Source organism: Dyella sp. LX-66 (assembly GCF_018599165.1).
GTDB classification, from domain to species: domain Bacteria; phylum Pseudomonadota; class Gammaproteobacteria; order Xanthomonadales; family Rhodanobacteraceae; genus Dyella_D; species Dyella_D marensis.
In genome coordinates this window covers 1-185,051 of the sequence record NZ_JAHFVJ010000008.1, presented here as the reverse complement: position 1 = coordinate 185,051, position 185,051 = coordinate 1, and the positions used below count along the sequence as shown (strand labels likewise).

Annotated in this window: 151 protein-coding genes, 4 tRNA genes and 1 pseudogene; 98 read left to right on the top strand and 58 right to left on the bottom strand. The window is 66.8% G+C overall.

Annotation, left to right across the window (positions count from 1 at the left end; genetic code table 11):
- Window positions 1-522 precede the first annotated feature (522 nt).
- Entirely contained in the window at window positions 523-3,384 is a 2,862-nt protein-coding gene (locus tag KK141_RS16660) for a TonB-dependent receptor (RefSeq protein WP_214572254.1), read from the bottom strand.
- A gap of 297 nt (window positions 3,385-3,681) precedes the next feature.
- Window positions 3,682-5,652 carry a prolyl oligopeptidase family serine peptidase gene (locus KK141_RS16655; RefSeq protein WP_214572253.1) on the bottom strand — a complete coding sequence of 657 codons (1,971 nt, stop codon included), beginning with the start codon at window positions 5,650-5,652 and terminating at the stop codon, window positions 3,682-3,684.
- Window positions 5,653-5,890: 238 nt separating this feature from the next.
- Between KK141_RS16655 and lgt the strand changes: the two genes are divergently transcribed.
- From lgt to KK141_RS16635, 4 genes are all read left to right on the top strand, one after another.
- Window positions 5,891-6,721, top strand: coding sequence for a prolipoprotein diacylglyceryl transferase (lgt, locus tag KK141_RS16650; RefSeq protein WP_214572252.1), 831 nt, complete (start codon window positions 5,891-5,893; stop codon window positions 6,719-6,721).
- 2 nt (window positions 6,722-6,723) lie between these two features.
- Window positions 6,724-7,518 (top strand): thymidylate synthase, encoded by a 795-nt coding sequence (locus KK141_RS16645; protein ID WP_214572251.1) that lies wholly within the window; start codon window positions 6,724-6,726, stop codon window positions 7,516-7,518.
- Window positions 7,519-7,640: 122 nt separating this feature from the next.
- On the top strand, window positions 7,641-8,132 hold the full coding sequence (locus tag KK141_RS16640; protein WP_167252254.1) for a dihydrofolate reductase: 492 nt from the start codon (window positions 7,641-7,643) through the stop codon (window positions 8,130-8,132).
- Complete coding sequence (locus tag KK141_RS16635) at window positions 8,129-9,100, top strand: Nudix family hydrolase (protein ID WP_250901816.1); 972 nt, start codon at window positions 8,129-8,131, stop codon at window positions 9,098-9,100. The genes KK141_RS16640 and KK141_RS16635 overlap by 4 nt, the downstream gene beginning before the upstream one ends.
- Window positions 9,101-9,107: 7 nt before the next feature.
- Here KK141_RS16635 and coaE read toward each other — a convergent pair whose 3' ends face one another.
- From coaE to pilB, 4 genes are all read right to left on the bottom strand, one after another.
- Complete coding sequence (coaE, locus tag KK141_RS16630; protein ID WP_214572250.1) at window positions 9,108-9,728, bottom strand: dephospho-CoA kinase; 621 nt, start codon at window positions 9,726-9,728, stop codon at window positions 9,108-9,110.
- On the bottom strand, window positions 9,725-10,585 hold the full coding sequence (locus KK141_RS16625; RefSeq protein WP_214572249.1) for an A24 family peptidase: 861 nt from the start codon (window positions 10,583-10,585) through the stop codon (window positions 9,725-9,727). The genes coaE and KK141_RS16625 overlap by 4 nt, the downstream gene beginning before the upstream one ends.
- Window positions 10,586-10,650: 65 nt before the next feature.
- Window positions 10,651-11,919 carry a type II secretion system F family protein gene (locus KK141_RS16620; RefSeq protein WP_214572248.1) on the bottom strand — a complete coding sequence of 423 codons (1,269 nt, stop codon included), beginning with the start codon at window positions 11,917-11,919 and terminating at the stop codon, window positions 10,651-10,653.
- Window positions 11,920-12,058: 139 nt separating this feature from the next.
- Window positions 12,059-13,780, bottom strand: coding sequence for a type IV-A pilus assembly ATPase PilB (pilB, locus tag KK141_RS16615; RefSeq protein WP_214572247.1), 1,722 nt, complete (start codon window positions 13,778-13,780; stop codon window positions 12,059-12,061).
- 236 nt (window positions 13,781-14,016) lie between these two features.
- Here pilB and KK141_RS16610 point away from each other — a divergent pair, with 236 nt between their 5' ends.
- From KK141_RS16610 to KK141_RS16575, 8 genes are read left to right on the top strand one after another with little or no spacing between them, the layout of a single operon-like run.
- Entirely contained in the window at window positions 14,017-14,871 is an 855-nt protein-coding gene (locus KK141_RS16610; RefSeq protein ID WP_214572246.1) for a glycosyltransferase family 2 protein, read from the top strand.
- Window positions 14,864-16,045, top strand: a complete 1,182-nt coding sequence (locus KK141_RS16605) for a glycosyltransferase family 4 protein (RefSeq protein WP_214572245.1) — start codon at window positions 14,864-14,866, stop codon at window positions 16,043-16,045. Before KK141_RS16610 ends, KK141_RS16605 begins: the two co-directional genes overlap by 8 nt.
- Window positions 16,046-16,051: 6 nt before the next feature.
- A complete protein-coding gene (locus KK141_RS16600; RefSeq protein ID WP_214572244.1) occupies window positions 16,052-17,335 on the top strand; it encodes an oligosaccharide flippase family protein in 1,284 nt (427 codons plus the stop codon).
- A complete protein-coding gene (locus tag KK141_RS16595) occupies window positions 17,332-18,099 on the top strand; it encodes a class I SAM-dependent methyltransferase (protein ID WP_214572243.1) in 768 nt (255 codons plus the stop codon). The genes KK141_RS16600 and KK141_RS16595 overlap by 4 nt, the downstream gene beginning before the upstream one ends.
- 28 nt (window positions 18,100-18,127) lie before the next feature.
- Window positions 18,128-19,108: a class I SAM-dependent methyltransferase gene (locus KK141_RS16590; RefSeq protein ID WP_214572242.1), complete on the top strand. Its 981-nt coding sequence runs from the start codon at window positions 18,128-18,130 to the stop codon at window positions 19,106-19,108.
- A gap of 60 nt (window positions 19,109-19,168) precedes the next feature.
- Complete coding sequence (gene asnB, locus KK141_RS16585) at window positions 19,169-21,088, top strand: asparagine synthase (glutamine-hydrolyzing) (RefSeq protein ID WP_284733893.1); 1,920 nt, start codon at window positions 19,169-19,171, stop codon at window positions 21,086-21,088.
- Window positions 21,081-22,253 carry a glycosyltransferase family 4 protein gene (locus KK141_RS16580; RefSeq protein WP_214572240.1) on the top strand — a complete coding sequence of 391 codons (1,173 nt, stop codon included), beginning with the start codon at window positions 21,081-21,083 and terminating at the stop codon, window positions 22,251-22,253. The genes asnB and KK141_RS16580 overlap by 8 nt, the downstream gene beginning before the upstream one ends.
- On the top strand, window positions 22,231-23,343 hold the full coding sequence (locus KK141_RS16575) for a glycosyltransferase family 4 protein (RefSeq protein WP_214572239.1): 1,113 nt from the start codon (window positions 22,231-22,233) through the stop codon (window positions 23,341-23,343). Before KK141_RS16580 ends, KK141_RS16575 begins: the two co-directional genes overlap by 23 nt.
- Before the next feature lie 25 nt (window positions 23,344-23,368).
- Here the strand turns inward: KK141_RS16575 and KK141_RS16570 are convergent, their stop codons facing one another.
- From KK141_RS16570 to KK141_RS16550, 5 genes are all read right to left on the bottom strand, one after another.
- On the bottom strand, window positions 23,369-25,303 hold the full coding sequence (locus KK141_RS16570) for a hypothetical protein (protein ID WP_214572238.1): 1,935 nt from the start codon (window positions 25,301-25,303) through the stop codon (window positions 23,369-23,371).
- Entirely contained in the window at window positions 25,300-27,351 is a 2,052-nt protein-coding gene (locus KK141_RS16565; protein ID WP_214572237.1) for a tetratricopeptide repeat protein, read from the bottom strand. The genes KK141_RS16570 and KK141_RS16565 overlap by 4 nt, the downstream gene beginning before the upstream one ends.
- A gap of 81 nt (window positions 27,352-27,432) precedes the next feature.
- Window positions 27,433-27,873, bottom strand: coding sequence for a pilin (locus KK141_RS16560; RefSeq protein WP_214572236.1), 441 nt, complete (start codon window positions 27,871-27,873; stop codon window positions 27,433-27,435).
- Window positions 27,874-28,193: 320 nt separating this feature from the next.
- Entirely contained in the window at window positions 28,194-28,637 is a 444-nt protein-coding gene (locus KK141_RS16555) for a pilin (RefSeq protein ID WP_214572235.1), read from the bottom strand.
- Window positions 28,638-28,792: 155 nt separating this feature from the next.
- Window positions 28,793-30,523 carry a peptide MFS transporter gene (locus KK141_RS16550; RefSeq protein ID WP_214572234.1) on the bottom strand — a complete coding sequence of 577 codons (1,731 nt, stop codon included), beginning with the start codon at window positions 30,521-30,523 and terminating at the stop codon, window positions 28,793-28,795.
- Between the two features lie 149 nt (window positions 30,524-30,672).
- Between KK141_RS16550 and KK141_RS16545 the strand changes: the two genes are divergently transcribed.
- On the top strand, window positions 30,673-32,757 hold the full coding sequence (locus tag KK141_RS16545) for a S9 family peptidase (protein WP_214572233.1): 2,085 nt from the start codon (window positions 30,673-30,675) through the stop codon (window positions 32,755-32,757).
- A 111-nt stretch (window positions 32,758-32,868) separates the two neighbouring features.
- Here KK141_RS16545 and corA read toward each other — a convergent pair whose 3' ends face one another.
- The 5 genes from corA to KK141_RS16520 form a co-directional block, all read right to left on the bottom strand.
- Entirely contained in the window at window positions 32,869-33,891 is a 1,023-nt protein-coding gene (gene corA, locus KK141_RS16540) for a magnesium/cobalt transporter CorA (protein WP_250901825.1), read from the bottom strand.
- 54 nt (window positions 33,892-33,945) lie between these two features.
- Complete coding sequence (locus KK141_RS16535) at window positions 33,946-35,163, bottom strand: DUF4105 domain-containing protein (RefSeq protein ID WP_214572232.1); 1,218 nt, start codon at window positions 35,161-35,163, stop codon at window positions 33,946-33,948.
- A gap of 32 nt (window positions 35,164-35,195) precedes the next feature.
- A complete protein-coding gene (locus KK141_RS16530; protein WP_214572231.1) occupies window positions 35,196-36,044 on the bottom strand; it encodes a transporter associated domain-containing protein in 849 nt (282 codons plus the stop codon).
- A 93-nt stretch (window positions 36,045-36,137) separates the two neighbouring features.
- Window positions 36,138-36,611, bottom strand: a complete 474-nt coding sequence (gene ybeY, locus KK141_RS16525; protein ID WP_345777608.1) for an rRNA maturation RNase YbeY — start codon at window positions 36,609-36,611, stop codon at window positions 36,138-36,140.
- Window positions 36,608-37,588 (bottom strand): PhoH family protein, encoded by a 981-nt coding sequence (locus tag KK141_RS16520; RefSeq protein ID WP_214572230.1) that lies wholly within the window; start codon window positions 37,586-37,588, stop codon window positions 36,608-36,610. The genes ybeY and KK141_RS16520 overlap by 4 nt, the downstream gene beginning before the upstream one ends.
- Window positions 37,589-37,692: 104 nt before the next feature.
- On the opposite strand from KK141_RS16520, the gene KK141_RS16515 reads away from it, so the two are divergent.
- From KK141_RS16515 to KK141_RS16500, 4 genes are read left to right on the top strand one after another with little or no spacing between them, the layout of a single operon-like run.
- Window positions 37,693-38,367, top strand: a complete 675-nt coding sequence (locus KK141_RS16515; RefSeq protein WP_214572229.1) for a TetR/AcrR family transcriptional regulator — start codon at window positions 37,693-37,695, stop codon at window positions 38,365-38,367.
- Complete coding sequence (locus KK141_RS16510; protein ID WP_214572228.1) at window positions 38,364-39,317, top strand: HlyD family efflux transporter periplasmic adaptor subunit; 954 nt, start codon at window positions 38,364-38,366, stop codon at window positions 39,315-39,317. Before KK141_RS16515 ends, KK141_RS16510 begins: the two co-directional genes overlap by 4 nt.
- 29 nt (window positions 39,318-39,346) lie before the next feature.
- Window positions 39,347-40,288 carry an ABC transporter ATP-binding protein gene (locus tag KK141_RS16505; RefSeq protein ID WP_214572262.1) on the top strand — a complete coding sequence of 314 codons (942 nt, stop codon included), beginning with the start codon at window positions 39,347-39,349 and terminating at the stop codon, window positions 40,286-40,288.
- The gene (locus KK141_RS16500; RefSeq protein WP_214587350.1) at window positions 40,285-41,394 is read left to right on the top strand and encodes an ABC transporter permease; all 1,110 of its coding nucleotides are present in this window, start codon (window positions 40,285-40,287) and stop codon (window positions 41,392-41,394) included. The genes KK141_RS16505 and KK141_RS16500 overlap by 4 nt, the downstream gene beginning before the upstream one ends.
- A 96-nt stretch (window positions 41,395-41,490) precedes the next feature.
- Here the strand turns inward: KK141_RS16500 and miaB are convergent, their stop codons facing one another.
- Window positions 41,491-42,819 (bottom strand): tRNA (N6-isopentenyl adenosine(37)-C2)-methylthiotransferase MiaB, encoded by a 1,329-nt coding sequence (gene miaB / locus KK141_RS16495; RefSeq protein ID WP_214572226.1) that lies wholly within the window; start codon window positions 42,817-42,819, stop codon window positions 41,491-41,493.
- 272 nt (window positions 42,820-43,091) lie between these two features.
- On the opposite strand from miaB, the gene KK141_RS16490 reads away from it, so the two are divergent.
- Entirely contained in the window at window positions 43,092-44,156 is a 1,065-nt protein-coding gene (locus tag KK141_RS16490; RefSeq protein WP_250901815.1) for a lytic transglycosylase domain-containing protein, read from the top strand.
- Window positions 44,157-44,160: 4 nt separating this feature from the next.
- Here KK141_RS16490 and KK141_RS16485 read toward each other — a convergent pair whose 3' ends face one another.
- A complete protein-coding gene (locus tag KK141_RS16485; RefSeq protein ID WP_214572224.1) occupies window positions 44,161-45,348 on the bottom strand; it encodes a trypsin-like peptidase domain-containing protein in 1,188 nt (395 codons plus the stop codon).
- A 181-nt stretch (window positions 45,349-45,529) separates the two neighbouring features.
- Here KK141_RS16485 and petA point away from each other — a divergent pair, with 181 nt between their 5' ends.
- From petA to KK141_RS16460, 5 genes are all read left to right on the top strand, one after another.
- Entirely contained in the window at window positions 45,530-46,135 is a 606-nt protein-coding gene (petA, locus tag KK141_RS16480) for a ubiquinol-cytochrome c reductase iron-sulfur subunit (RefSeq protein WP_167252221.1), read from the top strand.
- Entirely contained in the window at window positions 46,135-47,439 is a 1,305-nt protein-coding gene (locus tag KK141_RS16475) for a cytochrome bc complex cytochrome b subunit (protein WP_214572223.1), read from the top strand. The genes petA and KK141_RS16475 overlap by 1 nt, the downstream gene beginning before the upstream one ends.
- Window positions 47,440-47,452: 13 nt before the next feature.
- The gene (locus KK141_RS16470) at window positions 47,453-48,190 is read left to right on the top strand and encodes a cytochrome c1 (protein ID WP_214572261.1); all 738 of its coding nucleotides are present in this window, start codon (window positions 47,453-47,455) and stop codon (window positions 48,188-48,190) included.
- Window positions 48,191-48,261: 71 nt separating this feature from the next.
- On the top strand, window positions 48,262-48,885 hold the full coding sequence (locus KK141_RS16465; RefSeq protein WP_214572222.1) for a glutathione S-transferase N-terminal domain-containing protein: 624 nt from the start codon (window positions 48,262-48,264) through the stop codon (window positions 48,883-48,885).
- Window positions 48,886-48,938: 53 nt separating this feature from the next.
- Window positions 48,939-49,361, top strand: coding sequence for a ClpXP protease specificity-enhancing factor (locus tag KK141_RS16460; protein ID WP_214572221.1), 423 nt, complete (start codon window positions 48,939-48,941; stop codon window positions 49,359-49,361).
- A gap of 45 nt (window positions 49,362-49,406) precedes the next feature.
- Here KK141_RS16460 and KK141_RS16455 read toward each other — a convergent pair whose 3' ends face one another.
- From KK141_RS16455 to KK141_RS16440, 4 genes are all read right to left on the bottom strand, one after another.
- Entirely contained in the window at window positions 49,407-49,817 is a 411-nt protein-coding gene (locus KK141_RS16455; protein ID WP_214572220.1) for a DUF3301 domain-containing protein, read from the bottom strand.
- 86 nt (window positions 49,818-49,903) lie between these two features.
- Window positions 49,904-50,761 (bottom strand): carboxylating nicotinate-nucleotide diphosphorylase, encoded by an 858-nt coding sequence (nadC, locus tag KK141_RS16450; RefSeq protein WP_214572219.1) that lies wholly within the window; start codon window positions 50,759-50,761, stop codon window positions 49,904-49,906.
- A 38-nt stretch (window positions 50,762-50,799) separates the two neighbouring features.
- Window positions 50,800-53,073, bottom strand: a complete 2,274-nt coding sequence (locus KK141_RS16445) for a DUF1631 domain-containing protein (RefSeq protein ID WP_214572218.1) — start codon at window positions 53,071-53,073, stop codon at window positions 50,800-50,802.
- Between the two features lie 153 nt (window positions 53,074-53,226).
- A complete protein-coding gene (locus KK141_RS16440; protein ID WP_214572217.1) occupies window positions 53,227-53,499 on the bottom strand; it encodes a Trm112 family protein in 273 nt (90 codons plus the stop codon).
- Window positions 53,500-53,560: 61 nt separating this feature from the next.
- Here KK141_RS16440 and purE point away from each other — a divergent pair, with 61 nt between their 5' ends.
- Entirely contained in the window at window positions 53,561-54,064 is a 504-nt protein-coding gene (purE, locus tag KK141_RS16435) for a 5-(carboxyamino)imidazole ribonucleotide mutase (RefSeq protein ID WP_214572216.1), read from the top strand.
- Window positions 54,061-55,215, top strand: coding sequence for a 5-(carboxyamino)imidazole ribonucleotide synthase (locus KK141_RS16430; protein ID WP_214572215.1), 1,155 nt, complete (start codon window positions 54,061-54,063; stop codon window positions 55,213-55,215). Before purE ends, KK141_RS16430 begins: the two co-directional genes overlap by 4 nt.
- 73 nt (window positions 55,216-55,288) lie before the next feature.
- Here the strand turns inward: KK141_RS16430 and sodB are convergent, their stop codons facing one another.
- Window positions 55,289-55,867, bottom strand: coding sequence for a superoxide dismutase [Fe] (gene sodB, locus KK141_RS16425; protein WP_214572214.1), 579 nt, complete (start codon window positions 55,865-55,867; stop codon window positions 55,289-55,291).
- 117 nt (window positions 55,868-55,984) lie between these two features.
- Between sodB and grxD the strand changes: the two genes are divergently transcribed.
- The 8 genes from grxD to KK141_RS16385 all read left to right on the top strand — a co-directional run bounded on the left by grxD (window position 55,985) and on the right by KK141_RS16385 (window position 66,334).
- Window positions 55,985-56,311 carry a Grx4 family monothiol glutaredoxin gene (gene grxD / locus KK141_RS16420; RefSeq protein WP_026633449.1) on the top strand — a complete coding sequence of 109 codons (327 nt, stop codon included), beginning with the start codon at window positions 55,985-55,987 and terminating at the stop codon, window positions 56,309-56,311.
- A complete protein-coding gene (locus KK141_RS16415; RefSeq protein WP_214572213.1) occupies window positions 56,308-57,075 on the top strand; it encodes an SDR family NAD(P)-dependent oxidoreductase in 768 nt (255 codons plus the stop codon). Before grxD ends, KK141_RS16415 begins: the two co-directional genes overlap by 4 nt.
- Before the next feature lie 41 nt (window positions 57,076-57,116).
- On the top strand, window positions 57,117-57,716 hold the full coding sequence (locus KK141_RS16410; protein WP_214572260.1) for a YhgN family NAAT transporter: 600 nt from the start codon (window positions 57,117-57,119) through the stop codon (window positions 57,714-57,716).
- A 131-nt stretch (window positions 57,717-57,847) separates the two neighbouring features.
- Complete coding sequence (locus tag KK141_RS16405) at window positions 57,848-59,560, top strand: lysophospholipid acyltransferase family protein (protein ID WP_214572212.1); 1,713 nt, start codon at window positions 57,848-57,850, stop codon at window positions 59,558-59,560.
- A 436-nt stretch (window positions 59,561-59,996) separates the two neighbouring features.
- Entirely contained in the window at window positions 59,997-63,347 is a 3,351-nt protein-coding gene (locus KK141_RS16400) for a carboxypeptidase regulatory-like domain-containing protein (RefSeq protein ID WP_214572211.1), read from the top strand.
- A 171-nt stretch (window positions 63,348-63,518) separates the two neighbouring features.
- Window positions 63,519-64,919 carry a nucleotide 5'-monophosphate nucleosidase PpnN gene (ppnN, locus tag KK141_RS16395; protein WP_214572210.1) on the top strand — a complete coding sequence of 467 codons (1,401 nt, stop codon included), beginning with the start codon at window positions 63,519-63,521 and terminating at the stop codon, window positions 64,917-64,919.
- Between the two features lie 76 nt (window positions 64,920-64,995).
- A tRNA-Asn gene (locus KK141_RS16390) sits at window positions 64,996-65,072 on the top strand.
- Between the two features lie 173 nt (window positions 65,073-65,245).
- The gene (locus KK141_RS16385) at window positions 65,246-66,334 is read left to right on the top strand and encodes an alpha/beta hydrolase (RefSeq protein WP_214572209.1); all 1,089 of its coding nucleotides are present in this window, start codon (window positions 65,246-65,248) and stop codon (window positions 66,332-66,334) included.
- 11 nt (window positions 66,335-66,345) lie between these two features.
- Here KK141_RS16385 and KK141_RS16380 read toward each other — a convergent pair whose 3' ends face one another.
- Window positions 66,346-66,858 (bottom strand): GspH/FimT family pseudopilin, encoded by a 513-nt coding sequence (locus KK141_RS16380; protein ID WP_214572208.1) that lies wholly within the window; start codon window positions 66,856-66,858, stop codon window positions 66,346-66,348.
- A gap of 189 nt (window positions 66,859-67,047) precedes the next feature.
- On the opposite strand from KK141_RS16380, the gene uvrB reads away from it, so the two are divergent.
- From uvrB to KK141_RS16360, 4 genes are all read left to right on the top strand, one after another.
- On the top strand, window positions 67,048-69,072 hold the full coding sequence (uvrB, locus tag KK141_RS16375) for an excinuclease ABC subunit UvrB (RefSeq protein ID WP_214572207.1): 2,025 nt from the start codon (window positions 67,048-67,050) through the stop codon (window positions 69,070-69,072).
- 84 nt (window positions 69,073-69,156) lie between these two features.
- Window positions 69,157-69,231: transfer RNA gene (locus tag KK141_RS16370), tRNA-Val, on the top strand.
- 185 nt (window positions 69,232-69,416) lie between these two features.
- Window positions 69,417-70,196 carry a hypothetical protein gene (locus tag KK141_RS16365; protein ID WP_214572206.1) on the top strand — a complete coding sequence of 260 codons (780 nt, stop codon included), beginning with the start codon at window positions 69,417-69,419 and terminating at the stop codon, window positions 70,194-70,196.
- 55 nt (window positions 70,197-70,251) lie between these two features.
- Window positions 70,252-70,698 carry a CopD family protein gene (locus KK141_RS16360; protein ID WP_214572205.1) on the top strand — a complete coding sequence of 149 codons (447 nt, stop codon included), beginning with the start codon at window positions 70,252-70,254 and terminating at the stop codon, window positions 70,696-70,698.
- A 21-nt stretch (window positions 70,699-70,719) separates the two neighbouring features.
- Here KK141_RS16360 and KK141_RS16355 read toward each other — a convergent pair whose 3' ends face one another.
- A complete protein-coding gene (locus KK141_RS16355; RefSeq protein ID WP_214572204.1) occupies window positions 70,720-71,730 on the bottom strand; it encodes an NAD-dependent epimerase in 1,011 nt (336 codons plus the stop codon).
- A 318-nt stretch (window positions 71,731-72,048) separates the two neighbouring features.
- On the opposite strand from KK141_RS16355, the gene thrS reads away from it, so the two are divergent.
- From thrS to KK141_RS16310, 9 genes are all read left to right on the top strand, one after another.
- Window positions 72,049-73,950, top strand: a complete 1,902-nt coding sequence (gene thrS / locus KK141_RS16350; RefSeq protein WP_214572203.1) for a threonine--tRNA ligase — start codon at window positions 72,049-72,051, stop codon at window positions 73,948-73,950.
- A gap of 42 nt (window positions 73,951-73,992) precedes the next feature.
- Window positions 73,993-74,517 (top strand): translation initiation factor IF-3, encoded by a 525-nt coding sequence (gene infC / locus KK141_RS16345; RefSeq protein ID WP_343203554.1) that lies wholly within the window; start codon window positions 73,993-73,995, stop codon window positions 74,515-74,517.
- A 230-nt stretch (window positions 74,518-74,747) separates the two neighbouring features.
- Complete coding sequence (gene rpmI, locus KK141_RS16340) at window positions 74,748-74,945, top strand: 50S ribosomal protein L35 (protein ID WP_167252195.1); 198 nt, start codon at window positions 74,748-74,750, stop codon at window positions 74,943-74,945.
- 16 nt (window positions 74,946-74,961) lie between these two features.
- On the top strand, window positions 74,962-75,321 hold the full coding sequence (gene rplT / locus KK141_RS16335; RefSeq protein WP_026635108.1) for a 50S ribosomal protein L20: 360 nt from the start codon (window positions 74,962-74,964) through the stop codon (window positions 75,319-75,321).
- 118 nt (window positions 75,322-75,439) lie between these two features.
- Complete coding sequence (gene pheS / locus KK141_RS16330; protein ID WP_214572202.1) at window positions 75,440-76,435, top strand: phenylalanine--tRNA ligase subunit alpha; 996 nt, start codon at window positions 75,440-75,442, stop codon at window positions 76,433-76,435.
- A gap of 21 nt (window positions 76,436-76,456) precedes the next feature.
- On the top strand, window positions 76,457-78,847 hold the full coding sequence (pheT, locus tag KK141_RS16325) for a phenylalanine--tRNA ligase subunit beta (protein WP_214572201.1): 2,391 nt from the start codon (window positions 76,457-76,459) through the stop codon (window positions 78,845-78,847).
- Window position 78,848: 1 nt separating this feature from the next.
- The gene (ihfA, locus tag KK141_RS16320; RefSeq protein WP_026635111.1) at window positions 78,849-79,148 is read left to right on the top strand and encodes an integration host factor subunit alpha; all 300 of its coding nucleotides are present in this window, start codon (window positions 78,849-78,851) and stop codon (window positions 79,146-79,148) included.
- Window positions 79,129-79,485 carry a MerR family transcriptional regulator gene (locus KK141_RS16315; RefSeq protein WP_026635112.1) on the top strand — a complete coding sequence of 119 codons (357 nt, stop codon included), beginning with the start codon at window positions 79,129-79,131 and terminating at the stop codon, window positions 79,483-79,485. The genes ihfA and KK141_RS16315 overlap by 20 nt, the downstream gene beginning before the upstream one ends.
- Window positions 79,486-79,552: 67 nt before the next feature.
- Window positions 79,553-79,629, top strand: a tRNA-Pro gene (locus KK141_RS16310).
- Between the two features lie 79 nt (window positions 79,630-79,708).
- Here the strand turns inward: KK141_RS16310 and KK141_RS16305 are convergent.
- Window positions 79,709-80,023: a UBP-type zinc finger domain-containing protein gene (locus KK141_RS16305; protein ID WP_214572200.1), complete on the bottom strand. Its 315-nt coding sequence runs from the start codon at window positions 80,021-80,023 to the stop codon at window positions 79,709-79,711.
- A 145-nt stretch (window positions 80,024-80,168) separates the two neighbouring features.
- Between KK141_RS16305 and KK141_RS16300 the strand changes: the two genes are divergently transcribed.
- Entirely contained in the window at window positions 80,169-80,924 is a 756-nt protein-coding gene (locus KK141_RS16300) for a hypothetical protein (RefSeq protein ID WP_214572199.1), read from the top strand.
- Here the strand turns inward: KK141_RS16300 and KK141_RS16295 are convergent.
- Window positions 80,921-81,928 (bottom strand): NAD(P)H-quinone oxidoreductase, encoded by a 1,008-nt coding sequence (locus KK141_RS16295; protein WP_250901814.1) that lies wholly within the window; start codon window positions 81,926-81,928, stop codon window positions 80,921-80,923. The genes KK141_RS16300 and KK141_RS16295 overlap by 4 nt on opposite strands.
- Window positions 81,929-82,028: 100 nt before the next feature.
- A complete protein-coding gene (gene serA, locus KK141_RS16290) occupies window positions 82,029-83,261 on the bottom strand; it encodes a phosphoglycerate dehydrogenase (protein ID WP_214572198.1) in 1,233 nt (410 codons plus the stop codon).
- A gap of 113 nt (window positions 83,262-83,374) precedes the next feature.
- On the opposite strand from serA, the gene KK141_RS16285 reads away from it, so the two are divergent.
- Complete coding sequence (locus KK141_RS16285; RefSeq protein WP_214572197.1) at window positions 83,375-84,763, top strand: FAD-binding oxidoreductase; 1,389 nt, start codon at window positions 83,375-83,377, stop codon at window positions 84,761-84,763.
- 45 nt (window positions 84,764-84,808) lie between these two features.
- On the top strand, window positions 84,809-85,762 hold the full coding sequence (gene pip / locus KK141_RS16280) for a prolyl aminopeptidase (protein WP_214572196.1): 954 nt from the start codon (window positions 84,809-84,811) through the stop codon (window positions 85,760-85,762).
- Window positions 85,763-85,927: 165 nt separating this feature from the next.
- Here pip and KK141_RS16275 read toward each other — a convergent pair whose 3' ends face one another.
- The 4 genes from KK141_RS16275 to KK141_RS16260 all read right to left on the bottom strand — a co-directional run bounded on the left by KK141_RS16275 (window position 85,928) and on the right by KK141_RS16260 (window position 92,007).
- Window positions 85,928-88,735, bottom strand: a complete 2,808-nt coding sequence (locus KK141_RS16275; RefSeq protein ID WP_214572195.1) for a lamin tail domain-containing protein — start codon at window positions 88,733-88,735, stop codon at window positions 85,928-85,930.
- A 549-nt stretch (window positions 88,736-89,284) separates the two neighbouring features.
- Window positions 89,285-89,926, bottom strand: coding sequence for a uracil phosphoribosyltransferase (gene upp, locus KK141_RS16270; protein ID WP_214572194.1), 642 nt, complete (start codon window positions 89,924-89,926; stop codon window positions 89,285-89,287).
- 132 nt (window positions 89,927-90,058) lie between these two features.
- A complete protein-coding gene (locus KK141_RS16265) occupies window positions 90,059-90,394 on the bottom strand; it encodes a PsiF family protein (RefSeq protein WP_214572193.1) in 336 nt (111 codons plus the stop codon).
- A gap of 116 nt (window positions 90,395-90,510) precedes the next feature.
- Window positions 90,511-92,007 (bottom strand): aminotransferase class III-fold pyridoxal phosphate-dependent enzyme, encoded by a 1,497-nt coding sequence (locus tag KK141_RS16260; protein WP_214572192.1) that lies wholly within the window; start codon window positions 92,005-92,007, stop codon window positions 90,511-90,513.
- Between the two features lie 297 nt (window positions 92,008-92,304).
- On the opposite strand from KK141_RS16260, the gene KK141_RS16255 reads away from it, so the two are divergent.
- From KK141_RS16255 to KK141_RS16220, 8 genes are all read left to right on the top strand, one after another.
- Window positions 92,305-93,231 carry an ABC transporter ATP-binding protein gene (locus tag KK141_RS16255; protein WP_214572191.1) on the top strand — a complete coding sequence of 309 codons (927 nt, stop codon included), beginning with the start codon at window positions 92,305-92,307 and terminating at the stop codon, window positions 93,229-93,231.
- On the top strand, window positions 93,231-94,025 hold the full coding sequence (locus tag KK141_RS16250) for an ABC transporter permease (protein ID WP_214572190.1): 795 nt from the start codon (window positions 93,231-93,233) through the stop codon (window positions 94,023-94,025). Before KK141_RS16255 ends, KK141_RS16250 begins: the two co-directional genes overlap by 1 nt.
- Window positions 94,026-94,118: 93 nt before the next feature.
- Entirely contained in the window at window positions 94,119-95,306 is a 1,188-nt protein-coding gene (locus KK141_RS16245; RefSeq protein WP_214572189.1) for a sensor histidine kinase, read from the top strand.
- Window positions 95,306-96,466, top strand: a complete 1,161-nt coding sequence (locus tag KK141_RS16240) for a sensor histidine kinase (protein ID WP_214572188.1) — start codon at window positions 95,306-95,308, stop codon at window positions 96,464-96,466. Before KK141_RS16245 ends, KK141_RS16240 begins: the two co-directional genes overlap by 1 nt.
- Window positions 96,463-97,065, top strand: a complete 603-nt coding sequence (locus KK141_RS16235; protein ID WP_026635125.1) for a response regulator transcription factor — start codon at window positions 96,463-96,465, stop codon at window positions 97,063-97,065. Before KK141_RS16240 ends, KK141_RS16235 begins: the two co-directional genes overlap by 4 nt.
- A 647-nt stretch (window positions 97,066-97,712) precedes the next feature.
- A tRNA-Pro gene (locus tag KK141_RS16230) sits at window positions 97,713-97,783 on the top strand.
- Window positions 97,784-98,254: 471 nt separating this feature from the next.
- Window positions 98,255-99,379: a slipin family protein gene (locus KK141_RS16225; RefSeq protein ID WP_214572187.1), complete on the top strand. Its 1,125-nt coding sequence runs from the start codon at window positions 98,255-98,257 to the stop codon at window positions 99,377-99,379.
- A 54-nt stretch (window positions 99,380-99,433) separates the two neighbouring features.
- Window positions 99,434-100,645, top strand: a complete 1,212-nt coding sequence (locus tag KK141_RS16220) for an RtcB family protein (RefSeq protein WP_214572186.1) — start codon at window positions 99,434-99,436, stop codon at window positions 100,643-100,645.
- A gap of 233 nt (window positions 100,646-100,878) precedes the next feature.
- Here the strand turns inward: KK141_RS16220 and KK141_RS16215 are convergent, their stop codons facing one another.
- Window positions 100,879-101,181, bottom strand: coding sequence for a hypothetical protein (locus KK141_RS16215; RefSeq protein WP_214572185.1), 303 nt, complete (start codon window positions 101,179-101,181; stop codon window positions 100,879-100,881).
- A gap of 595 nt (window positions 101,182-101,776) precedes the next feature.
- On the opposite strand from KK141_RS16215, the gene KK141_RS16210 reads away from it, so the two are divergent.
- From KK141_RS16210 to KK141_RS16170, 9 genes are all read left to right on the top strand, one after another.
- Entirely contained in the window at window positions 101,777-102,976 is a 1,200-nt protein-coding gene (locus KK141_RS16210; protein WP_214572184.1) for a DUF3142 domain-containing protein, read from the top strand.
- A gap of 67 nt (window positions 102,977-103,043) precedes the next feature.
- Entirely contained in the window at window positions 103,044-105,497 is a 2,454-nt protein-coding gene (locus KK141_RS16205) for a hypothetical protein (RefSeq protein WP_214572183.1), read from the top strand.
- A gap of 73 nt (window positions 105,498-105,570) precedes the next feature.
- Window positions 105,571-106,599 carry a tRNA preQ1(34) S-adenosylmethionine ribosyltransferase-isomerase QueA gene (gene queA / locus KK141_RS16200; RefSeq protein ID WP_214572182.1) on the top strand — a complete coding sequence of 343 codons (1,029 nt, stop codon included), beginning with the start codon at window positions 105,571-105,573 and terminating at the stop codon, window positions 106,597-106,599.
- Window positions 106,600-106,761: 162 nt separating this feature from the next.
- Window positions 106,762-107,892: a tRNA guanosine(34) transglycosylase Tgt gene (gene tgt, locus KK141_RS16195; protein WP_214572181.1), complete on the top strand. Its 1,131-nt coding sequence runs from the start codon at window positions 106,762-106,764 to the stop codon at window positions 107,890-107,892.
- Between the two features lie 380 nt (window positions 107,893-108,272).
- Window positions 108,273-108,611 (top strand): preprotein translocase subunit YajC, encoded by a 339-nt coding sequence (gene yajC / locus KK141_RS16190; RefSeq protein ID WP_214572180.1) that lies wholly within the window; start codon window positions 108,273-108,275, stop codon window positions 108,609-108,611.
- A 124-nt stretch (window positions 108,612-108,735) separates the two neighbouring features.
- On the top strand, window positions 108,736-110,607 hold the full coding sequence (gene secD / locus KK141_RS16185) for a protein translocase subunit SecD (protein WP_214572179.1): 1,872 nt from the start codon (window positions 108,736-108,738) through the stop codon (window positions 110,605-110,607).
- 16 nt (window positions 110,608-110,623) lie between these two features.
- Window positions 110,624-111,577, top strand: coding sequence for a protein translocase subunit SecF (gene secF, locus KK141_RS16180; RefSeq protein WP_214572178.1), 954 nt, complete (start codon window positions 110,624-110,626; stop codon window positions 111,575-111,577).
- A 533-nt stretch (window positions 111,578-112,110) separates the two neighbouring features.
- Window positions 112,111-115,203: a TonB-dependent receptor gene (locus KK141_RS16175; protein WP_214572177.1), complete on the top strand. Its 3,093-nt coding sequence runs from the start codon at window positions 112,111-112,113 to the stop codon at window positions 115,201-115,203.
- 235 nt (window positions 115,204-115,438) lie between these two features.
- A complete protein-coding gene (locus KK141_RS16170; protein WP_214572176.1) occupies window positions 115,439-115,954 on the top strand; it encodes a hypothetical protein in 516 nt (171 codons plus the stop codon).
- 53 nt (window positions 115,955-116,007) lie between these two features.
- Here KK141_RS16170 and KK141_RS16165 read toward each other — a convergent pair whose 3' ends face one another.
- From KK141_RS16165 to KK141_RS16145, 5 genes are all read right to left on the bottom strand, one after another.
- A complete protein-coding gene (locus tag KK141_RS16165; RefSeq protein WP_214572175.1) occupies window positions 116,008-117,111 on the bottom strand; it encodes a sterol desaturase family protein in 1,104 nt (367 codons plus the stop codon).
- A gap of 133 nt (window positions 117,112-117,244) precedes the next feature.
- Complete coding sequence (murU, locus tag KK141_RS16160; RefSeq protein ID WP_214572174.1) at window positions 117,245-117,913, bottom strand: N-acetylmuramate alpha-1-phosphate uridylyltransferase MurU; 669 nt, start codon at window positions 117,911-117,913, stop codon at window positions 117,245-117,247.
- Window positions 117,910-118,920, bottom strand: coding sequence for a phosphotransferase (locus tag KK141_RS16155; protein ID WP_214572258.1), 1,011 nt, complete (start codon window positions 118,918-118,920; stop codon window positions 117,910-117,912). Before KK141_RS16155 ends, murU begins: the two co-directional genes overlap by 4 nt.
- A 129-nt stretch (window positions 118,921-119,049) precedes the next feature.
- Entirely contained in the window at window positions 119,050-120,378 is a 1,329-nt protein-coding gene (locus tag KK141_RS16150; protein ID WP_214572173.1) for an ammonium transporter, read from the bottom strand.
- Window positions 120,368-120,706: a P-II family nitrogen regulator gene (locus KK141_RS16145; protein ID WP_214572172.1), complete on the bottom strand. Its 339-nt coding sequence runs from the start codon at window positions 120,704-120,706 to the stop codon at window positions 120,368-120,370. Before KK141_RS16145 ends, KK141_RS16150 begins: the two co-directional genes overlap by 11 nt.
- Window positions 120,707-120,951: 245 nt before the next feature.
- Between KK141_RS16145 and KK141_RS16140 the strand changes: the two genes are divergently transcribed.
- The 6 genes from KK141_RS16140 to KK141_RS16115 are packed head-to-tail and all read left to right on the top strand — an operon-like array spanning window position 120,952 to window position 126,690.
- Window positions 120,952-121,413 carry an SUF system Fe-S cluster assembly regulator gene (locus KK141_RS16140; RefSeq protein ID WP_167252163.1) on the top strand — a complete coding sequence of 154 codons (462 nt, stop codon included), beginning with the start codon at window positions 120,952-120,954 and terminating at the stop codon, window positions 121,411-121,413.
- Entirely contained in the window at window positions 121,410-122,897 is a 1,488-nt protein-coding gene (sufB, locus tag KK141_RS16135) for a Fe-S cluster assembly protein SufB (RefSeq protein ID WP_214572171.1), read from the top strand. The genes KK141_RS16140 and sufB overlap by 4 nt, the downstream gene beginning before the upstream one ends.
- Window positions 122,894-123,337, top strand: coding sequence for a lysozyme inhibitor LprI family protein (locus KK141_RS16130; protein WP_214572170.1), 444 nt, complete (start codon window positions 122,894-122,896; stop codon window positions 123,335-123,337). Before sufB ends, KK141_RS16130 begins: the two co-directional genes overlap by 4 nt.
- Before the next feature lies 1 nt (window position 123,338).
- Window positions 123,339-124,103, top strand: coding sequence for a Fe-S cluster assembly ATPase SufC (gene sufC / locus KK141_RS16125; RefSeq protein WP_214572169.1), 765 nt, complete (start codon window positions 123,339-123,341; stop codon window positions 124,101-124,103).
- Entirely contained in the window at window positions 124,100-125,419 is a 1,320-nt protein-coding gene (sufD, locus tag KK141_RS16120) for a Fe-S cluster assembly protein SufD (protein ID WP_214572168.1), read from the top strand. The genes sufC and sufD overlap by 4 nt, the downstream gene beginning before the upstream one ends.
- Before the next feature lie 26 nt (window positions 125,420-125,445).
- A complete protein-coding gene (locus tag KK141_RS16115) occupies window positions 125,446-126,690 on the top strand; it encodes a cysteine desulfurase (protein ID WP_214572167.1) in 1,245 nt (414 codons plus the stop codon).
- A gap of 77 nt (window positions 126,691-126,767) precedes the next feature.
- Here the strand turns inward: KK141_RS16115 and KK141_RS16110 are convergent, their stop codons facing one another.
- Both KK141_RS16110 and KK141_RS16105 read right to left on the bottom strand, forming a co-directional pair.
- Window positions 126,768-128,801: a M13-type metalloendopeptidase gene (locus tag KK141_RS16110; RefSeq protein ID WP_214572166.1), complete on the bottom strand. Its 2,034-nt coding sequence runs from the start codon at window positions 128,799-128,801 to the stop codon at window positions 126,768-126,770.
- A 542-nt stretch (window positions 128,802-129,343) separates the two neighbouring features.
- The gene (locus KK141_RS16105; RefSeq protein WP_214572165.1) at window positions 129,344-130,009 is read right to left on the bottom strand and encodes a hypothetical protein; all 666 of its coding nucleotides are present in this window, start codon (window positions 130,007-130,009) and stop codon (window positions 129,344-129,346) included.
- Window positions 130,010-130,094: 85 nt separating this feature from the next.
- Here KK141_RS16105 and KK141_RS16100 point away from each other — a divergent pair, with 85 nt between their 5' ends.
- The 5 genes and pseudogenes from KK141_RS16100 to KK141_RS16080 all read left to right on the top strand — a co-directional run.
- Window positions 130,095-131,501 carry an MFS transporter gene (locus tag KK141_RS16100; protein ID WP_214572164.1) on the top strand — a complete coding sequence of 469 codons (1,407 nt, stop codon included), beginning with the start codon at window positions 130,095-130,097 and terminating at the stop codon, window positions 131,499-131,501.
- Between the two features lie 38 nt (window positions 131,502-131,539).
- Window positions 131,540-132,118 (top strand): Fe-Mn family superoxide dismutase, encoded by a 579-nt coding sequence (locus KK141_RS16095; protein ID WP_214572163.1) that lies wholly within the window; start codon window positions 131,540-131,542, stop codon window positions 132,116-132,118.
- A gap of 103 nt (window positions 132,119-132,221) precedes the next feature.
- Window positions 132,222-133,226: a YncE family protein gene (locus KK141_RS16090; protein WP_214572162.1), complete on the top strand. Its 1,005-nt coding sequence runs from the start codon at window positions 132,222-132,224 to the stop codon at window positions 133,224-133,226.
- Window positions 133,227-133,274: 48 nt separating this feature from the next.
- The gene (locus tag KK141_RS16085) at window positions 133,275-133,823 is read left to right on the top strand and encodes a GNAT family N-acetyltransferase (protein ID WP_214572161.1); all 549 of its coding nucleotides are present in this window, start codon (window positions 133,275-133,277) and stop codon (window positions 133,821-133,823) included.
- Window positions 133,787-134,149 (top strand): annotated as a pseudogene (locus KK141_RS16080) (non-heme iron oxygenase ferredoxin subunit); the annotation flags it as partial. The gene KK141_RS16085 and the pseudogene KK141_RS16080, both read left to right, overlap by 37 nt.
- A gap of 110 nt (window positions 134,150-134,259) precedes the next feature.
- On the opposite strand, the gene KK141_RS16075 reads toward KK141_RS16080, so the two are convergent.
- The 5 genes from KK141_RS16075 to KK141_RS16055 are packed head-to-tail and all read right to left on the bottom strand — an operon-like array spanning window position 134,260 to window position 139,316.
- Window positions 134,260-135,054, bottom strand: coding sequence for a MipA/OmpV family protein (locus KK141_RS16075; RefSeq protein WP_214572159.1), 795 nt, complete (start codon window positions 135,052-135,054; stop codon window positions 134,260-134,262).
- Window positions 135,051-136,007, bottom strand: coding sequence for an HlyD family efflux transporter periplasmic adaptor subunit (locus tag KK141_RS16070; RefSeq protein ID WP_214572158.1), 957 nt, complete (start codon window positions 136,005-136,007; stop codon window positions 135,051-135,053). Before KK141_RS16070 ends, KK141_RS16075 begins: the two co-directional genes overlap by 4 nt.
- A complete protein-coding gene (locus KK141_RS16065; protein ID WP_250901812.1) occupies window positions 136,004-136,744 on the bottom strand; it encodes an ABC transporter ATP-binding protein in 741 nt (246 codons plus the stop codon). Before KK141_RS16065 ends, KK141_RS16070 begins: the two co-directional genes overlap by 4 nt.
- Before the next feature lie 8 nt (window positions 136,745-136,752).
- Complete coding sequence (locus KK141_RS16060) at window positions 136,753-137,886, bottom strand: FtsX-like permease family protein (RefSeq protein ID WP_214572156.1); 1,134 nt, start codon at window positions 137,884-137,886, stop codon at window positions 136,753-136,755.
- The gene (locus tag KK141_RS16055) at window positions 137,886-139,316 is read right to left on the bottom strand and encodes a TolC family protein (RefSeq protein WP_345777606.1); all 1,431 of its coding nucleotides are present in this window, start codon (window positions 139,314-139,316) and stop codon (window positions 137,886-137,888) included. Before KK141_RS16055 ends, KK141_RS16060 begins: the two co-directional genes overlap by 1 nt.
- Window positions 139,317-139,585: 269 nt before the next feature.
- Here KK141_RS16055 and KK141_RS16050 point away from each other — a divergent pair, with 269 nt between their 5' ends.
- From KK141_RS16050 to KK141_RS16040, 3 genes are all read left to right on the top strand, one after another.
- The gene (locus KK141_RS16050) at window positions 139,586-140,284 is read left to right on the top strand and encodes an MtnX-like HAD-IB family phosphatase (protein ID WP_214572154.1); all 699 of its coding nucleotides are present in this window, start codon (window positions 139,586-139,588) and stop codon (window positions 140,282-140,284) included.
- A 64-nt stretch (window positions 140,285-140,348) separates the two neighbouring features.
- Entirely contained in the window at window positions 140,349-141,758 is a 1,410-nt protein-coding gene (locus KK141_RS16045) for an aminotransferase class III-fold pyridoxal phosphate-dependent enzyme (RefSeq protein WP_214572153.1), read from the top strand.
- Window positions 141,759-142,343: 585 nt separating this feature from the next.
- Complete coding sequence (locus KK141_RS16040) at window positions 142,344-144,080, top strand: YadA-like family protein (protein ID WP_214572152.1); 1,737 nt, start codon at window positions 142,344-142,346, stop codon at window positions 144,078-144,080.
- A gap of 33 nt (window positions 144,081-144,113) precedes the next feature.
- Here KK141_RS16040 and KK141_RS16035 read toward each other — a convergent pair whose 3' ends face one another.
- Both KK141_RS16035 and KK141_RS16030 read right to left on the bottom strand, forming a co-directional pair.
- Window positions 144,114-145,568: an ATP-binding protein gene (locus KK141_RS16035; protein WP_345777605.1), complete on the bottom strand. Its 1,455-nt coding sequence runs from the start codon at window positions 145,566-145,568 to the stop codon at window positions 144,114-144,116.
- Window positions 145,565-146,245: a response regulator transcription factor gene (locus KK141_RS16030; RefSeq protein ID WP_214572151.1), complete on the bottom strand. Its 681-nt coding sequence runs from the start codon at window positions 146,243-146,245 to the stop codon at window positions 145,565-145,567. Before KK141_RS16030 ends, KK141_RS16035 begins: the two co-directional genes overlap by 4 nt.
- 207 nt (window positions 146,246-146,452) lie before the next feature.
- Here KK141_RS16030 and KK141_RS16025 point away from each other — a divergent pair, with 207 nt between their 5' ends.
- The 7 genes from KK141_RS16025 to KK141_RS22975 all read left to right on the top strand — a co-directional run bounded on the left by KK141_RS16025 (window position 146,453) and on the right by KK141_RS22975 (window position 154,280).
- Window positions 146,453-147,103, top strand: coding sequence for a PepSY-associated TM helix domain-containing protein (locus KK141_RS16025; RefSeq protein ID WP_214572150.1), 651 nt, complete (start codon window positions 146,453-146,455; stop codon window positions 147,101-147,103).
- A 17-nt stretch (window positions 147,104-147,120) separates the two neighbouring features.
- The gene (locus KK141_RS16020) at window positions 147,121-147,636 is read left to right on the top strand and encodes a DUF2271 domain-containing protein (protein ID WP_214572149.1); all 516 of its coding nucleotides are present in this window, start codon (window positions 147,121-147,123) and stop codon (window positions 147,634-147,636) included.
- Between the two features lie 37 nt (window positions 147,637-147,673).
- Window positions 147,674-148,486 (top strand): DUF4198 domain-containing protein, encoded by an 813-nt coding sequence (locus KK141_RS16015; RefSeq protein ID WP_214572148.1) that lies wholly within the window; start codon window positions 147,674-147,676, stop codon window positions 148,484-148,486.
- Between the two features lie 8 nt (window positions 148,487-148,494).
- Window positions 148,495-149,451 (top strand): FAD:protein FMN transferase, encoded by a 957-nt coding sequence (locus KK141_RS16010; protein ID WP_250901811.1) that lies wholly within the window; start codon window positions 148,495-148,497, stop codon window positions 149,449-149,451.
- Entirely contained in the window at window positions 149,448-151,055 is a 1,608-nt protein-coding gene (locus KK141_RS16005) for a sulfite reductase flavoprotein subunit alpha (protein WP_214572147.1), read from the top strand. The genes KK141_RS16010 and KK141_RS16005 overlap by 4 nt, the downstream gene beginning before the upstream one ends.
- A gap of 91 nt (window positions 151,056-151,146) precedes the next feature.
- On the top strand, window positions 151,147-153,378 hold the full coding sequence (locus KK141_RS16000; RefSeq protein ID WP_214572146.1) for a M1 family metallopeptidase: 2,232 nt from the start codon (window positions 151,147-151,149) through the stop codon (window positions 153,376-153,378).
- The gene (locus KK141_RS22975; protein WP_250901810.1) at window positions 153,378-154,280 is read left to right on the top strand and encodes a hypothetical protein; all 903 of its coding nucleotides are present in this window, start codon (window positions 153,378-153,380) and stop codon (window positions 154,278-154,280) included. The genes KK141_RS16000 and KK141_RS22975 overlap by 1 nt, the downstream gene beginning before the upstream one ends.
- Window positions 154,281-154,690: 410 nt before the next feature.
- Here KK141_RS22975 and KK141_RS15990 read toward each other — a convergent pair whose 3' ends face one another.
- From KK141_RS15990 to KK141_RS15970, 5 genes are all read right to left on the bottom strand, one after another.
- Window positions 154,691-155,236 carry a hypothetical protein gene (locus KK141_RS15990; protein ID WP_214572145.1) on the bottom strand — a complete coding sequence of 182 codons (546 nt, stop codon included), beginning with the start codon at window positions 155,234-155,236 and terminating at the stop codon, window positions 154,691-154,693.
- A 252-nt stretch (window positions 155,237-155,488) separates the two neighbouring features.
- The gene (locus tag KK141_RS15985) at window positions 155,489-156,046 is read right to left on the bottom strand and encodes a HutD family protein (RefSeq protein WP_214572144.1); all 558 of its coding nucleotides are present in this window, start codon (window positions 156,044-156,046) and stop codon (window positions 155,489-155,491) included.
- 4 nt (window positions 156,047-156,050) lie between these two features.
- Entirely contained in the window at window positions 156,051-156,593 is a 543-nt protein-coding gene (locus KK141_RS15980; protein ID WP_214572143.1) for a GNAT family N-acetyltransferase, read from the bottom strand.
- 7 nt (window positions 156,594-156,600) lie between these two features.
- Window positions 156,601-157,074 (bottom strand): SET domain-containing protein, encoded by a 474-nt coding sequence (locus KK141_RS15975; RefSeq protein ID WP_214572142.1) that lies wholly within the window; start codon window positions 157,072-157,074, stop codon window positions 156,601-156,603.
- A gap of 168 nt (window positions 157,075-157,242) precedes the next feature.
- Window positions 157,243-157,569 carry a helix-hairpin-helix domain-containing protein gene (locus KK141_RS15970; RefSeq protein ID WP_214572141.1) on the bottom strand — a complete coding sequence of 109 codons (327 nt, stop codon included), beginning with the start codon at window positions 157,567-157,569 and terminating at the stop codon, window positions 157,243-157,245.
- A gap of 222 nt (window positions 157,570-157,791) precedes the next feature.
- Between KK141_RS15970 and KK141_RS15965 the strand changes: the two genes are divergently transcribed.
- The 3 genes from KK141_RS15965 (at window position 157,792) to KK141_RS15955 (ending at window position 160,826) form a co-directional block, all read left to right on the top strand.
- Complete coding sequence (locus tag KK141_RS15965) at window positions 157,792-159,216, top strand: M20 family metallopeptidase (RefSeq protein ID WP_214572140.1); 1,425 nt, start codon at window positions 157,792-157,794, stop codon at window positions 159,214-159,216.
- Window positions 159,213-159,908: a YggS family pyridoxal phosphate-dependent enzyme gene (locus KK141_RS15960; RefSeq protein ID WP_214572139.1), complete on the top strand. Its 696-nt coding sequence runs from the start codon at window positions 159,213-159,215 to the stop codon at window positions 159,906-159,908. The genes KK141_RS15965 and KK141_RS15960 overlap by 4 nt, the downstream gene beginning before the upstream one ends.
- A 285-nt stretch (window positions 159,909-160,193) precedes the next feature.
- Window positions 160,194-160,826, top strand: a complete 633-nt coding sequence (locus tag KK141_RS15955) for a C40 family peptidase (RefSeq protein WP_167252093.1) — start codon at window positions 160,194-160,196, stop codon at window positions 160,824-160,826.
- Window positions 160,827-161,349: 523 nt separating this feature from the next.
- On the opposite strand, the gene KK141_RS15950 is transcribed toward KK141_RS15955, so the two are convergent.
- The 4 genes from KK141_RS15950 to KK141_RS15935 all read right to left on the bottom strand — a co-directional run bounded on the left by KK141_RS15950 (window position 161,350) and on the right by KK141_RS15935 (window position 166,781).
- A complete protein-coding gene (locus KK141_RS15950) occupies window positions 161,350-161,997 on the bottom strand; it encodes an oxidoreductase (protein WP_214572138.1) in 648 nt (215 codons plus the stop codon).
- A gap of 78 nt (window positions 161,998-162,075) precedes the next feature.
- Window positions 162,076-163,725: a M28 family peptidase gene (locus KK141_RS15945; RefSeq protein ID WP_214572137.1), complete on the bottom strand. Its 1,650-nt coding sequence runs from the start codon at window positions 163,723-163,725 to the stop codon at window positions 162,076-162,078.
- Window positions 163,726-163,835: 110 nt separating this feature from the next.
- Window positions 163,836-166,424 carry a TonB-dependent receptor gene (locus tag KK141_RS15940; protein ID WP_214572136.1) on the bottom strand — a complete coding sequence of 863 codons (2,589 nt, stop codon included), beginning with the start codon at window positions 166,422-166,424 and terminating at the stop codon, window positions 163,836-163,838.
- Window positions 166,425-166,535: 111 nt separating this feature from the next.
- Window positions 166,536-166,781 (bottom strand): hypothetical protein, encoded by a 246-nt coding sequence (locus KK141_RS15935; protein WP_214572135.1) that lies wholly within the window; start codon window positions 166,779-166,781, stop codon window positions 166,536-166,538.
- Window positions 166,782-167,114: 333 nt separating this feature from the next.
- Between KK141_RS15935 and KK141_RS15930 the strand changes: the two genes are divergently transcribed.
- Genes KK141_RS15930 through KK141_RS15920 form a run of 3 tightly spaced genes read left to right on the top strand, consistent with a single transcriptional unit; the run spans window position 167,115 to window position 169,848 of the window.
- Window positions 167,115-167,729, top strand: a complete 615-nt coding sequence (locus tag KK141_RS15930) for a rhomboid family intramembrane serine protease (RefSeq protein ID WP_214572134.1) — start codon at window positions 167,115-167,117, stop codon at window positions 167,727-167,729.
- A 50-nt stretch (window positions 167,730-167,779) separates the two neighbouring features.
- Window positions 167,780-169,141, top strand: a complete 1,362-nt coding sequence (locus KK141_RS15925; RefSeq protein ID WP_214572133.1) for an amino acid permease — start codon at window positions 167,780-167,782, stop codon at window positions 169,139-169,141.
- A gap of 14 nt (window positions 169,142-169,155) precedes the next feature.
- The gene (locus tag KK141_RS15920) at window positions 169,156-169,848 is read left to right on the top strand and encodes an aspartate/glutamate racemase family protein (protein WP_214572255.1); all 693 of its coding nucleotides are present in this window, start codon (window positions 169,156-169,158) and stop codon (window positions 169,846-169,848) included.
- A 433-nt stretch (window positions 169,849-170,281) separates the two neighbouring features.
- Here KK141_RS15920 and KK141_RS15915 read toward each other — a convergent pair whose 3' ends face one another.
- The gene (locus KK141_RS15915; RefSeq protein ID WP_214572132.1) at window positions 170,282-170,707 is read right to left on the bottom strand and encodes a GFA family protein; all 426 of its coding nucleotides are present in this window, start codon (window positions 170,705-170,707) and stop codon (window positions 170,282-170,284) included.
- A gap of 22 nt (window positions 170,708-170,729) precedes the next feature.
- Window positions 170,730-173,570, bottom strand: coding sequence for an RNA polymerase-associated protein RapA (gene rapA / locus KK141_RS15910; RefSeq protein WP_214572131.1), 2,841 nt, complete (start codon window positions 173,568-173,570; stop codon window positions 170,730-170,732).
- Between the two features lie 485 nt (window positions 173,571-174,055).
- Between rapA and KK141_RS15905 the strand changes: the two genes are divergently transcribed.
- From KK141_RS15905 to KK141_RS15885, 5 genes are all read left to right on the top strand, one after another.
- Window positions 174,056-178,072 (top strand): PilC/PilY family type IV pilus protein, encoded by a 4,017-nt coding sequence (locus KK141_RS15905; protein WP_214587348.1) that lies wholly within the window; start codon window positions 174,056-174,058, stop codon window positions 178,070-178,072.
- A 202-nt stretch (window positions 178,073-178,274) separates the two neighbouring features.
- On the top strand, window positions 178,275-178,868 hold the full coding sequence (gene pilV, locus KK141_RS15900) for a type IV pilus modification protein PilV (protein WP_214572518.1): 594 nt from the start codon (window positions 178,275-178,277) through the stop codon (window positions 178,866-178,868).
- A complete protein-coding gene (locus KK141_RS23120; protein ID WP_214572517.1) occupies window positions 178,865-180,250 on the top strand; it encodes a PilW family protein in 1,386 nt (461 codons plus the stop codon). Before pilV ends, KK141_RS23120 begins: the two co-directional genes overlap by 4 nt.
- Before the next feature lie 37 nt (window positions 180,251-180,287).
- Window positions 180,288-180,953 carry a PilX N-terminal domain-containing pilus assembly protein gene (locus KK141_RS15890; RefSeq protein ID WP_214572516.1) on the top strand — a complete coding sequence of 222 codons (666 nt, stop codon included), beginning with the start codon at window positions 180,288-180,290 and terminating at the stop codon, window positions 180,951-180,953.
- 47 nt (window positions 180,954-181,000) lie between these two features.
- Window positions 181,001-185,051 (top strand): PilC/PilY family type IV pilus protein (locus KK141_RS15885; RefSeq protein ID WP_214587347.1); only part of this gene is annotated, 4,051 nt, incomplete at its 3' end.

Sequence of the window (185,051 nt, the reverse complement as noted above, 5' to 3'; positions counted from 1 at the left end):
GTGAGCCGCAGGCGAACCCCAACGTGGCGAGGCGCGTGAAGGTGCGAGTGTTGGGGTTCGCCTGCGGCTCACCCCAACCTACGTCGATACGGCGGACTGGGGCGGCGTCGCATATAGGAGCGAAGAGCCAAAGCTGGCCTCGCTCCTTGAACATCCTCTTCGCCACGGCACGTTGAAGCACCCGCTACGTAAACGCACAGTCGTTTCGTGTCGACCCAGGTTAATCAAGTTACCGCAGCCGCCCACCGCTCCTTCTAGTCGCGTCGCGAGCAGTTGCTCTGAGGCTATTTCTCTTTGGTTACTTTCTCTTTGAGCCAGCAAAGAGAAAGTGACCCGGGCGCCGGCAGGCGTCCGGAATGCCCGCTGCATAAGCGGCCAAGTCGCGGCCACGCGAAAATCGAACGATACCGTTACCGGATCCCGGCCTACGCCGGGATGACGAGCGCCCCGCGCGCCAAAACAAAAAAGGGGTGGACCCGAAGGCCCACCCCCCACAAAACAAAATTCCCGTCGCCTAAGCGATCAGAACTTCTGGTTATACGACACGTAGAAATAACGATCGATATCGAACGCCGGATTGTACGGCGGGCTGCCGCTGCCGAAATTCGTCACGTTGTAGTAGTAGGGGCTCTTCTTGTTGAAGATGTTGTTCACGCCAACCGTGAACACACCCTTCCACGGCGCCGTATAACGCACCTGCGCATCGTTGAATGCCAGCGAACCCTTGCGGCTCACGCCCACGCCCACCAGGCCCGGGGCCACGTAGGTCGGCATGTTGCACTCCACCGTCGAGGTGTAGCAGCTGTCCTTCAGGCCGGAGAAGTAACGCACCGTCCAGCTCGCGCCGAACTGCTTGTAGTCCCAGTCCAGCTGCAGGTTCGAGCGCAGGCGGTACAGGCCGGTGATGCCGCCGTTGAGGTTGCCGGCGCCGTCGGTCATGAAGCCGACCGCATTCACCGCCGGCGCGCCGGGGCCGCTGACCGTCTCGTACTTGGTCAGGTAGGTGTTGTCCGAGGCGATGCGGAAGGTGCCGAAGCTGGTCTGCGGCAGGCGGTAGTGGATACCGACGTCGTAGCCCTCGGTCTTCAGCGTGCCCAGGTTGGACAGGCTCTCGTTGAGGTTGGTGATCACGCCGCTGGCGCCGCGGTTGAAGCGGTCGCAGAAGGACGAATCGTTCTGCACGTAGCAGTAGTTCAGGATGCTCGACGCGGTGACCGAGGTAATGATGTTCTTCACGTAGATGTTGTAGTAATCCACGGTGAAGTCCAGGCCGGACACGTAGTGCGGGCTGTACACGAAGCCGATCGTGCGGGTGATCGACTGCTCCGGCTTCAGGTTCGGATTGGAGCCCGAGATGAAGGGCGTCGGCGTCTGGCCACCGGTGTTGCTGGTGATCGGCTGGCCGGTGCCGTTGTCGATCTGGCGATAGTTCGCCGGCACGCCGGCGGCGGCGCAGCGCGAAGCCACGGTGGCGCTGCTGGCAGCGGCGCCGAACACGGTGTCGCACGGATCGACGAACTTCTCGAAGCTCTGGCCGCTACCGGCATAGAGGTTGTCGATGGTCGGCGCACGGAAGCCTTCGGCGTAGGTGCCGCGGACCAGCAGGTCCTCGAACGGGCGCCAGCGGAAGCTGTACTTGTTGTTGGTGGTGCTGCCGAAGTTGCTGTAGTGCGAGTAGCGGCTGGCCACGTTCACGCCCAGCTCCTGCGCACCCGGCAGGTCGCGCAGCAGCGGCACGTCGAGTTCGAGGTAGGCCTCGTTGACGATGTAGGCGCCGTTGGTCGGGTTGCTGGCCAGGTTGGTGGTCAGGCCGGCCGAGTCGCCCGCGTCGGGACGGAAGCTGCCCTTCTCGCCGCGGTGCTCGATGCCGCCGGCGATGCTGACCGTGCCGGCCGGCAGGTCGAACAGGCCGCCGGTGAGGTTGGCGCTGAAGTCGTCGGTCTTGCTGGTCTGGCGCGCGGTGCCGATGTAGTTGATGTAGTTCCACACCGAGGCGGGCGTGCCGCCCGGACCGGCCAGCACATTCCACGGCACGCAGCCGGCGGCGCGGTCGGCGGCGCTGGCGCAGGCGACCTGGCCGTCGACGATCGTGGTCGGGCCCAGCGCCTTCTGCGCGTTCGGCAGGTAGAAGTTGCCGGACGAGGTCTGGCGCAGCTTGGTCTGCGAGTAGGTGTAGGTGGCGTCCCAGTTCCACTCGTGGCCGAGGAAGTTGAAGAAGCCTTCGGCGCCGATGTCGATGTGCGCGAGCTTGGACTTGCTCCAGGTGTCGCGCGGCTGCTCGACGGTGCGGCGGTAGAAGCTGGTCTTCTCGCCCGGGAACGGGTTGTAGGCGTTGTTCGGGTCGATATACAGGCCGGTGTTGCCGGTCTGCAGCGGGTAGCCGGACAGCTGGCTCTCGGTGTCGCGCACGCTGTAGCTGGCCGAACCGCGCAGGGTCACGTTATCGGTGAGCTTGTAGCGGTCCTGCAGGAACAGGTTCTTCAGCTTGGTGCCGGCGCGGAAGGTCATGTCGGCCTGCGTGTTGTACAGGTCGGCCGGGGCACCGGTGAAGGGGTGGTAGTCGGCGAAGTTCGCCGGATTGCCGCCGCGGTTGAGGATGTAGTCCTGGCCGTCGGCCGGGTTGGTCACGCGGCCCCACGGACCGCCGCCCAGGCTGTCGTCGATATGGCGCGGGCTGTTGGAGTAGCGCGTTTCGGCGCGGTCGCGGTTCCACATCGGCTTGCTGTCCTGGTAGGCAGCGCCGAGGATCAGCGAGTTGTTCTCGGTGTTGTGGCCCCAGGTGAAGTCGACGTTCTTCTGCTGGCCGTCGCCCTTCTCGTTCTGGCCATAGTAGGCGTTGACTTCGGCGCCTTCGAAGCGGTCGCGGGTGATGATGTTCACCACGCCGCCGATGGCGTCCGAACCGTAGACCGAGGACGCGCCGTCCTTCAGCACTTCGATGCGCTCGATCATCGAGACCGGGATGGTCGACAGGTCGGTCAGGCCACCCAGGCTGGTGCTCCAGCGGCGGCCGTTGACCAGCACCAGGGTGCGGGTCGAACCCAGGTTGCGGATGTTCACGTAGCGGCCGCCGACGTCGGCGCCCGACGACAGCGTGTCCTGCGGGGTGATGTCCGGCGTGCCGGCGGACGGCATGCGGGCCAGGATGTCGTTGACGTTGGTCAGGCCGGTCGACTGGATCGCCTGGCGGTCCATGGTGAAGATCGGCTGCGAGGTCTCGACGTCCACGCTGCGGATGCGCGAGCCAGTGACCGTGATGGTGTCCAGGCTCTTGGCCTTGGACTGGTCGGCGGCGGGAGCGGGGGCGTCCTGGGCGGCGATGGACCAGGTCTGCAGCAGGAGCGCTGCGGCGATGGCGGTAGCCAGCAGGGTCTTTTGTTTCATTGTTATAGGAACTCCGAACAAAAAATAGCCAGCCGCCAGCTACTTAGCACTGGTCGCCTGGATATCTGGAATGGCGCGTCCCACGGGGGGAGTGGACGTGCCGTGGCATCGCCGAAGCCGGGGAGCAGGCGATGTAAGCCCGAAGTTAAAACAAGGTGACGGCTTCCTGCAACCTTACTGTCGCGTCAGCTTTGTCTTCGTAAGTAATTGCAGATGCTCGGTTTGGACCGGGCCAAAACGAGGAAAGGGCGCCGTGGCGCCCTTTCCAGGGTCTTGCGTTCGTCAGTTCCGCGACAGCTATTTGCTGGCCACATCGGCCTTCGGACCGATGTACTTGTCCAGGAAGGACTGCAGCGTGTTGTAGAACTCGATGTTGTTCTTCTCGGTGTAGAAGCCGTGGCCCTCGCCGGGCTTGGACAGCCACTGGTACGGCTTGTGCGCGGCTTCGAGCGCGGCGCGCATGGCCTTGGCCTGGGCGAACGGGGCGCGCTGGTCGTCCTCGCCGTGCACCAGCAGCACCGGCACGTCGATCTTGTCGGCCAGCTTGTCGGGGGAGTTGGCGGCCAGGTCGGCGTCGTTCTTGCCGATCACCGTGCGCAGATAGTTGCGGCCGCGCTTGTTGGAGCCGATATCGCCCTTGTTGTACATCATGTCCAGGTCGTAGATGCCGGCGTAGCCGACCGCGCACTTGAACAGGCCCGGCGCGCGGATGGTGGCCATCATGGCCGAGTAGCCGCCGAAGCTGCCGCCGTAGACGCAGATGCGCGAGGGGTCGGCATAGCGCTCTTCGATCGCCCACTTCACGCCGTCGATCAGGTCCTGCTGGATGCGCGTGCCCCACTTGAGGTAACCGGCCTCCTTGAAGTTCGCGCCGCGCCCGCCGGAGCCGCGGTAGTTCACCTGCAGCACCAGGTAGCCGCGGCTGGCCAGGAACTGCGCGTCGTCGTCGTAGAACCAGGTGTCCTGCACGTCGTGCGGGCCGCCGTGCGGCACCAGCACCATCGGCAGGTTGGCTTCCTTGGAGTCCTTGGGGAAGGTCAGGATCGCTTCCAGTTCCAGGCCGTCGCTGGCCTTGAAGCGCACCGGGCGGCGCTCGGCCATCTTGCTCGGGTCGATCCACGGCGCGGCGGCGAACAGCTTGCGCACTTTGAAGGTCTGCGTGTCGATCAGCATGTACGAGCCCGGGTCGCGGTCGCTGCTGACCGAGAACAGCAGCTGGCTGCCGTCTTCGCTGTAGTTGATGAAGTCCACCACCTGGCCGGGGAATTTCTGGCTCAGCGCCATGTGCAGCTTGGCCGCCGGCAGGTTCGGGTCGATGTAGATCGGCTTGGGCAGGCCGGTCATCGGGGTGGCCGCGAACGGCTGGTTGGGCAGGGCGGTCCACTGCAGGGTGCCGATGCTGCCGAAGTCGTCCTTGGCCAGGTCGTGGCGGCCGCCGCCGTTCTCGTCCTGCTCGACCAGCTTGCCGGGGCCGCCGTCGGCGCTGAAGCTGGCGTAGATGCGCTGGCGGTCCGGCGCGAAGCTGATCGGCGCGAAGCTGGCGCCGGTGGCCTGGCTGCCAAGCTTGGCCCAGGCATTGTTCTCGCGGTGGAACACGACGAAGTTGTAGTTCTCGTCGCGGCCGTAGGCGAAGTGGGCCAGGCCGTCGGCGCCGGTCATGAAGGTCATGTCGCCCACGCCGATGTCGCCGATCAGCTGGCGCGTGTTCTTCTGCGCGTTGACGTCGTAGAGCGAGCTCTGGTTCTGCACGTCCCAGTCCTGCGCGCCCATGTAGAAATGGCCGTTGGCGCGCTCGGGCAGGCCGTCGATGGAACCCCAGCCGCGGTCGGTGCCGCGCGTGGCGGAGCGGCTGCCGGCCTTGCTGTCGTAGCCGTAGAGGTAGTCCTGGTTCTTGCCGTTGAAGTCGGTGGCGATGATCTCGCCGGTGGACAGGGGCTTGTCGATCGAGCCGAACTGCTTGCCCTTCTCGATCACCAGGCGGGTGGGGCTGACCCAGACGATGCTGGTCGGCAGCTCGTACTTGGGCATGCGCAGCATGCTCACGGGGTTACTCATGTCGCTGACCTGGTAGACCATCAGCGCGTGGTTGTCGCCGTCGTCGGTATCCACGCGCACGGCCACGTACTTGCCGTCGGGCGACAGGCGCGGCATGGAGATCTGCGGATGGCGGGCGAAGTCCTCGACCGGGATCAGGTCGGCAGCCAAGGCGGCCGCGGGCGCGAGCAGGCAAAGCACGGACAGCGCAGTCCGCGCGAAATGAAGCGACATGTATTTTCCCCTGTTTGGTGGCTCCCTTGCCGGGCCGGTGGCTGGGAGCAACACCCCCACCGTGCCGAACGCTGCGACGCATGCCGCTTTCCGGCGGCGCGGCGTGCGGGCGCCTCCCCGGGCCCGCATCGCGTTCGCGGCCGAGTATAGCCAAGCGGGCACGGCCGTCGACCCTGCCTGTCGGCAGCGGTGCCGGTGTCGCTACACTTGGACTTTGCCGGCTTCCCCGATCGGACTCATGTCGCTGCCCTATACCGTCGCCATCGACCCCGTGGCCTTCCGCCTCGGTTCCTTCCCGATCCACTGGTATGGCCTGATGTACCTGGGCGGCTTCTTCGGCGCCTGGCTGCTGGCCGAATACCGCCGCCGCCATGGCCGTCTGCCGGTGACGCGCGACGCGCTGGGCGACCTGCTGTTCTACGCGATGATGGGCGTGATCGCGGGTGGCCGCATCGGCTACATGCTGTTCTATACCAACATCCATTGGATTTGGACCGACCCGGTGGCGCTGTTCCGCGTATGGGACGGCGGCATGAGCTTCCACGGCGGCCTGCTCGGCGTGCTCGCCGCGGGGCTGTGGTGGTCGCGCCGGCACCAGGTCGCGTTCTTCGACACGGTGGATTTCGTGGCGCCGATCGTGCCGATCGGGCTGGGCCTGGGCCGCCTCGGTAACTTCATCAACGGCGAGCTGTGGGGCAAGCCCGGCGACGTGCCGTGGGCGATGATCTTCCCCAACGCGCCGGACCGCCTGCCGCGCCACCCCTCGCAGCTGTACGAGATGCTGCTGGAAGGCGTGGTGCTGTTCACAGTGCTGTGGCTGGTGTCGCTCAAGCCGCGGCCACGCTATCTGATCTCGGGCCTGTTCGCGCTGCTGTACGGCTGCTTCCGCTTCGCGGTGGAATTCGTGCGCCTGCCGGATCCGCAGCTCGGCTATCTCGCTTTCGGCTGGCTCACCATGGGGCAGGTGCTGTCGCTGCCGCTCATCCTGGTGGGCCTGGTGCTGATCTTCATGTCCCGCAAGGCGCCGACGCTGCGTCCGTATACCGTGGCGATGCCGGCGAAGGAGTAACCATGCGCGCTTATCTCGACCTGCTGCGCCACGTGCTGGAGCACGGCACGATCAAGGCTGACCGCACCGGCACCGGCACGCGCAGCGTGTTCGGCTGGCAGATGCGCTTCGATCTGCGCGAAGGTTTTCCGCTGGTCACCACCAAGAAGCTGCACCTGAAGTCGATCATCCACGAGCTGATCTGGTTCCTGCGCGGCGATACCAACATCGCCTACCTGAAGGAACATGGCGTCAGCATCTGGGACGAATGGGCCGACCCGAACGGCGAGCTCGGCCCGGTCTACGGCGAGCAGTGGCGCGCCTGGCGCACGGCCGACGGCGGCACGGTGGATCAGATCCGCTGGGTGGTGGAGGAGATCCGCCGCAATCCGGATTCGCGCCGGCTGATCGTCAACGCCTGGAACGTGGGCGAGCTGCCGCGCATGGCGCTGATGCCGTGCCACACCATGTTCCAGTTCTACGTGGCCGACGGGCGGCTGAGCTGCCAGCTGTACCAGCGCTCGGGCGATATCTTCCTGGGCGTGCCGTTCAATATCGCCAGCTATGCGCTGCTCACCCACATGGTGGCGCAGGTCTGCGGCCTGGGCGTGGGCGACTTCGTGCACGTGCTGGGCGACGCCCACCTGTACAGCAACCACGTCGAGCAGGCCCGCCTGCAGCTGACCCGCGAGCCGCGCCCGCTGCCCACGCTGCGGCTGAACCCGGACGTGCGCACGCTGGAAGACTTCCGCTTCGAGGACGTGGCCATCGAGGGCTACACCCCGCACCCGGCCATCAAGGCGCCGGTCGCGGTCTGAATTACGCCGGGGCGGCAGCCACCGCCCCGGCGGTGTTCGTGAGTACAATGCGCGGCTAGCGCGCGCCGACCCCCATATGGCCGCCCGTGCGTCCCCATACGGTTCGCTCATCTGGAGTCTTCATGGCCATTTCGCTCATCGCCGCGCTCGACGAGAACTCTGCCATCGGCCGCAAGGGCCAGCTGCCCTGGCACCTGCCGGACGACCTGCGCTGGTTCAAGGAGCTCACGCTCGGCAAGTTCGTGCTGATGGGTTACAACACGGCGGTGTCGGTCGGCCGCGCCCTGCCGGGCCGGACCAACCTGGTGCTGACGCGCAAGCACGAAGCGCCGTTCCCGGGCCAGGTCACCGTGCGTTCGCTGGAAGAGGGCCTGGCCCGCGCCGGCGGCACCGGGTTGATGGTGATCGGCGGTGGCGAGGTCTATAAGGCCGCGCTGCCCAAGGCGCAGCGGCTGTTCCTGACCTGGGTGAACGCGGCGGTGGACGGCGCGGATACCTTCTTCCCCGGCGTGCATTTCAGCGACTGGACCGAACTCAGCCGCACCCACCACAAGAAAGACGCCGACCACGCCTACGACTTCGACATGGTCGAGTACGTCCGCAGCAGCATTTGAGCCCCATTCCCCCCGATAGCAGCGCCAGCGGCGCCATCCACGTCATGGCCGGCGTCCTGGTCGACCCGGCGGGACGTGTGCTGCTGGCGCAGCGGCCGCCGGGCAAGCACCTGGCCGGCGCGTGGGAGTTTCCCGGCGGCAAGCTGGAGCCGGGCGAAGCGGCCGGCGACGGGCTGGCGCGCGAGCTGGCCGAAGAGCTGGGCATCGCGATCAGCCCGGGCGAGCCGCTGACGCGGGTGCCCTGGGCCTATGGCGCCAAGCGCCTGCTGCTGGATGCCTGGGTGGTGCGGCGCTGGGACAGCGAGCCGCGGCCGCTGGAGCACACCGCGCTGCAGTGGGCCGATCCCGATGCGGTCGACCTGGCGCTGCTGGCGCCGGCCGATCGCGCCATCCTGCAGGCCTTGCGCCTGCCGCATCGTTATCCGATCACGCCGGCGGATCTGCCGCCCGCAGCGCATGACGCCTGCGCCGCCATGCTGCGCGACGCCCTGGCCCGCGGCGAGCGGCTGCTGCAACTGCGCCTGCCGCTGTGGCCGATCGAGCAGGTGAGGGCGCTGGCCGGGCAGTTGCTGCCGGAAGCGCGCAGCCGCGGTGCGCGGCTGCTGCTCAACGGCGATATAGAAGGCGCACTGGCCCTGGGGGTCGGCGTGCAATTGAAGGCCGCGCAGCTGAGTGGCAGCGAACGGCCCTTGTCCTGGAACCAGCCCGTCGGCGCGAGCTGCCACGATGCCGCCGAACTGGCGCGCGCGCTGGCGCTGGGTGCAGATTTCGCGACGGTGTCGCCGGTGGCCGTCACCGCGACCCATCCGGAATTGCCTGCGCTTGGCTGGGCCGCTTTCGCGGCACTGGCCGAGACGGCGGCACTGCCGGTCTACGCGCTTGGCGGCATGAATCAGGCGGACGTGCAGCAGGCGCGCACGTCGGGCGGGCAGGGCATCGCGGGCATCCGCGGCTTCTGGGGCGGCTGAAGCGCGCTCAGGTCCTGGCCTTGGCCAGCGCCAGATAGTGCTGGTGCAGGGCGGCCACTTCGGCATCCAGCGCGGCTTCTTCGCCGGTATTGGCGATCACGTCGTCGGCGATGGCGAGGCGTTCCTCGCGGCGCGCCTGGCGTTCGATCATGCGGCGGGCCAGCGCCTCGTCGATGCCATCGCGGCGCATCAGCCGTTCCAGCTGCGCGGCTTCGGTGCTGTCCACCGCCAGCACGCGGTCGACCCAGCGGTAATGCGCGATGTTTTCCGCCAGCAGCGGAATCGCCAGCAGGCAGTACGGGCCGTGATCGGCGCCGGCGCGTTCGCGCAGCCAGCTGCGCACGCGCGGGTGGGTGATGGCTTCGAGCTGGCGGCGGGCCATGTCGTCGGCGAATACGCGGCGGCGCATGGCGGCGCGGTCCAGCTGCCCTTCGCTGTCGAGTACGCCGGCGCCGAAGGTCTGCACGATGGCTGCCAGGCCTTCGCTGCCGGGCTTGACCACTTCCCGCGCGGCCACGTCGGCGTCGTAGACCATGATGCCCAGCGCCTCGAAGCGCCGCGCCACCGCGCTCTTGCCGGAGGCGATGCCGCCGGTGAGGGCGACGACGTAAGGGCGCGGCGCGTTCACCGCAGTCCGGTGACCTGCATATAGGTGTGCAGCATCCAGTCGCCGGCCACGAACCACAGCCAGCCGGCCATGGCGATGAACGGGCCGAACGGGATCGGCACCTCGGCCTTGTGCCGGCGCAGCAGGATCAGCGAGCCGCCGATCACCGTGCCCACCAGCGAGGACAGCAGCACGATCGGCAGCAGCGCGCCGGCGCCCATCCAGGCGCCCATGGCGGCCAGCATCTTGAAGTCGCCGTAGCCCATGCCTTCCTTGCCGGTGGCGAGCTTGAACAGCCAGTACACGCTCCACAGGCTGAGGTAGCCGATCGCCGCGCCGATGATCGCGGCGGTGGGCGTGACGAACATCGGCAGCAGGCTGAGCAGCAGGCCGATCCACAGCAGCGGGTAGTTGAGTTCGTCTGGCAGGTACTGGGTGCGGAAGTCGATGCCGGCCAGCGCGATCAGCAGCCAGGTGAAGGCCAGGCCGGCCAGCGCCGGCAGGGTGGGGCCGAACTTCCACACCACGATGGCGCAGAGCACGCCGCTCAGCAGTTCCACCAGCGGGTATTGGATCGAGATCGGCTCCTTGCAGTAGCGGCAGCGCCCGCGCAGCAGCAGCCAGCCGAACAGCGGGACGTTGTCGAACACCGACAGGCGGTGCTTGCACTTGGGGCAGTGCGAGGGTTCGCGCACGATGCCGGGCGGCGGGGGCGTTGCTTCATCGGGGGGGGGCTTGAGCGTGTCCAGCGCCTGTTCGCGCCACGCCGCTTCCATGCGCTCGGGCAGGCGCAGGATCACCACGTTGAGAAAGCTGCCCACCAGCAGGCCGAGCACGCCTGCCACGGTGATCCAGGCCCACAGGGGAAGCTCAGGCATGCGTGGTCTCGATAGCTATAAAAAAAGCCCCCCTCCCAGTGGGAGAGGGGCTCGGATACGGAAGCTTACACGGTGCCCGCGAGCTTGAAGATCGGCAGGTACAGCGACACCACCATGCCGCCCACCAGCACGCCGAGGATCACCATGATCAGCGGCTCGAGCAGGGTGGACAGGGTGTCGACCGCGTTGTTGACCTCTTCCTCGTAGAACTCGGCCACCTTGAACAGCATGTTGTCCAGGGCGCCGGATTCCTCGCCGATGGCGGTCATCTGCACCACCATGTTCGGGAACAGGCCGGTCTGGCGCATGGCCAGCTGCAGCTGGTGGCCGACCGCGACGTCGTCGCGCATCTGCCGGACCGCGTCGCCGTAGACGATGCTGCCGGTGGCGCCGGCCACGGCGTCCATCGCCTCGACCAGGGGCACGCCGGCGCGGAAGGTGACGCCGAGGGTGCGGGCGAAGCGGGCGATGGCGGACTGGCGGAGGATGTTGCCGATGACCGGTAGCCGCAGCATCAGGCGATCGAGGAAGTGTGCCACGGCCGTCGAACGGTTCTTGGCCATCACCAGAGCAACGATACTGCCGACCATGACGCCGATCACCACATACCAGTAGCTCTGCATGAACTGCGAAGCGGAGATCACGATCTGGGTCGGAGCAGGCAGTTCCGCGCCTGCGTCCTTGAAGGTCTGCTGGAACACCGGCACCACGAACAACAGGAGGATCATGCTGACCAGCAGCGCGACCGCCAGAACCATCACGGGGTAGAACAAGGCCTTCTTGATCTTGCTCTTGATGCCTTCCATCCGCTCCTTGTAGGTCGCCACGGTGTCCAGCACCGTGTCGAGCACACCGGCGGATTCACCGGCATGCACCAGGTTGCGGTAGAGCTCGTCGAATTCGACGGGGTATTTGGCCAGCGCCTCGTGCAGTGCCGAGCCGCCCTCAATGCCCTGCTTTACATCGACAAGCATGTTCTTGAAGCGGATGTTCTTCTGACCATCGGCGATGATCTCGAAGGACTGCACCATCGGGACGCCGGAGGCCATCATGGTGGCGATCTGCCGGCTGAAGATGGCCACATCGCGCGGCTTGACCTTGCTGCCGGCGGCGCCAAACATCGGCTTGGACTTCTCGCGTACTGTCTGCGGATTCATGCCCTGGCGGCGCAGCTCGGCCTTCACCAGCGACGCGTTCTTCGCCGGCATTTCGCCCTTCATGCGCTTGCCGCGTTTGTCCAGCGCCATCCAGTCGTACATGGTCAACTGGCTGACGGCGGCGCGTTGGGCGCCGCGGGCGCGAGCGTCTTTGGCTGCCGTGATTGCTGTGGCCATGCGGAAACTCCCCCTTCGAGCTTGCCGGCCAGGGGCCGGCGGCAAATTTGTTGCAGCTTATGGCAAATCTCTCAGGCAATCCGTGCCTTGGCACGCAACTCCAATGCGGGCGGCGTCTCAGGCCGTCGCAGGAGCCGCGTCAGTCCTTGGTGACGCGGTCGATCTCGGCCAGGCTGGTCACGCCCTGCTTGGCTTTCAGCAGGGCCGACGCGCGCAGATCGTTGATGCCGGCGCCGCGCGCCACCTCGGCGATCTGCATGGCGTTGCCGCCCTGCAGCACGATCTTCTGGATCTCCTCGAGCATGGGCATCACCTGATAGATGCCCACGCGGCCCTTGTAGCCTTCGTTGCAGTTGTCGCAGCCGACCGCTTCGTACAGGGTCAGGCCGGCGTCGATCTCTTCCTGGGTGAAGCCGGCGGCGAGCAGGGTGGCCGCCGGCAGGTCCAGCGGCTTCTTGCAGTCGTGCAGGCGGCGGGCCAGGCGCTGGGCGATCACCAGGGTGACCGACGAGGTGATGTTGTAGGGCGCGATGCCCATGTTCATCAGGCGCGAGATGGTCTGCGGCGCGTCGTTGGTATGCAGGGTGGACAGCACCATGTGGCCGGTCTGCGCGGCCTTGATGGCGATCTCGGCGGTTTCCAGGTCGCGGATTTCGCCGACCATGATCACGTCCGGATCCTGGCGCAGGAAGGAGCGCAGGGCCGCGGCGAAGGTCATGCCGCGCTTGGTGTTCTGCTGGACCTGGTTGATGCCCTCGACGCGGATTTCGACCGGGTCTTCCACCGTGGAGATATTGCGCTCGTTGGTGTTGAGGATATTCAGCGCCGTATACAGCGACACCGTTTTACCGGAGCCGGTGGGGCCGGTGACCAGCACCATGCCGTAGGGCTTGTGGATGGCCTCGACGTAGAGCTGCTTCTGGATTTCCTCGTAGCCGAGCTTGTCGATGCCCAGTTTGGCGGTGGAGGCGTCCAGGATACGCAGCACGATCTTCTCGCCGAACAGCGTGGGCAGCGTGCTCACGCGGAAGTCGACCGAGCGGCTCTTGGAAAGATTGAGCTTGATGCGTCCGTCCTGCGGCACGCGGCGCTCGGCGATGTCCAGGCCGGCCATCACCTTCAGGCGCGAGGAGATGCGCGTGGACAGCTTCATCGGCGGGCTGGCCACCGCGCGCAGCATGCCGTCCATGCGCAGGCGCACGCGGTAGTTAGTTTCGAACGGTTCGAAGTGGATGTCCGAGGCGCCGCGCTTGATCGCGTCGACCAGGATCTTGTTGACGAACTTCACCACCGGGGCGTCGTCGTTCGCGTTGGCGTCGATGCCGGTGGTGTCGCCGTCGTCGTCGCCGGCTTCCAGCGCCAGCTCGTCGAGATCGTCGCCGCCGAGGTCCGGCACGCTGGCGCTCATCGCGCTGAGCGCGGTCTCGATCACCCGGTGCAGCTGGGCCCGCTCGACCAGGATCGGTTCCACCATGCAGTTGGAGTGGAACTTGATCTCGTCCAGCGCATGCGACTGCATCGGGTCGGCGATGCCGACGAACAGGCGCTTGCCGCGGCGGAACAGGGGCAGGGCGTGGTGCTTGTTGATCAGCGCTTCGCTGATGAGATTCAGCGGCATGCTGGAGGTCTGCAGCGAGGAGACGTCCATCGCCGGCATGCCGAACTCGGCCGAGGCGAGCTGGGTGAGCCGGCTGCTGTCGATCAGGCCGTGGTCGAGCAGCCAGGCGGTGAGCGTGGTCTTGGCCTGGGCGGAGTCGAGTACCGCCTTGCGCACGTCCGGCTCGGGGAGCACCCCTTCGGACACCAGGCGCCGGGCCATGCCGGACAGCCCTGCCAGTGACGGTTGCATTTGCGTCGCCATAACCTGAATGTCGTCCAGCCCCCTGATTGACGGGGAATTTACCGCAGAAGCGGTGACCGGTCATCCATGGATTCGTGCGGATGACGGTAAGGTGACTCTAAGCACAGTTTCTTGCTCCCTATAGACCCCCAGGCGTACGGAGCATGTCTGTGTAAGGTGGCCGTTTCGTCAAATCCGCCACAGCCGACCTCGCCGTAGGCAGGCTATTATTAGCGTTTACGCTCGGGGGAGTCATTTTGGACCGTATCAGTATCGTTTTGCCGGCCAAGAACGAGGCCGCGGCCCTGAAGACCCTGCTGCCGCGCCTGCGGGCTGCACAGCCGGACGCCGAGATTATCGTGGTGGACGACGGTTCCACTGACGATACCCCCGCGATCTGCGCCTCCGCAGATGTCCAGTGCCTGTCCTCGCCCTATTCGATGGGCAACGGCGCAGCGATCAAGCGCGGCGCTCGTGCGGCCAGCGGGGACGTCCTGGTCTTCATGGACGGCGATGGCCAGCACGACCCGGCCGACATCGCCAGGCTGCTGGAGCGGCTGGCGCAGGGCTACGACATGGTGGTCGGCGCCCGTGACTGGGGTAGCCAGGCGGGGGTCGGCCGCGGCGTGGCCAATACGATCTACAACTGGCTGGCGACGCGGATGACGGGGCATGAGGTGGCGGATCTGACGTCGGGGTTCCGCGCGGTGCGTGCCGAGCGTTTCCGCGAATTCCTGCACCTGTTGCCGAACGGATTTTCCTATCCGACGACCAGCACGATGGCGTTCTTCCGCAGTGCTTATCCGGTGTCGTACCTGCCGATCAAGGCGGCGCAGCGAGTGGGCAAGAGTCATATCAAGCCGCTGAAGGACGGAGTGCGGTTTCTGCTCATCATCTTCAAGATTGCCACGCTGTATTCGCCGCTGAAGCTGTTCGCGCCGACGGCGGTGGTGTTTTTCCTGCTCGGTTGCGCCAATTACGCGTGGACCTTCTCGCACGAAGGCCGCCTGACCAATATGAGCACGCTGATGTGGAGCGCAGCGGTCATCATCTTCCTGATCGGCTTGGTCTCGGAGCAGATCACGGCGCTGATGTACCGGCGCGATGGCTGAGCGCCCCCGCTTTTTGCTGGTGACGCGCAACCTGCCGCCCCTGGTGGGCGGCATGGAGCGGCTGAACTGGCATATGGCCGAGGAGCTCGCCCGCTATGGTGAGGTTCGGGTGATCGGCCCGGCAGGTTCCGCAGCCCAGGCCCCTGCAGGCGTGGAAATCGTGGAAGTCCCGCTCCGGCCGCTATGGAAATTCCTGGCGAGCGCCTGCTTCGCGGCATGTCGGCTCGCGCGTCGCTGGCGACCTGACGTGGTGATCGCCGGCAGTGGCCTGACCGCCTTGCCCGTCTGGCTTGCCGCAAGAAGCGCCGGTGCGCGTGCGGCAACCTACGTGCATGGACTTGATATGGCAGTTTCGCACCCGGTCTATCGTGGGCTCTGGTTCCCGGCGCTTCGGCGCATGGAGCGCATCATCGCCAACAGTGAGGCGACACGTGCGCTGGCCATTTCGGCTGGCGTGGCCGCCTCGAGGATTCGTATCGTCCATCCCGGCGTACAAATGCCTGCGCTTCCTGATACGGATGCAACGAAGCGTTTCCGCGCAGAGCACGATCTGGGCGATCGGCCGCTGCTCCTCTCAGTCGGACGCTTAAGCACTCGCAAGGGCATGCGCGAATTCGTGCAGCATGCTTTGCCGCGCATCGTGCAGTCCGTTCCCGAGGCGACGCTGCTGGTGATTGGCGACGCGCCGAATGATGCGCTGCATGCGAGGGCACAGACGATCGATTCGATCAAGGCCGAGGCAGCTCGGGCTGGTGTCGCCGAGCGTCTGCGTTTTCTAGGTCAGATCACCGATTACCGCCAGCTGGGCGTGATCTATGGTGCTGCCGATGTCCATGTCTTTCCGGTGCGCGAACTGCCCGGCGACCCTGAGGGATTCGGCATGGTGGCGGTGGAGGCGGCCGCACATGGCTTACCGACGGTGGCTTTCGCCACCGGTGGTGTGATCGATGCGGTGGCCGAAGGCCGGTCGGGGCACCTGGTCGAGGCGGGCGACTACGGCGCGTTGGCAGATGCGGTGGTGGCTGCGTTGAAGTCCCATGCCGAGTTCGCGCAGCCGTGCCGGGATTTTGCCCAGGGATTTGCCTGGGATGCGTTTGGCGATGGCGTTGCGCAGGCTTTGTCCATCGACATCGTCGACCCGCATCGTGCATCGGCTTCCAGTTCGAGAGGCTGAAGGCACGTGGCCTCCATTCCACTTGGCAAGCTGGCTGCGCTGATTTCGTTCCGCGGTGGTTCGCTTGCGCGCAGTTCGCTGACCGTCATGGCTTGGAGTGCCGGGCGCCTTGGGGCGCAGTTGGCATGGGTGCTGTTGCTCGCGCGGGCGCTAGGGGCATCGAGTTACGGCTTGTTTTCCGGCCTGGCTGCGCTCGCGTTGGCGATGAGTGGCTTTGTCGGCTTGGGGCTTGGGTTGCGAATGTATCAGGATGCCGCGCGCGACCCGCAAATGCTGAACGAGCGCTGGCGGCAGGCTTCCCTGTTTACGGCGATCACTGGAGTGGCGCTGGCTGCGCTATACCTGCTTGTCGCCCGCGAAATCTACGCGACGGCTGGCGGATCGCTGTTGCTGGCCATCGCGATATCCGAGCTGGTATGGGCACCCTGGGTCACCCAGGTCGCTTACGCATATGCGGCCCGCGGGTGGATGGGGTACGCCTCGGCAGCCCCGGTGGTTCTCTCGATGGCCCGTGTCACGGCCGTGCTCCTGCTGTATCTGCTCCCCAGTGGAGTGAGCATCGACACCTACGCCTGGTTGCATGGCTTGCTTACTGCCGCTGCATCGCTGTTGCTGATTCTGGACAGCCGGCGTCGCCTATCCATCGAATCGGCGGGAAGCGGAGTTCGCTGGAGCGACATTCGTTCGGGCCTGGGGTTCTCCGCTATGCAGGCGAGCACGCTTGCGCTCAGTACGCTGGACAAATCCTTTGCGCTCCTGTGGGGCGGGGAGGCATTGGCTGGTCGCTATGTCGCAGCCAACCGATTCGTGAGCGTAGCGGCTCTTCCGGTCGATGCCATGGTGACAGCAGCTTTGCCCAGGCTATTTCGAGCGGTGGACAAGCCTGCTACTGCGGTGCGGGCGCTGTCCCTGCTTGCCTTGGGCGCCGGAGGGTATGGTGCTGTGATGGGGGGCGTGGTTTGGCTTGGCAGCGGCTTGGTGCCGTGGCTTCTTGGCCCGAGCTTCGCGGAATCGGCTGTCGCCGTGCGTTTGCTGGCGCTGTACGTGCCTCTGTATTGCCTGCGTATCCTGGGAACCAATGCCCTGTTGGGCCTGGGGTGGAAAAATTGGCGCTTCTTTAGCGAGCTGCTGGCTGTCGGCGCCATGGGGGCTGGCATTGCGTGGCGCGCGCCAGTCGCAGGGCTCGAGGGCGTGGTGGAAGTAGTGCTTGGTGCCGAGGCCCTGCTTGGGGCGCTCGTATGGGGCCGTGTGGTCTACGGCATGACGCGGCGGATAAAAAGAAGCGCATGAGTAACGATTATCTGCATTCCGTTCGCGAGCATGAGCTTGGCCTGGTGATCGCCGAGCTTCCTGGTGCAGCTTCGGCTCAGCCTGGCGTGCGGGTGCTGGACATCGGTGCCGGCACGGGACATCAGTCGGCGCTTCTGCAGGCGCACGGTTATCGGGTGACGGCCGTCGATCTTCCAGCAAGCAGCTATGCTGCGGAGCGGGTTTTTCCCGTGATCGACTACGACGGAACTCGATTGCCTTTGCCCGACTCGTCGGTGGATGTGGTGTTCAGCTCTAATGTGCTGGAACACGTCTCCTCCATCGGTCCCCTGCTGGCTGAATGCCGACGCGTCATGGCCGACGATGCGCTGGCCGTGCATGTGCTGCCGACGCCGAGCTGGCGTTGGTGGACTAGCTTGACGCACTACCCCTGGCTAGTGACCAGGGTCTGGCGCCGGCTCGCCGGGCCGGCGCCCAAAGGCCAGGGGGCGGGTGGCAGGCCGTCACGGCCCTGGTGGACCATGTTGTGGCCGGAACGTCATGGCGAGCGAGGCACGACGCTTACCGAACCTCATTATTTTTCGGAGCGGTGGTGGCAAGCGGTGTTTGCCGGGGCGGGCTTCCAAGTCGAGAAAAGTTATCCGACCAGGCTCTTCTATACCGGGAACATGCTGTTCGCCGAACGCTTGCCGATATCTGCACGACGCCGGCTGTCCAGATGGTTAGGGTCATCGTGCCGCGTCTACGTGATGCGCGTGGCCCGTTCCGCCGGCGATGGCTCTTAAGATTCCATAGAGTGTTGCGAAGATCCGAATGAATACATCGACAACTCCATGCCCCCGTTTGGTCGACCCTCGATCCGGCTCGCCGCTTGAACGGAGCGAGGCTGCGTACATCGCGCCCGACGGCACCAGCTACCCCATCGTGGACGGTGTGCCGCGCTTTGTTGCTGGCGAGAACTATGCACGTGCCTTCGGCGAGCAGTGGGTACGGTTTCCGCAGACCCAGCTGGATTCCGCGACGGGCATTCCCTTGTCTGCGACGCGCCTGGAGCGTTGCCTGCGGCAAAGCCTGAAGTCGCTGGATGGGCAGCTGGTCCTGGAGGCCGGCTCGGGCGCCGGGCGATTTACTGAGATCCTGCTGAAGCATGGAGCGGTGCTCGACTCGTTCGATTTCTCCGGCGCGGTGGCCGCCAACAGGGCCAACAACGGGGCGAGCGATCGGCTGTGCCTGGTTCAGGCGGACATACGCCAGATGCCTTTCCCCCGGGAAGCCTATGACCTCGTGCTTTGCCTGGGCGTGGTGCAACATACGCCGGATTCGGAGGAGAGTATCCGTGCCCTGTGGTCGCGGGTGCGACCCGGTGGACGACTGGTATTCGATCATTACCGGTGGAAGCTAAGGAACTTCATGCCGCCGCCGCTCGGTGTCGCGGGTCTGTTCTATCGCTGGTATTTCCTGCGTGTCCCGAAGGAGCGTCAATTCGCGGCCGTCAAGCGAGTGTTCGATTTCTGGTTCCCGTTGGTATGGCGCTTTCGGGAGTCGAAGGCCATCCAGTTCGTGCTGAGCAGAATGAACCCGATCGTCAACTATTACCCGCATTTCGGCTTGCGTGATCGGGAGATGTACTACGACTGGATGCTGCTCGACACCAACGATGCCATGACCGACGTCTACAAGCATCGGCGGACCGCCAAGCAGATCCGGCGTTTTCTGGAGCAGCTGGGAGCGACCGACATCCAGGTGACTCATGGTGGCAACGGCGTGGAAGCCTCATGCAGAAAGCCGCTATGAAGGCCGGTAGCTACCTATGTTCTTGCATGAAGAGTCCTCCAGCCGGTTGAGCCACCCACCATGTGCGGAATAGCAGGGTTTCTGGGAGACGCCGCCATGGAGATGGAGCCGTTGCTCTTGTCCATGGGTTCATCGCTGCGCCATCGCGGCCCGGATGATGGTGGCCTATGGTTCGACCAGTGCATCGGCGTGGGACTGGCTCACCGCAGGCTCGCAGTGGTGGATCTTTCGCCTGCCGGCGCACAGCCGATGGAGTCCCATGACGGAAGATATGTGCTTTCGTTCAATGGCGAGATTTACAACCATCACGAGCTTCGTCAGAGCTTGGTAGAGGCTGGGGTAGAGGGGTGGCATGGCCATTCCGATACGGAGGTGCTGCTCGCGGCCATGGTCCGGTGGGGTGTGGATGAAGCGCTGCGCCGCTGCAATGGCATGTTCGCCATTGCACTGTGGGATCGTTTGAACGAGCAGCTTTTGCTCGCGCGAGACCGTACGGGCGAAAAGCCGTTGTATGTAGGCTGGGTCTCCGGTGCTCTCGTATTCGGCTCCGAATTGCGGGCTTTGCGCTGCCATCCGCGGTGGAAGCAGGAGGTCGAGCCATCCGCTCTCGCGCTCATGCTTCGGCTCGGGTATGTGCCCGCGCCGTGGAGTATCCATAAAGGCGTGTTCAAGCTGCCGGCGGCGAGCCTGCTGCGGTTGCGCGTCGCCGATGCCGCCACACCGCTGTCGATCGAGGCGTTTACGGCAAGACTGGAGACTTACTGGAGCCTGGACGAAACCGTTGGACAGGCTCTGGCGCAGCCATGGGGCGGAACGGAAGACGGCGCGATGGACGCCGTGCAGGCGCTTCTCGACGATGCCGTGCGTATACGCATGATGGCTGATGTTTCCGTCGGGGCCTTGCTGTCGGGTGGCGTCGATTCGAGCTTGGTCGTGGCCAGCATGCAGCGCCAGTCGCGTTCGCCCGTTCGAACCTTCACGGTAGGCTTCGACGAGGTCGCCTTGGATGAATCCGGCCCCGCACGCGACATTGCCCGGCTTCTGGGGACCGAACACGAAGAGATCAGGGTATCCGCATCGCATGCGCTGGACATGGTGACTCGCTTGCCCGATGTCTACGACGAGCCCTTTGCCGACGCCGCGCAGATCCCCGCCCTGCTGGTTTGCGAAGCTGCCCGGAAGCGCGTGACGGTAGCCCTGACGGGAGACGGTGGCGATGAACTGTTCCATGGCTATCAGCGCTACCTCAATGCCGAGAGTTCATGGGGGATGCTTCATGGGCTGGGCGAGGGCGGCAGACGGGCGACCGCGAATTTTCTGGAGAAGGTCGGGCGTCTGGTTCCCCGTGGGAAGCAGTCGGCATCCTTGCTCAGGCAGGCCGCGCGTATTCCGGCTATCGATGGAGATGACTATTACGCAAGGTTGCTCGCCTTCACGGGCGGCGGGGGCGGGGTAGCAAGCGACGTGCTCTCGCGCGGCATGCGCTGGGCTTGGCCAAGTACTCCATCCAGCGTGAACGGCCTTGCGCGGCGAATGCGCTATGTGGATCAACGGCTGAGCCTTCCGGAAGGCATTCACAGCAAGCTTGACCGGGCCAGCATGGCGGTGGCGCTGGAGCTGCGCGTGCCGCTCCTGGATCCCCGTCTTCTCGCCTTGTCCTGGCGCATGCCGCAGTCATGGTTGGCGCGGGGTGGGATGGGCAAACTGTTGCTGAGAAAAATGCTCGGGCGGCAACTTCCTTCCTCGCTGGTGTCGCGCCCGAAGCATGGCTTCGATGTGCCGATCAGCGCTTGGCTACGCGGCCCCTTGCGCGAATGGGCAGCCGATCTGTTGGGCGGAGAAGTGTTGAGGCATGATCCATGGGTGGATGCAGGGTTGATCCGCTCATTGTTTGACGACCATTTGTCCGGGCGCGCGGACTATGGGTATGCCCTTTGGGCGCAGCTCATGTACTTGAGCTGGAGTGCTCGGCATGGCTGAAGATGCTTTGCGAATACTGGTGATCGGCAACCTGCCGCCGCATGTGCTTGGCGGAGCCGAGAATCAGGTGGCGCGCCTTGCGGCTGAATGGGCGAAGGCGGGTGCATCGGTGGAAGTGGCGGGGCATCGCATTCCGGATGGCGTGCAGGACCTGTCCGGGCAAGCCATTCGCACTCACCGGATACATACCTGGGCCTTCGGCGGCCGGCTTGGGCGGGCCATCGGCTATGTCGTGTCAATGGCGGGGCTGGTCATGCGCAACCGGCAGGCTTACGACGTGGTGTATTGCCGTGGGATAAGCGACGGACTGCTGTGCCTGGTGATGTTGAAGAGCATCAGGCTATGCAGGTGGCCCATCGTGGCGTGTCCGATTAACGCGCGTGGTGCCGGCGATGCGGCTTTTGTCCGCTCCATTCCTGGTTGGCGATGGCTGGTCAGACTGATCGATCGCCATGTTCAGGTGATCAATCTCATCAACACGGCCATTGCCGACGACTTGGCTGCGATCGGTATTGAACGGCCGGCATTGAGCCGGGTGCCCAATGGAATTGCGGTATCGGATCTGGCTCCGCGCTTGTCCGTAGCGAAAGTACGGCGTTTGGTCTGGACCGGGCGCTATAGCGAGCAGAAGGGGTTGGACCTGCTGTTCCCCGCGCTCGCGACGTGCCGGAAACAAGGCATCCAATTCCGTCTGGACTTGTTCGGCGATGGAGCGCGACGAGAAGCCCTGATCCGCCAAGTAGCGCAATTGGGCTTGGCCGATTGTGTTTTTTTCCGGGACCCTGTCGAGGTGGATGCGGTCCGCTCCGTCTTGATGCAGGCCGACATCTTCGTGCTGCCATCCCGCTATGAAGGCATGTCCAACTCCGCCCTGGAAGCGATGGAGGCCGGGCTTCCCGTGCTTTGCACTCGCTGTGGCGGCATCGATGTCTATGTGGATGGCGAAGCGGGATGGGTCTGCAATCCCGACTCAGTTGACCAGTTGACGGAGGCCTTGCTGCAGATGTTCGGTGCCTCCGATGGCGAGGTGCTTCGGGCGGGCCGCTGTGCACGCGAGCTGGTGGAACTTCGGTTTGCCATTGAGGCGGTCGCGGCAGCCAATCTTTCGTTGTTATCGCAGGCTGCGGGTAGGGGCGAGGCGTATGCGCCTGCTTGTTCTCAGTAAGCGGCAATACACTGGCAAGGATCTGCTGGATGACCGCTATGGCCGCCTCTATGAGTTGCCGGTGGAGCTTGCTGCACGGGGGCACGAAGTGGCGGTTCTCGCCGCCTCGTATCGCCCGCGCGATGAGTTTCGCGGTATGGAAGCGGGTGTCAGCTGGCAGTCGGTAAATGCGTGGCGGTCGCCGTTGGCCTACTGGCGCAGGCTCCAGGAGCTTGTGCGTGATTTTCGCCCGGAGGCGATCTGGGCCAGTTCGGACGCTTTTCATGTGATCGGTGTCGCGGAAGTCGGTCGCCGCTGGTGCATACCGACGGTGGCCGATTTCTACGATGACTACGAGGCATTCGGCCTGGCGTCCTTGCCAGGAGTGCACCGGGCGTTGCGCCGCGCAGCGGTGCGCGTAAATGCGATAAGCGCGGTGAGTCATTCACTGGCAGCCACTCTTCATTCCCGTGCGTCGATTGCCGCGCCTGTGCAGGTGGTGGAGAACGGGGTCCCTGAGATATTCACGAGAGCGATTGACCGTGACGAAGCTCGGCAACGACTGGGCTTGCCGCAGGAAATTCCGTTAATCGGCACTGCAGGCGCCCTAAGTGCCTCCCGTGGTATCGGCGACCTGCTCCAGGCTTATCGGATATTGCGCGAACAGGTGCCGGCCGCAAGGCTGGTGGTGGCGGGACCGCGTGATCGAGCGCTATGGAAGGACCTGGCCGAGAACGCGTTGGATCTGGGGGAGCTTGCGCACGTGCAGGTGCCCCTTTTGTATGCGGCGCTGGATGTCGGAGTCGTATGCAATAAAGACAGCGCTTTTGGGCGTGCCTGCTATCCACAGAAGCTTGCTGAGATGGTGGCGGGTGAGCTCCCGGTAGTCGTGTCTGCCGTAGGCGACGCTGCCTTGCTGCTGCAAGGCTATCCGACCTGCCTTTATGCTCCGGGAGATGCGGAAGGGCTCGCCCGGCGATTGGAGCAGCAGCTTCGGTCTCCCCTGGTGGTTCCGTCGTCACTCGCGCTGAGCTGGAAGACGTTGGCCATCAAGCTGGAGAATGTGTTGCTGAAGGCAATTCAGTCAGCGGGGGACGTATCGCCTAGTTGATGAGTTCGTGTTTCGACCATCGGGCTTACGGCGAGGGCATGCGGGCGCGAAGCTCGGCAATGCTGCTGTCCAGCCGGCCGCCATAGTTGAGCGCCTCAAGGTTCTTGATGGCCAGCCGTGCTTCGTCGAGCTTGCCTTGCGCGATCAGCATGCGAATGACGGTGATGTGATAAGCAGGCTCGTTGGGGCTTGCCCGTAGTGCCTCGGTCGCCATGCGCAGGCCCAGGTTCTTGTCGTCCAGGACGTTCCATGCGTAGTCGCCATATGTGGCGAGAGTACGGGATCCGGTGCGCGTGTGAGAAAGCGCGGCCAGGAAGGCGCCGACCATGCGTTGCCTGGGAAGATCGCATTGACCGGAACGCGCGCATTGAACCAGAGCGCCCAATGAGCTCTCGTCCTGGACGGTGGGCGTCCGCGCCTTGAGTTTGCTCGTCATGGTTTCCCACCATGAATCCTTGAGCGGCAGGCGCATGCGGGAGTTCATGAAAATCAGCGCCTGCTCGGGAAGGATCGATGATTCGGGCAGGGCGGCGGCACGCTCCAGCGGCGCATAAGCCATTTGCGTAAAGGGTGATGCGGGGTCGTAATTGGAATAGATGATGTAGGTGCGACCGAGTTCGTACTGAGCGCGCGGAGAGTCTGGCGCGCGTGCGGCCAGCTCCTCGGCGAGTTGCAGCGGGCTGCTCCAGGCCAGGGACGTCATCGCCGTGAGGCTCGCCCACAGCAGGAGCAGAACACCGAACAGGGTGCGGCGAATCCACAGCATCCGTTCGGGGGCGCCCTGGGTCCTGTCGATCAGTGCCGGGACGATAGCGAGCATCAGGCCAAAACTGGCGAAGTAGTTGCGATGCTCGTAAATCAGCTCGAGCGGCAGAATGGTGCCTGTCAGCAGGTGGCAGCCGATGAAGAACTGCAACCCAAGCGCGATGAGCGGCCGGCTTGTCCGCAAGCGCAGCGCAAGGAAGATCAGCACGGCCAGCGAGGCGATTCCCGCGGTCGTGGTCCATGGCGACAGCAGGTCGGTCGAGATGCGGAAGTTGTCGTGATAGAAGCTCAGCGCATTGGGCGTGGGCAGCACGGTCCAGACGACATATGAGGGGACAATGCGTGCCTCACTGAACAAGCGCGTTGCCAGCGTGAAGTCGCGAGTGGCCCAGCTTGACGGTTTCAGCAGGCCGGGCAGCAACCAGGCGAGGCCTGCGACTAGAGGCAACGCCAGGAACAGCAGGAAGCCGCCGGCTATCCAGGCATCGCGTCGTCCATCCGAGCGCTGAAAACGAAAAACCACCCATTCCACGCAGGCCGCATACAACGGCAGCATGACGGCTGTTTCCTTGGCGAGAAGGCCGATCGCGGCAGGGACGGCGATGCTTGCCGCGCTGAGGATCAGCCCTCGTCCATAGCTTCCGGCGAGCATATGGCGTCTGCCGGCGATATAGCCGATCAGGCCGACAAGCACGAACAGGTTTGCCATGCTCTCCATGCGCTGTACTACGTACAGCACGGATGTCAGATTAATGGGCAGCAGGAGCCAGCCGCCAGCGATCCATGCGGCAGCGACGCCCGCACGGCGATGTGAGTCGAGATCGCTATCCGCGCGCGAGGTGGCGATAATCAATTGTCGTGCGAGCACGAAGACCAGCAAGCCGTTCAAGAGATGAATGGCCAGATTGGCAAGCTTCATCCAATAGGGGTTCAGGCCGGTCGCCAGGTAATTTGCGGCAAAGCTCAGCGACGCGAGCGGGCGCTTGAAGTCGCTGGCTGGCGAAGAGAGCGCGGCTTGCACCAGCGAGGCGAGGCTGGCATTCGAGGGCTGCACGCCGTGGTTGTCGACGATGTTGGGGTAGTCGTCGAACAGCCATCCTCCTCGCAGTCCCGGCCAGTAGATCGCCAGGGTGGCGGCAAGCAGGATGATCAGTGTGATGCCGCCTGAGCGGAAAGGGCGAACGATTGCGGTCATGCGGATTCAGTGGAAGAGGAGCGGCTTTGCGCATCATCGCGCAGGGTCTGGCGTAACCGTACCAGTTCTTTGTCCCAGTAGCGCTCGTGGCGCAGTATCCAGGCATGGACGCGCGCCATGCCGAAGGCGGGGACGAATTCTCGCGAGCGCTTGCTCTCGTAGTCATCCAGATGCTGCAGCCCCTGGGCTGGATATCCCGAGGAACCGAGCAATGCCGCCTGCTGGAAAGCGATGGATGGGGTCACTTGCTGATCGAGTGCGAGCTTGAAGGAGTCCAGGGCCGCAGATGGTTCATGCCGCTCCAGTGCGATGCGGCCGCGCAAGTGATAGAGATCCTGTCGCCGCCCTGGCGTTTCCATCAGGCGTGGGTTGGACATGGCCGCTTCGAGCAGGGCCTCGATCCCATCCAGATTCATCTGTGGGCAAGCAGGGTCACGGCTTTGGTCAAGGCTGCGCCCGAACCAGCTTGCCAGAAGGTTGCCGGTGTCACGAGTGGTGCGCAGCGCGACGATGGATGCCTGCATGCTTGCCGCATCGATCGAACCCTGTTGGCACCGTGCCGCGAGCAGGTTCAAGGCGAGCTGCACTTCATCCGGGGCGCGCTCGAGGGCTGGTGCCAGACGTGTGATGGCTTGGTCGGGATGGCCGCCGGCCATTTCCTCCTGGGCCGCATAGGCCTGAGCTCGCGGCGACTGCGGATTGAGTGCGGCCCAAAGCAGGGCCTGGTCGCGTGTATTGCCCCACAGATCTGCCCGCGCATAAGTCATCCAGGCGAATCCTGCGAGTATCACCAGGGCAATGGCGGTCTTGATCCTTTGATTGAACAGGATGGTGCGCGCGCCATCGATCCGCATGCGCGATGCGGTGACAACAGGGACGCCGCAAAGCCATAGCGCCAAGGGCCAGAACATAAGCAAGGCCGGCAGATAGTTGCGGTGTTCGAAGTAGAGCTCGAGGGCGATCGTGCTCGATTCCATCGACTGTCCGATGAAATAGAAAGCGATCGCCAGCGCTATCACTGGTGCCTTGCGGCGCATCAGGCAGGAGGCAGCCAGCAGCCCCAGCAGACCGAGCAGGGTGGGCAGCGTGCTGCGTGGCGACCAAAGCGATGTAGAGGCCACGAACTGATCGTTGAATACGCCGGCTGTGTAGGGATGCGGCAGCCAGAGCAGGCGGAGATACTCGAAAAGTACCCGTGGTTCGGTGATGAGTCGTTGTCCAAGAGTCCATGACCGCACGCTGGATATGCCAAGCGTGAGTCCTTGCCAGCCGGCGTACAACAGATAGGCGCCGACGACGGTGCTGGGTAGCGCCATAAGGCAAAGCACAGCCATTCGGTATTGGCGGCGGCCTTGCACCGACCAGTCGCTATCCGGTGGCGCGACTGGCTTGAGAAAGAACCATTCAATCGCTAGCGCCAGCGCGGGAAGAAGCGCGCCATTGGCCTTGCTCAAGGTTGCGAGCAGGGTGCAGAGGCCAAGACCGAGCAAGGCGTTCAACCATCCGGTGCGAGCACGGCCTTGGCGAAATGCTTGGCGTGCCTGTAGCCAGAGCAGCAGGCCGGCCAGCGTGAAGGTGGCGGGCAGCATGGCCTCGCGCTGCACGATATAGAGCGTGGTCGAGACGAACAGCGGGTGCAGCAGCCAGAAGGCTGCGCCGAGAAGTGAGGCCAGCTCGTAGCGATGCTGTTGCCTGGTGTCGCCCTTGCGCATCGCCGATCCCAGGCGTCGCAGCAGCAGTGCAAGCAGAAGGCCGTTGAATACGTGCACCAGCAAATTGGTGCGTTTGAAGGGCAGTGGCGAGGCTGGCCAGTCCCGCGCATCGAGCAGGAAGCTCGCGAGCGCTACGGGCCGTCCCAGGGGGTCGGCGGAGCCTGAGGTCACGAAACGCAGGAAACTATCCGCATCGTGGATAGGGCCAGAGGCTCCCAGAGCGGGGAGATTAGCGAAGTCGTCAAACAGAAAGCCGCCACGCAGACCATTTGCATAGGCCAGAAAGGTCAATGCGATGAGCAGGATATAGAGAGCGGGATATAGGAATCTGCGCATCGATGGCTGCCGCCGGTCATGAAACTAAAAAGGGGCCGCAATGATGCGGCCCCTTCGTTCTGCAAGCTATCCGCTGAGTGCTTACTTGCGGCAAGCGGTCGGCAGGTACTTCGGATCCACCGTCGTGGCGGCGTTGGTGCAGGACCAGGAGATGCTGCCGGCGTTGGTGATGGCGGAGAAGGCCAGGATCTTGCCGGCGATCTTGCTGTTAGCGCTGTTGCTGAACTTGGCCTGGATCTGACCAACGGTCGTGCTCACGTCGACGCCCGAGACGTACTTGCCGAGGATGCTGGTGGACTTCGCCAGGCCGGCCGAGGCATTGACGGTCGGGAAGTGACCGGTGTTGCTGTAGAACTCACCCATCGCGGTCTTGGCACCGTCCGACAGCACCGCACCTTCCGACACCTGCGAGCGGATCAGGTAATCCTGATAGGCCGGGATGGCGATGGCGGCGAGGATGGCGATGATCGCAACGACGATCATCAGTTCGATCAGTGTGAAGCCCTTCTGCACGTTCTTCATGATGGTTCCTCTGTTTTGGTTAGCTAACCGTTTTGATGCCCCCTGAGCCCCAGTCCCGAACCCCCTAGGCGGGATCGGACTCCATACGTACGGTCAGGAACGACCAGGAAGCTCGCGGCAAATTAAGCAGCATGTATGCCATTTTTGCCGCAGACATATTCCCGCATAGTGGTGGGGCTAGGAATTGTGCCTAGCTTCACGAAAGCTCACAGCAGACTGGGTGGCTGCAGCTTAATCCAGTGAACTGTGATCGATCCTGCATAAGCTTTTGATGTCGCTATTGGGCAGTAGGTGACATATTGCGTCACTCGCGTGCGCGTTTACTGCCTGCAGGACGTCGGCAGGTATTTCGGATCAACCGTGCTCTTGACGCAGGTCCAGCTGATGCTTCCGCTGTGGCTTACCGGCGAAAGCGCCAGATAGATACTTGCAGCGTTGATGTGCGAATTGGCTTTGGCGGTCTGGAATTTTACTTTGACCAGCCCACCGGTGACGTCGACGCTTGAAACATAACTACCGACGATCGACGTATTCGGCGCCAGTCCTGCGGACTCGTTATTCGGCGGGAACCTGCCGGTATTGGAGACGAAATCCCAGACCGCAGTCTTGGCCCCGGTAGCCAAGCTCATCCCTTCGGTGACTTGCGCACGAATGGCATAGTCCTGATAGGCCGGTATCGCAATCGCCGCAAGAATGGCGATGATCGCTACCACGATCATCAGCTCGATCAAGGTAAAGCCCTTAGCAAGACGTTGGCGCAACATAAAAGCATCCCCCTGGGTGTCGACGCCCCAGGCGAGGCATGTTTTGTACCAATCTTGATACGGTTACCGGGGTACCCTCCAGCAGGGATGAGTGGACGTCGGTTCCGTGACCGCCAGCACGATCCTGGTCATCTTGGGCCAAGCCAGGGCGGGGCTTACCTCACCCCCTGCATCCACCGTTTGACCAACGGCGTCACAAGCAGCGCAACCACGGCAGCTCCCAGCCCCAGCCATACCATCTGCTGGAACAGCGTCCCATACTTCGCCGCCGCCACCGCCATGTCGATCTGCCCGTCCGCCGGCACGTCCAGCGCGGCGAGCTTGCCCAGGATCGAGGCCAGCTGTTCGGAGAACGAGGTGCCCAGCCACCACGCGCCCATCATCAAGCCGGCCACCTGCGGCACGGACAGCTGCGTCACGGCGGACAGGCCGATCGGGGACAACGCCACCTCGCCCATCTCGATCAGCAGGTAAGCCAGCGCAATCCACCACACGCTGCCCAGCGCGCCGCTGGCCGGATCCGGATTGCCCATCAGCAGCGGAATGAAAGCTATGCCCGCAAACGCGAGACCGATCGCACTCTTCGCCGGCTTGGACGGATTGAGTCCATGGCGTTCCAGGAATGGCCACAGCCATGCGGCGAGCGGCGCCAGCAGCACGATAAAGAGCGGGCCGAGGTAGGTGAGCGAGCTGGCCGTCTGCGGCAGCACAATGCAGTCGCGCACGATAAAGACCACGCCCATCAGGGTGAGGCCGCCGAGCAGCAGGCCGGGCAGGCGGCCGCCGCGCAGGCGCAGCGCGAGCGCCACCAGGAAGGGGCTGAGCACCAAGGGCAGGGTGGACCACGGCACCGGATGGCCTTCGCGGATCACCAGGGCGGGGAACAGGTCCTTGGTCAGCATGCGGTCGTTGAACAGCACCCAGGAGCCGTAGGTCTGCTCGTACAGGGTGAAGAACAGCAGGCATACCGCCACGAAGAACACGCAGGCCAGCATGTGCTGGCGCTGCACCTTGGTGCAGCGCGCGGTGACGTACCAGGCCAGCCAGCCCAGCCACGCCACCATCGTCGCCACCTGCAGCCACAGCACGGCGTTGCCCAATTGCATCAGCGCCCACAGCGCCGGCAAGGCGAGTGCCGCGCACAGGTAGATCGCCCATTCCACCGTCAGCGGGCCGAACAGCCGGCGCCGCAGTGCTGCCGGATCCGGCGGCTCGGCATGGCCCTGCAGGTATTTCTGGCCGGTGAGGAACACCGCCAGGCCCGCCAGCATGCCGATGCCCGCCGCGCCGAAGCCATAGCTCCAGCCATAGCGCTCGCCGAGATAGCCGCAGATCAGCGCCGAGAACAGCGCGCCCACATTGATACCGGCATAGAACAGCGTGAAACCCGAATCCAGCCGCGGATCGCCGTCCGCATACAGCTTGCCCACCACGGTGGAAATGTTCGGCTTGAGAAAACCCACGCCGCTGATGATCAGCGCGAGCGACAGATAGAACACGCTCAGCGCGAACAGGTCGCGATGCACCACACCATCCGGCCCCACCGTAGCCGCATGTCCTTCCACCGCCATGCCCAGATGGCCCAGGCACAGCAGCACGCCGCCGAGCAGCACCGCCTTGCGCATGCCGAGGTAGCGCAAGGCCAGGATGCCGCCCAGCACCGGCGTGGCGTAGACCAGGCCGCCGTAGGCGCCGAGCACCGACAGGCTTTCCGCGTCGGTGAAGCCGTGGTGCTTGATCAGGTACAGCGCCAGCAGCGCCTTCATTCCGTAGAACGAAAAGCGCTCCCACATCTCGGTGAAGAAGCAGACGTACAGGCCCTTGGGATGGCCGAACAGCTCGTCGTGATCGAGCGTGGCCCCAAGGGCGGGATGGGTGGATGCCATGGGCGTGCCGGACTGCAAAAACGCCGAGTATAGCGAGCGCGGGCCGCCCGGCGCCCGCTGCAAGTGCCCGTCTTGCTGCGTTATTCCTTGCGTCGCGTGGCGGGGCCTCTGTACCGTCTGCGCTTTGTTCCGCCGAGGGAATCCTGCCCATGAAGCCCCTGTTTGCCGCGCTGGCCTTGTCGCTGGCGGCGTCTTCCGCCGTGGCGGCCGAAGTCGAGAACCACTCGCCGCATCCGTTCAATATCCGCGACCTGGTGATGATGGACCGCGTCGGCGATCCGCAGTTGTCGCCGGACGGCCGCTACGCGCTGTACACCGTGCGCAGCACCGACTACGCGGCGAACAAGGGCGTCACCGCCATCTATCTGCTGGACCTGCAGCAGGGCGGCAAGCCGCGCAAGCTGGTGGACAAGGGTTCCTCGCCGCGCTGGGCGCCGGATGGCGCGTCGTTCTATTACCTGGCGGCGAAAGACGGCGTGTCGCAGCTGTGGCGCTGGGGTTCGAACGAGCCGAAGGCGGGGCTGCTCGGCAAGACCGCAGCGGCGCCCGCGCAGGTGACGCATACGCCGATCGACGTCAATGCCTTCGTGCTGTCGCCCGACGGCAAGCAGGCGCTGATGAGCTTCGACGTTTTCACCGACTGCAACGACCTGGCCTGCACCAAGGAGCGGCTGGACGGCCGCGAAGCCGACAAGTCCACCGGCACCGTGTACGACAAGCTGTTCGTGCGCCACTGGGATACCTGGGCCGACGGCCGCCGCGCGCAGCTGTACATCGCGGACCTGGGCAGCGACGAGGCGCCGCGCCTGCTCAGCCGCGGCATCGACGGCGACGTGCCGAGCAAGCCGTTCGGCGGCGACGACGAATTCAGCTTCTCGCCCGACGGGCGCACCGTGTATTTCGATGCGCGCATCGCCGGCAAGACCGAGCCGTGGTCGACCAACTTCGACGTCTACAGCGTGCCGGCCGACGGCTCCGCCGCGCCGAAGAACCTCACCGCCGCGAACCTCGCCTGGGACGCCTTCCCGGTCGCTTCGCCCGACGGCAAGACGCTGTACTACCTGGCCATGAAAGAACCCGGCTTCGAAGCGGACCGCTTCGCCATCACCGCGTTGGACCTGGACAGCGGCCAGAAGCGCGAAGTCGCGCCCGACTGGGACCGCTCCGCCGGCGCGCTGAAGATTTCCGCCGACGGCAAGACGCTGTACGCCGGCGCCGACGACCACGGCCAGCACCCGCTGTTCGCCATCGACGCGGCTACCGGCAAGGTGCGCACCCTGGTCACCGACGGCGCCGTCGGCGGCTATTCGCTGGGCAAGTCGAAGCTGCTGCTGCAGCGCGACGACTTGAAGCATCCGGCCGACCTGTACACCGCCGACCTGCAGGGCAAGGGCCTGAAGCAGGTGACCCGCTACAACGAGCAGCGCCTGAAGAATGCACAGATGGGCGACGCCGAGTTCTTCACCTTCAAGGGTTGGAACAACGAGTCGGTGCAGGGCTATGTGGTGAAGCCGGCCAATTACAGATCCGGCCGCAAGTATCCGGTGGCCTTCATCATCCATGGCGGCCCGCAGGGCGCGATGGAAAATGCGTGGAGCTATCGCTGGAATCCGCAGACCTATGCGGGCCAGGGCTTCGCCGTGGTCACCATCAACTTCCACGGTTCCACCGGCTACGGCCAGGCGTTTACCGATTCCATCTCGGGCGACTGGGGCGGCAAGCCGCTGGACGATCTGAAGGCGGGCTGGAAGAGCGCGCTGTCGAAGTACAGCTTCCTCGACGGCGACCGCGCCTGCGCGCTGGGCGCCAGCTACGGCGGCTTTATGGTGTATTGGATCGCCGGCGTGTGGAACGAGCCGTGGAAGTGCCTGGTCGACCACGACGGCGTGTTCGATGCGCGCTCGATGTACTACTCCACCGAAGAACTCTGGTTCGAGGAGAAGGAAAACGGCGGCACGGCCTACGACCATCCGGAGAACTACGAGAAGTTCAATCCGCTCAACCACGTGAAGGATTGGCGCGTGCCGATGCTGGTGGTGCACGGCGGCAAGGACTTCCGCATTCCGGACACGCAGGGCCTGGGCGCATTCACCGCGATGCAGCGCCGCGGCATTCCCAGCCAGTTCCTGCACTTCCCCGACGAGAACCACTGGGTGCTGAAGCCGCAGAACAGCGTGCAGTGGCACGAGACGGTCAATGCCTGGCTGAAGCAGTGGACGGCGCCATCTAAATAATGCGGCGTAGGTTGGGGTGAGCCGCAGGCGAACCCCAACGTGCGCTTCGTCGATACCTGCGTTGGGGTTCGCCTCTGGCTCACCCCAACCTACGCCGGTCGTGATCGGCAATTACAGCCAGCGCGACCGCTTCAGCCACACATAGATGCCGGCCACCACGCCGATCACCAGGCAGATCATCGCCGGATACGCCCAGGTCTGCTCCAGCTCCGGCATATGGTGGAAGTTCATGCCGTACCAGCTGGTGATCAGAGTGGGCGCGGCCAGCATCGCGGCCCAGCCGGCCAGTTTCTTCATCACTTCGTTCTGGTTGAAGGTGACCAGCGAGAGGTTGATGTTGATCGCCGCGGCGAGCATTTCGCGCATGGCGCTGATCGACTCGTTGACGCGGAACACGTGGTCGTACACGTCGCGGAAATACGCGCGCAGCTCGTCCTGGATCAGATGCGGATGCATGCGCACCAGCTGGCTGATGATGTCCTGCAGCGGGGCCACCGCCAGGCGCAGGGTCATCAGGTCGCGCTGCATGTCGTACAGGCGGCGCACGGTGCGGCGCTTGAAGGTGTCGCCGAAGATGTCTTTTTCCAGCTCCTGCAGTTCTTCCTTGAACTCGCGCACGATCGGCAGCAGGTTGTCGACGATGAAGTCGAGCACGCCGTACAGGCCATAGCTGGGGCCGAGCGCCAGCAGGTCCGGCGTGTGCTCGCAGGCGCGCCGCGCCGGTGCGTAGGAGAGCGAGGCGCCGTGGCGCACCGTCACCAGATAGCGCGCGCCGAGGAAGATATGCGTTTCGCCGAAGGCGATATGCCCGTTCACCAGCTGCGCGGTCTGCACCACGATGAACAGCGACTCGCCGTAGGCCTCGATCTTGGTGCGCTGGTGCGCGGCCTGGGCGTCTTCGATCGCAAGATCGTGCAGGTCGAATTCTTCCTGCAGCTTCAGCAGCAGCGACTCGTCGGGCTCGTGCAGGCCGACCCAGACGAAGGTGTCCGGCTGCTTCAGCACGTCGCTGATCGCGTCCAGGGTAACGTCACCGATGCGCTTGCCGTCGCGGGTGTTGTAGGCGACGCAGTTCACCACCATGGCGGGTTTGGCGTCGTCGGGCGTGGGGGCGGGGCGGGGGCTCAGGACCATGGCGCGCATGATGCCCAGGGCCTCACGCGCGGTTCAATAGCAAGTTCCTGCGATTCAGCGCAGGCGGCGCAGCCCGCGCCGCAGGCTCCACGACAGCGCCAGCCAGCACGGGATCGCGAACAGCAGCCACGGCTGGTTCTGCTGCACGGTGCCGGGCCATACATGCAGACCGAGGGCGACGGCGAGCGCGATCAATTGCAGCAGGATGACGCGGTCCGCCAGCCGCGAAGCGGCCAGCCCGCGGCGTGCGCGCCACAGCGAAGGCAGCAGCACGAAGGCCAGCGGATTGAACAGCAGCAGGTTGGCGTTGGCCCAGGCGGAGTGATGCGTGGTGAGCGTCCACAGCACCAGCAGCAACAGGCCGACGATGCCGGCCGCGACGAGATAAAGCGTGCCGAGCAGCGCGAGACCGGTCGGCCAGCGGCGCGCGGCGAGGATCAGCAGCACGGCGAAAGCGAGGCCGGCGATGGCAAGCGGCATGCGCAGGTCGGGTGCGTGTTCCGGCGGCACGTCGAGCCGGTTCGCCGACACCAGCGTGCTGTCGCCCGCGAGCTTGCGCGTGCCGCCGGCGCCGTCGTCCACCGTCACCGCGGCCAGTTCGCGCTCCAGCACCATCGGCAGAAAGCTTTCCTGCCATGCGCTCAGCGGTTGATCGGCGTAGGGGCCAAGACCCAGATCGAGGATCAGCATCAGCCACGGCTGCGCGCTCATCAGGCGCGCGGTCTGCTGGCGGTAGGTCATCAGGCCGGCGCGCGACTGCAGCTGCTTGCGGAGCACGCCGCCCAGCGCGCGGTCCAGCGCGTCGCGCACGCGGGTAGTGCAGTTGTCGGCGTAGTAGTCGTAGTCGTAGCGCGCGTTTTCGGGGCGCAGGTTCCACAGCAGGAAGTCGCGCAAGGCGGCGGCCTGGTCCGGCGTCAGCGCCAGCGGCTGGCGCGTCACCGAGCGGCCGGATTCGATGTAGTAGCGCTGGTCCTGCGCGGTGTACGCGGCATCCATCAGGTAATGCATGCGGCCGCGCGCGAAGTTGAGCAGGAAGCCGCTTTCGTCGAAATCGAACACGCCGTAGTTGAAGTCGACCGACTCGCCGCTGACGGTGTCGCGCAGCTGGATGGCGTCGTGGCCGAAGCGCTCCCAATAGGTTTCGCCGGGGCCGTAGGTGATCAGCGAGACTTCGAGGTTCGCGCCCGGCGCATTGGCCACGCTCGCCTGAGCCTGGGCGAACGCAGCCCCCAGCAGTGCAAACAACAGGAGGGTGCGAGCGATCAGGCTCATCGGCGGGCGTTTCCTAAAGGGTGAAGAACGGCTCAGCCTTCGGCGAGGCGGTTGACGCGGAACTGCTGCACGCGGCGGTCGTCCGCCTCGGTGACGAGGAACTGATAGCCGCCGATGGCGACTTCCTCGCCCACTTCCGGCAGGTGGCCGAACTCGGAGGTAGCCATGCCGCCGACCGTGTCGAACTCCTCGTCGGAGAACGCGGCGCCGGCCTGCTCGTTGAAGTCGGCGATCGGCGTCAGCGCACTGACCAGCCAGCCGCCGCCGGCCTGCTCGTGCATCAGCTGGGGTTCTTCCTCGTCGTCGTGCTCGTCGTCGATCTCGCCGACGATCTGCTCCAGCACGTCCTCGATGGTGATCAGGCCGGCGACGCCGCCGTACTCGTCCACCACCAGGGCCATGTGGTTGCGCGTGTGGCGGAACTCCGCCAGCAGCACGTTCAGGCGCATTGCCTCGGGGATCAGCACCGCCGGGCGCAGCACCGTGGCCAGGCTGAAATCGCGGCCGTCGCCGACGAACTTCAGCAGATCTTTGGCCAGCAGGATGCCGAGGATCTCGTCCTTGTCTTCGCCATGCACCGGGAAGCGGGAGTGGCCGGATTCGACCACGATGGCGAAGATCTCGCTCAGCGGGGCTTCGGCGGAGACCATCACGATCTGCGCGCGCGGCACCATCACGTCGTCGACGCTCAGTTCGGTGACCTTGATCGCGCCCTCGACCATGGTGAGGGTGTCGTTGGACATCAGGCCGTTGGCCTGGGCCGAGCGCAGCTCTTCAATCAGCTCTTCGCGATTGCGCGGCTCGCCGGAAAACAGATGGCCCAGTCGATCCCACCATTTGCGGTGGGCCGGGCCGCTGGTACTGCCAGGGTCCTCGTTCATTACGCTTGCGGGTGTGCCCATCGCTAGGGCGGAATGGCGAGTCTAGCCTAAAACTTGTGACGATTCAGGGCGCAAGCCACGCCCGCCCAGGCTTCAGGCGTACGGGTCGGCGATGCCCAGGCCGGCCAGGATGCGGGTTTCCAGCGCTTCCATGGCCTCGGCCTCGGCATCTTCGAGGTGGTCGTAGCCGAGCAGGTGCAGCACCCCGTGCACGGTCATGTGGGCCCAGTGGTCGCGCGGCGCCTTGCCCTGTTCGGCGGCCTCGCGGGCCACCACGGGGGCGCAGATGGCGAGGTCGCCGATCAGCGGCAGGGCCACGCCGGGCGGCAGTTCGGCGGGGAAGGACAGCACGTTGGTGGCGTAGTCCTTGCCGCGGTAGTCGCGGTTGAGGGCGCGGCCTTCCTTCGCGTCCACGATGCGGATGGACAGCTCGGTCGCCTTGCGCCGCTTCGCCCCGCGCAGCGCCGCTTCCACCCAGCGGCGGAAGCTGGCGGAGGAGGGCACGCCGGCGCGCGGCGCGGCGTAGCCCACCGACAGCGCCAGGTTCGACGCAGCGGCAGCGCTCACCGGGTTTCCTCGGACTGCTGCTCGAAGGCCTCGTAGGCACGCACGATCTTCGCCACCAGCGGGTGGCGCACCACGTCACGCGAGGTGAAGAAGGTGAAGCTGATGCCGTCCACGCCGCGCAGCACCTCGACCGCATGGCGCAGGCCCGAACGCACGTTGCGCGGCAGGTCGACCTGGCTGACGTCGCCGGTGATCACCGCGACCGAGCCGAAGCCGATACGGGTGAGGAACATCTTCATCTGCTCGACCGTGGTGTTCTGCGCTTCGTCGAGGATCACGTACGAATCGTTGAGCGTGCGGCCGCGCATATAGGCCAGCGGCGCGATCTCGATCACGTTGCGTTCGATCAGCTTGGCCACTTTCTCGAAGCCGAGCATTTCGTACAGCGCGTCGTACAGCGGGCGCAGATACGGGTCCACTTTCTGCGACAGATCGCCCGGCAGGAAGCCCAGCTTCTCGCCGGCTTCGACCGCGGGGCGCACCAGCAGCAGGCGCTGCACGCGGTTCGCTTCCAGCGCTTCCACCGCGCTGGCCACGGCCAGGTAGGTCTTGCCGGTGCCGGCCGGGCCGACGCCGAAGCTGATGTCGTGGGTGGTGATGGCGTGCAGGTAACGCGCCTGGTTCGGGCCGCGGCCCTTGATCACGCCGCGCTTGACCTTGATCACCACATCCTGCGCGCCTTCGGTCGCTTCGGCGGTGAGCGCGTCGATGCCGGATTCGGCCAGGTGCAGGTTGATGCGCGCGCCGGTCAGGGCTTCGTGCTCGGTGGCGGCGTACAGCGCGCGCAGCACTTTTTCCGCCGCGCGCGCGGCGGCGTCCTCGCCGATCACCTGGAACAGCGTGCCGCGGTGGTCGATTTCCACGCCCAGGCGCAGCTCGATCTGGCGCAGGTGTTCGTCGAAGGGGCCGCAGAGGTTGGCGAGGCGGGCGTTGTCTTCGGGGTCTAGCGCGAAGTCGCGCTGATTGAGCTCTGTCATAGGCGCGCGAGATTAGCGCGGGGGGCGGGATCAGGGCTACCCGGACGTAGGGGCCGGCACGACCGCGCTTGCCAATAATTAATTGTTTAATTAATTTACGCGGCATGGCCCGAACCAAGTCCCCCGCCAAGCCCCGCCGCGCCGCCGGCCGTCCCGCCAGGGAAGACCGCGACCTGCGCGCGCACCTGCTCGATGTCGCCCTCGCGCGCTTCGCCCGCGACGGCATCGGCGCCACGCCGCTGCGCGCGATCGCCACCGAGGCCGGCGTGACGCCGGCCATGCTGCATTACTACTTCGGCGACAAGGAGCAGCTGAAGCAGGCGGTGATCGACGAACGCCTGCTGCCCGCGCTGGCGCCGATGCGCGATCGCCTGGCGCAGGCGGGCAGCGAGCCGATGGCGCTGGCCGGCATGTTCGTGCGCGGCATTGGCGAGGTGGTGGCGAGCCATCCCTGGCTCCCGCCGCTGTGGGTGCGCGAGGTGCTGTGCGAAGGCGGCGAGCTGCGCGAGGTGCTGTTCCATCACCTGCTGCCGAACCTGCCGCAGTTGCTGGCGCAGCGCTTCGCCGCGGCGAAGCAGGCCGGCACGCTCAATCCCGCGCTGGATCCGCGCCTGCTGGTGGTGTCGCTGGTGGGGCTCACCTTGTTTCCCGCCGCCGGCGCGCCGATCTGGCGGCGCGTTTTCGAGGCCGACGATCTCGACCAGCAGACCCTGATCAACCACACCCTGGCCCTGCTGGAAGGCGGCCTGGGCGCATCGCCGTCCGGAGCTTCACGATGAGCCGATACCTGTTCGCCCTCATGCTGGCCTGCACGCTCGCCGCCTGCGGCAAGGCCCCGCCGCAAGCCCTGGGCACGCTGGAATACGACCGCATCGGCATGCCCGCGCCGGCGGCGGAACGCGTGGTGGCGCTCAAGGTGCGCGAAGGCGAGCAGGTGGCGGCGGGACAGCCGCTGCTCGAACTCGACCCCACCCACACCCAGGCCGACCTCGCCGCCGCCGAAGCGCAGGCGCAACAGCAGCAGGCCAACCTGCTGGAACTGCGCGTAGGCCCGCGCCAGGAAGACATCGCCAAGGCGCGCGCCGACCTGGCCGCCGCCGAAGCACAGGCTCGCGATGCGCGCGCCTACTACCAGCGCCTGCTGCCGCTGCAGAAGGACAATTACGCGGCCGCCGCCGATATCGATCACGCGCGCGCCGCCGCGGGCAATGCCGACGGCCAGGTTGCTGCCGCAAAGGCATCGCTCGACACGCTGCTGCATGGCACGCGTCCCGAGCAGGTCGCGCAGGGTGAAGCCGCGCTTGCCGCCGCGCAGGCGCAGGCCGCGGCGCAGAAGGTGCTGCTGGGCAAGCTGGCGCTGGTGGCGCCGCGTGCGGGGCGCATCGACAGCCTGCCGTACAAGCTCGGCGACCAGGCGCCGGTGGGTTCGCCGCTGGTGGTGCTGCTCGCCGGCGATGCGCCGTATGCGCGCATCTATCTGCAGGAACCGCAGCGTGCGCGCATGCGCGTCGGCGACACGGTGCGCGTGCACGTCGACGGCCGCGACAAGGTCTATCAGGGCAAGGTCCGCCTGATCCGCAGCGAGCCGGAGTTCACGCCGTACTACGCGCTGATCGGCGAAGACGCGGCGCGCCTGAGCTACCTGGCCGAAGTGACGCTGGGGCCGGATGCGGCGGACCTGCCGGTCGGCATGCCGGTGCGCGTGGATTATCCCGAGGCGAAGCCGTGAGCACGCAGAACGGCAACGGCGAAGTTGCCATCCGTGCGCGCGGCCTCACCAAGCGCTTCGGCGATTTCACTGCGGTCGATCATGTCGATCTCGAAGTGCCCGCGCGCCACGTCTACGGCTTCCTCGGCCCGAACGGTTCCGGCAAGTCCACCACCATCCGCATGCTGTGCGGCCTGCTTACGCCCAGCGACGGCGAGATCGACGTGCTCGGCTTGAGCGTGCCGCGCGAAGCGGAAGCGCTGCGCAAGCGCATCGGCTACATGACGCAGAAGTTCTCGCTGTTCGACGACCTGGGCGTGCGCGAGAACCTGGAATTCATGGCGGCGGTGCAGGGCGTGCCGAAGGCGCGCACGGCCAGGCGCATCGACGAGCTGATCGAGCAGTACCACTTCGGCGACCGCCAGAAGCAGCTGGCCGGCACCATGAGCGGCGGCCAGAAACAGCGCCTGGCGCTGGCCTGCGCGGTGATCCACGACCCGGAGCTGCTGTTTCTCGACGAACCGACCAGCGCGGTGGATCCGGAATCGCGCCGCGATTTCTGGGAAAAACTATTCGAGCTCACCGACGCCGGCACCACCATGCTGGTCTCCACCCACCTGATGGACGAAGCCGAGCGCTGTCATCGCCTGGCCGTGCTCGACCGCGGCGTGCTGGTGGCCGACGGCACGCCGGCCGAGCTGACGGACCGGCTGGAAGGCCGCACCTTCGTCGTCGCCAGCGCGCAGCCGCGGCGTGCGCAGCAGCCGCTGGCGGAAGCGAAGGACGTGCTCGGCGTGGCCCAGGTGGGCAACGAGCTGCGCGTGATCGTGCGCGAAGGCCTGGCCGATGGCGACGAAGCGCTGGCGCGCCTGAAGCAGGTGCTGGCCGAACGCGATCCGCAGGCGCGCATCGAAGCGGTCAAGCCCAATCTCGAAGACGTGTTCGTCGCAGTGACGCGCCAGCAGCACCCGCGCCAGGAGCGCGCCGCATGAGCTGGCGGCGGCTATGGGCGATCGTGCTGAAAGAGCTGCGGCAGATGAGCCGCGACCGCATCACGCTGGCCATGATCGTCGGCATTCCGGTGATCCAGCTGGTGCTGTTCGGCTATGCGATCAATACCAATCTGCGCGGCCTCGATGCCGGCATCGTCGACCAGGCGAACAGCGCCGGTTCGCGCGCGCTGGTGATGGACATGCTGGCCACCGGCGTGATCTCGCCGGTGGCGCATGCCGATACGCCCGAAGAACTGGTGGCGATGCTGCGCCGTGGCGAGATCGGCATCGGCCTGGTGCTGCCGCCGGATTTCGAACGGCGCCGCTACGACGGCCGGCAGGTGGCGCAGATCATGGTCGACGGCAGCGACAACGTGGTGCAGAGCGCCGCGGCGCAGCTGGCCCAGGTGCCGGTGGACAGCGCCGCGCCCGATACGCGCGCGCCGCTGGTCAGCACGCCGGCGGCGGGGCCGATCAGCATCGTCAGTTTCTATAATCCGCAGCGGCGCTCGGCGGTGAACATCGTGCCGGGGCTGATCGGGGTGATCCTGACCATGACCATGGTGCTGTTCACCGGCATCGCGATCGTGCGCGAACGCGAGCGCGGCAATATGGAATTGCTGATCGCCACGCCGCTGACCAGCGCCGAGCTGATGGTGGGCAAGGTGCTGCCGTATATCGGCATCGGCCTGCTGCAGGTCACGGTGATCCTGGCCTTGGGGCGCTGGCTGTTCACCGTGCCGATCCACGGCAGCCTGCTGGACGTCTATCTCGCCGCGGGCCTGCTGATCCTGGCTAACCTCACCATGGGCCTGCTGATCTCCACCCGTGCGCAATCGCAGTTCCAGGCGATGCAGATGACCTTCTTCGTGTTCCTGCCGTCGATCCTGCTGTCGGGCTTCATGTTCCCGTTCGCCGGCATGCCGCAGGTGGCGCAGTGGCTGGCGGAGATCCTGCCGCTGACGCATTTCCTGCGGCTGATCCGCGGCATCATGCTGCGCGGCGCGGGGCTGTGGGAGCTGTGGCGCGAGGTGGCGGCGCTGGTGGCGTTCACCGCCGTGATGATGGCGGCGGCGATTCTGCGGTTCCGCAAGCGGCTGGATTGAAGGGTAGGTTGGGGTGAGCCGCAGGCGAACCCCAACGGTGCGATGCGTGCGAATGTCGCGATGTTGGGGTTCGCCTGCGGCTCACCCCAACCTACGTCATGCGGTGTGGACGCGGCCGCGCAGCGAATTGGCCATCGCCTCGGTGATCACCACATCGATGAACTGGCCGATCATGCGCGCGTGGCCCGGGAAGTTCACGAAGCGCATGTTCTCGGTGCGGCCGGTGAATTCGTTCGGGTCCTTCTTGCTGGGCTTTTCCACCAGCACGCGCTGCACGCTGCCGACCATGGCCTGGTTGATCTGCCGCGCATTGGCGTTGATCGCCGCCTGCAGGCGCTCCAGGCGCTGGTGCTTGACCGCCATCGGCGTGTCGTCGGCCAGGTTGGCGGCCGGCGTGCCGGGGCGCGAGGAGAAGATGAAGGAGAAGCTCTGGTCGAAGCCAATGTCTTCGATCAGCTTCATGGTCTTGTCGAAATCCTCGTCGGTCTCGCCGGGGAAGCCGACGATGAAGTCCGAGGAGATGCAGATATCCGGGCGCACCGCGCGCAGCTTGCGGATCTTCTGCTTGAACTCCAGCGCGGTGTAGCCGCGCTTCATCGCGGCCAGGATGCGGTCGGAGCCGGCTTGCACCGGCAAGTGCAGGTAGTTGGCCAGCTGCGGCACGTTGGCGTAGGCCTCGACCAGCGAGTCGGAGAACTCCAGCGGATGCGAGGTGGTGAAGCGGATGCGGCCGATGCCTTCGATCTGCGCGATGGCGTGGATCAGCACGGCGAGATCCGCGCTGCCGCCGTCGTGGGTGGCACCGCGGTAGGCATTGACGTTCTGGCCCAGCAGGTTCACTTCGCGCACGCCCTGCGCGGCGAGCTGAGCCACTTCGACCACCACGTCGTCGAACGGGCGGCTGATCTCCTCGCCGCGGGTGTAGGGCACCACGCAGTAGGAGCAGTACTTGGAGCAGCCTTCCATGATCGAGACGAAGGCGGTGGGGCCCTCGGCGCGCGGTTCCGGCAGGCGGTCGAACTTCTCGATCTCGGGGAAGCTGATGTCCACCTGCGGCTTGCCGGTGGCGCGCTTGGCCTCGATCAGCTCGGGCAGGCGGTGCAGGGTCTGCGGGCCGAACACCAGGTCCACGAACGGTGCGCGCTTGATGATGGCCTCGCCTTCCTGCGAGGCGACGCAGCCGCCCACGCCGATCAGCACGGGCTTGCCGCCCTGCTTGTGCGCCTTCCAGCGGCCCAGCTGGCTGAAGACCTTTTCCTGAGCCTTCTCGCGGATCGAGCAGGTGTTGACCAGGATGACGTCGGCTTCGGACTCGTCCTGGGTCAGCTCCAGGCCATGCGATGCCTTGAGCACGTCGGCCATCTTGGCCGAGTCGTACTCGTTCATCTGGCAGCCGTGGGTCTTGATGAAAAGCTTGCCGCTCATGGCGCTGGTACCGGTGTAAGGAGGGGCGCTGGGCGCCGAACCGTGCAGTTTACGCGCCCGCCTCCGGGCATGCCAGCGAAGGGCCAGTGCGATCAGGGACTTGCGTGAATCCCTCGGGCCGCCAGCGCGGGGAGTTTGGCGCGGCGCACGAAACGGCGAGCCGGCGCTTGGCTTGGGTTCTGCCCGGGGGCACACTGCGCGCCATGTCTGACGCCGAGCGACAAGGGGAAAGCTTCGGCTCGTCTTCGCGGGCTTTCCGTATGGCCCCGGCCTTGAGCCGGGCCGCGGCCGCGTGCGCGCTGCTGGGCGGGCTGCTGTGGCTGGGGCCGGTGCAGGCGAGTTCGCTGTACCGGTGCACCGGTTCGTCGGGCGAGACCGTCTACAGCAACAGCGTCCAGGGCTACCAGGGCTGCCAGAAGATCGCCACCGTGGCCGACGTCGCGCCGCGCGCGGCCAGGCCGAAGGCCGCCGCGCCCAAGCCGGTGACGCCCGCCCCTCCGGTGAGTTCGCTGGCCTGGGTGCAGGGCGCGGTGCAGACCTCGGCGAAGGTCGTGCCCGATCCCTCCCTGGTCGGCGTGCATGGCGACGTGGCCACCTCGGGCCATGCGCTGCCGCCGCCGTCCGCGGCGGCCACGGGCAAGCCGGGGCAGTGGACGTACAGCGAATCGAAGACTTCCGGCGACACGGTGGCCGCGGCCGCGCCGGCGGCTCCCGAAGGCGACCGCGTGCTGCGCGGCGCGGTGTACCGCGTGACGCGCCCGGATGGCACCGTCGAATACACCAATATGAAGCCGGCCGGTCCTGGCACGCATGCCGTCACCATGCTGTTCACCTATATCTCCACCTGCGTGGCCTGCAACCTGCACTCGCCGATCCGCTGGAACAGCGTGGAGCTCAACCTCACCGCCTATGCGGACACCATCCGCCTGGCCAGCAGCGAGTTCGGTCTGGACGAGGCCTTCCTGCGCGCGATCATCCACGCCGAAAGCGCCTACAACCCGCGCGCGCTGTCGCTCAAGGGTGCACAGGGCCTGATGCAGCTGATGCCGGCCACGGCCAGCGACATGGGCGTGCGCGATGCCTTCGATGCGGACCAGAACATCCGCGGCGGCGCGCGCTATCTCTCTCTGCTGCTGAAGAACTTCAATGGCGACGAACGCCTCGCCGCCGCCGCGTACAACGCCGGACCCGGCGCGGTGCAGCGCTACAGCGGCGTGCCGCCGTACTCGGAAACGCAGGTCTACGTGGAACGCGTGGGCACCTTGCGCAAGCGCTACGGCGCGGTGGTGCGTCCGCCGGTGGCCTCGGCGCAGGCCACGGGGCCGGGACGCGGCTGAGCGCTCAGCTGTCGAGTGAGGCGGTGGCCGTCAGCGGCGGCCGCTGCGCCGGCGTCACTTCGGTATGGAACGGCGTGCCGTTGCGCAATCCGGAAACCTCCACCTTGCTGCCCGGCGGCAGCGCGGCTTCGCGCCGGCGCAGGTCGGCCGGGTCGACGATGTCGTCCTTGCCGATGCGCAGCAGGATGTCGTGCGGCTGGATGCCGGCCTGCGCGGCGGGGCCGCCGGGATAGACGTCGCTGACCTGCGCGCCGCGCGCCGCCGCGGGCAGGCCGCTGTCGGCGGCCACCGGCACGAAGCTGTAGTCGGCGCCGAGCCAGCCGCGCACCACGTGGCCGGTGTCGATGATCTGCTCCAGCACCTTGCGCGCGCTGCTGGCGGGGATGGCGAAGCTGATGCCTTCGGCATTGGCGGCCTTGCCGATCAGCAGCGTATTGATGCCGACCAGCTCGCCGTCGGTATTGACCAGCGCGCCGCCGGAGTTGCCGAGGTTGATCGCCGCGTCGGTCTGGATGAAGTCTTCCGGACTGGAGCTGCTCAGCTGGCGGCCGATCGCGCTGATGATGCCCATGGTCACGGTCTGGTTGAGGCCGAGCGGATTGCCGATGGCCAGCACCACGTCGCCGGTGCGCGCGGGGTGCTCGTCGGCGAAGGGGATCACCGGCGGGTTCGATACGTCGATCTTCAGCACGGCAAGGTCGGTCTCCGTGTCCGCGCCGACCAGCTGGGCCTTGGCCACGCGGCCGTCGTAGAGCAGCACCTGGATGTCGTCGGCCTTGGCGATCACATGGTTGTTGGTGAGCACGTAGCCCTGGCCGCTGACGATCACGCCCGAGCCCAGGCTCTGCTCGCGCCGCTTGTAGATGGCGGGGCGGCCGCCGAACAGGCGCTGCAGCACCGGGTCGGAGTACATCTGCACGCCCTGCTCGGTGACCATCTTGTTTGCGTAGATATTGACCACCGAGGGCGCGGCCCTGGCCACGGCGTCGGCATAGGAGACCGGTCCGCGCGAACGCCCGCGAATGGTCGGGGCTGACGCGCCGGAACTCGGCGCCTGCGCGCTGTGCAGGCCCACGCCGGCGCGCAGCCGGTCGCCCACGCCGGGCCACACCAGGCCGATGACGAAGGCGACCGCCAGCCCCAGGACGACGAATCGGGCGATGAAGGCTAGCGTGCCGACGGCTTGTTTCATGCGGGAGGAGGGCCTTGGCGAAACGCTGGACGGTGGACGGGAGGAGGGGACGGAAAGCGCGCCCGGATCGACGCCGACGCCAGTCCGGTTTTATTGTACGTGGCAGGGGCTGACGCTACACTAACGCGATTTTTGCGACCCCCAAAGTCGCACCTCAATGGCATAAGTACCGGAGAGCCTGATGGCGAACGAAGTCGTCGATCATGGCCGCCGACGGTTCCTCACTGCGACCACGGCTGTGGTTGGTGGTGTAGGAGTCATCGCGGCAGCCGTGCCCTTCATCAAGTCGTGGGAACCGAGCGCTCGCGCCAAATCAGCCGGTGCCCCGGTCACGGTCGACATCAGCAAGATCGAGGCGGGCCAGAAGGTCACTTATCCGTGGCGCGGCCTTCCGGTCTTCGTGGTCAATCGCACCAAGGAGCAGCTGGACGCCCTGCCCAAGCAGGACGGCCGCCTGGTGGACGCCAAGTCCGACGGCAGCTCGGCCGAGCAGCAGCCCAAGTACGCGCAGAACGGCACCCGCTCGATCAAGCCCGAGTGGCTGGTGATGGTGGCGCTGTGCACCCACCTCGGCTGCGTGCCCGACTTCGTCCCTGTGATGAAGCCCGAGCCGTTCGATCCGGAGTGGAAGGGCGGCTTCTACTGCCCCTGCCACAAGTCGCGCTACGACCTGGCCGGCCGCGTCTACGCGGGCGTGCCGGCGCCGAAGAACATGCTGATTCCCCCGTACCACTTCGTGGATGACACGCACATCCAGATCGGCGTGGACCCGAAGGAGGCCGGCTGATGGCTACTGTGTTCTCGCGCATCGGCGATTGGGTCAATGAGCGCGCGCCGAATCTGGCGCCGACCTATCGCAAGCACATGACCGAGTACTACGCGCCGAAGAATTTCAATCTTTGGTACTACTTCGGTTCGCTCGCCCTGCTGGTGCTGGTCAACCAGATCGTCACCGGCATCTTCCTCACCATGAACTACAAGACCAGCGCGGCGGAAGCCTTCGCCTCGGTCGAGTACATCATGCGCGACGTGGAATGGGGCTGGCTGATCCGCTACATGCACTCCACCGGCGCCTCGCTGTTCTTCGTGGTGGTGTTCCTGCACATGTTCCGCGGCCTGATGTACGGCTCGTACCAGAAGCCGCGCGAGCTGGTGTGGCTGCTGGGCATGCTGATCTTCCTGGTGCTGATGGCCGAGGCCTTCATGGGCTACGTGCTGCCGTGGGGCAACATGTCGTTCTGGGGCGCCAAGGTGATCATCTCGCTGTTCGGCACCATCCCCGTGGTCGGCAACTCCCTGGTGGAGTGGATCATGGGCGACTACCTGCCGGCCGACGCCACGCTCAACCGCTTCTTCGCGCTGCACGTGATCGCGCTGCCGCTGGTGCTGCTGCTTTTGGTGGTGCTGCACCTGGCCGCGCTGCACGAGGTGGGCTCGAACAACCCGGACGGCGTCGACGTCAAGCACGGCCCGAAGGGCAATCGCTGGGACGCCAACAAGCCGGCCGACGCCATTCCCTTCCATCCGTACTACACGGTGAAGGACCTGGTCGGCGTGGGCTTCTTCCTGATCATCGCGGCCTTCATCATCTTCTTCGCGCCGACCTTCGGCGGCTGGTTCCTCGAGCACGACAACTTCGTGCCGGCGAACAACCTGGTGACGCCGACCCACATCAAGCCGGTGTGGTACTTCACGCCCTTCTACGCGATCCTGCGCATGATCCCGTCGCTGTTCAGCACCGCCATCTGGGGTGTGCTGGGCATGTTCGGCGCGATCGTGCTGCTGTTCCTGCTGCCGTGGATCGATGCCGGCAAGGTGCGCTCGATCCGCTACCGCGGCACCGGCTTCAAGGTGGCGCTGGGCCTGTTCGTGCTGTCCTTCATCGCGCTGGGCGCGGTGGGCGCGGGCGTGGTGGCCGAGCTGATCCCGGCCTGGTTCGGCAATGTCGACGTGACGTTCTGGGAGAACTCGTTCGGCCGCCTGTGGACCATCGTCTACTTCGGCTTCTTCGTGTTCATGTGGGTCTATACACGCGGCGGCCGCGAGAAGACCAAGCCGGTCCCGGAGCGGGTGGTGTATGACCATGACTAAGCGGCAATCCCTGATGATGCGCACACTCTCGTCGATCGCCCTTGCCGCCGGCCTCCTGCTGGGCAGCACCACCTCGGCCATGGCGTCGGAAGAGGGCGGCCTGCCCTCGGCCGGCACCAATGTGCACGACCAGGCGGCGCTGCAGCGCGGCGCCAAGCTGTTCTTCAACTACTGCGTCGGCTGCCACTCGCTGAAGTTCGTGCGCTACTCGCGCATCGCCCAGGACCTGGGCCTGAGCGAGCAGGACGTGATGGGCAACCTCAACATGACCGGCGCGAAGTTCGGCGATCCGGTGATCTCGCACATGCCCGAGGATTCCGCCGCCACCTTCTTCGGCAAGGCGCCGCCGGATCTCTCGCTGGAAGTGCGCGCCAAGGGCGCCGACTGGGTGTACGGCTACCTCAACTCCTTCTACCTGGACCCGAGCCGTCCGGTGGGCTGGAACAACACGGTGTTCCCGAACGCCTCCATGCCCAATCCGCTGTGGGAACTGCAGGGCCTGCAGACCGCGGTGATGCACAAGGTCGACGGCGAGGACGCGGTCGAGAAGCTGGAGCTCTCGCGCCCGGGCAAGCTGAGCCCGGCCGAGTACCAGCAGGCCACGCGCGACCTCACCACCTTCCTGGAATACGCCGCGGAGCCGGCGGCCCTGCAGCGCCAGCACTACGGCATCTGGGTGCTGCTGTTCCTGGCCGGGTTCACCCTGCTGGCGTATGCGCTGAAGAAGGAATATTGGAAGGACGTCCACTGAGACGTCGCTCCTTGGCCCAGCATGCGGCGGCCTAGGCCGCCGCATGCGCTTAGTCGATGGGGAGACCGCGCATGGTTCAAAGCGCACGTTCGCGATCCGTACTGGCCTTGTACTCGACCGCGGATGACATCCAGTGCCACCGCACCCGCCTGGTGCTCGCGGCCAAGGGCGTCAGCTACGAAAGAGTGATCGTCGATCCCAGCAAGCCGCCGGAGGATCTGCTCGACCTCAACCCCTACGCTTCCACGCCCACCCTGGTCGATCGCGACCTCACGCTCTACGGCACCTCGGTCATCTGCGAGTACCTGGACGAGCGCTATCCCCATCCGCCCTTGATGCCGATCGATCCGCTGTCGCGTGCGCGCCTGCGCCTGGCTTCGCTGCGCATCGAGCTGGACTGGCTGCCCGAAGTGGACACCATCCGCGCCGGCGGCCGTCCCGCCGACGCCGCGCGCAAGCGGTTGCGCGAACACCTGCTGGCTTCGCTGCCGCTGTTCAAGGCATCCAAGTTTTTCCTCAACCCGGAAATGAGCCTGGCCGACTGCCTGGTGGCGCCGGTGGTGTGGCGCTTGCCCTGGCTGGGCGTGGACCTGGGACGCGAAGGCAAGCCGATCCTGGACTACGGCGAACGCCTATTCCATAGCCAGGGCTTTGCGCGCAGTATGACCACCGACGAAAAGGCCATGCGGCCTTGAAGATCAAAGAAGAGCAGTAAAGATCGATGAGCAGTAACGATCCACATGTACCGATGAGTTCCAATCGCCCGTACCTGTTGCGGGCGATCTACGATTGGATCACCGACAACAACCTCACCCCGTACATCCTCGTCGACGCCGCGCGCGAAGGCGTGCGCGTGCCGCCGCAGGTGGTCAAGAACGGGCAGGTGGTGCTGAACCTGGCGATGCGCGCCGTCGCCAACCTGGACCTCGGCAACGAGTGGATCAGTTTTCAGGCGCGCTTCTCCGGCGTGAGCCATTCCATCCTGATCCCCGTGCACGCCGTGCTGGCGCTGTACGCGCAGGAGAACGGGCAGGGCATGATGTTTCCCGCCGACGAAGGCGGCGACCAGCCGCCGCCGGAACCGCCGTCGGACGACACGCCGCCGCCGGATACGCCGGAGACCGGCGACAAGCCCCGCAAGGGCGCGCCGTTCCTGCGCGTGGTGAAATGAACCGCTGAAGTGAGCCGCGGCGGCGACGACCGCCGCCATGCTCGATCAATGCAGCCGGGTATCCCCTGACTTCCTGCCGTCCAGGCGCGGACGCAGGGGCACGACGTTGTTCGTTTCCGGCGCGTCGCCGTCATGCTCGGGAATGCGCGTTTCGATGGTCGGCAGGCTCAGGCCGGTCAGCCGGCCCAGCGCCATCCACAGGCGGCCGGGTTCGCGGTCGTCGCCGTCGATGCTCACTTCGAACGCATAGCAGCGTTCGAACACGCGCATGCCATTGAGCTTGCGCAGGCGGACGTTGCGCAGCCCCACCGTTTCGTCCAGCAGCTGCAACCCGTGGCGCTCGCACTGGCGGCGCGCTTCGGCCGTGGCGATCTCGCGCAGGCGGCTGAGTTTCAGCCACGCCACGATGATGCTCGCCAGGAGCAGCAGCAGGAACATGTCGTCGAATCGGCCCATGCACGGCAGTGTGTGGTCGGCCGGGGCCGCCTGCAAGGTCCACTTGGGCAGGAAAGCGTGGCGCCTGGCGCGCCACGCTTGGGGACTCAGTCGAGCTGCAGGCGCAGCGACAGGTCGACGGCGCGCACGTGCTTGGTCAGCGCGCCCACCGAAATGAAATCCACGCCGGTTTCCGCGTAGGTGCGGATGGTGGCGAGGTCCACGTTGCCGGAGATCTCCAGCGGCACGCGGCCGGCGGCAATGGCCACGGCTTCGCGCATCAGCGGCGGGGTGAAGTTGTCGATCATGATGCGGTCGACGCCGGCGTCGATCGCCTGCTGCAGCTCGTCCAGGTTTTCCACTTCCACTTCGAGCAGCAGCTTCGGGTGCAGCCGCCGCGCCGCTTCGACCGCCTGGGCGATGCCGCCCGCGGCGATGATGTGGTTTTCCTTGACCAGGATCGCGTCGTACAGGCCCACGCGATGGTTATGGCCGCCGCCGCAGCGCACCGCATATTTTTGCGCGATGCGCAGGCCGGGCACGGTCTTGCGCGTATCCAGCACGCGCACCTGGGTGCCGGCGACTGCTTGCACATAGGTGGCTGTGGCGGTGGCCGTGCCGGAAAGCAGTTGCAGGAAGTTGAGCGCCGAACGCTCCGCGCTCACCAGCGCGCGCGCCTTGCCTTCGAGCCGGCAGATCACCGAACCCGGCGCCACGCGCGTGCCGTCGCTGGCTTGCCAGTCGATGCGGACGGAAGGGTCGAGGTGCCGGAAGCAGGCGTCGAACCATGCGGTGCCGGCGATGACCGCGTCTTCGCGGCAGGTCAGCGTGGCCTTCGCGTTCGCGTCGGCGGGCAGCAGTTGCGCGGTGGCGTCGCCGCTGCCGATGTCTTCGGCAAAGGCGCGTTCGATATCGGCCAGCACGAGCTCGGCCGGCGGCGGGACTAGCGAAGGGGATGAGGGCATGCCGATATCATCAGGCTGATGTGATCAGCCCGATGTTATCAGGGCGCCGCGGTGGCCGGTTGGCTCAGGCGGCCCACGATGGCGTCGAGCGCGCGATCGAACAGCGCGGTGGATTCGAGCACGCGCGCGCGGCCGGCGATGATTTCGCGGGCCAGTTCGTACGGCGCGTAGTCGGCCACTTTCAGGCCGCGCCGGTTGACGAACAGATAGCGGCCGCTCATCGGGCTGACCCAGGACAGCTTGGCGCGCTCGATGGTGTCGCCTTCGGTGGCGAACTCCAGCCAGATGCCCGGCTTCAGCTCGTGCACCATGCGCAGTTCCGGCGTGTCTTCTTCCGCCTCGGGCACGCTTTCCTCGACCTGCAGCGCGGCTTCGGTCTCGGTGATCGGCTGGATGTTGTCCGGGATCGGCAGCGCCGCGGATTCCTCCACCGCCTGCACCTCGGCCGCCGGGATCGACTCGCCGAGCTGGTGGCGGTAGTAGGTGTGCAGCTGGGCCAGCAGGCGCTCGATGTCGCTTTCCTGGAAGGCCACGTTGGCCAGGCCGCGGCGCAGCGAGCGCTCGATGCCGGGCAGCATCTGGCGCAGGATGCGGCGGTCATCCAGCGAACGCGCCGGGCGCGTGCTGGCGATGAAATCGTTGACGAAGCGCAGCGAGTCGCGGAACTCCGAGGATTCCTCGCCCTGGCGCAGGATCGTCAGCACCATGTAGTTGGCCCAGGCGCGCGACAGGATGCCGTGGATCAGCGGCGGCAGCGAATGGTCGCCGATGCGCGTGAGGATTTCCTTGGCGGCGCGGCGGCGCGCCTGCTCCAGTTTCTCGCGGCCGCGGGTGGACTCGGCCACGCGCTGCTCGGCCAGTTCGGAGCGGCGGCGGCTCTGGTCCTGGAAATCCTGCAGGTCGAGGTTGAGCCGGTCGAAGATGGTCAGGTCGTCGTCGAATTCCTGCAGCAGGGCGTCGACGATCGTCTTGACCTTGTCGTGCAGGCGGTGGTCGCGGTCGGACTCGGGCGACCAGCCCTTGGCGACGTCGGCCAGGCTGTCCAGCAGGCGGCGGGCCGGATGCTGGCGATGGGCGAACAGGCGGCGGTCGAGGATCGCGGCCTTCAGATACGGAATCTGCAGGCGCGCCAGCAGCACCTGCATCTCGGCGGGCAGGTTGCGGTCTTCGAGGATGAACTCGAACAACATGCCGACGAGGTCGATGGTGTCCTCGTCCATGGTGGCGACCTGGCCGGGACGCTCGCCGCGCAAGGAGCCGATCTGGGTGAGCAGCTGTTCCTTGAGGTGGGCGACTTCCTGCATCACCGCTGCGGTGGAGGTGCCGCCGCGCAGCGGCAGCGGGCTGCCGACGGTGGCGGCCTGGCTCTGCAGCACGCTGAGCGCGCCGATCAGTTCGTTGACCGTGGGCACCTGCAGCGGGCCGCCGACCGGGAGGTTCTCCGGCATGCCGCCGCGGCGGGCGCTGAACAGCGTGCGCAGGGTCTGCAGCAATTCGGTGGAGGTGGCGTCGTCGGCCAGCGGCACGTCGCCGATCTGAGCGGCGCCCTGGGCGGCTGCGGCCGCGGCGACGCCCGAAGGGGCCGCGGCACCGCCGCTGCGCTGCACTTCGTGGCGCAGCTGCGGCAGCACGCCGGCGCGCACCAGCTCGGTGTTGATTTCCTGGTAAAGCTCGTCGAGCGCGGCCAGCACGTAGCGGTCGAACAGCTTGAAGATGATCAGCTTGACGCGCATCTCCGCCGACAGCTCGCGCATCGCCTGGCGGAAGGCCTGGGTGAGCGAGGCCGGGGCGACCGGGTTGTTCGCGTCCTCGACGCGGATGCCGCCGTAGATGACCGACAGGCGCTGGTTCACCGCGTACAGGTCGCGGGTCAGGCGCGTCTCGTTCTTGCCGATCATGCTGGTGATGGCGAGCGATTCTTCCAGCTCGTTGTCGGCGACCAGGGTCAGTTCCACGCTGCCGATCGGCAGCGGCACGCCGGCGGCGGGGTTGGCGTTGGCGCGCTGCTGGGTGGCGAAATCGGCAATGCCGCGGGTGACCGCGGCCAGGAAGGCGCGCTCCACCGCGGGACGGCGCTTGCGCACTTCGCGCATGCCGTCGAAGTAGTGCATCTGGGCGGCGTTGTTCTCGGCTTTCTCGGCCAGGTCGAACAGGGCGTCGTCGACGTGCTCGAACATGCCGTTGACCAGCAGCTGCAGCCGGCGCGAGGCGATGTCGCGGACCGTATTCAACAGGGCACCGCCGCGCTCGCTGGAAGGATCCAGGCGCTGACTGAGACTGACGATGTTCGATGGCTCACTGGCGTTGTTCATCGCCACACCCCTGTGTGATGTGCTGCCGTCGTTCCGAGGCGGCTACGCCGACCGCATGACCGGAAACGATACGCGAAAGATCACTGTCATGTCATGCTCAGGTTCGCATCTGGGGACATTGCCGCCGTCCCGCAACCCACCATCCGGCCTAGCTCAGGCCGCCGCCGGGAAATCCCGCAGCTGGGTGGTGCCGATGCCCTCTTCGGGCAGCATCACGGGGATGCCTTCGTCGATGCGGTAGATGACCTTGCGGTCGACCGTGATCAGGCCTTCCTGCACGGAGGCCTCCACCCGGGCGCCGGCCACGTTGTCGACCTGGCCCTGGGCGATGGCGGCGTTGAGGGCGTCCAGCTCGCTTTTGCCGAGTGGCCGCACCGGGGTCTTGCTGACCGGACAGCAGAGGATGTCGAGCAGGCGCTTGTCCATGAAGGAGTCGTGTGGTGACGCGGAAAGGTCCGTACAATAGCCCCTTTTGGATGGCCGGACCATGACTTCGACAGGCAAGGCGCCGCTGGTGGGCGTAGTGATGGGCTCCCGTTCCGACTGGGAAACCATGGAGCATGCGGCCAGCGTGCTGACCGAGCTGGGCGTGCCGCACGAGGTGCGCGTGGTCTCCGCGCACCGCACGCCGGACCTGCTGTTCCAGTACGCCGAAGAGGCGCCCGGCCGCGGCATCCAGGTGATCATCGCCGGCGCCGGCGGCGCCGCCCACCTGCCGGGCATGCTGGCCGCCAAGACGCGGCTGCCGGTGCTCGGCGTGCCGGTGCAGTCCAAGGCCTTGAACGGCATGGATTCCCTGCTTTCCATCGCGCAGATGCCGGCCGGCATTCCGGTCGGCACCCTGGCCATCGGCCGCGCCGGCGCGACCAATGCCGGCCTGCTCGCGGCGTCCGTGCTGGCGCTGCACGACGCGGAACTGGCGGCGGCGCTGGACGCCTTCCGCACCCGCCAGACGCAGACCGTGCTGGACAACCCGGACCCTCGTCAGTGAGCGCGCGCCGCCAACCCGTGCTGGGCATCCTCGGCGGCGGCCAGCTGGCGCGCATGCTGGCCCTGGCGGCGGCGCCGCTGGGAGTGAAGACCCTGGTGGTGGACAGTGCGCCCGACGCCTGCGCCGCCCAGGTCGCGCCACTGCTGGCGGCGGACTGGACCGACTACGCCGCGCTGGAGGCATTCGCCCGCCAGGTCGACGTGGTCACCTTCGATTTCGAGAACGTGCCGGCCGAAACCGCGCACTGGCTGGCCGAGCGCGTGGCGGTGTTTCCCGCCCCGCGCGCGCTGGCAGTGGCGCAGGACCGGCTGGCCGAGAAGACCCTGTTCCGCGAGTGCGGCCTGGACACGCCCGCCTTCATGGCGGTCGACACCCGCGCCGACCTCGATCGCGCCCTGGCCACGGTCGGCGCGCCGGCCATCCTCAAGACGCGCCGCCTGGGCTACGACGGCAAGGGCCAGTTCCGCCTGCGCAGCACAGCCGACGCCGATGCCGCCTGGGCCGCGCTGGGCGCGCAGGCCGCCGCGCACGGCTTGATCCTGGAAGCCTTCGTGCCGTTCGAGCGCGAGCTTTCGGTGGTGGCGGTGCGTGGCCGCGACGGCGATTTCCGCACCTGGCCGCTGACGCAGAACTGGCACACCGACGGCGTGCTGTCGCTGAGCCTGGCCCCGGCGCCTGCCGTCGACGGCCTGCAGCAGCGCGCCACCGCGCTGGCACGTACGCTGGCCGAGCGGCTGGAATACGTGGGCGTGTTCGCGCTGGAACTGTTCGTCAAGGACGGCCAGCTGCTCGGCAACGAGATGGCGCCGCGCGTGCACAACTCCGGCCACTGGACCATCGAAGGCGCACTCACCAGCCAGTTCGAGAACCACGTGCGCGCCGTGCTCGGCCTGCCGCTGGGCGATACCTCGGCGCGCGGACTGTCGGCGATGTTCAACTGGATCGGCGAGCTGCCCGACGCCGCGCCGGTGCTGCGCGCGGTCGACGGCCACTGGCACGACTACGGCAAGCAGCCGCGCCCGGGCCGCAAGGTGGGGCATGCGACGGTATGCGCGACGGATGCGCAGTCGATGGCGCAGCGGCTGGCCGACCTGGCCGGTGCGCTGGAGCGCGACGCGCAGGCGGAACCTGCGGTGCGCGTGCTGGGCTGACCGGCCGCGCGGCCGGCACCATAAAAAACGGAGCCGTCGCCGGCTCCGTTTTTTTATGCAGGCCCTGGAGGGATCAGGCCAGGTTCTTGGCCGCGAACTCCCAGTTCACCAGGTTCCAGAACGCTTCCACGTACTTCGGGCGGGCGTTGCGGTAGTCCACGTAGTAGGCGTGTTCCCACACGTCGCAGGTCAGCAGCGGCTTGTCGCTGCCGGTGATCGGCGTGGCGGCGTTGGAGGTGTTGACGATGCCGAGCGAGCCATCCGGACGCTGCACCAGCCAGGTCCAGCCGGAACCGAAGTTGCCGACGGCCGACTTGGAGAACTCCTCCTTGAACTTCTCGAACGAACCGAAGGCCTTGTTGATGGCGTCGGCCAGCTTGCCGCTGGGCTCGTTGCCGCCCTTGGGGCTGAGGCTGTTCCAGTAGAAGGTGTGGTTCCACACCTGGGCGGCATTGTTGAACACGCCGCCGGACGACTTCTTGATGATGTCTTCCAGCGAGGCGTTCTCGAACTCCGTGCCCTTGATCAGGTTGTTGAGGTTGGTCACATAGGCCTGGTGGTGCTTGCCGTAGTGGTACTCCAGCGTCTCGGCGGAGATGTGCGGCTCGAGCGCGTTCTTTTCGTAGGGCAGGGCGGGGAGTTCGAACGCCATGGGAGGCTCCTGGGCGGTTGGCTGAGGAAAGTCGGGGCGGGCGCCGCGGGACGGCGGGCCGGTGCGCGACTGATACACTACCGGTCTCGCTGCATTGTAGTGATGAATCCCCGAGCTATGGACGTTAACGAGCGAATCAAGGCTGTGCTCGCCGAGCACCCCATCGTGCTTTTCATGAAGGGCACGCCGCAGTTCCCGATGTGCGGCTTCTCCAGCCGCGCCGCGCAGGCGCTGAAAGAGGCGGGCGCCGAGGTGCACGCCGTCAACGTGCTGGCCGATCCGGAAGTGCGCGCCGCGCTGCCGCACTACGCCAACTGGCCGACCTTCCCGCAGCTGTTCATCCAGGGCGAGCTGATCGGCGGCTGCGACATCGTCGAAGACCTCAAGGCCTCCGGCGAACTGGCGCGCATGGTGCTCGACGTCAGCGGGGCGTCGCAGGCATGACGCTGGCCAGTGTTCGTCTTCCCGCCGACTGGTCGGTGCAGCCGGGTTCGCTGGCGCACTACGTGATCCTGGTCACCGGCGCCTACGGCGGCCTGGGCAGCGCGGTGGCGCATGCCGCGGCGCGCGCGGGCGCCACCGTGCTGCTCACCGGCCGGCGCAAGCGCCAGCTCGAACAGCTCTACGACGCGATGGTGGCCGCGCAGCTGCCCGAGCCGGTGATCCATCCGCTCGATCTCGAAGCCGCCACGCCGAACGATTACCAGGCCGTCGCCGACGGCCTCGAACGCGACTTCGGCCGCCTCGACGGCATCGTCCATGCTGCCGCCAGTTTCGACGGCCTCACGCCCATCGGCATGCATAAGCCGGACGAATGGTTGCGCGCGCTGCACGTGAATGTGTCCGCGCCGTTCGCGCTGACCCAGGCCTGCATGCCGCTGCTCACCGCCGCGCCGGACAGCGCCGTGGTGTTCCTGCTCGACAACCCCGAACTGGTGCGCAAGGCGCACTGGGGCGCGTACGGCGTGTCGAAGGCCGCGACCGAGCGCTTCGTCGAGATCCTGCACCAGGAAACCGAGCACACCTCGCTGCGCGCGCATGCGCTGCTGCCGGCGCCGATGCGCACCGCGCTGCGCCGCCAGGCGTATTTCGGCGAAGACACCAGCCAGCTGCCGCTGCCGGATGCCACCGCGGAAGCGGCGGTCTATTTGCTCAGCCCGCAGGGCGCGGCGGCGCGCGGCGGCATGCTCGACCTGCGCCATGATTGAACGCATGCGCGCGGTACAGGGGAGCTGAGATGGAAACGCAGATGACCACGCTGTCGGCGGCGATCCTGCTGTTCCTGATCATGGATCCGCTGGGCAATATTCCGATCTTCCTCAGCCTGCTCAAGGATGTGGCGCCCAAGCGCCGGCGCCGCGTGATGGTGCGCGAGTTGCTGATCGCGCTGGGCGTGCTGCTGGGTTTCCTGGTCGGCGGCCAGCACCTGCTCAAGCTGCTGCAGCTGCGGCAGGAGTCGATCAGCATCGCCGGCGGCATCGTGCTGTTCCTGATCGGCATCCGCATGGTGTTCCCGCCGGCGGACGGCGGCGGCATCTTCGGCAAGTCCGGCGAAGGCGAGCCCTTCATCGTGCCGATGGCGATCCCCGGCGTGGCCGGCCCGTCGGCGATGGCGGCGCTGCTGCTGCTCACCAATACGCAGCCCGGCCGCACCGCCGACTGGGCGATCGCGCTGCTTGGCGCCTGGCTGGCGACCGCGGTGATCCTGCTGTGCTCCACGTATCTGTTCCGCTGGCTCGGCGAGAGCGTGCTCACCGCGCTGGAGCGGGTGATGGGCATGCTGCTGATCGCGCTGTCGGTGCAGATGTTCCTGGGCGGGCTGGCCGCGTATTTGCATCTTGCCGTTTGAAACGATCCGGGCAGATTTGCTCGGTACGATTTCCTCGATACAAACACCCGTGCCGAACGGCTTGCCCTTCCGGGATCACCTTGCTGTCATAATCCGCGGCGAGCATGGGCGAAGTCGTTAAGGAGACGATCATGCTAAGCGTCGAACAGACCCTCACTGAACGTCTGCCATGGCTGGCTCAGCATCCTGGTCTGCTGCGTTCGGCGGCGGGGCTGCTGGGCCGCCTCGCCGATGAAGGCGGTTTCAATCGTGTCCTCACGGCCATCGGCGAAGCCGAGGGTTTCGACTTCGTGGAGAAGTCGCTGGAAGTGCTGGGCGCGAACTACTACGTCAATCCGCGCGAGCGCGAGAACATCCCGGTCGAGGGTGGCGTGCTGGTGGTGGCCAACCATCCGCTGGGCATGGTCGATGCGATCACCCTGCTGCACCTGGTCGGTTCGGTGCGCCGTGACGTCAAGATCCTGGGCAACGACTGGCTGGCTTCGATTCCGCAGCTCAATCGCCTGATGCTGCACGTGGACGTGTTCGGCAAGGGCGCGGCTTCGCGCATGCGCGAAATTTTCCGCGCGATGGACCGCGGCGAAGCGCTGATCGTGTTCCCGGCCGGCGAAGTGTCGCGGATGCGCCCGGACGGCGTGCGCGACGGGCGCTGGTCCGACGGCTTCGCGCGCCTGGCCTTCCGCAGCAAGACGCCGGTGCTGCCGATCCACGTGGCCGCGCGCAATTCCACCATGTTCTACGGCCTGTCCATGCTGGCCAAGCCGCTGAGCACCGCGATGCTGCCGCGCGAAGCGGTGGCGCCGATCAAGCGCCGCATCGGCTTCAGCGTCGGCGCCCTGGTGGGCGCGGACGAGCTCGAACAGCGCAGCGAAGGCTCGACCCAGCGCGCCGCCAAGCTGATGCGCCGCCACGTGTACCGCGTGGGCCGCCATCGCGGACTGATCTTCGGCGGGCAGGCGCCGATCGCGCATCCGGAACCCACCGAGCGCGTGGTGGCGGATCTCGCCGCGCGCGCCGAAAAACTCGCCGACCTCAACGACGGCAAGCAGGTGCTGCTGCTGCAGGGCGCCACCGACAGCGCGGCGCTGCGCGAGATCGGCCGCCTGCGCGAGCTCACTTTCCGCCGGGTCGGCGAGGGCACCGGCGCGCGGCGCGACCTGGACGTCTACGACCCGCATTACGAGCACCTCGTGCTGTGGGATCCGAAGGCGCTGCGCATCGTCGGCTCGTACCGCTTCGGCCACGGCGGCAAGATCATTGCCGAGCGCGGCATGAAGGGCCTCTACACCTCCAGCCTGTTCAATTATTCGCCGGCGCTGGAATCGCGCCTGTCGCAGGGCCTGGAGCTGGGCCGCAGCTTTATCGCGCCGGCCTACTGGCGTTCGCGCGCGCTGGACCAGCTGTGGCAGGGCATCGGCCTCTACCTGCAGCGCCACGCGGACCTGCGCTATCTGTTCGGCCCGGTCAGCATGTCGGTGAGCCTGCCGCGCGAGGCGCGCGAGTGGATCGCCGCGGCGCACCAGCATTATTTCGGCGTGACCGGCCTGGCCGCCGCGCGCCAACCGTTCGTGATTTCGCCGGCGGTGATCGACCTGGTGCGCGCCGCGCTGGAAGGCCTGGATCCGGCCGCTGGCCTGGGCAAGCTCAAGCACCATCTGGATGCGCTGGGCGTCAGCTTGCCGGTGCTGTACCGCCAGTACGTGGACCTGGTGGAGCCGGAAGGTGTGCAGTTCCTCGATTTCGGCGAAGACCCGAGCTTCTCGGGCTGCGTCGACGGCCTGGTCATGCTCGACCTGGCCACTTTGAAGCCCGCCAAGCGGGCGCGTTACCTGGGTAAATCCTAGGGAAAGTTCTTATGCCGTAGCCCTAGTCAGGCTGCTAGCCTGACTTAAGCTTTCGTTGGTCCGTCATGTGCCGTGGCCCGGCCGGACCCCAGGGGACGAAAGCCGGTGGTCGCTGTACCTCTGCTGTCAAGTACCTGTTTTCACGTCACTTGTGTCGCGCTCCACTACAGTGGTATGGGGTGGTGCAGAGATAAAAAGGACGTGAAACCGTTACATAAGTGTCATAGAATGCCGTTAAAGTCCGTTTAACACTTTGTTGGCAGGCGGGGCGGTCTCGCCACAAGAAAGCAGCACCAAGCAAAGCTTCGGACAGCTACAAAACATTCCGGGGAAACCAATCTGCGTGGAACAACTGCCTGGCTGGAGCCGGGCATCGGCATTTTTGGTTTCCGCTCGTCAGATTTTTTTAAGTTGCGCGCCCAAGGGGTCAATCACAGTGAATAGCCGAATTCGTGCCAAGGTCCTGCCGTTTGCGATCGCGTCGATGCTCGCCATGTCGGTGCCGGCGATCGCCCAGGACACGTCCTCCTCCATCAGCGGCCGCGTGCTCGATGGCAATGGCCAGCCGGTTGCCGGCGCCACCGTGCAGATCGTGCACGAGCCGTCGGGCACCACCAAGACCGTCACCACCGACGCCAATGGCCGCTACGCCTCCTCGGGCCTGCGCGTGGGCGGTCCGTTCGACGTCAAGGTGACCAAGGACGGCCAGACCACCGAGCAGGACAACGTCTTCCTGCAGCTGTCGCAGGACACCGCGGTGAACCTGACCGTCGGCGCCGCCATCGCCGCCAAGAACCTGGAGGGCGTGACCGTTTCCGCCACGGCCGGTTCGCAGCTCTTCACTTCCGAGAACAAGGGCCTGTCGACCAACGTGTCGCAGCGCCAGCTCAAGATGACCCCGGCGCCGAGCGGCAACATCGCCGACATCGCCCGCCTCGATCCGCGCGTGAACGTGGACCACGTCACCGGCGCGATCTCGGCCAACGGCCAGAACGCCCGCCTCAACAGCATCAAGGTCGACGGCCTCGGCGTGGGCGACCCCTTCGGCCTGAACGGCAGCGGCCTGCCGACCGTCGGTTCGCCGATCGCGATGGACACCATCGAGGAATACTCGATCTCCACCGCCAACTATGACGTGACCTCCGACTCCGTCGGCGCCGAAATCAATGCCGTCACCAAGAGCGGCACCAACGATTTCCACGGCTCGGTGTACTACACCTACAAGAACACCGACGACATGGTCGGCAAGGCCGGCTGGCTGAAGACCAACCGCGACTACACCGAGTTCGACACCAACTGGAAGGCGGGTGTCACCTTCGGCGGTCCGATCATCAAGGACAAGCTGTTCTTCTTCGCCAGCTACGAAAAGGAAAAGGTCACCGGCCTGAGCTCGGGCGCCGCCAACGGCCTCGACAGCACGCTGACCGGCGGCTCCACCGCCAACAAGATCTCGCCCAGCGACCTGGCGCGCATCACCAATGCCGCGACCCGTCTCGGCCTGGTGCCGGGCAGCCTCGGCGCCGACGCCGGCACCCTGGACGACAAGCGCTACCTGGCCAAGCTGGACTGGAACATCACGGACCACCACCGTGCCAGCTTCGCTTACCAGCGCACCAAGGAATTCAAGCCGAATCCGCAGGGCAACGCCACCAACTCGATCGGCCTGAGCAGCTACTGGTACAACGTCGCCACCGACAACAAGAACTACACGCTGCAGTTCTTCGATGACTGGAGCGACATCTTCTCGTCGGAGACCAAGCTCTCCTACAGCGACTTCTACCTGCACCGCACGGTGTCCACGCAGCAGCCGATGATCACGGTGCGCGCGAGCAACACTACCAGCACGTCCGCGCCGACGGTGAACCTGGGCGAAGACCAGTTCAGCCACTACAACTCGGCCAAGGTGAAGGACCTGAGCGCGTTCTGGGCCGGCACGCTGTACCTGGGCGACCACACCGTGAAGGGCGGCCTCGACTACAGCCGCAACCGCATCTACAACCTGTTCGGCCGTACCGAGTTCGGCGCGTACACCTTCAACAGCATCCCGGCGATCGAGCAGGGCCTGTACTCCAGCTACAGCCTGTACCAGCCGGCGCCGGGCTACGACATCAACGGCATCGCGGCGAAGTGGGAACTGCGCGAGCGCGACGTGTTCCTGCAGGACACCTGGCAGGTCAACAACAACCTGTCCGTGCAGTACGGCTTCCGCGTCAATCACTACATGACCGACGACAAGCCGCTGTACAACGCCACGTTCCAGCAGCGCTTCGGTTTCAGCAACGCCGGCACCATCAATGGCAGCACCCTGGTGCAGCCGCGCTTCTCGTTCAACTACACCTTCGACACCGAGCTGAAGACCCAGCTGCGTGGCGGCGTGGGCCTGTTCCAGTCCAGCCCGCCGACCGTGTGGATGACGAACCCGTACCAGAACAACGGTATCAACATCGTCACCTACCAGTACGACCGCCAGACCTCGGGCCTGTGCCGCTTCGGCAACAACAACAACGTGCCGTGCCCGCCGTTCAGCTCCAACCCGCTGCAGCAGAACACCTCGGGTGCCGGCGTCACCCCGCAGATGGCGGTGGACTCGATCGATCCGAACTTCCAGCTGCCGAGCGTGTGGAAGGCTTCGCTGGCGATCGACCGCGAGCTGCCGTGGTGGGGCGTGATCGCCACCGCGGAATACCAGCGCCTGGAAACGCGTAACGGCATCCTGTACCAGAACCTCAACATCGGCGCCCCGTCGGGCATGCTGCCGGACGGCCGCTTCACGTACTACGGCTGCATCGGCGGCGCGCAGTCGGTCGGCGGCGGTACCGGCGCAGCTTGCGGCACCAACCCGAACGGCACCGTGACCGGCGGCGCGATCGTCAACAACTCGCGCATCCGTTCCGACGCCCGCTTCGCCCAGGGCGTGACCTACCTGACCAACACCAGCAAGGGCAAGGCCGAGTCGCTGACCCTGTCGCTGAGCAAGCCGTTCTCCGACAGCTGGGCCGCCAGCCTGAGCGTCACCGGCTCGCACGCCACCGAAGTGAACCCGGGCACCTCCAGCCAGGCCACCTCGAACTTCAGCAACAGCGCCTGGACCAACCCGAACGAAGACGTCGCCTCGACCTCGAACACCAACGTGCCGCTGCGCGTGAATGCTTCGGTGGCCTGGTCGCACAACTTCTTCGGCAACTACGCCACCACCGTCAGCCTGTTCTACGACGGCCACAAGGGCGTGCCGTACAGCTGGGTGTTCGGCAACGACGCCAATGGCGACTCCTACTCGCGTAGCGACCTGGTCTTCATCCCGAACCCGGGCCAGGTGATCATCTCGGCGCCGACCCCGGCCCAGGCCGCGAAGCTGGAGCAGCAGTTCTACGCGTTCATCAAGAGCGACGACTACCTGCGCGACCACCAGGGCAAGATCGCCGGCCGCAACGCCGCCAAGTCGGCCTGGGTCAACCAGCTCGACCTGAGCTTCAGCCAGGAAGTACCGGGCATCTTCAAGGGCAACAAGGGCGAGATCCGCCTGGACATCTACAACGTCCTGAACCTGATGAACGACAAGTGGGGCCAGCAGAACTACGTCGGCTTCCCCTACACCCGCACGCTGGCGAACTTCGCGGGCGTCGACAAGGCCACCGGCAAGTACATCTACACCCTGCCGACCGACGTGAACGGCAACTACCAGCCGGGCCAGAAGACGATCTACGACAGCTCCACCGACAACAGCGCGACCAAGGTCAACCCGGCCTCGCGTTGGTCCGCCATGCTCAGCCTGCGCTACACGTTCTAAGCCGGACGTTCCAAGGCAAGGCTGCTCATTGCAGACAGAAAACCGGCGTCCCTCGGGGCGCCGGTTTTTTTATGGGGGGAGGTTGACCGGCCCGGTTCGCCGGAGCCAAGCTAGCCGGCCGCCCCAGCTTGGGCGGTGTGTAGCCGCGGTTCCGCGGCCGAAGGAGATTCGATGAACGACGTTCAGGCCGGCAAGTCCGGCAAGCAGGCCACCGTCAGCGCGCGCATTTCGCCCGCCGGCGGCCTGGACATCCTGTCCCGCAACGAGGTGGCGCGCCTGCGCGACGCCAGCGGTTCGGGCATGCACGCACTGCTGCGCCGCTGCGCGCTGGCGGTGCTGACCTCGGGCAACATCAGCGACGACCCGCGCTCGATGTTCGAGCAGTTCCCCGATTTCGACATCCAGGTGCTGCAGCAGGACCGCGGCATCAAGATCGAGCTGCAGCACGCTCCGGCCCAGGCCTTCGTGGACGGGCAGATCATCCGCGGCATCAACGAGCTGCTGGTGGCGGTGGTGCGCGACATCGTCTACGTGTCCACCCAGCTGGAGCAGGGCGGCTTCGACCTGGACGACACCGTGGGCATCACCCACGCGGTGTTCGAGATCCTGCGCAACGCGCGCATCCTCAAGCCGCAGATCGACCCGAACCTGGTGGTGTGCTGGGGCGGCCATTCGATCTCGCGCGACGAGTACGAATACACCAAGCAGGTGGGCTACCAGCTCGGCCTGCGCGGCCTGGACATCTGCACCGGCTGCGGCCCGGGCGCCATGAAGGGCCCGATGAAGGGCGCCACCATCGCGCACGCCAAGCAGCGCCGCCGCGGCAACCGCTATATCGGCGTGACCGAGCCGGGCATCATCGCGGCCGAATCGCCGAACCCGATCGTCAACAACCTGGTGATCATGCCGGACATCGAGAAGCGCCTGGAGGCCTTCGTCCGCATCGGCCACGGCATCATCGTGTTCCCGGGCGGCGTGGGCACGGCGGAGGAAATCCTCTACCTGCTGGGCATCCTGCTGCATCCGGACAACGCCGGCATTCCGTTCCCGCTGGTGTTCACCGGCCCGCGCCAGTCGGCTGCGTATTTCGAGCAGATCGACAAGTTCCTCCGCCTCACGCTGGGCGACAGCGTGGCGCAGCACTACCAGATCATCGTCGACAACCCGGCCGCCGTGGCGCACGCCATGGTGCGCGGCATCGACAAAGTGCGTAACCACCGCCTGGACAACAAGGACGCGTTCTTCTTCAACTGGGCGCTGAGCATCCCGTACTCGTTCCAGATCCCGTTCCGCCCCACCCACGAGGCGATGCGCGGCCTGGCCATCCACCGCGACCGCCCGCGCCACGAACTGGCCGCCGACCTGCGCCGCGCCTTCTCGGGCATCGTCGCCGGCAACGTGAAGGAGGAGGGCGTGCGCGCGATCGAACAGCATGGCCCCTTCGACATCGACGGCGAAGCCGACATCATGCGCGCGCTGGACGAACTGCTGCAGGCCTTCGTCGTACAGCACCGCATGAAGCTGCCCGGCGGCGCGGCCTACGTGCCGTGCTATCGCGTGCTCACCAAGTAAGAACAGGAAGTTTCCGGCGCCGGGCTGTCAGGCTTGACAGCCCGGACAGCTGACTTCAAACTACGCGACTCACCCCGCCCGATTAGCTCAGCCGGTTAGAGCACTTGACTGTTAATCAGGGGGTCGTTGGTTCGAGTCCAACATCGGGCGCCATATACCGCAAAGGGCCGCGAGCAATCGCGGCCCTTTGTTTTTGTCTGCGATCGACAGGTCCAAACAAGCTCTGGCTTGGCTCGCGCTGATGCCCCGGTGCGCCGCGCGTGCCTTGCCCCGCACGGTATATTCCCGCTGAGCTGGCACATCAGCCATTACAGGGGAAGTAGACGATGACGAAGTGGAGTGCGCTGGCCCTGGGGCTGGCGGTGTTGGCGTGGGTGCCGCAGGCGGGTTGTGCCGAGGTGGCGGGCGAGGGCTTGCAGCAGAAGGTGAGCGTTTCGCCTTCGTGCAAGGGCAAGCCAGGCAAGGTCGACGACGAAGGCTTCGTCGTCATCGGCGGCATCGAGCAGTGGGTGACGGCGAAGGGAGATAGCTGCGCCAGTCCGGTGCTGCTCTTCATCAGTGGCGGTCCGGGCAATCCGCTCAGCGGTATTTCCGATAGCGTCTACGGTGCCGGGCAGCGCGACTTCATCGTCGTGCAGTGGGATCAGCGTGGTTCCGGCATGACGTATGGGCGCAGTCCTCCGGCGCCGGACGAGAAGCTCAGCATCGAGCGCATGGCCCAGGACGGCAACGAGCTGGCCGCGTACCTCGCCAAGCGCTACGGCAAGCGGAAGGTCATTCTGTGGGGCAGTTCGTGGGGTTCGATCCTCGCCGTGCATATGGCCAAGGCGCATCCGGAATTGTTCTACGCCTATGTGGGCACGTCCCAGGTCGTCAATTCCGTGGAAACCCAGGACGAGAGCTACAAGAAGCTGCTCGCACTGGCGACGAGCGCGAACGACAAGGAATCACTGGCCGTACTCGAACAAGTCGGAACGCCTCCATGGAGCGATCCGCGCAGCTTCGGAAAAGTGCGCCGGGTCATTCGCAAGTACGAAGCGAAGGTCACGCTGCCGCCACCGGACAGCTGGCATCGCGCGCCGGCCTACACCACGCCCAAGGCGGAAGCGGATTACGAAGCCGGCGAGGACTACTCCTTCCTCAACTTCGTCGGCATGCACGGCGACGGCATGCTGTCGCAGGTCGACCTGCCCAAGCTGGGCACGGACTTCGCCATCCCGGTGTACTTCATCGAAGGCGCGCACGATCTGCTGGCGCCACCGGAAATGGCGCGCCGCTATTACGAGTCGATCAGCGCGCCGGACAAGGGCTGGGTGCTGCTGGAGCACTCCGGGCATGATCCGAACCAGGAAGTGGTGGACGCCGAGTACAAGCTGCTGCGTGAGAACGTGCTGCCGCTGACCCGCGGCAAGTAGCGCGGGCGGCTTCAGGTACCGACGCACTGGCGTAACTCGGACGGCGTGGCTTTGTCGCCACGCACGCGCCCGGCATTCGACACCTTCACGCTCAACGCCCGGCTGTCGATACCACGGTGGCAGATCAGTAAGGTGATATTGCTGCCGCCCGCCGAGCCATCGGCCTGGAACTGCACGCTGCGGCGGCCTTGCGGGCTGCGGATGCTCAGCTGGCTCGAAGGGCTGGCACGCCGGATTCTCGGCGGCCCTTCGAGCTGCCCAGGCCGGTCTCCACGCAATCCGACCAGCCAGCCTCCATCCCAGCCGGCTTCGTCGCTGCACCGGTCGCCATCGCGGGTGGGGCAGGCGAGCGCGACCCGGCCGGTCTGCACGGCCAGCGCCCTGGCATGGTTGAGCAGGGCGATCAGCTCGGTCTGCGCGCTGCGCAATTCGGTGCTGGCCCGCAGGCGCCGCAGCGAGGGCAGGCCGATGCAGGCCAGGATGGCGGCGACCGCGAGCACGAACAGCTGCTCGATCAGCGTCACGCCACGCGGCGGCAGATGGCTTGGGGACGGGGCTGGCACGCGCGCAACTCCATGGAAACCACATCCATGCTAGGCCGCCGGCCGGGCCCTGCCTGCCGGCCCTTCACGCCACACCCCGTCAGAGCCTGCTGACAAACCCTGTCAGCAGAAGCAATTTAAAATGTCCGGAAACGACCGCATGTGACTGCCATGACCGACCGTTTCGAACTCGTCTCCCCCTACCAGCCCGCCGGCGACCAGCCCCAGGCCATCCAGCGCCTGGTGGAAGGCTTCGACGCGGGTCTCGCCTCGCAGACCCTGCTGGGCGTGACCGGCTCCGGCAAGACCTTCACCATCGCCAACGTGATCCAGCAGGTGCAGCGCCCGACCATCGTCATGGCGCACAACAAGACGCTGGCCGCGCAGCTCTACGGCGAATTCAAGGAGTTCTTCCCGCACAACGCGGTGGAGTACTTCGTCAGCTACTACGACTACTACCAGCCGGAAGCCTACGTGGTCGCGTCCGACACCTTCATCGAGAAGGACGCCTCGATCAACGACCATATCGAGCAGATGCGCCTGGCCGCGACCAAGGCGCTGCTGTCGCGCAAGGACTCGCTGATCGTGGCCACCGTGTCGGCGATCTACGGCCTGGGCGATCCGGAGGATTACCTGTCGCTGCGGCTGATCCTGGCGCGCGGCGAGCGCATCGATCAGCGCGCGCTGATCCGCCAGCTCACCGAGCTGCAGTACACCCGCAACGAGCTGGAACTGCGTCGCGGCACCTACCGCGTGCGCGGCGAGATCATCGACGTGTTTCCGGCCGAATCGGAAACCGAAGCACTGCGCATCGAGCTGTTCGACGGCGAGGTGGAAAACCTTGCGCTGTTCGACCCGCTCACCGGCGAGACCATCCGCAAGGTGCCGCGCTACACGGTCTACCCGCGTACGCATTACGCCAGCACGCGCGAGAGCGTGTTGAATGCGATCGAGACCGTCAAGGTCGAGCTGAAGGACCGCCTGGAATACCTGTACAAGGAAAACAAGCTGGTCGAGGCGCAGCGCCTGGATCAGCGCACGCGTTTCGACCTGGAGATGATGGCCGAGGTCGGCTACTGCCAGGGCATCGAGAACTACTCGCGCCATCTCACCCGCCGCGGCCCCGGCGAGCCGCCGCCGACGCTGTTCGATTACCTGCCGGCGGATGCGCTGCTGGTGGTCGACGAATCGCACGTGACCATCCCGCAGCTCGGCGCCATGTACAAAGGCGACCGCTCGCGTAAGGAAACCCTGGTGGAATTCGGTTTCCGCCTGCCCTCGGCGATGGACAACCGTCCGCTGCGTTTCGAGGAATGGGAGCGCCGCGCGCCGCGCACCATCTATGTGTCGGCCACGCCCGGCAAGTACGAGCTGGGCAAGTCCGACGACTCCTCGCTGGTGGAACTGGTGGTGCGCCCGACCGGCCTGATCGACCCGGAAGTGGAAGTGCGCCCGGTGCGCACCCAGGTGGACGACCTGCTGGGCCAGATCCACGAACGCGTGGCGATGGGCGACCGCGTGCTGGTCACCACGCTGACCAAGCGCATGGCCGAGAACCTCACCGAGTACCTGAGCGAGCACAAGATCAAGGTGCGCTACCTGCACTCGGACATCGAAACGGTGGAGCGCGTGGAAATCATCCGCGACCTGCGCCTGGGCGAATTCGACGTGCTGGTCGGCATCAACCTGCTGCGCGAAGGCCTGGACATGCCCGAGGTTTCGCTGGTGGCGATCCTGGATGCCGACAAGGAAGGCTTCCTGCGTTCCAGCGGCTCGCTGATCCAGACCATCGGCCGCGCCGCGCGCAACGTGCGCGGCAAGGCCATCCTCTATGCCGATAACATCACCCGCTCCATGCAGGTGGCGATGGACGAGACGGCGCGCCGCCGCGAGAAGCAGGTGGCCTACAACGAGGAGCACGGCATCGTGCCGCAGTCGGTGGTGCGCCGCATCGCCGACATCATGGAAGGCGCGCGCAGCGCGGTGCCCACCCGCGGCCGCGGCGCCAAGGGCGCGAAGGCCGCCGCGGTGGCGGAGCAGGGCGCGGACTACAAGGCGCTCAGCGCCGACCAGGCCAGCGCCATGATCAAGAAGCTGGAGGCGCAGATGTACAAGCACGCCGAGAACCTGGAGTTCGAGGACGCCGCCCGCCTGCGCGACCAGATCCACCAACTGCGCGAGAAGGCCCTGCGCTGAATTCCGGGGAAAGACGGCGGCAGTTGTGGCTGCCCGGGGGCTCGTGTATGCTACGCGGCTCGCGCCGTCCTGCGGCGCGACTGTGGGCGGTTAGCTCAGCGGTAGAGCACTTCCTTGACATGGAAGGGGTCACAAGTTCGATCCTTGTACCGCCCACCATCTTCAAAAGCCGGAATTCTCAAGAGCTTGGCTCTCCTGGGGTTCCGGCTTTTTCTTTGCCCGTCCGCCGGCGGGGCAGGCCGGGCCTGCCGCTCGTCCATCCGGGACGCTCGACTCGATGGCGCGCATGGGTGCGTCGATTGCGCCGGTGCCGCCGACTGGTGCCGCACCTCACGGAAGGCATCGTGCCCGCTTCATGGATGATCGGCGTGGAGATGCTGTTCTACGTGATCTTCCCGCTCAGCCTGCTGGCGTGCAGCAATCTCTACCGGACGCTGTTCGTGCTGGCCGTGTCGATCCTGCTTTCGACGTTAGTGACCATCGACCTGAAGTCGATGGAAAGCGTGTATCCCAGCTTCGTCTACCACAATGCGGTGTCGCAGCTGCCCTATTTCATCTGGGGCATGGCGTTCTTCAATGTCCAGCGCGTGATCGTGCGGCACGTGGATGCCAGGCACGCCAGGATGATCTGCTGGGCGCTGTGTGCATTCGGGCTGGCGGCCATCTATACCCTGTATGCCAGCAGCACCATCTACATGTTCTTCTGGGTGCGCGGGCTGCGCCCCGCCTGGGACCATGCTGTGGGGTATTCCCTTCGGCGTGCTGTGCCTGGCGATGGCGCTGCATCCTTCGCGCCTGCTGTCGAACCCGCTCACGCGCTATCTCAGCAAGATCAGTTTCAGCATCTACCTCGTGCATCCCACCGTGCTCTTCAAGTTCGGCAGGGTGGGGCTGTACAACTGAGTCTATGCGAGGTTGCCGGGGCACGAGGCGGCCGCTTGCTTCGTCTGCCTGCTGATTTCGCTGGCCGTCATCGTGGCGATCGCGAGCGTGACTTACCGCGTGATCGAACAGCCCGGCATGAACTGGGGGAGGCGTATTTCCTCGCGCAAGGAAGTCGTGCTCACGCCTGCCTGACGGACGTCTCGCCACTTTCACTTGTACCGTTCCGCATTTACCGCTAAAAAACGGCGCGATCAAAAGCTCGCGCCTTTTCTGTTTTAGAACCGGGAGTCCGTCATGGCCTATCTGTGGATCAAGAGCCTGCACCTGCTGTTCGTGATGGCCTGGGTGGCCTCGATCTTCTATCTGCCGCGGATCCTGGTGAACATCGCCGAGGCCGGCAACGAATCCGCGGTGAAGGCGCGGCTGGAACTGATGGGCCTGCGGCTGTACCGCTTCGGCCACAACATGTTCGGCATGGCGCTGCTGTTCGGCGCCACGCTGTGGCAGGGCTGGCGGCTGTTTCCCGGCACGCTGCCGAATTTCGGCCATGCCGAATGGCTGTACGCCAAGCTGACCCTGGTGGCGCTGCTGCTGGCCTATTACGTGTGGAACGGCCGGCTGGTGAAGCGCAGCGCCAAGGGCGGCGCGCTGCCCAGCGCGAAAACGCTGCGCATCATGAACGAGCTGCCGGTGCTGGTGCTGCTGCTGATCATCTTCCTGGTGATCGCCAAGCCGTTCTGATGCCGCGCCGATACCGTGGGCTCAGGCGAGCCCGTGGTATTGGCGGTACCACGCGACGAAGCGGCGCACGCCTTCTTCGATCGACGTGTTCGGCGCATAGCCCACGTCGCGGCGCAGCGCGGAGACATCCGCCCAGGTGTCCGGCACGTCGCCGGGCTGCATCGGCAGCAGGCGTTTTTCCACGCTGCGGCCGAGGTTCTGTTCCATCAGCTCGATAAAGCGCAGCAGCTGCACGGGCTGGTCGTTGCCGATGTTGTAGACGCGATAGGGCGCCGACGAGCTGCCGGGATTCGGTTGCTCCGCGTCGTAGGCCGGGTCGGGCTGGGCGACGTGGTCCAGCGTGCGGATCACGCCTTCGACGATGTCGTCGATATAGGTGAAGTCGCGGCTGTGGTTGCCGAAGTTGAACACGTCGATCGGCTCGCCGCGGCTGATGCGGTCGGCGAACAGCATCGGCGACATGTCCGGCCGGCCCCAGGGGCCGTAGACGGTGAAGAAGCGCAGGCCGGTGGTGGGCAGGCCGAACAGGTGGCTGTAGGTGTGCGCCATCAGCTCGTTGGCTTTCTTGCTGGCGGCATACAGGCTGACCGGATGGTCGACCGGGTCTTCCACCGAGAACGGCAGCTTGCGGTTGGCGCCGTAGACCGAGCTGGACGAGGCGTAGACCAGATGCTCCACGCCGTGATGCCGGCAGGCCTCGAGGATGTGGGTGAAGCCGACCAGGTTGCTGCGCACGTACGACTGCGGGTTCTTCAGCGAATAGCGCACGCCGGCCTGGGCGGCCAGGTTCACCACGCGCTGCGGCTGGAAGGTGGCGAAGGCCTGCTCGATGGCTTCGCCGTCCGCGAGGTCGGCGCGCAGGTGCGTGTAGGCCGGATGCGCGGCGAAGCGGGCCAGGCGGGCTTCTTTCAGAGCCGGGTCGTAGTAGTCGTTGTGGTTGTCGATGCCGTACACCTCGTCGCCGCGGGCGAGCAGGCGCTCGGCGAGGGCGGAGCCGACGAAGCCGGCGGTGCCGGTGACCAGGATGCGCATGGGCTTTACTCTGAAAAAGATGCCCACAAATTCTATCGGCGCTGAATTGACACAGGAACGGCGCTAAACTAGCGTTTCGTCCTTCCTATCGAACGGAAACCAAGGTGGCCCGCGCCAAAAGTGCCGGCCGAGTGTGCGACATGGCAACTACCCAGCGCCAACTCTGAATCCCGCCACGCCTTGTGAATCCACAAAGGGCGCCGTGGCGCTCTTTATTTTTGCCCGCCGTCCGGGCGGGCAAAGGCAAAACCGGCCATCCATGGCCGGACTCTTCAAATAAAGCACGCCCGTTGATCGGGCACTGCACAGGTGTTTCCCATGATCGAAATCACGCTACCCGACGGCAGCAAGCGCCCCTTCGACCACCCCGTCACGGTGCAGGACGTGGCTGCCTCCATCGGCGCCGGCCTGGCCAAGGCCACCCTGGCCGGCAAGGTGGACGGCAAGCTGGTCGACGCCGGCTTCCCCATCGAGCATGACGCCCGCCTCGAGATCGTCACCGAGAAAAGCCCCGAGGCGCTGGACATCCTGCGCCATTCCACCGCCCACCTGCTGGCCCAGGCCGTGCAGCGCCTGTATCCCGGCGCGCAGGTCACCATCGGCCCGGTGATCGACAACGGCTTCTATTACGACTTCGCCTACGAGCGTCCCTTCACGCCGGACGACCTGGCCAAGATCGAAGAAGAGATGCACAAGATCGTGCAGGAAGCGCTGCCGGTGACGCGCAGCGTGAAGTCGCGCGACGACGCGGTGTCGTTCTTCCGCGGCATCGGCGAGGAATACAAGGCCGAGATCATCGAGAGCATTCCCGCCAACGAGGAACTCTCGCTGTACACGCAGGGCGAATTCACCGACCTGTGCCGCGGCCCGCACGTGCCCAACACCGGCAAGCTGCGCGCGTTCAAGCTGATGAAGGTGGCCGGCGCCTATTGGCGCGGCGATTCCAACAACGCGATGCTGACGCGCGTGTACGGCACGTCCTGGCTCAACGACAAGGACCTGAAGGCCTACCTGCACCAGCTGGAAGAAGCCGAGAAGCGCGACCACCGCAAGATCGGCAAGGCGCTGGACCTGTTCCACCAGCAGGAAGAAGCGCCCGGCATGGTGTTCTGGCATCCCAACGGCTGGGCCATCTGGCAGGCGGTGGAGCAGTACGTGCGCGGCGTGTACCGCTCCAGCGGCTACCAGGAAGTGCGCGGCCCGCAGATCATGGACGTGAGCCTGTGGAAGAAGTCCGGCCACTGGGACAACTACCAGGAAAACATGTTCTTCACCGAGTCGGAGAAGCGCACCTACGCGCTCAAGCCGATGAACTGCCCGGGCCACGTGCAGATCTTCAACACCAGCCTGCACAGCTACCGCGACCTGCCGGTGCGCTACGGCGAATTCGGCGGCTGCCACCGTAACGAGCCCTCCGGCGCGCTGCACGGGATCATGCGCGTGCGCGCCTTCACGCAGGACGACGGCCATATCTTCTGCACGGAAGATCAGATCGAATCCGAGGTCACGGCCTTCCACCAGCAGGCCATGAAGGTGTACGGGGACTTCGGCTTCGAGGACATCGCGCTCAAGATCGCCCTGCGCCCGGACAAGCGCATCGGCACCGACGCCGTGTGGGACCGTGCCGAGGACGCCCTGCGCGCGGCCCTGCGCTCGGCCGGCGTGGAATGGCAGGAGCTGCCGGGCGAGGGCGCCTTCTACGGCCCCAAGATCGAGTACCACATGAAGGACTCGATCGGCCGCGGCTGGCAGGTCGGCACCATGCAGGTCGATTTCATGATGCCCGAGCGCCTGGGCGCCGAGTACGTGGACGAGCACAGCCAGCGCCGCCACCCGGTGATGCTGCACCGGGCCATCGTGGGCTCGATGGAGCGCTTCATCGGCATCCTGATCGAGCACCACGCCGGCCACCTGCCGCCCTGGCTGGCCCCGGTCCAGGCCCAGGTGTTCAGCATTACCGACGCCCAGGCCGGCTACGTGCGCGAAATCACGCAAGCCCTTGTCGAGAAAGGTTTCAGAGTCAAGGCGGATTTGCGCAACGAAAAGGTCGGTTATAAAATCCGCGAACATACGTTGCAAAAGGTCCCGTACCTGCTCGTGGTCGGTGACCGTGAGAAGGAATCGGGGGCTGTTTCCGTGCGTACCCGTGCCGGTGAAGACCTGGGCAGCATGCCGCTGGCCGCCTTCATCGAGCGCCTGGAGGCCGAGACGCGGCGCTGACCGCCGCCCGGCCAATCGACAATTCTTCTGGAGGATAGTGGTATCGCTACCACCGACAATAAGGGCAATCGCCGCAACCATGAGATCCGCGTCCCGCGCGTACGCGTGATCGGTGCGGATTCGGAGCAGCTGGGCATCCTCACGCGTGACGAGGCCTTGCGCTTGGCTGAAGAGGCCGGGATGGACCTGGTCGAGATCCAGCCCAACGGCGACCCGCCGGTCTGCCGCATCATGGATTACGGCAAGTTCAAGTTCGAAGCCCAGAAGAAGGCCCAGGCGGCCAAGAAGAAGCAGAAGCAGGTCGAGATCAAGGAAGTGAAGTTCCGTCCGGTCACGGACGTGGGCGACTACCAGATCAAGCTGCGCAACATGCTTCGCTTCCTGGAGGAGGGCGACAAGGTCAAGGTCACCATCCGCTTCCGCGGCCGCGAAATGTCGCACCAGGACCTGGGCCAGAACCTGGCCAAGAAGATCCAGGAAGACGTCGGCGAGAACGGCGTGGTGGAGTCCTTCCCCCGCCTGGAAGGCCGCCAGATGGTCATGATGATCGGCCCGAAGAAGAAGTAAGCCCGGGTCCGATCTCCCGCAGCGGCGGCCCTGGGCCGCCGTTTGCGTTTCCTGGCCCGGTCGGGGCCGGAAGCCCGCTGCGCCGCACCACTGGCAAACCGCCCCCGATCCCCGTACAATCGCCGGTTCGACCCACCAGGACGGGTCGTGAACCGATCGTGGCAGGACGGAAAGCGCAGCCCCCCGGGTTGCCGCCAGATCAGTCAGAAACCGAGATACGGAGCATTTCCATGCCCAAGATCAAGACCAACCGGGCGGCGGCGAAGCGTTTTCGCAAGACCGCTTCCGGCAAGTTCAAGGCCGGTCACGCCTTCAAGTCGCACATCCTGACCAAGAAGTCGACCAAGCGTAAGCGCAACCTGCGCGCCACCAATCACGTCAAAGCTTGCGACACGAAGGCCGTCGCTCGCATGTTGCCGTACGTCTAAGGCGGAGGACTGAACCATGGCTCGTGTAAAGCGTGGCGTTACCGCCCGTCGTCGTCACAAGAAGATCATCGGCCGCGCGAAGGGCTACTACAACGCCCGTCGCAAGGTCTTCCGCGTAGCTAACCAGGCCGTCATCAAGGCCGGTCAGTACGCCTATATCGGCCGCAAGCAGAAGAAGCGCCAGTTCCGCGCCCTGTGGATCGTGCGTATCAACGCTGCCGCCCGTCAGTTCGGCCTGTCCTACAGCCGCCTGATCAATGGCCTGAGCAAGGCCGGCATCACCGTCGACCGCAAGGTCCTGGCGGACATCGCCGTGCACGACATCAAGGCTTTTGGGGCCATCGCGGAAAAGGCGAAGGCCAGTCTGGCCGCTTGATCGTCCGGCGCTAGCGCGCACTGACGATATGATGTGAATCAAGCGGGGAGGAGGCCTAAACGCCTCCTCCCCGTTTTGTTTTGGGCCAGCCCCAGCCGCAAACACAGGAACCGCACCGATGGACGACCTGGACACCCGGGCCGCGCAAGCCCAGGCCGAGATCGCAGCCGCCGACACGCTCGATGCGCTCGAAGCGCTGCGCGTGGGCCTGCTGGGCAAGAGCGGCATCGTCACCGCCGCGCTGAAGACCCTGGGCGCGCTGCCGCCGGAAGAAAAGAAGGCGCGCGGCGCCGAGGTCAACCGCATCAAGGAGCGCCTCGCCGACGCCCTCGGCGCGCGCAAGCAGCTGCTGGAGCAGGCCGAGCTCGACCGCCGCCTGGCCTCCGAGAAGCTCGACATCACCCTGCCGGGCCGCGACGGCGAGCACGGCGGCATCCACCCGATCACCCGTGCGCTGGAGCGCATTTCGGCGATTTTCGGCCGGCTGGGCTACCAGCGCGCCGACGGTCCGGAGATCGAGGACGACTGGCACAACTTCGAGGCGCTGAACTTCCCGCCGCACCATCCGGCGCGCGCCATGCACGACACCTTCTATTTCGGCGACGGGCGCCTGCTGCGCACGCATACCTCGCCGGTGCAGATCCGTTCGATGCAGGGGCGCCAGCCGCCGATCCGCGTGATCGCGCCGGGCAAGGTCTATCGCAGCGATTCGGACCAGACCCATTCGCCGATGTTCCACCAGATCGAAGGCCTGCTGGTCGACGAGACCTCCAGCTTCGCCGACCTCAAAGGCACCCTGGCCGAATTCATCCGCGCCTTCTTCGAGCGCGATTTCGAGATGCGCTTCCGCCCCAGCTACTTCCCCTTCACCGAGCCCTCGGCCGAAGTGGACATCCGCTGGGACGCCGAGGACGGCTCCACCCGCTGGCTGGAAGTGCTGGGCTGCGGCATGGTGCATCCGAACGTGCTGAAGAACTGCGGCATCGACCCGGAGCGCTACACCGGTTTCGCCTTCGGCCTGGGCGTGGAGCGCTTCGCCATGCTGCGCTACGGCGTGTCCGACCTGCGCGCGTTCTTCGAGAACGATCTGCGCTTCCTCAAGCAATTCGCCTAATCGCCGCGGGAACCGATACGCATGAAATTTTCGGAAAACTGGTTGCGTCACCATGTGCCGACGAACGCATCGCGCGACGAGCTCGCGGCGACGCTGACGGCGATCGGCCTGGAAGTCGAGGACGTCGCCGCGCTGGGTGAATCGCTGGATGGCGTGATCGTCGCGCGCATCGTCAGCGCGCAGAAACATCCCGAGGCCGACCGCCTGCAGGTGTGCGAGGTCGACACCGGCAACGGCATCGTCCAGATCGTCTGTGGCGCGCCGAATGCGCGCGCCGGTCTGGTCGCCCCGCTGGCGATGGTCGGCGCGCAGCTGCCCGGCGGCATCGCGATCAAGGCAGCGAAGCTGCGTGGGGTGGAGTCGTTCGGCATGTTGTGCTCGGCCAAGGAGCTGGACATCGATCCAGACGCGTCGGGCTTGCTCGAACTTCCCGCCGATGCGCCGGTGGGTACGCCGCTGGCCACCTATCTGGGTCTGCCGGACGCCACCATCGAGATCAAGCTCACGCCCAACCGCGCCGACTGCTTCAGCGTGCGCGGCATTGCCTTCGATGTGGCGGCCGCGCTGAACGGAGGGGTGATCGAACTCGATGCCAGGCCCGTGCCGGCCCAGAGCGATGCCGCGATGAAGGTCGTGCTCGAAGCGGGTGAGCGCGTTCCGCGTTTCGCGGGGCGCGTCATCGATAACGTCGACGCGTCGGTCCCGACCCCGGTATGGATGGCCGAGCGGCTGCGCCGCAGCGGCCTGCGTCCGATCAGCTTCCTGGTGGATGTCACGCAGTACGTCATGCTGGAACTCGGCCAGCCGATGCATGCGTTCGACAAGGCCAAGCTGGAGGGCGAGATCGTGGTGCGCCCGGCGCGCGCGGGCGAGCCGCTGGCCCTGCTGGATGGCCGCACGGTCGAGCTGGACGACGATTTCCTGGTGGTATCCGACAGCCGCGGCGGCAGGGCCGCGCGGGCGGTGGCGCTCGGCGGCATCATGGGCGGCCAGGACACGCGCGTCACGGAGGCGACCCGCAGCGTGTTCCTCGAGGCGGCGCACTGGATTCCCTCGGCGATCATCGGCCGCAGCCGCAAGCTGGGCATGCATACGGATGCCGGGCATCGTTTCGAGCGCGGCGTCGATCCGCAGTTGCCGGGCGTCGCGGTCGAGTACGCGACCCGGTTGATTCTCGACATCGCCGGCGGCGTGGCCGGGCCACTGATCGACGTCACCTTGCCGGAACATCTGCGCGCGCCGCAGCCGATTCTGCTGCGCCGTGCCCGGCTGGGGCGGGTGCTCGGGCTGACCGTGGCCGACGACGAAGTCGCCCGCATCTTCACCGCGCTCGGCATGCAGGTGGAGCCGCAGGCCGACGGCTGGCGCGTCACCGCGCCCAGCCGCCGTTTCGACATCGAGCGCGAAGAGGACCTGATCGAAGAGGTCGCGCGCATCCACGGCTACGAAAACATCCCGACCCACACGCCCGCCGGCGCGCTGACCCTGGCGGTCGAGCCGGAAGCGCGCCTGGGCGAGCTGGCCCTGCGCGAGCAGCTGGCGGCGCGCGGCTACTACGAGGCGGTCAGCCTGGCCTTTATCGGCAGCGACGTGCTGCAGCGCTGGGGCATGACGGAGCGGCTGGTGCCACTGGCCAATCCGCTTTCGGCCGACCTGGCGGTGATGCGTCCCTCGCTGCTGCCGGGCCTGATCGAAGCGCTGCGCCACAACCGCGCGCGCCAGCAGGAGCGGGTGCGCCTGTTCGAAGTGGCGCGCGTGTTCGCCGCCGGCGACCCGCCGGTGGAGACGCCCAGCCTGGCCATCGCCGCCTGCGGCTCCGCCCGCGCGGAACAGTGGGGCGAGGCGAGCCGGCCGCTGGATTTCCACGATCTCAAGGGCGAACTCGACGCCATCGTCGCCTGGGGCGGCGAGCCGCAGCGCTGGTCGGTGCATGCCGACGGCCTGCCGGGCTGGCTGCATCCGGGGCGCGGCGCCCGCGTCGCGCGCGACGGCCAGACCGTCGGCTACCTCGGCGCGCTGCATCCGCAGCTGGCCAAGGCGCTGGACCTGGGGCCGGACGTGCACGTGCTGGAACTGGCCCTGGAACCGCTGCTCGCCCGCCGCCTGCCCAAGGCCGCGTCGGTACCGCGCTTCCCTTCGGTGCGTCGCGATATCGCCGTGGACCTGCCCGAGGAAGTGAGCTGGGCGCAGGTCGAGCAGAGCGTCCGCGCGGCCGTCGGCGGGGCGCTCGCAGAGCTGCGCCTGTTCGACCGCTACGCCGGCAAAGGCGTCGAGACTGGCCGAAAGAGTCTCGCTATGGGCTTGATTTTGCAGGACGCTTCACGCACGCTTACTGACGACGACGCAGACCGCTTCGTGCGCGAGGCGTTCGCTGCGTTGGAGACTTCATGCAAGGCAAGATGGCGAGGATGACATGGCGCTGACCAAGGCGGAGATGGCCGAGCGCCTCTTTCTCGAGGTGGGCCTCAACAAGCGTGAGGCGAAAGAATTCGTGGACGCCTATTTCGAGGTGGTCCGCGAAGCGCTGGAAAAGGGCGAGCAGGTGAAGCTGTCGGGGTTCGGCAATTTCGACCTGCGGCAGAAGAACCAGCGCCCGGGACGCAACCCCAAGACCGGCGAGGAGATCCCGATCTCCGCCCGCCGCGTGGTGACGTTCCGGCCGGGGCAGAAACTCAAGGTGAGAGTGGAGAGCTATGCTGGACCAAGGGAATAACACCGAGCTCCCGGCCATCCCGGCCAAGCGCTACTTCACCATCGGTGAGGTCAGCGAGCTGTGTGGCGTGAAGCCGCACGTGCTGCGGTACTGGGAACAGGAATTCCCCGCGCTCAACCCGGTCAAGCGCCGCGGCAACCGCCGCTACTACCAGCGCCACGACGTGCTGATGATCCGGCAGATCCGTGCCCTGCTGTACGACGAAGGCTTCACCATCACCGGCGCCCGCGCCCGGCTGGAAGGCCCGCAGGCGCGCATGGAGTCGAGCATTTCGCACCAGATCGTGCGCCAGGTGCGCATGGAGCTGGAAGAAGTGCTGAGCCTGCTGCGCCGCTGAGTGCGCAGGCTGCCAAGCTTTCGCAAGTCCTGCCCTAGCTGCTAGACTTGCCCACTTGCCGTAGCGTCGGGGCGTAGCGCAGCCTGGTAGCGCATTTGCCTGGGGGGCAAAGGGTCGTCGGTTCGAATCCGGCCGCCCCGACCAATTACGGTGATGGATTCGAAAGGCGCCCTTGGGCGCCTTTCTTTTTAGGTGTGTCGGCGCCCACTGGGCGCCTTTTCTTTTACTCGTCGACGTAACGCGGTATCGGCCCCGGATGCGCCGTCTTCCGGTCCGAGAGATCGAACATCACGTCATCCACATAGCACCAGCCCCAGCCCTCCGGCGGATCGTAGCCCTCGATGATGGGATGCCTCGTCGCGCGGTAATGCTTGGTCGCGTGCCGGTTCGGTGAGTCGTCGCAGCAGCCCACGTGGCCGCAGCTGCGGCAGATGCGCAGGTGGACCCACGGGCTGCCGGTCTTCAGGCATTCCTCGCATCCGGCGGCGCTGGGCGTGACGTCGCGGATGCCGTCGAGATGGCTGCAGCTGGCTTTCATCGCGGTCTCCTTGGGGTGGCATGCCGCTCGCGATCGGCCGCGCCATGCGCTTTCAGAGTTCTTCAAGGCTTTTTCAGGCGCGTTTCAGGACTCGAACGCGCCGCCTGGCGAGGGTGCGGGGAATCCCCGCCAATCGAGAGGCTACATGAAGACACTCGCTCCCATCCCCGCGCATGTGCCGGCCGGTTTCGGCGACGGCCAGCTCGACCGGCTGCGCCGCGCGCTGGACCGCTGGTTCTACTTCGGCATAGCCTGGCTGGTGCTGCTGGTGGTGGGCTACGGCTTTGGCCGCGGCTTGGGTGAGCGGCTGCTGCATCGGGCGGAGCCGCTGCCGTGGATCCTGCACGTCCACGTGCTGGTGTTCGCGGGCTGGGTGCTGCTGTTCCTCATCCAGACCGGGTTGGTGAGTCGGCACGCGGTACGCCTGCACCGGCGGCTGGGTCTGTTCGGCGCGGGCCTGGGCACGGTGCTGCCGGTGCTGGGCGTGGCCACTGCGCTGGTGATGCGCCAGTGGCACGCGCGCCAGGGACCGGTGCACGACGCCTTCCTGGCCATCTCCTTCAACGACATGCTGACCTTCGCGCTGGCCTTCGGCCTGGCGGTGCGCTGGAGGCGTCAGCCGGACTTCCACCGCCGGCTGATGCTGATCGCCACCTGCGCACTGACCGTGGCCGCGTTCGCGCGTTTCCCGCGCGCCCTGGTGCCGGCCAATACCTGGTACGCCTACGTGGACGTGCTGATCGGGCTGGGCCTGCTGAGGGATCTCATCGTCGAAGGCCGCATCCACCGTGCCTATGCGATCGGCCTGCCGTGCGTGATGGCGGGGCAGGGGCTGGCGCTGTACCTGGCGTTCGCGGCCCCCGCGGGCTGGCTGGCGCTGCTGCACGCCATGCTGGACTAAGCCACCTTCAACACGATCTTGCCGACGTGCTCGCCGCTCTCCATCAGCCGGTGCGCATCCGCCGCGCGCGCCAGCGGAAACACCTCGTGCACCATCGGCAGGCAGCGGCCGGCGGCCAGCACCGGCCACACATGCGCGCGCAGGTCGTTGGCGATCTCGGCTTTCTCCGCGCCGCTGCGCGCACGCATGGTGGAGCCGGTGACGGTGGCGCGCTTGAGCACCAGCGCCTGCAGGTCGATCTGTTCCGCGTGGATGCCGCCCAGGAAGCCGATCACCACCAGCCGCCCGTCGCGCGCCAGGGCGGCCAGGTTCCGCTCGAAATACGAGCCGCCCATGATGTCCAGGATCACATCGGCACCATGCCCGTCGGTCTTGCTCAGCACCGCCAGCGCGAAGTTCTCTTCGTGATAGTTGATCGCCTCGGCGCCCAGATGCCGCACCACCGCGCACTTGTGCTCGCTGCCGGCGGTGGCGAAGGCGGCGATGCCGAACTCGCGGCACAGCATCAGCGCGGTGGTGCCGATGCCGCTGGTGCCGCCATGGATCAGCACCCGCTCGCCCGGCACCGCGCGGCCGATGCGGAACAGGTTGGCCCACACGGTGAAGAAGGTTTCCGGAATGGCCGCGGCGTGGATCGAATCGATGCCGTCGGGAATCGGCAGGGCCTGCCCCGCGGGCAGCACGCAGTATTCGGCGTAGCCGCCGCCGTTGGTCAGCCCGCACACGCGGTCGCCGAGGGCGAAGCCCTGCACGTCGGCTCCCAGCGCCACGATCTCGCCGGCAATCTCCAGCCCCGGCGTGGGATGCGCGCCCGGCGGCATCGGATAGCGGCCCTGGCGCTGGATCACGTCGGGACGGTTCACGCCCGCCGCCTGCACCCGCACCAGCACTTCGTCGCGCGTCGGTTCGGGCAGGGGCACGGTGCGCGGTTGCAGTACGTCCGGCGGACCGGGCGTGTCGATGCCGATCTCGATCATCCGGTCCGGCAGGAAGACCTTGCTCATGGCGCGCGCATCCTTCCACGGGGTCCTTTTCGTTTACCCGGCGGGCGGTGAAAGACGCGTATGGCGGAGCGTCTTCCGTTCAGCGGGATACGCCCGCGCGTCAGTACAGCACGCGGCTGCGCAAGGTGCCCGGAATCTCCGCCAGCCGGTCCTTCAGCGCGCCGGCCTGCGCTTCGTCGGCCGACACGTCGATCACCACATAGCCCACCTGTGGATCGGTCTGCAGGAACTGCGCGTCGATATTGATGTTGCCGGCGGAAAACAGTTCGTTGATGCGCGACAGCACGCCCGGCACGTTGCGGTGGATATGCAGCAGGCGGCGGCTGTTCGGATGCTCCGGCAAGGTCACTTCGGGGAAGTTCACCGCCGACAGAGTGGACCCGTTGTCGCTGTAGCGCACCAGCTTGCTCGCCACCTCGATGCCGATATTGTCCTGCGCTTCGAGCGTGCTGCCGCCGATATGCGGGGTGAGGATCACGTTGTCCATGCCCACCAGCGGCGACACGAACGGATCGTCGTTGCCCTTGGGTTCCAGCGGGAACACGTCCACCGCGGCGCCGGCGATATGGCCGCTGCGCAGCGCGGCGGCGAGCGCGTCGATGTCCACCACGGTGCCGCGCGAGGCATTGATCAGCACCGAGCCCTTGCGCATCTTGGCAAGCTCCGTGGCGCCGATCATCAGTTTGGTCGCCGGCGTTTCCGGCACGTGCAGGGTCACCACGTCGGCGCGTTCCAGCAGGTCGTCCAGGCTGCCGGCGGCGCGCGCGTTGCCCAGCGACAGCTTGGTCTCGATGTCGTGGAAGATCACGCGCATGCCCAGCGACTCGGCCAGCACGCCGATCTGGGTGCCGATATGGCCGTAGCCGACGATGCCCAGCACCTTGTCGCGCGCTTCGAAGCTGCCCGCCGCGGACTTGGTCCAGCCGCCGCGATGGCACAGCGCATTCTTCTGCGGGATGCCGCGCAACAGCATGATCGCCTCGGCGATCACCAGCTCGGCCACGCTGCGCGTATTGGAGTAGGGCGCGTTGAACACCGGCACGCCCTGCACGCGCGCGGCTTCCAGGTCCACCTGGTTGGTGCCGATGCAGAAGCAGCCCACCGCGATCAGCCGGCGCGCGTGTTCCAGCACGTCGGCGGTCAGATGGCTGCGCGAACGGATGCCGACGATATGCGCCTCGGCGATGCGCGCTTTCAGTTCCGCTTCCGGCAGCGACTTCTCGTGGAATTCGATCTGGCTGTAGCCGGCGCGGCGGAACACATCTACAGCGCTCTGGCTGACGCCTTCGAGCAGGAGGACCTTGATGTCTGCTTTCGGATACGAGGTTTTCATGGGCCGCCGGGCGTGTCTGGATGAAGGTGGGCAAAGCGGCACTATGCGGCAGCGCAGCACTGGACCGCAACGGCTGCGGCTGGCAGGCTGGGCGACTCGCTTACGGAGTCGCCATGACCGCACCCGCTCCCGCCCTGGCCCAACTGGCCGCCCGCCTGCCCGAACTGCGCCTGCTCACGGAGCCGGCCGACCTGGAGCACTACGGCCGCGACTGGACCCGCCGCTGGACGCCGGCCCCGCTGGCCATCGCCCTGCCGGCCACGGTGGAGGAGGCCCAGGCCGTGGTGCGCTGGGCCAACGAGCATGGCGTGGCCCTGGTGCCCTCGGGCGGGCGCACTGGCCTTTCCGGCGGGGCGGTGGCAGCCAACGGCGAGCTGGTGCTGAGCCTGGAGCGCATGAACCGCGTGCTCGGCTTCGAGCCGATCGACCGCACCCTCACCGTGCAGGCCGGCATCGCGCTGCAGGCCGTGCACGACGCCGCGCGCACGCATGGGCTGATCTATCCGGTCGACTTCGCCGCGCGCGGCTCCTGCTCCATCGGCGGCAACATCGCCACCAATGCCGGCGGCATCCGGGTGATCCGCTACGGCAATACGCGCGAATGGATCGCGGGCCTCAAGGTGATCGCCGGCAACGGCGAACTGCTCGAACTCAATCGCGGCCTGATCAAGAACTCCAGCGGCTACGACCTGCGCCATCTCACCATCGGCTCCGAGGGCACGCTGGGCATCGTGGTGGAAGCCACCCTGCGCCTGGCCGAGCCGCCGCCGCCTTCGCAGGTGATGCTGCTGGCGCTGCCGGACATGGCCGCGCTGATGCAGGTGTTCGCGCTGTTCCGCGCGCGCCTGAAGCTGCAGGCTTTCGAATTCTTCACCGACGTCGCCCTGCGCCACGTGCTGGCGCACGGCGCGCAGCGCGCGCTCGACGGCGAGCATCCGTTCTACGTGGTCACCGAATTCGACGCCGCCGACGAAGCCGCGCAGGACGCCGCCCTGGCCGCGTTCGAGCACGGCGTCAACGAGGGCTGGATCGCCGACGGCGCGATCGCGCAAAGCGAAGCCCAGGCCGCCGCGCTGTGGCGCCTGCGCGAAGGCATCACCGAAAGCCTGGCGCCGCACAAGCCGTACAAGAACGACATCTCCCTGCGCATCGGCGCGCTGCCGGCCTTCCTGGACGAGATCCAGGCCCTGCTGGGGCAGGCCTATCCGCACTTCGAGGTGGTGTGGTTCGGCCATATCGGCGACGGCAACCTGCATATCAACGTGCTCAAGCCCGAAGGCCTGGCCGATGCCGAATTCATCGCCCAGTGCGAGCAGGTGACCAAGCTGCTGGCCGAAGCGCTCAAGCGGCATGGCGGCAGCATCTCGGCCGAACACGGCATCGGCCTGGTGAAGAAGCCGTATCTGGAGAGCACGCGCAGCGCGGCGGAAATCGCGCTGATGCGGGGCGTGAAGCAGGTGTTCGATCCGAACGGCATCCTCAACCCCGGCAAGCTGTTTTAGGGGCTTGCGGTATCCTCGGCGCTTTGAATCGCCGGAGATGCCCGCATGACCCAGCAACGCCGCAAGCTGTATCCCGAGATCGAGCCGTTCGACAGCGGCATGCTCAAGGTGTCGGACCTGCACACCCTGCACTACGAGCAGTGCGGCAATCCGAACGGCAAGCCGGTGGTGTTCCTGCATGGCGGCCCCGGCGGCGGCATCAATCCGAACTACCGCCGTTTCTTCGATCCGAAGGCCTACCGCATCGTGCTGTTCGACCAGCGCGGCTGCGGCAAGTCCACGCCGCATGCTGAGCTGACCGACAACACCACCTGGCATCTGGTGGCCGATATCGAGCGCATCCGCGAGCATCTGGGCATCGATCGCTGGCAGGTGTTCGGCGGCTCCTGGGGTTCGACGCTGGCGCTGGCCTATGCGCAGACGCATCCGGACAAGGTCACCGAGCTGGTGCTGCGCGGCATCTTCATGCTGCGGCGCTGGGAGCTGGAGTGGTTCTACCAGAAGGGCTGCGACGCGCTGTTCCCGGATGCATGGGAAAGCTATCTGGAAGCGATTCCCGAAGCCGAGCGCGGCGACCTGATGAGCGCGTATCACCGCCGCCTGACCAGCACCGATCCGAAGGTGCGCGTGGAAGCGGCGCGCGCCTGGTCGGTGTGGGAAGCGGCCACCAGCCATCTGTACCAGGACCCGGCGCATATCGAATCCAGCGGCGAGGACGAATTCGCGCTGGCCTTCGCGCGCATCGAATGCCATTACTTCGTGCACGGCGGTTTCTTCGAGCACGACGACCAGCTGCTGCGCAACGTCGAGCGCATCCGCAAGATTCCCGCGGTGATCGTGCAGGGCCGCTACGACGTGGTGTGCCCGATGCGCAGCGCGTGGGACCTGCATCGTGCGTGGCCGGAGGCGGACTTGCGCGTGGTGGCGGACGCGGGGCATTCGGCGCTGGAGCCGGGGATCGCGCATGAGTTGCTGGAGGCGACCGACCGCTTCCGCTGAGCTTTCCGCCGCGGCAAAGAAAAAGGCCACGCCCGTCGCCGGGCGTGGCCTTTTCGTTATTGCCGGCAGCGTAGGTTGGGGTGAGCGCAGCGAACCCCAACGTTGACCACCGTCACGCGTATCGCATCGTTGGGGTTCGCCTGTGGCTCACCCCAACCTACATCTTCAGTGCTGTTTGCCGTGGCCGTCATGGCCATGGTCGTCGTCATGCCCATGATCGTGATCGCCGTGCGGATCGAACATCGCCGGCGCGAACAGGTCGAGCACGAAGCCGTCGTGGTCCGAGGCGCCGATCGCCTTGGTCCAGTCCGGGGCGTTCGCGGCGTCGGCTTCGGTCTGCGCGGGCGCGTCGAGGTCGGCGCGGCCGTACTGCATGTGCAGGAAGCGGAACTGCGCGGCGCGGTTCAGCAGGGCATGGTCGAGCACCTGCACGGTCGGCACTTCGCGGCCGGAGTTGCCGCTGCCGGCCTGCGTATAGCCCTGGATCTCGCCGAAGTTCTCGGTGAACAGGAACGAGTAGCGATCGTTCTCCGGCACCGACTCCACCGCGTTCCACAGCGCCGGGCGCACGATGTTCTGGCCCAGCTTCAGCTGGTTCTCGCTGTCCTTGTACTTGCCCGAGATCAGGCCGACCACGTCCACCCAGCCATCGCTGAACTGGTAGGCGTTGAAGTCGCCCACCACCAGCAGCGGCTGCGAGGGATAGCGGGTCTGCAGCTCCTGTACCTGCTTGGCCAGCGACACCGACTGGGTGTAGCGCTTCTGGCGGTCGCGCACGGCGGTGGCGTTGTCCTTGTCCACATTGGTGCGGGCCTTCGGATGCACCGAGATCACGTGGAAGCGCATGCCGCGCACTTCGGCCGTCAGCAGCAGCGGCGGATGGTCGTGGACGAACGCGGTGCTGCCGTTGTCGTTCCAGGTTTCGTCCGCGCCGAGCTGGCGCACCGACTGCACGCGAATGCCGCGGTCGGCGCGCACCAGGAAGCCGACGTTGATGCCGCTGGGGTCATGGCCCGGCAGCAGGTAGGCGTCGTACTTCACCGGATAGTCGTCGCCCAGCTGCTTGGCCAGACCCTGCAGCACGGCCAGGCTCTTCACCTCTTCGGTGGACAGCACGTCCGGCAGCTTCAGCACGCTGCCGACATAGGCCGACAGGCGGCGGGTCTTCAGCGCCACCTCATCCGGCGTCGGCTCCTTGCTGTCGCCGCTGCAGGTGAAGGTGGTGTTGAACTCGCTGTCGCAGAAACGCTCCATGTTGAACGCGCCGATGCGCAGCGCGAACGGCGGCTTCGGCAGCACGGGGCGCGGCATCGGCGCGGCGCGCTTCACTTCGATCTTGGTCGGGATGAAGGTATAGGCGCCGAAGTCGTACGAGATGATGCCCTCGGCACGGAAGGTGGTGCCGGCGACGAACGGGGTGTTGATCGGCACGGCGCCGAAGTCGTCGGTGTTCATTTTGAACACTTCCGGATTGCCGCTCCAGTTAGGCAGATCCACGCCCGCCGGCACCGGCACGCTGAAGCGCACCCCCGGCTGGCGCAGCGAGCGCTTGCCGTTGGCGGTGATGCTCACCTCGGCGAACGGCTCGGTGCTGAAGCGCTTGTTGCCCGTGTTGATCATGCCGTCCTCGATCACCACGCGCATGCCGACGAAGCACTGGAAGTTGGTGGCGCCGCAGGACAGCCGGTTCGGATCGGTCGACGGCGTGCGCGCACCGAAGATCACCGCCTTCGGCAGCCGCGCGCCATGCGCGGTGACCGTGACCGTGGCGTTCTTCAGTTCCGTCAGGTGGTAGTAGTTGTCGACCTTCGCATCGACGTTCACCACGTCGCCGATGGCGACCGTCGGCTTGGACGAGGTGAACACGTACACGCCGTTGGAGGTCAGCGGATCGGCATCCACGCGGTTGTCCGGCGTCTGCATGGTGAAGCCGGCCGGGCCCACCGCGGTGACGATGTTGCCGGTGGTGATCACCGACTTGCCTAGCAGCGGCGAGCTCTGTTCGCGGCCCTGGATCTGCCAGATTTCCGCGGCGACCGGGATGTCGTACAGGATCGCGCCGATCGCGCTGTCGCGCGCCAGCGTGGCGCCGCCGGTGACCTGGTCGAGCTTGACCAGGAAGGCCTTGTCCGGCGAGCCGGTGGTGCGGCCGTGCACGACCACGTTGAAGCTGGCCTGGGTCTGGCCTTCGGCCACGCTCAGCGTGGTGTCGACGGCTTCGTAATCGCCCGCGGCGACGGTGGCGCTGTCGTCCTGGGTCGCCGCATGCACGCTCACGCCGCCGGCCGGGGCCGGCTGGTTGAGCGTGACGGTGAACGGCATGGTGACGTTGGCGGCACCGTGCACGGTGGCGCTGGAGTCGGCGATCGACAGCGACAGGTTCATCACCGCGCAGGCGCTGGCGGCGTTGTGCGGCGCGGTGGGCGTGACCACCGCGAAGTCGGACTGGTTGTCGCCGGTGTTCTGCGGCAGGCCGGCGCCATTGGTCTTGCGGCCGTAGCCCTTGTCGGCATTGGTGCTGCCCAGCGAGGTCAGCGGCGTGCCGGCCTTGTAGGCGGAGCCGGCGGAGAGGCCGACCTGGTCGACCAGCTGGCCGCTGGCGTCGAGCAGGGCCAGGCCGCCGTCGTCGGTGACGCCGGTGCTGTATTTCAGGTCGCCCGCGACGCTGCCGGAGTAGCCGCCGCTGGCGCTGTTGGTCAGCAGCAGGTGGCAGCCCGGCGCGATCGACGTGCCGCTGGGGAGGGTCAGGCGCGTGCCGGTGGTGCCGCTCGCGTTCGACGCATTGAATTTGTAGCCGGAGACGTCCAGCGCGGTGGCGCCGGCGTTGAACAGTTCGACGAATTCGTCATTGCCGCCAGCGGGGCCGCGGACGCGGAACTGGCTGATGCTGAGGTCGGCCGCCTGGGCGGTGGCGATCGACGCGATTGCTAGCAACGCGGCCCATAGGGCGCGCCGGGCGTGCTTTGCTTCCATTGACCCACTCCCTTGTTGAAGGATCCGGATGGATCCTTCCGGGGAAAATAGCAATTTATTGCGACAGAATTGCTAATGGGGGTCTCAGTAGGGAGGGGTGGGGCTGGCGCCCTTCTTGCTCGTCATCCCGGCGTAGGCCGGGATCCAGTGGCGACCACGCCTGGTTTTTGCGGTGACGCGGACTGGCCGCTTATGCAGCGGGCATTTCGGACGCCTGCCGGCGCCCGAGTCACTTTTTCTTTGCTGGCCCAAAGAAAAAGTAACCCAAAAGAAATGGCCTGAGAGCCAAGGCTCGCGACGCGACTAGAAGGAGCGGTGGACGGCCGCGGTAACTTGATTAACCAGAGTCGACACGGGCCAGGGAGCGTTTACGTGACGCGCTCTTCAACGTGCCGTTGCGAAGAGGACATTCAAGAACCGACGCCAGCTTTGGCTCTTCGTTCCTGCCTACCTCACGACATCACCCCTCTCCCCGCCGGGGAGAGGGCAGGGTGAGGGGTCGGGGCTCGCCCGGACTTTTATCGGGCAAAAGCGTTTGCGCTTTTCCGATCAACCCGCTGGCAGCTGCTTGGTGCCGAAAATTTTGTCGCCCGCATCGCCGAGGCCCGGGAGGATGTAGCCGTGTTCGTTGAGGTGGTCGTCGATAGCGGCGGTGTAAATCTCGATGTCGGGGTGCGCGGCCTCGATGCGCTTCAGGCCTTCCGGTGCGGCCACCAGGAACAGGCCCTTGATGCGTTTGCAGCCGGCGGCTTTGAGCATGTCGACTGTGGCGATCAGGGTGCCGGCGGTGGCGAGCATGGGGTCGACGATCAGGGCGATGCGTTCGTCCATGCGGCCGGTCAGTTTCTCGTAGTAGGCGATGGGCTTGAGGGTTTCCTCGTCGCGCTGCAGGCCTACCACGCTGACCTTCGCTGCGGGGATCAGGTCCAGTACGCCGGGGAGCATGCCCAGGCCTGCGCGCAGGATCGGCACGATGGTGATCTTCTTGCCCTTGATCTGGTGCACGGTCAGCGGACCCGCCCAGCCGTCGATGTGCTTGTCTACCGTCTCCAGGTCCTTGGTCGCCTCGTAGGTGAGCAGGGCGGCGACTTCGGAGGCGAGTTCGCGGAACTCCTTGGTGCTGATGCCGGCGCGGCGCATCAGGCCGAGCTTGTGCTGGATGAGCGGGTGGCGGACTTCGACGAGCTTCATGGGGCGTCCTGCTTGGCGGAATGCGGGGATTATGGCGCAGGGGAATGCCGGCCCCTATCAAAGCAAAGGCGCCGCTCCAGCGAAGCGGCGCCTTGCGGCGACAGGCCCTGCGGGAGCGGCCTATAAAGAGTCTTAGGGGCTCGTCGCGGCGCTGCCGCTGAGACACGAGCTCATGAACTTTTTGCGGTCGTCGCCCTTCAGGGTCTTGGCTTTCGTATCCGCATTGCAGGCCTTCATCTTTTCCTGCTGGGTCATCTTCGCCGGTGCGGCGGCTTCGCCCTTCAGGCAGCTGCTCATGAAGGCCTTGCGCTCGTCGCCCTTCTTGCCGGTCGCCTGCTTGTTGCAGTCGGCCATGCGCTGCTGCTGCGGGGTCAGTTCCTTCTTGGCCTGCGGGGCGGCGAAAGCGGTGGCGGAAACGGCGAGGGCCAGGGCGAGGCTGGCGGCGGTCAGGCTGAAACGCAAGAACATGCGGGTACCCTCCTGGAATGAACCGGCGAGCGCCGGTGGGCGCAAGTCTATGCCGCTTGCCGCGCTTGGCTAGAGGGGGGAACGCCGGGCGCGCGGCCCGGCGTTCATCCGGCAGCTCAGGCCGCTTCGGCCTTCAGCTTGCGCGGGCCCTGCTGCAGCGCCTGGCGCACGTGGGCGACCACCAGGTCCACCTCGGCGCTGGTCACCTTGAAGTGCGGGGTGAAGCGCAGCGAGTTGACGCCGCCGTGGATCACGCCGACGCCGCGCTCGCGCATGTATTCCTCGATCGAGCCCGCGCCGTAGCACTTGAACTCCGCCGACAGCTCGCAGGAGAACAGCAGGCCGGTGCCCTGCACCTTGGTGATCAGGCCGCCGAGCTCGCCCTTCAGCGCGTTGAGCTTGTCGACGAATTCCTTGCCGCGCTCGCGGATGTTGGCGCGCACCTCGTCGTTGAGCTCGTGCAGCGTGGCCAGCGCAACGTCCAGCGCGCGCGGGTTGGCGGTCATGGTGTTGCCGTAGATGCCCTTGCGGTACAGGCCGGCGGCGCGCTCGTTCACCGCCAGCACCGACAGCGGATACTGGCCGGCGTTGAGCGCCTTGGAGAAGGTTTCCATGTCCGGCGCCGGCAGCTTCTCGAAGCCGGGATAGTCGGTGAGCGACAGCACGCCATGCGCGCGCAGGCCGGCCTGGATCGAGTCGATCAGCAGCATGGAGCCATGCGCTTCGGTGAGTTCGCGCGCGGCCTTGTAGAACTCCGGCGTCACGGCGCGGCCGGGATCGCCTTCGCCCATCACCGGTTCCAGGAACATCGCCTCGATAAACCAGCCGTGGCGGTCGGCATCGGCGAACGCGGCTTCCAGCTGCGCCACGTCGTACGGCGCCACCGTGATCAGGGTGTCCTCGTGGCGATAGCTGGCCAGGTGCTGCTGGTAGGTCTTGCGCGTGGAATCCGAATACAGCGCGGGTTTTTCGGTGCGGCCGTGGAAGGCGCCCTTCACCGCGAGGCGCTTGATGGTGCGCCCGGCATAGCGCGCGCCCGGCTCGGTCATCGCCTTGGCGTTGACGTCGGCGATGCGGCAGGCCAGCGAAACCGATTCGGAACCGGAGTTCAGGCACAGATAGCGCGCGTACGGATTGCCGCCGCGATTGCGGCCGAGCTCGCGGTCCAGCGCCTTGGCAAAGCGCATCTGCGAGACGTTCGGCGTCATCACGTTGGCCATCACCTGCGGACGGCTCATCGCCGTGCGGATCGCCTCGTTGTTGTGGCCGAAACCGAGCATGCCGTAGCCGCCGTTGTCGTGGATCACCGCGCCCTTCAGCGTGACCACCCACGGGCCGCGCGCGGCGGCGGGCAGATAACGGTTGATGCCGTCGTCGGGATAGAAATTGACGAAGCCCGCCTGCGCCACGTGCAGCTGCTCGGCTTCATCGAGCTTGAGGAAGTCGCTCAGGTCCGCGCGCAGCGCGCGATGCTGTTCGAGCGCTTCGCCGATGGCCTGCGCCAGTTCGGGGTGGCTGGCGGCGAAGCGTTCGACGGTGGCGTCGTCCAGGCCAGTGGTCTGCGGCGCGCCGCCGAAATCGCGCAATTCGCGCAGCTGATCGATCACACCCATGATGGTTCCTCCTCAAGGTACGCAGGCGCCGTGGGGATGGCGCCTCCTGCCAACATCGCGATGAATGCTTTGGCGGGAGCCGATGACGATCATCGTGTGACGATCGGAAGCTCCCGCTCAGTCGTGCGCGCCGCGCATGTTTCTGCGTCGGCGATTCACCGAGGATAACCCGCCTTCGTCAGCGCCGTAACCCCGGGGGGAGGGGCCGGATGACGGCTGTCACGTGCACGGGCTGACGTTGGCGAATGCCCGCGAGCCCTTGCGATGCCTAGCATTCTGGGCAAAGGAGGGAGACCCATGAACACGAATGCTTCACCCATCGCACGTCTGTCGTCCGTGGTGAAACGCTACGGCAATCACACCGCCGTCGACGGCCTGGATCTGATGCTGCATCGCGGCGAAATTTTCGCGCTGCTCGGCCCCAACGGCGCCGGCAAAAGCACCACCATTTCGATGCTGCTCGGCCTGGTGCGGCCCGATGCGGGCCGCGTCGAACTGTTCGGCGAAGATCCGCAGCAGCTCGTGGCGCGCCGCCGCATCGGCGTGATGCTGCAGAGCGCGGCGCTGCCGCCCACCTTGCGCGTCGGCGAACTGCTGCGGCTGACCGGCAGCTACTACCCGGCACCGCGCGACCTGCGCGAAACGGCGGAACTGGCCGGCGTCAGCGACCTGCTGAAGCGTCCTTACGCCGCGCTTTCGGGCGGACAGCAGCGGCGCGTGCAGTTCGCCCTCGCACTGTGCGGACGCCCGGAGCTGCTGTTCCTGGACGAACCCACCGTCGGCATGGACCTGGAAGCGCGCCAGAAGCTGTGGACCGCGGTGCGCCACCTGGTCGCCGAAGGCGCCGGCGTGGTGCTCACCACGCATTACCTGGAAGAAGCCGAAGCGCTGGCCAGCCGCGTCTGCGTGATGGCGCGCGGACGCGTGCTGAGCGAAGGCAGCGTGGACGACCTGCGCGCACGCGTGGCGCTCAAGCGCATCCGCTGCATCACCCGCCTGCGCGCCGCCGACGTCGCCGCCTGGCCGGAAGTGGCCGAAGCGCGCGACGAGGGCGAGCGCCTGTGGCTGTCCACCGACAGCGCGGAGCTCGTGGTGCGCCGCCTGCTCGATGCCGACGCGCAGCTGGGCGAACTGGAAGTCCAGCGCGCCGGCCTGGCCGAAGCCTTTACCGAACTGACTCGCGCCGCCGAGGCGCCCACCGAAGACACCCGCGAGGCCGCCTGATGAACGCCGTCTCTTCCGCCATGCCTGCCGCATCCGCTACGCGCGAGATGGGCTTCAGCCGAGTACTCGGCGCCTACCTGCAGGAAGCGCGCGCCGAATGCCTGCGCTATCTGCGCAACCCGGGCTTCATGATCCCGACCCTGATCCTGCCCACCGCGTTCTACCTGATGTTCGGCATTCTGATCGGCCGCGCCAACGGTCCCGATGCGCCGCGCTACCTGCTCGCCGCGTATGGCACCTTCGGCGTGATGTCGCCGGGCCTGTTCGGTTTCGGCGTGGCCTTGTCGATGGAGCGCGACAACGGGCTGCTGACCTTGAAGCGCGCCTTGCCGATGCCGCCGGGCGCGTATCTGCTGGGCAAGGTGGTGATGTCGATCTTCGCGGCGGCGGTGGTGTCCTGCATCCTGGTGCTGCTGGCCACGCTGGTTGCCCACGTGCAGCTGTCGGCGACGCAGATGGCCGGGCTGTTCGCCACCAACCTGTTCGGCGCGCTGCCGTTCTGCGCGATGGGCCTGATGCTGGGCATGTTCATCAAGGGCACCGGCGGGCCTGGCATCGTCAACCTGATTTACCTGCCGATGGCTTTCATGTCGGGCCTGTGGTTCCCGCTGTCGCTGATGCCCAAGGCGGTGCAGCAGATCGCGCTGGTGCTGCCGCCGTATCACCTCAACCAGATCGCGCTGAACGTGGTGGGGCTGGGGCAGGAGCCGGCGTGGCCGCACGTGGCGGCGCTGGCGGCCTTCTCGGCGGTGTTCCTGGCCATCGCCGTGCGCCGCCTGCGGCGCCACGGTTGAAGTAGCATGCAAAGGGCTGCGCAACCGCCGGTTGCGCAGCCGCACGCCATGAAGACGTTCGTTGTCACGCGACCTGTGGGGAGGGTCACCGCCATGCTCCAACTGCTCCGCTCCTGGCTGACGCCGGCGCCGGATTCGCGTGTCGCCTCGATCCAGCGCCAGGGCAAGTCGGTGTGGGCCGAGGGCGTCCACCTGCTGTGGTCGGTGTGGGTGTTCATCACGCCGGCCATGGGCAGCCACTACGACCTGCAGTGGGTGCTGCTGACCGTGTTGTCGTATCCGCTGTTCCTGCTGATGTTCGCCAAGTCGATGCTCGCCTCGCGCCGGGTCGCCCCGCGCTACGCGCTCGGGCTGGTGGCGATGAGCATCGCGCTGGCGCCGTGGTACCCCAGCGGCATGGCGTATTTCATCTACGGCTGCGTGTCGTACAGCATGGCCAGCGCCAAGCGGGTGGGGCCGCTGCTGCTGCGCCTGATGCTGGTGAACGTGGTCTATGTCGCCGTGGCGGGCAAGGTGGGTTATCCGTGGCAGGCGCTGGTGTCGGTGCCGTGCATGACCATCATCATCGCCGTCATCACCCACGTCGAACGCATCGCGCACGAGAAGGACGCGGCGCTGAAGCTGTCGCAGGAAGAAGTGCGCCGCCTGGCCGCCACCGCCGAGCGCGAGCGCATCGGCCGCGACCTGCACGACCTGCTCGGGCATACGCTTTCGCTGATCACGCTGAAGCTGGAGCTGTCGCGCAAGCTGTTCGACCGCGATGCGGAGGCGGCCAAGCGCGAAGTGGCCGAAGCCGAGCGCGTCGCGCGCCATGCCCTGGCCGAAGTGCGTTCGGCGGTGACCGGCATCCGCGCCACCGACCTGGCCGCGGAACTGGCCTCGGCGCGCCTGCTGCTGGAATCCTCCCGCGTGCACCTGGACTACGTGGCGCCGCCGGCCGACCTGCCGACGGAGATCGAGCGCGGCCTGTCGCTGATCCTGCGCGAGGCCGCCACCAACATCGCCCGCCATGCGCATGCGAGCAAGGCGCGGATCGAGTTCGAGCGCGATGCCTACACCTTGCGCCTGCGCGTGAGCGACGACGGCCGCGGCGGCGTGGGCGAAGACGGCAACGGCCTGTGCGGCATGCGCGAGCGCGTGCGCGCGCTGGCCGGACACCTGACCATCGAATCGCCGCGCGGGCGCGGCACCGTGCTGCTGGTCACCGTGCCCTTGCCGCAGCCGAAGCTGCTGCCGACCGCCGCGCCCGAATCGGCGCCGCGCCAACCGACGCGCGTGTGATGCGCCTGCCGTTCAAGCCCGCGCCGGATTCGCTGTACGTGCAGCTGCGCTCGCCGGTGTTCGTGGCGCGCTCGGCGCTGGGCCAGGCGGCGTGGATCGTGCTGCTGCCGCTGATCCCGCTGGGTCTCCAGGGCTTCGCCTGGTCGTGGTTCGCGCCGACGCTGCTGAGCGTGCTGGTCTTTGTTTATCTGCACCTGCACGTGTATTTCGGGCCGCCGCAGCGCCTGCGCTGGTACGTGGCCGGCATGGCGACCATGGGGCTGGGCCTTTGGATGATCAATCCGATGGGCTTCGGCTACGTGATCACCGCCTGCACGGCCTTGTCGGCCACGCCGAACTTCCGCCAGTGGCTGCGCGGCGTCGTGCTGCTGACCCTGGCGTCCATGGCGATGGCGTGGCTGTGGGTGGATGCGCCGCTGTGGATCATGCTGGTGGTGGTGGTGGCCGGCGTGCTCGGCGGCCTCAGCAACTTTCACTACATCAACAATCTGCGCAAGGACGGCGACCTGCGCCTGTCGCAGATCGAAGTACGCCGCCTGGCCACCCTGGCCGAGCGCGAACGCATCGGCCGCGACCTGCACGACCTGCTCGGCCATACCTTGTCGCTGGTGGCGATCAAGTCCGAGCTGGCGCGGCGCCTGGCGCTGGAAGATCCGCCGCGCGCGCAGCAGGAAATGAGCGAGGTGGAGCGGGTCGCGCGCCACGCGCTGGCCGAAGTGCGCGCCGCCGTCACCGGCATGCGCCGCAGCGACCTGGCCTCGGAAATCATTTCCGCGCGGCTGATGCTGGAAGCCTCCGGCGTCAGCTTCGAAGGCGAGTGGCCGGAAGGCATCGCGCTGCCTCCGGCCATCGAAGCGCCGCTGTCCCTGGTGCTGCGCGAAGCGGTCACCAATATCCATCGGCACGCCCGCGCCACCGCGGCGAGCGTGCGTTTCGTCCACGACAAGGCAAGGTTCCAGATGCACATCAGCGACAACGGTTGCGGCGGACTCGCCGCGCACGGCAACGGCGTCAGCGGCATGCGCGAGCGCGTGCGGGCCCTGGGCGGCAGCCTGGAGATCGACTCGCCCAAGCGTCACGGCACCACGCTGCGCATCGGCGTGCCGCTCGCCAAAGTCGCCGCTACCGCACCGCAGAGCCTGCCGGAGGGCGCCGCATGATCCGCGTGCTGCTGGCCGAGGACCAGGCGATGGTGCGCGGCGCGCTGACGGCGCTGCTGAATCTGGAATCGGATATCGAGGTGCTCGGTTCCGCCGCGGACGGCGAGGCCGCGTGGCGCGAAGTGCAGCGGCTGAAGCCCGACGTGCTGGTCACCGATATCGAAATGCCCGGCATCACCGGGCTGGAACTGGCGCAGCGCATCCAGCGCCACGAGCTGCCGATGAAGGTGATCATCGTGACCACCTTCGCGCGCCCAGGTTTTTTGCGCCGCGCCCTGGATGCGGGCGTGTCGGGTTATCTGCTGAAGGATGCGCCGGCGGAGAATCTCGCCGAGGCGCTGCGCATGGTTCACCGCGGCGGCCGCGCGATCGATCCGCAGCTCGCGCTGGAGGCATGGTCCGAAGCCGATCCCTTGAACGACCGCGAGCGGCAGGTGCTGCGCCTGGCAGGCGAGGGGCAGTCGGCGAGCGAGATCGCCGCGCAGTTGAATCTCTCGCACGGCACGGTGCGCAATTATCTTTCCGAAGCGATCGGCAAATTAGGCGTGGCCAATCGCATCGAGGCGTATCGCCTCGCGCGCCAGAAAGGCTGGCTGTAAGAATTATTCGTACGCGTTAAAAAAATGCTTGCGCGAATAATCGTGCTCGCGTAATGTTCGCGCCTCGCCAATACCGGCGATAAGCATTAACTGAAAAGGCCAGGATCAAACCATGTCGTTCCACGTCACCCACCACCCGCTGCCCTCGCGCGATAGCCGCGACGCGCTGCCGTGCGTGCGGGCGAAGGAAGACCGTTTCATCCACACCGACTGATCTCACGCTTGCGCGGAGATCGGTCACCCCGATCTCCCGAGGCAAGGCGAACGCCCTCGGGTCCACACCCGGGGGCGTTTTGTTTTGGGCGTTCGCAAGGAAGCGTTCATGCACCGAAAGGTGATGACGGCACTGATCATCGGAAGACCACTTCCGCCCTGAAGCATCCGGCCGCGCCCCGGCCGAGGCAGGGGCGACCGCGAGCGGCGCTTAGGATGCGCTGTGCCTTGATGCTTCGGCACGGGCGGACGGGTGATCGGCAAGGTCTCAACAGCATTCGGGTGCATGGCACCCACACGCATGACCGGTTGGCGACAGCCGGCCATACGAAGCATCGCCACGACAGGCTCCAGCGGTACGGGTTCCAAGCCCCGTCCGGTGCGCGCGGCTATGCCGGCAGCGTATGCCGGGCCTGCACGTTCGGTGTTTCGCAAAGACGTTAGCTCAGTCGGGTAGAGCAGTGGCTTCGGTTGCCATGTGACACCGGTTCGAATCCGGTACGTCGCTGATTTGGATAGCTCAGTCGGGATAGAGCACTGACATCAGATGTCGGTAGTCGCGGGTTCGAATCCCGCTCCAAAACCACGGGAGCGCAAGCTCCCTCACCAGGAAGCGCCCCGCGCGGCGCGGATGGTTTCATCAAGGACGATGAGCCATCGACGCCGCAGCGCCAGCCACGCCGGACCGTCGTCCCGATCACAGGCCGACGTCCGCCGGCAAGCGGCCGGTTCGCCGTGCCGCGGACGGTGTCCGTCGCCCCGAGGGAGGCGCGACGGTCCCGCGTCGCCAGCGCCAGGGGTGCTTCCACCCTATGAATGAAATCGGCCATGAAAGGGTTTGTGGCCGATTATCCCGCGAGGGAGGGGTTTCTACGCCCCGCGGATTATCAAACAGGATTTTCGCGCGCCCCGGTCCGTCCGTGCGAAAGGCATTAATTAAAGGCGGCCCGCATTAAGGGATAAAGGAGTCATTCCCATGTTCTGGATCAAGCAAATCGTGGTCGGCGACGGCGAGCGCTGTTTGCTGTACCGCAACCGTCGACTGCAGCGCGTGCTCGCCCCGGGCCTGTACCGCTGTTTCGATCCACTCAACCGTGTAGCGGTGGTGCTGCACAACGTCGCGCGGGCCGACTACGCCGGCAGCGATGCCGAGGTGCTGATGGCGGGGATGGATACGCGGCTGGCGCCGCGCTTCCTGATCGCCGACGTCGGCGTGGACCAGGTCGGTCTGGTGCTGAAGAACGGCAAGCTGGAAGACGTGCTCGCGCCGGGTACCCGCAAGCTGTACTGGAAAGAGCTGGTGCCGGTCGAACTGCGCCTGCTGCCGCTGGCCGGCACGCTGGAGGTTCCGGCCGACGTGGCCAACCGCCTGCGCCAGCTCGGCGTGCTGTCGAAAATCGCCCTGGTGGTGGAGGTGCCGGCGGAATCGGCGGGCCTGTTGTTCCTGGACGGCAAGCTGGTGCGCACGCTGGCGCCGGGCAGCTACGCGTTCTGGCAGTTCAGGAAGAACGTGGCCGCCGAGGTGATCGAACTGCGCGTGCAGTCGCTGGAAGTGTCGGGCCAGGAACTGCTGACCCGCGACAAGGTGAGCCTGCGCGTGAACCTGGCCGCCAGCCTGCGCGTGACCGACCCGGTCGCCGCGCGTACCAAGGTGGCCAAGTACAGCGACTACATCTACCGCGAGCTGCAGTACGGGCTGCGCAAGGCGGTGTCGTCCAAGACGCTGGACGAGCTGCTCGGCGACAAGGCCTCGCTCGACGCCGACATCTTCGCCTATGTGTACAGCCGCGTGGCCGAGCTGGGCGTGGAAGTGCTGGGCGTCGGCATCAAGGACGTGATCCTGCCGGGCGAGATGAAGGACATCCTCAACAGCGTGGTGCAGGCGGAGAAGGCGGCCCAGGCCAACGTGATCCGCCGCCGCGAGGAGGCGAACGCCACGCGTTCCCTGCTCAACACCGCCAGGCTGATCGAGGAAAGCCCGGTGTTGATGCGCCTGAAAGAACTGGAGGCGCTGGAGAAGGTCACCGAGAAGATCGACAAGCTGACCGTGTTCGGCGGCCTGGATGGTGTGCTGAAACAGCTGGTGACCCTCAAGGAGTAAAACAGCCGGTGCGGCGGAAGGAATCGCCGCAGCGGCCCTTTAGGAGCGACAAGCATGAGTACCGGAACTTCATATCAATTACTGCACGCCGAAGGCGCCAAGCCGATCAAGGGCTGGGTCGACGGCGTGCCGCTGGAAGCGCAGGCGCAGGCGCAGCTGCGCAATATCGCGGCCCTGCCGTTCGTCGGCCCGTGGGTGGCGGTAATGCCCGACGTGCATCTGGGCAAGGGCGCCACGGTGGGTTCGGTGGTGCCGACGCGCGGCGCCATCATCCCGGCCGCGGTCGGCGTGGACATCGGCTGCGGCATGGCCGCGGTGCGCACCACGCTGCGCGCGGCGGATCTGCCGGACAGCCTGGCCCAGTTGCGTTCGAGCATCGAGCGCGGCGTGCCGGTAGGCAATGGCGAGCACCGCAGGATCCCGGACGGCATCGGCACGCGGCTGGTGCAGTCGGGGCTGGCGCAGCGGCTGGAGCTGATCAAGGCCAAGCACCGCAAGATCCGCACCGACAAGATCGAGCGGCAGATGGGCACGCTGGGCGGCGGCAATCACTTCATCGAGCTGTGCCTGGACGAAGAGGAGCGCGTGTGGGTGATGCTGCACTCCGGTTCGCGCGGCACCGGCAACCTGATCGGCACCTACTTTATCGAGCGGGCGCGCGAACAGCTGGCGCATCGCGTGCTGGGCTTCCACCTGCCGGACCGCGACCTGGCCTTCTTCATGGAAGGCGAGCCGCTGTTCGACGACTACGTGGAAGCGGTGTCCTGGGCGCAGGACTACGCCCGCCACAACCGCGAAGCGATGATGGCGCGGGTGCTGAACGAACTGCGCCACCGCTTGCCGAAGTTCCAGCTCGACAAGCAGGCGGTGAACTGCCACCACAACTATGTGCAGCGCGAGACGCACTTCGGCGAATCGCTGCTGGTCACCCGCAAGGGCGCGGTCAGCGCACGCGCGGGCGAGCTGGGCATCATCCCCGGCAGCATGGGCACCAAGAGCTACATCGTGCGCGGCAAGGGCAACGCGGATAGCTTCCACAGCTGCAGCCACGGCGCCGGCCGCGTGATGAGCCGCGGCATGGCCAAGCAGAGCATCACGCTGGCCCAGCACCGCGAGGCCACCGCGCACGTGGAATGCCGCAAGGACTCCGGCGTGCTCGACGAATCGCCGGCGGCGTACAAGTCGATCGACGCGGTGATGGCCGCGCAGATCGACCTGGTGGAGGTGGTGCATACGTTGCGGCAGGTGTTGTGTGTGAAGGGGTAAGAGCCGATCGCCAGATCGGCGTAGGTTGGGGTGAGCCATCGGCGAACCCCAACACTGCGTGGCGCGTCGATGTGCCGGTGTTGGGGTTCGCCTCCGGCTCACCCCAACCTACGTTTGGTTTTCGTCCTGCTTGGTAACGTGTGGTGTAGGTTGGGGTGAGCCATCGGCGAACCCCAACATGGCGTGGCGTATCGGCGTGCCGGTGTTGGGGTTCGCCTCCGGCTCACCCCAACCTACGCCTGCGCTGGGGGTTGCGTCGTTTCGTGCTTTACCTGCAACCACTGCATCCGCAAATGCGCCTGCGTCGCGCAGCGCGTCCCCATTTCGATAAACGCCGCGATGCTTTCCAGCATCACCGGCAAGCGCTGCGCATTGACACTGCCGCGCTCGTCAACAAATTCCGCCAACAACCGAATCGCGTTATGCGCGTAATGCAGCCACTCGGTCGCATCGTTCAACAACGCATCCGGCCCCGCCTCCGGATCCGAAAAATATTCCACGTGGCGTGTGAGCCACGCTTCGCCAAAGATATCCATAAGCAACTCCTTGCCATGCGCCGCCCTCGTCCCGAGAACGGCACGCCGCCGGACAGCACGGCGTGCCGCGACCATACGGACTCGAGGCTTACCGACCACCTGGAACACAGGCGCCGGGCGGCTTGATTGATGAAGTGGATGACGGCCTCAGTCGCTTTCGCCGTTGCAAGAGGCAACGCGCCGGGTTTCACGGCTAGGATTCATTACCTACGAAAACTCTTAGGCCGCGGTTCTTCAACCGTGCCCGCGAAGAGTGCGGACAGCCCGATTAGCCGGCGGAGGTGTCGCCCGGGGGATCGGCGAGCGTGCAAGTAGCGTATGATCTGGCTTAGCCATGATCGACTCCCTAGACAGTTGGTGATGGTTAGCGGGTCAGGGGTGTTCCAGCACCCTTGGCCCGCGCTTCTCACAGCATTGTTGCCATGGCTGCCCGCGGAGCGCATCGAAACACCGCGCGGGCAGCATCGATCAAGCTAGCAGAGCAACTTTGTGTTGTCTGTAGGGCAAATCCGATCTGATAGTTCGTCATTCTTGCGTCGGCAGCTTCGCGCATGCTTGTCGCGTTGGAGGCTGGTTCGATGGTGAGGAACGTTCGATGTTTTTGAGTTGGACAACTGCAGCGCGCTGGCTGATCGCCGCCTTGCTCGCCGGCATGCTTGGCGCCTGCCGGCAAGCCGCGCCGCTGCAGCACGACGCCTACGTCTGGCAACGCCAATGGAACCCTGCCGTTACTTCCGCATTGGCGCAATCGGCCGACGCGATTCGCGAATGGCGCGTGCTTGCGGCGCAGACCGATGCGCGCGGCGAGCTGCAGCCGGTGACGATCGATCGCGCCGCGCTCGCGGCAACGCAGCGGCCGGTGGTGCTGGTGGTGCGTATCGATGGGCAGTTGCCGCAGTGGGATGCCGACAAGCTGCTGGCGCAGACGCTGGCGCTGCGCGCTGCGTGGAGCGGCGTGCCGCTCGTCGGCATCGAGATCGACCACGACTGCGGCACGGCGCGCCTTCCTGCATACGCGGAATTTCTCGCGCGGCTGAAACACGCACTCGGCACGACTCCGCTGTCGATCACCGCCTTGCCTGCGTGGCTCGCCTCCGATCAGCTGGAACACGTCACGGCACAGGTCGACGAAGTGGTGCTGCAAGTCCACGCCGTGCAATCGCCGCGCGCCGGCCTGTTCGATCCGGCGCTCGCCCGCGCCTGGATCGACCGCTACGCCGCGCGCGCCGGCAAGCCGTTCCGCGTCGCGCTGCCTACCTACGGCTCGCGCGTGGCCTGGGACGAGAACGGCCGCGTCGTGGCCATCGAAAGCGAAACGCCGCTGCTCGCCGGTGGCATGGAAGCGAGCGAGCTGGTCGCCGCGCCGGCGGATGTGGCGAAGCTGCTGGCGGGGCTGCGCAGCGACCCACCCAAGGGCATGGCCGGCATCGTCTGGTTCCGCCTGCCCACCGTGCAGGATGCGCGCGCCTGGAGCCTGCCGACCTGGCGCGCGGTGATGGCTGGCGCGCCGCTGAAGGAAATGCTGGCGGTGTTCTTCCAGCCGGGTGCCGCGCCGGGCGCGGCGGATGTCGTGCTGCGCAACGACGGCGAAGTGGACGCGCGCCTGCCGGCGCGCATCGAGCTGCCGGCGGCCTGCAGCATCGCCGACGGCGTCAACGGCTACGTGCTGGATCGCCGCGATGGCCGCCCGTTCTTGCGACGCGGACGCGACGGCTGGCTGCGCGCGCATTACCAGCGCGCGATCGGCTGGGCGCGCTGCGGCGGCGTTTCGGAACAACCCGCGCTGGCGCCCTGATCCGGCTATTCCGCTGCGGCGTCTTTCCCCGCATCATTCACCGTCTACTTGAGGGGACGGAGTTCCGATGTACAAGCGCCAATGGATTGCCGCCGGCCTGCTCGCCGGCATCGCCGCCGCCACGGTATGGGCCTGCGGCCCGGATTTCCCCAGCCAGCTGCTGGATCATCGCGAGCTCACCCTGAAGGCCACGCCGCAGAACAGCTTCGCCTTCGAGGCGGCCAGTCTGTTGCCGGCCACCGACAAGCTGCCGGACGACGACTCGGGCGAGGCGCCCAAGGCCGACGACGCGGCGGCCATGGCCAAGTGGCTGGGCCTGGCGCCGGCGCAGTGGCAGCAGCTGGCTGAGCTGCGCCAGTTGCAGAGCGGCGCCGAGGTTTACGAGAAGGGCAAGGGGCTGCCCGAGGATCTGCGTCTGTACGCAGCGGGTGCCGCGGATTTCGAGATCGCGCAGGGCGCCTGCGAAGGCCACGGCGCAGCCAGCGAGGACGCGTCCGCGGCCGGCGAAGACGCAGCACCGGCCCCCGCGCACTGCATGGTTTCCAGCGGCCCGGGAATGGATCAGGCCGTCGCCAGTTTCGAGAAAGTGCTGGCCCTGCCGCCGGAGCAGGCGAAGCTGCGCTCGGTGTGGGCGGCTTACATGCTTGGCCGCATCCATGCCGAGCGCGCGCTCGACCAGGCCGGCGATGCCGCCGCGTTCAAGCGCGAGCGCGAGGCCGCGGCCAAGGCTTTCCAGCAGGCGCGCGCGCGTGCGCTCGACGGCGGCAGCGACACGCAGGGGCTGGCGCTGTCCAGCTTCGGCGAAGAGGCGCGCCTGCATCTGTTCGTCGACGGCAAGCGCTGCGGCTGGAACGAGATCGCGGGGCCGGACAACGACTGCGGCGTGCGTCTTGCGCCGGACGATATGAAGCACGCCATCACGCTGTATGCCGCGCAGGCCGGGCATGGTTCGGGCAGCGCGGTGCAGTCGCTGTCGATCCTGGCCAACACGGCGCTGCGCGACGACACGCTCGCCGCCGCCTTGATCGACCATCCGCTCTCGCAGCGCCTGCTGGTGATCTATGCGTTGGCGCGCGTCGACGACGTGGTCAGCGAAGCGGCCGACGGCAAGAGCATGACCACCAAGCCCAACCCGAACCTGGTGGCACTGGTGGCGGCGATCGAGCAGCGCGGGCTGGAGCATGTGGAAGGCGCCGACCGCCTCGCCGCATTGGCTTATCGCGCCGGCCGCTACGACCTCGCCGCCAAGCTGGTCGACAAGGCGCCCGGCCCGCTGTCGAGCTGGGTGCGCGCCAAGCTGGCGCTGCAGAAGGGCGATCTGGCGGCGGCCACCGCGGCCTATGCCGAAGCGGTGAAGGCTTTCCCGAAAGCGAACGATCCGAAGGCCAGCATTGACCCAGACAACTCGCATCTGCTGGTCGGCGAGCAGGGCGTGCTGGCGCTGGCGCGTGGCGAATACGTCGAGGCGATGGGCCGGCTCTACGACGCCGCGATCGCGGTGGGCGGCAGCGGCAACGTGTTCTATCCCGACGACGAAACCAGCGGCATCGGTTTCGGCAACGACGTGACTTACCTGGCCGAGCGCGTGCTCACCATCGACGAGCTGAAGAGCTTCGTCGATGCGCGCGTGCCGGCTTCGGCGCCGCCGGCCCCGGCCAAGGCAGGCTCCGCCGTGCCGAGCTACTACCCCGGCTCGGCGCCGTTCGGCGACAACCTGCGCTGGACGCTGGCCCGCCGCCTGATGCGCGCCGGCCGCTACGACGAAGCGCAGAACTACCTCCCGGCCAGCGGCGACGAGCGCTTCGGCAAGGACGACCTGCGCGCCAAGGCGCGCGAGTTCGCCCGGGACCTGCACGACGCCGAACATGCCTGGACCGATATCGGCAAAGCCGAGGCCCGCTACCGCGCGGCGGCGATCCAGCGCGAGCTGGGCATGGAACTGTTCGGCTACGAGCAGGGGCCGGACTACAACGACATGGGCGGCGGCTTCCAGGGCGGCAGCGGGCATGGCGCGGACGATCTGAAGCAGTCCTTCGTCACCGACGGCGAGCGCCAGCGCTACGCCGACACCGTGCCCAAGCCGGACCGCCGCTTCCATTACCGCTATCTGGCCGCCGACCGCGCCGCCGCCGCGGCCGACCTGCTGCCGCCGCGCTCGCAGGCCTTCGCCGCGGTGCTGTGCAAGGCCAGCGGCTGGATGCTGGATGGCCCGCCGGACTACGGCGACAACGGCGACGGCACGCCGCCGGTGGTGCCGGAACGGTTGCTCAAGGCCAAGGCGCTATACGACCGCTATGTGAAGCAGGGGCCGTACGTGCCGTGGGCCGAAAACTTCGGCGAAAGCTGCCCGGAGCCGGATTTCGCCAGCGCGCGGGTGATGCAGCGGCATCTTTATGTGGTGAAGGCCAAACGTGCGCTGCGGCATAACGTGCCCTTGCTTGCCGGCGGCCTGGTGCTGGTGATCGGCATCGTCAGTTTTGCCGTCGTGCGCCGACGTAAAAAGGCGGCCCGAACCGCGTGAAGCGTGCCGGCGCGGCCGGGCTGCGGGATAATGCGGCGTTTCCCGCCGCCCGCGGCCCCTGCCGAGCCCACCGTTGAAGAAGTCAGATTTCGATTTCGAGCTGCCGCCCGAACTGATCGCCCAGGCCCCGCTGCCGGAGCGCACGGCCAGCCGTCTGCTGCTGCTGGACACCCAGGCGCAGTCGTTGCAGGACGGCATGTTCCGCGACCTGCCCGGGCTGCTGCGCGCGGGCGACCTGCTGATTCTCAACGACACCCGCGTGCTGCCGGCGCGGCTGTACGGGCGCAAGGAAAGTGGCGGCGCGGTGGAGATCCTGCTCGAGCGCGTCACCGGCGCGCACGAGGCGATTGCCCAGCTGGGCGTGAGCAAGAAGCCGAAAGAGGGCGGCCGCATCGAGCTGGCCGACGGCAGCCACGCGGTGGTGCTGGGCCGCGACGGCCAGTTCTTCCGCCTGCGCTTCGAATCGCCCGAGCCGCTGGAACGCCTGCTGCGCCGCCTGGGCGAGATGCCGCTGCCGCCGTATATCGAGCGCCATGCCGACGCCAGCGACCTGGAGCGCTACCAGACGGTGTTCGCGCGCGAACCCGGCGCGGTGGCCGCGCCCACCGCCGGCCTGCATTTCGACGAGGCCATGCTGGCGCAGCTGCGCGAACTGGGCGTGGAATTCGGCTATGTGACCCTGCATGTCGGCGCCGGCACCTTCCAGCCGGTGCGCGCGGACGACATCAAGGACCACCAGATGCACCGCGAATGGCTCAACGTCGGCGCCGGCCTGGTGGAGCAGGTGCGCCGCACGCGGGCGCGCGGCGGGCGGGTGATCGCGGTGGGCACCACCGTGGTGCGCGCGCTGGAGAGCGCCTGCCGCGAAGGCGAGCTGCGCCCGTTCGCGGGCGAGACGCAGATCTTCATCTTCCCCGGCTACAAGTTCAGCAGCATCGACGGCCTGATCACCAACTTCCACCTGCCGCAGTCGACCCTGCTGATGCTGGTGTCCGCGCTGGCGGGGCGGGAGTTCGTGCTGCAGGCGTACCGGCATGCGGTGGCGCAGCGGTACCGGTTCTTCTCGTATGGGGACGCGATGATGATCCTGCCCCCGCACTGAAGCTTGAGCCCCTCTCCCTCTGGGAGAGGGGTTGGGGTGAGGGTACGGGCGGAGCGAGGCGCACCGCTCCGCCCGTACCCTCATCCGGCTGCCGCCACCTTCTCCCGGAGGGAGAAGGGCTCCTGATTGGGAGCTTGAGGCCAAACCAGCGATAATCCCCCGATGACTTCCCTCCGTTTCGACATCTCCGCCACCGACGGCGCGGCGCGGCGTGGCCGGCTTACTTTCGACCGCGGCACCGTGGAAACCCCGGCTTTCATGCCGGTGGGCACCTATGGCTCGGTCAAGGCGATGACGCCGCGCGACATCGTGGAGATCGGCGCCGAGATCATCCTGGGCAACACCTTCCATCTGTATCTGCGGCCGGGGCTGGAGATCGTGGAGCAGTTCGGCGGGCTGCACCGCTTTATCGGCTGGGACAAGCCCATCCTCACCGACTCCGGCGGCTTCCAGGTGTTCTCGCTGGCGCACAAGCGCAAGATCACCGAAGAGGGCGTGACCTTCGCCTCGCCGGTGGATGGTTCGAAGGTGTTCCTCTCGCCCGAGGAATCCATGCGTATTCAGAAGACGCTGGATTCGGACGTGGTGATGATCTTCGACGAGTGCACGCCGTATCCGGCCACCGAGAAGGTGGCATCGACTTCGATGGAGCTGAGCCTGCGCTGGGCCGAGCGCTCGCGCCGCGCCTTCGACGATCTGCACAACCCCAATTCGCTGTTCGGCATCGTGCAGGGCAGCGTGTACGAGAACCTGCGCCGCCGCTCCGCCGAGGGCCTGGTCGGCATCGGCTTCGACGGCTATGCCGTGGGCGGCCTGGCGGTGGGCGAGCCGGAGGCCGAGCGCAACCACACGCTGGACTTCACCGTGCCGCTGCTGCCGCAGGACAAGCCGCGCTATCTGATGGGCGTGGGCCGGCCGGAGGACATCGTCGAGGCGGTGCGCCGCGGCATCGACATGTTCGACTGCGTGATGCCCACCCGCAACGCGCGCAACGGCTTCTTGTTCACCGACGAAGGCACCTTGCGCATCCGCAATGCCAAGTACGCGATGGACACGCGGGTGATCGAGGAAGGCTGCGACTGCTACGCCTGCGCCGGCGGCTTCAGCCGCGCCTACCTGCGCCACCTGGACCGCTGCAACGAGATCCTGGCCAGCCAGCTCGCCACCATGCACAACCTGCGGCACTACCAGCGGCTGATGGCGGGGCTGCGCGAGGCGATCGCCGCCGGGAAGCTGGAGGAGTTCGTGGCGGAGTTCTATGCCAAGCGGGCGCGGCCGAACGGCAGCACCTGATGGCGGCGTAGGTTGGGGTGAGCCGCAGGCGAACCCCAACGTGGCGGCGGTGTTGGGGTTACGGGCTGCATCAGCAGCCCGCCCTTCGGGCCATCCGCTACGCGGATGTTCGCTACGGCATCCTGCCTTCGCAGTCGCCTGCGGCTCACCCCAACCTACACGGCACCGTGGCGCGAATCTCATTTGGAACAAGAGGGCGGGGTAAAACGCGCCGGCCCGCTTGCAAGCGGCCCCTGGGGAACCCCATAAACCCTGCTCCTGTCCGAGCCAGGGCCATCCGGCCCGTGTGCGTGAGCACCGGGGGGCATGGCATAATCCACGATCTTTTTCAGGCCTCCGGCAGAAATTTCAGCCGGGACCGCTACTTACGAGACAAGAAGATGAACTTTCCCAGCACTTTCGTGATCGCCCAGGCCGCACCGGCCGCCGGTGCCCAGGCGCCGAACCCGCTGATGACCTTCGGCCCGCTGATCCTGCTGTTCGTGGTGTTCTACTTCCTGATGATCCGCCCGCAGATGAAGCGGCAGAAGGAGCACCGCGCCATGGTCACGGCCCTGGCCAAGGGCGACGAAGTGGTGACCAACGGCGGTCTGGCCGGCCGCGTGGACGAGGTGGGCGAGTCCTTCATCACCCTCGAGATCGCGCCGAACGTGAAGATCAAGGTGCAGAAGGGCGCCGTGTCCCAGGTGCTGCCGAAGGGCTCGCTGAAGTCGTCCTGAGGGATCGGGCCATCGGGCGGCGACATCCGCCTAAGGCCGTCCCGCGGGGGCGGACGGCCTCGCCGCAACGCGAACGATGCTACCGCCGCGGCCCCCGTGCCGCGGCTTTTGACGGATGCAAGGCATGAGTGATTTTCCTCGCTGGAAATTTTTCCTGGTCGCCATCGTTTTGGTGCTGGGCATCGTCTACGCGTTGCCTAACGCGTTCCTGCCGCAGCCGGCGGTGCAGGTCACGGCCAACCGCAACGGCGTGGTCAACCAGGCGCTGCAGGAAAAGGCGCTGTACGCGCTCAAGCAGCAGAACCTGGCCTACCAGAGCGTGGAGCTGCAGAACGACCACCTGCTGGTGAGCTTCGGCAACGCCGACGTGCAGAAGAGCGCCGGCGACGCCATCAAGGCCGCGCTGGGCGACGACTACACCGTGGCCTTCAACCTCAAGTCCACCGTGCCGCGCTGGCTGTCCATGATCCATGCGAACTCCATGCCGCTGGGCCTGGACCTGCAGGGCGGCGTGCACTTCCTGATGGAAGTGGACCAGAACGACGTGGTCGACAAGCAGGAAACGCGCTACGCCGACGACATCCGCAGCATGCTGCGCGAGAAGAACGTCCGCTACGACTCGGTCAGCCGCAATGCCGTGCGCGGCCAGGGCGTGGCCGTGGTGCTGCGCTCCGCCGCCGACCGCACCGCGGCGGCCAATGCGATCGCCGCCGAATACCCGGACCTCAGCACCCAGGACGGCCAGGTCACCGGCGACCGCTTCGTGCTCAATGCCGTGCTGCGCCCGGACAAGCTGCGCGAGCTTTCGCTCAACGCCGTGCGCCAGAACCTGGGCACCCTGCGCAACCGTATCAATGCGCTGGGCGTGTCCGAGCCGATCATCCAGCAGCAGGGCGACAGCCGCATCATCGTCGAGCTGGCCGGCGTGCAGGACACCGCCGAGGCCAAGAAGCTGATCGGCGCCACCGCCACCCTGGAATACCGCGCCGGCTACGGCACCCCGCAGCAGGCGGTGGATGCCAAGAACACCGGCAACGTGCCGCCGGACGCGCGCCTGTACAAGGACACCCGCGGCAACCCGGTGCTGCTGAGCAAGAAGATCATCGTCACCGGCGACCAGCTGGTCGACGCCTCCTCGGGCACCGAGCAGCAGAGCGGCTCGCCGATGGTGTCGGTCACGCTCAATGCCGCCGGCGCCAAGAAGATGCTCGATTTCACCACCAGCAACGTCGGCAAGCCGATGGGCGTGGTCTATGTCGAGCGCGTGGTCGAAACCAAGCTGGTCGACGGCAAGGAAGTGCGCACGCCGAAGATCACCGAGGAAGTGATCAACTACGCCACCGTCAACGGCGTGTTCGGCAAGAACTTCCAGACCACCGGCCTGCGCAGCGCCAAGGAAGCTTCCGAGCTGGCCCTGCTGCTGAAGGGCGGTTCGCTGGCCGCGCCGATCGACATCGTCGAGGAGCGCGTGATCGGCCCGAGCCTGGGCCAGGACAACATCGCCAAGGGCATGAAGGCCGTGCTGATCGGCCTGGGCCTGGTGCTGCTGGCCGCGGCCATCTACTACAAGCTGTTCGGCCTGGTGGCCGACATCGCGCTGTTCTTCAACCTGGTGATCCTGGTGGCGGTGATGTCGCTGGTCGGGGTGACCCTGACCATGCCGGGCATCGCCGGTATCGTGCTGACGCTGGGCATGGCGATCGACGCCAACGTGCTGATCTGCGAACGCGTACGCGAAGAGTTGCGTAACGGTTCCTCGCCGCACGCCGCGATCCGCGCCGGCTACGAGAAGGCCTGGGCGACCATCCTGGACGCCAACGTCACCCACCTGATCGCCGCGCTGGCGCTGACCACGATGGGCTCCGGCCCGATCCGCGGCTTCGGCGTGACGCTGCTGATCGGCATCCTGACCTCGATGTTCACCTCGGTGACCCTGACCCATGCGATCACCTTGCTGATCCACGGCCACCGCAAACTCAAGACGCTGTCGGTCTGAAGAGGAACTGGCAATCATGGAAATCTTCAACCACAACGCGAACGTCAACTTCCTGGGCATGCGCAAGGTCAGCATCGGCATCGCCGTGCTGCTGATGCTCGTGTCGATCGCCCTGCTGGTCTCCCGCGGCCTCAACTACGGCCTGGACTTCACCGGCGGCATCTCCGCCGAGATCAGCTACCAGCAGCCGGTGGCCGTGGCCGACGTGCGCGAGGCGCTGGCCAAGGCGGGCATGGAGCACGCCGTGGTGCAGAGCCTGGGCGGCACCAAGGAAGTCTCGATCCGCATGCAGCCCACCGCGGCCATGCTGGACCAGGGCAAGGTGAACCTGGACAAGGTCTCGGCCGTCGTCAGCGGGGCGCTGAAGGCCGTGCGTCCCGATGCCCAGCTCAAGAGCCGCTCCTCGGTCAGCTCGCAGGTCGGCGACGAACTGCGCAGCGACGGCACCATGGCCGCGGGCCTGGTCATCCTGGGCATCGGCCTGTACCTGTGGGTGCGCTTCGAGCGGCGCTTCGCCATCGCCGCGCTGGCCACCGAGGTGCACGACGTGCTGGTGACCCTGGGCGTGCTGGTGATCACCGGCCGCGAGTTCGACCTGACCGTGCTGGCCTCGGTGCTGGCGGTGATCGGCTACTCCATCAACGACAAGGTGGTGGTGTTCGACCGTATCCGCGAACTGTTCCGCCTGGCGCGCAAGGCCGAGCCGGTGGAAGTGCTGAACCGCTCGATCAACAGCACGCTGTCGCGAACCATCATCACCTCGCTGTTCACCGCCATCACCATGGCCGCGCTGTACTTCATCGGCGGCGCGGTGGTGCAGGGCTTCGCCATCACCATGCTGATCGGCATCCTGGTCGGCACGCTCTCGTCCATCTTCGTGGCCAGCCCGATCCTGTTGTGGCTGGGCGTGTCCAAGCAGGACCTGATGCCGCAGACCAAGGAGAACCCGGAGCTGGCGCGGCGCCCGTAAGGCATTGCGATAGCACCCTGAAAAGCCCGGCCTTGCGCCGGGCTTTTTTTATGCGCGGCACTGGCGCCGGGTACGGCAATTCGATTAGCGACTTAATCCCCGATTGCCCATTTCAATTGGGATTAATCGCATGGCCGCGATTACTTGCCGCATTGCCACGCAAGATATTGCGAAACGGCTCAGCGTATTGCAGTGCGGTATTTCCGGCGTTCGCAGGTTCGGGCGCAAAAGGGGGGAATGGCGATGGCTTGAAAACCGCAGCGCTGTGCGATTCATTAAGTAAATGTTGACTTGATGTAACGGTCGACGTTATTTTCGGGATGTTCCTGATGCGACAGTCAGACGACAGCTTGCTTACAGCCACGGGAGGCCCGCAAGAAATCGTCGCCGCAGAGGGGAACGCAGAGGGGCAGTCTGCAGGGGGAGTTACCTACAGACGCAGTCTTTGCAAACTTTTGGCCTATCGCCCGCATTGCGGGCGGTTTTGCTCAATTTTGCCCACACCCCACGTGGGCGTTTTCGGGGAGATCCAAATGAGTTTTCGTTCCTTGAATCGCGGCTATCTGCGTCACACGGCGCTTGCCGCTGCGCTGATCATGGCCGGCGTGTCCGGCGTTGCGTTCGGCCAGGCCACCACCGGCAACATCACCGGTCAGGCTGAAGCCGGCGACACCGTGACGATCACCAGCGCCACCGGCCTGAACCGCCAGGTGACGGTCGACGCCAGCGGTCGCTACAGCGCCACCAACCTGCCGGTCGGTTCCTACACCGTCACCCTGCAGAAGGGCGGCTCCACGGTCGACACCCGCAAGGACGTCACCCTGACCGTCGGTTCGACCACGGAAGTCTCGTTCGCCTCGGCCAACAACGCCTCGTCGCTGTCCGCCGTGACGGTGACGGCCAACGCGCTGCCGGCCATCGACGTCTCCGGCGTCGACTCGCGCACGGTGATCACCTCCCAGCAGCTGGCTCGCCTGCCGCTCGCGCGCAGCGCCGAAGCGATCGCGCTGCTGGCCCCGGGCGTGGTCCAGGGCAGCAGCTACTTCTCCGGCAACATGGGCGGCCCGCTGGTTTCGTTCGGCGGTTCGTCGGTGACGGAGAACGCGTACTACATCAACGGCTTCAACACCACCGACCCGCTGAGCGGCCTGGGCGGCCTGAGCCTGCCCTACGGCGCGATCGACCAGCAGGAAATCCTCACCGGCGGCTACGGCGCGGCTTACGGCCGTTCGGACGGCGGCGTGATCAGCCAGGTCGGCAAGCGCGGCACCAACGAGTGGCACTTCGGCGGTCAGATCCTGTGGACCCCGACCTCGCTCGAGAGCGACCCGAAGAACTACTACTACGTCAACAAGGACGGTTCGAACGGCAAGCTCCGCCAGTACCGCAACGACAACAAGTCCTGGACCACCACGTACTCCGCCTATGTCGGCGGTCCGCTGGTCAAGGACAAGCTGTTCTTCTTCCTGGCCGCCGAATACGAGCGTGAGCAGGGCAAGAACACCAGCCTGAGCTCGGCTGCCGGCGTCGGCCCGAACACCGCTCCGTTCGTCGACCACGGCAAGATCAACAGCCCGAAGTGGTACGGCAAGCTGGACTGGAACATCACCGACAGCAACATCCTCGAAGTGACCGGCGTCTCCAACAAGTCGTCGTACAACGGCACGCTGAACAACTTCGACTACGGCACGCTGAAGGAAGGCTCCTTCAACAGCTACGACACGGCGGTCAAGAACTCGTTCAATCTGTACACGACGAAGTTCACCAGCTACATCACCGATGACCTGACCCTGTCGGTGCAGTACGGCAAGATGAAGGGCAAGTACTACACCGACACGCCCGGCTACGATCCGACCAACCCGTACCTGTTCACCACCGAGAACCAGAATCCGGATCTCAACGGCGGCAACCCGATCACGAACAACCAGACGGTTTCGACGATCAACCTGCCGGGTCACAAGACCACCAACACCAACCTGCGCGTCGACCTGACCTACAAGCTCGGTGACCACACCATCACCGGCGGTATCGACAACCAGGACGTGCGCAACACCGACGCCGGTACCCAGTTCCCGACCAGTGGCCTCGGCTACGCCTGGGAATACAACACCATGGACGGCGATCCGGACACCTACATCATCGGTGGCCCGGGTACCGCACAGGCCGGTGCCGACTGGCGCAACTCGCCGTGGGTGGCCAACACCGGCTCGCAGGCAGGTGGTGAGACCGGCTACTACGTGGCCCGCTACCGCTACCACGACAACGCCTCGGTCCGCGTGCAGCAGCGCGCCCAGTACCTGCAGGACGACTGGCAGATCAACGACCGCTGGCTGGTCAAGATCGGCCTGCGCAACGACCAGTTCACCAACTTCGGTGCTTCCGGTGCGCCGTACCTGCGCCTGACCAAGCCGCAGTGGGCTCCGCGCGTGGGCTTCAGCTGGGACGTCTACGGCGACTCCAGCTTCAAGGTCTACGGCAACGCCGGCCGCTACTACCTGGCGATGCCGACCAGCGTGGCCCTGCGTTCGGCGGGTTCCTCGCTGTACACCCGCGAGTACTTCACCTACACGGGTATCGACGCCAACGGCGTGCCGACCGGTCTGACCCCGATCGACACCAGCCGCGGCGCGGGCGCTCCGTTCTCCGCCAACGGCGAGTACGGCCAGCCGCGCGATCCGAACGTCGCTTCCGAGCGTAACCTGAAGTCCGAGTACCAGGACGAGTTCATCCTCGGCTTCGACAAGAAGCTGGGCGACTCGTGGGTCTACGGCGCCAAGGCCACGTACCGCAAGCTGCGCAACGCGATCGACGACATCGGCGACAACGTCTCGATCCTGCGCAAGATGAACGAGATGGGCATCGACCCGGCCACGTACGACGCGACCCAGGTTCCGGGCAGCATCCTGATCAACCCGGGCAAGACCGCGGACTTCCTGGTGCCGAAGCTCGGCGGTGGCTACTACACCGTGCCGATGGACTGGAAGAAGGACTTCGGCTTCAACACCACGATGAAGCGCAAGTACTACGGCCTGAACCTGTTCCTGGAGCATCCGTTCGACGGCAAGTGGTACGGCCGCGTGGACTACGTGTGGTCGCATAGCTTCGGCAACTCGGAAGGCCAGGTGCGTTCGGATATCGGCCAGACCGACGTCTCGGCGACGGTGGACTGGGATTACGCCCAGGTCATGGACTACGCCAACGGCTCGCTCTCGAACGACCGTCGTCACCAGATCAAGGCCTACGGCTCGTACCAGATCGCTCCGGAGTGGATGGTTTCCGGTAACGTCGCGATCCTGTCCGGCACGCCGCGCACCTGCCTCGGCCTGTACGGCGAGGACGCGACCAACCCGGGTCTCGGCTACGGTCCGTACTACCACTTCTGCGACGGCAAGCCGTGGTCGCCGGGCACCACCCGCAACCCGTGGACCTACCTGCTGAGCGTCAGCGCCGAGTACCGTCCGGAATGGGCGGACAAGAAGCTGGGCTTCAACGTGATGGTCTACAACGTGCTGAACAAGCAGACCACCACGCAGGTCTACGCGATCTCGACCAGCTCGAGCTACCTGCGTCCGATCAGCTCGCAGACCCCGCGCTATGTCCGCTTCGGTGTGACGTACGACTTCTGATCGAGCGATCAGTGCAGCAACACAGAGCCGCCGGGGAAATCCCGGCGGCTTTTTTTTGTGCAGTCGATTCGTTCGGCGTTTTATTGCCCGGGCTATGGATGGCGGTGCAGTAAATGTCGCGGCTTGCTGTTGCCCATCGGCGGGACTAGAGTCGAACGGCTCGAATAGACGGCTATACGGCTCACCGGTCTATCGGGCGTTCCCCATCACAGAAACATCAGCAGAGGGATAAGCGATGAAGCTTCGTGTGATAAGCATTTTGTGCGGACTGGTCTTGACCTTCTTCACCGGCAGCGCTTTCGCCGCGTGGGCGTACGCTGAGAACTTCACGTATTTCGATGCCTCCGGAAACGTCATCGGACAATCGCTGCTCGGTTGCAGCACGGCGACGCCACGAAAGGCGGCAGGCGTCACCAGCATCTATTGGCGCGAAGACGTGACCTTGTGCAATACCAGCGTCATGATCGTCGGAGACCTGTGCTATGGAGCCACCGACGGTCCGGGCTGGGTCTGCGTGCCCAGGCAGGTGGCGTCGCAGCCGGCCGGCGTGCGCAATACCCGTACCGATCATCTCCCTCCGGGCATGACGGATGCCGCTTCCTGCTCTCTGGCTTCATGCGGTATTCCCACGCCGGCGTTTCTTCCGTCCTTGCAGCCCAGCGTGCATATCGCCGGCAGCGAGAGTTATCCGCCGAACGAACATGATTGCCAGGCGGAAGGCGGCGATTGCCTGTCCTGGTTGATCCAGTAGCACAACGCATAAAAAAGCCCGCTTCGGCGGGCTTTCTTTCTTGGGCAGCGATGTCAGCTGGTGCTTGGAACCGGCCGTGTTTCATCCGGCAGCGGATCGGCAAGCGGTTCCGGCGGCGGTGAGTGATTCCGTATGTGTCCATCCCATTGCTCCACCGGGATAGGTTCATACCCCGGCCCGAACGCCACCTCGCCCAGCTTCCATCCCGCCGGCCGCCGCACCGCACCCCAGAACCGCTTGAACGCGGCCCAGTGCAAGCCGATCAGGCCATGCTCGTTATCCGCATCCACCGTAGGATCGCCCACACCGGTCGGCCGCGGCGCCATGCCGTAGAGCGAGGTGCCGAACAGCACGTCCCACACCGACAGCACCTGGCCGAAGTTGCAGTTGTGCAGGCCCGGTCGTTCCGGATCCACCAGCATGTGGTGCAGCCGGTGGAATTTCGGATCGACGAAGACGCGCCCGAACACCGGCCCGAAGCCGATGCGCACATTCGCGTGCGAGAAGTTCTGTACCAGTTCGCCCAGCAGCACCAGCCACGCGAACTGGTCCGGCTCCACTCCCATCACGATGCCGACCGTGGCCAGCACCATCGACTGCAGGAAGCCGTCGACCAGGCTGCCGCGGTCGTTGGTCCAGCAGCTCATCTGGCGCTGGCTGTGATGCATGCTGTGCAGCGCCCACCACCAGGGCAGGGCGTGCTGCAGGCGGTGCATCCAGTAATAGACCAGGTCGTAGACGACGTAATAGCAGGCGAACAGCAGCCACGGGTGCTGCTTCAGCCACGGCACCCAGTGCGTGATGGCGAGCGGCGAGACGCTGGCGTCGGAGGGGCCGGTATCCGGGCCGCCGAAGTAATTGGCGATCGGCGTCAGCACCAGGAAGCTGAAGACCGGAAAGATGCCGACCAGCATCATCAGCGTGTACTGGAAATCCACGCGGGTGAGCTTGCGGTCGGCCCAGCGCTCGGCGGGCAGCAGGGTTTCCAGCGGGCGGAAGATCAAGCCGATGATGCCCAGCTGCAAGCTGGCGATCAGCAGCGATTCGGCGATGTCCTTGGGGTCGCCCGCCAGCCCCTGCAGATGCAGCAGCTGCAGCACGGGAAGCACGCCATGCCCGGCGAACCAATCGACGAGACGGGACCAGAGTTCGGCCATCGGCGAAACCTTGCAAGAAGAGACGGACGATCCTGCAGGTGAAGTGCGAGCTTGCTACAGAACCGGTCAGTACAGAATACCGCCCGGCGGCGGCGCCATCCAAGGCCGGCAGGATTTTGCGGGCGCGCCCGGTTCAGCCGCGCAGGTGCGCGTCCAGCTCCGCCAGCTGGGCCGGGGTGCCGAGGTTGCGCCAGAAACCGTCGTAGCGTTCGCCGCTGAGCTGGTGATCGCGCATCGCCTGCTGGTACAGCGGCAGCAGCTTGAAGCGCCCGGGCGCATGGCCGTGCACGAACTGCGGCCGGTACACGCCGATATTGCCGAAGGTGAGCCGCTCGCCCGCGCCTTGTTCCTGCAGCTGGCCATCGTGCAGCACGAAGTCGCCCGCGGCGTGCCAATCCGGATTCGGCACCATCACCAGGTGGGCGAGCCCGGCAGGTTCCAATGGCAACTTCGCGTAGTCGTAATCGCAGTAGATATCGGCGCTGACCGCGATGAATGGTTCCGGCCCCAGCAGCGGCAGCGCATTGAGCATGCCGCCGCCGGTTTCCAGCGGCGTGGGCCCTTCGTAGGCGTAGCGGATGCGCAGGCCCCAGCGCGAACCATCGCCCAGCGCCTCCGGGAACTGGTCCGCCAGATGCGAGGTGTTGATCACCACGTAGTGCACGCCCACCGCCGCGAGCTTTTCCAGATGCCACGCGATCAGCGGCTTGCCGCCTGCCATGAGCAGCGGCTTGGGGGTTCGGTCGGTGAGCGGGCGCATGCGCTCGCCCAGGCCGGCGGCAAAGATCAGTGCGTGCCTCATGCGGCCACCTGGGTAAGGTCGCGGCCGGCCGCGTGGCGTTCCAGCAGCGCGGCGAAGTCCGCCAGTTCCGGATAGCTGCCCGCCACCGTGCTGACGTAGCGATAGACCGTCGGCACGTCGGCGAGATACCCCGGCTTGCCGTCGCGATACCACAGCCGATAGAACTGGCCGAGCACGCGCACGTGGCGGTGCAGGCCGGTGAGGTCGAACCAGCGCAGGAAGCGTGCGGCATCCACCTTCGCGTCGATCGTGCCGGCGCCGAGCAGGCGCTGGCGGTACAACTCCACCCAGGCTTCGATGCGTTCGCGCGGCCACACGATGTAGGCGTCGCGCAGCAGCGAGGCGAGGTCGTAGGTGATGGGGCCGGCGAGCGCGCCCTGGAAATCGATCACGCCGGGATTGTTGCGTTCGACGACCAGCAGGTTGCGGCTGTGATAGTCGCGATGCACGAAGCAGCGCGGCTGTTCCAGCGCATTCCCGACGATCAGCTCGAACGCTGCTTCCAGCACCTTCCGCTCTTCGCCACTGGGCGTATGGCCCAGGTGGCGGGTGAGAAACCATTCCGGCATCACTTCGAGGCCGCGCACCAGCACCTCGCGGTCGAACGGCGGCAGATCGCGGTAGTCCATGCGCGTCTGCATCCGCAGCAGCGCATCCATCGCATCGCCGTACAGCGCGTCGGCGTTGCGCTCGTTCAACGCCGACAGATACAGCTGGTGGCCGAGGTCTTCGATCAGCAGGAAACCCTGCTGCAGGTCCTTCGCGCGCACCGCCGGCACATGCAGGCCCGCGGCGGCGAGGCGTTCGCCGATGGCCAGCCACGGACGCGGGTCTTCGCGGTCCGGCGGCGAGTCCATCACGATCCAGCTGCTGCCTTGATGGTGCGTGCGCCAGTAGCTGCGGAAGCTGGCGTCGGAGGAAGCCGATTCCAGCGTGAGCGTGGCATCGTCGAGAACGGAGCGGGCCCAGGCGAGGCGGGCGGCGGAGCGGTCGGTCATGGCGGGCAGCTTAGCGGCCGCCGCCAGACCTGGCCAATCCACAAGCTGGCGTAGGTTGGGGTGAGCGCAGCGAACCCCAACCGCAGCGCATCGTTGGGGTTCGCGGCGCTCACCCCAACCTACGCCGCGTGTGTTGTCTCAGGAGAGGTTGTAAGCCTTCTCTTCGTGCAGCGCGATATCCAGCCCCATCATTTCCTGCTCGTCGTCCACGCGCAGGCCCAGCGTCTTGTCGATCAGCTTCAGCAGCACGAAGCTCAACACGGCGCTCCACGCGATGGTGAAGCCCACGCCCTTGGCCTGGATCCACAGCTGGCCCCACAGCGAGGTCACCGTGCCGAAGCCGCCCAGCGCCGGCGAAGCCAGCGGGCCGGTCAGCAGGCCGCCGAGGATGCCCGCCACCGCGTGCACGCCGAACACGTCGAGCGAGTCGTCGTAGCCGAACTTGTGCTTAAGCCGCGTGGCGCTGAAGAAGCACACCACACCGGCGACAAAGCCCAGCACCAGCGATCCGCCCGGCCCCGCGGTGCCGGCCGCCGGCGTCACCGCCACCAGTCCCGCCACCGCGCCCGACACGATGCCCAGCACGCTGGGCCTTCCGTGCACCACCCACTCGGCCACCAGCCAGCCCAGCGCGGCGGCGGCGGTGGCGATCTGCGTCACCAGCATGGCCATGCCGGCGCTGCCGTTGGCGGCCACCGCGGAGCCTGCATTGAAACCGAACCAGCCCAGCCACAGCAGGCTGGCGCCGATCACCGTGTAGCCGAGGTTGTGCGGCGGCATCGGCACCTGCGGAAAACCGCGGCGCTTGCCGATCACCAGGCAGGCGATCAGGCCGGCGATACCGGCATTGATATGCACCACCGTGCCGCCGGCGAAATCCAGCACGCCCAGGTCGCCCAGCAGCGAACCCGGGCCGCTCCACACCATGTGCGCCACCGGCAGATAGACGAAGGTCAGCCACAAGCCGCTGAACCACAGCATGGCGCTGAACTTCATGCGCTCCGCATAGGCGCCGACGATCAGCGCGGGCGTGATGATGGCGAAGGTCATCTGGAACATCACGAATACCGCCTCGGGTACCGTCTGGTAGCGCGAGTCGGGCTTGAGGCCGGCCAGCATCGCGCGATCGAGTCCGCCGATGATGGAATGCCAACCGGTGCTGCCGGCCTGCATGCCCACCGTGCTGAAGGCCAGCGAATAGCCGTAGACGATCCACAGCACCGTCACCATCGCGGTGATGGCGAAGCACTGCATCAGCACCGACAGCAGGTTCTTCGCGCGCACCATGCCGCCGTAGAACAGCGCCAGGCCCGGGATGGTCATCAGCAGCACGAGCGCCGTGGCGGTGAGCATCCAGGCGGTGTCGCCGCTGTCGATATGCGCCGGTGCCGCGGCCTGGCTCCAGGCGGGCAGGGCGAGCAGGCTGCCGGCCAGGGCGGCGGCGATCTGGCGTGGCTTACAGCGCATCGTTGTCCACCTCCATGGTGCGGATGCGGATCGCCTGTTCCAGCTCGCTGACGAAGATCTTGCCGTCGCCGATCTTGCCGGTGCGCGCCGCGCCGCTGATCGCCTCGATCGCCTGCTCCAGCTGCTCGTCGGCCACCGCCACCTCGATCTTCAGCTTGGGCAGGAAATCCACCACGTACTCGGCGCCGCGGTACAGCTCGGTATGGCCGTGCTGGCGGCCGAAGCCCTTGACCTCGGTGACCGTCATGCCGGCGATGCCGGTCTCGGACAGGGCTTGCCGGACGTCGTCCAGCGTGAAGGGTTTGATGATCGCGGTAAGCCACTTCATCCGGCGCTTTCCCCATGGCGGATTGATATGTGGCGGCGCAGCACGTTGCGTGCCAGTCGGCGAGGCTGTCCCGGTGTTCAAAGATTCAATGACTTAGCGCAGCGATTTGTCCGATCAAGCGCTGCTTTGGCGCGTCCGCGACGCCGGCTGCCCGTGTTTGGTGCAACGCCGCGCGATTGACCCGAACCCGCTTAATCCGTACCATTTTGGTCCCGATTCCCCGATCTCCGCCGCCTTCCGTCCCCATGCTCCGCGTCAGCCGCCTTACCGATTACGCCACGGTGGTGATGACCTGCATCGCCGTGCATCCGCACGACGTGCTCAGCACCGCGCAGATCGCCGACGAGGCGCGGCTGGAGCTGCCCACCGTGAGCAAGCTGCTGAAGTCGCTGAGCCACGCGGGGCTGGTCGAATCGTTCCGCGGCGTCAACGGCGGCTACCGGCTGGCGCGTCCGGCCGAGGCGATCTCGCTGGCGCAGATTGTGGAAGCGATGGAAGGACCGATCGGCATGACCGAATGCGGCGTCGCCACGGGGCAGTGCGAGCGCGAATCGCAATGCAACGTGCGCGGCAGCTGGCGGCTGGTGAGCCACGTGGTCGACAACGCCCTGCGCGCCGTCAGCCTCGCCGACATGCTCAAGCCGCAACCCGCGCCGCCGGTGGCGACCGTCGCACTCAGCACCCTGAAAAGCAGGACCACCGCATGACTCACGAACCCAGCAACACGGCCGTCGAAGCCAGCGCCGCCACGCTGCTGCGCGACAACGCCGAAGTAGCGGAAGCGCTAGGCCGCCGCTACGAGGCCGGCTTCGTCACCGACATCGAAACCACCAGCCTGCCGCCCGGCCTCAACGAGGACATCATCCGCCAGCTCTCTGCGATCAAGCAGGAGCCCGAATGGATGACCGAGTGGCGACTGAAGGCCTATCGCCACTGGCTGACCATGCCGTCGCCGGACTGGGCCAAGCTGAACCTCTCGCCGATCGACTACCAGTCGATCAGCTACTACGCCGCGCCCAAGGCCGGCCCCAAGTCGCTGGACGAAGTCGATCCGAAGCTGCTGGAAACCTACGACAAGCTCGGCGTGCCGCTGCACGAGCGCGCCAAGCTGGCCGGCGTGGCGGTGGACGCGGTGTTCGACTCGGTCTCCGTCGGCACCACCTTCCGCAAGGAGCTGGCCGCGGCCGGCGTGATCTTCTGCTCGATGAGCGAGGCGATCCGCGAGCACGGCGACCTGGTGCAGCAATACCTGGGCAGCGTGGTGCCCACCGGCGACAACTACTTCGCCGCGCTGAATTCCGCCGTGTTCTCCGACGGCTCCTTCGTATTCGTGCCCAAGGGCGTGCGCTGCCCGATGGAGCTGTCCACCTACTTCCGCATCAACGCGATGAACACCGGACAGTTCGAGCGCACCCTGATCGTGTGCGAGGACGACGCCTACGTGTCCTACCTGGAAGGCTGCACCGCGCCGATGCGCGACGAGAACCAGCTGCACGCCGCGGTGGTGGAACTGGTTGCGCTGGAACGCGCGCAGATCAAATACTCCACGGTGCAGAACTGGTATCCGGGCGACGAGAACGGCGTCGGCGGCATCTACAACTTCGTGACCAAGCGCGGCGACTGCCGCGGCGCGGATTCGAAAATTTCCTGGACCCAGGTGGAAACCGGTTCGGCCGTCACCTGGAAATACCCCAGCTGCGTGCTGCGCGGCGACCGCTCGGTGGGCGAGTTCTATTCGGTGGCGCTCACCCACCATCGCCAGCAGGCCGACACCGGCACCAAGATGATCCACATCGGCAAGCACACCAAGTCGAAGATCGTCTCCAAGGGCATCAGCGCCGGCCGCAGCTCGAATGCCTACCGCGGCCTGGTGAAAGTGGAGAAGGGCGCCGAGGGCGCGCGCAACTACACGCAGTGCGATTCGCTGCTGATCGGCAAGCGCTGCGGCGCGCACACTTTCCCGTACATGGAAGTGAAGAACCCCAGCGCCATCGTCGAGCACGAGGCCACCACCTCGAAGATCTCCGACGACCAGCTGTTCTATTGCCGCAGCCGCGGCATCAGCGAGGAAGACGCCGTGTCGATGATCGTCGACGGTTTCTGCAAGCAGGTGTTCCGCGAGCTGCCGATGGAATTCGCGGTGGAAGCGAAGAAGCTGCTCGAGGTGTCGCTGGAAGGAGCCGTCGGATGAAGCGCGCGCTCGTTTTCCTTGTTTGCGCCGCGCTGCCGCTGGCGGCCGTGGCGCAGCAGCCCGACTGCAAGGCGCCGGGTACGCAGCTGGAGATCGACGCCTGCGCCGGCGCCGATTTCAGCAAGGCCGACGCCGAACTCAACAGCGTGTGGAAAAGCATCCTGGCCAAGTACAAGGACCAGCCGCAGTTCCTGGACAAGCTCAAGGCCTCGCAGCGCCTGTGGCTGCAGTTCCGCGACGCCGAGCTGGAAGCGCTCTATCCGGTGGCCAAGGGCCAGGACGCCCGCGTCCAGTACGGCAGCATGTACCCCACCTGCTACACCGGCGCCAAGGCGAAGCTCACCCGCCAGCGCACCGAACAACTCAAGGTCTGGCTGGACGGCGCCCAGGAAGGCGACACCTGCTCCGGCTCCATCAAGAACTCCGCGGATTTGAAGTGACATGCTGAAGATCGAGAACCTGCACGCCCGCGTCGAGGGCAAGTCCATCCTCAAGGGCCTCACGCTCACCGTGAACCCCGGCGAGGTGCACGCCATCATGGGCCCGAACGGCGCCGGCAAGTCCACCCTGGGCAACGTGCTCTCCGGCCGCGACGGCTATGAGGTGACCGAAGGCTCGGTGACGTTCGAAGGCCGCGACCTGCTGGCGCTGGAGCCGGAAGAGCGCGCCGCCGCCGGCGTGTTCCTGGCGCTGCAGTATCCGGTGGAAATCCCCGGCGTGAACAACACCTACTTCCTGCGCGCCGCGCTCAATGCGCAGCGCAAGCAGCGCGGCGAGGCGGAACTCGATTCCATGCAGTTCCTCAAGCTGGTGCGCGAGAAGCTGAAGATCATGCAGATCTCCGACGAGCTGCTGCACCGTGCGGTGAACGAAGGTTTCTCAGGCGGCGAGAAGAAGCGCAACGAGATCTTCCAGATGGCCGTGCTGGAACCGAAGCTGGCGATCCTGGACGAGACCGACTCCGGCCTGGACATCGACGCGCTCAAGCAGGTGGCGCAGGGCGTGAACGCGCTGCGTTCGGCCGAGCGCTCCTTCCTGATGATCACCCACTACCAGCGCCTGCTGCATTACATCGAGCCGGACTTCGTGCACGTGCTGGCCGATGGCCGCATCGTCGAGAGCGGCGACAAGTCGCTGGCGCTGAAGCTGGAAGAACACGGCTACGCCTGGGTCAACGAGCGCAGCCCCGCCGGAGCGCAGGCATGAGCGAACCGGCGCGCACGCCGTTCGTCGCCTCGCTGCCCGAAGCGGAGGCGCTGGCGCGCCTGCCCGGCAGCGGCGTCGCCTGGCTGGACGCGGCGCGGCGCGAGAACCTCGACGCCTTCGCCGCTGCCGGCCTGCCCGACACCCGCGTGGAAGCCTGGAAATACACCGCGCTGCGCGCGCTGGCGCAGCGCCGCTTCGCGCATGGCGATGCGCAGGCGGCCACGCGTGCGGTCGATGTCGCGGCGCTGGCCTTGCCGGGTGTGGACGGTCCGCGGCTGGTGTTCGTCAACGGTGCGTTCCGCGCCGATCTCTCTTCGCTGGCCGGGCTGCCCGCGGGCCTGAGCCTGCGTCCGCTGTCGCAGGCGCTGCGCGAGGATGCCGAAGGCCTGCGCTTCGCGCTGTCGCATCGCTACCGCGAAGCCGGCGACGCGTTCGCGCGGCTGAATGCGGCGCTGGCCGGCGACGGCGTGGTGCTGCGCGTCGCCGCTGGCGCGGCGGTCGCCAAGCCGGTGCATCTGCTGTTTGTCGGCGCGCCGGCGGAAGGCGATCTCGCCTGGCATCTGCGCACCATCGTCGAACTGGAAGAGGGCGCCGAACTCGCCCTGGTCGAACACCACGCTTCCCTCGGCGCGCAGAAGCATCTGGCCACCGTGGTCAGCGACGTGGTGCTGCGCGACGGCGCCCGGCTCGACTACGCCATCGTGCAGGACGCCGCCGAAGACGCCACCCTGATCCGCCGCAGCCAGCTCCGCCTCGGCGCGCACGCCCATGCCGCCATGCACGTGCAGGAACTCGGTGGCGCCCTGGTGCGCCACGACCTGCGTGCGGAACTGGCCGGCGACGAAGCGCGCCTCGCCACCCATGGCGTGTTCGCGTTGCATGGCCGCCAGCACGTCGACACCCAGCTGGCGGTGCGCCACGCGGCCTTGAACACGGCTTCGGAATCCATCTGGCGCGGCGTGGCCGACCAGCGTTCGCGCGGCGTGTTCCGCGGCGCCATCGTGGTGGCCGAAGGCGCCGACGGCAGCGATGCCTCGCTCAGCAGCAAGAACCTGCTGCTGTCCGCGCTGGCCGAGATCGACACCAAGCCGGAACTGGAAATCTACGCCGACGAAGTGAAGGCCGCGCACGGTGCCACGGTCGGCCAGCTCGACGAGCGCGCTTTGTTCTACCTGCGCTCGCGCGGCATCCCGCACGCCGAGGCGCGCGCCATGCTCACCGCCGCGTTCTGCCGCGCCGTGCTGCAGGCGATGCCGAACGAAGCGCTGCGCGAGCACGTCTCACAGCTGCTGCTGGCCCACCTGCCGGCCGAATGAAGCCCACGCCACCGGATCCCCAGCCGATGAACGCCCAAGCCCAGCTTCCCACCGCCTTCGACGTGCAGCGCATCCGCGCCGACTTCCCGCTGCTGGCGCGCAGCGTGCACGGCAAGCCGCTGGTGTATTTCGACAACGCCAACACCAGCCAGAAGCCGCACAGCGTGATCGAGGCGGTGGACCAGCATTACCGGCTGCACAACGCCAATGTCTCGCGCGCCGTACATCTGCTGGGCGAGGAAGCCACTGCCGCCTACGAAGGTGCGCGCGACAAGCTGGCGATGTTCCTCAATGCCGGTTCGCGCAACGAGATCGTGCTGACCTCGGGCACCACCCAGGCGATCAACCTGGTGGCCTACAGCTACGCCTTGCCGCAGCTGCAGCCGGGCGACGCCATCGTCACTACCGTGATGGATCACCACGCCAATATCGTGCCGTGGCAGATCGTGGCCGCGCGCAGCGGGGCCACCGTGAAGCCGGCGCCGATCGACGAGCGCGGCGAGCTGATCGTGGAGGAATACCTCAAGCTGCTCACGCCCGAAGTGAAGCTGGCCTGCGTGGGCCATGTCTCCAACGTGCTGGGTACCGTCAATCCGGTGCGCGAGCTGGCGCGCGAATGCCGCAAGCGCGGCATCCCGCTGCTGGTGGACGGCTCGCAGGCCGTGCCGCACCGTCCGGTGGACGTGCAGGCGCTGGGCTGCGATTTCTATGCGATCACCGGCCACAAGATGCTGGCGCCCACCGGTACCGGCGTGCTGTGGGCGCGCAAGGAGCTGCTGCAGGCGATGCCGCCGTTCTTCGGCGGCGGCGAGATGATCCGCGAGGTGCGCTTCAGCGGCACCACCTTCGCCGAACCGCCGCATCGCTTCGAAGCGGGCACGCCGAATATCGCGGGCTTCGCCGGCGTGTCGGCGGCGATCGACTACTACGCCTCGGTCGGCTTCGAAGCCATCCATGCCTGGGAACAGCAGCTGCTGGCCTATGCCACCGAGCGCTTGCGCGAGATTCCCGGCCTGCGCATCTTCGGCGAGGCCAGGGAAAAGGAGCCGGTGATCTCCTTCCTGATCGACGGCGCCCAGGCGACGGACCTGGCCACCCTGCTGGACCTGCAGGGCGTGGCCGTGCGTTCCGGCCATCATTGCGCGCATCCGCTGATGCAGTTCTACGGCGTGCCGGCCACGCTGCGCGCGTCGCTGGCGTTCTACAACACGCGCGAAGAGATCGACGCTTTCATCACCGCGCTGCTGAAGGTGCGCAAGCTGCTGCTGTGACGTCCCCCGCCCAGCGTTGAGGTAACAAAAAAACCGCGGGCGGTCCCCGCGGTTTTTTTTTCAGCGATCGCTCGGGCTTACCAGATCTTCACCTGCTGCTCGCCCGACCGCACCATCTTGTCCCCCGGCTTGCACTGGAACGCCTGCGCGAAGGCCGCCATGTTCGACGGCGCGCCGATCGCGCGGAATTTCGCCGGCGCGTGCGGATCGGTGTTGAGCAGGGTCAGCTGCGCGGCATCGCGGATGGTGCCGCGCCACACGCGCGCCCAGTTGAGGAAGAAGCGCTGGTCCTGGGTGTAGCCGTCGATGCTCTGCTTCGCTTCGGCGGGGTTCTTCGCCAGCGCCATCTGCAGCGCATCGTAGGCGGCGTTGAGGCCGCCCAGGTCGCCGATGTTCTCGCCCATGGTCAGCTGGCCGTTGACGAACTTGCCGGGCAGCGCCTCGTAGCCGTTGAACTGCGCGGCCAGCTTGGCGGTGCGCTCGTCGAAGGCCTTGCGGTCGGCGTCGGTCCACCAGTTGACGTTGTTGCCCTGGGCGTCGAACTTGCTGCCCTGGTCGTCGTAGCCATGGCCCATCTCGTGGCCGATTACCGCACCGATGCCGCCATAGTTCAGCGCGTCATCCACCTTGGCGTCGAAGAACGGCGGCTGCAGGATGGCGGCGGGGAACACGATCTCGTTCTTCTGCGCGTTGTAGTAGGCGTTCACCGTCTGCGGCGTCATGCCCCATTCGCTGCGGTCCACCGGCTTGCCGATCTTGCCGACCATGTAGTCGTAGTTGAACTTGGCCGCCGCCTGCACGTTGCCGAAGTAATCGCCGGCCTGCAGCGTCAGGCCGCTCCAGTCGCGCCACTTGTCCGGATAGCCGATCTTCGGCGTGAAACTGGCCCACTTCTCCAGCGCTTTCTGTTTGGTCTCGGCGCTCATCCATTCCAGGTTTTCGATGCGCGACTTGTAGGCGGCGCGCAGGTTGTCCACCAGGCCCTGCGCGCGCTGCTTGGATTGGGCCGAGAAATAGCGCGCCACGTAGAGCTGGCCCAGCGCCATGCCCATGCTGTCGTTGACCGCGTCGAGCGTGCGCTTCCAGCGCGCCTTCATTTCCTTCTGGTCGTTGAGCGTCTTGGCGTTGAAGTCGAAGTCTTCCTGCTGGAAGGCCGTGGACAGGTAGGGCGCGGCGCTGTCCACCGCGTGGAAGCGCAGGTAGGCCTGCCAGTCGGCGACCGGCGTTTCGGCCAGCATCTTGTCGAACTCGGCGAAGAACTTCGGATGCGACAGCGAGAAGCCGTCCTTCACGTCCGCGCCCTGGGCCTGGAAGAACGCCGCCCAGTCGAAGTGCGGCGTGACTTTGCCGGCGTCGGCAAAGCTGACGTAGTGATAGCGGTTTTCCGGCTTGCGCAGTTCCACCGGCGGCAGCGAGGCGGCAGCCAGTCGCGTCTCGAACGCCATCACCGCCTTGGCCTGCGCCTGCGCATCGGCCGCGTTCACGCCGACCAGCTGCAGCGTGCGCGCGACGTGGGCGACATAGGCCTCGCGGATCTTGGCGAAGTCCGGCTTGCTGTAGTACTCGGCGGTAGGCAGGCCCAGGCCGCCCTGGCCGGCGTAGGCGATCTGGCGGCTGGAGTCCTTGAAGTCCGGGCTGCCGGAAAAGCGGAACGCCACGCCGTCGCCGCGCGCGTAGCTGTCGCGGATATAGGCGGCGACGTCGGCGCTGTTCTTCAGCGCGCCGATGCGCGCGAGCTGCGGCTTGATCGGGTCGTAGCCGGCTTTCTCGATGGCCGCTTCGTCCATGCCGGAGGCGTAGAGGTAGCCGATCTTCTGTTCGATCGAACCGGCCTGGGCTTGGGCCGGATGCCTGGCGGCGGCTTCGGCGATGGTGCGCTGCGCGCTCAGGCTGTCTTCGCGCAGGGCGTCGAAGGAGCCCCAGCGGGTGCGGTCCGGCGGGATGGGGTGGGCGGCGACCCACTTGGCGTTGACGAAGCCGTTGAAGTCGGCGCAGGGGGCGATTTTCTTGTCCAGTTCCTTGATGTCGAGGTTGCCGGCGGGGCCGGCGATGGCGATGGCGACGGTGGACAGGGTCAGGGAGATGGCCAGGGCCAGCTTGATGTGTTTCATGGTGGGTCCCCTTGGGTGGCGGGTGCCGCGAGGAGGCGCGGCTAGCCGCGCAGGCTAGGCAGCCTTGGGAAGTGTTCGACAGTGTCGAAGGTCACTCACGCTGGTCGTTTTGCTCGTCATCCTGGCGTAGGCCGGGATCCAGTTTCTGTATCGCTTGGTTTTCGCGGTATCGCGAATGGGCCGCTTATGCAGCGGGCATTTCGTGCGCCTGCCGGCGCCCGAGTCACTTTTTCTTTGCTGGCCCAAAGAAAAAGTAACCCAAAAGAAATGGCCTCAGAGCCAAGGCTCGCGACGCGACTAGAAGGAGCAGTGAGCGGCTGTGGTAAACGGATTAACCAGAGTCGACACGAAACGACTGTGCGTTTACGTGACGCGTCCTTCAACGTGCCGTTGCGAAGAGGATGTTCAAGAATCGAGGCCAGCTTCTGTTCTTCGTTCCTGCATACCTCACGACATCACCCCTCTCCCCTCCGGGGAGAGGGCAGGGTGAGGGGCCGGGCGGAGTAGTGCGCTGAAGGTCGCGACAAGCGGCTGCGAATGAATTAGCTGAGTTTGACTGGCGTCAGCACTGGCTTGCGTGGGCTGATGCGATACACGCATCGGCGGGCGCCTGCGAGCAGGTGTTGTTCGCGCTTTACGCTTGCTTCTTCGCCCAGCACTTCCTGGAACAGCTCCAGTTCGGCGCGGCAGAAGCCCTGGCACGCTTGGGCGGCGGAGCAGATGGGGCAGTGGTCTTCGATCAGGAGCCAGTCGCGGCCGTCTTTTTCGGCGCGGGCCATGTAGCCCTCGCGATCGCGGATGGCGGCGAGGCGGCGGATGCGGTCGGCGAGGGTGCGTGCGCTGGCGGTGGTCTGGAGGTACTGGCGGCGGTTTTCTTCGCGGCGGGCGTCGACCAGTTTGTCGACGCCGGCTTCGCCGAACAGGGCGCGGACGGAGGCGATCAGGTCGACGGCCAGTTGCGCATGGGCGTCGGGGAAGCGGGCGTGGCCGGTGGCGGTGAGTGACCACAGCTGGCGGGGGCGGCCGGCGCCGGTGGAGCGTTCCTGTTCGCCGGCGATCAGTTGTTCGTCCAGCAGCTTCTGCACTTGCTGGCGGATCGCCTCGGTGCTGACGCCCAGGGCTTCGGCCAGGGCGGTGCTGCCTTGCGGGCCGAAGGTCTTGAGCTGGCGCAGGATGCGTTCGCTGGTCTCGATATTATCCAAGCTCATGCTTGTTTAATTCCCGTGGATGGGTCTAATATCCCAAGTCGTAACTTGGATATTGGCGCGCCCGGCGCGCATTGTCGAGGAAAGCATGGCAACGGCTACGGCTTCCGCCTCCTGGGCGGATCTTCTTTCGGGGCGCAACGGCGTCCGTTCGGTGGCGCTGGCGGGTGGCACGGCGCTGCACGCGGTCAATATCTACGTGGTGACCACGATCATGCCGTCGATCGTGCGCGACATCGGCGGGCTGGCGTACTACGCCTGGAACACCACGCTGTTCGTGGTCGCCTCGATCATCGGCGCCACGCTGGCGGCGGCGCTGGCCGGGCGCTTGGGCGGAAAAGGTGCGTATCTGCTCGGGCTGGCGGTGTTCTCCGTCGGCGCGCTGGTCTGCGCGGCCGCGCCGTCGATGCCGTGGCTGCTGGCGGGCCGCAGCCTGCAGGGGCTGGGCGGCGGCGTGCTGGTGTCGCTGGCTTATGTGCTGATCCGCCAGGTGTTCGAGCCGGCGCTGTGGTCGCGCGCGATGGGATTGGTTTCGGCGATGTGGGGCATCGCCACCTTGTCGGGGCCGGCGATCGGCGGCGTGTTCGCCCAGCTGGGCGAATGGCGCTGGGCGTTCTGGAGCCTGCTGCCGGCGGTGGCGGTGCTGGGCGCGATCGTGCTGGCCTGGCTGCCCTCCGCGCAGGCGGACGGCGAGCGCGCGGCGGTGCCGGGCGGGCGCCTGGCATTGCTCGCCTTGTCGGTGCTGGCGGTGTCGATGGCGAGCCTTGCCGCGTCGCGCGCACTGCAATGCCTGGGCATCGGCATCAGTCTCGCGCTGGCGGCCTTGATCGTGCGCGCGGATCGAAACGCGCAGGCACGCCTGCTGCCGACCGGCTCGTATGCGCCTTCGCGTTTGCGTTCGCTCTATCTGGTGATGGCGCTGCTGGTGATCGGCAGCACGGTCGAAATCTTCGTGCCGTATTTCCTGCAGACGATCCTCGGCCACGAGCCGCTGGAAGCCGGCTATCTCACCGCGGTGATGGCGGCCGGCTGGAGCTTCGGCTCCATGCTCAGCGCCGGCCGCGACCATGCCTTCGGCGCGCGCTGCATCCGCTTCGGGCCGCTGCTGATGGCGGTGGCGCTGGCCTTGCTCGCCTGGCAGCTGCAGCGGCCGGCCGAAGCCACGCAAGGCATCGGCTTTGCGGCGCTGTGCCTGTTCCTCGCCTGCGTCGGGCTCGGCATCGGCATGGCCTGGCCGCATCTGCTCACGCGCCTGCTGGAAGCCGCGCCGGCGGAAGAGGGCGCGCTGGCTTCTTCGTCGATCTCGACCGTGCAGCTCTATGCGATGTCGCTCGGCGCGGCGGTGGCCGGCTGGGTGGCGAATGCCGCCGGCCTCAGCGAGCCGGGCGGTGTGCCCGGTGCGCGCGCCGCGGCGCTGTGGCTGCTTGGCGGCTTCGCGCTGCTGGTCGCGCTGGGCCTGCCGGTCGCGCGCCGCGCGGCGCCGGCCCGCGCCTGAATTCCTCCCCCAACGAAGCACCCTAAGGAACGCTACGCATGGCTATCGAACTGCTGCCGCTGCCTTACGACCTCAACGGCCTGGCGCCGCATATCTCGGCACAGACGCTGGAATACCACTACGGCAAGCACCACCGCGCCTACGTCACCAACCTCAACACGCTGATCGCCGGCGGTGAATTCGAAAATCTGGAGCTGGAGGAGATCGTGCGCCGCTCCACCGGTGCGATCTTCAACAATGCCGCGCAGGCCTGGAACCATAGCTTCTACTGGAACTCGATGAGCCCGCGCGGTGGCGGCGCGCCGCAAGGCCTGCTGGCCGACCTGATCGTGCGCGACTTCGGTTCGCTCGACGCGTTCAAGGAAGCGTTCGCCAAATCCGGCGCCGCCCAGTTCGGCTCGGGCTGGACCTGGCTGGTGCAGCGGCCGGACGGCAAGCTGGCCATCGTCAACACCTCCAACGCGGGTACACCGCTGACCGGCGCGGATCGCCCGCTGCTGGTGGCCGATGTGTGGGAACACGCGTACTACATCGATTACCGCAACGCCCGCGCGAACTACCTGCAGGCGTTCTGGCAGCTGGTGCACTGGGAGTTCGCGGCGGACAACCTGGCCTGAGCGGCGCGCCAGGAAAACTACACAGAAAACCACACGCTAAAAGAACCATAAGGTGCGGTCGCTACGCTCAGGCGTCGACCACCACCTTGCCGGGACTTTGCGCATGAAAAAGCCGTCCATCCGCCTGTTGCCGCTGCTGCTCGCCGCCACCGTGCTGCCCGCGCTGGCCGCACCCTCCGAAGCGCCGTATGCCGTCGCCGCGCGCCACGCGCTGGGCGGGCCGGGCGGCTGGGATTACCTCAGCCTCGATGCCGCCGCGCATCGTCTCTATATCGCCCGCGACGACCGGGTGATGGTGATGGATACCGCCAGCGGCAAGCTGGCCGGCGAAGTGGCCGGCATGCAGCATGCGCATGGCGTGGCCCTGTCGCCGTCCACGCACGAGGCCTTCGTCAGCAGCGGGCGCGGCGACGAAGTCACCGTGTTCGATACGCAGACGCTCAAAGTCACCCGGCATATCGCGGTCAGCGGCAAGAACCCGGATGCGATTCTGTTCGACAGCGCTTCCGGCCATCTGCTCACCATGAATGGCCGCAGCAACAACCTCAGCGTGATCGACGCGCAGTCCGGCAAGGAGCTGTCCACCGTCGCGCTGCCGGGCCGTCCGGAATTCGCGGTGGCCGACGGGAACGGCCTGCTGTATCTGAATCTGGAAGACAAGAACGCGCTGGCGCGCGTGGATCTCAAGGCCGGCAAAGTCACCGCGGTATGGGCGATGGCGCCGTGCGACGGGCCGACCGGCCTTGCGCTCGATGCGGCGCATGGACGTCTGTTCTCGGTATGCGACAACGGCTGGATGATCGTCACCGACGCGCACGACGGCCACCAGGTGGCGAAGGTGGAGATGGGCAAAGGCCCCGACGCGGTGATCTACGACGCCGCGCGCCGCACCGTGCTGGGTTCGGCGGGCGAGGACGGCGTGCTCAGCGTGGTGGCACAGGACGATGCCGATCATTACCGCCTGCTCGGCAATGTGCCCACGCAGAAGAGCGCGCGCACCATGGCGCTGGATCCGTCCACGCATGAGGTCTATCTCGCCGCGGCGACAGCCAGCGGCAAGGGTAAGCCGGTGGAAGGCTTCCAGGTGCTGGTCGCCGCGCCGCACTGAGCGCGGCGCCATGGCCGGAGAGGGCGGCGCGGCATTATGATTCCGCTTATGCCCACGACCTCCCTCCCCGTGTTCCGCCCGGCCCTCGCGGCCGACGTTCCCGCCATCGTCGCCCTCGTCGAATCCGCCTATCGCGGCGATTCGGGCCGGCTCGGCTGGACCACCGAATCCGACCTGCTCGACGGCCGCCGCACCAATGTCGAAGGCGTGGCCGAGCTGCTGGTGCAGGCCGACAGCGTGGTGCTGCTGGCCGAGCGCGACGGCGAACTGCTGGCCTGCTGCCATGTGGAGCGCCAGGGCGAGGCCGGCTATTTCGGCATGTTCGCGGTCAATCCGCTGCTGCAGAACGGCGGCATCGGCAAGGCCCTGCTGGCTGAGGCCGAGCGCCACGCGAGCGAGCGCTGGCAGTGCCTGGCCATGCGCATGACGGTGATCGAGCAGCGCGCGGAACTGATCGCCTGGTACGAGCGCCGCGGCTACCAGCGCACCGGCGAATTCCGTCCGTTCCCCTACGGCGACGAGCGCTTCGGCATTCCGCGCCGCGACGACTTGCGCTTCGAATGGCTGGTGAAGACGCTGGCCGGGGGCGTGGCGTGAGCGAGGACGTCAGCGGCTGGACCTACGTCGGCACGCGCGCGGAACTGCTGCCCGGCGAGTTCAAGGTCGTGTACGACGAAGTCACCCAGGAACCGATCGCCATCTACAACATCGACGGCGAGCTCTACGCGGTACAGGACCTGTGCACGCACGACGGCGGCGATCTCGCCGGCGGCGACGTGCACGGCTTCGAAGTGGAGTGCCCGCGCCACGGCGCGCGCTTCGACCTGCGTACCGGCGCGGCGCTGTGCCCGCCGGCTTACGAGCCGATCGCGAAATTCCCGGTGCGCGAAGCGCACGGCGGCATCTGGACGCGCGACGACCGCGTTTGCGTTTTCGGCTCCGATGGGGGGGTTGGTGGGGGTGCGCCCAGCCAACCCCAACACCGTGCCGGCATGGGCTGCGCAACGTTGGGGTTCGCTGCGCTCACCCCAACCTACGGAGCGAAGCGGTAGACCAGGGCCATCGAGCCGGTGAACTGGTCGGCCGTGCCGAAGCCGCGCACCAGCGGGCTGTCTTCCGCGTTGCCGAGCAGGCGCGCATAAGAGAGCGAGAACACCGTGGCCAGATGGCGGCCCAGCGGAATCAGGCCGTCGTATTCCAGCCCCACCTGCTGGCTGCCGCCGCCCGGCTGCCACGGCGCCACGCCCAAGGCGGCGGCTTCGACCGCCGACAGGCCGAAGAAGCGGCGCATCGCCGGGCCGTTCATCCACTGCCACTGCAGCTGCAGGCCGTGCTCGTAGCGGCCGATCGGCGGCAGCGCGGTGAAGGCATACAGATTGAAGTAAGCGCCGGCGCCCTGCGTGTCGTGCGCGGCATTCAGGCCGACGTTCTGCGCTTCGCTGAAGTCGTATTCCAGATAGCCGCCCGCGTTGAGCCGCGGCGACAGCGAGGTGACCTTGCCGCCGAGCCGGCCGAGATCCTCGTGGCTGCGGCCCCACTGGTAATTGCCGTACAGGCCGCCGTGCAGATGCTCGCCCATGATCAGGTCGAGCGTGGCGCCGTCGTCGGTGGACAAGGTGATGCGGTCGCCGAGCTTGGCCTGCACGTAGGGCGCGAGCTGGTCGCGGTGCGCGCGCGAGCCCTGCCAGGCCGGCAGGCGGATAAAGCCGGCGCCGACCAGGTCGGCGTCGCTGGCGGTGGCGATGGCGTCGTCCGCGCGGCAGGGCGCGGCGACGCCGAGCAGGGCGGCGCAGGCGGACGCCGCGAGCCAGCGGGTGAACGGACTCACGGCTGTTTCGGTTCGGCGTTCTTCGCGCCGGCATCGCCCGCGCTGAAACGCACCAGCACGCGCTGGCCGATGCGCGCCGAGGCCGGCGGCGGCTGGTCGAAGGCGAGCACGCATTCCACCGTGCGCGTGTTGGCGCGCACCAGCGGATCGTCTTCCAGCGCGCTGGCGCCGAACACGGTGCCGATGCGCAGCACGTGCGCGCTGAGATTGGGCATGCCGCTGCCGCTGTCGTCCACCACCTCGGCGCGCATGCCGGTGCTCACCGCGCGCACGAAGGATTCGTTGAGTTCGGCGCGCACCAGGCGCGGCTGCTCCGGCAGCAGCACGAAGGCCGGGCCGCCCTGCGGCGACGCGGTGGCGCCGGGCTGGATCAGGCGCTGCACGATCTCGCCGTCCACCGGCGCCAGCAGGCTGCGCTGGGCCAGTTCGTAGCGCGCGCCGGCCAGCTTCTGCGCGGCCAGCGCGGCATTGGCGCGCGCATTGGTCAGTTCGCCCTGCAGCTGGCGCGAAGCCTCGCGCGCATCGTCGGCGCTCTGCGCATCGCCGGCGCCGGCCTTGGCGGCGGCTTCCAGGCGCTCGGCGCGCTGGTCGGCGGCCTTCATGCGCGATTCGAGCAGGTCGGCCTGGGCCTGGGCCTGCTTCTGTTCCGCCTCGGCCGAGGTGACGGCGAGCTTCGACGGCTCGGTGTCGAGCATGGCCAGCAGCTGGCCTTTCTTCACTCGGTCGCCTTCGTGCACCTTGATCTCGGCGACCACGCCGTCGCGCGGCATGCTCAGCTTGAGCAGGCCGCCTTCGATGTCGATCTTGCCGCGCGCCACCGCCGCATACGGCGAGACGGCCGGCGCCTGCCTGGCGGCGTCGTTGCTGTCGTCGCGCGAGCAGCCGGCCAGCGCGAGCGCGGCGGCGAGGGCGAGCAGGAGGAGGGGGCTCGAAAAGAGCGGTCGCGAACTCATGAGGCGGATTCCTTGAGGCCCGGAACGGCGTCCGGCAGCGAGGGCTGGCTGCGGTCGCTGAGGATGCGGCCGTCCTCCATGGCGAGGACGCGGTCGGCATGGCCGACCAGGCGCGGATCGTGGCTGACGCACAGCACGGTGGTGCCGTGCGCGCGGGCGATGCGGTGCAGGATGTCGATGATGGTCTGGCCGTTGGCGGCGTCGAGCGCGCTGGTGGGCTCGTCGGCGAACAGCAGCTCCGGTTCCTTGGCCAGCGCGCGGGCGATCGCCACGCGCTGCTTCTCGCCGCCGGAGAGTTCCGACGGGCGCAGGCGCATGCGCGGACCCAGGCCGACTTCTTCCAGCGAGGCAACCGCGCGGCGGCGCGCCTCGCGCGGCGCCAGGCCCAGGTAGCTCAGCGGCAGTTCCACCTGTTCTACCGCATTCAATGCCGGGAACAGATTGAAACCCTGGAACACGAAGCCGGTGTGCAGCAGGCGGAAGCGTTCCAGCGCGCGGATGTCGAGCTGGCCCAGATCCTGGCCCAGCGCGGTGACCTGGCCGGCGTCCGGGCGCTGCAGGCCGCTGAGGATCGCCAGCAGGGTGCTCTTGCCGCAGCCGGACGGGCCGGAAATCAGCGTGAGTTCGCCCGAGCGCATGTCCAGCGTGAGGTCGTGCAGGACGGTGCTGCGCACGCGGCCGGATTCGAACGACTTGGTCACGCCGCGCGCCTGCAGCGAGATGGTGGAGGAAGGCATGCCCGCGCTCATCGCAACAGGCTCGCCGGATCGGCGCGGCGCAGGCTGCGCATCGCCGCGAGGCCCGACACGATGGCCAGGCCCATGCCCAGCAGCAGGCAGGCGGCCACCGTGATCGGGTCCAGCGCCACCGGCACGCTGCGGCTGCGCGCGAAGGCGAAGAAGATCCCGCCCAGCAGCGCGCTGCCGACCAGGCCGATCGCGCCGACCCAGAACGCCTGCTCCATCACTACCTTGCGCAGCGCGCCGACGCCCACGCCCAAGGCATTGAGCGTGGCGTACTCGCGCACCGAGCCGATCACCGCCGCGACCAGGGTCTGGCTGGTGATCACCGCGCCAACCAGGAACACGATGCCGGCCAGGAACAGCACGCCGGCGCCGGCGCCGGTGTCGAACATCCAGTAGAGCTGCGAGCGGCGCGCGAAGTCGCGCGCGGTCCACACGTCGTAGCTGCCGAACGCGGTGGTGCCGCGCAGGCGCGCGGCGACGGCGGCGGCCTGGTCGGGGTCGCGCACCTTGGCCACGAAATACGTCATGCGGCTGGCATTGGCCGGGTCGGTATCGAGCTCCGCGGCGGTAGCCAGCGAAGCCACCACGTTGACGCCGCCGAGCGCGCGCAGGCCGCTGCTGACGCCGACCACGCGCACGCGGTGGCCGTTGATCACCGCCTTGTCACCCACCTGCACGCCGAGGCTGCCCAGGTCCGCGCGGTCGACGATCACCGCCTCGGGCTCGTTGAGGCGCGCGCGCAGCGCGGCGGGCAGGGCGTGCGCGAACAGCATGCCGTCGGCGCGCGTGTCGATGCCGGAGACGAACACCGACACGCCGCCGGTGTCGTTCGGGCCGCGCCAGTCAGCGTCGACCCAGTGGAAGGGTTCGACCTGGGTCACCGACGGGTCCATGCGCAGCCGCATTTCCACGCCGGCGTCGATCGGCCGCCCCAGGTTCACGCTCTGCGTACCCGGATAGCCGGCCCAGAGATCGGCCGAGGAACCGGTGATGTACACGCTGGCGCTGCCGAAGATGCCCAGCACCAGGGCCGCCTGCAGCAGCTGCAGCAGGCCGGCGAAGCCGACCGCGAGAATGGCGGGCAGGAAGCGGCGCCATTCGTACACCAGGGTCTTGCGGGCCAGCGCCACCATCAGTTGGCGCTCCGCGGCGCCGGGGGCGGCGGCATCGGCGCGCCACCCAGGGCTTTGTAGAGCGAGACGTAGGCGAGATCGCGCGCGGCGATCGCGCTGGCCAGTTCCAGCTCGGCGCGGTGGCCTTCGATCAGGCTGTCCTGCACGTCCAGTTTGCTGCCCAGGCCGAGCTCGGCGCGCTTGCGTACCGCGTCGCCGCCGCCGCGCGAGGCGTCGGAGGCCTGCTGCAGCGCCTGTTCGCGGCCGCGCAGTTGTTCGAGGTCGCCCAGCGCCACTTCGGTTTCGGCCACGCCCTGCAGCACGGCCTGGCGGTAGGCCAGCAGGGCGGCGTTGAGTTCGTGGTCCCTGGCGTGCGCCGCGGCCACGCGCTGGCCCCAGTCGAACAGCGGGATGTCGATGACCGGGCCGGCCGAGAAGATGCCTTCGTGGTTGCGCGTGCGGTGGTTGGTGGCGATGTTGATCGACCACTGGATCGACGAGCCGAAGCCGATGTGCGGGTAAATGTCCTTGCGCGCCAGGCCCAGCTCGCCGGCGGCGCGCAGCACCTCGGCCTCGGCGCCGGCGATCTCCGGCCGCGCGCGCAGCATGTCGGCCGGCGCGGCGGTGAGCTGCCAGGCGCCCAGGCGCGGCTGCGTGCCGGCTTCGAGCCAGGCCGGATCGGGTTCGTTCTGGCCCAGCAGCACGGCCAATTGCTGCGCGCTGGCGTTGATCGCCTGGCGCGGTTCGGACAGCGCAGCCTCGGCGCGGGACAGCTCGGCCGCGGCGCGTGCGGCTTCCATGGGCGGGGCCAGCTTGAGGTCGACGCGGGTCTGCAGCAGGCGGGCCTTTTCCTGCTGTGCGTCGCGGATGTCCAGCAGCAGGGCTTCCTGGCGCTGCGCCGAGCGCAGTTCCACCCAGCGGCGGGTGACTTCGGCCACCAGCGAGACCTGGGCACCGCGCAACGCCGCCTGGGCGCCGTTGAGCTGGCCGTTGGCGACGCGCTTGCTGCTCTGCCACGCGCCGAACAGCGGGAATTCCCAGCTGGCGTCGAAGCCGACCATGAAATAGGAGGCGCTGGTGTCCGGATTCACCACATCGTTGGTGCGCGCGTGGAGGTTGGGCAGATAGCCATCGCGCGAGTGGCCGTTGAGCTGGCGGGCCGCCTGCAGGCGCTCGGCGGCCTGGGCCACGTCGAGGTTGTTGGCGAGCGCGCGGTCGATCAGCCCGTCCAGCGCCGGATCGCCCAGCGCCTGCCACCAGCCGCGCAGATCGGCCGAGGGCGGCGCCACATTGGCGGGGGCGTTGCGCCAGACCTCCGGCAGAGGCGGCTTCAGCGCCGGCACCGGCGCGACCGCACAACCGGCCAGCAAGGTACCGAGAAGCGCGCAAAGCAGTACCGGCGCGAGGCGTCCGATACGCGCGTGCGACGGTGGAATAGCGGTTGAGAACACGTCTTTCCCGGTCATCGGCGGAGGGTGGCTGCCTGGTCGCGGCCGCCTGGGAACCCGCGCCTGGCGGCCTGGCCGGGTGGGGCCGGCGAGCCAAGCCGTGCAGGGTATCGGCGTATGGTGACAAACGGCAATGGCATGGGCGCAAAGCATAACGTCCGGTGTCTTATGTTGGGCTTCGGATACATGACTTTCAGCGGGACAATTCTGGAAAGGGGGCCGAAAGGGGTGCACGCCTAAGGTTCAGGTATCGTGAACCCTGGAGTCACCGCGTGACGGCTTGGAACATCCTCTGCGACTTCGACGGCACCATTTCCGTCGAGGACGTGATCGACTCGCTGCTGGACCGTTTCGGCCGTCCCGGCTGGGAAGCGCTGGAGCAGGACTGGCGCGCGGGCCGCATCGGTTCGCGCGAGTGCATGAGCGGCCAGGTCGACCTGCTGGACATGAGCCGCGCGCAGCTGGACAAGCACCTGGAAGGCCTGTGGATCGACCACGCCTTTCCCGCCTTCGTCGCCAAGACCCGCGAGCTGGGCGCGCCGATCCGCGTGGTCAGCGACGGCCTCGACTACGCCATCCACAAGATTCTCGGCCGCTACGGCCTGGACGACCTGCCGCTGGCCGCCAATCACCTGGCGCCGGCCGAGCCGCCGCGCCAGTGGCAGTTGACCTCGCCGTTCCAGGCCGAAGGCTGCCGCAGCGGCACCTGCAAGTGCGCCTGCGTGGCCCAGGCCCGCAGCGGCGGCGCCAAGACCCTGCTGATCGGCGACGGCGCCTCCGACTTCTGCGCGGCCGACCGCGTCGACTTCGTGTTCGCCAAGCACCGCCTGATCGAGCATTGCCGCGCCGCTGGCATCCCCTATGTGCCGATCACCGGTTTCGAAGACGCGCTGGAACTGCTGCCGCGCCTGCTCGACGGCAGCCTGCTCGCCGAGCATGCCCGTCCGGCGCCGGCCGTCGCCGCGGGCTGAGGCCCGCGGTTGCGCCTGTCATTGACTTAGCAAGACCCCGCCTTTCCCCATTTCGGATTTCTCGATGAACGCTTACGACCCCAACGCCGCCACCGGTGTGATTCCCGACGCGCAGCTGCTGGCCGACGAGGTGCAGTACAGCTCCTTCGGCGACACGGTGCACTATGTGGACCCGCCGAAGATCTTCCGCCACGGCCAGGGCAGCTGGATGTACGACACCGCCGGCGTGCCGTTCCTCGACCTGCAGATGTGGTACTCCGCGGTCAACTTCGGCTACGGCAACAAGCGCCTCAACGACACCTTGAAGGCGCAGATCGACACGCTGCCGCAGGTGGCCAGCCAGTACCTGCACCAGACCCGCATCGAGCTGGCCAAGACGATTGCTGTCGACGCGCAGCAGAAGTTCGGCCTGAAGGGCCGCGTGCACTTCAACGTGGGCGGCGCGCAGGCGGTCGAGGATTCGCTCAAGCTGGTGCGCAACTACAAGAACGGCAAGAGCCTGATGTTCGCCTTCGAGGGCGGCTATCACGGCCGCACGCTCGGTGCTTCGTCGATCACCTCCAGTTACCGCTACCGCCGCCGCTTCGGCCACTTCGGCGAGCGCGCGATGTTCATCCCGTTCCCGTATCCGTTCCGCCGCCCGAAGGGCATGACGCCGGAGGAATACTCCGACGCGTGCGTGCGCCAGTTCGAGCGCCTGTTCGAGACCGAGTACAACGGCGTGTGGGACCCCAAGGTCAACCAGGCCGAATACGCCGCCTTCTACGTGGAGCCGATCCAGGGCACCGGCGGCTACGTGATCCCGCCGAAGAACTTCTTCAAGGACCTGAAGAAGGTGCTGGACAAGTACGGCATCCTGATGGTGGTCGACGAAATCCAGATGGGTTTCTGGCGCACCGGCAAGCTGTGGTCGATCGAGCACTTCGGCGTGACGCCGGACATCATCGTGTTCGGCAAGGCGCTGACCAATGGCCTGAACCCGCTGTCGGGCCTGTGGGCGCGCGAGGAGATGATCAATCCGGAGATCTTCCCGCCGGGTTCCACCCACTCCACGTTCAATTCCAACCCGCTCGGTACGTCGCTGGGCCTCGAAGTCATCAAGATGGGCTACGAGCTCGACTACGAGACCAACGTGGCGAAGAAGGGCGCGCACTTCCTGGACGCGCTGAAGGACCTGCAGAAGCGCCACAAGGAAATCGGCGACGTCGACGGTCTTGGCCTGGCGCTGCGTGCGGAAATCTGCACCGACGACGGCTTCACCCCGAACAAGGCGCTGCTGGACAAGATGGTCGACATCGGCCTGGCCGGCGACCTGGAGCACAACGGCAAGAAGATCGGCCTCGTGCTCGACGTGGGCGGCTGGTACAAGAACGTGATCACCTTCGCGCCCTCGCTCGACATCACGCACGAAGAGATCGACCTGGCCATCGCGCTGCTGGATCAGCTGCTGACCAAGGCCAAGAAGTCGATGTAAAGCTTTGCCGCCGCGGATGCGCCCGGCGCATCCGCGGCGGCAGGTGAGAAGTTTTTTGTCGATATTTCCCATGCAGGGGAAGCTGGCAAGCAAGGCGGCGCTTCGGTGCCGCCTTTTTTTGTGCCTGTGTGGGCGCCTTATTTTTCATGGCGATTTTTCTCCTGAAAGCGATATGCGAATTCGGCCATGGCCTGGGCGTGTTTTTTACTAATTATCCGAATTCGCATTCGGTGAGCGGTTATCTGATTTTTTCCCGTTCCTTTCCCACCTAGCATCAAGTCTCCACATGCGCCGGGATGCGCGGAGGGGCGCGATATCTGTTTCCACGGCGCGGTTGCACCGGTCCTTCAAAAGGCCGGATGTGGAGTTGTGCACGCTAATAACGGGAGATCTGGAATGAATGGGTTTTATCGCGCGTTTCGATATACAAGAAATACACGGAGCATGCTTGCGCCTGCACAACGCGGGCAGGGAGACAGGCGCAGAGGTTTTCGGCAGCGGCGGCGCATCCCCTTGGCCGGGGCGGGCCTATGGCTCATGGGGGCGGCGCTGGCAGCGCACGCTCCCGCCGGCAGTGCGGGGGAAATGCTCTACATCAACAACAACGACGACGCCGGCTGCGGCGCGTTCGACGAATCCCTCAGCGGCCAGATAGTCGGCGCCGTCTGCAATATCGGCAGCATTGCCGAGCTGCGTGCGCAGGGTGTGGCGGTCGGCGCGATGGTGGTCAACAGCAAGGGTATGTTCGTCAACGGCGGGCTTTCGATCGGCGGCGACTTCGACGTGGGGTCGAACCGGATCCATGCCCTGCAGGCCGGCAACGTAGCTACAGACGCCGCCAATGTCGGCCAGCTGTCTCCGGTGGTGGATGCGCTCGGTGGCGGGGCGAAGCTCGATACGTCCAGTGGCGCCGTTTCGGGGCCCGCCTACGCGCTGGCCAATGGCGGCACGCGCACCACGGTAGGCGGTGCATTAAGCGGGCTGGATGGCGCCGTCACCGCCAACAAGGACAACATCACCGGCTTGCAAAGCCTGATCGCGCAGGATGCGCTCAGCGAGACGATCCATCTGGGCGGTACGCTGGGCGGCAGCGCGGTCGACCTGTCCAGCAAAAGCGGCGGCAGGACGCAAACGCGCCAGCTGACCGGCTTGTCCGAAGGCGCCTTGTCGAGCATCAGCACGGATGCGGTGACGGGCGCGCAGCTCCACGCCACCAACCAGAACGTCGCCGGCAACCGCAGCGACATCGGCCTGCTGCAGAACCGGATCGACAACGGCCTCGCCGGCCTGGTGCTGCAGGACGCAGCCACGCGAACCGTCACCGTGGCTGCCGCCAGCGATGGCGGCGTGGTCGACTTCACCGGCACCGATGGCGTGCGCGTGCTCAGCGGCGTCGCCGATGGCAAGGCGGACCACGATGCGGCGACGATCGCCCAGCTCAAGGCCGTGGGGCTGGTCGGTCCGGAAGGCAGCCTGCTTGCCGCGCTGATGTACGACGACCTCGCGCTGGGCAGCGCCACCCTGGGCGGCACGCATGGCACGGTGATCCGCAATCTCGCGGCCGGCACGGTGGCGCTGGGCAGCATGGAGGCGGTCAACGGTGGCCAGCTCTACGACCTGCGCGTGGCGCTGGGCGATCAGATCGGCGTATTGAATGGTCGCGTCGATACGCTCAACGTGAAAGTCGATGCGCTCCATCCGGTGCTGGCGAAGGACCCGGTTCCCGGGGGCAGGATCGAGCCCGCTATCGCGCCGGGTACGGCACCCGGCAGTACCGCCGTCGGCAATGGCGCCGGTGCTACCGGAAGCGGCAGCACCGCGGTAGGCACGGACGCAAGCGCGACGGGTACCGACAGCACCGCTCTCGGCTCGAACAGCACCGCCAGCGGCAACGGTGCCGTGGCGGTCGGCGCGCACTCGGTGGCCGACCGCGACAACACCGTCTCGGTCGGCTCAGCCGGCAACGAACGCCAGATCGCCAACGTGGCGGCCGGCACGGCGCGTACCGACGCGGCGAACTGGGGCCAGGTCCAGGACACCGTGCGTGAAGTACAGCACTGGGTGCGCGACCGCTTCCGGCAGGCGAGCCGGCTGGCCAATGCCGGTACGGCAGCGGCGCTGGCGGCGACCAACGTGCCGCAGGCCTACGCGCCCGATCAAAGCGCGCTCGGTGCGGGCATCGGCAGCTTCAAGGGGCAGTCGGCGCTGGCGGTGGGCCTGTCGACGATCACGCCCGGCGGCCGCTGGGTGGTCAAGGGCAGCTTGAGCGGCAATACGCAGGGCGATGTCGGTGTGGGCATGGGTGCGGCGATGGTCTGGTAGCTGCGGCCAGACCCGGAAGCGGACGGCGATGCCTCAGGCGTCGCCGTCCTTCCTCGCGGTACGTGCATGCGGAAACCGTACCTCTACGCGCAGGCCGCCTTCGTTGCCCGCCATGTAGCGCACCTGCGCGCGATGGCGCTGGGCGATGCGCTGCACGATCGCGAGCCCGAGTCCGGTGCCTTCCTCGTTGCAGCCCGGCACGCGGAAGAAGCGTTCGCCCAGTCGCGCAAGGAAGGCCGGCGGCACGCCGGGGCCATTGTCTTCGACGCTGAGGCAGGCGCTGTCCTCGTCGTCGGCCACACCCACCGTCACCATGCTGCCGCGGCCGGCATAGCGCAGTGCGTTGTCGAGCAGGTTGTCGAGCAGCTCCTGCAAGGTGATGCGGTCGCCGTCGATCCATACCGGGCCTTGCGGACCGTCGTAGCCCAGGTCCACGCCGGCGGCCAGCGCTTCATGCACGCGCAGGGCAAGCAGTTCCGGCATCAGGCGCGAGAGATCGATCAGGCCGTGCGGGTCGCCGGTCTGATCGGGCGACTGCGCACGGGTCAGCGCCAGCAACTGACCCGAGGTGCGCGTGGCGCGCTGGGTCAGGCGCAGGATGTGCTCCAGCGCGTCGTTGACGGTTTCCCGCGACGGGTCGGCCTGGGCACGCTCCACATGCACGCGCAGGCCCGCCAGCGGCGTGCGCAGCTGATGCGCGGCGTCGGCGATAAAGCGCTCCTGCAAGGTGAGCATGGCGCGCAGGCGCGCGAACAGGCCGTCGATGGTGCGGGTCAGCGGCAGGATCTCCACCGGCACGTCGGCGTCGCCGATCGGCGCCAGGTCGTGCTCGCGCGTGGCCAGCCGTGCGGTCAGCGGGTCGAGCTGGCGCAGGCCGATGCGCACGCCGAACCACACCAGCACGAAGACCGACGCGATCAGCAGCGCTTGCGCGGGAATGCTCAGCAACAGGATCTCGCGCGCATTCTGGCGGCGATCGCGCAGCGTCTCGGCCAGGGTGACGGTGAGCGTGTCGCCGGTTTCGTGCGTGCTGTCGATCACCACGCTGGCGGCGCGCAGCTTGCGGCGGTCCACCACCGCATCGAACAGTTTCGGCTCGCCGTTCACTGCCAGCGACAGGCGCGAGGGCGGCACCAGGGTCGAGGTGCCGGCGATCAGGCCGTGATGCTCGCTGACGATGCTGAAGTAGTTGATGTTGTTGTGGCCCTCGGGGTCGTACTGCAGCAGGAACTTGGCCTGCTCCGAGATCGGCCCGTCCATGCCCATCTGCAGCATGCGCGCCACGGTTTCGGCGCCGCCGGCCAGGTCGCGGTCGTGCACGTGATTGGAATAGACCAGGGCGCCGGTGTAGGTGACCAGGCTTTCCAGCAGCAGCATCAGCATCAGCGGCACCAGCAGGAACGCGAGCAGGCGCCGGCGCAGGCTCTGCCGGCCATCCGGCTCCAGCAGGCGATACAGCCAGGGCTGCGCGTCGGGCGCTTCGCTCACTCGGCGCCTTCCTTCGATTCCTCCAGCAGATAGCCCAGGCCGCGGATGGTGCGCACCTGGGTGCCGGAACCGGAAAGCTTGCGGCGCAGGCGGTAGATGGCGATGTCCAGGCCGTTGTCGGTCAGCTCCTCGTCCCAGTTGCACAGCGCTTCCACCAATTGCGCGCGGCTGGTGACGCGGTCCGGGCGCGCGGCCAGCGCTTCGAGCAGGCCGAATTCGCGCGCGGTCAGCTCCAGCGGCACGTCGTCCACCCAGGCGCGATGGCCGGGCAGGTCCAGGCGCAGCCGGCCGATGCTCATTTCCGGCGCGCCCTGCGCCGTGTAGCGGCGCAGCAGGGCGCGCACGCGGGCTTCGAATTCGGCCAGGGCGAAGGGTTTGACCAGGTAATCGTCGGCGCCCAGGTCCAGCACGCGCACGCGTTCGCGCAGGCCTTCGCGCGCGGTGATCACCAGCACCGGCAGGCCGGCGCCGCGCTTGCGCAGGCGCTGCAGCACTTCGCTGCCGTCCAGGTTGGGCAGGCCCAGGTCCAGGATCAGCAGGTCGTAAGGCGTGTCGCGCAGGGCGCTGTCGGCGCGCGCGCCGTCGTTGACGTGGTCTACCGCATGGCCGCTCTGGCGCAGCGAGGCGCAGACGCCGGCGGCGATGGCGGGATCGTCCTCGGCGATCAGGATGCGCATGCGGGGTTCCTGTCGGCATGCGCCGGGCGGCGCGGGGTCTTGGGTGAATTGCGAGTCATTCTCATCTGTGACAGTATCCGTGCCCGGCCGCATCTCGGCGGCCCGATCGCCCGGCAGCTTAGCGCCCGGACCGATCACTGGGACAGATCGCACGCGGCGCCGTTCATCGCCGGCCAGCGATACCCGCACTTCTTTACGGGCACACGCATGGGCAGGCAGGCGGCAACAGGGGCACACGAAGGGCGGGAGCGGGCAGGACGTTCGTTCTGGCTCAAGCAGCTGCATCGCTGGCACTGGATCAGTTCCGCCATGTGCCTGGCCGGCATGCTGCTGTTCGCCGTCACCGGCATCACCCTCAATCACGCCGCCCGCATCGAGGCGAAGCCGCAGACGGAACATCGTGCAGCGCAACTGCCCGCGCCGCTGCTGCGCGCGCTGGCCGGCGAAGACGAACGCAAAGGCGCCGTGCTGCCCGTCGTCGTAGCCGATTGGGTTCGCGGCGCGGTGGATGTCGACGTCGCCGGCCGCCCCGCCGACTGGTCCGCCGACGAGATCTATCTGTCCATGCCGCGCCCCGGCGGCGACGCCTGGCTCAGCATCGACCGCGCCAGCGGCAAGCTCGAATACGAGCGCACCGCGCGCGGCTGGATCTCCTATCTCAACGACCTGCACAAGGGCCGCAATGCCGGCCCGGTGTGGGGCTGGTTTATCGACCTGTTCGCGCTGGCCTGCGTGGTGTTCTCCGTCACCGGCCTGCTGCTGCTGAAAATGCATGCCGCCCAGCGCGGCGCCACCTGGCCGCTGATCGCGTTCGGGCTGGTGCTGCCGCTGGTGCTGGCCCTCCTCTTTATTCACTGACTCCGAAGGAGCGCCCGATGCGCCGCCTGCTCTACACCATGCCCGTCCTGCTGCTCGCCGCGCCGGTGGCGGCGGCCGATCTCGACGTCACCGTGCAGATCCCGCAACTGGACGTCGCCGAATACCACCGCCCCTACACCGCGGTGTGGATCGAGCGCGAGGACCACAGCGTCGCCGCGCAGCTGGCCGTGTGGTACGCGCAGAAGGAAAGCAAGGAAGGCGCCGGCACCAAGTGGCTGCCGGAACTGCGCCAGTGGTGGCGCCGCGGTGGCCGCGAACTGCAGATGCCGGTGGACGGCGTCTCCGGCGCCACGCGTCCGGCCGGTGCGCAGCAGCTGAAGTTCAAGCAGGGCAAGGCGCCGCTCGGCGAACTGGCGCCCGGCAAATACGAGCTGGTGGTGGAAGCGGCGCGCGAAGTCGGCGGCCGCGAAGTGGTGCGCGTGCCGTTTACCTGGCCGGCCGCCGCGCCGCAGCACCTCGATGCCAAGGGCAGCGCCGAACTGGGCGCGGTCAAGCTCGATCTGGCGCCCTGAGCGCTGCGCTTCCCTCTTTAATTGCAAGGAATCACTCATGTCGCTTCGTTCGCTCTCCCTGTCCGCGCTCGCCCTTGCCCTCTGCCTGCCGTTCGCCGCGCAGGCGCACAAGATGTGGATGGTGCCCTCGGCCACCAATGTCTCCGGTGCCGATCCGTGGGTGACGGTGGATGCCGCCGTATCCAACGACCTGTTCTTTCCCGACCACGTGCCGGGCGATCTGTCGCGCCTGGCGATCACCGCGCCGGACGGCCAAATGGTGAAGGCCGAGAACAGCGTCACCGGCAAGTACCGCAGCGTGTTCGACCTGCATCTGACCCAGCAGGGCACCTACAAGCTGGCCCTGGTGAATGCCGGCGTGTTCGCCAGCTATGAGCTCGGCGGCGAGAAGAAGCGCTGGCGCGGCGACGCGGCGAACCTGGCGAAGGAGCTTCCTGCCGGCGCCAAGAACGTGGAAGTGAACGAGTCGATCAACCGCGTGGAAACCTTCGTCACCAACGGCAAGCCCAGCGACGCAGCGCTCAAGCCCGGCGGCAAGGGCCTGGAGCTGGTGCCGGTCACCCACGTCACCGACCTGGTCGCGGGCGAAGGCGCCACCTTCCAGCTGTTGCTCGACGGCAAGCCGGCCGGCGACGTGAAGGTCACCGCCATCGCGGGCGCCACGCGCTACCGCAACGCGCAGGACGAATTCGACGCCACCACCGGTAAGGACGGCAAGTTCACCCTGACCTGGCCCAAGGCCGGCATGTACTGGATCAACGCCAGCACGCAGGACGACAAGACCAGTGTGAAGCAGGCCAAGCAGCGCCGCCTGTCGTATACGGCGACGCTGGAAGTGCTGCCGCAGTAAACCGCGCGATGACGGCAGCGATGCACGCCGTGCACGAGCTGCACGGCGACACCATGGGCACCACCTGGTCGGCGCGCGTCGTCGCGCCGGCCGGACTGCCCATGCGCGAGTGGCAGGACGGCGTGCAGCGTTGCGTCGACAGCGTCGATGCGCAGATGAGCACCTACCAGCCGGACTCCACGCTGTCGCGCTACAACGCGGCGCCGGCGGGCACCTGGCAGGCCTTGCCGGACGAGTGCTTCGCGGTGATCGCGCAGGCCTTGCGCCTGGCGCAGGCGACGGGCGGCGCTTACGACCCGACCGTCGGGCCGCTGGTCAATCTTTGGGGCTTCGGTCCGGACGCGCAGCCCGGGCAGGCGCCTTCCGCCGCGGCGATCGATGCGGCGCGCGAACGCATCGGCTGGTGGAAACCGCAACTCAACGAAGCGGCGCGGCAGATCTTCCAGCCCGGCGGCGTCTATATCGATCTCTCGTCGATCGCCAAGGGCCATGGCGTGGATCGCATCGGCGACTGGCTCGACGAGGCCGGCGCACAGGCGTGGCTGGTGGAAGTCGGTGGCGAGATGAAGGCGCGCGGCACAAAGCCTGACGGATCGCCTTGGCGTGTCGGCATCGAACGTCCGGATGGTTCCGGCGCCTACGATCACGTGATTGCCTTGCGTGGATGCGCCATCGCCACATCAGGCAACTATCGGCGCAGCTACATGCAGGACGGCGCGCTGCGCTCGCATCACATCGATCCACGCACCGGTTATCCAGTGGCGAGCGCGGTGGCGTCGGTGAGCATCCTCGCCGCACGCGCCATCGATGCCGATCCGCTCGGCACGGCCATGACCTTGCTGGGGCCGGACGATGGCCTGGCCTTCGCCCACGAACGCGAGCTGGCCGTGCTGTTCGTGCTGCATGGCGAACGCGGTTGGCAGACGCGCATGTCGCCGGCCTTCGAAGCGGCGCTGCGCGCGTGACGAAGCCGGTTGCCGCCAACCGGCGCGAGGCGCTTGGCCATGCGCTGGTGTTGCTGCCGCTGCTTGCCCTGGCGGCGTGGTTGTTTTCGTTGCATGCCGGTGCGCTGCAGTGGCGCGATCCGGGTGCGCAGCGCTGGCTGGAAGCGTCGGCGAGCGTGCTCGCATGGCTGGCTTTGATCGCGGTATTGCGCCGGCAACGCCGCAAGCCGGATGCCGGCGATGCGGCAGGCGCCGACGCGCTTTTGATCGCCTACGCCAGCCAGACCGGCTTCGCCGCGCAACTGGCGAGCCAGACCGCGGAAAGCTTGCGCAACGCTGGGATGCCAGTGCGCCTGGTGCAGCTGAGCACGCTCGACGAAGCGGCATTGCGTGACGCCGGCCGCGCGTTGTTCATCGTCAGCACCACGGGCGAAGGCGACGCACCGGACGAAGCCGCTGTCTTCGAGCGAGGCTGCCTCTCTCATATCGGCAAGCTCACCGGCCTGCGCTACGGCCTGCTCGCCCTGGGCGACAGCGACTACGCCGACTTCTGCGGCTTCGGCCGCCGCCTGCGCCATTGGCTGGCGCAATCCGGCGCGCAGCCGCTGTTCGATCCGGTGGAAGTGGATAACGGCGATGCCGGCGCGTTGCGCCATTGGCAACACCATCTGGCCATGCTCAGCGGTGCCACCGAGATGCCCGATTGGCAACGGGCGCCGTATGGGAGTTGGCGGCTGGCCGAGCGCCGGTTGCTCAATCCGGGCAGCCTGGGTGGCCCGTGTTTCCATCTCGCCTTGCGGCCGGAGGATGGCGCGCTGGCATGGGAGGCCGGTGACATCGCCGAGATCGAGCCGCGCCATGCCGCGGACACGGTGCGCCCATGGCTGGCCGCCACCGGATTCGATGGCACGACCGTGGTCGGCAACGAAACCTTGTTCGACCGCCTCGCGCGCAGCCATCTCCCCGAACCCGCGGACGTCGCCGGCCTCGACGCGGCAACCCTCGCCGCGCAACTGCAGGCACTGCCGCATCGCGAATACTCCATCGCCTCGATCCCCGCCGACGGCGCGCTGCACCTGCTGGTGCGCCGGATGCAACACGGCGACGGGCGCCCGGGCCTGGGCTCCGGTTGGCTGACGCAACATGCGGAGTTGGCTTCGCCCATCGCACTGCGCATCCGCGCCAACCCCTCGTTCCGCCCACCGGCCGCGGAGTTGCCGCTCATCCTGATCGGCAACGGCACCGGCCTGGCCGGCCTGCGCGCACTGCTGAAGGCGCGCATCGCCGCCGGCGCGCGCCGCCACTGGCTGCTGTTCGGCGAGCGCCAGCCCGATCGCGATTTCTTTCACCGCGACGAACTCGAACGCTGGCAGCGCGAAGGCTGGCTGGAACGGCTGGACCTGGCCTGGTCGCGCGAACCCGCGGCGCCGGCCTATGTGCAACAGCGCGTGCGCGAGTCCGCTGCGCTGCTGCGGAGTTGGGTCGAACAGGGCGCGGCGATCCGCGTCTGCGGCAGCCTGGCCGGCATGGCGCCGGCCGTGGACGAAGCCCTGCGCGAAGCCTTGGGCGATGGACTGCTCGAACAGATGCGCATGGACGGCCGCTACCGGCGCGACGTTTATTGAGGGAACGCGTATGCGCCGGCCGTGACCTTTGGCCTATGCCCCGACCCATGCCCATGGCGCAACCTGCCGTATCACCTGGGGAGAGACAAAGATGGTGGGACGAGGGGGCAGGACCATAGGACTGCTGCTGGCGCTGGCCGCCGCATGGGCAGTACTCGCACAAGACGCACCGGCACCGGCGAGCAGCAGCCCGCCAGCGCAGCCGGCAGCGGCGCCGACATCCGCCGCGCCGGCGGAGATTCCGCTCGCCGGCGCCAACGCCGCCGGTGCACGCCAGGCCAGCGCGCCGAACGCCTGGGGCGGCGAACGCAGCGGCCATGAGCCGACGCTGTCCGACCGCGTGGTCGGCTACCGCATCGACGCGGAACTCGATGCCGCCAACCACGCCGTCACCGGCAGCGAGCAGATGACCTGGCGCAACCGCAGCGACCGCCCGGTGCGCAGCGTCTACCTGCACCTGTACCTCAACGCTTTCAAGAACGAAGGCAGCACCTTCTTCACCGAGCGCCACGTGCTCACCGCGCACGGCCGCTCGCGCGGCGCGGCGACGCTGAAGAAAGGGCAGTGGGGCTATATCGATCTCAAGCGCGTGCAGCAGGGCAGCGCGGCGCTGAAGTGGAGCTTCGTGCAGCCGGACGGCGGCCCGAAGACCGACCAGACCGTGGTGCGCGTGGACCTGGCCCAGCCGGTCGGCGCGGGCGAAACGCTCACCCTCGATATCGACTTCCTCAGCCAGCTGCCGCGCGTGGTCGAGCGCACCGGCTGGTGGGGCGATTTCAACCTCGTTGCGCAGTGGTTCCCGAAGATCGCCGTGCTGGAACTGCCGGGCGAGCGCGGCGCCGATGAAGTGCGCTGGAACGCCCACGAATTCCACTTCAACAGCGAGTTCTACGCCGACTTCGGCAGCTACGACGTGCGCCTCACCGTGCCTTCCGACTACACCGTCGGCGCCGTGGGCGAACAGCAGGGTGCGCCGACCCAGGCCAATGGCAAGAGCACCTATCACTTCGTGCAGGGCGACGTGCACGACTTCGCCTGGGTCGCCGCCAAGGGCTATCAGACGCTGGACGGCAGCTTCACCGGGCCGGGCGTGCCCAAGGTCGCCGTACGCGTGATCTATCCGCCGGAGTACAAGGCCAGCGCGCAGCCGGTGCTGAAGGCGACCACCGATTCGCTGGAGTTCTTCTCGCGCACGCTCGGCGCGTATCCGTACCGCACCGTCACCGCGGTGGTGCCGCCTTACAACGGCGCCGAAGCAGGCGGCATGGAATATCCGACCTTCTTCACCGCGGAAGGCTATTCCAAGATCGACGCGCAGACTTCGGACCAGTGGGAAATCGACTTCGTCACCATCCACGAGTTCGGCCACGGTTATTTCTACGGCCTGCTCGCCTCGAACGAATTCGAGGAGCCGATGCTGGACGAAGGCCTGAACGAGTATTGGGACGAGCGCATGCTGCGCGAACGCAACCAGCCGATCCTGGTGCCCAGCTCGTTCGCCGCGCGCATCGGCATCCATCCGTCGATGGACGTGTTCGTGCAGGAGCGTTTGGGCGCCGGCCTGAAGTCGCCGTACGACCCGCTGTCGGAGAACGCGTGGAACCGCTTCTCCAGCAGCAGCTACGGCACGGTCTATTCGCGCACCGCCACGGCCATGCACGACCTGGAAGAGCGCCTGGGCAAGCCGGTGATGGAGAGGGCCTTCCGCGAATACTACCGGCGCTGGCACTTCCGCCATCCGTCGGTGGCGGATCTGCGTGCCACGCTGATCGATGTGTCGGGCGACGCCAAGAACGTCAACGAGATCTTCGACCAGTACGTCTACGGCACCTCGTTCATCGACGACCGCATCGCTTCGATCGACAACGACGAAGTGCTGCCGCAGGCCGGCGTGTTCGACAAGGACGGCAAGCGCAACGAAGTCGTCGCGGACGACCTGGAAAAGCAGCTCGACAAGCAGCGCGAGAGCTGGGAGAAGGCGCACAAGGACGCCAAGTCGTGGGAGGGGCCGTTCCCCTGGCGCGGCACGGTGACGGTGGTGCGCGAGGGCGCGCCGGTGCCGCAGCTGCTGCGGGTGGCGTTTGCCGACGGCAGCCACGAGGACGTGCACTGGAACGACAACCGCCGCTGGGCGCGCTTCGTGTTCGACAAGCCGTCGAAGGTGGTCTCGGCCGAACTCGATCCGGAGCACAAGATCCTGCTCGATGCCGACAAATTGAACGATAGCCGCACCACCAAGGCGAACGCCGCGGCCTCGCGCCGCTGGACGTCCGACATGGCAGCGCTGCTGCAGGCTTTCTACTCCTTCCTGGTGACGCTGTGATGGCCTTCAAGAACTCTCGTCGGGTTTCCCTGGGCGCCTTGTTCGGCGCTCCCGTGGCCGCGCTGCAGTGGCGGCTGTTGCTGTTGTGGACGCTGCTGCTGTTGCTGCCCACCGTGGTGGCGGCGCTGCCGCTGCTGCGAACGTTGAGCCAGCTGCTGGATCACTCCGTGCACGCCGATGCCTGGGCGCAGCACTTCGATGCGCTGATGTTCGGCGACACCGTGCGCGGCGTGATGAACAACGGCAGCGGCGTGCAGGGTGGTTTTATCGCCGGTGCGGTGCTGACCGTGCTGCTGGCGCCGCTGCTCAACGGCATGGCGGTAGGTGCCGGCCGCGCCGGACGGCCGCTGGGTTTCGGCCATCTGCTGCAGAGCGGGGTGGTGGAGTACGGCCGCATGTTCCGGCTGATGCTGTGGACGGTGCTGCCGTATGCCGCGGCGCTGTGGGCGGCGAAATGGAGCATGGATCTGCTGGACGACAAGACCGAGGTGGCGGTACTGGAGTCGCAGGCGCAGGCGTCGACGCATTGGCTGCTGGCGCTGGCGGTGTTGTTTGTGGTGCTGGCGCAGGTGATTGCCGACTCGGGGCGGGCGGCGTTTATCGCTGATGTGGGCTTGCGCTCGGCGACCAAGGCGTTGTGGCGCGGGTTCGTGCAACTGGTGCGCAGGCCGTTCAGCAGTTTGCTGGTTTATGTGGTGGTGACGGTGGTGGGGTTTGGGGTTGCGTTTGCGCTGGGGGTGGCGCGGGTGCATGTCACTGCGGTGGGGGTTGGTGTGTTGTTGGGGTTTCTGTTGATGCAGGTGGCGGTGATGGCGATGGCTTGGGCGCGGGTGGCGAGGGTGTTTGCGTTGGCGGAGGTGGGGCGCTCACTTGGTAGTGGTGGGCGGCGTGCCGCCTTCTGATCTGCGCGCGTCATCGCCTTGCTGGTCATCCCGGCGTAGGCCGGGATCCAGTGGCGATATCGCTCGGTTATTGCGTTGACGCTGGGGTGTCTCGCCGTTGGCGAGTGTTTCGGGCCGCTGCCGCGGCCCGAGTTACTTCTTCTTTGCGTGCCCAATCCCCTCAAGGGGGACCTCGAGAAGAAGTAACCAAGAAGAAAGGGCACCCTGCTTGGCGCCCTCAGCAGCAAAGCTGCTGAGGGCGCCAAGGGGGCCCGGTAGATCAAGAGCCGGAGCAAAAGCGCGCAAGCGGAACGCCGCGGCTATGCCGCGTGCTCTTCGCTCGATTTTCGCGTCTGCCGTCATCCCCCTCTCCCCGCCGGGGAGAGGGTTGGGGTGAGGGGCCACTCTAGCGATACCGCTCGATACTGCGGTCAGCAGATCAGGCACCACCCACATTGATCCCAAGCGCAAACAACGTCGCAAGCAAAGCCAGCGACATCGCCGATACGGTCATCCATATCTGCCCGAACCGCAGATGCTTTTCGCTCCACAGGGCCAGCGCCACATACACACCAGGCGCCACGCCCGCATAACGCACCATCGAAGTAAGCGTCACCGTCAGCAACGGCGCCAGCACTGTCAGCGCCGTAAACACGGCGAGTTCGCGCCAGCCGCGTTTCCAGCACGATGCCGGACCAGATCCATTCGCCGGTGACGGACGCGGCGGATTTCCACATCAGCGGATGCAGTGGGAAGAACGTCCAGTTCGCCTGCTTCGACGTATCGAACGGGCGCCGCTCGTAACCGTCGCGGGCGATGCTGTAGTTCCACGCCGAATCGTTGCCGATCGCCAGGTGGCCGAGGCCGTCGGCGACGGTGCGGCCGGACAGCTTGATCGCCACGCTGTCGTCCTGCCGCCAGCGTTCGACCGGCACCTGCGACATCAGTGGCACCGCTGCGAGGATCAGCACGATCATCAGGCGCGAGAGCAGGAACGGAATCAGCGCGCCTGATGCAGGCGAGCAGCGCCTCGGCGGCGCGGCGCAGGGGAGAGCGTGGAGTGGGGACGATCGCTGCGGCGGCGGTGTTCATCGGCATCCTGCACAGGCTCGGTCGAGCGGGTGCGGGACATTACGAACGCCGAAATTATTTGACGAGTGGCATGCGGCGATCCGCGCGTGCGGCGGTTTTGTGTCCCGATGAATCGACGATGCGATGCGTGGACGCGCTCAGGCTTCGATGCGCGCGAGCACCACTTCGCCGCCGCCTTCGATGCGCAGCGTGCCCGCCGCTTCGATCCACACCGACTCACCTTGCGTCACCGCCAGGCTTTCGCCGCCGCTGCGCAGTTGGGCATGTCCGGCCAGCAGATAGAGAAACCAGTGCGCGCCGGCCGATGGCGGCAACACCATGGCGCCGTTCAAGGGACGTGCGATCAGTTCGCCTTCGACGCCATCGCGCAGCATCAGGTTGAAGGCGCGGGTGGGGCCGTCGGTGAGTCGCGCCTGCGGTGCGTCGGCGCCGTCGAAGCGGATCACGGCCAGGCGCAGTGCCTGCCGTTCGCTATCCGCGAAGCGCAGCGCGAGCGAGGCATCGAGTGCGGCGAACTGGCGGCGCACGCCGGGCAGTGCGGAAAAATCGGCATCGCTGTCGATCTGCGCGATGCTCAGGCGCCACTGCCACGCCGAAGGATCCGGGCCGCTGGCCAGCACCGTGGTGGCGCCGGCGCCGTTGGCCCAGGGCTCCGCGCGCAGGCTTTCCGCGGGCACGCGGTGGAAGGCGCTCATGCGCTCAGGCGTAGGCCGCGCGGCGCGATTCGCGGTACGGCGGGTAGTACGCGAACACGTGGTTGTAGCTGCCGCAGAAATCCATGTCTTCGATATGTTCGCCGCCGAGGCGCTCGGCCAGCCGGTCGGAGGCTTCGTTGCCCACGCGCACCAGGCTGATCACGCGCTGCGCGCGCAGCTGGTTCCAGGCGAAATCGAGGATGGCCTGGCAGGCTTCGGTGGCGTAGCCGTGGTGGCGGTACTCGGACTTCAGCATCCAGCCCAGTTCGATATCGGGCCAGCCTTCCGGATACATCAATCCCGCGCGGCCGGCGAAGGCGCCGCTGTCCTTCAGTTCCAGCGCCCACATGCCGTAGCCGCGCAGCTGCCAGTGGCCCAGCAGCATCGCCAGCGAACGCCAGGCGTGGCCGCGGTCCAGCGGCTCGCCGTCGCCGACCCAGCGCGTGCTGGTGGGGTCGGCGAGCATCGCGGCGTAGTCGTCGAAATGGCTGGCGGAGAGAGCGGTAAGGCGCAGGCGCGCGGTTTCGAGGGTGGGTATGTCGAACATTGCAGTGTCAGATGGCGGCGCCGGCCAGCAGGCTGGCGAGGGCGCGGGTACTGGTGGTGAGACTGTCGGCCCAGGACAGGCCGATGATTTTCTCGCCGGTGGCCGAATCGATGAAGTCTTCTTCCTGCCCGGGTGCGAGCAGGTGGCGGTAGTCCACGGTGATTTCCGTGCCCGCGGGCAGGTCGCGCGCGGCGAACACGAAACCCAGGTGCCACAGCCCGTTGGGCTCGAAGCTGTGGTTGATGTAGCACTCGTCCGGCCAGTCGGGGGACAGCGTGTAGCGGTCCTCGAACCAGCGCGCAGCCGCGTAGAGCTGCACCTGCAGCTCGGGCGAGGCCGTGATCTGCGCGAGGCTCCAGGTGCGGTCGATCGCATCCGGCGCGGTCACGATGCGACCGGCGGCGACGTCTTCCTCCAGGAACAGCCCCTTGCCGGCGCCTCCGATACCCGAGGCGGCGATGCGGTAACGCGGCAGGATCATGGCGTGGAACGCAAATGTTTGTGCTGCTGAATCAGGTACATGGCCCCTGTGACGGCTCCGGCCTGGGTCGTGAAGGCGGTGACCGGGCGGTCGTGAACGCGGAGTGTAGGCGCAACCGGCGCGACCTGCCAGGGCCGCGCCGGCGCGGGCCGGCGAGCGGGCTGGAGCTCAGTCCTCGTCCTTTTTGGCCTTGGGTTTGGCCTTGGCGGCGCCGGATTCGGGCTTGGCGCTTTCCTCGGTGATCAGGATCGCGGCGCGGTTGCGGTCCAGCGTGCTGGCGCCCACGCCCTTGACCTGGCCGACCTCGTCCACGCTCTTGAACGGGCCGTGTTCCTCGCGCCAGGCCACGATGGCGGCGGCCTTGGCCGGGCCGATGCCGTCCAGTGCTTTAGCGATGGTGGCGGCGTCGGCGGTGTTGACGTTGACCGGCGTGGCGGCGTGCAGCGACAGGCACACGGCCAGTCCGAACATGAAAGTGGCGAGCTTGCGCAGCATGGGGATGCTCCTTCAGTGATGGGCTTGAGCGGTGGGAAAGCGCGGCGTCCATGCGCCGCCCAGCCACGATGCCGCCGGCGCGGATGCGCCGCAGTCGGCGCTCCCATCGCATTGCGGTGCGCCTGCATCGCCGCGTGGCGTGGGTGCGCGCCTACGCGCTGTCGGCGGCGTTTCGGCCTGCGCTGATACAATCGGCGCTTTCCCCATCGCCGGAGCTCGCCCATGGATACCGCCCGTCTTTCGCATTTCGTCAGCGGCCTGTGGGATGACGAGATCGTGCCGCAGCTGATGGACTACATCCGCATTCCCAACAAGTCGCCGATGTTCGATCCCAAGTGGGTGGAACACGGCTACATGGATGCGGCGGTCAAGCTGATGGAAACCTGGGCGCGCACCAAGCTGCCGTCGCTGCCCGGCGCCACGCTGGAAGTGGTGCGCCTGGAAGGCCGCACGCCGCTGATCTACATCGACGTGCCCGGCCAGGGCGACGACACCGTCATGCTGTATGGCCATCTCGACAAGCAGCCGGAAATGACCGGCTGGGCCGAGGGCCTGGGTCCGTGGACGCCGGTGATCAAGGGCGACAAGCTCTATGGCCGCGGCGGCGCCGACGACGGCTACGCCATCTTCGGCTCGCTGGCCGCGCTGCTGGCGCTGCGCGAGCAGGGCATCCCCCACGCGCGCTGCGTGGTGCTGATCGAGGCCTGCGAGGAATCGGGCAGCTACGACCTGCCGTACTACGTGGATCATCTGGCCGCGCGCATCGGCAGCCCCTCGCTGGTGGTGTGCCTGGATTCGGGCTGCGGCAACTACGACCAGCTGTGGCTGACCACCTCGCTGCGCGGCATGACCGGCGGCGAGCTGAGCGTGCAGGTGCTGGAGGAAGGCGTGCATTCCGGCGACGCTTCCGGCGTGGTGCCGTCGAGCTTCCGCATCCTGCGCGAGCTGCTGACGCGCCTGGAGGACCCGCAGACCGGCACGGTCAAGCCGAAGGAGCTGTACGTCGAGATTCCCGCGCAGCGCGTCGAGCAGGCGAAGCAGGCCTCGCACGTGCTGGGCAAGGCCATCTACGAGAAGTTTCCCTTCGTCGAAGGCATGCATCCGGTCACCGAAGACCTCACCGAGCTGGTGCTCAACCGCACCTGGCGCCCGCAGCTGGCGGTGACCGGCGCGGACGGCCTGCCGCCGCTGGACAGCGCCGGCAACGTGCTGCGCCCGAAGACCTCGGTGAAGCTCAGCCTGCGCCTGCCGCCCACGCTCAACGGCAGCCAGGCCGGGCAGTTCGTCAAGCAGCTGCTGGAAAAGGATCCGCCCTATGGCGCCAAGGTCGGCTTCAAGCTGGAGAAGGACGGCGGCGGCTGGCACGCGCCGCAGCTGTCGCCGTGGCTGGAGCAGACCGTCGCGCAGGCTTCGCAGAATCATTTCGGCGCGCCCGCGGCCTATATGGGCGAAGGCGGCAGCATTCCCTTCATGGGCATGCTGGGCGAGAAATTCCCCAAGGCGCAGTTCCTGATCACCGGCGTGCTCGGCCCGCATTCCAATGCGCACGGCCCGAACGAATTCCTGCACATCCCCACCGGCAAGAAGGTGACGATGGTGGTGGCCGAGGTGGTGGCGGGCCACTACGCGCAGGGCGGCAAGGCTTGAGCGACGACTACGGCTATCTCGCGGCTAACTGGGCCGCCGTGCGCGAGCGCGTCGACGCGGCCTGCCGCGAGGCGGGCCGCGCGCCGGCCGAGGTGGACGTGCTGCCGGTGAGCAAGACCTTCGGCGCCGACGCCATCCGCGCCGCCACCGGCCTGGGCCTGCGCCGCTTCGGCGAGAACAAGGTGCAGGAGATCCGCGAGAAGGCCGGCCCGCTGGCCGACTGCGCCATCGACTGGGTGGTGATCGGCCACCTGCAGACGAACAAGGCCAAGGACGTGGCCCGGCTCGCCGCGGAAGTGCAGTCGCTGGACCGCTGGGAACTGGCCGAGGCGCTGGACCGCCGCCTGCAGGCCGAAGGCCGCGCCATCGACGTGCTGGTGCAGGTGAAGACCTCGCCGGAAGAAGCCAAGCAGGGGCTGGATCCGGCGGAACTGCCGGCCTTCCTGGCCCGCCTGCGCGGCCTGGACACCTTGCGCGTGCGCGGCCTGATGACCATGGCCGTGCAGGCCGACGACCCCGCCCCCGTGCGCGCCTGCTTCCGCCTGCTGCGCGAGCTGCGCGACCGCATGGCGGGCGAGGGCCATGCGCTGCCGCGGCTGTCCATGGGCATGAGCGGGGATTTCCCGCTGGCGGTGGCCGAGGGTGCTACAGAACTGCGCATCGGGACGGCGATTTTCGGCCGCCGCGGCTGAATTGCGCTTCAGGTTCCTTGCAGACCTGTTACGGACCTCCGTCACACTTCCGCCACGGTTATTTCTAGGAAATTTTCCTAGCCAAGCCAGTTGCTTGCAGTGATTTTCCGCTGCTTTCATGGGGATGCCGGATGTTGCTGATCCCTTCAGCTTTTCGAAACCGCGGGGTTTAGTTAACCCGGATCGAACATACGGTCTATATCGCTTTGCTAAGTTCACGGCTTCGTCACGGTCGTCGACACATCCGACGGCCAATCCCGTGAACAGCAAGGGGATTTTTCCCGCATGCCAATCAAGCGATTGACCGTCCTCTCCGTGCTGGCCGCCGCCGCGCTCGTCTCCGGTCCCGTGCTCGCCAGCCCCAGCGGACAGGCCAAGGCCGCCCCTGCTGTTGCCACCATCACTCCGCCGCTGATGAGCCAGTTCGCCGCGCTCGCTCCGGCCCAGGCGCTTTCCCAGTCGGCTCTGCCGGCCGCTCCGGCGATCGAGGAGCAGGCCAGCAATGCGGACGATCTGCGCAAGACGCTGATCGATCTGGCGATGCAGCTGCGGGATATCCGCTATGTGCGCGGCGGGCACGATCCGTCGACCGGCTTCGATTGCAGCGGCTTTGTCCGTTATGTGTTTTCGCATGCGGTGGGGTTGGATCTGCCGACCAATTCGGCGGGGCAGTTTCTTGCCGGGTTGAAGGTCAACCGTACCGAGATGCAGCCTGGCGATCTGGTGTTTTTCCGCACTGCGGGCGGGCGCCGGGGTGGTGGGCGCATTTCGCATGTGGGTATTTATATTGCCAATGGGCAGTTTATTCATTCGCCTTCGCGTGGGAAGACGGTGCGCGTGGATAGTCTCGATGAGAGTTATTGGGCTAAGCGCTTTGCTGGCGCTAAGCGGCCTGAGGGTATGGCGCAGAACGGGTGAGCGTTTGGCGTTTCGCAGTTTGAGGCCGCCTGCATGGCGGCCTTTTTTATTTGTGCTGGCGCCTCGCCTATTCGTCATCCGGCGTAGGCCGGGATCCAGTTTCTGTATCGCTTGGTTTTCGCGGTGTCGCGATTTGGCCGCTTATGCAGCGGGCATTTCGTGCGCCTGCCGGCGCCCGAGTCACTTTTTCTTTGCTGGCCCAAAGAAAAAGTAACCCAAAAGAAATGGCCTCAAGTCAAAGGCTCGCGACGCGACTAGAAGGAGCGTTGGGCGTCTGCGGTAACTTGATTAACCTGGGTCTACACGAAACGACAGTGCGTTTACGTAGCGGATTCTTCAACGTGCCGTTGCGAAGAGGATGTTCAAGGAACGAGGCTAGCTTTGGCTCTTCGTTCCTGTATGCGACGCCACATCACTTCTCCCTCTCCCCTCCGGGGAGAGGGTCGGGGTGAGGGGCCGCTCGGAGCGCAACGCCTGTCATTCCTCAGATTGCTTTGGTCCTATTCGCTGGCGATAAAGCAGCTCAGCTTGCCCTGCCCAAGCGTTGCAACTCATCCGACTCGACGATGCGCACTCCTTCACCCGGTTCTCGCGCCAACTTCCACAAAGCCCGCGCAACCGTCTCCACGTGAATCCCGCGCCATCGCCCGGGCAACAAGCGCGACAGTGGGCCGGCGACTGACTCGCCTAGGCGGAACTCCTTGCGTGGTCCCAGCAGCAATGAAGGGCGCACGATGGTCAGTTGTGGCCAGGCTTGTTCGATCAGGGCTTGTTCGAGTTCGCCTTTGACCTTTGTGTAGAACGTGCGCGACGTGGTGCTTGCGCCGAGTGAGCTCATCACCAGGTAGTGCCGTGCTCCAAGCTTGCGGGCGCGGCGGGCGACGGCGAGGGGTAGGTCGTAGTCGGCCATGCGGAAGGCTTCGCGGGAGCCGGCTTGGGCGATGGTGGTGCCCAGGCAGCAGAGGGCGAGGTCGAGCGGGGGCTGCAGGGTGGGGAGGGTGCGGTGGAGCATGCCGACGGGGTTTTCCAGCCGGGGGGCGCGTGGCAGGGCGTGGCGGGTCGGGGCGAGCACGCGGGCGACGGCGGGGTCGGACAGCAGTTCGCGCAGCACGGTGCCGCCGGTGAGGCCGGTGGCGCCGGCGAGCAGGACGTGGAGGGGCGAAGCGGTCATGGGTGCGGCACGGAGACCTGACGCACACAGCTTGCCACGCCGCATCTTTGCTGCGCGTAATGCGGACGGACGGAAACGCTAGCGCGCGACCACCGTCACAGGGCGGTGGAAACTCGCGGTCGGCTTCCACTGCGGATAGCTGGTTTCGGTCGACAGCTTGCCGCCGACCATGAACAGCGCGCGCAGGTCTTCCACCAGGCCGCGCAGGTCCCAGTTCGGCGCGCTGCCGGCGGGCGGGGCGCTGGCGCTGGCGGCGAGGTAGTCGCCGTAGCGCTTGCGGCCGGCGGCATCGCCGCCGTCGCGCAGGTCCAGGCCGGAGCGGGCGTACAGCACCGGCACGCCGCGCGTGGCGAAGCTGAGTGCGTCGGAGCGGAACAGTTCCATGCCGGCGCGTTCGTCGCCCGAGCGCATGCGGCGGTGCTGGCTCTGCAGTGCGTCGGCGAGGTAATCGTCCAGCTGCGACTGGCCGTAGCCGAGCACGTCCAGGTCGTGGCTCGGCCCAAGCCACGGCAGGGCGTCGAGCTGGATTTCCGCCACCGTGTGCTCCAGCGCCACCGGCGGATGATCGACGTACCAGCGCGAACCGAGCTGGCCGGATTCCTCCATGGTCAGCGCGACGAACAGCACGCTGCGGTGCGGCTTGGGCGCGCGGTGCGCGAAGGCCTCGGCCAGTTCGAGCAGGCCGGCCAGGCCCGCCGCGCTTTCGGCCACGCCGTGCAGCGACTGGCTGTCGCGCGCATCCGGGTGGTTCCAGTGCGCGGTATAGACGATCGCATCGTCGGGCTGCTTGCTGCCGTTCATGCGCGCGATCACGTTGGGCGACATGCCCTGGCTGATGCTGCTCTGGAAGGCCAGGCTGGCCTTCGCCGCCAGCGTTACCGCGTGGAAGCCGCGCCGGTGCGCGGCGGCGCGCAGTGCCTGGAAATCCTGTCCGGCGCTGGCGAACAGCCGGCGCGCGGCGTCGTCGCTCAGCCAGCCGGCGATGGCGGGCGCCGCATTCGCATCGCCGGGCAAGGTGTACCAGGGGCCGCCCCAGCGCTGCCGCACCGTCGTCCACGGATAACCCGACGCAGCTTCGTCATGCACCACGAACACCGCCGCCGCACCGTGGCGCGCGGCCTGTTCCAGCTTGTAGCGCCAGGAACCGAACAAGGTGGGCGTGCGGCCATGGAACAGCGCCGGATCCTGGCTGCCCCAGCCGGGGTCGTTGGCCAGCAGCACCACGGCCTTGCCCTTGATGTCGGCGCCGGCGTAGTCGTCCCAGTCCTGCGCGGGGTCGTCGATGCCGTAGCCGGCGAACACCACCGGCGCGTGCTCGATCGCCGCATTCGCCCGCTGCGCGGGCGAGTTGGCCACCATGTCGATGCCGTAGGCGAGCGACAGCGGCTGCGCGCCGCCTTCGATCTGCAAGGTCATCCGTTCCGGATGCACCACCGTGCCGCGCACGTAGGGCACGTCCTGCGTCCACTTGCCGTCGGCGCCGGGCTGCAGGCCCATGCGCTGGAACTGCGCGATCAAGTAGTCGACGGTGTGCCGCTCGCCGGCGCTGCCGGGCGAACGGTCGCGCAAGGCGGGCGCGGACAGTGCGTGGAAATGGACGGCCAAATCCTCCGGCATGATGCCGGGCGAGAAGTTCGCCGCGATCTCGCCGTCGCGCGACGACGACGCATGCTGCTGGCAGGCAGCAAGCATGGCGCTCATCGCAACGATGGACAGAAAACGGCGCATTCCCCCGACTCCCTGTACGGGACCGGCAGGACTGTAACCGCGCCGCGGCCCGCTGAAAACGCGCAAGTTTTCGCGTTCAGCAGCGGGCGCAGCAGCTTCATGCGATCGGCTTAGAAACGATAGTCCGCACCGACGTAGACATAGCGCCCGCGCGGATCGGCCTGCGTCAGGTCGTAGTACGTATTCGACGGGTCCCACGGCGGCCGGCGGTTCTGCAGGTTCTGCACGGCGAGCGTGAGCGTGGTCTTGGGCAGGCCGGTGTAGGCGATGCTCAGGTCGAAGGTGCTCCATGCCTTCACCCGCTCCGGATACGCCGGCGTGAGCCGGTTGTCCGGGTTCTGCTTGTAGCCGCCCACGTAGTACCAGGTCAGCGTGCTGGCGAAGTCGCGGTAGCTCCAGGTCAGGCCGGTGCTGCCGCGCCACTTCGGCAGCGAGCCGAAGATATTGGTGCCCGCGCCGTTCACCGGTGCATCGCCGGCGACGCGCGGCTGGCTGTACTTGAGCAGGCGCGTCCAGTTGCCGTCGAGCGCGAAGTCGCCCGCGTTCGCCGTGTGCAGTGCCTGGTGGAAGGTGAGGTCGACACCGTCGGTGGTCAGGCTCTGCTGATTGCGGTACTGGTTGGTGATGATGCTGATGCGGCCTTGCGCATCGCGCTGCACGCGCGGGTCCTTGCGCAGCACCAGGGTGGCGTCGTCGTCGGGGCCGATGATGCCGCGCTGCACGATGTGGTAGTAGTCCGCGCCGAAGCTGGTGTCGGTGCCGGGTGAGATGACGAAGCCGCCGTTGTAATTCTCCGAACGCTCCGGCCGCAGCTTCGGGTTGGCGGCGAAGACATCGGTATAGCCGCGGCGCTGGCCGGGCGTGACCGGATCGTAGGGATCGACCACCGTGCTGTAGCTCACCGCGGTGCTGTGGGTGATTTCCGGCAGCGACGGCGCGCGGAAGCCGCGCGAGTACGAGCCGCGCAGCAGCAGCCAGTCCAGCGGCTGGTAGCGCAGCGAGAACTTCGGCGCGAAGGCATTGCCGAAATCGCTGTAGTGGTCCAGGCGCCCGGCGATGCCTGCTTCGAGCGTAGCGAGGATCGGCACGTTGAATTCGGCATAGCCGGCGTGCACGTCGCGCGAGCCGCGGATCACGTCGATGGCCGGACGCAGTTCCGAACCTGACAGCACCGCCTGCGAGGTGCGCGAATTGATCGATTCGTTGCGGAACTCGTAGCCGGCGGCAAAGCCCACCGTGCCCGCGGGCAGGTCGAACAGCTGCGTGCTGGCGGTGGCGTTGACCGCGGTGAGGCGCGATACGGCGGGGCGGATGGTGGACAGGCGCAGCGCATCGATCGCCTGCTGCGAATTGTCGTTCGCGGCGAGGTTGTAGCCACCGTTGGCCAGCAGCGACTGGAACGCATAGCGGTTGCCGAAGTTGGTGACGTATTCCTTCAGGCTACTCTCGGAGTGCTCGGCCGAGACATCCCAATCCCATGCGCCGGTACGTCCCCTGATGCCGCCGAGGAAGCGTGTGAAGATGGTGCGGTCGCGCTTGTTGCGCTGGCCCACGTCCCACAGGTTGGTGTTCACCGGCGTCGGCACGCCATAGGGGTTGGCGGGGTTGCCGGCCGGCAAGGTGGTGTCGATATTCACCAGCTTCTGGTTCGCGTTGTCCCAGGCACGCAGGCCGCTGCCGATCGCCAGTGGTCCGCTGAATACGAAGGCCGCGTGGCTGCGGCTGTAGATCGCCTCGCCGTAGGCATCGATCTGGTCGGTGAGTTTCACCGTCGCCTTCAACACCGCGTGGTAACGCTCCACGCCGGGAATCAGCGAGGTGTACTGCGCCGGGTTGTAGGCCCAGGTGTCGCCGCTCTTGCCGGGCGTGATGGCGCCGTAAGGCACTTTGCGCACCGGGCCGACGGCGCTGGCAAAGCCCTGGGTGGGATCGTTGTTGTAGTAGTTGGTTGGCGTCCAGTTGAGGCGGCCGCCGGGCTTGTCGCGGAAGTCGTTGCCGCGCAGCCAGCTCACGTCGTCCTGGTTGAGCTGCGAGCTGCGCGTGCCGTCCAGTGCGAAGAACACGTTGTAGCCGTCCTTCTTCAGATCGCCCTGGCCCAGCAGCAGGTGGAAATTGTTCGAGCGCTGGCCGGTGCCTTCGGTGCTGCCGCCCACGTTGGCGCCGACTTCGGCGCCCTGGTAGTTCTGCTTGAGGATGATGTTGACCACGCCGGCGATGGCGTCGGAGCCGTACACCGCGGAGGCGCCGTCCTTCAGCACCTCGATGCGTTCCACCGCGGCCAGCGGCAGCGCGTTGAGATCGACGAAGGTGTCCTGCAGTTCGTAGGCGGTGGCGTAGTTGGCCACGCGCTTGCCGTCCACCAGCACCAGGGTGTTCTTCTGGCCCAGGCCGCGCAGCGAGATGCCGGCGGTGCCGGCGGAGAAGCTGCCGGTGAGCTGTTCGTTGACGCTGTTGCCGGTGTTGGCGGAGATCGATCGCAGCAGGTCGGGCAGGGTGGTCTTGCCGCTGCTGCGGATCTGCTCGGCCGTAATGGACTGCACCGGGCTGGGGCCTTCCAGGTCGGTGGTCTTGATATTGGAGCCGGTGACGCTGACGGCTTCGAGCTGGGTGGCCTTCTTTTCGTCGGCATCCTCCGCATGCAGCGGGGACAGCGCGAGCGCCGTGGCAATGGCAAAGGGGAGCAGGCGGATCGTGTTCATGGCGGGAAGCATTCCTGTAGGCGCAGCCCTCCCGGCTCCTGGCCAGGGGTGATGGATGCGCGGGATGCAGCGGGGGAGCTGCGTTGGAAGGGGATCGCCGTGGGGACGGCGTCAACAGCGGCGCGGGGAAACGCCTAAGGTCGCGGGATCAGCCGCAGCGACACATTCGACAGCAACGACACAGCAGCCCGTGCCGGCGATGGCGTGGCGGTGTCGTAGCGAAGAGGAAAACAGCGAGGAGTGCATCGTGATATCCGGCCCGGCGGCGCCCGGTGGACGCTGGCTTGCTTGAGATTCCGGACTGGCGTCCGGCAACAGGGAAAAACGCGCGATCAGCAACAACAACAGCAGCGACACATCGCGCACATGCGATGCGTGGTGCTGGCGAGCTGGCGGTAACCCTGGATAGTCACGGAGACAAATGTTCCTGCTGGGACGAGACGGCGCGTTGGGGTTCGGCCGTATGGACGGCTATTTGTGCATCGCCGCGCGGCGATGTCAACCCGAGGTGACGACACGCGTTCGCGCCGGCGCCGCGAAACGGCCGCCGGCATGCCGCCAGGCCACGTCCCGCAAGGTTCCCCGGAAGGGTGCGGCGAGTTGTCGCAGTATGTTGCGCCGCGCCATGGGGCGCCGATGGCGGCGCCCCGGCTCAGCCGCTACCCTTGGCCGTTGCCCACGGAACCGACCATGTTCTACAACCTCGCTCCGGTAACCCGTAACCTGCTGATCGCCAACGTGGCGGTCTTCCTGCTGCAGCAGCTGATGCCTTCGCTGCTGGTGCCCCTGGCGCTGTGGCCGCTGGGCAGCGGCTACTTCCAGCCCTGGCAGGTGGTGACCAACGCCTTCATGCACGGCGGCTTCCTGCATCTGTTCTTCAACATGTACGCCTTGTTCATGTTCGGCAGCCAGATCGAGCGGCTGCTGGGCACGCGCAACTACACCATCTATTACTTCGTCTGCCTGATCACCGCCTCGCTCCTGCAGCTGCTGTGGCTGCGCTTTATCGAGCAGGATTTCCAGACGCCGACGCTGGGCGCCTCCGGCGCGATCTTCGGCCTGCTGCTGGCCTTCGGCATGCTGTGGCCGCACGAGAAGCTGATCCTGTTCCCGATCCCGGCGCAGATCCCCGCCTGGCTGTTCGTCTCCGGCTACGCCGCGCTGGAGCTGATCTCCGGCGCCACCGGCTGGGCGCCGGGCATCGCTCACTTCGCCCATCTCGGCGGCATGCTCGGCGGCTTCGTGATGCTGCAGTACTGGCGCGGCAAGTTGCCGGTCAAACCCAAGCGGCGCTTGATGCGCTAAGCCTAAGCGGCGCTTGATGCGCTGACCTTTCCACCTCGCGGTTCTCCTTCATGACTCAGCACCTGCAGCGCCGGCTCACCCCGCGCCATATCACCTTCATGGCCCTGGGGATGGCGATCGGCGCCGGCCTGTTCCTGGGTTCGGCCAATGCGATCAACCTGGCCGGCCCCTCGGTGCTGTTCGCCTATCTGTTCGGCGGCGCGATGATCTTCATCATCATGCGCGCGCTGGGCGAGATGGCCGTGCACGATCCGGTGGCCGGTTCCTTCAGCACCTATGCGCATCGCTATCTCGGGCCGTTCGCCGGCTATCTCACCGGGTGGAACTACTGGATCCTGATGGTCGGCGTCGGCATGGCCGAGAGCACCGCCGTGGGCATCTACATGCGCCAGTGGTTTCCGGAGCTGCCGCAGTGGATCTGGGTGTTCGGCAGCGTGGCGATGATCGGCGGCCTGAACCTGATGGCGGTGAAGGTCTACGGCGAGATGGAATTCTGGTTCACCCTGATCAAGGTGGTGACGGTGGTGCTGATGATCCTCGGCGGCGCCGGCATGATCTGGCTGGGCTGGGGCAATGGCGGCCAGCCGGTGGGCCTGGTCAATCTGTGGTCGCACGGCGGCTGGTTCCCGCACGGTTTCACCGGCATGGTGCTGGCGCTGCCGGTGGTGGTGTTCGCGTTCGGCGGCATCGAGACCATCGGCATGGCGGCGGGCGAAGCCTCGCAGCCGGAGCGCACCATTCCGCGCGCGGTGAATTCGGTGCTGTGGCGCATCCTGATTTTCTACGTGGGCGCGCTGTTCGTGATCATGGCGATCTACCCGTGGAACCAGCTCGGCACCCAGGGCAGCCCCTTCGTCACCACCTTCGGCAAGCTGGGCATTCCGCAGGCGGCCGGGCTGATCAACTTCGTGGTGATCACCGCGGCGCTGTCGGGCTTCAACAGCACCACCTTCAGCGGCAGCCGCATGCTGTACAGCCTGTCGACCAAGGCGCAGGCGCCGGCCTTCCTGGGCAAGGTGAGCGAGCACGGCGTGCCGGTGCGCGCGGTGCTGGTGACGCTGGCCTGCCTGATCCTGGGCGTGGTGCTGAACTACCTGCTGCCGGAGCGCATCTTCGCCATGATGATGTCGATCCTGGCCTTCAATACGGTGTGGACCTGGATGATGGTGCTGATCGCCCACTTCAGCTTCCGCCGCCGCCACGGCGCCACCCAGTTCCCGCTGCGCGCGTGGCCGCTGACCAGCGTGGTGTGCCTGCTGTTCCTGGCCTTCGTGCTGTTCATGCTTGGCTACAGCCCCGATACGCGCGTGGCGCTGTACGTGGGCGCCGGCTGGGTGGTGCTGCTGTCGCTGGCTTATAAGTTCCTCGGCATCGGTGCGCGGATGCGCGCGCTCGCGCCGCAGGCGGTGTGACGGTGGAGCCGCGCCTGCGCACGGTGGGGCTGATCGGCGGCATGAGTTGGGAATCCACCGTTGCCTACTATCAGCTGATCAACCGTGGCGTGCGGGAGCGGCTGGGGCCGTTGCGGTCGGCGCGGCTGTTGCTGGACAGCCTGGATTTCGGTGAGATCGAGGTGTTGCAGCGGCAGGGTGATTGGCATCACGCGGGGGAGTTGTTGGCCGCGTCGGCGCGGCGGCTGGAGGCCGGTGGCGCTGAGGCCATCGTGTTGGCGACCAATACGATGCATAAGGTGGCTGATGCCGTGGTGGCGGCGACGGCGTTGCCGTTTTTGCATATTGCGGATCCGACGGGGGCGGCGCTGCGGGCGGCGGGGTGTCATCAGGTGGCGTTGTTGGGGACTGTTTTTACGATGGAACAGGAGTTCTATCGGGAACGCCTGCGGGCTCGATATGGCATTCGATGCCTGGTGCCCGATGAGGGGCAGCGGCGTGAGGTGCATCGCATCATCTACGAGGAGTTGTGCGCGGGGGTGGTGCTTGATTCCTCGCGGCAGTTTTATCGGGAGGTGATGGTGGATTGCGCTGCGCGCGGGGCGCAAGGGGTGATTCTCGGTTGCACCGAGATTGGTTTGCTCGTTGGGCGTGAGGATAGTCCGGTGCCGCTGTTCGATACGGCTGCGTTGCATGCGGCTGCTGCTGTGGATTTCATGTTGGGCTGATGGCCCGTCATGGCTCGTCATCCCAGCGAAAGCTGGGATCCAGTGACTTTTTCGCCTGGTTTTCGCGGTGGCGCGAACTGGCCGCTTATGCAGCGGGCATTTCGTGCGCCTGCCGGCGCCCGAGTCACTTTTTCTTTGCTGGCCCAAAGAAAAAGTAACCCAAAAGAAATGGCCTTAGAGCAACGGCTCGCGACGCGACTAGAAGGAGCAGTGGGCGTCTGCGGTAACTTGATTGACCTGGGTCTACACGAAACGACTGTGCGTTTACGTGGCGGGTTCTTCAACGTGCCGTGGCGAAGAGGATGTTCAAGAACCGAGGCCAGCTTTCGCTCTTCGCTCCTGCATACCTCACGACTCCACCCCTCTCCCCTCCGGGGAGAGGGCAGGGTGAGGGGCCGGGCGGAGCGTTGCGCGGAGTTCGCGGCTATATGGATCAGGCCAGTGGCCCATCCCAGCCTTGCAGATACTTGGGCAAAGCATCGGCGATGTCGAATGCGCGTTGTGCGTAAAACAGGTGCATGGTGGGCGCTAGTTCTGGCGGGAGCGTGCCGTCGTAGGCGCGCATGACGCGGGTGTTGGGGATGACTGCCAGGTCGAAGCGGTTGCTGCCGTGGACTAGTTCGCCGCAGTGGCGGCAGAGGTGGCGGCGCATCCGGAGGGTGGGGTGCTGGTGGGTGGACAGGGCGTCTTGGGTGCCGGCGTAGCTTATTTGTGCGGTGGGCCAGGCGGTGGCGGCGAGGAGGATGGAGCTGTAGAGGTCGCGGCAGGCGTTGCAGTGGCAGATGGCGCGGGCTGCGGGTTCGCCGTGCAGTTGCAGGATGGAGGCGCCGCAGGCGCAGCTCAGGTGGTAGTGCTGCATGGTGTCGTCCTTGACCGGTGGCTCAGCGCAGGGCGAGGAAATCCGGGCTGACTACGAAGCGCACTGCATCCAGGCGCAGGCGTGCTTGCGGCAGCGCGTCCAGCAGCGCCGTGCGTTCGCCTGCGACGGCGGCGATTTCCGTCTCGCTGATGGCGGGGTTCACGGCGCGCAGCGCCAGCAGGCGCGACAGCTCCGCATCGAGCGTGTCGGTGGCGTTCGCCACCGCTTCGTCGATGCTGGTCTTGGCGCGTTCGGCGGCGAGCTCCTCCGCCTTCTCCAGCATCGGGGGCACCAGCTTGGCGAGGAACTTGCGATAGCGCGGCACTTCGATATTGCGGTCCGCCGCCTTGCGCAAAGCCAGCTCGCTCGGCTGGAAGCCGGCGCGTTCGGCCAGGCGCGTATCGACGGTGACCTGCACCGGCAAGGCCGGCAGGAAGCGCTCGGCGTCCAGCTTGCGGTCGGCCACGCATTCCAGCAGATACACCGCCTGCAGCAGCGCCGTGCGCGGCGGCAGCGCATCGTCGACGAGGAAGGCGGCATTGCCTTCCTCACCGGTGAGCACCAGATCCAGCGCGCCGGCCGTCATCGGATGATCCAGCCGCAGCAGCGGCAGATCCTCGCGCGCCAGCGCGACTTCGCGCGCAAACGTCACCGCCACGGGGCCTTCGCTGAAGCCGGGCAGGGCGTCGGTGGAGAGGTATTGCGGATCGAGCAGCAGAACCTTGCCGCCGAGTTCCTCGGCATGGATGCCGAACTGCTCCAGCAGGCGCTGGATGAAATCGTCGCGGCCGGGATCGTGCTCCTCGCGCGTGAACGCCTGCTGCAACTCGTCGGCATGCAGGTCGCGGCTGGCCGCCAGCTCCAGCAGATGATCGCGGCCGTCGCGGATCAGCGCGGCCATTTCCTCGTGGCTGGCGCGCGTCTCGGCCAGCAGCACGTCCAGTTCCTGGTCGCGGTTGTCGTCGCCGCGCGCGTGCTCGTCGGCCAGGCGCGCCAGCGGTTCGCCGTAGCGGCGCAGCAGTTCGCGGCCGTCGGCGGGGCTGAGGCGGAAGGCGTCGACGCCTTCGTCGTACCAGCGCGCCAGCACGTGCTGGGCGCTGTCGGCCACGGCCAGGATATGGATGCTGATGTCGTGCTTCTGGCCGATACGGTCCAGGCGGCCGATGCGCTGTTCCAGCAGGTCAGGGTCCAGCGGCAGGTCCCACAGCACCAGGCGATGGGCGAACTGGAAGTTGCGGCCTTCGGAGCCGATCTCGGAACAGATCAGCAGGCGCGCGCCGTCCGGCTGCGCGAAGTAGGCCGCGTTGCGGTCGCGCTGCACGATGCCGAGGCCTTCGTGGAAACGCGCCACGCCGACGCCGCTCTTGGTGCGCAAGGCTTCTTCCAGCGCCAGCACCTTGGCCTGGCTGCGGCAGATTAACAGGAACTTGTCTTGCGGATGCGCGTCGAGCAAGGCCACCAGCGCATCCACGCGCGGATCGGCGGAATAATCCGGCTCCTGCGGCGGCGAGGGCTGCTGGATATCGGCGTGGAATTCGGCGAGCAGCGCCTGGCGGCCGTCTTCGCTGAGCAGGCCAGCGTCCAGCAGATGCCATACCGGCACGCGCTGCGGAAAGCCGCCGATGCCGGCGCGGCGGTTGCGGAACATGGCGCGGCCGGTGCCGTGGCGGTCGATCAGCGCGGCGATCAGCTCGCGCGCATGCGCGGGCTTGGTGGTGTCGGCGAGGTGAGCGAGCAGGGCGTCGTCGCCGGCGAAGGCGTCGCGCAGGCGGGCCAGTTGGGCCTCGTCCAGCGCTTCGCCATCGAGCAGGCGGTCGGCGATATGCGACAGATCCTGGAAGCTGTCCGCCTCGGCCAGGTAGCTGGCCAGGTCGCGGTAGCGCTGCGGGTCGAGCAGGCGCAGGCGGGCGAAGTGGCCGCTGCGGCCGAGCTGTTCGGGCGTGGCGGTGAGCAGGATCACGCCGGGCGTGGCCGCGGCCAGGCGCTCGACCAGCGCGTAGCGCGGGCTGGCGGCTTCGGGCGTCCAGGCCAGGTGGTGCGCTTCGTCGACCACCAGCAGGTCCCACGGCGCCGCGAGCAGCTGCTCGGCGCGCTTGGCGTTGTGCTCGAGGAAGCTGAAGTCGGCGATCACCAGCTGTTCGTCTTCGAACGGGTTGGCGCCGTCGCCGTTCAGGTCCAGCGACTCGCAGCGCTCTTCGTCGTAGATGGCGAAGCTGAGGTTGAAGCGGCGCAGCAGTTCCACGAACCACTGGTAGACCAGGGTGTCCGGCAGCAGCACCAGCACGCGCTGGGCGCGGCCGGTGGCCAGCTGGCGGGCCAGGATCATGCCGGCTTCGATGGTCTTGCCCAGGCCGACTTCGTCGGCCAGCAGCACGCGCGGCGGGCGGCGCGAGGCGGCGATGCCGGCCACGCGCAGCTGGTGCGGCACCAGGCCGATGCGTGCGGCGCCCAGGCCCCAGGCGGCGGAGCGGCGGGCCGCGGCGCGGCGCTGCAGGCCTTCCATACGCAGGTCGAAGCGCGCCACCGGGTCGGTGCGGCCGCCGATCAGGCGGTCGTCGGCCTGGCTCACGCTCTGCTCGTCGTCGAGCTGGCCTTCGTGCAGTTCGCGGCCTTCGCCGCGGTAGATCAGCAGGTCTTCCTTGATCTCCACCCGCTCGACCAGGAAGGCGATGCCCTTGCCGGAAACGCGCTGCCCTGCACGGAATTCCGCGCGCACCAGCGGCGCCGAATCCACCGCATAGGGCCTTAGCACGCCGGCCTTGGCGAACAGCACCTGCACGCCGCGCCCCTCCACCCGTAGCACCGTGCCGAGGCCCAGCTCGGGTTCGGCGGTGGAGATCCAACGTTGGCCGGGTACGAACATCTGCGGTGCTTTCTTGGCGAATCGGGCCCGTGATTATCCGCTCACAGGAGGCGGATGCCTAGGGAAAAGGGTGCAGGCCACAGTGGACGCCGCTGGATCGAGGGTTTACGCACCCGATCGTAGCCATCGGTGCCCACCGAACCGAGGCTCGTACTGTTCTGAAAGCAGCGTTTCACGCTTATCGGAAGGATGCGGCCGTTCGTCGGACTTTGCTTGGCCTTGGCCATGCAACGCGCAGAGAGTGGTCCGGTGTTTCCAGGGGTGCATGCCCATGCATGCCATCGCCTGCATCGATCGCCGATCGGGTTGATGCGCCTTCGCCGCAGGAAGCTGTTCAACGCCGCCTGCTGAATTTTCATCACATGAGCCATGGAGCCGGAGCACGCGCGCCGGCGCGTACCGTCATGCCTATTCGCCCAGCCTGTCCGATCCGTCGCACCGCCGCGATGCGTTGTCTCGCTCTCCTGCTGGCGAGCGGTTGCCCGTTGTCGACGATCGCCATGCAGGCCGCTCCGCCGGTGGCCGTGACGGAGCTGAGTCCCACGCCGCCGAACCTGACTCAGGGCGTGGCGCCGAATATCGCGGTGACGTTCGATAATTCCGGCTCGATGTCGTGGAACTTCATGGGCGACTATCGGCCCTATGACGATGCGGGATGGTCCGGTCCCTGGCAGTGCGCCGGTGTGATCGACCCTCGCATCACCAGTGCGGCGGACATCCGCTCGCGCACGATGAACGGCGTGTACTACAACCCGAGCGTGCTGTACCTGCCACCGCTCCGAGCCGATGGCACGGTGTTCCCGGATGCCGATCCGGCCGGCGACCTGAAACGCGTGCCGGTGGATGGCATGGCGATCCATCGCCCGCGCAGCCCGGCGGCACTGGATGCCAGCGGCTCCTATCGCAACAACCCGTATAGCCCGACCACGCGTTCACGCCCGGAAGAAAGCCGGGGCGCCACCGATCTGACCGGCGTGTATGGCTCCGGCGGTGGAAAGCCGTCCTACGACTATCGCTGGGTATGCGGAAAGAGCCAGTCCTCGCCGATGGACGGCAAGACCACCGGGCCTGATGGCAAGGCCTATCCCATCGGCGGCCCTTACTACTACCGCTACAAGTCGTCCGCGCCATCCATCGCCGTCGATGCGTATGGCAATCCGACCAAGGCGGGCAGGGACAATCTCTACAAAGCCGCGAACTGGGAAGCCGTCGCGGTGCGCAACCAGAATGTGAGCATCGGCGGTGTCACCGTCAACGAATGGAAAAACTTCGCCAACTGGTACGCCTACTACCGCACGCGCATGCTGATGACGCGCACGGTGATGTCGCGCGTGTTCGCCAAGCTCGGCGCGCCCGCCACCGGCGGCGGCTACGGCAGCGCGTTCCGCGTGGCCTGGCAGAACCTCTACACCGACGACACCTTCCGCCTGCAGGGCGACGCCATCATCAGTACGTTGATGGATGCCAATACGCCGGCCTGTGCCGCTGCCAACGCTGACCCGAAGACGCTGGGGCTGCAGGCGGGCACGCTGAAGACGCCGCCGAACTGCTACCGCTCGGCTTTCTTCAACTGGATCTTCGAGACCTTGCCCAAGGGCGCGACGCCCTTGCGTTCATCGACCATCCGGGCGGGCAAGTTCTTTGAACGCGGCAAGGGCAACACCGGCGCTACGGGCGACCTGCACGATCCGTACTGGGAGCCGCCGGCGAAAGGAGGCGCGGACGGATTGGAGCTGACCTGCCGGCAGAACTTCCACATGATGGTGACAGACGGCTATTGGAACAGCGACGATCAGCTGCTCCTGCCGACGTCGTTCAAGGACAGCCAGAACTCCCACACGCTGCCCGACGGCACGAAGTATTCCGCCGTGGCGGCGGAGTCGCGCGTGTTCTGGGATGTGCAGGGCACCAAGCTCACTTCGTCGCTGGCGAATATCGCCTTTCATTACTGGGCCACCAATCTGCGGCCGGATCTTTACGATCCGGCCACGGGCAGACAGGTGCGGCCCTACATGCCGGACAAGAGCACCGGCGTGGTGACGGGAGCGGCTTCGAAAGAAGCGGAGCAGTACTTCAACCCGAAGAACGATCCCGCCAACTGGCCGCACGTGGTGCAGTACATGGTGACGCTGGGCATTGCGGGAAAACTGAATTTCTCCGATGACGCCAACTGCACGGTCGCTGCCGCCAACGATCTGTGCGCTTTGCGACGCGGCAACGCCAACGCCACCGGCGCCAGCGGCTGGACCAGGCCCGAGCGCGACCAGCCGGCCGCCGTGGACGACACCTGGCATGCGGCGGTCAACGGCCGAGGTGCCTACTTCAGCGCGGCCAATCCGCAATTGCTGGTGGATCAGCTCAGCACCATCCTCACCAGCATCAACACGCGTGCGGTGCCGGCGACGACCAGTGCGATGAATTCGGCGGTGCTGGTGGCCGGCGCGCTGGGCTTCAATCTGGGCTACAGCTCGGCGGAGTGGCATGGCAGCCTGCAGGCGATGGCGGTGACGCCGCGCGGCGAGATCGCGGCGATGGCGTGGGATGCGGGGGCGCTGCTGGATCGGATGGATCCGGCGAAGCGCCATATCCTGACGTCCACGCGCAAGAGCGATGGAAGCTTCAAAGGGGGCATCGCGTTCAAGACTTTCAGCGATCTGGATAGTGCGGGACAGACCTTGCTCAGTGGCTCGCCAGCAAGTGTCGATGCGACGAACGACACCGGCCAGACGCGTGTGGACTATCTGCGCGGCGACCGCAGCAAGGAAACCACCACGTTCCGCACCCGCAACCATCTGCTGGGCGCGATCATCGGTTCGCAGGCGGTGTATGTGAGCTACCCGTCCAGCGGCTACCGCAACACCTGGCCGACCGGTTCGCCGGAGCAGTCAGCGGTGGCGGGCGATGCGGCCGATTGCGCGGCGCAGACGCCGCTGACCTGCCACACCTACGAGGCGTTCGTGCAGAACAATGTCAGCCGCAAGCCGGTGGTGTACGTGGGCGCTAACGACGGCATGCTGCATGCGTTCGACGCTTCGATGACCACCGATTCCAGCGGCAACGTGGTTCCGACCACCGGCGCCGGCAAGGAACTGTTTGCCTATGTGCCGCGCGCGGCCTATGCCAACCTGGGCAACCTGACGGTCAAGAACAACTTCAAGTTCATGCCGACCGCTGACGGCATTCCTGTCACGCGCGACGTGTACTTCGGCAGTGCCACGACCACGCCGGTGACGACTTCGGCGGGCTGGCACACGCTGCTGGTGGGCGGGCTGCGCCTGGGCGGCCGCGGCGTGTATGCACTGGATGTCACCGATCCTTCGTCGATGGGCACGGCCAAGGTGCTGTGGGAATTCAACGCCGATGCGCCGACGCAGACCGCGTGGAGCGACGGCTCGACCAGCAACCCGGGCGGCAACCCCGCCAACCTGGGCTACACCTACGGCCAGCCGAACATCGGCCGCCTCAACAACGGCAAGTGGGTGGTGCTGGTGCCGGGTGGTTACTTCCCGGATTGCACCAAGGCCCCGTTCACCGGCGCCAACTGCAGCTCGCCGGCGGCGGCCTCCAACACCTACAGCTCGCTGTTCGTGCTGGATGCGCAGACCGGCAAGCTGATCCGCGAGCTGAAGACGCCGGATGCGAGCCACAGCGGTGCGGCCAGCCATGGCCTGTCCTCGCCGGTGCTGGGCGACTACAACGACGATCAGATCGACGACGTGGCGTTTGCCGGCGACCTCGACGGCAACCTGTGGCGCTACGACCTCTCGTCGAGCGACCCCAACAACTGGGCGGTAACCCTGGCGTTCCAGCCGGCCACCGCCGGTGCGCAGCCGATCACCAGCATGCCGCGCCTGTTCGCGGACCCGGCGACCAACAAGTTCATCGTGGTGTTCGGCACGGGCAAGTACCTGGGCGTGGGCGACAACACCAGCGGCAGCGCGACGACGCAGTCGGTGTACGGCATCCGCGACAACGGCACGACGGTGACGCGCAGCCAGCTGGTGGCGCAGACCCTGAGCGAGGCCACGGCGGACGACGGCAAGACCATCGCGCGCGGCCTCACCGACAACCCGGTGGCCAGCACCAAGGGCGGCTGGTACTTCGACCTGGGTCCGTCGACGTCCTCGGCCGGCGAGCGCGTGGTGGTGACGCCAGGTGCGCTGTTCGACACGGGCCGCGCGGTGATCCAGACCTTGATCCCGGGCACCAACGATCCGTGCAATGCGAGCATCCAGGGCGCGCTGATGGTGGTGAATGCGGCGACGGGCGGTGCGAACGGCGGCCTGTCGGCGCCGGGCGTGTCGGGCTGGACCGGCACGGGCAAGTACGTGGTGGGCGGCCGGGTGAACGACCCGCGCACCACCGGCACGGTGCCGCTGGTGACGACGGTGGGCGGCGGCAGCGTGCTGGTGCCGGGCCTGAAGCTCACCGGCAGCAACCATGTTCTGAACATCAACGACGCCGTCTGGCGCCGCCGTTCCTGGCGGCAAATCATCCGCTGAGCGATCCCATCCGCCTTGCCGGCGCCCCCGGCAGGCGCGTCCTGTCTAGTGCGATCCAGTGCTCATTTCTATTGCGAAGCCACGCATTCCCACCGAATCGGCCTCACCGCTCATCGGACGAATCCTGCCGCTTGTCGGATTCCGCTTGTGGGAATTCTCCCCTCCTAAGGAGAGTAGCCGCGCTTCCAGGGGAGAATCCGTCATGCATGCTGTGTCGCGTCAGCGCGGCGTTTCGCTGATCGAAGTGCTGATGGCCGTGCTGATCTTCAGCATCGGCCTGATCGGCCTGGCCGGCCTCATGGTCATGGCGACGCGCTCCAATCATTCGGCCTACCAGCGCACCCAGGTCACCTTCCTGGCCAGCACCATGGCCGACCGCATGGGTTCCAACCCGGTGGGCGTGTGGAGCGGCTTCTACAACGGCACCGGCTATCCGGTGGCCGCCAGTACGGCCTCGAACAACGACTGCGGCTCCGGCTGCACTCCGCAGGAACTGGCTGCCTCCGACCAGCGCGCCTGGAGCCGCCAGCTCAGCACCTTCCTGCCGAACGTAAGCGCCGTGATCAGCTGCAACAACGCGCCGGCGGGCTACACCCCGGCGGGCTGGACGATGGGCACGCCCGCCTCGGGCTCCACCGCCGCGGTGCCGGCCGATCCGGGCCAGGTGGGCATGCGCCCGCCGTACGGCGGCGTGTGCAACATGCGCATCGCCTGGGACGAGCAGCAGTCCGGTACCGGTCCGCAGCAGAAGACCGGCGTCACCCAGCAGACCTTCTCGTGGACCTTCCAGCCGTGACCAACTCAGCGCATCCGACTGTTGCCGGCCGGGCCGCCCAGGCCGGCCTGACCTTGATCGAACTGATGGTGGCGATGGTGCTTGGCCTGGTCGTGGCCGGCGGCGTGGTTGCCATCTTCAATTCCACTTCTTCCAGCAACCGCGCGCAGACGCAGCTGGCGCGGCTGCAGGAAGAGGGCCGCTTCGCCGTGACCCGCCTCAAGCAGGACCTGGGCATGGCCAACGGCCAGTACTGCACCAACACCGGCGGCGTGGCCAAGCCGGCGGCGGCATCGCAGGTGTATCTGGACGGCCTGCGCTCGCCGATGGTGTATGCCAAGGGCCTGCCTTCGGCGATCGGCGACGTGACCACGGCCTTCGGCGCCACCAGCGGCACCAATACCTATCCGACGCAGCCGACCGCGCAGTATTCGATGCCCTCGTACCTGTTCATGCGCGGCTACGACTGCACCGCCACCACCTGCAAGCCGATCGATCCGCACAGCGCCATCGCCAGCATTCCCGCCACCGGCAAGGCGGTGGGCAACCGTGTGATCGGCACCGACGTGATCACCGTGCGCTATGTCAACGCCGACCGCGGCTGGGCCATCGGCGCCGGCGGCACCTCGATCGCCACGGCCGCTTCCAGCGGTTCGGTGATCACCAGCATCACCCTGGCGCCCGCCACCTCGGCTGGCGAGCCGCCGGCCAGCGATTTCGCCAGCGGCGACATGGCCATGCTGGCCGACTGCTCCAATGCGCAGGTGTTCGCCGTCACCAAGACCGGCTCGACGCTGACGCCGGACAGCAGCAACAACTTCGGCTCGCCGGCTCCGCAGCAGCCGTTGTCGGCGCCGAAGCTGTTCGATTTCAACCGCGACTTCCAGACCGTCACCTACTACGTGAAGGTGGTGGACAACGGCAACGGCAACGGCCAGACCACCGGCGCGCTGATGCGCCGCGTCAACGGCGGCGCGTTCAAGTCCGACGGCACCACGGCCAACCCGGGCGGCAGCGAAGACGAACTGGTGCGCGGCGTGGAGCGCATGGATTTCCGCTACGGCATCCAGGACGTCAACGGCAAGGTGCGCTACGTCACCGCCGACGTGGTGGACGCCGCCACCGGCATCAGCTGCCCGCCGGGCGAAGTCAACAGCATCACCACGGTCGGCTGCCTGTGGCGCGCGGTGTCCAGCGTGGAGATCAACCTGGTGATCGACGGCCAGATTCCGCTGTACACGCTGACCGCGAACGACCTGGCCTACACCTACGGCATCGACGGCAAGACCACGCCGGCCGCGCCCACGGCGCACGGCATCAAGCCGAGCGACCAGGGCTTCGTCAATCCGATGCTGCGGCGCGAGTTCACCGCGGTGGTGGCGGTACGCAATTTCAATCCGTAAGGCGGGACGCCGCCTTGCGGCCACGAAGGGGAAACACATGATGTACGCACGCTCTTGTCCGCGGCAGCCGCGCGCGCAACGCCAGCGCGGCGTGGTGCTGATCGTGGCGCTGATCTTCCTGGTGCTGCTGACCATCCTGGCGCTGAGCGCGTCGGGCCGTTCGCTGCTGCAGGAGCGCATGGCCGGCGGCCTGCGCAACACCAGCCTGGCGGACATGGCCGCGGAAACCACGCTGCGCGGCGTGGAATGGAAGCTGTGGACCAGCACGACCAAGCTGACCAGCACGCCGCTGCTGTGCGGCTCCGGCGTGCTGGCGGGCAACTGCTACCGCTACGACCCGAGCAACACGGCGCTGTACGGCGCCAACGGCACCATCACCAAGTTCCGCGGCGGCGCGGGCTGGATCACCACCGGCACGGCGACCTACAAGGGCGCCGACAACGCCACGGATTTCACCGCGCTGACCGGCAACCAGCTGACCGGCGCGCTGGCCAAGAACCCGGTGTATCTGATCGAGGACATGGGCACGGAGCTGCCGCCGGGAGCCAGCGGCGGCCTGCACGAATCGGGCGCCACCGGCAGCGGCGGCACCGGCGCGGGCAGCACCAGCCGCCACGTCTATCGCATCACGGCGCGCGCCACCGGCGCGGACGCCAACACGGTGAGGGTGATGGAAAGCACCTTCGCCGCCAAAAGCAATTAAACGCGAACCACCGAGCACACGAGCTTTCGAGCCGGAGCCATCCAGCCATGCGCATTCGCCATTTCTTCTCGACACGCCGCGGCATCGCCGCGCTCGTGCTCGGCCTGACCCTGCTGGGCGGGCTGCCGGTACCCTTCGTGCCGACCGCCGACGCGCAGATCGCGCCGATGCTGGCCAGCAGCATGCTGGCTACGTCCAGCACGGCCGCGCCCGCCGCCGTGGTCGAACTGAGCCCCACGCCGCCGAACCTGACGCAGGGCGTGGCGCCCAACATCGCCGTGACCTTCGACGATTCGGGGTCGATGGCCAGCAACTACATGGGCGACAACCGGCCGTTCGACAATGACACCTGGAGCGGTCCGTGGCGTTGCGCGGGCGTGATCGATCCGCGTGTCACCAGTGCGACCAACATCCTGTCGCACGCGATGAACGGCGTGTACTACAACCCGAACGTGCTGTATCTGCCGCCGATCAAGGCGGATGGCACGTCCTTCCCCAATGCCGATGCGGGACTGACCCGCGTGGCGCTGGACGGCATTTCGGTGAACCGCCCGCGCAACCAGATCACCTTGGCGGGTACCGGTACCTACCGCAACAACCCCAACGGCACGACGGATCCGACCGGCGCCACCGACCTCACCGGCATCTGGGCGTCGATCAGCACCAAGACCGGATCGAGCTGTGCGGCGAATGCCGATCCGGGCTCGTGCGTCTGTGTCGACAAGAAAAGCAATGGCAGCTGCGGGACCACCAAGAACTCCTGGCAGTGGACCGTCACCACGCAGAACGCGGGCACCGATAACCGTTGGAAGTGCGGCTACGGCACGTCTCCGATGGACTACACCAAGAACGGTCCGGACGGTGCGGCCTATCCGAACGGCGGTCCTTATTACTATCGCTACAAGTCGTCCGCGCCCACCATCGCGGTCGACATCTATGGCAATCCGACCAACGCCGGCATCGGCAATCTTTACAACGCTTCGAACTGGGAAGCCGTTGCGGTGCGCAGCCAGAACGTCACCATCGGCGGCGTCACCGTCAACGAGTGGCAGAACTTCGCCAACTGGTACGCCTACTACCGCACGCGCAATCTCATGACGCGTTCGGCGCTGTCGCGTGTGTTCGGCAAGCTGGGTGCGGCCAATTCCACCGGCGGCTACGGCAGCACGTTCCGCGTGGCCTGGCAGAACCTCTACACCAGCGACACCTTCCAGCTGCAGGACAGCACCATCATCAGCAATCTGATGGATGCCAACTCGCCGGCTTGCGTCGCCTCCAGTGTCGATCCCAGCACCATCGGCCTGCAGACCGGCACGGTGAAGACGCCGCCGAACTGCTATCGCTCGGCCTTCTTCAACTGGATCTTCGAAGTGCCGGCAACCAATGCGACACCGCTGCGTGCTTCGACGATCCGCGCGGGTCAGTTCTTCCAGCGCGGCAGCAACAACACCGGTGCCACCGGCGATCTGCACGATCCGTACTGGGATCCGCCGGCCAAGTCCGGGGCGGACGGCCTGGAGCTGACCTGCCGCCAGAACTTCCACATGGTGGTGACGGACGGCTACTGGAACGAAGACGATCCGGGGCTGCCCACGCCGTTCACGGACAGCCAGACCTCGCAGACCTTGCCGGATGGCACGAGCTATTCCACCGCGTCCGCCCAGTCCCGCGTGTTCTGGGACGTGCAGGGCGACAAGTACACCTCGTCGCTGGCCAACATCGCCTTTAACTATTGGGCCACCAACCTGCGGCCGGATCTCTATGACCCGGCCAACGGCAAGCTGGTGCCGCCGTACATGCCGGACAAGACGACCGGCGTCACGGGTGGGACGGCCGCGCTGGAGCAGTATTTCAATCCGAAGAACGATCCCGCCAACTGGCCGCACCTGGTGCAGTACATGGTGACCCTGGGTATCGCGGGCGAATTGAACTTCTCCAACGATGCCGACTGCGTGGTGACGACTGCGAATGATCTGTGCGCGCTGCGCAAAGGCACGGTCAACTCCACCGGCGCTGCCGGCTGGACCACGCCGGCAAACAACTCGCCGCCGGGCATCGACGATACCTGGCATGCGGCGATCAACAGCCGCGGCGCCTACTTCAGCGCCGGCAATCCGCAGAACCTGGTGGACCAGCTCAGCGCGATTCTTACCAACATCAGTGCGCGCACCATTCCGGCCAATACCGGTGCGGTGAATTCGGCGGTGCTGGTGCCCGGCGCGCTGGGCTTCAATACGGGCTACAGCTCGGCGGACTGGAGCGGTACGTTCCAGGCGGTGTCGATCGCTACCAATGGCGCGACCTCGACGGTGGTGTGGGACGCTGGTGCGATTCTGGATGACGCGACCAAGACCGTACCGGCCAATCGCAACATCCTTACGGCGAAGGAAGGCAGCGACGGCAGCTTCAGCGCCGGCGTCGCCTTCAAGACCTTTGCCAGCCTGGACAGCGCGGGCCAGACCTTGCTCAGCGGCACGCCGGCGACGATCGATGCGACCAACGACACGGGCCAGACGCGCCTCGATTACCTGCGCGGCGACCGCACCAAGGAAAACACCACGTTCCGCCCGCGCAACCACCTGCTGGGCGCGATCATCGGTTCGCAGGCGGTGTATGTGAGCTACCCGTCCAGCGGCTACCGCAACACCTGGCCGACCGGCTCGCCGGAGCAGGCCGCGGTGGCGGGCGACGCGGCCGATTGCGCCACGCAGACGCCGCTGACCTGCCACACCTACGAGGCATTCGTGCAGAACAATGTCAGCCGTAAGCCGGTGGTGTACGTGGGCGCTAACGACGGCATGCTGCATGCGTTCGATGCGTCGCAGATCACGGATTCCAGCGGCAACGTGGTTCCGGCCACGGGCGCCGGCAAGGAACTGTTTGCCTATGTGCCGCGCGCGGCTTATCCGAACCTGGGCAACCTCACGGTGAAGGATGGCTTCAAATTCATGCCGACCGCTGACGGCATTCCGGTGACGCGCGACGTGTACTTCGGCGCCGCCACCACCACCCCGGTGACCACCTCGGCGGGCTGGCACACGCTGCTGGTGAGCGGGCTGCGCCTGGGCGGCCGCGGCGTGTATGCGCTGGATATCACCGATCCGACGGCGATGGCGGCGGGCAAGGTGCTGTGGGAATTCAACGCCGATGCGCCGACGCAAACGGCGTGGGCCGACGGTTCGATCAGCAACCCCGGTGGCAACCCTGCCAACCTGGGCTACACCTACGGCCAGCCGAACATCGGCCGCCTGAATAACGGCAAGTGGGTGGTGCTGGTGCCGGGCGGCTATTTCCCGGATTGCACCAAGGCTCCGTTCACCGGCGCCAACTGCAGCTCGCCGGCGGCGGCCTCCAACACCTACAGCTCGCTGTTCGTGCTGGATGCGCAGACCGGCAAGCTGATCCGCGAGCTGAAGACGCCGGATGCGAGCCACAGCGGTGCGGCCAGCCATGGCCTGTCCTCGCCGGTGCTGGGCGACTACAACGACGATCAGATCGACGACGTGGCGTTTGCCGGCGACCTCGACGGCAACCTGTGGCGCTACGACCTCTCGTCGAGCGACCCCAACAACTGGGCGGTAACCCTGGCGTTCCAGCCGGCCACCGCCGGTGCGCAGCCGATCACCAGCATGCCGCGCCTGTTCGCGGACCCGGCGACCAACAAGTTCATCGTGGTGTTCGGCACGGGCAAGTACCTGGGCGTGGGCGACAACACCAGCGGCAGCGCGACGACGCAGTCGGTGTACGGCATCCGCGACAACGGCACGACGGTGACGCGCAGCCAGCTGGTGGCGCAGACCCTGAGCGAGGCCACGGCGGACGACGGCAAGACCATCGCGCGCGGCCTCACCGACAACCCGGTGGCCAGCACCAAGGGCGGCTGGTACTTCGACCTGGGTCCGTCGACGTCCTCGGCCGGCGAGCGCGTGGTGGTGACGCCAGGTGCGCTGTTCGACACGGGCCGCGCGGTGATCCAGACCTTGATCCCGGGCACCAACGATCCGTGCAATGCGAGCATCCAGGGCGCGCTGATGGTGGTGAATGCGGCGACGGGCGGTGCGAACGGCGGCCTGTCGGCGCCGGGCGTGTCGGGCTGGA

Bases quoted from the DNA above. Each gene is read 5' to 3' on its own strand.
- KK141_RS16660 (WP_214572254.1), bottom strand. From the start codon at position 3,384: ATGAAACAAAAGACCCTGCTGGCTACCGCCATCGCCGCAGCGCTCCTG.
- KK141_RS16655 (WP_214572253.1), bottom strand. From the start codon at position 5,652: ATGTCGCTTCATTTCGCGCGGACTGCGCTGTCCGTGCTTTGCCTGCTC.
- lgt (WP_214572252.1), top strand. From the start codon at position 5,891: ATGTCGCTGCCCTATACCGTCGCCATCGACCCCGTGGCCTTCCGCCTC.
- KK141_RS16645 (WP_214572251.1), top strand. From the start codon at position 6,724: ATGCGCGCTTATCTCGACCTGCTGCGCCACGTGCTGGAGCACGGCACG.
- KK141_RS16640 (WP_167252254.1), top strand. From the start codon at position 7,641: ATGGCCATTTCGCTCATCGCCGCGCTCGACGAGAACTCTGCCATCGGC.
- KK141_RS16625 (WP_214572249.1), bottom strand. From the start codon at position 10,585: ATGCCTGAGCTTCCCCTGTGGGCCTGGATCACCGTGGCAGGCGTGCTC.
- KK141_RS16620 (WP_214572248.1), bottom strand. From the start codon at position 11,919: ATGGCCACAGCAATCACGGCAGCCAAAGACGCTCGCGCCCGCGGCGCC.
- pilB (WP_214572247.1), bottom strand. From the start codon at position 13,780: ATGGCGACGCAAATGCAACCGTCACTGGCAGGGCTGTCCGGCATGGCC.
- KK141_RS16605 (WP_214572245.1), top strand. From the start codon at position 14,864: ATGGCTGAGCGCCCCCGCTTTTTGCTGGTGACGCGCAACCTGCCGCCC.
- KK141_RS16595 (WP_214572243.1), top strand. From the start codon at position 17,332: ATGAGTAACGATTATCTGCATTCCGTTCGCGAGCATGAGCTTGGCCTG.
- KK141_RS16590 (WP_214572242.1), top strand. From the start codon at position 18,128: ATGAATACATCGACAACTCCATGCCCCCGTTTGGTCGACCCTCGATCC.
- asnB (WP_284733893.1), top strand. From the start codon at position 19,169: ATGTGCGGAATAGCAGGGTTTCTGGGAGACGCCGCCATGGAGATGGAG.
- KK141_RS16580 (WP_214572240.1), top strand. From the start codon at position 21,081: ATGGCTGAAGATGCTTTGCGAATACTGGTGATCGGCAACCTGCCGCCG.
- KK141_RS16575 (WP_214572239.1), top strand. From the start codon at position 22,231: ATGCGCCTGCTTGTTCTCAGTAAGCGGCAATACACTGGCAAGGATCTG.
- KK141_RS16570 (WP_214572238.1), bottom strand. From the start codon at position 25,303: ATGACCGCAATCGTTCGCCCTTTCCGCTCAGGCGGCATCACACTGATC.
- KK141_RS16565 (WP_214572237.1), bottom strand. From the start codon at position 27,351: ATGCGCAGATTCCTATATCCCGCTCTCTATATCCTGCTCATCGCATTG.
- KK141_RS16560 (WP_214572236.1), bottom strand. From the start codon at position 27,873: ATGAAGAACGTGCAGAAGGGCTTCACACTGATCGAACTGATGATCGTC.
- KK141_RS16555 (WP_214572235.1), bottom strand. From the start codon at position 28,637: ATGTTGCGCCAACGTCTTGCTAAGGGCTTTACCTTGATCGAGCTGATG.
- KK141_RS16550 (WP_214572234.1), bottom strand. From the start codon at position 30,523: ATGGCATCCACCCATCCCGCCCTTGGGGCCACGCTCGATCACGACGAG.
- KK141_RS16545 (WP_214572233.1), top strand. From the start codon at position 30,673: ATGAAGCCCCTGTTTGCCGCGCTGGCCTTGTCGCTGGCGGCGTCTTCC.
- corA (WP_250901825.1), bottom strand. From the start codon at position 33,891: ATGGTCCTGAGCCCCCGCCCCGCCCCCACGCCCGACGACGCCAAACCC.
- KK141_RS16535 (WP_214572232.1), bottom strand. From the start codon at position 35,163: ATGAGCCTGATCGCTCGCACCCTCCTGTTGTTTGCACTGCTGGGGGCT.
- KK141_RS16530 (WP_214572231.1), bottom strand. From the start codon at position 36,044: ATGAACGAGGACCCTGGCAGTACCAGCGGCCCGGCCCACCGCAAATGG.
- KK141_RS16520 (WP_214572230.1), bottom strand. From the start codon at position 37,588: ATGACAGAGCTCAATCAGCGCGACTTCGCGCTAGACCCCGAAGACAAC.
- KK141_RS16515 (WP_214572229.1), top strand. From the start codon at position 37,693: ATGGCCCGAACCAAGTCCCCCGCCAAGCCCCGCCGCGCCGCCGGCCGT.
- KK141_RS16510 (WP_214572228.1), top strand. From the start codon at position 38,364: ATGAGCCGATACCTGTTCGCCCTCATGCTGGCCTGCACGCTCGCCGCC.
- KK141_RS16500 (WP_214587350.1), top strand. From the start codon at position 40,285: ATGAGCTGGCGGCGGCTATGGGCGATCGTGCTGAAAGAGCTGCGGCAG.
- miaB (WP_214572226.1), bottom strand. From the start codon at position 42,819: ATGAGCGGCAAGCTTTTCATCAAGACCCACGGCTGCCAGATGAACGAG.
- KK141_RS16485 (WP_214572224.1), bottom strand. From the start codon at position 45,348: ATGAAACAAGCCGTCGGCACGCTAGCCTTCATCGCCCGATTCGTCGTC.
- petA (WP_167252221.1), top strand. From the start codon at position 45,530: ATGGCGAACGAAGTCGTCGATCATGGCCGCCGACGGTTCCTCACTGCG.
- KK141_RS16475 (WP_214572223.1), top strand. From the start codon at position 46,135: ATGGCTACTGTGTTCTCGCGCATCGGCGATTGGGTCAATGAGCGCGCG.
- KK141_RS16470 (WP_214572261.1), top strand. From the start codon at position 47,453: ATGATGCGCACACTCTCGTCGATCGCCCTTGCCGCCGGCCTCCTGCTG.
- KK141_RS16465 (WP_214572222.1), top strand. From the start codon at position 48,262: ATGGTTCAAAGCGCACGTTCGCGATCCGTACTGGCCTTGTACTCGACC.
- KK141_RS16460 (WP_214572221.1), top strand. From the start codon at position 48,939: ATGAGTTCCAATCGCCCGTACCTGTTGCGGGCGATCTACGATTGGATC.
- KK141_RS16455 (WP_214572220.1), bottom strand. From the start codon at position 49,817: ATGGGCCGATTCGACGACATGTTCCTGCTGCTGCTCCTGGCGAGCATC.
- nadC (WP_214572219.1), bottom strand. From the start codon at position 50,761: ATGCCCTCATCCCCTTCGCTAGTCCCGCCGCCGGCCGAGCTCGTGCTG.
- KK141_RS16445 (WP_214572218.1), bottom strand. From the start codon at position 53,073: ATGAACAACGCCAGTGAGCCATCGAACATCGTCAGTCTCAGTCAGCGC.
- KK141_RS16440 (WP_214572217.1), bottom strand. From the start codon at position 53,499: ATGGACAAGCGCCTGCTCGACATCCTCTGCTGTCCGGTCAGCAAGACC.
- purE (WP_214572216.1), top strand. From the start codon at position 53,561: ATGACTTCGACAGGCAAGGCGCCGCTGGTGGGCGTAGTGATGGGCTCC.
- sodB (WP_214572214.1), bottom strand. From the start codon at position 55,867: ATGGCGTTCGAACTCCCCGCCCTGCCCTACGAAAAGAACGCGCTCGAG.
- grxD (WP_026633449.1), top strand. From the start codon at position 55,985: ATGGACGTTAACGAGCGAATCAAGGCTGTGCTCGCCGAGCACCCCATC.
- KK141_RS16415 (WP_214572213.1), top strand. From the start codon at position 56,308: ATGACGCTGGCCAGTGTTCGTCTTCCCGCCGACTGGTCGGTGCAGCCG.
- KK141_RS16410 (WP_214572260.1), top strand. From the start codon at position 57,117: ATGACCACGCTGTCGGCGGCGATCCTGCTGTTCCTGATCATGGATCCG.
- KK141_RS16405 (WP_214572212.1), top strand. From the start codon at position 57,848: ATGCTAAGCGTCGAACAGACCCTCACTGAACGTCTGCCATGGCTGGCT.
- ppnN (WP_214572210.1), top strand. From the start codon at position 63,519: ATGAACGACGTTCAGGCCGGCAAGTCCGGCAAGCAGGCCACCGTCAGC.
- KK141_RS16385 (WP_214572209.1), top strand. From the start codon at position 65,246: ATGACGAAGTGGAGTGCGCTGGCCCTGGGGCTGGCGGTGTTGGCGTGG.
- uvrB (WP_214572207.1), top strand. From the start codon at position 67,048: ATGACCGACCGTTTCGAACTCGTCTCCCCCTACCAGCCCGCCGGCGAC.
- KK141_RS16360 (WP_214572205.1), top strand. From the start codon at position 70,252: ATGGCCTATCTGTGGATCAAGAGCCTGCACCTGCTGTTCGTGATGGCC.
- KK141_RS16355 (WP_214572204.1), bottom strand. From the start codon at position 71,730: ATGCGCATCCTGGTCACCGGCACCGCCGGCTTCGTCGGCTCCGCCCTC.
- thrS (WP_214572203.1), top strand. From the start codon at position 72,049: ATGATCGAAATCACGCTACCCGACGGCAGCAAGCGCCCCTTCGACCAC.
- rpmI (WP_167252195.1), top strand. From the start codon at position 74,748: ATGCCCAAGATCAAGACCAACCGGGCGGCGGCGAAGCGTTTTCGCAAG.
- rplT (WP_026635108.1), top strand. From the start codon at position 74,962: ATGGCTCGTGTAAAGCGTGGCGTTACCGCCCGTCGTCGTCACAAGAAG.
- pheS (WP_214572202.1), top strand. From the start codon at position 75,440: ATGGACGACCTGGACACCCGGGCCGCGCAAGCCCAGGCCGAGATCGCA.
- pheT (WP_214572201.1), top strand. From the start codon at position 76,457: ATGAAATTTTCGGAAAACTGGTTGCGTCACCATGTGCCGACGAACGCA.
- ihfA (WP_026635111.1), top strand. From the start codon at position 78,849: ATGGCGCTGACCAAGGCGGAGATGGCCGAGCGCCTCTTTCTCGAGGTG.
- KK141_RS16315 (WP_026635112.1), top strand. From the start codon at position 79,129: ATGCTGGACCAAGGGAATAACACCGAGCTCCCGGCCATCCCGGCCAAG.
- KK141_RS16305 (WP_214572200.1), bottom strand. From the start codon at position 80,023: ATGAAAGCCAGCTGCAGCCATCTCGACGGCATCCGCGACGTCACGCCC.
- KK141_RS16300 (WP_214572199.1), top strand. From the start codon at position 80,169: ATGAAGACACTCGCTCCCATCCCCGCGCATGTGCCGGCCGGTTTCGGC.
- KK141_RS16295 (WP_250901814.1), bottom strand. From the start codon at position 81,928: ATGAGCAAGGTCTTCCTGCCGGACCGGATGATCGAGATCGGCATCGAC.
- serA (WP_214572198.1), bottom strand. From the start codon at position 83,261: ATGAAAACCTCGTATCCGAAAGCAGACATCAAGGTCCTCCTGCTCGAA.
- KK141_RS16285 (WP_214572197.1), top strand. From the start codon at position 83,375: ATGACCGCACCCGCTCCCGCCCTGGCCCAACTGGCCGCCCGCCTGCCC.
- pip (WP_214572196.1), top strand. From the start codon at position 84,809: ATGACCCAGCAACGCCGCAAGCTGTATCCCGAGATCGAGCCGTTCGAC.
- KK141_RS16275 (WP_214572195.1), bottom strand. From the start codon at position 88,735: ATGGAAGCAAAGCACGCCCGGCGCGCCCTATGGGCCGCGTTGCTAGCA.
- upp (WP_214572194.1), bottom strand. From the start codon at position 89,926: ATGAAGCTCGTCGAAGTCCGCCACCCGCTCATCCAGCACAAGCTCGGC.
- KK141_RS16265 (WP_214572193.1), bottom strand. From the start codon at position 90,394: ATGTTCTTGCGTTTCAGCCTGACCGCCGCCAGCCTCGCCCTGGCCCTC.
- KK141_RS16260 (WP_214572192.1), bottom strand. From the start codon at position 92,007: ATGGGTGTGATCGATCAGCTGCGCGAATTGCGCGATTTCGGCGGCGCG.
- KK141_RS16255 (WP_214572191.1), top strand. From the start codon at position 92,305: ATGAACACGAATGCTTCACCCATCGCACGTCTGTCGTCCGTGGTGAAA.
- KK141_RS16250 (WP_214572190.1), top strand. From the start codon at position 93,231: ATGAACGCCGTCTCTTCCGCCATGCCTGCCGCATCCGCTACGCGCGAG.
- KK141_RS16245 (WP_214572189.1), top strand. From the start codon at position 94,119: ATGCTCCAACTGCTCCGCTCCTGGCTGACGCCGGCGCCGGATTCGCGT.
- KK141_RS16240 (WP_214572188.1), top strand. From the start codon at position 95,306: ATGCGCCTGCCGTTCAAGCCCGCGCCGGATTCGCTGTACGTGCAGCTG.
- KK141_RS16235 (WP_026635125.1), top strand. From the start codon at position 96,463: ATGATCCGCGTGCTGCTGGCCGAGGACCAGGCGATGGTGCGCGGCGCG.
- KK141_RS16225 (WP_214572187.1), top strand. From the start codon at position 98,255: ATGTTCTGGATCAAGCAAATCGTGGTCGGCGACGGCGAGCGCTGTTTG.
- KK141_RS16220 (WP_214572186.1), top strand. From the start codon at position 99,434: ATGAGTACCGGAACTTCATATCAATTACTGCACGCCGAAGGCGCCAAG.
- KK141_RS16215 (WP_214572185.1), bottom strand. From the start codon at position 101,181: ATGGATATCTTTGGCGAAGCGTGGCTCACACGCCACGTGGAATATTTT.
- KK141_RS16210 (WP_214572184.1), top strand. From the start codon at position 101,777: ATGTTTTTGAGTTGGACAACTGCAGCGCGCTGGCTGATCGCCGCCTTG.
- KK141_RS16205 (WP_214572183.1), top strand. From the start codon at position 103,044: ATGTACAAGCGCCAATGGATTGCCGCCGGCCTGCTCGCCGGCATCGCC.
- tgt (WP_214572181.1), top strand. From the start codon at position 106,762: ATGACTTCCCTCCGTTTCGACATCTCCGCCACCGACGGCGCGGCGCGG.
- yajC (WP_214572180.1), top strand. From the start codon at position 108,273: ATGAACTTTCCCAGCACTTTCGTGATCGCCCAGGCCGCACCGGCCGCC.
- secD (WP_214572179.1), top strand. From the start codon at position 108,736: ATGAGTGATTTTCCTCGCTGGAAATTTTTCCTGGTCGCCATCGTTTTG.
- secF (WP_214572178.1), top strand. From the start codon at position 110,624: ATGGAAATCTTCAACCACAACGCGAACGTCAACTTCCTGGGCATGCGC.
- KK141_RS16175 (WP_214572177.1), top strand. From the start codon at position 112,111: ATGAGTTTTCGTTCCTTGAATCGCGGCTATCTGCGTCACACGGCGCTT.
- KK141_RS16170 (WP_214572176.1), top strand. From the start codon at position 115,439: ATGAAGCTTCGTGTGATAAGCATTTTGTGCGGACTGGTCTTGACCTTC.
- KK141_RS16165 (WP_214572175.1), bottom strand. From the start codon at position 117,111: ATGGCCGAACTCTGGTCCCGTCTCGTCGATTGGTTCGCCGGGCATGGC.
- murU (WP_214572174.1), bottom strand. From the start codon at position 117,913: ATGAGGCACGCACTGATCTTTGCCGCCGGCCTGGGCGAGCGCATGCGC.
- KK141_RS16150 (WP_214572173.1), bottom strand. From the start codon at position 120,378: ATGCGCTGTAAGCCACGCCAGATCGCCGCCGCCCTGGCCGGCAGCCTG.
- KK141_RS16145 (WP_214572172.1), bottom strand. From the start codon at position 120,706: ATGAAGTGGCTTACCGCGATCATCAAACCCTTCACGCTGGACGACGTC.
- KK141_RS16140 (WP_167252163.1), top strand. From the start codon at position 120,952: ATGCTCCGCGTCAGCCGCCTTACCGATTACGCCACGGTGGTGATGACC.
- sufB (WP_214572171.1), top strand. From the start codon at position 121,410: ATGACTCACGAACCCAGCAACACGGCCGTCGAAGCCAGCGCCGCCACG.
- KK141_RS16130 (WP_214572170.1), top strand. From the start codon at position 122,894: ATGAAGCGCGCGCTCGTTTTCCTTGTTTGCGCCGCGCTGCCGCTGGCG.
- sufC (WP_214572169.1), top strand. From the start codon at position 123,339: ATGCTGAAGATCGAGAACCTGCACGCCCGCGTCGAGGGCAAGTCCATC.
- sufD (WP_214572168.1), top strand. From the start codon at position 124,100: ATGAGCGAACCGGCGCGCACGCCGTTCGTCGCCTCGCTGCCCGAAGCG.
- KK141_RS16115 (WP_214572167.1), top strand. From the start codon at position 125,446: ATGAACGCCCAAGCCCAGCTTCCCACCGCCTTCGACGTGCAGCGCATC.
- KK141_RS16110 (WP_214572166.1), bottom strand. From the start codon at position 128,801: ATGAAACACATCAAGCTGGCCCTGGCCATCTCCCTGACCCTGTCCACC.
- KK141_RS16105 (WP_214572165.1), bottom strand. From the start codon at position 130,009: ATGAGCTTGGATAATATCGAGACCAGCGAACGCATCCTGCGCCAGCTC.
- KK141_RS16100 (WP_214572164.1), top strand. From the start codon at position 130,095: ATGGCAACGGCTACGGCTTCCGCCTCCTGGGCGGATCTTCTTTCGGGG.
- KK141_RS16095 (WP_214572163.1), top strand. From the start codon at position 131,540: ATGGCTATCGAACTGCTGCCGCTGCCTTACGACCTCAACGGCCTGGCG.
- KK141_RS16090 (WP_214572162.1), top strand. From the start codon at position 132,222: ATGAAAAAGCCGTCCATCCGCCTGTTGCCGCTGCTGCTCGCCGCCACC.
- KK141_RS16085 (WP_214572161.1), top strand. From the start codon at position 133,275: ATGCCCACGACCTCCCTCCCCGTGTTCCGCCCGGCCCTCGCGGCCGAC.
- KK141_RS16070 (WP_214572158.1), bottom strand. From the start codon at position 136,007: ATGAGTTCGCGACCGCTCTTTTCGAGCCCCCTCCTCCTGCTCGCCCTC.
- KK141_RS16065 (WP_250901812.1), bottom strand. From the start codon at position 136,744: ATGCCTTCCTCCACCATCTCGCTGCAGGCGCGCGGCGTGACCAAGTCG.
- KK141_RS16060 (WP_214572156.1), bottom strand. From the start codon at position 137,886: ATGGTGGCGCTGGCCCGCAAGACCCTGGTGTACGAATGGCGCCGCTTC.
- KK141_RS16045 (WP_214572153.1), top strand. From the start codon at position 140,349: ATGAACGCTTACGACCCCAACGCCGCCACCGGTGTGATTCCCGACGCG.
- KK141_RS16040 (WP_214572152.1), top strand. From the start codon at position 142,344: ATGCTCTACATCAACAACAACGACGACGCCGGCTGCGGCGCGTTCGAC.
- KK141_RS16030 (WP_214572151.1), bottom strand. From the start codon at position 146,245: ATGCGCATCCTGATCGCCGAGGACGATCCCGCCATCGCCGCCGGCGTC.
- KK141_RS16025 (WP_214572150.1), top strand. From the start codon at position 146,453: ATGGGCAGGCAGGCGGCAACAGGGGCACACGAAGGGCGGGAGCGGGCA.
- KK141_RS16020 (WP_214572149.1), top strand. From the start codon at position 147,121: ATGCGCCGCCTGCTCTACACCATGCCCGTCCTGCTGCTCGCCGCGCCG.
- KK141_RS16015 (WP_214572148.1), top strand. From the start codon at position 147,674: ATGTCGCTTCGTTCGCTCTCCCTGTCCGCGCTCGCCCTTGCCCTCTGC.
- KK141_RS16010 (WP_250901811.1), top strand. From the start codon at position 148,495: ATGACGGCAGCGATGCACGCCGTGCACGAGCTGCACGGCGACACCATG.
- KK141_RS16000 (WP_214572146.1), top strand. From the start codon at position 151,147: ATGGTGGGACGAGGGGGCAGGACCATAGGACTGCTGCTGGCGCTGGCC.
- KK141_RS22975 (WP_250901810.1), top strand. From the start codon at position 153,378: ATGGCCTTCAAGAACTCTCGTCGGGTTTCCCTGGGCGCCTTGTTCGGC.
- KK141_RS15990 (WP_214572145.1), bottom strand. From the start codon at position 155,236: ATGATCGTGCTGATCCTCGCAGCGGTGCCACTGATGTCGCAGGTGCCG.
- KK141_RS15985 (WP_214572144.1), bottom strand. From the start codon at position 156,046: ATGAGCGCCTTCCACCGCGTGCCCGCGGAAAGCCTGCGCGCGGAGCCC.
- KK141_RS15980 (WP_214572143.1), bottom strand. From the start codon at position 156,593: ATGTTCGACATACCCACCCTCGAAACCGCGCGCCTGCGCCTTACCGCT.
- KK141_RS15975 (WP_214572142.1), bottom strand. From the start codon at position 157,074: ATGATCCTGCCGCGTTACCGCATCGCCGCCTCGGGTATCGGAGGCGCC.
- KK141_RS15970 (WP_214572141.1), bottom strand. From the start codon at position 157,569: ATGCTGCGCAAGCTCGCCACTTTCATGTTCGGACTGGCCGTGTGCCTG.
- KK141_RS15965 (WP_214572140.1), top strand. From the start codon at position 157,792: ATGGATACCGCCCGTCTTTCGCATTTCGTCAGCGGCCTGTGGGATGAC.
- KK141_RS15955 (WP_167252093.1), top strand. From the start codon at position 160,194: ATGCCAATCAAGCGATTGACCGTCCTCTCCGTGCTGGCCGCCGCCGCG.
- KK141_RS15950 (WP_214572138.1), bottom strand. From the start codon at position 161,997: ATGACCGCTTCGCCCCTCCACGTCCTGCTCGCCGGCGCCACCGGCCTC.
- KK141_RS15945 (WP_214572137.1), bottom strand. From the start codon at position 163,725: ATGCGCCGTTTTCTGTCCATCGTTGCGATGAGCGCCATGCTTGCTGCC.
- KK141_RS15940 (WP_214572136.1), bottom strand. From the start codon at position 166,424: ATGAACACGATCCGCCTGCTCCCCTTTGCCATTGCCACGGCGCTCGCG.
- KK141_RS15930 (WP_214572134.1), top strand. From the start codon at position 167,115: ATGTTCTACAACCTCGCTCCGGTAACCCGTAACCTGCTGATCGCCAAC.
- KK141_RS15925 (WP_214572133.1), top strand. From the start codon at position 167,780: ATGACTCAGCACCTGCAGCGCCGGCTCACCCCGCGCCATATCACCTTC.
- KK141_RS15915 (WP_214572132.1), bottom strand. From the start codon at position 170,707: ATGCAGCACTACCACCTGAGCTGCGCCTGCGGCGCCTCCATCCTGCAA.
- rapA (WP_214572131.1), bottom strand. From the start codon at position 173,570: ATGTTCGTACCCGGCCAACGTTGGATCTCCACCGCCGAACCCGAGCTG.
- pilV (WP_214572518.1), top strand. From the start codon at position 178,275: ATGCATGCTGTGTCGCGTCAGCGCGGCGTTTCGCTGATCGAAGTGCTG.
- KK141_RS15890 (WP_214572516.1), top strand. From the start codon at position 180,288: ATGATGTACGCACGCTCTTGTCCGCGGCAGCCGCGCGCGCAACGCCAG.